199 protein-coding genes and 3 tRNA genes (1 of these 202 only partly in view) are annotated in these 230686 nt (G+C 64.6%); 112 read left to right on the top strand and 90 right to left on the bottom strand.

The window, feature by feature from the left end:
• Both AC3A6I_RS04690 and AC3A6I_RS04685 read right to left on the bottom strand, forming a co-directional pair.
• Positions 1–932: the 5' portion of a glutamate--cysteine ligase gene (locus tag AC3A6I_RS04690; protein ID WP_487542098.1), read on the bottom strand. It extends 433 nt beyond the left edge of the window; only the first 932 of its 1365 coding nucleotides appear in the window; it begins with the start codon at positions 930–932; its stop codon lies off the left edge, out of view.
• Between the two features lie 82 nt (positions 933–1014).
• Positions 1015–1764: a 16S rRNA (uracil(1498)-N(3))-methyltransferase gene (locus AC3A6I_RS04685; RefSeq protein WP_487542096.1), complete on the bottom strand. Its 750-nt coding sequence runs from the start codon at positions 1762–1764 to the stop codon at positions 1015–1017.
• A 56-nt stretch (positions 1765–1820) separates the two neighbouring features.
• On the opposite strand from AC3A6I_RS04685, the gene ubiA reads away from it, so the two are divergent.
• Positions 1821–2756: a 4-hydroxybenzoate octaprenyltransferase gene (ubiA, locus tag AC3A6I_RS04680; protein WP_487542094.1), complete on the top strand. Its 936-nt coding sequence runs from the start codon at positions 1821–1823 to the stop codon at positions 2754–2756.
• A 144-nt stretch (positions 2757–2900) separates the two neighbouring features.
• Here the strand turns inward: ubiA and AC3A6I_RS04675 are convergent, their stop codons facing one another.
• The gene (locus tag AC3A6I_RS04675; RefSeq protein WP_487542093.1) at positions 2901–3431 is read right to left on the bottom strand and encodes a DUF6101 family protein; all 531 of its coding nucleotides are present in this window, start codon (positions 3429–3431) and stop codon (positions 2901–2903) included.
• 260 nt (positions 3432–3691) lie between these two features.
• On the opposite strand from AC3A6I_RS04675, the gene AC3A6I_RS04670 reads away from it, so the two are divergent.
• Together AC3A6I_RS04670 and AC3A6I_RS04665 are read left to right on the top strand one after the other, a co-directional pair.
• On the top strand, positions 3692–4576 hold the full coding sequence (locus AC3A6I_RS04670; protein WP_487542091.1) for a 3'(2'),5'-bisphosphate nucleotidase CysQ: 885 nt from the start codon (positions 3692–3694) through the stop codon (positions 4574–4576).
• On the top strand, positions 4573–4824 hold the full coding sequence (locus tag AC3A6I_RS04665; RefSeq protein ID WP_487542089.1) for a DUF4170 domain-containing protein: 252 nt from the start codon (positions 4573–4575) through the stop codon (positions 4822–4824). The genes AC3A6I_RS04670 and AC3A6I_RS04665 overlap by 4 nt, the downstream gene beginning before the upstream one ends.
• Before the next feature lie 3 nt (positions 4825–4827).
• Here AC3A6I_RS04665 and AC3A6I_RS04660 read toward each other — a convergent pair whose 3' ends face one another.
• On the bottom strand, positions 4828–6090 hold the full coding sequence (locus AC3A6I_RS04660; protein ID WP_487542087.1) for a 3-deoxy-D-manno-octulosonic acid transferase: 1263 nt from the start codon (positions 6088–6090) through the stop codon (positions 4828–4830).
• 128 nt (positions 6091–6218) lie between these two features.
• Between AC3A6I_RS04660 and AC3A6I_RS04655 the strand changes: the two genes are divergently transcribed.
• Genes AC3A6I_RS04655 through AC3A6I_RS04635 form a run of 5 tightly spaced genes read left to right on the top strand, consistent with a single transcriptional unit; the run spans position 6219 to position 10762 of the window.
• A complete protein-coding gene (locus AC3A6I_RS04655; protein ID WP_487542085.1) occupies positions 6219–7211 on the top strand; it encodes a KpsF/GutQ family sugar-phosphate isomerase in 993 nt (330 codons plus the stop codon).
• Positions 7212–7213: 2 nt separating this feature from the next.
• A complete protein-coding gene (locus tag AC3A6I_RS04650) occupies positions 7214–8032 on the top strand; it encodes a 3-deoxy-manno-octulosonate cytidylyltransferase (RefSeq protein WP_487542083.1) in 819 nt (272 codons plus the stop codon).
• On the top strand, positions 8029–8664 hold the full coding sequence (locus AC3A6I_RS04645; RefSeq protein ID WP_487542082.1) for a histidine phosphatase family protein: 636 nt from the start codon (positions 8029–8031) through the stop codon (positions 8662–8664). Before AC3A6I_RS04650 ends, AC3A6I_RS04645 begins: the two co-directional genes overlap by 4 nt.
• Positions 8664–9506 carry a 3-deoxy-8-phosphooctulonate synthase gene (kdsA, locus tag AC3A6I_RS04640; RefSeq protein ID WP_487542080.1) on the top strand — a complete coding sequence of 281 codons (843 nt, stop codon included), beginning with the start codon at positions 8664–8666 and terminating at the stop codon, positions 9504–9506. Before AC3A6I_RS04645 ends, kdsA begins: the two co-directional genes overlap by 1 nt.
• Entirely contained in the window at positions 9506–10762 is a 1257-nt protein-coding gene (locus tag AC3A6I_RS04635; RefSeq protein WP_487542079.1) for an O-antigen ligase family protein, read from the top strand. Before kdsA ends, AC3A6I_RS04635 begins: the two co-directional genes overlap by 1 nt.
• Here AC3A6I_RS04635 and AC3A6I_RS04630 read toward each other — a convergent pair.
• Together AC3A6I_RS04630 and xseA are read right to left on the bottom strand one after the other, a co-directional pair.
• Complete coding sequence (locus tag AC3A6I_RS04630; protein ID WP_487542077.1) at positions 10759–10986, bottom strand: DUF2093 domain-containing protein; 228 nt, start codon at positions 10984–10986, stop codon at positions 10759–10761. The two genes, AC3A6I_RS04635 and AC3A6I_RS04630, sit on opposite strands and share 4 nt — an antisense overlap.
• Before the next feature lie 172 nt (positions 10987–11158).
• The gene (gene xseA / locus AC3A6I_RS04625) at positions 11159–12571 is read right to left on the bottom strand and encodes an exodeoxyribonuclease VII large subunit (protein WP_487542075.1); all 1413 of its coding nucleotides are present in this window, start codon (positions 12569–12571) and stop codon (positions 11159–11161) included.
• Between the two features lie 242 nt (positions 12572–12813).
• Here xseA and purD point away from each other — a divergent pair, with 242 nt between their 5' ends.
• Together purD and AC3A6I_RS04615 are read left to right on the top strand one after the other, a co-directional pair.
• A complete protein-coding gene (gene purD, locus AC3A6I_RS04620; RefSeq protein ID WP_487542073.1) occupies positions 12814–14094 on the top strand; it encodes a phosphoribosylamine--glycine ligase in 1281 nt (426 codons plus the stop codon).
• A 48-nt stretch (positions 14095–14142) separates the two neighbouring features.
• Positions 14143–15111 carry a patatin-like phospholipase family protein gene (locus AC3A6I_RS04615; protein WP_487542071.1) on the top strand — a complete coding sequence of 323 codons (969 nt, stop codon included), beginning with the start codon at positions 14143–14145 and terminating at the stop codon, positions 15109–15111.
• 263 nt (positions 15112–15374) lie between these two features.
• Here the strand turns inward: AC3A6I_RS04615 and AC3A6I_RS04610 are convergent, their stop codons facing one another.
• Positions 15375–15815, bottom strand: coding sequence for a nucleoside deaminase (locus AC3A6I_RS04610; protein ID WP_487542069.1), 441 nt, complete (start codon positions 15813–15815; stop codon positions 15375–15377).
• A gap of 215 nt (positions 15816–16030) precedes the next feature.
• Between AC3A6I_RS04610 and mutL the strand changes: the two genes are divergently transcribed.
• Positions 16031–17839: a DNA mismatch repair endonuclease MutL gene (gene mutL, locus AC3A6I_RS04605; RefSeq protein WP_487542067.1), complete on the top strand. Its 1809-nt coding sequence runs from the start codon at positions 16031–16033 to the stop codon at positions 17837–17839.
• A gap of 130 nt (positions 17840–17969) precedes the next feature.
• Here mutL and rsmD read toward each other — a convergent pair whose 3' ends face one another.
• From rsmD to AC3A6I_RS04565, 8 genes are all read right to left on the bottom strand, one after another.
• On the bottom strand, positions 17970–18524 hold the full coding sequence (gene rsmD / locus AC3A6I_RS04600) for a 16S rRNA (guanine(966)-N(2))-methyltransferase RsmD (RefSeq protein WP_487542066.1): 555 nt from the start codon (positions 18522–18524) through the stop codon (positions 17970–17972).
• Positions 18525–18527: 3 nt separating this feature from the next.
• Entirely contained in the window at positions 18528–20282 is a 1755-nt protein-coding gene (locus tag AC3A6I_RS04595; protein ID WP_487542064.1) for a pseudouridine synthase, read from the bottom strand.
• A gap of 64 nt (positions 20283–20346) precedes the next feature.
• Positions 20347–20907, bottom strand: a complete 561-nt coding sequence (locus tag AC3A6I_RS04590) for a hypothetical protein (RefSeq protein WP_487542062.1) — start codon at positions 20905–20907, stop codon at positions 20347–20349.
• 150 nt (positions 20908–21057) lie between these two features.
• Entirely contained in the window at positions 21058–21603 is a 546-nt protein-coding gene (lspA, locus tag AC3A6I_RS04585) for a signal peptidase II (RefSeq protein ID WP_487542060.1), read from the bottom strand.
• Positions 21604–21991: 388 nt separating this feature from the next.
• On the bottom strand, positions 21992–24943 hold the full coding sequence (gene ileS, locus AC3A6I_RS04580; protein WP_487542059.1) for an isoleucine--tRNA ligase: 2952 nt from the start codon (positions 24941–24943) through the stop codon (positions 21992–21994).
• A gap of 232 nt (positions 24944–25175) precedes the next feature.
• Positions 25176–26147: a bifunctional riboflavin kinase/FAD synthetase gene (locus AC3A6I_RS04575; protein WP_487542057.1), complete on the bottom strand. Its 972-nt coding sequence runs from the start codon at positions 26145–26147 to the stop codon at positions 25176–25178.
• Positions 26148–26452: 305 nt separating this feature from the next.
• Positions 26453–27307 (bottom strand): TIGR01459 family HAD-type hydrolase, encoded by an 855-nt coding sequence (locus tag AC3A6I_RS04570; protein ID WP_487542055.1) that lies wholly within the window; start codon positions 27305–27307, stop codon positions 26453–26455.
• Positions 27308–27535: 228 nt separating this feature from the next.
• Entirely contained in the window at positions 27536–28747 is a 1212-nt protein-coding gene (locus AC3A6I_RS04565) for an EAL domain-containing protein (RefSeq protein WP_487542054.1), read from the bottom strand.
• 183 nt (positions 28748–28930) lie between these two features.
• On the opposite strand from AC3A6I_RS04565, the gene AC3A6I_RS04560 reads away from it, so the two are divergent.
• Entirely contained in the window at positions 28931–29713 is a 783-nt protein-coding gene (locus tag AC3A6I_RS04560) for a helix-turn-helix domain-containing protein (RefSeq protein ID WP_487542052.1), read from the top strand.
• Positions 29714–29783: 70 nt separating this feature from the next.
• Positions 29784–29978, top strand: a complete 195-nt coding sequence (locus AC3A6I_RS04555; protein WP_487542051.1) for a hypothetical protein — start codon at positions 29784–29786, stop codon at positions 29976–29978.
• 43 nt (positions 29979–30021) lie between these two features.
• On the opposite strand, the gene AC3A6I_RS04550 is transcribed toward AC3A6I_RS04555, so the two are convergent.
• Both AC3A6I_RS04550 and AC3A6I_RS04545 read right to left on the bottom strand, forming a co-directional pair.
• Positions 30022–30207 (bottom strand): hypothetical protein, encoded by a 186-nt coding sequence (locus AC3A6I_RS04550; RefSeq protein ID WP_487542049.1) that lies wholly within the window; start codon positions 30205–30207, stop codon positions 30022–30024.
• Positions 30198–31349 carry a glycosyltransferase gene (locus tag AC3A6I_RS04545; RefSeq protein WP_487542047.1) on the bottom strand — a complete coding sequence of 384 codons (1152 nt, stop codon included), beginning with the start codon at positions 31347–31349 and terminating at the stop codon, positions 30198–30200. Before AC3A6I_RS04545 ends, AC3A6I_RS04550 begins: the two co-directional genes overlap by 10 nt.
• A 260-nt stretch (positions 31350–31609) precedes the next feature.
• Here AC3A6I_RS04545 and AC3A6I_RS04540 point away from each other — a divergent pair, with 260 nt between their 5' ends.
• From AC3A6I_RS04540 to bglA, 4 genes are all read left to right on the top strand, one after another.
• Positions 31610–31900, top strand: coding sequence for a co-chaperone GroES (locus tag AC3A6I_RS04540; RefSeq protein ID WP_487542045.1), 291 nt, complete (start codon positions 31610–31612; stop codon positions 31898–31900).
• A gap of 55 nt (positions 31901–31955) precedes the next feature.
• Positions 31956–33596, top strand: a complete 1641-nt coding sequence (gene groL, locus AC3A6I_RS04535) for a chaperonin GroEL (protein ID WP_487542043.1) — start codon at positions 31956–31958, stop codon at positions 33594–33596.
• A gap of 426 nt (positions 33597–34022) precedes the next feature.
• Complete coding sequence (locus tag AC3A6I_RS04530; protein ID WP_487542041.1) at positions 34023–34322, top strand: GIY-YIG nuclease family protein; 300 nt, start codon at positions 34023–34025, stop codon at positions 34320–34322.
• 308 nt (positions 34323–34630) lie between these two features.
• On the top strand, positions 34631–36286 hold the full coding sequence (bglA, locus tag AC3A6I_RS04525) for a beta-galactosidase BglA (protein WP_487544981.1): 1656 nt from the start codon (positions 34631–34633) through the stop codon (positions 36284–36286).
• Here the strand turns inward: bglA and AC3A6I_RS04520 are convergent.
• From AC3A6I_RS04520 to AC3A6I_RS04490, 7 genes are all read right to left on the bottom strand, one after another.
• Complete coding sequence (locus tag AC3A6I_RS04520; protein ID WP_487542039.1) at positions 36173–37825, bottom strand: ATP-binding cassette domain-containing protein; 1653 nt, start codon at positions 37823–37825, stop codon at positions 36173–36175. The two genes, bglA and AC3A6I_RS04520, sit on opposite strands and share 114 nt — an antisense overlap.
• Positions 37812–38627 (bottom strand): hypothetical protein, encoded by an 816-nt coding sequence (locus AC3A6I_RS04515; protein ID WP_487542037.1) that lies wholly within the window; start codon positions 38625–38627, stop codon positions 37812–37814. The genes AC3A6I_RS04520 and AC3A6I_RS04515 overlap by 14 nt, the downstream gene beginning before the upstream one ends.
• On the bottom strand, positions 38624–39391 hold the full coding sequence (locus AC3A6I_RS04510) for an ABC transporter permease subunit (RefSeq protein ID WP_487542035.1): 768 nt from the start codon (positions 39389–39391) through the stop codon (positions 38624–38626). Before AC3A6I_RS04510 ends, AC3A6I_RS04515 begins: the two co-directional genes overlap by 4 nt.
• 281 nt (positions 39392–39672) lie before the next feature.
• Positions 39673–41268, bottom strand: coding sequence for an ABC transporter permease (locus AC3A6I_RS04505; protein ID WP_487542034.1), 1596 nt, complete (start codon positions 41266–41268; stop codon positions 39673–39675).
• A gap of 69 nt (positions 41269–41337) precedes the next feature.
• Positions 41338–42384, bottom strand: coding sequence for an extracellular solute-binding protein (locus AC3A6I_RS04500; RefSeq protein WP_487542032.1), 1047 nt, complete (start codon positions 42382–42384; stop codon positions 41338–41340).
• Positions 42385–42590: 206 nt separating this feature from the next.
• Positions 42591–43625 (bottom strand): extracellular solute-binding protein, encoded by a 1035-nt coding sequence (locus tag AC3A6I_RS04495; RefSeq protein WP_487544980.1) that lies wholly within the window; start codon positions 43623–43625, stop codon positions 42591–42593.
• Positions 43626–43845: 220 nt separating this feature from the next.
• Entirely contained in the window at positions 43846–46653 is a 2808-nt protein-coding gene (locus AC3A6I_RS04490; protein ID WP_487542030.1) for a sensor histidine kinase, read from the bottom strand.
• Positions 46654–46963: 310 nt separating this feature from the next.
• Between AC3A6I_RS04490 and AC3A6I_RS04485 the strand changes: the two genes are divergently transcribed.
• The 3 genes from AC3A6I_RS04485 to AC3A6I_RS04475 all read left to right on the top strand — a co-directional run bounded on the left by AC3A6I_RS04485 (position 46964) and on the right by AC3A6I_RS04475 (position 48020).
• A tRNA-His gene (locus AC3A6I_RS04485) sits at positions 46964–47040 on the top strand.
• Between the two features lie 88 nt (positions 47041–47128).
• A complete protein-coding gene (locus tag AC3A6I_RS04480; protein ID WP_487542028.1) occupies positions 47129–47659 on the top strand; it encodes an AAA family ATPase in 531 nt (176 codons plus the stop codon).
• Positions 47660–47762: 103 nt separating this feature from the next.
• Complete coding sequence (locus AC3A6I_RS04475; RefSeq protein ID WP_487542027.1) at positions 47763–48020, top strand: hypothetical protein; 258 nt, start codon at positions 47763–47765, stop codon at positions 48018–48020.
• On the opposite strand, the gene AC3A6I_RS04470 is transcribed toward AC3A6I_RS04475, so the two are convergent.
• The 3 genes from AC3A6I_RS04470 to AC3A6I_RS04460 all read right to left on the bottom strand — a co-directional run bounded on the left by AC3A6I_RS04470 (position 48017) and on the right by AC3A6I_RS04460 (position 51422).
• Positions 48017–49963: a TadE/TadG family type IV pilus assembly protein gene (locus AC3A6I_RS04470; RefSeq protein ID WP_487542025.1), complete on the bottom strand. Its 1947-nt coding sequence runs from the start codon at positions 49961–49963 to the stop codon at positions 48017–48019. The genes AC3A6I_RS04475 and AC3A6I_RS04470 overlap by 4 nt on opposite strands.
• Positions 49964–50012: 49 nt before the next feature.
• A complete protein-coding gene (locus AC3A6I_RS04465) occupies positions 50013–50633 on the bottom strand; it encodes a L,D-transpeptidase (RefSeq protein ID WP_487542023.1) in 621 nt (206 codons plus the stop codon).
• Positions 50634–50996: 363 nt separating this feature from the next.
• A complete protein-coding gene (locus tag AC3A6I_RS04460) occupies positions 50997–51422 on the bottom strand; it encodes a response regulator (protein ID WP_487542021.1) in 426 nt (141 codons plus the stop codon).
• 59 nt (positions 51423–51481) lie between these two features.
• Between AC3A6I_RS04460 and AC3A6I_RS04455 the strand changes: the two genes are divergently transcribed.
• Complete coding sequence (locus tag AC3A6I_RS04455; RefSeq protein WP_487542020.1) at positions 51482–52105, top strand: DNA-3-methyladenine glycosylase I; 624 nt, start codon at positions 51482–51484, stop codon at positions 52103–52105.
• A 251-nt stretch (positions 52106–52356) separates the two neighbouring features.
• The gene (locus AC3A6I_RS04450) at positions 52357–52509 is read left to right on the top strand and encodes a hypothetical protein (RefSeq protein ID WP_487542018.1); all 153 of its coding nucleotides are present in this window, start codon (positions 52357–52359) and stop codon (positions 52507–52509) included.
• A gap of 55 nt (positions 52510–52564) precedes the next feature.
• Here AC3A6I_RS04450 and AC3A6I_RS04445 read toward each other — a convergent pair whose 3' ends face one another.
• Both AC3A6I_RS04445 and AC3A6I_RS04440 read right to left on the bottom strand, forming a co-directional pair.
• Positions 52565–52783 carry a hypothetical protein gene (locus AC3A6I_RS04445; protein WP_487542017.1) on the bottom strand — a complete coding sequence of 73 codons (219 nt, stop codon included), beginning with the start codon at positions 52781–52783 and terminating at the stop codon, positions 52565–52567.
• Between the two features lie 97 nt (positions 52784–52880).
• Entirely contained in the window at positions 52881–53120 is a 240-nt protein-coding gene (locus AC3A6I_RS04440; protein ID WP_487542015.1) for a hypothetical protein, read from the bottom strand.
• A 429-nt stretch (positions 53121–53549) separates the two neighbouring features.
• On the opposite strand from AC3A6I_RS04440, the gene hisS reads away from it, so the two are divergent.
• The 4 genes from hisS to AC3A6I_RS04420 are packed head-to-tail and all read left to right on the top strand — an operon-like array spanning position 53550 to position 57557.
• Positions 53550–54995, top strand: a complete 1446-nt coding sequence (gene hisS / locus AC3A6I_RS04435) for a histidine--tRNA ligase (protein WP_487542013.1) — start codon at positions 53550–53552, stop codon at positions 54993–54995.
• Positions 54992–56077 carry an ATP phosphoribosyltransferase regulatory subunit gene (locus AC3A6I_RS04430; RefSeq protein WP_487542012.1) on the top strand — a complete coding sequence of 362 codons (1086 nt, stop codon included), beginning with the start codon at positions 54992–54994 and terminating at the stop codon, positions 56075–56077. Before hisS ends, AC3A6I_RS04430 begins: the two co-directional genes overlap by 4 nt.
• Complete coding sequence (gene hisG, locus AC3A6I_RS04425; RefSeq protein ID WP_487542010.1) at positions 56074–56808, top strand: ATP phosphoribosyltransferase; 735 nt, start codon at positions 56074–56076, stop codon at positions 56806–56808. The genes AC3A6I_RS04430 and hisG overlap by 4 nt, the downstream gene beginning before the upstream one ends.
• The gene (locus AC3A6I_RS04420; RefSeq protein WP_487542008.1) at positions 56805–57557 is read left to right on the top strand and encodes a TSUP family transporter; all 753 of its coding nucleotides are present in this window, start codon (positions 56805–56807) and stop codon (positions 57555–57557) included. The genes hisG and AC3A6I_RS04420 overlap by 4 nt, the downstream gene beginning before the upstream one ends.
• Positions 57558–57897: 340 nt before the next feature.
• Here AC3A6I_RS04420 and AC3A6I_RS04415 read toward each other — a convergent pair whose 3' ends face one another.
• The 5 genes from AC3A6I_RS04415 to AC3A6I_RS04395 all read right to left on the bottom strand — a co-directional run bounded on the left by AC3A6I_RS04415 (position 57898) and on the right by AC3A6I_RS04395 (position 62985).
• A complete protein-coding gene (locus AC3A6I_RS04415) occupies positions 57898–58977 on the bottom strand; it encodes an Mrp/NBP35 family ATP-binding protein (protein WP_487542006.1) in 1080 nt (359 codons plus the stop codon).
• 149 nt (positions 58978–59126) lie between these two features.
• Positions 59127–59780 (bottom strand): fructose-6-phosphate aldolase, encoded by a 654-nt coding sequence (gene fsa, locus AC3A6I_RS04410; RefSeq protein WP_487542004.1) that lies wholly within the window; start codon positions 59778–59780, stop codon positions 59127–59129.
• A gap of 84 nt (positions 59781–59864) precedes the next feature.
• A complete protein-coding gene (locus AC3A6I_RS04405) occupies positions 59865–61049 on the bottom strand; it encodes an amino acid aminotransferase (RefSeq protein ID WP_487542002.1) in 1185 nt (394 codons plus the stop codon).
• A 260-nt stretch (positions 61050–61309) separates the two neighbouring features.
• A complete protein-coding gene (locus AC3A6I_RS04400; protein WP_487542000.1) occupies positions 61310–62236 on the bottom strand; it encodes an electron transfer flavoprotein subunit alpha/FixB family protein in 927 nt (308 codons plus the stop codon).
• The gene (locus tag AC3A6I_RS04395) at positions 62236–62985 is read right to left on the bottom strand and encodes an electron transfer flavoprotein subunit beta/FixA family protein (RefSeq protein ID WP_487541999.1); all 750 of its coding nucleotides are present in this window, start codon (positions 62983–62985) and stop codon (positions 62236–62238) included. Before AC3A6I_RS04395 ends, AC3A6I_RS04400 begins: the two co-directional genes overlap by 1 nt.
• A 389-nt stretch (positions 62986–63374) precedes the next feature.
• Here AC3A6I_RS04395 and AC3A6I_RS04390 point away from each other — a divergent pair, with 389 nt between their 5' ends.
• The 3 genes from AC3A6I_RS04390 to AC3A6I_RS04380 all read left to right on the top strand — a co-directional run bounded on the left by AC3A6I_RS04390 (position 63375) and on the right by AC3A6I_RS04380 (position 66486).
• Positions 63375–64532: a M20 aminoacylase family protein gene (locus AC3A6I_RS04390; RefSeq protein WP_487541997.1), complete on the top strand. Its 1158-nt coding sequence runs from the start codon at positions 63375–63377 to the stop codon at positions 64530–64532.
• A gap of 438 nt (positions 64533–64970) precedes the next feature.
• Positions 64971–66026: an AbrB family transcriptional regulator gene (locus AC3A6I_RS04385; protein WP_487541995.1), complete on the top strand. Its 1056-nt coding sequence runs from the start codon at positions 64971–64973 to the stop codon at positions 66024–66026.
• A 133-nt stretch (positions 66027–66159) separates the two neighbouring features.
• Complete coding sequence (locus AC3A6I_RS04380; protein ID WP_487541994.1) at positions 66160–66486, top strand: hypothetical protein; 327 nt, start codon at positions 66160–66162, stop codon at positions 66484–66486.
• Positions 66487–66639: 153 nt separating this feature from the next.
• Here AC3A6I_RS04380 and AC3A6I_RS04375 read toward each other — a convergent pair whose 3' ends face one another.
• From AC3A6I_RS04375 to AC3A6I_RS04365, 3 genes are all read right to left on the bottom strand, one after another.
• Entirely contained in the window at positions 66640–68286 is a 1647-nt protein-coding gene (locus AC3A6I_RS04375; RefSeq protein WP_487541992.1) for an alpha-glucosidase, read from the bottom strand.
• Between the two features lie 313 nt (positions 68287–68599).
• A complete protein-coding gene (locus AC3A6I_RS04370) occupies positions 68600–69385 on the bottom strand; it encodes an SDR family NAD(P)-dependent oxidoreductase (protein ID WP_487541990.1) in 786 nt (261 codons plus the stop codon).
• A 24-nt stretch (positions 69386–69409) separates the two neighbouring features.
• Positions 69410–70342, bottom strand: a complete 933-nt coding sequence (locus tag AC3A6I_RS04365; RefSeq protein ID WP_487541989.1) for a 2-hydroxyacid dehydrogenase — start codon at positions 70340–70342, stop codon at positions 69410–69412.
• Positions 70343–70512: 170 nt separating this feature from the next.
• Here AC3A6I_RS04365 and AC3A6I_RS04360 point away from each other — a divergent pair, with 170 nt between their 5' ends.
• From AC3A6I_RS04360 to AC3A6I_RS04350, 3 genes are all read left to right on the top strand, one after another.
• A complete protein-coding gene (locus AC3A6I_RS04360; RefSeq protein WP_487541987.1) occupies positions 70513–71931 on the top strand; it encodes a circularly permuted type 2 ATP-grasp protein in 1419 nt (472 codons plus the stop codon).
• A gap of 165 nt (positions 71932–72096) precedes the next feature.
• The gene (locus AC3A6I_RS04355) at positions 72097–73041 is read left to right on the top strand and encodes an alpha-E domain-containing protein (RefSeq protein WP_487541985.1); all 945 of its coding nucleotides are present in this window, start codon (positions 72097–72099) and stop codon (positions 73039–73041) included.
• The gene (locus AC3A6I_RS04350; protein ID WP_487541983.1) at positions 73041–73856 is read left to right on the top strand and encodes a transglutaminase family protein; all 816 of its coding nucleotides are present in this window, start codon (positions 73041–73043) and stop codon (positions 73854–73856) included. Before AC3A6I_RS04355 ends, AC3A6I_RS04350 begins: the two co-directional genes overlap by 1 nt.
• A 139-nt stretch (positions 73857–73995) precedes the next feature.
• Here AC3A6I_RS04350 and AC3A6I_RS04345 read toward each other — a convergent pair whose 3' ends face one another.
• Complete coding sequence (locus tag AC3A6I_RS04345; RefSeq protein WP_487541981.1) at positions 73996–74931, bottom strand: AEC family transporter; 936 nt, start codon at positions 74929–74931, stop codon at positions 73996–73998.
• A gap of 129 nt (positions 74932–75060) precedes the next feature.
• Here AC3A6I_RS04345 and AC3A6I_RS04340 point away from each other — a divergent pair, with 129 nt between their 5' ends.
• The 4 genes from AC3A6I_RS04340 (at position 75061) to glpK (ending at position 78659) form a co-directional block, all read left to right on the top strand.
• On the top strand, positions 75061–75354 hold the full coding sequence (locus tag AC3A6I_RS04340) for a BrnT family toxin (protein ID WP_487541979.1): 294 nt from the start codon (positions 75061–75063) through the stop codon (positions 75352–75354).
• Positions 75347–75580 (top strand): BrnA antitoxin family protein, encoded by a 234-nt coding sequence (locus tag AC3A6I_RS04335; protein WP_487541977.1) that lies wholly within the window; start codon positions 75347–75349, stop codon positions 75578–75580. Before AC3A6I_RS04340 ends, AC3A6I_RS04335 begins: the two co-directional genes overlap by 8 nt.
• A gap of 89 nt (positions 75581–75669) precedes the next feature.
• Positions 75670–77172: a glycerol-3-phosphate dehydrogenase gene (gene glpD, locus AC3A6I_RS04330; protein ID WP_487541975.1), complete on the top strand. Its 1503-nt coding sequence runs from the start codon at positions 75670–75672 to the stop codon at positions 77170–77172.
• Positions 77169–78659, top strand: a complete 1491-nt coding sequence (gene glpK, locus AC3A6I_RS04325; protein ID WP_487541973.1) for a glycerol kinase GlpK — start codon at positions 77169–77171, stop codon at positions 78657–78659. The genes glpD and glpK overlap by 4 nt, the downstream gene beginning before the upstream one ends.
• A gap of 220 nt (positions 78660–78879) precedes the next feature.
• Here glpK and yacG read toward each other — a convergent pair whose 3' ends face one another.
• The 8 genes from yacG to murA form a co-directional block, all read right to left on the bottom strand.
• A complete protein-coding gene (yacG, locus tag AC3A6I_RS04320) occupies positions 78880–79086 on the bottom strand; it encodes a DNA gyrase inhibitor YacG (RefSeq protein ID WP_487541971.1) in 207 nt (68 codons plus the stop codon).
• A gap of 166 nt (positions 79087–79252) precedes the next feature.
• Entirely contained in the window at positions 79253–79891 is a 639-nt protein-coding gene (locus AC3A6I_RS04315; RefSeq protein ID WP_487541969.1) for a Maf-like protein, read from the bottom strand.
• Positions 79892–79898: 7 nt separating this feature from the next.
• The gene (gene infA / locus AC3A6I_RS04310) at positions 79899–80117 is read right to left on the bottom strand and encodes a translation initiation factor IF-1 (RefSeq protein WP_035082742.1); all 219 of its coding nucleotides are present in this window, start codon (positions 80115–80117) and stop codon (positions 79899–79901) included.
• 305 nt (positions 80118–80422) lie between these two features.
• Positions 80423–80722, bottom strand: coding sequence for a GIY-YIG nuclease family protein (locus tag AC3A6I_RS04305; RefSeq protein WP_487541967.1), 300 nt, complete (start codon positions 80720–80722; stop codon positions 80423–80425).
• A gap of 137 nt (positions 80723–80859) precedes the next feature.
• Positions 80860–81819 (bottom strand): UPF0262 family protein, encoded by a 960-nt coding sequence (locus tag AC3A6I_RS04300; protein WP_487541965.1) that lies wholly within the window; start codon positions 81817–81819, stop codon positions 80860–80862.
• Positions 81820–83112, bottom strand: coding sequence for a histidinol dehydrogenase (hisD, locus tag AC3A6I_RS04295; RefSeq protein WP_487541963.1), 1293 nt, complete (start codon positions 83110–83112; stop codon positions 81820–81822).
• Entirely contained in the window at positions 83112–83537 is a 426-nt protein-coding gene (locus tag AC3A6I_RS04290; RefSeq protein ID WP_487541961.1) for a DUF2948 family protein, read from the bottom strand. Before AC3A6I_RS04290 ends, hisD begins: the two co-directional genes overlap by 1 nt.
• A 374-nt stretch (positions 83538–83911) precedes the next feature.
• Positions 83912–85198 (bottom strand): UDP-N-acetylglucosamine 1-carboxyvinyltransferase, encoded by a 1287-nt coding sequence (gene murA / locus AC3A6I_RS04285; RefSeq protein WP_487541960.1) that lies wholly within the window; start codon positions 85196–85198, stop codon positions 83912–83914.
• A gap of 451 nt (positions 85199–85649) precedes the next feature.
• On the opposite strand from murA, the gene AC3A6I_RS04280 reads away from it, so the two are divergent.
• The 3 genes from AC3A6I_RS04280 to AC3A6I_RS04270 all read left to right on the top strand — a co-directional run bounded on the left by AC3A6I_RS04280 (position 85650) and on the right by AC3A6I_RS04270 (position 87777).
• Positions 85650–85724 (top strand) — tRNA-Thr (locus AC3A6I_RS04280).
• 91 nt (positions 85725–85815) lie between these two features.
• The gene (locus AC3A6I_RS04275) at positions 85816–87438 is read left to right on the top strand and encodes a DUF6538 domain-containing protein (RefSeq protein ID WP_487541958.1); all 1623 of its coding nucleotides are present in this window, start codon (positions 85816–85818) and stop codon (positions 87436–87438) included.
• Between the two features lie 210 nt (positions 87439–87648).
• Complete coding sequence (locus AC3A6I_RS04270; RefSeq protein ID WP_487541957.1) at positions 87649–87777, top strand: hypothetical protein; 129 nt, start codon at positions 87649–87651, stop codon at positions 87775–87777.
• A gap of 779 nt (positions 87778–88556) precedes the next feature.
• Here AC3A6I_RS04270 and AC3A6I_RS04265 read toward each other — a convergent pair.
• Both AC3A6I_RS04265 and AC3A6I_RS04260 read right to left on the bottom strand, forming a co-directional pair.
• Positions 88557–91007, bottom strand: a complete 2451-nt coding sequence (locus AC3A6I_RS04265; protein ID WP_487541955.1) for an AAA family ATPase — start codon at positions 91005–91007, stop codon at positions 88557–88559.
• 980 nt (positions 91008–91987) lie between these two features.
• Positions 91988–92308: a hypothetical protein gene (locus AC3A6I_RS04260; RefSeq protein ID WP_487541953.1), complete on the bottom strand. Its 321-nt coding sequence runs from the start codon at positions 92306–92308 to the stop codon at positions 91988–91990.
• 228 nt (positions 92309–92536) lie between these two features.
• Between AC3A6I_RS04260 and AC3A6I_RS04255 the strand changes: the two genes are divergently transcribed.
• From AC3A6I_RS04255 to AC3A6I_RS04245, 3 genes are all read left to right on the top strand, one after another.
• The gene (locus tag AC3A6I_RS04255) at positions 92537–93055 is read left to right on the top strand and encodes a hypothetical protein (protein ID WP_487541951.1); all 519 of its coding nucleotides are present in this window, start codon (positions 92537–92539) and stop codon (positions 93053–93055) included.
• Between the two features lie 37 nt (positions 93056–93092).
• Positions 93093–93824, top strand: a complete 732-nt coding sequence (locus AC3A6I_RS04250) for an NYN domain-containing protein (protein WP_487541950.1) — start codon at positions 93093–93095, stop codon at positions 93822–93824.
• Positions 93825–94899: 1075 nt separating this feature from the next.
• Positions 94900–95532 (top strand): hypothetical protein, encoded by a 633-nt coding sequence (locus AC3A6I_RS04245; RefSeq protein ID WP_487541948.1) that lies wholly within the window; start codon positions 94900–94902, stop codon positions 95530–95532.
• Here the strand turns inward: AC3A6I_RS04245 and AC3A6I_RS04240 are convergent.
• A complete protein-coding gene (locus AC3A6I_RS04240; RefSeq protein WP_487541947.1) occupies positions 95529–95687 on the bottom strand; it encodes a hypothetical protein in 159 nt (52 codons plus the stop codon). The two genes, AC3A6I_RS04245 and AC3A6I_RS04240, sit on opposite strands and share 4 nt — an antisense overlap.
• A 768-nt stretch (positions 95688–96455) precedes the next feature.
• Between AC3A6I_RS04240 and drmD the strand changes: the two genes are divergently transcribed.
• The 9 genes from drmD (at position 96456) to drmB (ending at position 112502) form a co-directional block, all read left to right on the top strand.
• On the top strand, positions 96456–99584 hold the full coding sequence (drmD, locus tag AC3A6I_RS04235) for a DISARM system SNF2-like helicase DrmD (protein ID WP_487541945.1): 3129 nt from the start codon (positions 96456–96458) through the stop codon (positions 99582–99584).
• Positions 99585–99592: 8 nt separating this feature from the next.
• Positions 99593–103621: an Eco57I restriction-modification methylase domain-containing protein gene (locus tag AC3A6I_RS04230; protein ID WP_487541943.1), complete on the top strand. Its 4029-nt coding sequence runs from the start codon at positions 99593–99595 to the stop codon at positions 103619–103621.
• A complete protein-coding gene (locus AC3A6I_RS04225) occupies positions 103599–104204 on the top strand; it encodes a hypothetical protein (protein WP_487541941.1) in 606 nt (201 codons plus the stop codon). The genes AC3A6I_RS04230 and AC3A6I_RS04225 overlap by 23 nt, the downstream gene beginning before the upstream one ends.
• Positions 104205–104214: 10 nt before the next feature.
• Entirely contained in the window at positions 104215–104595 is a 381-nt protein-coding gene (locus AC3A6I_RS04220) for a GIY-YIG nuclease family protein (RefSeq protein ID WP_487541939.1), read from the top strand.
• Positions 104596–104606: 11 nt separating this feature from the next.
• Complete coding sequence (locus AC3A6I_RS04215; protein ID WP_487541938.1) at positions 104607–105431, top strand: hypothetical protein; 825 nt, start codon at positions 104607–104609, stop codon at positions 105429–105431.
• Between the two features lie 64 nt (positions 105432–105495).
• Positions 105496–106602, top strand: a complete 1107-nt coding sequence (locus AC3A6I_RS04210; RefSeq protein ID WP_487541936.1) for a helix-turn-helix domain-containing protein — start codon at positions 105496–105498, stop codon at positions 106600–106602.
• Positions 106603–106611: 9 nt separating this feature from the next.
• Positions 106612–107118, top strand: coding sequence for a hypothetical protein (locus AC3A6I_RS04205; RefSeq protein WP_487541934.1), 507 nt, complete (start codon positions 106612–106614; stop codon positions 107116–107118).
• A gap of 2 nt (positions 107119–107120) precedes the next feature.
• Entirely contained in the window at positions 107121–110648 is a 3528-nt protein-coding gene (gene drmA / locus AC3A6I_RS04200; protein WP_487541932.1) for a DISARM system helicase DrmA, read from the top strand.
• 12 nt (positions 110649–110660) lie between these two features.
• A complete protein-coding gene (gene drmB, locus AC3A6I_RS04195; protein ID WP_487541931.1) occupies positions 110661–112502 on the top strand; it encodes a DrmB family protein in 1842 nt (613 codons plus the stop codon).
• A gap of 21 nt (positions 112503–112523) precedes the next feature.
• Here drmB and AC3A6I_RS04190 read toward each other — a convergent pair whose 3' ends face one another.
• Together AC3A6I_RS04190 and AC3A6I_RS04185 are read right to left on the bottom strand one after the other, a co-directional pair.
• Positions 112524–113726, bottom strand: a complete 1203-nt coding sequence (locus AC3A6I_RS04190) for a hypothetical protein (protein ID WP_487541930.1) — start codon at positions 113724–113726, stop codon at positions 112524–112526.
• A 176-nt stretch (positions 113727–113902) separates the two neighbouring features.
• Entirely contained in the window at positions 113903–114412 is a 510-nt protein-coding gene (locus AC3A6I_RS04185) for a hypothetical protein (RefSeq protein WP_487541929.1), read from the bottom strand.
• A 119-nt stretch (positions 114413–114531) separates the two neighbouring features.
• Between AC3A6I_RS04185 and AC3A6I_RS04180 the strand changes: the two genes are divergently transcribed.
• From AC3A6I_RS04180 to AC3A6I_RS04155, 6 genes are all read left to right on the top strand, one after another.
• Positions 114532–115515: a DUF4268 domain-containing protein gene (locus AC3A6I_RS04180; protein WP_487541928.1), complete on the top strand. Its 984-nt coding sequence runs from the start codon at positions 114532–114534 to the stop codon at positions 115513–115515.
• A gap of 132 nt (positions 115516–115647) precedes the next feature.
• Entirely contained in the window at positions 115648–117597 is a 1950-nt protein-coding gene (locus AC3A6I_RS04175; protein ID WP_487541927.1) for a hypothetical protein, read from the top strand.
• A 60-nt stretch (positions 117598–117657) separates the two neighbouring features.
• The gene (locus AC3A6I_RS04170) at positions 117658–118524 is read left to right on the top strand and encodes an OmpA family protein (RefSeq protein WP_487541926.1); all 867 of its coding nucleotides are present in this window, start codon (positions 117658–117660) and stop codon (positions 118522–118524) included.
• A complete protein-coding gene (locus AC3A6I_RS04165; protein ID WP_487541925.1) occupies positions 118521–119828 on the top strand; it encodes an EH signature domain-containing protein in 1308 nt (435 codons plus the stop codon). Before AC3A6I_RS04170 ends, AC3A6I_RS04165 begins: the two co-directional genes overlap by 4 nt.
• Positions 119829–119831: 3 nt before the next feature.
• A complete protein-coding gene (locus AC3A6I_RS04160; protein WP_487541924.1) occupies positions 119832–122918 on the top strand; it encodes a DEAD/DEAH box helicase in 3087 nt (1028 codons plus the stop codon).
• Positions 122919–123232: 314 nt separating this feature from the next.
• Positions 123233–123787, top strand: coding sequence for a DsbA family protein (locus tag AC3A6I_RS04155; protein ID WP_487541923.1), 555 nt, complete (start codon positions 123233–123235; stop codon positions 123785–123787).
• A 19-nt stretch (positions 123788–123806) separates the two neighbouring features.
• Here AC3A6I_RS04155 and AC3A6I_RS04150 read toward each other — a convergent pair whose 3' ends face one another.
• From AC3A6I_RS04150 to AC3A6I_RS04130, 5 genes are all read right to left on the bottom strand, one after another.
• Positions 123807–124643, bottom strand: coding sequence for an ExeA family protein (locus AC3A6I_RS04150; protein ID WP_487541922.1), 837 nt, complete (start codon positions 124641–124643; stop codon positions 123807–123809).
• Positions 124644–124696: 53 nt separating this feature from the next.
• Positions 124697–125527 carry a CpsD/CapB family tyrosine-protein kinase gene (locus AC3A6I_RS04145; RefSeq protein WP_487541921.1) on the bottom strand — a complete coding sequence of 277 codons (831 nt, stop codon included), beginning with the start codon at positions 125525–125527 and terminating at the stop codon, positions 124697–124699.
• Positions 125528–125554: 27 nt separating this feature from the next.
• Complete coding sequence (locus AC3A6I_RS04140; RefSeq protein WP_487541920.1) at positions 125555–127117, bottom strand: GumC family protein; 1563 nt, start codon at positions 127115–127117, stop codon at positions 125555–125557.
• A gap of 15 nt (positions 127118–127132) precedes the next feature.
• On the bottom strand, positions 127133–129529 hold the full coding sequence (locus AC3A6I_RS04135; protein ID WP_487541919.1) for a tetratricopeptide repeat protein: 2397 nt from the start codon (positions 129527–129529) through the stop codon (positions 127133–127135).
• Positions 129530–129847: 318 nt separating this feature from the next.
• Positions 129848–130474 carry an Npun_F0296 family exosortase-dependent surface protein gene (locus AC3A6I_RS04130; RefSeq protein ID WP_487541918.1) on the bottom strand — a complete coding sequence of 209 codons (627 nt, stop codon included), beginning with the start codon at positions 130472–130474 and terminating at the stop codon, positions 129848–129850.
• Positions 130475–130976: 502 nt separating this feature from the next.
• Here AC3A6I_RS04130 and AC3A6I_RS04125 point away from each other — a divergent pair.
• On the top strand, positions 130977–131720 hold the full coding sequence (locus AC3A6I_RS04125; protein WP_487541917.1) for a VPLPA-CTERM sorting domain-containing protein: 744 nt from the start codon (positions 130977–130979) through the stop codon (positions 131718–131720).
• Between the two features lie 100 nt (positions 131721–131820).
• On the opposite strand, the gene rfbC is transcribed toward AC3A6I_RS04125, so the two are convergent.
• From rfbC to rfbB, 4 genes are read right to left on the bottom strand one after another with little or no spacing between them, the layout of a single operon-like run.
• Positions 131821–132372, bottom strand: coding sequence for a dTDP-4-dehydrorhamnose 3,5-epimerase (rfbC, locus tag AC3A6I_RS04120; protein ID WP_487541916.1), 552 nt, complete (start codon positions 132370–132372; stop codon positions 131821–131823).
• A complete protein-coding gene (gene rfbA, locus AC3A6I_RS04115) occupies positions 132372–133253 on the bottom strand; it encodes a glucose-1-phosphate thymidylyltransferase RfbA (protein WP_487541915.1) in 882 nt (293 codons plus the stop codon). The genes rfbC and rfbA overlap by 1 nt, the downstream gene beginning before the upstream one ends.
• Positions 133250–134146, bottom strand: a complete 897-nt coding sequence (gene rfbD / locus AC3A6I_RS04110; RefSeq protein ID WP_487541914.1) for a dTDP-4-dehydrorhamnose reductase — start codon at positions 134144–134146, stop codon at positions 133250–133252. Before rfbD ends, rfbA begins: the two co-directional genes overlap by 4 nt.
• Positions 134143–135201: a dTDP-glucose 4,6-dehydratase gene (gene rfbB / locus AC3A6I_RS04105; protein ID WP_487541913.1), complete on the bottom strand. Its 1059-nt coding sequence runs from the start codon at positions 135199–135201 to the stop codon at positions 134143–134145. Before rfbB ends, rfbD begins: the two co-directional genes overlap by 4 nt.
• Before the next feature lie 495 nt (positions 135202–135696).
• Here rfbB and AC3A6I_RS04100 point away from each other — a divergent pair, with 495 nt between their 5' ends.
• The gene (locus AC3A6I_RS04100) at positions 135697–136395 is read left to right on the top strand and encodes a sugar transferase (RefSeq protein ID WP_487541912.1); all 699 of its coding nucleotides are present in this window, start codon (positions 135697–135699) and stop codon (positions 136393–136395) included.
• Between the two features lie 102 nt (positions 136396–136497).
• Positions 136498–137010: a serine O-acetyltransferase gene (locus AC3A6I_RS04095; protein WP_487541911.1), complete on the top strand. Its 513-nt coding sequence runs from the start codon at positions 136498–136500 to the stop codon at positions 137008–137010.
• A gap of 69 nt (positions 137011–137079) precedes the next feature.
• Here AC3A6I_RS04095 and xrtD read toward each other — a convergent pair whose 3' ends face one another.
• Positions 137080–138678, bottom strand: coding sequence for a VPLPA-CTERM-specific exosortase XrtD (xrtD, locus tag AC3A6I_RS04090; RefSeq protein WP_487541910.1), 1599 nt, complete (start codon positions 138676–138678; stop codon positions 137080–137082).
• On the bottom strand, positions 138675–139469 hold the full coding sequence (locus AC3A6I_RS04085; RefSeq protein WP_487544979.1) for a WecB/TagA/CpsF family glycosyltransferase: 795 nt from the start codon (positions 139467–139469) through the stop codon (positions 138675–138677). Before AC3A6I_RS04085 ends, xrtD begins: the two co-directional genes overlap by 4 nt.
• Positions 139470–140058: 589 nt before the next feature.
• Between AC3A6I_RS04085 and AC3A6I_RS04080 the strand changes: the two genes are divergently transcribed.
• Genes AC3A6I_RS04080 through AC3A6I_RS04065 form a run of 4 tightly spaced genes read left to right on the top strand, consistent with a single transcriptional unit; the run spans position 140059 to position 145386 of the window.
• Positions 140059–140958 (top strand): glycosyltransferase, encoded by a 900-nt coding sequence (locus tag AC3A6I_RS04080; protein WP_487541909.1) that lies wholly within the window; start codon positions 140059–140061, stop codon positions 140956–140958.
• 40 nt (positions 140959–140998) lie between these two features.
• Positions 140999–142186, top strand: coding sequence for a glycosyltransferase family 4 protein (locus AC3A6I_RS04075; RefSeq protein ID WP_487541908.1), 1188 nt, complete (start codon positions 140999–141001; stop codon positions 142184–142186).
• Between the two features lie 36 nt (positions 142187–142222).
• The gene (locus tag AC3A6I_RS04070) at positions 142223–143263 is read left to right on the top strand and encodes a glycosyltransferase family 2 protein (RefSeq protein WP_487541907.1); all 1041 of its coding nucleotides are present in this window, start codon (positions 142223–142225) and stop codon (positions 143261–143263) included.
• Positions 143260–145386, top strand: coding sequence for an NAD-dependent epimerase/dehydratase family protein (locus AC3A6I_RS04065; protein ID WP_487541906.1), 2127 nt, complete (start codon positions 143260–143262; stop codon positions 145384–145386). Before AC3A6I_RS04070 ends, AC3A6I_RS04065 begins: the two co-directional genes overlap by 4 nt.
• A 30-nt stretch (positions 145387–145416) precedes the next feature.
• On the opposite strand, the gene AC3A6I_RS04060 is transcribed toward AC3A6I_RS04065, so the two are convergent.
• Positions 145417–146376 (bottom strand): glycosyltransferase, encoded by a 960-nt coding sequence (locus tag AC3A6I_RS04060; protein WP_487541905.1) that lies wholly within the window; start codon positions 146374–146376, stop codon positions 145417–145419.
• Between the two features lie 143 nt (positions 146377–146519).
• Between AC3A6I_RS04060 and AC3A6I_RS04055 the strand changes: the two genes are divergently transcribed.
• Entirely contained in the window at positions 146520–148067 is a 1548-nt protein-coding gene (locus tag AC3A6I_RS04055; protein WP_487541904.1) for a hypothetical protein, read from the top strand.
• Here the strand turns inward: AC3A6I_RS04055 and AC3A6I_RS04050 are convergent.
• Together AC3A6I_RS04050 and AC3A6I_RS04045 are read right to left on the bottom strand one after the other, a co-directional pair.
• Complete coding sequence (locus AC3A6I_RS04050; protein ID WP_487541903.1) at positions 148025–148870, bottom strand: 2OG-Fe(II) oxygenase; 846 nt, start codon at positions 148868–148870, stop codon at positions 148025–148027. The two genes, AC3A6I_RS04055 and AC3A6I_RS04050, sit on opposite strands and share 43 nt — an antisense overlap.
• Positions 148871–148948: 78 nt before the next feature.
• Positions 148949–150334, bottom strand: a complete 1386-nt coding sequence (locus AC3A6I_RS04045; protein WP_487541902.1) for an oligosaccharide flippase family protein — start codon at positions 150332–150334, stop codon at positions 148949–148951.
• A gap of 283 nt (positions 150335–150617) precedes the next feature.
• On the opposite strand from AC3A6I_RS04045, the gene AC3A6I_RS04040 reads away from it, so the two are divergent.
• The 9 genes from AC3A6I_RS04040 (at position 150618) to galE (ending at position 164650) form a co-directional block, all read left to right on the top strand.
• On the top strand, positions 150618–152213 hold the full coding sequence (locus tag AC3A6I_RS04040; protein ID WP_487541901.1) for a hypothetical protein: 1596 nt from the start codon (positions 150618–150620) through the stop codon (positions 152211–152213).
• Between the two features lie 374 nt (positions 152214–152587).
• Positions 152588–155989 (top strand): calcium-binding protein, encoded by a 3402-nt coding sequence (locus tag AC3A6I_RS04035; protein WP_487541900.1) that lies wholly within the window; start codon positions 152588–152590, stop codon positions 155987–155989.
• Positions 155990–156083: 94 nt separating this feature from the next.
• A complete protein-coding gene (locus tag AC3A6I_RS04030) occupies positions 156084–157778 on the top strand; it encodes a type I secretion system permease/ATPase (RefSeq protein ID WP_487541899.1) in 1695 nt (564 codons plus the stop codon).
• Positions 157765–159159, top strand: coding sequence for an HlyD family type I secretion periplasmic adaptor subunit (locus AC3A6I_RS04025; protein ID WP_487541898.1), 1395 nt, complete (start codon positions 157765–157767; stop codon positions 159157–159159). Before AC3A6I_RS04030 ends, AC3A6I_RS04025 begins: the two co-directional genes overlap by 14 nt.
• A 213-nt stretch (positions 159160–159372) precedes the next feature.
• Positions 159373–159948 carry a transglutaminase-like cysteine peptidase gene (locus AC3A6I_RS04020; protein WP_487541897.1) on the top strand — a complete coding sequence of 192 codons (576 nt, stop codon included), beginning with the start codon at positions 159373–159375 and terminating at the stop codon, positions 159946–159948.
• 329 nt (positions 159949–160277) lie between these two features.
• Positions 160278–160640, top strand: a complete 363-nt coding sequence (locus tag AC3A6I_RS04015; RefSeq protein ID WP_487541896.1) for a hypothetical protein — start codon at positions 160278–160280, stop codon at positions 160638–160640.
• Between the two features lie 13 nt (positions 160641–160653).
• Positions 160654–162912, top strand: a complete 2259-nt coding sequence (locus AC3A6I_RS04010; protein WP_487541895.1) for a glycosyltransferase — start codon at positions 160654–160656, stop codon at positions 162910–162912.
• Complete coding sequence (locus AC3A6I_RS04005; protein WP_487541894.1) at positions 162912–163574, top strand: hypothetical protein; 663 nt, start codon at positions 162912–162914, stop codon at positions 163572–163574. Before AC3A6I_RS04010 ends, AC3A6I_RS04005 begins: the two co-directional genes overlap by 1 nt.
• Positions 163575–163663: 89 nt before the next feature.
• Positions 163664–164650, top strand: a complete 987-nt coding sequence (gene galE, locus AC3A6I_RS04000; protein WP_487541893.1) for a UDP-glucose 4-epimerase GalE — start codon at positions 163664–163666, stop codon at positions 164648–164650.
• Positions 164651–164686: 36 nt separating this feature from the next.
• Here the strand turns inward: galE and AC3A6I_RS03995 are convergent, their stop codons facing one another.
• Entirely contained in the window at positions 164687–166111 is a 1425-nt protein-coding gene (locus tag AC3A6I_RS03995) for an ABC transporter substrate-binding protein (RefSeq protein WP_487541892.1), read from the bottom strand.
• Positions 166112–166369: 258 nt separating this feature from the next.
• Here AC3A6I_RS03995 and AC3A6I_RS03990 point away from each other — a divergent pair, with 258 nt between their 5' ends.
• The 3 genes from AC3A6I_RS03990 to dgoD all read left to right on the top strand — a co-directional run bounded on the left by AC3A6I_RS03990 (position 166370) and on the right by dgoD (position 169521).
• Positions 166370–167071, top strand: a complete 702-nt coding sequence (locus AC3A6I_RS03990; RefSeq protein WP_487541891.1) for a GntR family transcriptional regulator — start codon at positions 166370–166372, stop codon at positions 167069–167071.
• Between the two features lie 61 nt (positions 167072–167132).
• The gene (locus AC3A6I_RS03985; protein WP_487541890.1) at positions 167133–168281 is read left to right on the top strand and encodes a mandelate racemase/muconate lactonizing enzyme family protein; all 1149 of its coding nucleotides are present in this window, start codon (positions 167133–167135) and stop codon (positions 168279–168281) included.
• A gap of 64 nt (positions 168282–168345) precedes the next feature.
• Positions 168346–169521 carry a galactonate dehydratase gene (gene dgoD / locus AC3A6I_RS03980; RefSeq protein WP_487541889.1) on the top strand — a complete coding sequence of 392 codons (1176 nt, stop codon included), beginning with the start codon at positions 168346–168348 and terminating at the stop codon, positions 169519–169521.
• Between the two features lie 12 nt (positions 169522–169533).
• On the opposite strand, the gene AC3A6I_RS03975 is transcribed toward dgoD, so the two are convergent.
• Both AC3A6I_RS03975 and AC3A6I_RS03970 read right to left on the bottom strand, forming a co-directional pair.
• Positions 169534–170652 (bottom strand): HD-GYP domain-containing protein, encoded by a 1119-nt coding sequence (locus AC3A6I_RS03975; RefSeq protein ID WP_487541888.1) that lies wholly within the window; start codon positions 170650–170652, stop codon positions 169534–169536.
• A 462-nt stretch (positions 170653–171114) separates the two neighbouring features.
• Positions 171115–172314 carry an ROK family transcriptional regulator gene (locus AC3A6I_RS03970; RefSeq protein WP_487541887.1) on the bottom strand — a complete coding sequence of 400 codons (1200 nt, stop codon included), beginning with the start codon at positions 172312–172314 and terminating at the stop codon, positions 171115–171117.
• Between the two features lie 161 nt (positions 172315–172475).
• Here AC3A6I_RS03970 and AC3A6I_RS03965 point away from each other — a divergent pair, with 161 nt between their 5' ends.
• From AC3A6I_RS03965 to AC3A6I_RS03930, 8 genes are all read left to right on the top strand, one after another.
• Positions 172476–173750, top strand: coding sequence for an ABC transporter substrate-binding protein (locus AC3A6I_RS03965; protein ID WP_487541886.1), 1275 nt, complete (start codon positions 172476–172478; stop codon positions 173748–173750).
• A gap of 72 nt (positions 173751–173822) precedes the next feature.
• The gene (locus tag AC3A6I_RS03960; protein ID WP_487541885.1) at positions 173823–174752 is read left to right on the top strand and encodes a carbohydrate ABC transporter permease; all 930 of its coding nucleotides are present in this window, start codon (positions 173823–173825) and stop codon (positions 174750–174752) included.
• On the top strand, positions 174745–175653 hold the full coding sequence (locus tag AC3A6I_RS03955; protein WP_487541884.1) for a carbohydrate ABC transporter permease: 909 nt from the start codon (positions 174745–174747) through the stop codon (positions 175651–175653). Before AC3A6I_RS03960 ends, AC3A6I_RS03955 begins: the two co-directional genes overlap by 8 nt.
• 18 nt (positions 175654–175671) lie before the next feature.
• Positions 175672–176778: an ABC transporter ATP-binding protein gene (locus tag AC3A6I_RS03950; RefSeq protein ID WP_487541883.1), complete on the top strand. Its 1107-nt coding sequence runs from the start codon at positions 175672–175674 to the stop codon at positions 176776–176778.
• A gap of 52 nt (positions 176779–176830) precedes the next feature.
• Positions 176831–177541, top strand: coding sequence for an SDR family NAD(P)-dependent oxidoreductase (locus AC3A6I_RS03945; RefSeq protein ID WP_487541882.1), 711 nt, complete (start codon positions 176831–176833; stop codon positions 177539–177541).
• Between the two features lie 39 nt (positions 177542–177580).
• Positions 177581–178564, top strand: a complete 984-nt coding sequence (locus tag AC3A6I_RS03940; RefSeq protein WP_487541881.1) for a sugar phosphate isomerase/epimerase family protein — start codon at positions 177581–177583, stop codon at positions 178562–178564.
• Between the two features lie 14 nt (positions 178565–178578).
• Positions 178579–179388 carry an SDR family NAD(P)-dependent oxidoreductase gene (locus AC3A6I_RS03935; RefSeq protein ID WP_487541880.1) on the top strand — a complete coding sequence of 270 codons (810 nt, stop codon included), beginning with the start codon at positions 178579–178581 and terminating at the stop codon, positions 179386–179388.
• 199 nt (positions 179389–179587) lie between these two features.
• Positions 179588–180628, top strand: a complete 1041-nt coding sequence (locus AC3A6I_RS03930; RefSeq protein WP_487541879.1) for an MraY family glycosyltransferase — start codon at positions 179588–179590, stop codon at positions 180626–180628.
• On the opposite strand, the gene AC3A6I_RS03925 is transcribed toward AC3A6I_RS03930, so the two are convergent.
• Complete coding sequence (locus tag AC3A6I_RS03925; protein ID WP_487541878.1) at positions 180581–180736, bottom strand: hypothetical protein; 156 nt, start codon at positions 180734–180736, stop codon at positions 180581–180583. The genes AC3A6I_RS03930 and AC3A6I_RS03925 overlap by 48 nt on opposite strands.
• A gap of 199 nt (positions 180737–180935) precedes the next feature.
• Here AC3A6I_RS03925 and AC3A6I_RS03920 point away from each other — a divergent pair, with 199 nt between their 5' ends.
• On the top strand, positions 180936–181445 hold the full coding sequence (locus AC3A6I_RS03920) for a CAP domain-containing protein (protein ID WP_487541877.1): 510 nt from the start codon (positions 180936–180938) through the stop codon (positions 181443–181445).
• Between the two features lie 6 nt (positions 181446–181451).
• Here the strand turns inward: AC3A6I_RS03920 and AC3A6I_RS03915 are convergent, their stop codons facing one another.
• Entirely contained in the window at positions 181452–182213 is a 762-nt protein-coding gene (locus AC3A6I_RS03915; RefSeq protein WP_487541876.1) for an SDR family NAD(P)-dependent oxidoreductase, read from the bottom strand.
• Positions 182214–182413: 200 nt separating this feature from the next.
• On the opposite strand from AC3A6I_RS03915, the gene AC3A6I_RS03910 reads away from it, so the two are divergent.
• Both AC3A6I_RS03910 and AC3A6I_RS03905 read left to right on the top strand, forming a co-directional pair.
• Positions 182414–184255 carry an MFS transporter gene (locus AC3A6I_RS03910; protein WP_487541875.1) on the top strand — a complete coding sequence of 614 codons (1842 nt, stop codon included), beginning with the start codon at positions 182414–182416 and terminating at the stop codon, positions 184253–184255.
• A gap of 145 nt (positions 184256–184400) precedes the next feature.
• Positions 184401–184476, top strand: a tRNA-Phe gene (locus AC3A6I_RS03905).
• A gap of 311 nt (positions 184477–184787) precedes the next feature.
• Here AC3A6I_RS03905 and AC3A6I_RS03900 read toward each other — a convergent pair.
• The 3 genes from AC3A6I_RS03900 to AC3A6I_RS03890 all read right to left on the bottom strand — a co-directional run bounded on the left by AC3A6I_RS03900 (position 184788) and on the right by AC3A6I_RS03890 (position 186887).
• On the bottom strand, positions 184788–185420 hold the full coding sequence (locus AC3A6I_RS03900) for a TIGR00725 family protein (protein WP_487541874.1): 633 nt from the start codon (positions 185418–185420) through the stop codon (positions 184788–184790).
• A gap of 7 nt (positions 185421–185427) precedes the next feature.
• Positions 185428–186375 (bottom strand): orotidine-5'-phosphate decarboxylase, encoded by a 948-nt coding sequence (pyrF, locus tag AC3A6I_RS03895; RefSeq protein ID WP_487541873.1) that lies wholly within the window; start codon positions 186373–186375, stop codon positions 185428–185430.
• A 182-nt stretch (positions 186376–186557) separates the two neighbouring features.
• On the bottom strand, positions 186558–186887 hold the full coding sequence (locus tag AC3A6I_RS03890) for a hypothetical protein (RefSeq protein WP_487541872.1): 330 nt from the start codon (positions 186885–186887) through the stop codon (positions 186558–186560).
• An 88-nt stretch (positions 186888–186975) separates the two neighbouring features.
• Here AC3A6I_RS03890 and AC3A6I_RS03885 point away from each other — a divergent pair, with 88 nt between their 5' ends.
• From AC3A6I_RS03885 to AC3A6I_RS03860, 6 genes are all read left to right on the top strand, one after another.
• Positions 186976–187860, top strand: coding sequence for a helix-turn-helix domain-containing protein (locus tag AC3A6I_RS03885; RefSeq protein WP_487541871.1), 885 nt, complete (start codon positions 186976–186978; stop codon positions 187858–187860).
• A gap of 66 nt (positions 187861–187926) precedes the next feature.
• Positions 187927–188763, top strand: a complete 837-nt coding sequence (locus tag AC3A6I_RS03880) for a dihydroorotate dehydrogenase electron transfer subunit (protein ID WP_487541870.1) — start codon at positions 187927–187929, stop codon at positions 188761–188763.
• A gap of 2 nt (positions 188764–188765) precedes the next feature.
• Positions 188766–189695, top strand: coding sequence for a dihydroorotate dehydrogenase (locus tag AC3A6I_RS03875; protein WP_487541869.1), 930 nt, complete (start codon positions 188766–188768; stop codon positions 189693–189695).
• Positions 189692–190957 (top strand): hydantoinase/carbamoylase family amidase, encoded by a 1266-nt coding sequence (locus AC3A6I_RS03870; RefSeq protein WP_487541868.1) that lies wholly within the window; start codon positions 189692–189694, stop codon positions 190955–190957. Before AC3A6I_RS03875 ends, AC3A6I_RS03870 begins: the two co-directional genes overlap by 4 nt.
• Positions 190958–190960: 3 nt before the next feature.
• Positions 190961–192001: a dihydroorotase gene (gene pyrC, locus AC3A6I_RS03865; RefSeq protein ID WP_487541867.1), complete on the top strand. Its 1041-nt coding sequence runs from the start codon at positions 190961–190963 to the stop codon at positions 191999–192001.
• Positions 192002–192103: 102 nt separating this feature from the next.
• The gene (locus AC3A6I_RS03860) at positions 192104–192814 is read left to right on the top strand and encodes an orotate phosphoribosyltransferase (protein WP_487541866.1); all 711 of its coding nucleotides are present in this window, start codon (positions 192104–192106) and stop codon (positions 192812–192814) included.
• Positions 192815–192845: 31 nt separating this feature from the next.
• On the opposite strand, the gene AC3A6I_RS03855 is transcribed toward AC3A6I_RS03860, so the two are convergent.
• The 8 genes from AC3A6I_RS03855 to AC3A6I_RS03820 form a co-directional block, all read right to left on the bottom strand.
• Entirely contained in the window at positions 192846–194129 is a 1284-nt protein-coding gene (locus AC3A6I_RS03855) for a TRAP transporter large permease (RefSeq protein ID WP_487541865.1), read from the bottom strand.
• Complete coding sequence (locus AC3A6I_RS03850) at positions 194126–194635, bottom strand: TRAP transporter small permease (RefSeq protein WP_487541864.1); 510 nt, start codon at positions 194633–194635, stop codon at positions 194126–194128. The genes AC3A6I_RS03855 and AC3A6I_RS03850 overlap by 4 nt, the downstream gene beginning before the upstream one ends.
• Positions 194636–194682: 47 nt before the next feature.
• On the bottom strand, positions 194683–195699 hold the full coding sequence (locus tag AC3A6I_RS03845; RefSeq protein WP_487541863.1) for a TRAP transporter substrate-binding protein: 1017 nt from the start codon (positions 195697–195699) through the stop codon (positions 194683–194685).
• A 196-nt stretch (positions 195700–195895) separates the two neighbouring features.
• Positions 195896–196654, bottom strand: coding sequence for an ABC transporter permease (locus AC3A6I_RS03840; protein WP_487541862.1), 759 nt, complete (start codon positions 196652–196654; stop codon positions 195896–195898).
• A gap of 44 nt (positions 196655–196698) precedes the next feature.
• Positions 196699–197700 (bottom strand): ABC transporter substrate-binding protein, encoded by a 1002-nt coding sequence (locus AC3A6I_RS03835; RefSeq protein WP_487541861.1) that lies wholly within the window; start codon positions 197698–197700, stop codon positions 196699–196701.
• Positions 197701–197727: 27 nt separating this feature from the next.
• Entirely contained in the window at positions 197728–198507 is a 780-nt protein-coding gene (locus AC3A6I_RS03830) for a phosphorylase family protein (RefSeq protein WP_487541860.1), read from the bottom strand.
• Positions 198498–199223 carry an ABC transporter permease gene (locus AC3A6I_RS03825; protein ID WP_487541859.1) on the bottom strand — a complete coding sequence of 242 codons (726 nt, stop codon included), beginning with the start codon at positions 199221–199223 and terminating at the stop codon, positions 198498–198500. Before AC3A6I_RS03825 ends, AC3A6I_RS03830 begins: the two co-directional genes overlap by 10 nt.
• A gap of 20 nt (positions 199224–199243) precedes the next feature.
• Positions 199244–199984 carry an ABC transporter ATP-binding protein gene (locus AC3A6I_RS03820; RefSeq protein ID WP_487541858.1) on the bottom strand — a complete coding sequence of 247 codons (741 nt, stop codon included), beginning with the start codon at positions 199982–199984 and terminating at the stop codon, positions 199244–199246.
• Positions 199985–200429: 445 nt separating this feature from the next.
• Between AC3A6I_RS03820 and AC3A6I_RS03815 the strand changes: the two genes are divergently transcribed.
• From AC3A6I_RS03815 to AC3A6I_RS03775, 9 genes are all read left to right on the top strand, one after another.
• Positions 200430–201212: an exopolysaccharide biosynthesis protein gene (locus AC3A6I_RS03815; RefSeq protein ID WP_487541857.1), complete on the top strand. Its 783-nt coding sequence runs from the start codon at positions 200430–200432 to the stop codon at positions 201210–201212.
• A 370-nt stretch (positions 201213–201582) separates the two neighbouring features.
• Complete coding sequence (locus tag AC3A6I_RS03810; RefSeq protein WP_487541856.1) at positions 201583–202974, top strand: FkbM family methyltransferase; 1392 nt, start codon at positions 201583–201585, stop codon at positions 202972–202974.
• Positions 202975–203042: 68 nt separating this feature from the next.
• Positions 203043–205853 carry a glycosyltransferase family 4 protein gene (locus AC3A6I_RS03805; RefSeq protein ID WP_487541855.1) on the top strand — a complete coding sequence of 937 codons (2811 nt, stop codon included), beginning with the start codon at positions 203043–203045 and terminating at the stop codon, positions 205851–205853.
• A gap of 372 nt (positions 205854–206225) precedes the next feature.
• A complete protein-coding gene (locus AC3A6I_RS03800; protein ID WP_487541854.1) occupies positions 206226–207098 on the top strand; it encodes a phytanoyl-CoA dioxygenase family protein in 873 nt (290 codons plus the stop codon).
• Positions 207099–207178: 80 nt separating this feature from the next.
• Positions 207179–208810, top strand: coding sequence for an MGH1-like glycoside hydrolase domain-containing protein (locus AC3A6I_RS03795; protein WP_487541853.1), 1632 nt, complete (start codon positions 207179–207181; stop codon positions 208808–208810).
• A gap of 27 nt (positions 208811–208837) precedes the next feature.
• A complete protein-coding gene (locus tag AC3A6I_RS03790; RefSeq protein ID WP_487541852.1) occupies positions 208838–210124 on the top strand; it encodes an ABC transporter substrate-binding protein in 1287 nt (428 codons plus the stop codon).
• A gap of 167 nt (positions 210125–210291) precedes the next feature.
• Positions 210292–211182, top strand: a complete 891-nt coding sequence (locus tag AC3A6I_RS03785) for a carbohydrate ABC transporter permease (protein ID WP_487541851.1) — start codon at positions 210292–210294, stop codon at positions 211180–211182.
• Positions 211183–211185: 3 nt separating this feature from the next.
• A complete protein-coding gene (locus AC3A6I_RS03780) occupies positions 211186–212100 on the top strand; it encodes a carbohydrate ABC transporter permease (protein WP_487541850.1) in 915 nt (304 codons plus the stop codon).
• A gap of 28 nt (positions 212101–212128) precedes the next feature.
• Positions 212129–213181: an ABC transporter ATP-binding protein gene (locus AC3A6I_RS03775; RefSeq protein WP_487541849.1), complete on the top strand. Its 1053-nt coding sequence runs from the start codon at positions 212129–212131 to the stop codon at positions 213179–213181.
• A gap of 218 nt (positions 213182–213399) precedes the next feature.
• Here AC3A6I_RS03775 and AC3A6I_RS03770 read toward each other — a convergent pair whose 3' ends face one another.
• Positions 213400–214605 carry a mandelate racemase/muconate lactonizing enzyme family protein gene (locus AC3A6I_RS03770; RefSeq protein WP_487541848.1) on the bottom strand — a complete coding sequence of 402 codons (1206 nt, stop codon included), beginning with the start codon at positions 214603–214605 and terminating at the stop codon, positions 213400–213402.
• Between the two features lie 188 nt (positions 214606–214793).
• On the opposite strand from AC3A6I_RS03770, the gene coaBC reads away from it, so the two are divergent.
• Complete coding sequence (gene coaBC / locus AC3A6I_RS03765; protein ID WP_487541847.1) at positions 214794–216005, top strand: bifunctional phosphopantothenoylcysteine decarboxylase/phosphopantothenate--cysteine ligase CoaBC; 1212 nt, start codon at positions 214794–214796, stop codon at positions 216003–216005.
• A complete protein-coding gene (coaA, locus tag AC3A6I_RS03760; protein WP_487541846.1) occupies positions 216002–216943 on the top strand; it encodes a type I pantothenate kinase in 942 nt (313 codons plus the stop codon). Before coaBC ends, coaA begins: the two co-directional genes overlap by 4 nt.
• Positions 216944–217061: 118 nt before the next feature.
• Here the strand turns inward: coaA and AC3A6I_RS03755 are convergent, their stop codons facing one another.
• Positions 217062–217616, bottom strand: coding sequence for a helix-turn-helix transcriptional regulator (locus tag AC3A6I_RS03755; RefSeq protein ID WP_487541845.1), 555 nt, complete (start codon positions 217614–217616; stop codon positions 217062–217064).
• A 269-nt stretch (positions 217617–217885) separates the two neighbouring features.
• Here AC3A6I_RS03755 and AC3A6I_RS03750 point away from each other — a divergent pair, with 269 nt between their 5' ends.
• Together AC3A6I_RS03750 and AC3A6I_RS03745 are read left to right on the top strand one after the other, a co-directional pair.
• Entirely contained in the window at positions 217886–218836 is a 951-nt protein-coding gene (locus AC3A6I_RS03750) for a S1C family serine protease (protein WP_487541844.1), read from the top strand.
• Positions 218837–218893: 57 nt separating this feature from the next.
• Positions 218894–219175 carry a hypothetical protein gene (locus AC3A6I_RS03745; protein ID WP_487541843.1) on the top strand — a complete coding sequence of 94 codons (282 nt, stop codon included), beginning with the start codon at positions 218894–218896 and terminating at the stop codon, positions 219173–219175.
• A 50-nt stretch (positions 219176–219225) separates the two neighbouring features.
• Here AC3A6I_RS03745 and AC3A6I_RS03740 read toward each other — a convergent pair whose 3' ends face one another.
• The 3 genes from AC3A6I_RS03740 to AC3A6I_RS03730 all read right to left on the bottom strand — a co-directional run bounded on the left by AC3A6I_RS03740 (position 219226) and on the right by AC3A6I_RS03730 (position 221488).
• On the bottom strand, positions 219226–219891 hold the full coding sequence (locus tag AC3A6I_RS03740; protein ID WP_487541842.1) for a YiaD family glycine zipper/OmpA-like lipoprotein: 666 nt from the start codon (positions 219889–219891) through the stop codon (positions 219226–219228).
• 82 nt (positions 219892–219973) lie between these two features.
• On the bottom strand, positions 219974–220744 hold the full coding sequence (locus tag AC3A6I_RS03735) for an SDR family NAD(P)-dependent oxidoreductase (RefSeq protein ID WP_487541841.1): 771 nt from the start codon (positions 220742–220744) through the stop codon (positions 219974–219976).
• A gap of 66 nt (positions 220745–220810) precedes the next feature.
• The gene (locus tag AC3A6I_RS03730) at positions 220811–221488 is read right to left on the bottom strand and encodes a TetR/AcrR family transcriptional regulator (RefSeq protein WP_487541840.1); all 678 of its coding nucleotides are present in this window, start codon (positions 221486–221488) and stop codon (positions 220811–220813) included.
• Positions 221489–221717: 229 nt separating this feature from the next.
• Between AC3A6I_RS03730 and AC3A6I_RS03725 the strand changes: the two genes are divergently transcribed.
• The 3 genes from AC3A6I_RS03725 to AC3A6I_RS03715 all read left to right on the top strand — a co-directional run bounded on the left by AC3A6I_RS03725 (position 221718) and on the right by AC3A6I_RS03715 (position 224137).
• A complete protein-coding gene (locus tag AC3A6I_RS03725; protein ID WP_487544978.1) occupies positions 221718–222524 on the top strand; it encodes an alpha/beta fold hydrolase in 807 nt (268 codons plus the stop codon).
• A gap of 10 nt (positions 222525–222534) precedes the next feature.
• Positions 222535–222897 carry a VOC family protein gene (locus tag AC3A6I_RS03720; RefSeq protein ID WP_487541839.1) on the top strand — a complete coding sequence of 121 codons (363 nt, stop codon included), beginning with the start codon at positions 222535–222537 and terminating at the stop codon, positions 222895–222897.
• 232 nt (positions 222898–223129) lie between these two features.
• Complete coding sequence (locus AC3A6I_RS03715; RefSeq protein ID WP_487541838.1) at positions 223130–224137, top strand: endonuclease/exonuclease/phosphatase family protein; 1008 nt, start codon at positions 223130–223132, stop codon at positions 224135–224137.
• Between the two features lie 219 nt (positions 224138–224356).
• On the opposite strand, the gene AC3A6I_RS03710 is transcribed toward AC3A6I_RS03715, so the two are convergent.
• Positions 224357–225676, bottom strand: a complete 1320-nt coding sequence (locus tag AC3A6I_RS03710; protein WP_487541837.1) for a hypothetical protein — start codon at positions 225674–225676, stop codon at positions 224357–224359.
• Between the two features lie 410 nt (positions 225677–226086).
• Between AC3A6I_RS03710 and hemA the strand changes: the two genes are divergently transcribed.
• Positions 226087–227367, top strand: a complete 1281-nt coding sequence (gene hemA / locus AC3A6I_RS03705) for a 5-aminolevulinate synthase (RefSeq protein WP_487541836.1) — start codon at positions 226087–226089, stop codon at positions 227365–227367.
• Positions 227368–227441: 74 nt separating this feature from the next.
• On the top strand, positions 227442–228089 hold the full coding sequence (maiA, locus tag AC3A6I_RS03700; protein WP_487541835.1) for a maleylacetoacetate isomerase: 648 nt from the start codon (positions 227442–227444) through the stop codon (positions 228087–228089).
• Positions 228090–228282: 193 nt separating this feature from the next.
• Here maiA and AC3A6I_RS03695 read toward each other — a convergent pair whose 3' ends face one another.
• The 3 genes from AC3A6I_RS03695 to mscL form a co-directional block, all read right to left on the bottom strand.
• Positions 228283–229008, bottom strand: a complete 726-nt coding sequence (locus AC3A6I_RS03695) for a DUF421 domain-containing protein (protein ID WP_487541834.1) — start codon at positions 229006–229008, stop codon at positions 228283–228285.
• Between the two features lie 99 nt (positions 229009–229107).
• A complete protein-coding gene (locus AC3A6I_RS03690; protein WP_487541833.1) occupies positions 229108–229749 on the bottom strand; it encodes a response regulator transcription factor in 642 nt (213 codons plus the stop codon).
• A gap of 342 nt (positions 229750–230091) precedes the next feature.
• Complete coding sequence (gene mscL / locus AC3A6I_RS03685) at positions 230092–230526, bottom strand: large conductance mechanosensitive channel protein MscL (RefSeq protein WP_487541832.1); 435 nt, start codon at positions 230524–230526, stop codon at positions 230092–230094.
• Positions 230527–230686 lie beyond the last annotated feature (160 nt).

Genomic DNA, 230686 nt, shown 5'->3' with positions numbered 1-230686 from the left:
GGGAACAGGGTCGAGAGATGGTTCTCCCAATCCTTGATCGTCGGCTTGGCCCCCGGCAGTTGCGGCAGCTTTCCATCGAGGAAGGCCCGGAAGCTCTCGCCGGCGGTGTTGATGTACTCGCCATTGCGGATGACGAAGTACATCGGGACATCGAGGGCGTGGTCGGCGTAGCGCTCGAAGCCGAAGCCCGTCTCGAACGCAAACGGCAGCATGCCGGTGCGGTCGCGATCGGTGTTGAGCCAGATATGCGAGCGGAAGCTCAGGTAGCCCGAGGGCTTGCCATCGACGAAGGGCGAGTTGGCGAACAGCGCGGTGACGATGGGCTGCAGCGCCAGCGAAACGCGCAGCTTCTTGACCATGTCGGCTTCGTCGGAAAAGTCGAGATTGGCCTGCACGGTGGCCGACCGATACATCATCGAAGTGCCGAGCGTGCCGACCTTGTCCATGTAGGGGGTCATGATGCCGTAGCGCGACTTCGGCATGGCCGGGATGTCGCGGACGGCCCAGAGCGGGGTCACGCCCAGCCCGAGGAAATGAATGTTCAGCGGTCCGCCGACGGCGCGACAATCCTCGAGATGCGTGTCCAGCTCGAGAGCCGCGTCGTGGATGGTCTGCTGCGGCGCGCCGGATAGCTCGAACTGGCCGCCAGGCTCGAGCGAGATGCCGCCGATCGCGCCCAGATTGCGCAGGCCGATCGGGTTGCCGCGGTCGCAGAACGGGTGCCAGGCGGTACGCGCCTCGATGCCCTTCAGCAGCGCATGGACGCCGTCGTCGCCCTCGTAGGGAACGGGCCGGATCGGCTGCTTGCGGTAGACATGCTTCTCATGCTCGGTGCCGACACGCCATTCCGACCGGGGCTTGCCGCCAACTGCCATTACCTCGATGAGGTCGGCCCGCGACTCGATCAGCGGGGCATGTTCTTCGCCAGCCATGGGCACTCCAAACGGGTCGTCGGCCGGGCTGGGTGCCGGGCGGGCGGGAACATAGCCGCCCGCGTTGCGATTGCAATGGGCTTTATCGCCAATCACCGATGATGGCCTGAACCACCGCTAAGGCTGCCACGCCAGCGGTATCGGCACGCAGGATGCGGGGGCCAAGGCTGATCGGGACGACGAAGGATTGCGCCAGCAGCAGCGCCCGCTCCTCGTTGGAGAAGCCACCCTCGGGGCCGATGAGGATGCCGACCGTCAGGCCATCAAGGTCGCGCAACTGGTTGACCGGCGAGGTGGAGGGCGCGCTTTCGTCGCAGAAGATCAGGCGGCGCAGGCCCTGGGTCTGCTGCCACTGAGCAAGCAGGTCCGTGAGGGCCACTTCCTCGGGAACCACCGGAACGCTCAGCATCTCGCACTGCTCGGCCGCCTCGATGACATTGGCGACGAGCTTGTCGGTGCGAAGGCGGCTGACCTGGGTGTAGCGGGTGATCACCGGCTGGATCACCCCTGCCCCCATCTCGGTCGCCTTCTGCACCAGATAGTCGAGCCGCCCGGTTTTGAGCGGGGCAAAGCCGAACCACAGGTCGGGTTTGGCGGTCTGGTGCTGGGTCTGCACCACGATTTCGAGCGTCGCGCCCTTGCGATGATCGTCGGCAATGCGGGCCATCCACGCGCCGTCGCTGCCGTTGAACACGACCAGCGCGTCGGCCTGCTTCATCCGCAGCACGGAGAGCAGGTAGTTCGTATGGTCACGGCCAAGTTCGAGGTGACCGCCGGCGGCGAGCGGCGCCTCGACATAGAGGCGTGGCAGGGTCTTGTGCGATCTGGGCATCGTGGTACGCGTGACGCTGAGTGGCTGAACAGCCATTAGCTCACAGGCGAGGCAGGATGCAAAGCCCCGACAAATCGGCAGGCCGGGTGGCCGACGCACAGCGCGGCAACTGGGTCGACGACTATTTCCCGGCCTGGCTGAAGCCCTATGGCCGGCTGGCACGCTGGGACCGTCCGACGCCGCTGCTGCTGCTGTTCTGGCCCTGCGCCTTCGGCCTCGCGCTCGCCACGTTGGCGACCCCGGGGCTCGGTTTCGACCTCTGGGCGCTCATACTGTTCCTCTTCGGCGCGGCGGTGATGCGCGGCGCCGGCTGCACCTTCAACGATATCGTCGATACCGACATCGACATGAAGGTCGCCCGCACCCGCTCGCGGCCGATTCCCTCCGGGCAGGTGAGCAAGAAGGAGGCGGCGCTGTTCCTCCTCGTGCAGTTGCTCGTCGGGCTGATCGTCCTCATCCAGTTCAACAGCCTCACCGTGATCCTCGGCGTCTCCTCGCTGGCGCTGGTCGCCATCTACCCGTTCATGAAGCGGGTGACGTGGTGGCCGCAGCTCTTTCTCGGCCTCGCCTTCAACTGGGGCGCGCTGATCGGCTGGACGTCGCAGACCGGCAGCCTCGCCCTCCCCCCACTGCTGCTCTATGCCGGCTCGATCCTGTGGACCATCGGCTACGACACGATCTACGCGCTGCAGGACATCGAGGACGACGCATTGATCGGCGTCCGCTCGACCGCCCGCCTGTTCGGGCGCCGGGCCCGGACCTTTGTCGGACTATTCTACCTGGGCGCGCTGTCACTCTGGACCTGGGCCGGACTTTCGGCCGGTGCAGGGCCGGTTTATCTCGTACTAATGCTCGTTCCAGCGGGCCTGTTCGCCTGGCAGATCCGCACCCTCGACCCGCACAACGCCACCAACGCCATGGTCCGCTTCCGCTCCAATCACTGGGTCGGCGTGGCCCTGACGCTGGCCTTGCTGATCGATTGGCTGGCCTGAAAAAGCGAAGGACCGACCCCGGGAGAAGGGATCGGTCCGCTCGTAAGTCTTGGAGGTCGCTACGAGATTTCCGGCAGCTCAAACGTGCATGGGATCACTGCCGGTGATTGGACTAGAAACGGCGAAAGCGCCGGAAAAGTTCCGTCAGGATGCAGTTTCGCCCGGCTTGCGGCGATTGAGGAAACGCGGACGGCGGGCTGCCTCGGCAACAAGCCGCCGGCGATCGTGCTTTTCGCCCAGCGCCACGCCATCGACGGTCTGCGAGTAGGGCAGCAGGTTGCCGTCGCCCGCCTTGATGTAGAGCGGCAGGCGAAGCTTCTTGCCCCAGTTCTGCCATTCGGCGACGACGTTCGAGTTTCCGACCTCCTCGAACACCCGGTAGTTCAGCTCCGGATCGCCGTGCACCAGCTCGATGGCGCTCGAGAGCAGCCCTTCGTCGCTGATATGGGTAGAGACGGCGACGCCGATGAATTCGTCGACCGGCACCTTGATCTTGATCGCCACGCCGCTCTTTTCGAGCGTGCGGCGCACGGTCACGGTGTGGATCGGGTCCCTCGGACCATTGTCATTTGCCGGTCCGAAATGGCGCGGTGTCACGGCGGGGGTGCGAGGCTTGCGTCCCTCGCTGAACAGCATCACGACGGACGAACCGTCGATCCCAACACGACCCTTCATGGCAACCTTCCTGTCAACTTTCGAGAGCTTGTTTTTCCGCCCTCTTTGATGTCGCCAATCTAGCGCCCCCCATTGGCGCCCCGCTTAAGAAACTGGGTTAAGTTTGGGTTGGCTTTGCTCAGGGTTAGCGGGGTGTGACCGGGTGTAACGCAGCATTAAGCGATTGAACTGGCTCACACTTAACCAAATCTCCGACTGTGATCTGGACACGCGTAACTTGCCGTCACGGCGCTCGCGGCGGGCCTTGTTACGCGGGCGCGATGCGCCTAGAAGCGGCGCCGGATATGGCCGGACAAAACAGCGACATCGCCGAGACAACGACCGCCGCGGAAGACCGCGAATTGCTGCGGTCCGCCGCCGTCGCGGCTGGCATCATCGCCTCGGGCTATTTTCGCCGCGACCTCAAGACCTGGACCAAGGAAAACGCCTCGCCCGTCAGCGAGGCCGACATCGTGCTCGACGACTATCTGCGCAACACGCTGCTCGCCGCACGCCCGGGCTATGGCTGGCTGAGCGAGGAGACGGCAGACAACCCGGATCGCCTGAGCCATCGGCGCGTGTTCATCGTCGATCCCATCGATGGGACCCGCGGGTTCATCCGGGGCGAAGACAGCTGGACGGTGTCGCTGGCCGTAGTCGAGGACGGCATCGCGGTGGCTGGCGTGGTCTTCGCGCCGGCGCGCGACGAGATGTTCGACGCGGCACTCGGCGAAGGGGCCCAGCTCAACGGCCGTCCGCTTGTGCCCCAGCGGCACCCCGGACAGACCTTGCCATTGATCCCGGCGCCGGGAGCCGTGCATCAGGAGCTGCAGGCGCTTGGCCTCGACTACAAGCGCGGCCCGGCCTACCCCTCCCTGGCCTACCGGCTGGTGCAGGTGGCCACCGGATATCTCGATGCGGCAGTAACGCGACGCGGCGCGCAGGACTGGGACATTGCCGGCGCGGCGTGCATTCTTGCCGAGGCGGGGATCGGCTTCGAGGATGTGTGCATAGGTGCCCTGCGCTTCAACCGCCCCGAAATCCGGCACGGCGCGCTTGCGGCCCTCAGGGAGCCTTCGCTAAAAGCGCCGTTACATGCGGCGCTGGTCAAGGTCTATGGCTGCCCGCAGCCGCAGGAAGTCGATCTGGAGCGTCTCAAGCCGTGAGCAAAGCCAAGAAGGCCGAACCCAAGCAACAGCTCTTGCACCTCGTCATCGGCGGCGAGGTCGAAAAGGGTGAAGACGTATTTTTCAAGGACCTGGCCGCCGTGGACCTGGTCGGCGTCTACCCTAACTATGCCGCGGCCCACGCGGTGTGGAAGCAGAAGGCGCAGCTGACGGTGGACAACGCCGAGATGCGCTACTTCGTGGTGCACCTGCACCGGCTGCTCAATCCCGAAGACGACGAAGAATAGGCATCAGCCGCGCTTACCGATCTGGGCCAGCAGGTCCGCGACCAGCGCGTCGAGTTGCCGCTCGGCAGCGGTTGAGACCTGTCGGAACGCGCCGATCATGTTTTCGCGGCGCGACGCATCGTCGATGAGCGAGATGATGGCGCTGGGGAGCGCTGCCGCATCCCCCACCTGTGTCGCGCAGCCGAGGGCGGCGAGAGCCTCATGCATCGGTAGCTGACGGGAAATGTCCGGGCCGCAGATGCTGGCGGCGCCGGCATGCAGGGGCTCGGACAGATCATGACCGCCGAGGTTGGCGAAGGTGCCGCAAACGACACCGACCGTTGCCTGGGCATAGACGCCTGCGAGAGTCCCCATTTCATCGAGCCAAACCAACGGGCCGGCTTCCGCCAGCTCACCGATGTGATCGATGATGCGCAGTTGTACGCCAAGGCTGGAACTCAGCACCTCGCCCGGAATCCGGCCGGGATAGCGCGGGACGAGGACCAGGCAAAGCTCGGGCCGCGCCGCTCGGAGGGCGGCGATGGCCGGCGCCAGTGCCGGAAGCTCGTCGCGGTGCACGTTGCCGAAGGCGATCAGCGGCGGGGACGCTTTTGCGACGGTTGCGCCTGCCCGCGTCGGGACGAGCTTGAGGTTGCCCGTTACCGTGATCCGCTCGTGCGGCACGCCAAGCGCGGCATAGCGGCCGGCGATGATGTCATTCTGTGCATAGATGCGATCGGCCCTGAGGAGCGTCCGTTTCGCGACTGCAGCGTTGCGCTGGTGGCGGGCGAAGCTGCGCGGCGACATGGTGGCGTTGGCCACCACGACCGGAACGCCGGCTTCTGCAGCGGCGGCGAACTGAGCCGGCCAGAACTCGGACTCGACGAGGACTAGCAGGTCCGGCCTCACCTCGCGAAGCACGCGACGCTGTGCCTCCAGTGTGTCGAGCGGCATGATGAAGCTGGACTCGTCACCGGCGATCGCGCGGACACGGTCGTAGCCCGAATAGGTGGTGGCCGAGAGGACGACCGAGAGGCCGGGATCGCGGGCCAACAAGCGCTGGCGCAACAGCTCGGCGACCTTCGACTCTCCGGCCGAGACCGCGTGGATCCAGATGCGCCGACCTCGCGCGGGTGCCGGCAGCGCCGGCTGCAGCCGCTTGCCGAACCAGTCCGCACCGCCCTCGTCGCTTTTGCCGAAACGCGAAAGCACGGCGTAGTGGAGCCACGAGAGCGCTACGACGAGCCCCCCGTAAAGCTTCCATCTGAACGGCACGCTCCGCTTCACGCGAGCCCGGCTCCCTTGTTCCGCCTTGTGACTAGCCGGTCGGCGAGGGGCGCACAACCTTGCGACGGCGAGCCGATTGCTGCTAAGGCAGCCGCATGTCTTCAGCAAGGCGCGGACCCGGCCCTACCGTGCGCTACCCAATCGCCAACGACGCCCGACTACAGCAGCTGAGCCTCGATGAGGCCCGGGCGGCCGTACGTATCGAAATAGAGGGGCTGGAGGCGCTGGCGCAGTCGCTCGATGGCTCGTTCGTGGCGTTGGTCGAGCTGATCCAGCGGGCGCCCGGACGCGTCATTCTCTCGGGCGTCGGCAAGAGCGCGCATATTGCCCGCAAGGTCGCCGCGACGCTCGCTTCCACCGGCACGCCGGCGCAGTTCGTGCACGGCGGCGACGCCAGCCATGGCGACCTGGGGATGATCACCACTTCAGATGTCGTGGTGATGTTCTCCAAATCCGGCGGCACAGCCGAACTCGAGGACCTGGCCAACTATTGCGCGCGCTTCGCCATTCCGCTGGCGCTGATCACGGCGCGGGCCGACAGCCGGCTGGGACGCGCGGCGAATATTGTCGTCGCCCTGCCCGATGCGCCCGAGGCCTGTGACGTCACCGCGGCGCCGACGACGTCGACGACAATGATGGCGGCGCTCGGCGATGCGCTGGCGGTAGTTCTGCTCAAGCGCCGCGGCTTCAAGGCTGCCGATTTCCACGTGTTCCATCCCGGCGGCACGCTGGGCAGCGCGCTACTGACGGTGGGCGAGGTGATGCACCAAGGCGAGGGCCTCCCACTCGTTGTCGCGGACGCGAGCGTCGCCGATGCGATCCTCGAGATGAGCTCGAAGGGCTTTGGCTGCACCGGCGTGGTCGATGCCGACGGGCAGCTTGTCGGCGTGATCACCGATGGCGACCTGCGCCGGCACATGGCCGATGGGTTGCTGCACGCGTCAGCGGCCAGCGTGATGACGACCAATCCGCGCGTCATCGACGGCGAGGCGTTGCTCAGCGAGGCCCTGCGCCAGATGACTGTGCTGACGCCACGGATCACCGCGATCTTCGCGCTCGATGGTCGCCGCCCGGTCGGCATTGTGCACCTGCACGACTGCCTCCGCGTCGGACTCGCCTGAGGGTGACCGACCTCATCGTCATCCCGGCCCGCTACGGCTCGACCCGCCTGCCCGGCAAGCCGCTGCACCCCATTGCCGGTCGCCTTCTGCTGGAACGAGTCGCGGCGATTGCGGCGAGCGCCGCGCGAGAGCTTGGCGACGCCGAGGTGCTGGTCGCGACCGACGACCGGCGCATCCTCGACAAGGCCACCGAGCTCGGGCTGAGGGCGGTGATGACCTCGCCGGATATCACTTCGGGGTCCGGGCGGGCACTGGCGGCCTTGCGGGCGATTGGCGGTTCGGCTGAGCTCGTAGTGAACCTGCAGGGCGACGCCCCCTTCACGGCGCCGGCGCATATCGTCGAGATCGTTCGGACGGCCCGGGCTTCGGCGGCGGATGTGACAACGCCGGTTGTGCAGCTCGACTGGACCCGGCTCGATGCGCTGATCGCGCACAAGCGCACGACGCCGGCAAGCGGCACGACGTGTATCCGCGCGCCGGACGGGCGGGCATTATGGTTCTCCAAGACCGTGTTGCCATTCATGCGCAAGGAAGCCGAGTTGCGCGCGGCCGGGCCGCTCTCGCCGGTGCTGCAGCATATCGGACTCTACTGCTATCGCCGCGCCGCGCTCGAAGCCTTTGAAGCGGCGCCGCCCTCGCGCTATGAGCAGCTCGAGGGGCTGGAGCAGTTGCGGCTCATCGAGCTCGGGCTGGACATCCGCGCGGTGATCGTGCCGCCGGCACAGATCACCATGAGCGGGGTAGACAGCCCCGCTGACGCCGAACGTGCCGAGCGGCTGATCGCCGAGCACGGCGATCCTTTCGTCGAGTGGCGCGCATGACGCGGCTAGTGATCGTCCGGCACGGCAACACGTTCGAGGCGGGCGAGACACCGCGCCGGATCGGTGCCCGAACGGACCTACCGCTCACTGCCGCCGGCATCGCGCAGGCCGATGCGCTGGGACGGCACTTTGCTACAAATGGCATCCGCTTCGACCGGGTGCTGTCGAGTGCGCTGCAGCGCACGCGGATGACGGCCACAGCTATCGTTGGCGACGGAGGTCGGATCGAGCCGGCGAGCTTTCTGACCGAGGTCGACCACGGTCCGGACGAGGACCAGGCCGAGGCCGACGTCATAGCTCGCATTGGCAAGGAAGCGATCGCTCTCTGGGACAGTCAGTTGATCTCGCCGCAAGGCTGGGAGGTCGGGGCCGAGTGGCGCGTGCCGGCATGGCGGGCGTTCGCCGAGGAGGCCGCGGCAGCAATGCCTGATGGGACGATCCTGCTCGTCACCAGCAATGGCGCGGCGCGCTTTGCGTTGGCGGCGCTGGGACTCAGGGCTGGGGATAATGTGAAAAGCGCCAAAATCCGGACCGGAAGCTATGGTCTGGTGGAGCTCGTGGGCGGACAATTCCGATTGGTCGGATGGGATATGCGGCCGGGCGAAACACCCGGCGATGTGGGTCTTTTTTGATGCAGCACGTATTCATCGACGCCCCCAAGGGCCGCGTCGCTTTTGGTTCGAGCCTTCCGCTCGCGTTCATCCTGGGCCCCTGCGTGATCGAGAGCCGCGATCATGCATTGAAGACAGCGACGTTCCTTGCCGGGTTGGCGGAGCGGCAGGGCATTCCGCTCGTCTACAAATCCTCGTTCGACAAGGCCAACCGCACCAGCGCTTCGAGCTATCGCGGGCTCGGCATGGACGAAGCCCTGCGTATCCTCGAGGCGGTGAAGCAGGAAACCGGGCTGCCGGTCACCACCGACGTCCATGAGCGCGAGCAGTGCGCGCCGGTGGCGGAAGTGGCCGATATCCTGCAGATTCCGGCCTTCCTCAGCCGCCAGACCGACCTTCTCGTCGCTGCCGCCGAGACAGGGCGGGCGGTGAACGTCAAGAAGGGCCAGTTCCTCGCCCCCTGGGACATGAAGAACGTGGCCAAAAAGCTGGACAGCTCCGGCGCCTCCGGCGTGCTGCTGACCGAGCGTGGCACGAGCTTCGGCTACAACACGCTGGTCGTGGACATGCGCGGCCTGCCGATCATGGCCGAAACCGGAAAGCCGGTGATCTTCGATGCCACCCACTCGGTGCAGCAGCCCGGCGGCCGCGGCGAATCGTCGGGTGGCGAGCGGCAATATGCGCCGGTGCTGGCCCGTGCCGCCGTGTCGGTGGGCGTGGCGGGCGTCTTCATCGAGACCCACGAGGACCCGGACAACGCCCCATCCGACGGCGCCAACATGATCCCGCTCGACCAGATCGAGGGGCTGGTGACCGAGCTGAAGCAACTCGACGAGATCGCCAAGGCGCGGGTGCGCGGCTGATGTCCGGCGCAGCGGTAGCGACGGGCGCACAGCCCGGCTACGTGCGGCTTTCCACCCTCGGCGTCGTGGTCGTGCTATTCGCCCTGCCCTGCATTACCGGCCGGTTGATGACCTATTTCGTGCTGCTCCTCGCGCTCGTCGCGGTGGCGACTCCCTCGATCCGCACGGCCTTTCATGATCGCAGCCGCAACCCCATCGACCTGATGCTGCTGGTTGCGGCCATCCTGCCCGGACTCGCCTTCGCGGTGACAGCGCGGCAGCCGTCCGACCTGCTCTATGCCTTCAATTTTGCACCCCTGCTGCTGGCCATTCCGTTCCGCTGGCAGCTGGAGCGAGCCGGGCGGGCCGATGGGGCGGCAATCCTCGGGTGGCTGGCGCTTGCCGGCACTTTTGTCGCGCTCGTCGTCGCGCTGGTGCAGGTGGCCGTGCTGGATCAACCACGGGCCGGGCAGCCGCTGATGAGCGCGTTCCAGTTTGCCGATACCGCGGTTTTGCTGGGTTTTCTGGCACTTGTCGGGCTGTTCGTGCCGGGTGCACGCGGGCGTCTGCTGCTGTTGGCAGGGCCGATCATGGGATGTACGGCGGCGGTGCTGGGCGGGACGCGCGGCGCGTTGGTGGCAGCTCCGGTGCTGGCGGTCGTGGCGATCGGAGTCGGGCTCGTGATGGCGCGGGATCGGCGCCTGCTGCTATGGGCCATCGGGGGGATGATCGCGGCGTGTGCGCTGACCCTGATCGGCGCCAAATTGCTGGGATTTCACAGGGCCTTGAGCGGTTTCACCGATGCCGGAAACGTGCTCTCCGGCGGGCCGGTGGACGAGGAAACCAAGGAGCGGCTGGTGCTCTATTGGGGCGGGTTGCAGGCGTTTTTGCGCGCGCCACTGCTCGGCTATGGCTGGGAGCACATGGTGAGTGTGATCGAGCCCTATGTCGATCCGGCCTATCTCGAGCGGGTGCGCAACTTCCGGCATCTGCACAATGGACTGCTCAGCTTTGCCGTAAGTGCCGGAATTCCCGGCATAATCAGCTTCGTGATCCTGTCTGTGGCGCCGGTGGTGGCGGTGTTCTGGACGCCGCGGGATGGCCAGTTCGTGCCGCGGCTGTATCTGGCGCTGGTGCTGTGCGCGGGCTATGCAGCCTTCCAGCTGACGATCATCATGATCGGATTCGAGTTCCACACGGTGCAGTACGCGTTCATGACCGTGACGATCCTCGCGTTCCTGACATCGTCTAAATCTACTGATAATTCAGAGACTTAACGATTGGGCGTGAGGCCGTGGCGCTGGTAGGCCTCGTGGGCGGCCTGGGCGTTGGCGTAGGGTTCCTGCCGGTCGACGTTCCAATAGCTCAATTCGTCCAAGGGGATAGGGACGCCGGTGATGGCGCAGCGGACGAAGGTGCCGGGGCGCAGCACGACATAGTCGGCATCGAGGTAGCGCAGTTGCGCTTCGGACGGGCTGAAGCTCTTGTCGAAGATATTCATGGTGGCTGCCAGTATAGGGCAGTTGCTCTGCCATTGAAACACCGCCTGCCTGCCATGGTCATGAACGGGATCTGAACGTTTGTTCAGATTGGAGATGACTGTGCGTTTAGCCGCCCCCTCCACCAGCTTCGCTGGTCCCCCTCCCCCGCCCCGCGGGGGAGGATCAAGAGGGCTAGAACAGTGTGCCCTGCGGGTCCTCGCCCGGGGGTGGTTTGACGCGGCGGCGGGGACGGGCTGAGCCGCCGACGGTGACGCCGATCTTGCCGACCGCGACCTCGATGTTGAGGCTCTCGCCGAGCTGGACCTGCTCGGCGTTCTTGACGATGCGATCCTGCGAGTCGGTGACGATGGCAAAGCCGCGCTCGAGGACGTTGCGATAACTGACCGCATCCAGCAACTTGCTCACCGCCTCGAGGCGGTGTCGGCGCTGGTCGATGATGCGGCGCATGGCGGGTTCGAGCGCCGTGCCGGCGGGCGTGAGGCGCGCCGCGAGGTTGCGCAGTTCGCTGCGCAGCGTGTTGGGCGAGAGGCGGCCCGTGACGCGCTCATAGGCGATGCGCTTGCGCTGGCCGGTATGGCGGAGGGCGGCGCCGAGATTGGATGCAGCGTGATCGAGCCGCTGGCGGGCCGAGGCGACGAGATCGAGCGGGCGCGGCAGGCCGGCAGCAGCGGCGCGCAGGCGGTCGCGATACTGGCCGGCGGTGCGGCGGGTGGCCTGGCGCTGGCGCAGGCCGAGTTCATCGACATAGGCGATGAGATCGGCCCGGACCGGGACGGCGGCTTCGGCGGCGGCGGTCGGGGTCGGGGCGCGGTGGTCGGAAGCGTAGTCGACGAGCGTGGTGTCGGTCTCGTGGCCGACGGCGGTGATGGTCGGGATGCGGCTCGCTGCGACCGCCCGGACGACGATCTCCTCGTTGAAGCCCCAGAGGTCTTCGATCGAGCCGCCGCCGCGGGCGACGATCAGCACGTCGGGGCGGGGGATCGGACCATCGGGAGCGAAGCGGTTGAAGCCCTCGATGGCGGCGGTGACCTCGGCGGCGGCGGTTTCGCCCTGGACGCGGACCGGCCAGACGATGACCCGGCGCGGGAAGCGGTCGGAGATGCGATGCAGGATATCGCGGATCACCGCGCCGGTGGGCGAGGTGATGACGCCGATGGTGCGCGGCAGGTAGGGCAGCTCGCGCTTGCGGTCAGCGGCGAACAGGCCTTCGGCGGCGAGCTTCTTGCGGCGCTCCTCGAGCAGCGCCATGAGCGCTCCGGCGCCGGCCGGTTCGATCTGCTCGATGACGATCTGGTACTTCGACGAGCGCGGAAAGGTGGTCATCCGGCCGGTGGCGATGATCTCCATGCCCTCTTCGGGCTTGAAGGTCAGGCGCGGCCAGGAACTCTTCCAGACGACCGCGTCGATCGAGGCGTTCTCGTCCTTCAGGGTGAAATAGGCGTGACCGGAAGAGTGGACGCCGCGGAAGCCAGAGATCTCGCCACGCACGCGGACATGGCCGAACTCGTCCTCGACGGCGCGCTTCACGGCGCCGGCCAGCTCGGAGACGGTGAATTCGGGAGCGTTGGTGAAGGGCGCGGCCATGGGGGAGAGGTGCGGGGATTTGGTGAGTCCGTCAAGGGTGGTGGCGGACTTGGGGAGATGCTATGGGGCCGCAAGTTCGGCGCGTGTGGTCGCCCCCTCCACCAGCTGCGCTGGTCCCCCTCCCCCGCCGCGCGGGGGAGGATCAGGAGAGATCGGTGATCCTGGCCACCCCTCATCCGCCCTTCGGGCACCTTCTCCCACAAGGGGAGAAGGCGATCACCGCAACTTCGGAGTTGGATCGCATGCGCATCTTGGTAGTCGGATCGGGTGGTCGGGAGCATGCGCTGGCGTGGGCGATTGCGAAGTCGCCGCGGTGCGAGAAGCTGTTCGTGATGCCGGGGAATGGCGGGACGGCGGAGATTGCCGAGAACGTGGCGGTGGATATCACCGACCATGCGGCCGTCGTGGCATTCGCCAAAGCCGAGCGGATCGATTTCGTGGTGATCGGGCCGGATGCGCCGGCGGTGGCGGGGCTGGCCGACGATGTGCGGGCGGCGGGGCTGCTGTGCTTCGGGCCAAGCAAGGCCGCGGCGCAGCTTGAAGGATCGAAGGCGTTCACCAAGGCGGTATGCGACGAGGCCGGGGTGCCGACGGCGCGCTATGCGCGGTTCGAGAACGAGGGCGAGGCGCTCGCCTATGTGCATGACCAGGGCGCGCCGATCGTGATCAAGGCGGATGGGCTGGCGGCCGGCAAGGGCGTGACCGTGGCGATGACGATGGAGGAAGCGGCCGACGCGGTGCGCGACTGTTTCTCGGGTGCGTTCGGCGAGTCTGGCTCGGTGGTGGTGATCGAGGAGTATCTCGAGGGCGAGGAAGCCTCGATCTTTGCGTTGTGCGACGGCAAGAGCGTGGTGATGCTGCCCAGCGCCCAGGACCACAAGCGGGTGTGGGACGGCGACCGCGGGCCGAACACGGGCGGCATGGGGGCGTATTCCCCGGCCCCGGTGATGACACCGGAGGTGACGGCGCGGGTGGAAGAGGAGATGATCCTCCCCACGATCCGCCGCATGGCCGAGCGCGGTACACCGTTCACCGGGGTGCTGTTTGCCGGGGTCATGGTGACCAAGGCCGGTCCGAAGCTGATCGAATACAATGTGCGCTTCGGCGACCCGGAAACGCAGGTGCTGATGCTGCGGCTGAAGTCGGATGCGCTGGAGCTGCTGGAGGCAACCGCGCGCGGTACGCTCGACAGGGTGACGCCGGAGTTCAGCGACGAGGCGGCGCTGACCGTGGTGCTGGCGGCCAAGGGCTATCCGGTGGACCCGCAAAAAGGCAGCGAGATCAAGGGTGTCGATGGACTCGACGACCCCGGTCTCGTGGTCTTCCATGCCGGCACGGCGCTGAAGGACGGCAAGCTGATCGCCAATGGCGGGCGGGTGCTGAACGTGACGGCGCTGGGCGCGACGGTCGGCGAGGCGCGCGAGGCGGCCTATGCAGCGATCGACAAGATCGACTGGCCGGAGGGCTTTTGCCGCAGCGATATCGGCTGGCGGGCGGTGGAGCGGGAACTCAAGCCCGCCTAACCTCTTTTAAAGGGGTTCAGAGCATCCTAACTCCTTATCGTGACCCACGTGATCAAACAGCCTGATCCACTCACGCCGCTGCAGCGACGGGGGCAGGAGATTGTCGATCGGCTGCGCGGCGAGTATCGCGACCACCCCAAGCCGGCCGGCGTGGAACCGCGCATCGGCGTGGCGCTGGGCGGCGGCTCGGCGCGCGGGCTGACACATATCCCGTTCATCGAGGCGATGGACGAGCTGGGGCTGAAGCCGCATGTGATCGCCGGCACCTCGATCGGCGCGCTGATCGGCTCGGGCTGGGCCAATGGCATGAGCGGGGCGGAACTGCGCGAGCATACGTTCGCGGTGCTGGGCACGATCCGTATCATCGCCGGGCGGCTGTGGGGCGCGCAGGTGCGCAACCTGGGCAATTTCTTCCAGCTCGGCTTCGGCGTGCAACTCGACGCGTGCCAGGTGGTGGATGCCTTCCTGCCCGACAATTTCCCGCACGAGTTCAGGGACCTGAAGACCAGGTTCTACGTGGTGGCGACGGATTTCCAGTCCTGGCACCAGGCGGTGTTTTCGGAAGGGCCGCTGCGCAATGCAGTGGCGGGTTCGCTCGCCATTCCCGGGCTGTTCAAGCCGGTGCCGTTCGCCAACCACCTGCTGGTCGATGGCGGCGTGGTGAACCCGCTGCCGCTCGACCAGGCGGCGGCCGATACCGACATACTCGTCGGCATCGACGTGAACGGCGATCCATCCGAACAGCTGACCAAGACCAACCACAATATCGTCGATGTGTGGTTCGGCTCGGCGCAGATCATGATGCATTCGCTGACGGCGCACATGATGGCAGCCTATCCGCCGGACGTGTATGCACGGCCGCACCTCAACAGCTTCGGGGCGCTGGAATTCTGGCGGGTGCGCGAGATCGTGGCGCATGTCGAAAAGGACAAGGACAACTTCAAGCGCGCGCTGGAGCGGCGCGTGGAGGCGTTCATCCAGAATGCGGGCGAGACGATGCGGGCGGAGGAGCGGTAGGGGCGGCGCTGCTGTGACGGCCTCCGGTGCGTGGCCCCCCCACCCACCCGCTCCGCGGGTCCCCCCTCCCCACAAGGGGGAGGGAAATCAGTGGGCAACCGCACCCGGTCAGCTTGCAGTCGGGTCTCCCTCCCCCTTGTGGGGAGGGGGGACCGCCGTAGGCGGTGGGTGGGGGTGCCGCACGTAATGATGCCTCCGGCCGCCCCCTCCACCAGCTTCGCTGGTCCCCCTCCCCCGCTGCGCAGGGGTGGATCACGGAGAGCTCAGCGCAAGCCCTTGAAGAACTCGCGCAGCAACTCGGCCGATTTGCTCGCCCCTACTCCGCCGATTACCTCGGGCCGGTGGTGGCAGGTGGGGGTTTCGAACAGGCGGATGCCGTTGTCGACGGCGCCGGCCTTGAGGTCTTCGGCGCCGTAGTAGAGGCGGCGGAGGCGGGTGTGGGCGATGGCGCCGGCGCACATGGCGCAGGGTTCGAGCGTGACATAGAGATCGCAGCCATCGAGACGGCCGGTGCCGCGGACGGCGAGCGCGGTGCGGATGGCGAGGAACTCGGCATGGGCGGTGGGGTCGGCAAGCTCGCGCATGCGATTGCGCTCGGCGGCGAGGACGCGGGTGCCGTCGAGGATGACGGCGCCGACCGGAGCTTCGCCGGCGGCGGCGGCTTCGGCGGCAAGGGCGAGGGCCTGGTCCATGGGGGTGGGCATGGGGGGGTGTTTAGCATCGTTGGTCGGTGGCTCACACCCCTCACCCGTCTCGCGCTTTGCGCGATCCACCCCCTCCCCGAGGGGGAGAGGAATAGGGCGATCGCCGCACTATCCGGTATTCTTCTCCCCGTCGGGGAGAAGGTGGCGCGTAGCGCCGGATGAGGGGGACAACCACCAAGGGTAGCGGTATTTTGCACCTTCAGGAGAATCGCCCTTTGCCCATTCGTCAGCTGCCCGAAGACCTGATCAACCGCATCGCCGCGGGCGAGGTGGTGGAGCGGCCGGCGAGCGTGGTGAAGGAGCTGGTGGAGAATGCCATCGATGCCGGGGCGCGGCGGGTGGCGATCACCACGGCGGGCGGCGGGCAGAGCCTCATTCGCATCGAGGATGATGGCGTCGGCATGGACGAGGCCGACCTCAAGCTGTCGGTGGAGCGGCATGCAACATCGAAGCTGGCCGATGACGGGCTCGACGATATCCGCACGCTTGGGTTTCGCGGCGAGGCGCTGGCGTCGATCGGCTCGGTGGCGGAACTGACGATCAGTTCGCGGCGGGCCGAGGATGCGAGCGGGCTGAAGTTGACGGTGCGGCACGGGATGAAGGGCAAGCCCACGCCGGTGGCGATGAACCGGGGCACCATCGTCGAGGTGCGCGAACTGTTCGCCAATGTGCCGGCGCGGCGGAAATTCCTCAAATCGGAGCGGGCCGAGGCGGCGGCGGTGACCGATATCGTCAAGCGGCTGGCGATGGCGAACCCGGGGGTGCAGTTCGTGCTCGAGGGCGCGGACCGGACGGCCTCGAACTGGCCGGCGCGCGAGGGCGAAGGGGCGCTCAGGGCGCGGCTGGGCGACGTGATGGGCGCCGATTTCGGCGACAATGCCGTGTCGCTGGCGACGATGCGGCATGGCATGGTGGTGACGGGACTCGCCGGGCTGCCGACCTACACGCGGGCCAATTCGCTGAGCCAGTACTTCTTCGTCAATGGCCGCTCGGTGCGCGACAAGGTGCTGATGGGGGCGATGCGGGCGGCCTATGCCGATTTCGTGTTCCGCGACCGGTTCGCCGTGGCGGCGATCTTCGTTGCGGTGGACCCGGCGGACGTGGATGTGAACGTCCATCCGACCAAGGCGGAATTGCGGTTCCGCGATGCCGGGGCGGTACGTGGCGCGGTGATCCGGGCGATCGGGGATGCGCTGGCGGCGGCGGGGCATCGGGCGGCTTCCACTGTCGGTGAGGATATCGCAGGGGCGTTTCGGGTGCCGGAGTTTGAGGGGCGGGTGGTGGAGCCGGCGCGTGGGGCACCCCCACCCACCATGCTCCGCATGGTCCCCCCTCCCCACAAGGGGGAGGGAAACCCGACTGCAACCTCCCTGCACTTTGCTGACTTTGCGGAGCCGAGTGCGCGGTACAATGAGCCTGTTCCGGTGGTGGAGCCTGTCGAGTATCCGCTCGGCACTGCGCGGGCGCAGATGTTTGATAATTTCATCGTGGCGCAGAATGGCGACAGCCTGCTGCTGGTGGATCAGCATGCGGCGCATGAGCGGCTGGTGTATGAGCGGTTCAAGGCGCAGATGGCGGCGGGGCCGGTGGTGAGCCAGCTGCAGCTGATCCCGGTGGTGATCGAGCTGCCGGAGGACGACGTGGCGCGGCTGGCGGAGGCGGCGCCGGTGCTGGACAAGCTCGGGCTGGTGCTGGAGCCGTTCGGGGCGCGGGCGGTGGCGGTGCGCGAGACACCGGCGCTGCTCGGGCAGCCGGACGTGGCTGGGCTGGTGCAGGACCTCGCCGACGGACTGGCGGAGTGGGACTCGGCGGCGGCACTGGCCGATCGGCTCGAGGCGATCATCGGGCGGATGGCGTGCCACGGCTCGGTGCGGTCGGGGCGGCGGCTGAAGCTCGAAGAGATGAATGCGCTGCTGCGCGAGATGGAGGCGACGCCGCATTCGGGGCAGTGCATCCATGGGCGGCCGACTTATGTGGAGCTCAAGAAGGCGGACATGGAGCGGTTGTTCGGGCGGACGCGGTAGACCCCTCACCCGTCCCGGCTGCGCCGGTCCACCCTCTCCCCGACGGGGAGAGGAATAGAGGTGGCCACCGCGGCGGCGGTATTCTTCTCCCCGTCGGGGAGAAGGTGGCGCGTAGCGCCGGATGAGGGGTCTACACCAGACGGATGAAATGTACCGCCGCCGCACCGTATTCGCGGCGGTCGTCGATTTCGAAGCCGGGCGGGAGCGCGAGTTCGACCTCGGCGCTGTCCTCCAGCACGATCGTTGCGCCATCGGCGAGCCAGTCCCCTGCCCGCAGCGAGGCCAGCGCCTGCTCGCCGAGGCCCTTGTTGTAGGGCGGATCGAGGAAGACGAGGTCGAAGGGGCCCATGGTGCCCGCAGGGCCGAGGGCGGTGGCGTCGCGGCGGAGGAGCTTGGCGTAGCCGGCGATGCCGAAGGCTTCGATGTGGTCGCGGATGAGGCCGCGGGCTTCAGCGCCGGTGTCGACGAAGACGGCGCTGGTGGCACCGCGGGAGATGGCTTCGAGGCCGAGGGCGCCGGTGCCGGCGAAGAGATCGAGCACCTTGATGCCATCGAGATGCACGCCGATGCGGCTCGCGAGGATGTTGAACATCGACTCGCGGGCGCGATCGGAGGTGGGACGGATGCTGTCGTCGGTGGGCGACAGCAGCGCCTTGCCGCGGAACTTGCCGCCGACGATGCGCATGGGCTAGGCGCGCGGCTTACGGGGGCCACGCGGCTTGTCGCCGCCGGGGCGAGGGCCGCCGGGCTTGCCGGTGAAGGGCTTGCCGCCACCCGGCTTGCCGCCGAAGCTGCGCGGCTTGTCGCCATAGGAGCGGGCCGGACGGTCGCCGCCGTCACGCGGAGGGCGGGTACCGTAGGGCTTCTTGTCGCCCCAGGAGCGGGCGGGACGATCCCCTGCCCCGGCCTCGGCATTGCGCGGGCTGTAGGGCTTCTTGCCGAAGCCGCCACGGGACGGACGATCGCCATCCTCGCGCGGCGGACGATTGCCAAATGGCTTGTCACCAAACTTGCGAGCCGGGCGGTCACCGTCGGCGCGCGGCGGGCGGCTGCCGAACGGCTTGTCGCCGAACTTGCGGGGCGGACGATCGCCGGCTTCGGCGTTACGCGGCGCGTAAGGCTTCTTGCCGAAACCACCGCGCGCGGGACGGTCGCCGTCCTCGCGCGGGCCACGGGCAAATGGCTTCTTGTCGCCGAACGGCTTCTTATCACCGAACTTGCGGGCCGGACGCTCGTCGCCCTCGGGACGGGGACCGCGCGGGCCGCGAGCGGGACGCTCGTCGTGGTGGGCGGGACGGCCGAAATTGCGGGCCGAGCTGTCGTCGGGGTCCCAGCGCTTTTCTGGGCGGGGGCCGCGCTGCGGCTTCACCTCGATGGTGGTGGAGGTCCCGTCCTCGAAATGCACGATGCGCTCGTCGCGCGGCATCTCGGGCTTGCGCTCCTTGGTGGGCCGGGCCGGACGCTTGGTGAAGCGGCCGCCGGGGCGATCCTGGCGCGGCCGATCCTCGAAGGCGGCCTCGCGCGCGGCTTCGGTGTCGTCGTCCTCGAAGCGGAAACGGTTCTGGGTCTTGCGTGGCGAGAGCTTCTTGAGCTCGGTGCCGGGCGCAGCCGCGCGCACTCGCGGATCAGCGGCCCGCTTTTTCTGGGCGGCCGCGATCTCGGGCATGTCGCTGTCGAAATCGGCGCCGGCTTCGGTGGCGAGGCGCTTGCCGAGCTGCTCCTTGAGCACGCGGGCGGCAACGACCTCGACCTCGCCTTCGGCGAGATCGCCAAGCTGGAACGGGCCGTAGCTGACGCGGATGAGGCGGTTGACCTGGAGGCCGAGCGCGCCGAGGACGTTCTTGACCTCGCGGTTCTTGCCTTCGCGCAGGCCGAGCACGAGCCAGGAATTGGAACCCTGGTTGCGCTCGAGAATGGCTTCGATCGGACCATACTGGATGCCGTCGATCTCAATGCCGTCCTTGAGCGTATCGAGCTGTTCCTGGGTGACGGAGCCGAAGGCGCGCACGCGGTAGCGGCGCAGCCAGCCGGTGGCGGGCAGTTCGAGCACGCGCTTCAGGCCACCATCATTGGTGACGAGCAGCAGGCCTTCGGTGTTGATGTCGAGCCGGCCGATCGAAACGACGCGCGGCAGGCCCTTTTCGTCGAGCGCCTCGAAGATGGTGGGGCGACCCTCGGGGTCCTTCTCGGTGACGACGAGCCCGGCGGGCTTGTGGTAGAGCCAGACGCGCGTGCCCTGGCGGGCGGCGAGCGGGGTGCCATCGACCTTGATCTTGTCCGACGCAGTGACGTTGAAGGCCGGGGTCAGGACCTTGCGGCCGTTGACGGTGACGCGGCCATCCTTGATCCAGCCTTCGGCATCGCGACGGGAGCAGAGGCCGGAACGGGCGATGACCTTGGCAAGGCGGTCGCCCTCCGCGGGAATGGCGGATACATCAGTCATGTCGTAACTCCTGCGGGCTGGCCGTCCCATGACGGCATCAGCAGCGCATCTTTCGAGTTGGAAATCAGTTCCTGGCGAGAGCCTTGCGCAGCTCCGGCGGGCAGGCGGGGTCGTTGAGCGGCACCAGATCGCCGTTCTTGGCAAGGCACACGGTGTCCTGGCCCTTGACCGAGGTGAAGTAATACTCCGCCGGCGGCAGATAGAGCGGACGATCCTTGACCTGGTAGGTGCCCTGGAAGCGGGCGGTCAGCTGCTGGATCTCGGCCTGGGTGAGCGGACGGCCGCCGGGGGTGAAGCCATCGACGACGCGAGCCTTGCTCAGGCGCTTGGCTTCGGCGTCGGACAGGCCGGTCGAATTGATGGTGACCTTGGCGGAATCCACCGGCAGCGACGCGACGGCCGTTGAGGTCTGCGGGGGCGGCAGCGAAGCAGATTTGGGCATGACCAGCGGACCGCGCGGCGCGAGGTTCTCGTCCTTGCCCTCGCGCTCGAGCATGCCCATGCCCTTCATCGATTCGATGGCGACCTCGCGCTCGAAGGTGCCGACGTCGACCATGGCATTGGTGCCTTCGACGGTGGTGCAGGCGCTGAGTCCCGCGCTCAGCACCAGGCCGAGGGCCAGCAAGCCGCCCCGGGTTACGGCACTGAAACGGGGCCGCTGCCCAGTCAAACCACTCAGCATAGAGACTTCCCTTGTTCCCCTGACCCGCTCGGCCAAGTTGCGGGCCTTATAATCCATGGCAGGCCGTAAGGCCAGAATGAGGCACCTTTGCGATCAGCCCTTCTTGCGCCGACCAACCCCGACGAAATCGAGGAAAAGCAGCAACACCCCCAGCGTGATCGCCATATCGGCGATGTTGAAGATGTAGAATGACCAATCCTGCCAATGAAAGTGAAAGAAATCTGCAACGGCGCCGTAAAGCACACGATCGAGCGCATTGGAGACGGCGCCGCCAATGGCGAGCATCAGGCCGAACCGTACCAGCACATCGGTGGTGCGGGCCCACCAGACAAAGAGCGCGGCAATGGCGACGACGGCGATGACGCCCAGGGCCCAGACCGGCAGGCCGTCGAGCAGGCCGTAGGACACGCCGCGGTTCCAGACGAGGACATAATCGAAGAAATCGGTGACGCGGACGACCTCGCCACCGCGCCAGCCGGTGGGCTCGTTGGGGATGTAGCCGACGACGTAATCGAGGCACACCGAGGGCGCCGCGCCGATGCAGTCGGCGCTGACCTGGATGTGCTTGTGGAGGCGGTCGAGGGCGAACGCGAACAGGCCGACGAGCAGCGAGGCGATGAGGTGGGGGCGGGTCAGCATGGCACCGTCCTGCCTTCTCCCCTTGTGGGAGAAGGTGCCCGGAGTGCGGATGAGAGGTCGGCTGCGCGCGCCGGCGTTTGTGGTCGCCCCCTCCACCAGCTTCGCTGGTCCCCCTCCCCCGTTGCACGGGGGAGGATCAGGAGAGGCTGGTGCCTGGTCAGGGTGGGACCGATAGAGACGGCCCCCTCCCTCGCCATTCGAGCGTAGCTCTCATGGCCTTCTCCCCTAAAATCGCTCCACTGGAGCGATTTTGCCTTCGGCACGGCTCGAAGTCCCCCACAAGGGGGGAGGTGAAGAGGTGCGTGGGGCTGGATGGTGCCATGACCACGGAGCGACACCTCCCCCCTTGTGGGGGAGGTTGGGAGGGGGGTGGCCAAGAACACTGGGCTTACAGCCCTGCCGCCCGGCGTTCGCGCATGGCCTGGGCGTCGCGGAGGCTGAGGTCCGGAAAGTCCTTGTCGGTGCCGACTTCGGGCAGGATGCGCCACGAGCGGGCGCAGCGGTTGCCTTCGGCCTTGGCGAAGACCACCGCGACGCCGCGGACTTCTTCGGAGCGGAACGCGTCGGCCGGGCCTTCGGCCTCGATCACTTCGATATCGGAGGTGATGGAGATTTCGGCCATGTCGGTGCCCCGGACGGCGGCGGCGAGCTTTTCGTCGGCGATGTAGACTTTCGGGGCCGCTTCGAGCGAGGCGCCGATGGTCTTTTCGCGGCGGGCGATTTCGAGGGCGCCGGTGACGACCTTGCGGACTTCGCGGATTTCCTCCCACCTGGCCTCGAGCTTGTCGTCGAGCCAGCTGTCCGGCAGCACCGGGAACTCGCGCAGGTGGACCGAGGAATCGGCGCCGGGGTGACGCTCGAGCCAGGCTTCTTCCATGGTGAAGACGAGGATGGGCGCGAGCCAGGCGGTGAGCGCGTCGAAGACGTGATCGAGCACCGTCAGGCTGGCGCGGCGGCGGACCGAGGAGATCGGGTCGCAGTAGAGCGCGTCCTTGCGGATGTCGAAATAGAACGCCGACAGGTCGATGTTCATGAAGTTCGACAGGGCGGCGACGACGCGCTTGTAGTCGTACTCGTTGTAGGCGTCGCGCACGAGGCCATCGAGGGACTTCAGCTTGTGCAGCACCAGTTGCTCGAGTTCGGGCATGTCGCGATAGTCGACGGTTTCCTCGGCCTTGCGATGGGCAAGGTTGCCGATGAGCCAGCGGATGGTGTTGCGGAGCTTACGGTAGCTGTCGACGGTGGTGTTGATGATCTCCTTGCCGATGCGGAGATCGTCGGAATAGTCGGACTGGGCCACCCAGAGGCGCAGGATATCGGCGCCGTACTGCTTGATGACGTCCTGCGGGGCGACGGTGTTGCCGAGCGACTTCGACATCTTCTTGCCCTCGCCATCGAGGGTGAAGCCGTGCGTCAGGACGCTCGCATAGGGCGCAAAGCCGTTGGTGGCGCAGCTTTCGAGCAGGGACGAGTGGAACCAGCCGCGGTGCTGGTCGGAGCCTTCCAGATACATGCCAGCCGGGAACTGCATATCCGGCCATTTCTGCGGGTTGCGCAGCACCCAGCTATGCGTGGTACCGGACTCGAACCAGACATCGAGGATGTCGTCGATCTTGGTCCAGTTCTCGGGATCGGGCACGGCATTGCCGAGGAAGCGGTCCTTGGCGCCGGGCTTGAACCAGGCGTCGGCGCCCTCTTCCTCGAAAGCCTGGCCGATGCGCTCGTTGACCAGCTCGTCCTTGAGGATGGTGTCGGTCGCCTCGTTGTAGAACACGGCGATGGGGACGCCCCAGGCGCGCTGGCGCGACAGCACCCAATCGGGGCGGTCGGCGATCATCGAGCGCAGGCGGTTCTGGCCGGCCTGCGGGTAGAACTTGGTGGCGTCGATGGCGGCGAGCGAGCGGGCGCGCAGGGTGTCGCCCTTTTTGCCCATGATGTCGCGGTCCATGTAGACGAACCACTGCGGGGTGTTGCGGTAGATGATCGGCTTCTTCGACCGCCAGCTATGCGGATACTGGTGCTTCACGCGGCCGCGGGCGACCATGGCGTTGCGCTCGGCCAGCGCGGCGATGACGCGGTTGTTGGCGTCGCCTTTCTTGCCGGCATCGTCGATGATGCGGGCGCCCTCGAAGCCGGGGGCGGCGGCTGTGTAATAGCCGGCGTCGTCGACGACGTAGGGGATCGCGGTATCGATGCCGAGCGACTGCAGATGGCGGCCGGATTCCATCCAGATGCCGAAGTCGTCGAGGCCGTGGCCCGGCGCGGTGTGAACGAAGCCGGTGCCGGCGTCATCGGTGACGTGCTCGCCATCGAGGAGCGGGACCTCGAACGCGTAGCCGCCACCGAGACCGCGCAGCGGGTGCGTGGTCGAGACGATTTTGCTGCAATCGACATCGTGCAGGCGAACGAAGGTCTCGACCTTGGCCTTCTGGAAGACGTCGGCGGCGAGCTTGTCGGCGAGGACGTATTTCTCGCCCTTCGACGCCCAGTTGCCCTCGGGCGCGGCGGTGACCTCGTAGAGGCCGTAGCTGATCTTGCTCGAATAGCTGATGGCGCGGTTGGCCGGGATGGTCCACGGGGTGGTGGTCCAGATGACGACGTAGGACGAGCCGAAATCCTCGAACGAGCCGGTGCCGAAGGCGCCGTTGGCCGAGTGGATGGGGAACTTCACCCAGATGGTGTCGCTCTCGTAGTCGGCATATTCGATTTCGGCTTCGGCGAGCGCGGTGCGCTCGACCACCGACCACATGACGGGCTTGGAGCCGCGATAGAGCTGGCCGGAGGCGGCGACCTTCATCAGCTCGCGGGCGATCTGGGCTTCGGCGTCGAAGCTCATGGTGAGATAGGGGTTACCCCAATCGCCGATGACGCCGAGGCGCTTGAATTCCTCGCGCTGGGTATCGACCCAGTATTGCGCGAACGAGCGGCACTCGCCGCGGAACTCGTTGATCTCGACGTCGTCCTTGTTCTTGCCCTTGGCGCGGTACTGTTCCTCGACCTTCCACTCGATGGGCAGGCCGTGGCAATCCCAGCCCGGCACGTAGGCCGAGTTGTAGCCGAGCATGGTCTTCGAACGCGAAACGAGGTCCTTGAGGATCTTGTTCAGCGCGTGGCCGATATGGATGTTGCCGTTCGCATAGGGCGGGCCATCGTGCAGGGTGAAGACGGGCTTACCCTGCCCGGCGGCGCGCTGGCGGGCATACATATCCATGTCTTCCCAGCGCTTCAGCCAATCAGGCTCGCGGGCGGGGAGGCCGGCGCGCATGGGGAACTCGGTCTCGGGCAAAAAGAGCGTCGCGCTGTAATCAGTGTCCGCGCCGCTTTGAGCAGTGTCGTTCATCGTCATCGATCGATGGAATGGGAAAGGTGGGGGCTTTTAGCAAGCGGGGGCGATGGGTGAAAGGGGAAATGCCGGTGCGGGGGCTGTCCGGCTGGAGCCGAGCTCCCCTCCCCCCTTGCGGGGAGGGGCGGGGGTGGGGGTCCATCAGCGACGCACGGCGCCACCCCCACCCTCGATCCCTCCCCGCAAGGGGGAGGGAGGCGACGGCGGCGCGAGCGGTGTTCCCGGATGGCTACCGGAAGAACCCGAGCTTTTCGTCCAGTTCGGACACCGGCAGCGTCGCCTGCAGCAGATGCCGTGCCTGCGTTGCGTCGCGGTTCACCGCTGCGATCAGCTCGTCGAGGCCGCGGAATTTCTCCTGGCCGCGGACGGTTCCGAGCAGGGCGACTTCCAGCGTCTGGCCGTAGATGTCTTCGTCGAAATCGAAGATCCAGGTTTCGAAGGGCGGGCGCTCGTTGTTGAACATCGGCTTGCCGTAGCTGGCGACGCCATCGAGCAGGCGGTTGCCCAGCTTGGCGCGCACGGCGTAGACGCCCTGCATCAGGCCGAAGCCGGTAGGGGTGGGGACGTTCGCGGTGGGGAAGCCGAGTTCGCGGCCGCGCTGGTCGCCCTTCACCACCGGGCCGGCGAGAAACCAGTGATAGCCGAGCAGCTGGGCAGCGGCGGCGACATCGCCCTCGCCGAGCAGCGCGCGGATGCGGGAGGACGAGATGTGGTCGTCGCCCTCGTCGAGCATATCGAGGATCTCGACGTCGAAGCCGTGACGCTGGCCGGCATCCTTGAGGAAAGCCGGGGTGCCCTTGCGCTGGTAGCCGAAGTGGAAATCGGCGCCGACTTCGACGCCCTTCACATTCAGCGCGCCGACGAGGAAGCGGGTAACGAAATCCTCCGCTTCGATCTTCGAGAACTCGAGCGAGAAGGGCATCACGACGATGCCGTCGAGCCCGAGCGCCTCGGCGATCTCGGCCTTGTGGTCGGCATAGGTGAGCCGGAACATGAAGGGTTCGGGCGCAAACACGTCGCGCGGGTGCGGCTCGAAGGTGAGGACCAGCGCGGGCACGCCGGCAGCGGCTGCGCGGGCCTTCAGCGCGCGGAAGACGTGCTGGTGGCCACGGTGGCAGCCGTCGAAATTGCCGATGGCGACCATGGCGCCCTTGAGCGATGCCGGGACATGGTCGAGCCCCGCGAGCCTGATGAAAGCCAAATCCGCACCCGCCTTGAAAGTGAAGGCGATATGGCAAGAAAGCGGCAGCGTTGCAAGGCGACGATGGTGGTGGCTGGTATGCGGGGGCGTGGGGCCGCGACACGCACCCCTTCCCTCTCCCCCTCGGCGGGGGAGACGCGAGACTTACGAGCGCCAGCGAGTTAGTCGCAGCAGAGAGGGGGTCTTGGGAGCCGCCGTGCCCGCCACACCCCCTCTCTTGCGATTTCTAAGGCTTAGCAAGAACTAAGCCCAAGAAATCGCTTTCTCTCCCGCAAGGGGAGAGATGGGCATCGAGCCTGCCTCTGCTACCAGCCGAGCTTGGCCATGAAGCCGGCGACGTTGGCGCCGCTGGGCTGCAGCAGGGCGCGGATGGCGGCGGGGTCGGGCTTGCCGAAGGCGTCCAGCTCGGCGGCGTGGATGGAGCCGGTGATGAACAGCAGGTCGAGCCCGGCCCCGGCGGCGCCGATGGCGTCGGTGCGCACCGAGTCGCCGATGGCGAGGATGCGGGAGCGATCGAGCGGACGACCGGCGGCGACTTCGGCGAGGCGCAGGGCCTCGGTGTAGATCGGCTTGTAGGGCTTGCCGACCATGACGATCATGCCCCCGCGGGCTTCGTAGAGGTCGGCCAGCGCGCCGCCGCAATAGATGAGGCGATCGCCGTGCTCGACGACGCGATCGGGGTTGGCGGCGATGAGCTTGAGGTTGCGGCTCAGCCAGAGCGTGATGCGGTCATTGTACATGTCGGGCGTGTCGTCGTCGGTCTCGAGGTCGGTGACGACGATGGCGCTCGCCTCTTCGGGACCGGTGAGGCGGATATCGAGATCGTCGAACAGGCCGCCATCATTGTCGGCGGGGCCGACATAGTGCACGGCCTTGCCGCGATAGTCGGCGAGCAGCACGCGCGTGGCGTCGCCGGAGGAGACGATGGTGTCGTAGGCGTCGCGAGGGACACCGAGCCTGTCGAGCATGCCGACGATGATCGGGGCGCGCAGCGGGGCATTGGTGATGAGGACGACGCGGCCGCCGTGCTTGCGATAGTTCACCAGCGCCTCGACGGCAGTCGGGTGGGCAGCGACGCCGTTGTGGATGACGCCCCAGACGTCGGAGAGGATGGCGTCGTAGCGGGAGGCAATGGCGCCGAGGCCGTCGAGAGGGAGCATCGGGAAGGTCCGGGGTTGTTCGTAGGGTGGCAATAACAGGCTTCGCGCCCTTATCACACCCGGGATGTCATCCCTGCGAACGCAGGAATCCATCGCGCCGCCAGCGCGGGAGGAGCGCTGGAGCCCTGCTTCGCAGGGTGACAGCCGGTGGGTTGGGCCGCCCCCTCCACCGGCTACGCCGGTCCCCCTCCCCCGCCCCGCGGGGGAGGATTTGGAGAGGCCGGTGGCTCAGGCCCGGCGTTGTTCGCCGAGCAGGTCGGCGCGGACGGGGCCGGGGCGGCCGATGTGGGGGCCCTGGACCAGGGCGATGCCGTCCTCGAACAGGCTGAGGAGTTGCTGCTCGTCGTGGACGCCGGTGGCGCAGAGCGCGATCTCGAAGCGCTTGGCGTAGGGGGCGATGTCGCCGGTATAGAGGTCCGAGAGCGTCTCGGGCATGGTGAGGAAGCGGGTGGCGTCGAAGCGGACGGTATCGAAGCCGAGGCCCTCGAGCTCGGCGAAATCGATGCGGAGCGAGGTGGCGTTGTCGAGCACGAAGCCGGCGCCGCATTTCCTGAACTCGCCGAGCGCACGCTTTTCGGGCTGGCCCAGCGGCCTGTACTCGCCGTGCGGCAGCGAGAAGATCAGCGAGGCGGTGATCGCCTGGTTGGCGACGAGGGTCGCGACCACCTGCGCGAGCGCCTTCTTGTCGAGGATGGTGGCGCGGCTCAGCGGCAGATGCAGGCGGATCGGCGCACCGGCCGTGCGGGCGCGGCGGGCGATGGTGACGGCTTCGTCGAGGGCGAGCGCCTCGATGCGGCGGACCAGGTCCTCGCCGCCGCGGCGCGGCATGAAGTCGGGCGCGTCGGCAAGGCCGCCTGCGTCCTGCATCAGGCGCGGCACCAGATCATAGCCCACCGGCTTGCGCGTCGGCAGCGTTACCACCGGCTCGATGTGGAAGACGAGACGGTTTTCGGCCAGGGCGCGACGGAGCTCGGCCTCCGGGATCAGCGGCTCGTCGAAAATATCGGCCACGACCGGCTCGGCTTCCGCGTCGGCGCGAACGAGGGCGGTGGTCCCTGCCCCCGGCTGGCGCTGGCCCTCCTCGAAATCGGCCATGGCCTCGGCGAGCTGACGGGTGACGGTGCCGAGCACCGAGATATCGGCCTCGATAGCGTCGATGCGGCTGCCGACATTGGCATCGGCAATGGCATTGACGCGCTGACTCAGCACCTGGCCGGCCTTGGCATCGGTGGAGAGCAGGCGTGCCAGATCCTCGACGGCGCGCTCGAGCCGCGCTTCCGAACGCTGGCGCAGGCGGCGCTCCATCAGCATGACCGCGACGGCGCCAAAGGCGATGGCGGTGACGAAGGCTTCGATGGGCGAAAAGGTCAGTCCGAAATAGGCCGCCGCGGCGACGCCGACGGTCGCAAGGCCGATGAAGATGTAGACGAGGCCCTGCACGGTCCGCTCGCTCTCCCATTTGGCCCGGATTCGACGCCGATTCCTCTTAGCATCGCGATGTCACGGCCGGAAGGCGACCAGCGGAGGCAGCTGTGGCTAACCCATCGCGTCAAATCCAAACGGTTTGTTTACCGAGTTCGTCAACACTCCATTGAGCAATCAACCGCCTGGAAAGCTTCCTCCATGCCTGCCACCGGCTTCGGGGATGAGAACGTTGTCCGTATCCTGCTCGTCGACCAGGACGTCGCGAGCGCGATGGCGCTTGCCGACTCGCTGGCGCTCGCCCTCGCCGCCGATCCCGACGTGATCGCCGTGCGCAGCGGCCGTGATGCGGTGGAACTGCTGCGCAGTGCGGCGTTCGACCTGCTGCTCGTCGACCTCGAGAGCCTCGCCGACCTCAGCGACACCGACGCGGCGGTATCCCGCCTCGTGCGGCTGGCGCCGAACGCGCTGGTGGTGGCGCTGTCGGACGGCAGCTCGGTGACGGCGACGCTCGCGGCGCTCAGCGCCGGCGCGCACGACCACGTGGCGCGGCCGATCGACGGGCCGGTGCTGCTCGCCCGGCTGGCGGAGCTGGCGCGACGGCATGGCCGGGAGATCGCCGCCGCGCTGAAGCGGCCGGTGGAGGTCGAGGGCCAGCTCGCCGGGCTGGTCGATGCCTCGGGGCAGCTGCAGGACGTATTGGCGCTCGTCGCCCGCGACTGGGCCGGCGGCTCGGAGTATCTCGACGGGCTGGCGCGCCGGATCGTCGAGATCTTCGAACAGGCCGGCGACGTATCGGCCGACTCGATGCGGCCGGCAGTGCTGCCGATGTGGCGGCAGGAGCAGCGCATCATCGAGGAAGCGATCGCGAGCTTCGGCGGCAACATCACGCTGGCGGCGCAGGCGCTGGAGCTCAGCCCCTCGACGATCTATCGCAAGCGGCAGGCCTGGGCCGAGCTAGAAGGCAACAAGGGCGCGGCTTAGGGGCACGGCGGGCTATTGTATCCTTTGCCAGTCTGTCGTCAGATGACGTATCTCTTGGGAAGGGATTCAGATGCCAGCCACCGAGCTTGTCGAGACGACCATCGATCAGAGGGCTCTAGACAAAGCCATCGAGGTGTTGGCAGCACGCGGCCTTACCGTTGAAGACATCATACAACGTCTGCTCCATCGCATCGTGCGGGATGGTGCCGTGCCCGACTTTATCCTGGCTGGCCGGAAAGGCCTTCCGGAAGTCCGGCAGGACTAGAGCACTCGCGATCAGACGGACCCGGCCCTAGACCGGAGAATTATCAGCCCTGCGCCAGCTTCTCGCGGGCCTTCTTCGCCGTGGCGAAAGCTTTGGCTTCTTCGCCCAGGGCCGAGCCCTTCTTGACCACATTGCCTTCGGCGTCGACCAGCGACCAGTCCCACTTGGTGTTGGGGCCGACGCCGCCGGTGCGGCGGAGCTTGATTTCGAGTTCTGCGCTTACCGCCATGTGAAGACCCTGGTGACCGAGTAGTTGAAAACGACGCTCATCAGAACGCCGAGCAAGCCCGCGATATAGAACTGTCCGTCGAAGGCGTAAATCCAGCTTGCGACAGAAACATTGGCCAGGGCGCCAATGGAGCATACGGCATAGAAGCTGAGGAGGCCGGTGAGGTAGCGCCAGCCACGCAGCTTCTTGCTGGCATAGGTCAGCTCGTTGTTGAGCATGAAATTGAAGGTCATGGCGATGAGCGTGGCCAACGTCTGGGCCCAGACGAAATCGAGCCCGAGCCGCTCGTGGGCGATCCACAGCGTGCCCATGTGGACGATGACGCCGAAGCCGCCGACGAGTCCGAACAGCAGGAAACTGGTGGGGAGCAGGCCGCGCGTGAGCTTCGAGACGATCAGCCCCAGGAACTGCACGACGATGATCGGGCTCATCTTGCTTTCGCCGGCATGGCGCGGACGGAAGGTGTAAGCCACTTCGCCGATGCGCAGCTGCTTGCCCTGGTTGGCGCGGAAGCGGGTGGCCGAGACGATGATATCGAGCAGGATCTTGAAGCCGTCCTCGCTGAGGTCCGGCGCCACATCGTCGAAGGTGGCGCGGCGCATCAGGAAGAAGCCGCTCATCGGGTCGCTCATGTTGCGGCCGGTAACGAGGCTCGAGATCCGGGTGGCAAAGCGGCTGCCGGCTTCGCGCGCCCTCGACAGGCCCTCGCCAACACTGCCATCGCCGGAATAACGGGTGCCGACGACGATGTGATCGCCCGCCTTTGCCTTGTCCAGCATCTGCGGCAGAATGGATTCGTCGTGCTGCAGGTCGGCGTCGATGACCGCGAAGTACGGCGCCGCGCTCGACAGGATGCCCTCGATGACGGCCGAACTCAGGCCGCGGCGGCCGATGCGGTGGATGCCGCGGACGTTGGGGAAACGCTGCGCCATCTCACGCACGACTTCGGACGTGCCGTCGGGCGAGTTGTCGTCAACGACGATGAACTCGAACGGGATGCCACTCAGCGCGGCGCCGACCTTTTCATAAAGCAGCCCGACATTCTCGCGCTCGTTATAGCTCGGCACGATGACGGCCAACTCGGGCGCGACCCAGGCTTCCGGGCTGCGCTTCACATGGGGGTCGAACTGAATTACGGTCACATTGGCTCCGGGGCTTGCGGCCAGTCATTGCCGCGCCGGCAGCAGGTAACACGCCGCGGCGCTTTGTCTCGGCACCCACAACGCGGCATTTTCAGCTCGGTTTCACGCGCCTGTCGCATAGCTGCTCCACGATCAGATTATGCCTCGCGGTCAACTTGACTCGATTGGAGCCCCCTCCTATATCGCCTCTCGTGCCTGTTAGCACTCCTCCACTCCGAGTGCTAACAGGCGAAGATTCATCGAGGTTTATAGGAGCAAACATGGCTTTCCGTCCTCTGCACGACCGCGTGGTCGTTCGCCGTGTCGACAGCGAAGAGAAATCGGCTGGCGGCATCATCATCCCCGACACTGCCAAGGAAAAGCCCTCCGAGGGCGTGATCGTCTCGGTCGGTCCTGGCGCCCGTGACGAAGCCGGCAAGATCGTTCCGCTGGACGTCAAGGAAGGCGATCGCATCCTGTTCGGCAAGTGGAGCGGCACCGAGGTGAAGCTCAACGGTCAGGATCTCCTGATCATGAAAGAGTCCGACATCATGGGCGTGATCACCGCGTAAGGCTTTCGCCTCGCACGGTTTTTCCCATTTGTTTCAAACGTAAGGAGCGCCTCCAATGGCTGCTAAAGACGTAAAGTTCTCCACCGATGCCCGCGACAAGATGGTCCGCGGCGTCAACATCCTCGCCAATGCGGTGAAGGTGACCCTCGGCCCCAAGGGCCGCAACGTCGTGATCGACAAGTCGTTCGGCGCCCCGCGCATCACCAAGGACGGCGTCACCGTCGCCAAGGAAGTGGAGCTCGAGGACAAGTTCGAGAACATGGGCGCCCAGATGCTGCGCGCCGTGGCCTCCAAGACCAACGACATCGCCGGTGACGGCACCACCACCGCGACGGTGCTGGGCCAGGCCATCGTCAACGAAGGCATCAAGCTCGTTGCCGCCGGCATGAACCCGATGGATCTGAAGCGCGGTATCGACCTCGCCGTCGCCGAAGTCGTCGAGAATCTCGGCAAGGCCAAGAAGACCATCTCGGCCAACAACGAAGTCGCGCAGGTCGGCACCATCTCGGCCAACGGCGAAACCGCCATCGGCGAGATGATCGCCAACGCGATGCAGAAGGTCGGCAACGAGGGTGTGATCACCGTCGAGGAAGCCAAGACCGCCGAGACCGAGCTCGACGTCGTCGAGGGCATGCAGTTCGACCGCGGCTACCTGTCGCCGTATTTCGTCACCAATGCCGAGAAGATGACCGCCGTCCTCGAGGACCCGGTGATCCTGCTGCACGAGAAGAAGCTCTCGAACCTGCAGTCGATGCTGCCGATCCTCGAGTCGGTCGTGCAGTCGCAGCGCCCGCTGCTGATCGTGGCCGAGGACATTGAGGGCGAGGCTCTGGCCACGCTCGTCGTCAACCGCCTGCGCGGCGGCCTCAAGGTCGCGGCCGTCAAGGCTCCGGGCTTCGGTGATCGCCGCAAGGCCATGCTCGAGGACATCGCGATCCTCACCGGCGGCCAGGTGATCTCGGAAGATCTCGGCATCAAGCTCGAGAACGTCACCCTCGACATGCTGGGCACCGCCAAGCGCGTGGAAATCTCCAAGGAGAACACCACGATCGTCGACGGCGCCGGCTCGAAGGACGACATCCAGGGCCGCGTCGGCCAGATCAAGGCGCAGATCGAGGAGACCACCTCGGACTACGACCGCGAGAAGCTGCAGGAGCGTCTGGCCAAGCTCGCCGGCGGTGTTGCGGTGATCAAGGTCGGCGGCTCGACCGAAGTCGAGGTGAAGGAGCGCAAGGACCGCGTCGACGACGCGCTGAACGCCACCCGCGCCGCGGTTGAAGAAGGCATCGTGCCGGGCGGTGGCGTTGCGCTGCTGCGCGCGTCGAACGCCATCGCCGTCAAGGGCGCCAATGCCGACCAGCAGGCCGGCGTGAACCTCGTCAAGCGCGCCCTGCAGGAGCCCGTCCGCCAGATCGCCAACAATGCCGGCGATGAAGGCTCGGTCGTGGTCGGCAAGATCCTCGAGAACAGCTCGGCGAACTACGGCTACAATGCCCAGACCGGCGAATATGGCGACATGGTTGCCATGGGCGTGGTCGACCCGGTGAAGGTCGTCCGCACCGCGCTGCAGGACGCCGCTTCGGTGGCCTCGCTGCTCATCACCACCGAGGCGATGATCGCCGAGCTGCCGAAGGAAGCTGCTCCGGCCATGCCGGGCGGCGGTGGCATGGGCGGCATGGGCGGCATGGACTTCTAAATCGCGGAAGCGATTTAGAGAGCTCCTCTCGCTCACGGTCCGCACCGCATTCGGGCTACGGCCCGAATGCTGGACTTCCGCGGGGGCGGCCCACGGCCGGCGCCCTTCGGGCGGACCAGCCGACACATTCGATCTTCTCACGAAGGTCACGAACGGGAGGGCGGTCCGCATGGGCCGCCCTTTCGTTTTCGGGGGGCGGGCTCTGACCACGCATAACCACCGGCCGTCATCCCGGCGCAAGCCGGGATCCAGTGCTCTAGCCGCGGGTTGGGCGCGATCGCGCCGATCTTTCTGCGATGGACCGGCGCGGCCGGCGGTACGTTCCCTTCCGAGCAGTGGGTCCCGGCTTGCGCCGGGATGACGGCCGGTGGTGGTCCATGGTTGACGGGCACGACCGAGAGCTTCAGCCTGTGCCGGGGGGGAGCGATGGGCAAGCAGTTCTTCGTTTACATGATGGCGAGCGCCAAGCGGGGGACGATCTACACCGGCGTCACTTCCAATCTCGTCGGGCGGGTGTGGCAGCACAGGACGCATGCGATCGAGGACAGTTTCACGGCACGATACGGGGTCACACGACTGGTGTGGTTCGAGGAACAGGGCGACGCCGAACACGCGATCATACGTGAGAAGCGGATCAAGGAGTGGCGGCGGGCGTGGAAGGTTGAGCTGATCGAACGCGACAATCCGCGGTGGGACGATCTCTGGGATCAGATCGTTGGCTCCTGAGCTGACACAAACTCCGGGCGTCATCCCGGCGAAAGCCGGGACCCAGGGCGCCGCGCGTTCCATACGCGATGATCGCGCCGATCTTTCTGCGATGGACCCGGCGCGATGGAGCCCAGGCCAAAGGTCCGAGCAGTGGGTCCCGGCTTTCGCCGGGATGACGGCTGGTGGTGGCCGTCAGGGGTGCGGCACCGGGCACCTATGCATCCGCCCGCGATTGACTCGCCTCGCTCCGGTGCGCGACACCACGGCAGCACCTGAGCAGGAGTTGCCCGATGAGTGTCGTGCCGCCGCTGATGGCCGTGCCGCCGATGACCGAGCCGAAGGCGACGCCGGAGCAGCCGATGGACCGGGACTGGTGGCGCGGGGCGGTGATCTACCAGATCTATCCGCGCTCGTTTCAGGACCATAACGGCGATGGCGTGGGCGACCTTGTCGGCATCACCGAGCGGCTCGACTATGTCGCGGGGTTGGGGGTCGATGCGATCTGGCTCAGCCCGTTCTTCACCTCGCCGATGAAGGATTTTGGCTATGACGTCTCGAACTATCGCGACGTCGACCCGATCTTCGGCACGATCGGGGACTTCGACCGGCTGATCCAGAAGGCGCATGCGCTGGGGCTGAAGGTGATCATCGACCAGGTGATCTCGCATACGTCCGACAAGCACCCGTGGTTCACCGAGAGCCGGCAGAACCGGACCAACCCGCGCAATGACTGGTATGTGTGGGCCGACCCCAGGCCCGACGGCACGCCGCCCAACAACTGGCTGTCCATCTTCGGCGGTTCGGCGTGGGCGTGGGACAGCCGGCGCATGCAGTATTACATGCACAACTTCCTGACCGCGCAGCCGGACCTCAACTTCCACAACCCCGACGTGCAGGACGCGGTGCTGGCCGACATGCGCTTCTGGCTGGAGCGCGGAGTGGACGGATTCCGGCTCGATACGGTGAACTTCTACTTCTGTTCGCTGGGGCTGGAATCGAATCCGGTGGTGAAGCCGGAGGAGTTCAACGCCTCCACCGCACCGGCGGTGAATCCGTACAATTTCCAGGAGCATGTGTACGACAAGAGCCGGCCGGAGAACCTGCAATTCCTGACCCGCATCCGGGCGCTGCTCGACGAGTTTCCGGGGCGGACGAGCGTCGGCGAGATCGGCGACAGCCAGCACCAGCTCGAGGTGATGGCGCAGTACACGTCGGGCCACGACCGGCTGCACATGGCCTACACGTTCGACTATCTGGGCGGGGCGTTCGACGCGAACCACTTCCGCAAATCGATCGACCTGACCGAGAAGGATGCGCCGGACGGGTGGATCTGCCTCGCCTTCTCCAACCACGACGTGGTGCGGCACGTGAGCCGCTGGATGGCGCATGGCGACCGCGAGGCGTTCGCCAAGCTCGCGGCCTCCATGCTGCTGACCATGCGCGGTTCGGTGTGCATCTATCAGGGCGAGGAACTGGGACTGACCGAGGCGGAGCTGGCTTTCGAGGACCTGGTCGATCCCTACGGCATCGAGTTCTGGCCCGAGTTCAAGGGTCGCGACGGCTGTCGCACGCCGATGGTGTGGCAGGGCGCGGCGCATCTGGGCGGCTTTTCGACGGCGCCGCGGGCGTGGCTGCCAGTGCCGGGGGCCCATCTGCTGAAGGCGCCGGACATCCAGGAAAAGCAGAACGACTCGGTGCTGCACCACTACCGCGCCACGCTGAACTTCCGCAGGAACCACAAGGCGCTGGCGAAAGGCACGATCAAGACGTTCGATGCACCCGAGGGCGTGCTGATGTTTTCGCGCGAGCTCGACGGCGAGCGGGTGCTGTGTGCCTACAACATGACCGCGAGCCCGGTGGCGGTGCCCCTACCCCCAGGCGTCGTCGTCCGCAGTCTCGACGCGCCCGGCTCGGTGCCGGCGCCCCTCGACCGCGAACTGAGCCTCCCCGGTTTCGGCGCCTTCATCGGCGGGCTTGACTGAGGGCGCAGCGGACTCGGCAGACGGTTGTGGGACGGGCTCCGGCGCCGGGGCGACGGGCTCGGGTGGGCCGGCTGGGATCGCCGGCGCCTCGGCCACCGGCATTGCGGCCGGCCTGACCGGCTCGGCCGGAACTGTCCGGGGCGGCGTCTCCGCCGGTCGAGCAGGTTCCGGCGCCGCCTCCGGCGCGGAAACCACGATCGGTAGCGGACCCGGATAGGGCGATCTCAGCAGCGTCTTGGTGGCGGCGTGGGTTGCTTCCTGCTGCAGCTGGGTGGGCGTGCCGGTTTCGACCAGCTTGCCGTGATCGAGGACGTGCACTCGATCCGCCAGCAGGCGGAGCACGGCGAGGCGGCGGCTGGCGACGAGGACGGTGATGCCGTAATCGGCGCGAATGCGGTTGAACAGGGTGAGGAACTCCGCCTGATCGACCGGATCGAGCATGGCCGTGGGCTCATCGAGCAGGATCAGGCTGGGGCGCCCGACGAGGGCACGGGCGAGTGCGAGGCGCTGCAACTGCGGCGGCGTGAAACCGGCGGGCAACCGATCGAGGATATCGGGCTCGAAGCCGACGAGGCGCACGGCTTCGGCGAGGCTTTCGGCCTGCTCGTCGATGAGCAGGTGCTCGTCGACGCGGAGCGGCTCGGCAAGCGTGAAGCCAACCGGCAGATCGGGATTGAAGGCGGTGTGTGGGTCGGGAAGCACGATGGCCATGCGCACCTGCGCTTCGTGCGGCAGGTCGCTGCCGCGATAGGCCTGACGCGCGAAGGCGAGCTGGCCGGACTGGGCGCGGCCGAGACCGGCGATGAGCCGGAGCAGCACCGATTTGCCAGCCCCTGCCCCGCCGAGGATGCCGATGGCCTCGCCGCGGCGGACGACGAAGCTCACGCCATCGAGCGCGACCGTCGCCGGGGCGCGGCGCAGCCAGGTCTGCATCGGACCGGGGAAGCGGCGGGTGACGGCATCGAGTTCGAGCAGGGTTTCGCCGACCGGCGGACGGGCCAGCGTGCGGGTACGGGGCCGCTCTGCGGCGAGCAGTTCGCGGGTGGCATCGTGGCGGGGGCGATCGGCAATGGTGGCGGCGGAGGCGCGTTCGACGATGGCGCCGCCGGACAGCACGGCGATGTCGAGCTCCATGGCCAGCGGCAGGCGGATATCGCGGGTGAGGATGAGCAGGCCCGCATTGAGGTCGCGGGCGGCGGTGATGAGCGTGGTCAACAGCCTGGCGCGCGGCTCGGGGTCCAACGTGGCGCCGGGCTCGTCGGCAACGATGAGCTCGGGGCGGCGAGCGAGCTGGCGCTCGAGCGCGGCGAGATCGTCGGTGGGCCGAAGCAGCGCGATGCGGCGCGGCAGGACGCAGCGGCCGGTGAGTTGCGCCTGGCCGGGGCGGCCGGCCAGGGCGTCGGCAAGCGCGGTCTTGCCGGCGCCGGAGCGGCCGACAATGGCGAGACTGGCACCGGGCTGCAACGTGAGATCGAGGCCGGCGATGCGGATGCGGCCAGCGATGGCGATACCGAAGCCTTCGAGCTCAACGCCGGCCATCGCTGCCTCCGTCCAGGCCGAAGGCGATGAGTTTCAGGCCAATTACGATGGTCAACGCGAGGAGGCCGGGGGCGATGACCAGCAGCGGGCGGGCGAGGCCGAATGGCTGCGCCTCGCGCAGCAGCAGGCCGAGGCTGGCACCGGGCGGCAGGGTGCCGAGACCGGCGAAGGAGAGGCCGAGCTCGAGCAGGACGGCGAGGGCGAGCAGTTCGGCGGCGAGCGCGCCGAGCTTGGGCAGCAGGCGCGGCAGTACGTGGCGCTGGGCCGCGGCGATCGGACCGAGGCCGGCGACGCGGGCGCTCGTCACGAAATCCTGGGCCCAGAACGGAGCGACGAGGTGCCGGGAGGCAGCAAGGGCGAACAGGATGCCGGGCAGAGCGATGGCGAGGATGACGGTGAGGTTGCCGACGGCGGATAGAGCCGAGAGGACGAGGCCGATGATCAGTCCGCCGGGAAGGACGAAACCGGACCCGAGGTCCGGCGCGGGGCCGCGATAAACCGCGAGGGCGGCGCCGATGGGGATGCCGACGAACAGGCCGAGCAGCGTGCCGAAGACGGAGAGCAGCAGCGTGCCGAAACTGCCGGACATCAGGGCGGAGACGACATCGCGCCCGGCTGGGTCGGTGCCGAGCCAGTGGGCGGCGTCGGGGTCGGCCAGCGGAGAGAAAAGCGTCGCTCCATGCGGGGTCCAGAACAGCGAAATCAACGCTGCGAGGATGGCCGCCGCAGAGACAACGCTACCGAGCAGGAGCGGTAGGGAGGGAAGCCGGCGGGGCGGCACGAAGGTCGCCTCGATGGTCACCGGCGCAGCTCCGGGTCGAAAGCGAGGCGGAGGAGCGACAGGGCGAGCGCGCCGAGGGCGGCGACCAGGGTGAGGACGAAGAGGCCGCTGCGCAGCGCGCTCAGATCGTGCTGTTCGGCGGCGCCGACGATCAGGCGGCCGAGGCCGGGGAGGTAGAACACGCCTTCGACGAGGATGGCGCCGATCAGCAGGGTGATGAAACTGGCGCCGAGGAGCCGCGGCAGGGCGCGGAGCAGGGTTGGGCCGACAGCGCGGGGATCGGCATCGGGGTGACGGGTCGGCGCGAGGAGGTCGCGGGTGCGCGTGGCGATGGCGCCGGCTTGCGGCAGGCCAAGGGCGATGGCGGGGAGGATGAGCGAGGCGAGCGCAGCGCTCGGATTGTCCCATGGCACGAAGCCGCTGGCGGGTAGCCAGCGCAGCATGCCGCCGACGCCGAGGGCGAGCAGCAGGCCGAGCCAGAAGGGCGGGATGACGGCGAGGATCGCGGCGATGGTGTCGATGAGGCGATCGAGGATGGAGGTGCGAACAGCCCCGACGGCGAGGCCGAGCGCGGCGACCAGCGAAGCGAGGAGGACAAGCGGCAGGGTGATGGCGAGGCGCTGCCAGGCTTCGGGACTGGTGGCGAGGGCGAGGGCATGGGCCCAGGCGGCGGGATCGAACAGGGTGCCGGTGGGGAGGAGGTCCAGAAGGACAATGAGGAGCAGCCCGGCGCCGAGGACAGCACCGGAGAATGCGGCCAGCCGCATGATGAGGAAATCTCGCATGCTTCGGCGCCCCAAAGCCGAACCGTGTGGAAGGAAGTCCTGTGCGGCTAAGCTTAGGCGAGGATTGGGGGATTTGCCAATCGGGGTGCGTGATGTGGGTCGGGGCATAACGCACCCCCTCCGAGCTGCGCTAGGCAGCGGAGCTGCCAAGCTGCGCTTGCCTCCCCCATCTAGGGGGAGGTGGGGGGCCGGTGGGTGTGGCCGCCCCCTCCACCAGCTTCGCTGGTCCCCCTCCCCCGCCACGCGGGGGAGGATTGCGGAGAGGCCGGTGGGCTTGGCCCTCAGCGGCGGTCGCTGAGGCGGGTGCTGAGGATGACGGGGACGAGGCCGATAAGCACGATGGTCAGCGCGGGCAGCGCGGCTTCGGTGAAGAGCGAGACGTTGGCACGGGCGTAGACGACGGTGGCGAGGGTTTCGACGCCGAGGGGACGCAGGAGGAGCGTGCCGGGCAGCTCCTTGACGATCTCGACGAAGACCAGCGTCACGGCGGTGAGCAGCGCCGGCGACAGCGTGGGAAGATCGACGCGCAGCAGCAGGCGCCAGCCGGTGACGCCGAGGACGCGGCCGGCATCGAGCACGGTATCGCCGCGCTTCCTGATCGCCGCATCGATGGTGGAGTGCGACACGGCGAGGAAGCGGATGGCGTAGAGATAAAGCAAGGCCGCGGCAGAACCCGACAGGACCAGCCCGGGGCGCCAGCCGGCCACCGCCATGGTGAGGCGGTTGAACCAGAGGTCGGCCTGGCCGAGTGGCTGCAGCAGACCCAACGCGAGCACCGTGCCGGGGATGGCATAGCCGAGCGTGGCGATGCGGATGAGGTTGTGAGCGGCGCGCTTCGTGCCCAGGCGGGCGGCCATGAGGCCGATGCAGACGGTGATGAAGGCACCGGCCGCGGCCAGCACGATAGTGGTGGCGCCGGCGTTGAGGGCGAGATCGAGCGCCACCGGGCTGAGGTTGCGGAAGGCCAGCACCAGCAGTTCGCCACCCGGGATGCCGAAGCCGAGGACGAGCAGGAGCGCGCAGAAGCCGGCGGCGAAGGCGGCGTGGGCGCCGACGAGGCGTTCGCGCGGCGGGGCGACGCGGCTGTCGCGGTGGAGCATGTAGACGCGGTTGCGGCGGGCCCACTGCTCGGCGAGGATCAGCAGCGCGATGATGAGCACGATGGTGACGGCGAGCTGGGCGGCGCCGCCGAAATTCGAGCGGTTGATCCAGGTGGAATAGATCACCGCGGTGAGGCTGTTGACGCCAAAATACTGCACGGCGCCGAGATCGTTCACCACCTCCATCATGGCGAGGGTGACGCCGACGACGAGCGCCGGGCGGCTCAGTGGCAGGGTGACGGCGAAGAAGGCGCGAACGCCCCCTGCCCCGAGCGTGCGCGCAGCGGCCGAAACGCTGCCCGACTGCATGACGAAGAAGGCGCGGCAGGCCGCATAGACGTAAGGGTAGAGCACCATCGAGAGGACGAAGGCGCCGCCGGCATGGCTGCGGATCTGGGGGAACCAGTAGTCGTTGACGGTGGTGCCGCCGAAGACGGCGCGGACCGCCTGCTGGATGGGTCCGGTGAAATCGAGGAACTCGACCCAGGTGTAGGCGGCCAGGTAGGTCGGGACGGCGAGCGGCAGCACCAGCGCCCATTCGAAGATGCGGCGACCGGGAAAATCGAAATGGCTCACCAGCCAGGCCGAGACGAGGCCGAGGATGCCGGTGAGGATGCCGACCGAGACCATCAGGGTCGCGGTTTCGCGCAGGGCAGTGGGCAGCATGTTGGCGGCAAGGCCGCCGGCGCCGGTGGCATCGAGGGCGGAGACGGCGAGCCAGATGATGGGCAGGCCCATCAGCAGCACCAGCACAATGGCCGAAACCGGCGGGAGCATGCCCCCGCCGGTTCCCGATTTCGTCGATGCTGTAGACGCTTGGCTGATGCTCAGCCTCCAGTGGGTCGCCTAGTTCTGGGCACCCTCGTTGAACTTCAGCTCGTCGACAAGGGCCGCCGCTTCATCGCGGAAGGTCGCGGTTTCGGCCAGCGAGACTTTCGAGGCGTTGAGCGCGCCCCAGCTCTGGGTGAGTTCGGAGGGCTGCACCGAGGTCACGGCCGGGAACTCGTAGTTGGCATCGGCGTAGAGCTGCTGGGCTTGGTCGGACAGCAGGAACTCGATCAGCCGGTTGGCATTGGCGACGTTCGGCGCATGGGCGGCGATGAAGGCGCCGGCCGCATTCACCTGGGTACCGTCGGTTTCGGCACTCGGATAGATGATGCGCGCGGCGCCGGCCCATTCCTTCTGCTCGGGCTCGGACTCGTTGGTGAGCATCAGGCCCATGTAATAGGTGTTCGAGATCGACAGGTCGCAGCTGCCCTCGAGGATCGCCTTGACGCCCGCACGGTCATTGCCCGAGGGCGGATAGGCCATGTTGTCGCGCACGGCGGCCAGCCAGGTACGGGTTTGGTCGACGCCCCAGGTGGCGATGCGGTTGGCGATAAGGCCGATATTGTAGACATGCTCGCCCGGACGGGTGCAAAGGCGCCCCTTCCACTCGGGCTTGGCGATGTCCTCGTAGGTCAGGGCGGTCTCGGTGACGCGGTCCTTGCTGACGTAGAAGACGCGGGCGCGCAGCGAAAGCGCGGCCCAGGCGCCGTCGGCGTCACGGAATTCCGGCGCCAGGCGCTCGGTCAGCGCCGGGGTGGTGATCGGCTGGGTCAGGCCCTGGTCCTTGGCGGCGGCCAGGTTGCCGATATCGACGGTGAGCACGACATCGACGGGGGAGAGTTCGCCTTCGGAGGCGACGCGCTCGAGCAGGCCGTCACCGGCGTAGAGCACGGTGGCCTTGATGCCGGTTTCGGCGGAGAACTGATCGAGCAGCGGCTGGATCAGGCCGGGCTCGCGGTAGCTGTAGATATTGACTTCGCCGCTCTGGGCAAAGCTCGGCCCGGCGGTGCCGGCAATCATCGCTGCGCCCAACACGGCAGCGGATAGTCGCATCGTCATGGTCATTCCGTAACTCCAAACGCCGTCGGCCCCTCTAGCTTCCGGCCCGCGCTGAATGACTTTGTTGATGCCCATGGTCAACAAAAACTGCCGTCGGCGTCGGGCCCGCGAGACCAGGCGCTTTAGAAGCATTCCAAACAGTGGCAGAGAAAGTCCGGTGCAAGGCCGGTTTCGTGACACCGACACGGCGCCGGGGATGCGGCAATCAGCCCCTACTGCTGCGGGCCTTCGTCGAAACGCAGCTCGTCGACCAGCGCGCTCGCTTCCTTGCGGTGCGCGGCGATCTCGGTCAGCGGCGTGGTGTCGGCCTTGAGCTCGCCCCAGCTGGCGACGAGATCGGACGGGGCGACGCCGGGGACGACCGGGAACTCGTAATTACCAGAGGCGTAGAGGTGCTGAGCCTCGTCGGAGAGCAGGAATTCGACCAGCTTCTCGGCATTGTCCTTGTTCGGCGCGAACCTGGCGATGACGGCGCCGGAGACATTGACCTGCGTGCCGTCGCCATCGGCGTCGGGGTAGATGATGCGGGCCGAGGCGGCCCAGGTCTTCTGCTCGGGCTCGGCGTCGTTGTTGAGCATCAGGCCCATGTAATAGGTGTTGCCGATGGCGAGGTCGCAACTGCCGTCGAGGATCTTCTTCACCTGGTCCCGGTCGGCACCGGAAGTGGGGCCGTTGAGGTTGTCGCGCACGGCGGCGAGCCAGTCGCGCGTCCTGTCGAGGCCCCAGTGGGCGATGCGCGTAGCGATCAGGCCGATGTTGTAGACGTGCTGGCCCGAGCGGGTGCAGAGACGCCCCTTCCACTCGGGCTTGGCGATATCCTCGTAGGTGAGCGCGGTTTCGGGCACCCGGTCCTTGCTGGCGTAGAAGACGCGGGCGCGCAGCGACAGGGCAACCCACTGGCCGTCGGGGTCGCGATAGGCATCGGGGATGCGCGCCAGCGCTTCGGCGGGAAGCGCCTGGGTGATGCCGTAGTCCTTGGCGTTGGCGAGATTGCCGATATCGACGGTGAGCACGACGTCGGCGGGCGACAGTTCGCCCTCGGCCTGCACGCGCTCGAGCAGGCCATCGCCGGCGTAGAGGACGTTGGTCTTGATGCTGGTCTCGGCGGTGAACTGATCGAGCAGCGGCTGGATCAGGCCGGGCTCGCGATAGGAATAGACGTTGACCACGCCGGACTGGGCCAGCGCCGGACCGCTGCCGGCGACAATCAGCGCGGCGATGAGGGCGGGGACGAGTTTCACGGCGATCTCCTATCGGCAGGCACGTGAGGCCTGCTTACGCCTAAGCTGAGGGGGGCTGTCAAGAATCTACTGAGTGAGGTTGATCGCCCCCTCTCCCTTTGGGGGAGAGGGTTGGGATGAGGGGGCCTTGCCCCAATCTCCGTGATAGCAGAAAGGCCCCCTCACCCGCCGCTGCGCGGCGACCTCTCCCCCAAGGGAGAGGTGGGATCCGGTGTCCAGGCTGCGCCTAGTCCCGAACCAGATCGGGCGTGATGAGCAGCGAGAACAGGTTGCCAGAGCCGGCGGCGGGGTCGACCGAGAGCGACAGGGCGTTGACGGCGAGCAGCGAGCGGGTGAGTGCGAGGCCGACGCTGGAGCGGACGGGCTGCAGCGCTTCGCCGTCGCGGCCGACGCCATCGCGGAAGACGACGAAGCGTTCGCCGAGGTCAGTGCGGGCATCGCCATTGTCGCGGACGTTGACGACGATGGCGCCGTCGTCGGCGCGCTGGGCCGAGAGGATGACCGAGCCACCGGCCGGGGTCTGGTCGATGGCCGAGGCGAGGAGGTTCAACACCGCCTGGGTCAGCGAGGCGCGATCGGCGGTGATATGCGGCAATCGCTCGGAGACGCCGTTGCGCACCAGCACGCGGGCCTCGCCGGCTTGCGGGCGGACGCGGGCGAGGCAGGCATCGAGCAGGTCGGCGAGGTCGATGTCGTCGGGATGGGCCGGATAGCGGCCATCCTTGAGGCGGGCATAGTCATCGAGCTCGTCGATGAGGGTGGCGATCTCCTGGCCGGCGGTGCGGATATCCTGGGCGTATTCGAGATAGCGCTGGTTCTCGATGGAGCCGAAGGCGGCCGAGCGGATGATGTCGGCAAAGCCGATGACGGTGTTGAGCGGGCGGCGCACGCTGCGCGACACGCGCGTGAGCATGGAGGGCTCGACATCGTCGGCCGGGCGCTGCGGAATGAGGGGGGCCGGCGCCGCCGCGGCGCCGAGCTTGCGCAGGAAGCCGAAATAGCCGGTGACGATACCGGCCTGCCCCTGCGCGAAGAGCGCGAGCCGGACATTGGGCGCAGCGCCGGTGAAGACGATGGCGGGGCGGGCGGTTTCGGCGAAACGGGCCGGCCGTTCGAGGAACTGGCGCAGCTCGGTGATCTGGCCCGGATCGACGAAGCTCGCGAGCGGCTTGCCGACGATCTCCTCCTCGGTGGCGCCCAGGACGATGCGGCCATGGAGCGAGACGGAGGTGACTGTGCCGGAGGGATCGGCGGCGAGGAAGCCGTCGTCGGTGGTTTCGGCGGCGAGCTGGGCGAAGGCGCGGACGGCGGACTCGTGGCCGAAGCGGTTCTCGGCAGCGCTGGCCGACAGCATCAGCGCCGGGCGGCCGTGCCAGGTGATCGACTGCAGGCGGGCGTTGACGGCGGCGAGCGCGCCGTCGCGGCGGACGAGCTGGGTGACCGGGCCGGCGATGGCCGTGTCCTCCGAAGGGAAGATCGCCGTCAGACCGGCAGCGCGCAGGCTCTCGATGCTGTCGTAGCCAGTGAGATCGGTGAGGGCACGGTTGGCGAACAGCACCTGCTGGTCGCGGAAAACCAGGATGCCGAGCGGCAGGCGATTGAGGATGAAGGTCTCGCCCGACAGATTGATCAGCGCACCTTCGTTGGCGGGGCGTACCACTTGCGGCGCCTGCTCCTCCGGGGGCGGCGGAGGCGGGTGGCCGCTGACACGGTCGGCGAGGATGCGGCTCAACTCATCGAAATTGTAGCGCGAGACGCGCTCGACAGTCTCGGCGTCGGGTGGAGCCTCGGCGGCGGGAGGCTCCTCCTCAGCCGCGAGGTCAGCCGCGAGCGGCGTGAAGCCGCGTCCGACGACGCGCCAGACGGTGGGCTTCTGGGTATCGGACTCGGGTTCGAGCGGCTCGTCGGCCGCCGCCGAGGACGTCGCCTCGGCGGCGGCCAGTTCCTCGCGGATTTCGGCCAGGTCATCAGCCTCGGCGTCGTCGGCATATTCGATGAGCGCCGCGATCACGTCGGGTTCGGGTGTGGCGGGCTCGGGCGGGATGATGGGCTGGGGCTCGACCGGCCGGAGGACGAGCGGGGTTTCAGCCGCCACCGGCGGCGGGCCGTCGAAGTGCTCGTCAGCGGCCGTGAGCGGCGCGTAAAGCTCGGAATCGTCGGCGAGGCGATCGAACAGCGAGGCGAGTTCGCCCTCGCCGGGGGCCGGCGCCGGGATGGATTCGACCCAGGTCTCTTCCTCGGCGACCACAGGCTCGTCGTCGGCATGCTCGGCCGGCGGCAGGCCCAGGGGCAGCAGCGGCTCGATTTCGCGAACCGGCGACGCGGGCGGCGGCAGTTCGTCGCTCGCGGCGCCTTCCTCGGCGCGGATTTCCGCGATGGTGGGTCGCTCGGGCTCGGCCGGCGCAGCACCCTCGAAGACGAGCAGCAGGGCCTCGTGCGGGCTGGCCTTGAAGCGGGTGAGCTGCAGGGCTTCGCCGGCGAGATCGACGGCCCCCTCCTCTGCGGCGATGGGCAGGCCCTCGCTCTCGATGATGGGCGCATAGGCGTCGATGGCGTGGGCGGAGCCGCCGGTGATCTGGCCATCTTCGGAGACGAGCAGGTACTCGGCGCCCGCGGGCAGGATGCCGCGCGTGAGCGCATCGACATTGGCAAGGTCGCGGGCCTCGAGCAACTCGGGGTCGATGGGATCGACGCCGACGATGAGCAGTGCGACCTCGCCCTCGCCTAGCGCGAGCGGCGTACAGGTGCAGGTGGTCGAGACCGGCTTGTCGCCGGCGAGGAACTGCATGCGGCTCAGGCTGGACCGGTTCATCGTGCCGAGCCGGATCAGGCGGGTAATCTGGCCCTTGATCGGCACGGCGTCGGGAGCGAGCTTGATGCCGTGCTTCTTGGCGCGGCCGTGGAAATAGCGCGCGGCGTCGTTGCGCCAGAGCAAAACCTCGCCATCCTGCGACCACAGCCAGGCGGGTCGCGCATCGGCCCAGTGGGCGAGCACCAGGCGACCGGTCGGCGATTTGATCCACTCTGGCTGCACGCGGAACTCGTTAACGGCCTGTGCCAATTCGGCACAAAGCGAACTCTGAACTTAATCTTTCCCTAAATATCGTGGGGGTCCCGGTGGGTCCATAGATGGCCAACGTCCGCGCCCCGCATTCGCTGCCGATGGTTAAGCGCGGTGGCTGAAGATGGGCTGAAAACGGTGCTTGCAAGCGCGAGCAAGTGAAACTATGGTCCGCCGCGCTGGAGCAGGGTCGGGAAAGCAAGGCTTTCCGGCACTATCCTGCGCCCACCGAAGATCAGGGCCGCCCTCGCTCGTTGCAGCGAAGCATGGACCTGCCGGCCGGGCCGCCTTAGCTCAGTTGGTTAGAGCGCTAGATTGTGGATCTAGAGGTCCCCCGTTCGATCCGGGGAGGCGGTACCATCTTCCGGGGTTCAGCACCCTCCCCCACCGACTGACGACCCGGCTCACGCCGGGCTGACATCCCATCACCAGACATGGAGCGTGCCGGATGGCTCGCGAATTCATCCTGACCGGCGCTCCCGGCGCCGGGAAAACACTGCTGCTGCGGGCTCTCGAGGCGCAGGGGACCGACGTGGTCGAGGAGGCGGCGACGGACGTGATCGCGCTCGAGCACGGGCTGGGCATCGCGGAGCCGTGGACCCGCCCGGAATTCATCGAGACGATCGCGCGGCTGCAGGTGCAGCGGCTGGCGCGACCTGCTGCCGGCGAGGTACGCGTGTCGGACCGCTCGCTGATCTGCACCGTGGCACTGGCCGAGTATCTCGGTCATCCCGTGCCCGCCTTCCTCACCGAGGCGATAGAGCATGCCATCGCGGCTGGCCGCTTCGAGCGGCGGGTGCTCTTCGTCGAGCTGCTGGGCTTCATCGAGAATACGGCCGCGCGGCAGATCAGCTACGCGGAAAGCCGGCGGTTCGAGGCCTTCCACCTCGCGGCCTATGAGCGATTCGGGTTTTCACTCAGGCGCATCCCGCCTCTGCCGGTAATGGAAAGAGCAGCGCTGGTCCGTTCATATTTATGAACGAAGCATGAATGGGGCATTGGCGGTGGGTTCAACGCCGGCTTGCCACTGTGGCGGCACCTGGCCCCGCAACCAAGGCGGGGATCGGGCGTTGCCGGAGACCATGACCTTGCACAGCCACATGAAGATGAACCGCCGGGTGAATTCCCCACACCATCTCACCTCGCCGCTGGCGAGCCGGCGGGCACGTGAATGGCTGGCCGTGGCGAACGACATGGTGCCGCGCTCGCGACTGCGACTCGCCCCGATCGACGAGCCGGAGCTGCCCATGACGATCAGCTTCGAAGGGCTAAGCGACGAAGAGCAGCGCACGGCGCTCGCCGCCTTTCCAGGCGGCAGGCGGTTTGTGCTGGAGGGCTAGAGCGACAGGCGCAGGTCGGTGATGTTCTTGCCGATGGCATCGAAGGCAACCAGCAGGCCCTCACCGTTGGTAGCTTCGTAGAAGCCGCCATTATCGGTGGCGCAGTTCTCGAGCATCGACCTTACGGTAGCGCGCTGGGTCTCGTTCCGGATTTCATCGAGGGCGAAGGCGACCGTGTAGATGATGATGTCATCGGCGGTCGTGTTCGGCGTACCGTTGGTGGCGATCTGGTCGCACAACTCGATGCCCTGGGCCGTAGAACCGGCGGGAGCGTTGCAGTTGATGCGTTCGTTGTCGCCGCCCGCGATCGAGTCCGAGTCCTTGGAGACGACGCCGTTGCAGTAGGCCGTGTTGAACAGGCCGTCGGTCATCAGCACGATGACCTTCATGACCGGTTCGGCATCGTCCGCGGTTGGATTAGCCGGCACGAAGGTGTCGGGCTCGTCGGCCCACAGGGCGCCGAAATTCGGCGAGAGCAGATACCACGCCCAGGCCAGGCCGATGTGACCGGCAGTCGAGCCGGTAACCGTCAGGTCATCCGTCTCTGCGTGCAGGACGTCCTTGTTGTCGGTCAGGGGCACGATGACGTTGCTCGGACAGGCGTTGGTGCTGTTGTCCGGATAGTGGCGGCCGAGCCAGGTCGCGGCTCCGCTTGGCGCAACGTTGGTATAGAGGTTAGCCCCGGCACGTTCGGTCGCGCAGGTGGTGATGCGCGCGGTGCGATAGCTGGAGCCACCACTCGCGGTCTGGTACCGGTAAAACTCGCAGGGACGCTGGCCGGCGGTGTAGGTGGTGCACCACACGTTGCCGCCACCGCTGTAGGACGAGCCATATTCGGGCCCGACAGAGTCCTTCAGCTTGAAGCTGTTGTCGTTCTTGTCCTTGACCTGCCAGGCCTTGTTGTTGAGGCCGCTGAGCCCGCCAACATCGGTAGTGACGATCCAGTCATTGTTGACGAAGCCATGGCCGGTCGCCGTCACCGTGACCTCGCAGGTCGTCAGGGCGCATTTTCTCCAGGTGCCACCGCTGCTGTAGTTGCTGTAGCCATTGGTGTTGACGGTAGCGCCGTTGGAAAACTGCTGCAGCGAGAAGGTGTTGTTGTTGATCTTCACGACGCGGTAGGCTTGGTTGTTGATCTGCGTCATGCCCCGGACATCGTTGATGCCGATGATATCGCCCGTGACCAGGCCATGCCCGGCCGAGGTGATGACGCCAGGCCGATTCCGCGTGATGGCAGTGATGCTGCCGCTGCCCGTCGCTGCCGCCCAGACTGCACCTGGCGTCGACATCGGCTTGGCCGGCCACGGTTGGCCGCGTATCGTATTGGCGTAGCTGGAAACATTGACGCCCATCGAATAGGGCACGATCGCCATACGGGAATAAGTCGGCTCCTGATGGTCCTCGTCCTTGACGATGGTGTCGATCAGCCCCGAGGCCGCGGTTTCGAGCACGTCGATCTTGTCCGCGCCGGCCATCGACAGCGTGATGTCCAGGGCGAGGGCGACTTCGAGGTTGATCGAACCCTTGGTGGCCTCGGACACGATGCCCGCGGTGAGGGTCTGGATGCCGACCAGTTGCACGAAGGCCATGGGAACCGTCACGTCGCCGGTGAGCCGCAGCGTGCCAGCCTCGCTGTTGATGTCGGCGGCGGTGACGTTGACCGTGACCTGGGGGACATTGGCGAGCCGCTCGCGCACGACGGCCTGGGCCTCGGCGATCAGGTCGTCCTCGCTGACGTCGTCGTCGTAGATCTTGGGCCCGAGGCCGAGGGCAGCCGAATCGAGGGCGATCTGGGCACGGGTGCGCGCCGTTTCCATCGAGGTGTAGTCGACGGCGGCGCCGGCGAGCGCCACGAGGACGATGGCCATGACGCCGAAAATGACCGCGAAGATACCCCGCTCGTCGGAGTGGAAGCGCTTGAGCAGCGCGATGAAGGCGTGCATGGCCCGAAATCCCCCAGGATTTGGGCGTGACTATCGGTGAAAAACCTAACTAAAGCACAATCACCCGAGCGCCAATTTTTACACGTTCGTAGAGATCTTCGACATCAGCATTGACCATGCGGATGCAGCCGGAGCTGACATTCTGCCCGATGGTCCAGGGTTCATTGGTGCCGTGGATGCGGTAGAGCGTCGAGCCAATGTAGATGGCGCGGGCACCGAGCGGATTATTGATTCCGCCGGGCATGTAGTCGGGCAGGCCCGGCTGGCGGCGCTTCATCTCGGCGGGCGGGGTCCAGCCCGGCCACTCGCGCTTGTTGGTGACCTTGTGGGTGCCGTTCCACTCGAAGCCGGTGCGGGCGGTGCCGATGCCGTAGCGCAGGGCCTTGCCGTTGCCGAGCACAAGATAGAGGAATTTTTCGCCCGTATTGACGACGATGGTGCCGGCCGGCTGGTTGCTGCGATACGCAACCGTCTGACGCCGGAACTGGGGGCTGAGCTTCACCTTGCCGGACTTGAGCCGCACTTCGTTGCGCGGCCGGCCATCGGCGCCGTTCGGATGGAACAGGTCGAACAGGAAGGTCCGCTGCGCCGCAACGGCGGCATCGGTGAACGCGGTCGCGGTGAGAACGAAAGCAGCGGCAGCAAGAAGCGCGCGGGACGAACGCAGCATGGCACACCCATCGGAATGTTACGCGGGACGGAGCATGCCGGAGAATGCCGAAGCGGCGGTGAAGGGGAATGGTAAAGGAAGGGAGAAGGTCGGAAGTCGGAAGTCGAAGGTAGAAGGTAAAAGGTAGAAGGTAGAACAGTCAGCCTGGTGTTTGTCCAACGGCTGTCACCCCTGCGAAAGCAGGGGTCCAACTCTCGGCCCGCTCAGGCGGCGCCATGGATCCCTGCTTTCGCAGGGATGACAATTGCGTCTGCAGCTAGTCTACCTTCTACCTTCTACCTTCTACCTTCTACCTTCTACCTTCGACTTCCGACTTCCGACTTCCGACCTCCGACCTTCTACTTCCGACTTCCTCCGACCTCCTCACAACAGCACCCTGCCCGCCTCGTCCTGCTGGCCCCAGCCGGAGGGGAGGAGCTTGCCGAGGGCGGCGGAGGCCTGGTTGAGGGCGACGGGTTTTACGAGGATGTCGCCGGCGCCGAGCTCGCGGGCGCGCGCGAACATCTCCTTCGTCGGATAGGCGGTGATCACCACCACCGGGACCGGCGGGGCGCCGATGCGCGGATCGCGCAGGATCTCGAGCACGGCAGCGCCGTTCATTTCCGGCATGTACCAATCCATGAACACGATATCGTAGCGATTGGCGCTGATCGCCCCGATGGCCGGGGCGGCGGAGGCCAGTTCGTCGACGGTGCCGAGGCCCAGCTTGCGCAGGGTTGCGGCGACGCCGGCGCGCGCATAGGCATTGTCATCGACGACCAATGCCTTCAACTGTTGCGGAACGATCAAAGGCGTTGGCCCCCAAGCCGAATCGCCACCCTCGCCACATCATTGAGCCGGAGCACCCAATGTCAATTGAGCAGGAGATTTCGGGCGAGCAGCGGACGCGCTGCGGCTGGGCCGGGAGCGATACGCTCTATGTCGGCTACCACGACGGCGAATGGGGCCGGCCGGTGGTGGATGACAACCGGCTGTTCGAAAAGCTGTGCCTCGAGGGTTTTCAGTCCGGGCTGGCCTGGATCACCATTCTCAGGAAGCGCGAGAATTTCCGGAAGGCGTTCCTCGGGTTCGAGATCGACAAGGTGGCGGCGATGGGCGAGGCCGACATCGAGCGGCTGGTGCTCGATGCCGGGATCATCCGCCACCGCGGCAAGATCGCCTCGACCATCAACAATGCCAAGCGGACACAGGAAATCCGCAAGGAGTTCGGCTCGCTCGCGGCCTATATCTGGCGGTTCGAACCCGAGCCGGTGAAGGGGCCGGTTACGATGGGGCAGATCCCGGCGCAGACCGACGGCTCGAAGGCGCTGAGCAAGGATTTGCGCAAGCGCGGCTTCTCGTTCGTGGGGCCGACGACGGTCTATGCGTTCATGCAGGCCATGGGGCTGGTGAACGACCACGTGGACGGGTGCTTCTGCCGGGGCGAGTGCGAGGCAGAGCGGAAGGCGTTGAAGCGGCCGGGGCGCGGGTGATACTGCGCTTGCAGTCCCGCACGGTGTCATTCCCGCGAAAGCGGGAACCTCTGTTTTGTGCGCGAGGCCAAACAGAGATCCCCGCTTTCGCGGGGATGACCCGGTGTGTGGTCGTTCGTGTGGATCGCAGCCCGAGTGTGTGACCGCCCCCTCCACCAGCTTCGCTGGTTCCCCTCCCCCGCTGCGCAGGGGAGGATCACGGAGAGGGCGGCGCTTGCTTCCCCGACTACAGCCGCTGCATCAGCAGGGCCATGACGGAGCAGTTCGATACGCTCGCGGAACTGCTTTTCGTTCTCATCGACGAAAGGCTGGGCGGCGAGCGCTCGCTTGCGACGGCGGCGGAAGAGGAATTTGAACAAAGACATGGCGTTTCCGGACGCGGGGTTGGCCGCGCCGGCTCCTGAAAAGATGATGGCGATGGTGCGAGACCCGGGAGCCGAAGCTCCCGGGTGAAGGCGCCTAGAGGTGCATGTCGGGCGGCAGGCCGATATCCTTGAGCAGATGCGGCGACAGCTGACCGGACCTGGCGACCGGCTGGCGGTAGAGCGTCTTTTTCAGCAGGGCATTGGCCCGGCGCTCGAGGATGAACAGCTGCAGCCGGGCGATGAGCCCGAAGCGCAGTTCGATACGGCTATCGGGAACGCGCGCGTTGCGGCGTTCCTGGAGATCGTTCAGCATTTCCCTGTCCGGGGCAAAGCCCGGTCCCTCAATTGAATCTGCATCGGGTCGGCGACGCCCCCCAAGGGCGCCGCCGTGCCTGAACCTCCTTGGAGGCTCAGGGATGATCCCAGTAGCGGGCGGGCTCGATGACCTCGGGCAGGCCGAGATCGGTGCGAAGCCACGCCGCCACGGGCGGCGAGCCGCGCGAGCGGTAGCGCCTGGCGGCACGCTGCAACCGCAGGTTGGGAAGTATCGAGAGAACGGCTGAAACCAGCCGGCTGCCGAGAGCTTCCCGCGGCTTTGCGGGCGCATGAACGTGCGTGGTGGATTCGTGAGTGCGAAGATCAACAGTCATGATGTCATCCGGACGCAAAGCGGTCCGGTCCTCTGGTTGGAGACGGTTTTGGGGCGACGACGGATTCCGGACGCAGTACGGGCGGAAGCGAAGCCGGTGGCGAAACGGTAGGCTGGCTAGGTAAGGGCTGGTGAAGAGGCCTCGGGGGACGAGGCGGACGCCTTAAGCGGCGTTACGGAGACCAGCAGTGTTGGCGCCAGGACCGGTGACGTGATCGAACATGAACTTCATATGCACGCCTCCTTCTTTCGCTGGCGTTGAACGAGGGGGCTGATACGCCCATTCGTTGCCGATTCCAACCCCTGGTTGCGACAGGCTGACGCAGCCCGTATAGGACTGTTGCCGTATCGACACAGCCCCCTTCCTTGAGTCAGAGGGGGGTTTCCGTTAGGAACGCCACAGTTTCGGGCTCACCCCAGTTTTCGACCAATGACAGACAAGAAGAAGCTCATCGCGCCGCGGTTGCCGCGCGGCTTCGAAGACCGTTTGCCCGCCGAAATCGGCGCCATCAGCGAGATGACGGCCAAGATTCGGGCGGTCTACGAGCGCTATGGCTTCGATCCGGTCGAAACGCCGCTGCTCGAATACACCGACACGCTCGGCAAGTTCCTGCCCGACACCGACCGGCCCAACGCCGGCGTGTTCAGCCTGCAGGACGATGACGAGCAGTGGATGAGCCTGCGCTACGACCTCACCGCGCCGCTCGCCCGGCACTTCGCCGAGAATTTCCAGGAGCTGCCCAAGCCTTATCGCAGCTATCGCGCCGGCTACGTGTTCCGGAACGAGAAGCCGGGGCCGGGGCGATTCCGCCAGTTCATGCAGTTCGACGCCGACACGGTCGGCGCGGCCGGACCAGAGGCCGATGCCGAAATGTGCATGATGATGGCCGACACCATGGATGCGCTCGGCCTGGCAGGGAAGTACGTGGTGAAGGTGAACAACCGCAAGGTGCTGGATGGGGTGCTACACAGCGCCGGCGTAGCCGACGAGGCGCAAAAGCTCACCGTGCTGCGCGCCATCGACAAGCTCGACAAGTTCGGCACTGACGGCGTGGCTCTGCTGCTCGGCGCGGGCCGCAAGGACGAGAGCGGCGACTTCACCAAGGGCGCCGGGCTTAACGACGAACAGCGCGCGACTGTACTCAACTACGTGCGTGGTGAGACACCGGAGAACAATGAAGGCGTCGGCGAACTCGCCGTGATGCAGGCTCTGTTCGACGCCGCCGGCTATGGCCCCGACCGCATCAAGATCGATCCCTCCGTCGTCCGCGGCCTCGAGTACTACACCGGCCCCGTCTTCGAGATCGAACTCACCTTCAAGGTGCAGAACGAGAAGGGCCAGGACGTGGTCTTCGGCTCCGTCGGCGGCGGCGGCCGGTACGACGGGCTCGTCTCGCGATTCCGTTCGGAACCCGTCCCCGCGACCGGCTTCTCCATCGGCGTCTCCCGCCTCGCCAACGCCCTGAAGCTCACCGGCAATCTCGGAGCGACGCAGCCGGTGGGCCCCGTCGTTGTCCTCGTGATGGATAAGGAGCAGGTGCCGCGCTACCAGGCCATCACTTCGGCGCTGCGCAAGGCCGGCGTCCGGGCCGAGATGTTCATGGGCAACACCAAGAATTTCGGCAAGCAGGTGTCTTACGCCGACAAGCGCAACGCGCCGGCGGTGATCATCGAAGGGTCGCAGGAGCGCGAGCAGAATATCGTCCAGATCAAGGACATGTTCGTGGGCAAGGAAGAGGCCAAGCTGATCGAGGACAATGCCGAGTACAAGGCGGCGCGGCCGGGCCAGTTCGAATGCCCCGGCGATCTCGACAGCATCGTTGCGCGCATTTCCGAACTGCCCGCCGTGGCCGACCATCTCAAGGCGGGCAAGTGAAGACAGCGTCGGAGAGATATGCCGCGCTGGTGCGGCTGGTCGAATCGCGGACGGTGACGCGCGCCACCGTGCCGCTGCTGCTGCCGGCCGGGCCGTATTTCGACCTCGCGGGCGAGGAGTTCGGGCGGAAGCTCCTGCTTACCACCACCAATAACGGGCTCGAATACTGCCTGCGGCCGGACTTCACCCTGCCGATCGCCCAGCAATATCTCGAGGATGGGCTGGTGGGCGTGCCGTCGGCCTTCACCTATCTCGGCCCGATCTTCCGGCAGGAAAGCTCGGTGCCGGTGGAATACGAGCAGGCCGGGCTGGAACTCCTGGGCCAGCCGGACGCCGACAATGCGCTGGACCAGGTGCTGACTTTCGCGCGCTGGGCGCTCGCCATCTACGACATCACCGCTCCGCAGGTGCGGCTGGGCGGGGTCGGGTTGTTCGAGGCGTTCCTCGAAGCCGCGCAGATCGCGCCGGCCTGGCGTAGCCGCATCCGCCACCGCTTTGGCCATCCCGAGGCGCTGCAGCGGCTGATCGAGCGGCTGGAGACGCCGGAGGAGCGGGTCGATGGCCCTGCCCCGGACAGCCGCGACACGGTGATCGAGATCGTGACCGACGCCATGCTGTCGGGCGGCCTCAGCCTGATCGGCAGCCGCACGCCCGAGGAAATCGCCGACCGCTATCTCGAAAAGCAGGCGCTCGATGCCGCGCCGGTGCCGCCCGAAACCGTGGCGCTGCTGCAGAACTACCTGAGTGTTGCCGAGCGGGCCGACACGGCCTTCGACCGCATCTCGGAAATGTGCAGCGAGGCCGGGTTCGACCTCGACGAGGCGCTGTACCAGGTGCGCAACCATGCCGGCGCGCTGCAGGCGCTGTCTCCGGAGGCGGACGTGATCTTCGACGCGAGCTTCTCGCCGCGGCTCGACTACTACACCGGCATCGTGTTCGAGATGACCGGCTCGGACGGCGAAGTGCTGGCCTCGGGCGGCGAATATGACCGGATGCTCGAGCGGCTCGGCTCGGAAACCCCGGTGTCGGCGACGGGCTGCGCGCTCTGGGTCGATCGGCTGGAGCGGGAGGCGAGCCAATGAGTACGCTGCCGGGCGGGATCACGCTCGCCGTGCCCTCGAAGGGCCGGCTCGAGGAAATGACGCGCAAGGCGTTCTCGTCGTCGCGGCTGACCATCGCGCGGCCGGGCGGCGCACGCAGCTATATCGGCTCGATCAAGAACCAGCCGCAGGTGACAGTGCGCTTCTATCCGGCCGCCGAGATCGCGCGCGAGTTGATCCTGGGCGGGGTGGATATCGGGGTGACCGGTTCCGACCTGATCCACGAGGCGAGCGAGAACGGCGAAGAGAACGTGCTGTTCGTGCGCGGGCTCGGCTTCGGCGAGGCCGACGTGGTGGTGGCCATCCCCGATAGCTGGATCGACGTGCAGACGATGAGCGACCTTGCCGATGTCGCCTCGGATTTCCGGGCGCGGCATGGGCGCTGGCTGCGCGTTGCGACCAAGTATATCAACCTGACGCGCCGGCATTTCGCCAAATACGGCATTGCGGAATACCGCATCGTCGAGAGCGCCGGCGCGACGGAATCGGCGCCGGCCTCCGGCTCGGCCGACCTGATCGTCGACATCACCTCGACCGGCTCGACCCTCGCCGCCAACCAGCTGCGCGTGCTCGAGGACGGGCTGATCATGAAGTCGGAAGCGAACCTGATCGTGTCGCGCACCGCCGACTGGACGCCGCTGCGCAAGGCACAGCTCGAGGCGCTGCTGTCGATCATGGGCGGCGTGCCGCCCGGCATTTCGACCCTGCTTTGACCCTCGACCTCACGATTCTCGTTGCACTGGGCTTTGTGGGCCTGCTCGCGGGGTTCGTGGATGCCATTGCCGGCGGTGGCGGACTGATCGCGGTGCCGGCGCTGATGGCGGCGGGCGTGCCGCCGATCGCCGCCTTCGGCACCAACAAGGTGCAATCGGTGATCGGCACGATCATCGCGGCGATCACCTATTGGCGGAAGGGTTTCGTGTCGCTGCGCGCGCTGGCGGTAGCGATTCCACTGACCTTCGGCGGGGCGTTCCTCGGCGCATTGTCGGTCAAGCAGATCGACACCAGCCTCCTCGGCTATGGCGTGCCGGTGGCGCTGATCGCGATTGCGCTCTACTTCGCCTTCGCGCCCAAGCTGACCGACGAGGACAGCCACGCGCGGCTGCAATTCGCGCTGTTCGCGCCGGTGATGGGCTTCGTCGTCGGCTTCTACGACGGGCTGTTCGGGCCGGGCACGGGCTCGTTCATGACGCTGGGCTTCGTGGCGCTGTTCGGGCTGGGGGTCACGCGGGCGGCAGGGCACACCAAAGTGCTCAACATGCTCTCTAACCTGGGCGCGCTGGCGCTGTTCATCCCTTCGGGCGACGTCGTCTGGCCGGTGGCCGGGGTGATGATCGTGGGGCAGATTGTGGGCGGGTATCTCGGCGCGCTGACCGGGATTCGGTTCGGGGCCAAGGTGATCAAGCCGCTGGTGGTGGTGGTATCGGTAGCGCTGGCGGTGAAGCTGCTGATGTTTCCGTAGGGGCGCAATCTCACAGCAACGCACCCTCTCCCCCTAGCGGGGGAGAGGCGAGACTTGCGAGCGCAGCGAGCTAGTCGCAGCAGAGAGGGGGTGCGGTGGCACCGTGCCCTCCAACACCCCCCTCTCTTGCGAAAACTAAGGACTTGGCGAAGGGCCAAGCCCAAGTTTTCGCTTTCTCCCCCGCCTAGGGGGAGAAGATCACCGCGAGCACCAGCGCTTGCAGCAACCCACCCTCTCCCCCCTGGCGGGGGAGAGGCGAGACTTGCGAGCGCAGCGAGCTAGTCGCAGCAGAGAGGGGGTGCGGTGGCGCGCCGGCCTTCCAAAGGGGCCAGGCTCGCGATCACGGCTTGAGCTGCGGGTGGGCAGCAAGGAGCTTTTGTGCGATGGCGCGGAACGCCCGGGCCTCGACACCGCCGGGATCACTCGCGACCACCGGACGGCCGGCATCGGAGGTTTCGCGGATCGACATCACCAGCGGGATTTCGCCGAGGAAGGGGATGTCGAAGGTCGCGGCCGCCTGCTGGGCGCCGCCATGGCCGAAGATGTCGTAGCGCGCGCCGGTGTCGGGGGCGACGAAGTAGCTCATGTTCTCGACGAGGCCGAGAATGGGCACGTCGGTGCGCAGCAGCATGTCCATCGCCTTCTTGGCGTCGATCAGCGCCAGATCCTGAGGGGTGGAGACGATGACGGCGCCGAGCAGCGGCACCTGCTGGACCAGCGAGATCTGGATGTCGCCGGTGCCGGGCGGCAGGTCGACGACGAGCACATCGAGCCCGTCCCAGTCGCTCTCGCGCAACAGCTGGCGCAGCGCCGAGGTGGCCATCGGGCCGCGCCAGACCACGGCCTGGTTGGCGGTGAGCATGGAGCCGATCGACATGGCTTTCAGGCCATAGGCTTCATGCGGGGAGAAGATGCCATCGGCACGGACGGCGGGCTTGCCTTCGATGCCGAGCAGCTTCGGTACGGAGGGGCCGTAGAGGTCGGCATCGAGGAGGCCGGTGCGCAGGCCTTCGGCGGCAAATCCGAGAGCGAGGTTGACCGCGACGGTGGATTTGCCGACGCCGCCCTTGCCCGAGCCGACGGCGATGATGTGGCGCACGCCGGGCACAGCCTCGCGCGGCGGCGGGCCGGGACGCCCTTGCGCCTTGGCCTGCCCCGTCGCGGCCTGCGACCGGTCGGAGGTCAGCGACACCATGACCTTGCGGCCTTCGGCGACCGCTTCGGCGGCCGCCTGGGCACGCTCGCGGGCGGGGCCGAAGGCGGCCTCCATGCCGGGTGCGACCGAGATGGCGAAGGCCACGGCGCCGGTGGTGACGATGATCTCGCTCAGGCCGCCATAGCCGGCGAGAGCACCGCCGCCGGGAATTTCGACGGTAGCGAGGGCCTGACGGACGGCGGCGGCGATGGATTCATTGGCCATGGGAAGGGTCTCGCCCGAATCTCCCCGCTGTCACCGGGTCATTCCCGCGAAAGCGGGAACCTCTGTTTCTTCGACTGCAGCACTCTCGCAAACGGAGATCCCCGCTTTCGCGGGGATGACACCGAGTGTAGCGCCGCGACCAAACGGAACTACAGGATCGACTGACCTGTGGCTTTCCAGTCCTTCACGAACTGGTCGAGGCCAGACTTGGTCAGCGGGTGGTCGGCCAGCTTGTAGATCACCGCCGGCGGGATGGTGGCGACATCGGCGCCCGCCAGCGCGGCTTCGGTCACGTGGTTGGGCGTGCGGATCGAGGCGGCGAGGATCTCGGTGGTGAAGGCGTAGTTGTCGTAGATCTGCCGGATGTCGCGGATCAGCTGCATGCCCTCGATGTTGATGTCGTCGAGGCGGCCGATGAAGGGCGAGATATAGGTGGCGCCGACCTTGGCGGCGAGCAGCGCCTGGTTGGGCGAGAAGCAGAGCGTGACGTTGATCTTGATGCCTTCGTCGTGGAAGGTCTTGGTGGCCTTGAGGCCATCGACGGTGAGCGGCACCTTGACCACGACGTTGCTGGCGATCTTGGCGAGGTGACGGCCCTCGGCGACCATGCCCTCATAGTCGGTGGCGGCGACCTCGGCCGAGACCGGGCCGGGGACGATCGAGCAGATTTCGGCGATGACTTCCTTGAAGTCGCGGCCGGATTTGGCGACGAGCGAGGGGTTCGTCGTCACACCGTCCAGCAGGCCGGTGGCGTAGAGATCGCGTATATCCTTGATCTCGGCGGTATCGACGAAGAACTTCATAGCTGTTTCCCCTCCAGGGAGACTTTTGTTTTCTACGACTAACGTATGCTGTTTGCGGCCAATCTCAAGGCGTCTTGCGAGGCCTCAGCGAACGGCAGCCAGCAGCTTGTCGGCCAGTTCGCCGACCCGATCCTCGGGGATGCCGGCGACGTTGATGCGGCTGTCGTTGATCATGTAGATCGCATCATCGAGCTTCAGCTTCGTGACGACATCCTCGGGCAGGCCAAGCAGCGAGAACATGCCCGAATGCTGGGCGATGAAATCAAAGTCCTTGCTGTTGGAACGCTGGCGGATGGCATCTGCCAGTTTGACGCGCAGCCGCTTCATGCGTTCCCGCATTTCGGTCAGCTCGGCCTCCCACTCGGCGCGCAGATCCTTGTCCTCGAGGATGACGCGGACGACTTCGGCGCCGTGATCCGGGGTCTGGCTGATGGTGCCGCGGATGATGTTCTGCATCTGCGAGGAGACGACGTCGGCGGTGGCCGCGTCTTTGGCGATGGCGATGGCGACGCCGGCACGCTCGCGGTAGAGGCCGAAGTTCTTCGAGGCCGAGAACGCGATCATGCATTCGGGCACGCTGGTCGCCACCTTGCGCACACCATAGGCGTCGGCCTCGATGCCGTCGCCGAAGCCGAGATAGGCGAGATCGACGAGCGGGAAGGCGCCGGTGCGCTTCAGGCTCTCGACCACGCGATCCCACTGGGCATTGGTGAGGTTTGCGCCGGTCGGGTTGTGGCAGCAGCCATGGATCAGCAGGATATCGTTGCCGTCGAGGCCATCGACGACCTGCATCATGGCGTCGAAATCGACGCCGCGGGTCTGGGCGTTGAAGTACGGATAGTAGTGCACCGACAGCCCGGCATTCTCGGCGAGCGGAATGTGGTTGGGCCAGGTCGGATCGGAAATGAAGATGCGGCCGCCCGGACGGGCGCGGCCGAGCACATGCATCAGGATCATCAGCGCGCCGGTACCGCCGGCGCCGTTGACGGTGCGGATGCGGGACTGATCGACCGTGCCGCCGAGCGCCAGATCGACGATGGCGGAGGAGAATTCCTTGTTGCCGACCACGCCCTTGTAGGTCTTGGTCTTGGCGCTATCGAGGATGCGCTGCTCGGCCTTCTTCACCGAGGTCATGATCGGGGTGTTGTTGCCCGGGTCTTTGTAGACGCCCACGCCAAGATCGATCTTTCCGTCACGGGGATCGGCGGCGTACTCGGCCATCAGCACGAAAATCTTGTCGAGCGTGGCCTTCTGGAGGGTCTCAAACATCTGTTGTTTCCGGGGGAAGGTAAGGCGGGGTGTTTATAGGCGAGGATGACGGAATTGCAACGGGACGTTGGTCTTGTGGCAGGACCGGCGGCGCGTGTGGCCCCACCCCACCCACCCGCTACGCGGGTCCCCCCTCCCCATCAAGGGGAGGGAGTACCGACTGCATGCTGCAGTGCTTGAGGTTGCCCGCGATTTCCCTCCCCCTTGTGGGGAGGGGGGACCGCCAAAGGCGGTGGGTGGGGGTAGCCCCAAGCACCGGCCTACCGTTTCAGCTCCGCAATCAGCTGCGGCACGACCTCGAACAGATCGCCGACCAGGGCGATGTCGGCGATTTTCATCAGCGGGGCTTCCGCATCGGTGTTGATGGCGATGATCTTCTTCGCGCCCTGGATGCCGGCGAGGTGCTGCAGGGCGCCGGAGATGCCGATGCCGATATAGAGGTCGGGGGCGATGATCTTGCCGGTCTGGCCGACCTGCCAGTCGTTGGGCGCGTAGCCGGCGTCGACCGCGGCACGCGTGGCGCCGACCGCGGCGCCGAGGGCTTTGGCCAGCTCTTCGACCAGCGCGAACTTTTCTGCCGAGCCGAAGCTGACGCCGCCGGAAACGACGATCTGGGCCGTGCCGAGATCGGGCAGCTCGCTCTCGGTGCGATGGGCGGCGATGAATTTTGCAACCGCGGCAACCGAGGCGGTGACCGGCGCAATCGGGGCGTTGTTGCCGGACTGGGCCGGGCGGAACGCGGAAGCGCGGATGGTGAGCAGGTGTTTCGGTTCGCCCGAGGCGATGGTCTCGATGGCGTTGCCGGCATAGATCGGCCGGTCGAAGCGGTTGGGGCCGTGGATGGCGATCACATCGGTGACCGGCATCAGATCGAGCTTTGCCGCAAGGCGCGGGATGGCGTCGCGGCCGGTGGCGGCCGAGGCGGCGACGATGTGGCTGTAGGGCTCGGCCAGTTCGGCGAGCAGCTTTGCCAGAGGCTCGGGGCTGAGATTGGCCAGCTCGGCGCTGTCGGCGACGAGCACCTTCTCGACACCCGCGATCTTGGCGGCTTCAGCCGCGATGGCGGCGACGCCCTGCCCCGCGACGAGCACGTGGACCGGACCGAGCTTTTCGGCGGCGGCGACGATGCGAGCGGTCGAGGCGGAGAGCTTGCCGAGATCGTGCTCGGCGAGGACGAGGACGGTCATCACAGGGCCTCGAGTTCGGACTTGATCGCGGCGGCGAGTTCGCCGACCGAGGCGACGGTCTTGCCTCCCGCGCGTTCGGCGGGCGGGCTGACCTTTTCGACGGTGAGGCGCGGGGCGACGTTGACGCCGAAATCGGCGACCGGGCGGACGGCCAAGGGCTTCGAACGCGCCTTCATCACCATGGGCAGCGCGGCGTTGCGCGGGGTGTTGAGGCGCAGGTCGGCGGTGACGATGGCGGGAAGCGGAACGCTCACCGTGGCGCGGCCGTAGTCGACCTCGCGGGTGACCTCGAGGTTGGCACCGACCACCTTGACCTCGGAGGCGAAGGTCGCCTGCGGCCAATCGAGCAGGCCGGCGAGCATCTGGCCGACCTGGTTGGAGTCGTCGTCGACGGCCTGCTTGCCGAGCAGCACGAGGTCCGGCTTTTCCTCGGCGACCACGGCCTTGAGGAGCTTGGCGACTGCCAGCGTCTCCACCCGGCCCTCGGCTTCGATGAGGATGCCGCGATGGGCGCCCATGGCGAGGGCGGTCAGGATGACGTCGTTGGCCTGTTTCGGCCCGATCGAGACGATGACGATCTCGCTGGCATGGCCGGCTTCGGCCAGCTGCACGGCGGCTTCGACGGCGTGCTTGTCGAACGGGTTCATCGACATGCGCACGTTCTCGGTCTCGACGCCCGAGCCATCGGGGCGGACCCGCACGCGCACCGCATGATCGACCACGCGCTTGACGGCAACGAGGATTTTCATCGCTTCCTCCGGAGGTTGGCCGGTCTTTTGCAGAATTGGCCGGGACGGGCAAGTTCAGGAGGGGAAATTCTTGGCGTGGGGAGGTGGTGAAGTGAAACACCGTACTGGCGGCCAGCTTCTCTCCCCTTGCGGGAGAGAAGCGAGACTTGTGAGCGATAGCGAACTAGTCGCAGCAGAGAGGGGGTGCAGTGGCGCACTATGCCCTCCACGACCCCCTCTCTTGCGAAAACTAAGGACTTAGCTGCGCTAAGCCCAAGTTTCGCTTTCTCCCCCGCCAAGGGGGAGAAGATCACCGATGGGCCGGTGCAGGGCTGCCAGAGCCGTGGCGCGGGTTGACGCCTCCATGCCCCGACCGGCACAGTGGCCGCTTACTAGACCCAGGTTCCCAAATGCCCGTTATCAACCGCATCGCGGAGTTCGCCGACGAGGTCGCCGCATGGCGACGTGATTTCCACACCCACCCGGAGCTGCAGTACGACGTGCACCGCACGGCCGGGCGCGTAACCGAGCTGCTGCAGCAGTTCGGGGTCGACGAGGTGGTGACCGGGATCGGACGGACGGGCGTCGTCGGCGTGATCAGGGGGCGCGGGCCGGGCAAGACCATCGGGCTGCGCGCCGACATGGACGCGCTGCCGATCAACGAGAAAACCGGCAAGCGGTACCAGAGCGAGACGCCGGGGAAGATGCATGCCTGCGGGCATGATGGGCACACGGCAATGCTGCTCGGAGCGGCAAAGTATCTCGCCGAGACGCGCAATTTCGACGGCACCGCGGTGCTGATCTTCCAGCCGGCCGAGGAAGGCGGCGCCGGCGGGCGCGCCATGCTCGAGGACGGGCTGATGGAGCGGTTCGGCATCGAGGAAGTCTACGGCATGCACAACATGCCCGGCACGCCGCTCGGCCATTTCGGCGTGCGCGTCGGCGGGATCATGGCGGCCTCGGATGCGTTCGATATCGCCATCGAGGGTGAAGGCGGGCATGCCGCCATTCCGCACAACACGGTCGACCCGGTGCTGATCGCGGCGCACATGATCACGGCGTTGCATTCGATCGTGTCGCGCGACATCGACCCGATGAAATCGGCGGTGCTGAGCGTGACCATGCTGCAGGCCGGCGAGGCGTTCAACATCATCCCGCAGACGGTGAAGCTCACCGGCACGGTGCGCACGCTCGACGAATCCATTCGCGACACCATGGAAGAGCGGCTGCGCGGGGTGGCGCAGGGCATCGCCGGAACGTTCGGCGGCAAGGCCGAGGTGAGCTATCGGCGCGGCTATCCGGTGACGGTGAACACGGCCGAGGAAGCGGAATACGCCGCGCGGATCGCCGCCGAGGTGGCGGGCGAGGAGCGCGTCGACGCCAATGCCGACGCCAAGATGGGCGGCGAGGATTTTTCCTACATGCTGCAGGCGCGGCCGGGGGCCTACATCTTCCTCGGCAACGGGCCGAGCTCGGAGCTGCACTCGGACACCTACGACTTCAACGACGAGATCATCCCGGTGGGGGTGAGCTATTGGGTGAAGCTGGTGGAGGGAACGGCGAGGTAGGGGCGAAGACCCCTCGCCCGTCTCGGCCTGCGGCCGATCCACCCTCTCCCCGACGGGGGGAGGAACAGAGGTGATCACCGATGCATCGGTATTCTTCTCCCGTCGGGGAGAAGGTCGCGCGCAGCGCCGGATGAGGGGTGGCAGGAAGCCGACATCCGTAGCCCCTCCACCGACTTCGCCTCCCCCGCAAGGGAAGCGTTCACCTCGGCCGCAATTGCCCACCGGGTCATCCCGCGCCAAAGCGGGGATCCCCGTTTGATGGCGCGCACCGCAAAAAGAGGTCCCCGCTTTCGCGGGAATGACTCCGCGCCAAACGGCATCTCCGAAGCGCAATCCAACAGGGGAGGATCGCCCCCTACCCCAAACGGACCGCTTCCCTCCGTCCGCCGATTGCTGAATAGTTAGGCTCCTAGCCTTTTCGATTCACTTTCCGGCCCGATGTCCACTCCCCTTCCTACCGGCGTCATGCTTCGTCGGGTCATCATCACATTGCTGATTTCTGCGGCAGGCGGCGGGCTTGTGACCCTGGCGCAACTGCCGGCAGGCTGGCTCGCCGGCGGGGCGCTGGCGGTGGCGGTCGCGTCGCTGTGGGGCGTGAAGGTGCACATGCCGAACGGCCTGCGCGACGTCACCTTCGTCCTCACCGGCCTCTCCATGGGTGCGGCGGTAGCGCGGGATTCGCTGGCGCTGATGGTGCAGTGGCCGATCACGCTGGCGGCGCTGGCGATCGAACTGGTGCTGATCGTGTGGCTGACCGGGTGGCTGCTGCGGCGACTTTACGGGCTCGATCGCGGCACGGCCTATCTCAGCTCGTTCCCGGGGCATTTGAGCTTCGTGATGTCGATTGCGGCGGCGGGCGTGGGCGATGCACGGCAGATCGTCATCATCCAGGTGATCCGCATCCTGCTGCTCACCATCTGCGTGCCGATCGGGGCGCTGTTCCTGCCGGTCGGGCACTATGCGGCGGCCGGCGGCGTGATCGAGCCGATGAAGCTCGAGACGCTGGTCATCGTGGCCATCGCCTGCGGGATCGTCGGCTTCATCTTCACCAAGCTCAAGGTGCCGGCCGGCTTTGCGCTCGGCGCCATGGCGACTTCGATCATCTTCAAGTTCGCCGGCTGGTTCGAGGGACAGATCCCGCCCCTCTTTCTCATCGGCGTATTCATTCTCGTGGGCGCGCTGATCGGCTCGCGCTTCGTCGGCATCACCATGAAGGAATTTTTGAAGGCGGTGGCGGCGGGCTTGGCCGGCACGGCGCTGACGGTGGCGATCAGCACCGGGGTCGTGATCGCGGTGATGCCGTTCGTCGACATGCCGTTCGGGCAGATCTGGCTCGGGCTGTCGCCGGGCGGGCTCGAGGGCATGGGCGCGCTGGGCATCGCGCTGGGGTTCGATACGGCATTCATCGCGGCGCACCATGTGAGCCGGCTGCTGATGTTGACGCTCGCCATCCCCACGGTGGTGATGCTGATCAAGCGCAAGGAACTGCCGTAGCGACAAGCACTGGGTCATTCCCGCGAAAGCGGGAACCTCTGTCTTTAGTGCCTACCAAGAACGGAGTGAAGCCGCCGTAGTTGTGACCGAAACGAATGGTCGATAGCTTCGCGCCACGATCGGAGTCCTCGCCATGTTTCGCCCGCTGCTCGCCCTCGTCATCGCTGCCGTGATCGCGGTGCCGCTCGCCGTTTCACCGGCCTCGGCGCAGGGGCGCGCGCTGTGCAACAAGAATGACCAGGAGGGGCTCACGATCGAGTTCGGCGTTTCGGTGGGCAAGTTCAGCCGGCAAGAGCAGGAATCGCTGTGGAAGATGGAGCTCAGGCAGGCGCACGGCATCAGGGCCCGCAGTGTCAAGCGGACCTGGGACGGCTGCCTCGAGGTCTACCTGCAGGAGCCGGACGGGCACTTCAACACGCGCTACTACGACGAGGACACGCTGGAGCTGGTGCAGGAGTGAGTAGCGAGGGGCCGGTCTGGATCTCGCCTTCTCACCAGCTGTCATTCCTGCGAAAGCAGGGATCCATTCTCCGCCCGCGTTGGCTGTGAGTTGGATCCCTGCTTTCGCAGGGATGACAGCCGGTGGTGAACAGCCAACCGCGAACCGCTCGGGTCAGCGCTTGCGCCGGCCGCCAAACGCCACGCTCATCTCCGCCGTCGGGAAGAACGCAAAGCCGTTGGCGCCGAGCTTGAGCTTGCTCTTCCGCCGCTCAGCGGCCTGAGCCAGAACGGGCTCGGGCGCGCCCTCGCCGAGCGTCACCGTGAGTGGGTCGCCCGACAGGTTGAAGAGGCAGGTCAGCGCCTCGTTGCTGATCTTGCTGCCGAAGCGGCGGAAGGCGAGCAGCGGTTCGCCGACTTTCAGGAACTCGATGTCGCCATCCTTCAGCACGCCGTGTTCCTTCCGGAAGGCGAGCATCTGGCGATAGAAGGCGAGCGTCGAGTCCGGGTCGGCATTCTGGGTGGCGACGTTGAGGGCCGAGTGGTTCGGCTTGATCGGCAGCCACGGCTTCGTGCCAGAGAAGCCGTTCGGCGCCTCGCCCTCCTCCCACGGCATGGGGGTGCGGCAGCCGTCGCGGCCCTTGTACTCGGGCCAGAAGCGGATGCCGGGCGGATCGGTCAGTTCCTCGAACAGGATATCGGCCTCGGGCAGGCCCAGTTCCTCGCCCTGGTAGAGACAGACTGAGCCCTTGAAGCTCAGCAGCATGGCGGCGGCCTGGCGCGACAGCGCGACCGGGTCGGCGCTCTCGGCGGACCAGCGGGTGACGTGGCGGCGGACGTCGTGGTTGGAGAAGGCCCAGCACGGCCAGCCATTGGGTGCGCCGATGAAGAACTTGCGCTGCTTGTCGCGGAAATGGGCGGCGGTGAATTCGTCGCCGAGCATGTCGAAGGTATAGGCCATGTGCAGCTTGTCGCCGCCGGAGGTGTATTCCTCCATCAGCTGCAGGCCTTTATGGCTGTCGCCGATCTCGCCGACCGTGGTGCGGTCCTCGTACTGGTCGAGCAGGTCTCGCACGCGCTTGAGGAACGTCACGTTCTCGGGCTGGCTCTTGCCGTAGCGGTGCTCCTGCATGTCGTAGGGGTTCACGGCGTAAGGCAGGTGCTTGGGGCGACGGGCGGGCGGATTGTTCCGCAACTGTGCATCGTGGAAATAGTAGTTCACGGTGTCGAGCCGAAAGCCATCGACGCCGCGCTCGAGCCAGAAGCGCATGACGTCGAGCACCGCATCCTGCACGGCCGGATTGTGGAAGTTGAGGTCGGGCTGCTCGATGAGGAAATTGTGGAAGTAGTACTGGCCGCGTGAGGGGTTCCACTCCCACGCCCGCCCGCCGAACACTGACGGCCAGTTGTTGGGCGGCGTGCCGTCGCGCCTGGGATCGGCCCACACATACCAGTCGGCCTTGGCGTTGGTGCGGTTGAGCCGGCTCTCCCGGAACCAGGGGTGGAGGTCGGACGAGTGCGACAGCACCTGGTCGATGATCACCTTCAGCCCGAGCGCGTGGGCGCGCGCGATCAGATCGTCGAAATCCTCGAGACTGCCGAACAGGCGGTCGACCTCTTTGTAGTCGGAGACATCGTAGCCCATGTCCTTTTGCGGGGACTGGTTGATGGGGCTCAGCCAGATGGCGTCGACGCCCAGGCTCGCGATGTGGTCGAGCCGGCGGATGATGCCGGGCAGATCGCCCACGCCGTCGTCGTTGGTATCCTGAAACGAGCGCGGATAAACCTGATAGATCACCGCGCCACGCCACCACTCAGCCATTCAGTCACTCCGCCGCCAGTTCGCCAGTCTCGCCACGGGCGGGACAAAAACGCAATCGGCGAAAGGGGGATGGGTTCCTAACTCGCGTTGCTGCAAACACTGATGCTTGTGGAAGGCTTCTCCCCCTTGGCGGGGGAGAAAGCGATTTCTTGGGCTTAGCCCTTCGCTAAGCCTTAGAAATCGCAAGAGAGGGGGTGGTCTTGGGGGGCACGGCCGCGTCATCGCCACCCCCTCTCTGCTGCGACTAGTTCGCTATCGCTCACAAGTCTCGCTTCTCCCCCGCCAAGGGGGGAGAGGGAGCCGGTGTGTGCGGCTACGGCGTCTCGTAAGCCAGCGACGGGAACTGCGTCGCGTACTTCCCGCCGGAGCAGTCGATATGCGCACCGGTGATGTACTTGGCGAGATCCGATGCGAGGAAAGCCAGCAGGTTGGCGACGTCCTGCGGGTCACCCCAGCGCCGGAGCGTCAGGGTGTCGAGCAGCTTCTGCTTGCGCTCCTCGGGAGCGTCGGCGAAGTGGTTCATCAGCGTCGGCACCATGCCGGGCGAGTAGCAGTTCACCGTCACGTCGTAAGGGCCGAGTTCTCCGGCGAGCACGCGGGTGAAGCCGACCACGGCGTATTTCGAGCTGGCATAGGCCGCCCCGCCGATCGAGGGGGTGATCGCAGCATAGGAGGCCGCGTTGAGGATGCGGCCCCATTTCTGGCGCTTCATGATCGGCGCCACCGCCTGGCTCATCAGGAACGTGCCCTTGGCATTGGTGTCGAAATTGTCGTCCCAGACCTGCTCGCTGAGCTCGGTGACGCGCGTGCCGGATGCCACGCCCGCATCGTTGACGAGGATGTCGACGCGCTCGAACTCGGCCTCGACGGCGGCGACCGCTTGTTTCACCTGCGCGGCATCGCGGATGTCGCAGAGGATGCGCTTGCCCTTCCAGCCGGCCTCGGTCCATTCGACCGAGGCATCGTCGAGCAGGTCCTGCTTGAAATCGACGATGACGACGGTGGCGCCCTCGCGGGCGAAGGTGCGGGCGATGACGCGGCCGATGCCGCGCCCCGCGCCGGTGACGATGGCGACCTTGTCCTTGAGGTCGATCTGCATGGGTCCCTCCTCCCTGAGCGAACGCTAGACGACGGCGCTGGGCAGCGGATCGCCGGCAAAATGGGCGACGAGATTGGCGACGACGAGGTCGGCCATCTTGTTGCGGGTCTGGTGCGTCGCGCTGCCCTGGTGGGGCGAGAGCACGACGTTGTCGAGCTGCCAGAAGGCCTCGTCCATGGCCGGCTCCTTCTCGAACACGTCGAGGCCGGCGCCGCCGAGCTGCTTCGATTTCAGCAGCTCGAGCATGGCCGCTTCGTCGACCAGCGAGCCGCGGGCGACGTTGACGATGAAACCTTCGGGGCCAAGAGCCTCCAGCACTTGGCGGCTGACGATCTTCTCGGTGCCCTTGCCACCCGGGGCGATGATGACGAGCCAATCGCTGTCGCGGGCCATGTCGACGAGCTTGTCGTAATAGACATAGGGCTCGTCGGACTGGCGGGTGCGGCCATGATAGACGACGCGCATCTTCATGGCCTGGCAGCGCACGGCGATTTCCTTGCCGATGCGGCCGAGCCCGAGGATGCCGACGGTCTTGCCGTTGAGCTCGGTGAGGAGCGGGAAGCCGGCGCCGCCGGCCCACTTGCCCTGGCGGACGAACTGGTCGGCCTGCGGAATGCGGCGGGCGGTTGCGATCATCAGGCCCAGGGTGAGCTCGGCGACGGCGTCGTTGAGGACGTTGGGCGTGTTGGTGACGCGGATGTTGCGCTGCTTGGCGGCGGCGGTATCGATGGTGTCGTAGCCGACGCCGAAATTGGCGATGATCTCGAGCCTGGGCAGCTTATCCATGAGCGCGGCGTTGACGTTGCTGCCGGCGATGGCGCGGACGCGCGGGCCGACTTCGGCAATCAGCGCGTCCTTGTCGGCAGCCTCGTGCAGCTTGTGCACGGTGTAGCGCCTGGCCAGCTCGGCTTCGCAGCGCGCGAGCAGCTTGTGGGTCTGCAGTATTTCTTCAGGCATATGGTCTCTTCCCTTTGCGCGCGAATTTGTAGGGGGGAATCGCCGGCGGGGAAAGGCGACATTGGTGCAGCGTCGCGCATTTTGGCGACTTCAAGCCCGCTTGTGGCCCTGCAACAAATGTGTAGCAATGAGAAGGCAGTGGGTAGGCCGCAGAGCCGAAGCAGGGGTGAATGGCAGCCGCGCCGTTTGACGAGATGACCAATGCGGACGGATCGGTCCGCGAACCCTATCTGATCCTGGAAGAGTGGCTCAAGGAACAGCCGCCCCAAGCCCTCAGCCTCATGTCCGGCGATGCGGAAAGCCTGTTCCGCCGGCTGGGTATCACCTTCGCCGTTTATGGCAGCAACGAGGGTACGGAAAAGCTCATTCCCTTCGACATCATCCCGCGCATCATCTCGGCGCTGGAATGGCGCAGGCTTTCCAGGGGCATCGAGCAGCGGGTGCGGGCGCTCAACGCCTTCCTCCACGACATCTACCACCGCCAGGAGATTCTCAAGGCCGGGCGGGTGCCGGAAAAGCTGATCCTCCACAACTCGGCCTTCTGCCCCGAAATGATGGGGCTGGATCCGGCCCGCGGCATCTACTCGCACATTATCGGCGTCGACATCGTCAGGACCGGGCCGGACGATTTCTACGTGCTCGAGGACAACCTGCGCACGCCCTCGGGCGTCAGCTACATGCTGGAAAACCGCGAGGCGATGCTGCAGCTCGCCCCAGAATTGTTCCAGCGCTACAAGGTGGCGCCGGTCGAGCCCTATCCCGAGACGCTGCGGCGGACGATGGAGAGCGTCGCGCCGGGCGGCGTGCACGGCTCGCCCAACCTCGCGGTGCTGACGCCGGGCATCTACAACTCGGCCTATTTCGAGCACTCGTTCCTCGCCGACCAGATGGGCGCCATGCTGTGCGAGGGGCAGGATCTGTTCGTCGAGAACGGCAAGGTGTTCATGCGCACCACCTCCGGCCCCGAACGGGTGGATGTGATCTACCGGCGCATCGACGACGATTTCCTCGATCCGCTGACCTTCCGGCCGGATTCGATGCTGGGCGTGCCGGGGCTGTTCGACGCCTATCGCGCCGGCAATGTGACGCTGGTCAACGCGCCGGGCACGGGCATTGCCGACGACAAGGCGGTGTATGTCTATGTGCCCGAGATCATCGAGTTCTACCTGGGCGAGAAGGCGCTCTTGAAGAACGTGCCGACCTATAACTGCACCAACGACGATGAGCGGGCCTATGTGCTCGAGCATATCGAGGAACTGGTGGTGAAGGAGGTGCACGGCTCAGGCGGCTACGGCATGCTGGTGGGGCCGACCTCGACCAAGGCGCAGCGCGAGGAATTCAAGAAGAAGATCCTCGCCCGGCCCGACAACTATATCGTGCAGCCGACACTGGCGCTGTCGACCTGCCCGACCTTCGTCGACAGGGGCATCGCGCCGCGGCACGTGGACCTTCGCCCGTATGTGCTGTGCGGCGACGATATCCGGATCACGCCCGGCGGGCTGACGCGCGTCGCGCTGAAGAAGGGCTCGCTGGTGGTGAACTCGTCGCAGGGCGGCGGGACCAAGGATACCTGGGTGCTGGAGGAATGAGGATGCTGCACTGGCTGACCTCCCCCCTCCCATCCTCCCCCACAAGGGGGGAGGTGCCGTTCAGTTCATCTGGCACGATCGCGCCCCAGCCACCGGCCTACACCTCCCCCCTTGTGGGGGAGGATGGGAGGGGGGTGCCACACGCGCTGAAATCCGAGGTCCGCCATGCTCGGTAGAACCGCCCAGAACCTCTTCTGGCTCTCCCGCTACATCGAGCGGGCCGAGAACATGGCGCGTATGTTCGAGGTCGGCTACCGCATGAGCCTCACGTCCCGTCGCGAAGGCGGCGCGTCCGAGCATCTGGTTTCGATGATGCAGGCGGCCGAGGTCGACGAAGGGTTCAACCTCAAGCACAAGCAGGCCGATGTCGGCAGCGTGTCGCACTACATGATCTTCGACGAGGAAAACCCCTCCTCGGTGAAATCCTGCCTGCTCGCGGCGCGCACCAATGCGCGCTCGGTGCGCACGGCGCTGACCACGGAAATGTGGGAATCGATCAATGCGGCCTGGCTCGAGTTCTCGAGCATCCGGCCGCGCGACACCAGCGGGGCGAAGCTCCAGGAGCTGCTGTTCTGGGTGAAGCAGGTAAGTAACCGCTATCGCGGCGCGCTGCTCTCGACCTTCCTGCGCGACGAAGGTTATGCCTTCAGCCAGGTGGGCAATTTCGTCGAGCGGGCCGACAACACGGCCCGCATCCTCGACATGAAATATTACGTGCTGCTGCCGCGGGCGACCATGGTGGGCGGCGATGTCGACATCGCGCAGTGGACGATGATCCTGCGCGCGGCTTCGGCGCATCGCAGCTACCGGCACGTCTACCACGACCGATACAAGGCCTGGAACATTGCAGACTACCTGATCCTCAGGCCGGAAATGCCGCGCTCGCTGATCTTCTGCCTCGACTGGATCAACCGGACGGTCGACATGCTCGAGGAGATTCACGGCGGGCGGGGCGCGGCGCATGATGCGGTGGATTCGGTGGCCGAGCTGCTCGACGGCACGACGGTGGACCGCGTGTTCGAGTACGGGCTGCACGAGTTCCTGACCGAATTCATCGCCCGCAACAACCGGATCACCGACGCCCTCGCTGAAAGCTACAATTTCTACTGATGCAGATCGCCATTCGACATCGACTGAGCCTTGCCATCGGCGCCGGCGTTTCGCGCAGCGTACAGCACATCCTGCTGACGCCGCAGACCGGGCCGACGCAGACGGTGCGCGAGTGGGCGATCGACATGCCGGGCTTCGACCGCGCCGCCAGCTTCGCCGATGCGTTCGGCAACCGGGCGCAACTGGTGAGCCAGACCAAGCCCGAGGCGGAGCTATTGATCTCGGTCGCGGGCATGGTCGAGACCATCGACCGCAACGGCGTGGTCGGCCGGGTGCCGGGAGACATCCCCCCTGCCCTTTATCGCCGGCCGACGGCGCTGACCAGGCCGGTGGGCGCCATCACCAGCAAGTTCCGCGCCGTGCCCAAGACCGGGCAGGACCGCATCGCACTGCTGCACGGGCTGATGGCCCGGGTGGCCGAGGTGGTGGGCGGCGGGGAGCAGAGCCTGTCGCAAGCGCAGGACGGGCCGAGCCAGAGTCAAAGCCAGGAGCAGACGCAGGCGGCGCGACCGCCGGCCGCGGATTTCGCGCACGCCTTCATCGGCGCGGCGCGGGCGCTGGATGTGCCGGCGCGCTATGTGACGGGGTACCTGTTCGCGGGTGGAGACGAGCCGGCGGCGCTGCATGCCTGGGCCGAGGCGTGGGACGACGGGCTGGGCTGGATCGGGTTCGACGCGATGCACGAAGTGTGCCCGACGGACCGGCACGTGCGGGTGGCGGTCGGCCTCGATGCGGTGTCGACCATGCCGGTGCGCTCGATCCCGGTGGTAGGCGAGCCGGTAGTGCTGGGGATGACGGTGGAGGCGGCGCAGTAGGGGCAAAACCCCTCACCCGTCTCGCGCTACGCGCGATCCACCCTCTCCCCGACGGGGAGAGGAACAAGTGGAGGCCGCTGGTCTATCCGTATTCTTCTCCCCGTCGGGAAGAAGGTGGCGCGTAGCGCCGGATGAGGGGTCACAGCCCCAGAATGAACAGCCAGCCGCTGACGCTGACGATGCTCAGCACCGTGGTGATGAGCACGGTGTTCGCTGCCACATTCACTCCGCGATTGTAGTAGGTCGCAAAGACATAAGCATTGATGCCGGTGGGCATGGCGGCGAGCAGGACCCCGTAGCGGGCGAGTTCGTGATCGACCTTGAGGACGTGGATCAGCAGCACCCAGGCGATGAGCGGCTGGACCAGGAGCTTCAGGCCGGCCAGCGCCAGCGAGTGGGCCCAGCTCTCCGACAGCTTGTATTCGTTGAGCGCACCGCCCAGGCCGAACAGCGCCGCCGGGGTGACGGCGGCGGCCATCATGACGACGAAGGCCTCGACCGGCTCGGCCAGCTGGATGTGCATGAAGTTGAACGCGATGCCCAGCACGATGCCCCAGAGCAGCGGGTTGGAGACGATGCGGATGAGCGCCGTCCATAGCGCCTTGTGGAGCGGCGCGCCGTCGCGGCGCACCAGCTCCATGGTCAGCATGCCCAGCGTGATCAGCACCGAGGCGTGGAAGGCGATGATCGAGAAGGCGGTGACCAGCGCCGTCTCACCATAGGCACGCTGCATCACCGGCACGCCGATAAGGATGGTGTTGGTGAAATAGGCCGAAAAGCCCGAGGCAACGGCTTCGCCGGGGCGGCTGCCGAAGACCTTCGCGGCGATGATGATGCCGAGGATGAAGACGGTGATGGCGCCGGCATAGAAGGCGCCGATGACGCCCCAGTTGAACACGGACGAGAAATCCGAGGTCGCCATGGCGTTGAACAGCAGGCAGGGCGTCGCGAAATTGTTCACGAACATCACCAGCCCGCGTACCCCCTCCGTGGGGAACATGCGAAAGCGGACAGCGAGATAGCCGAGCGCCATGATCGCGAAGACCGGCAGGACGACGTTGAAAATGGCGAGCATGGGCAATCCGGCGGGACGATGTTCCGCTAGTGCACCCTGGGCACCAGCGGGTCAATCCGCATTAGGCTGGGGCTTGCGGTATGTACATAAATTGTGTACATATCAATGTCTCTGCTCGGGGGCGCGGGGATGGAGTTCGAGTGGGACGCCGACAAGCGACTGGCCAATATCGAAAAGCACGGCGTGGACTTTCGTATAGCGGCGCGGATCTTCGAAGGTCCGACGCTCGACCGGATTGATGATCGCCGCGACTATGGTGAGCGACGCCTCATCTCGATCGGCGCTTTCGATGTCGTTGTCTATGTGGTGATTCACACCCCGAGGCCCGGCGCAACGAGACTGATTTCGGCCTGGAAAGGTGGCAAACGTGAGCGAGAAACATATCGTACGCTATTCCCTGGACGAACTCCGGGAAATGCATGAGCGAAAAGACTACGTCCCCACTTCGAAAGAGGATTTGGCTGGCGAGGAAGAGCTGCCCGAGGGGTTCTGGGACGACGCAGTGGTCGTATACCCGCACGAGCGGCCCACCTCTGTTCATCTCAACCTCGAACCCGAGGTGTTCGCCTTCTTCAAGGCGCAGGGCAAGGGCCACATCACGCGCATGCAGAACGTGCTGAAGGCCTATGTGAAGGCACATAGCAGGTAATCCGTGCGCCGGGCTTGTGAAGCAATATGACGTTGATCGGGGTGGCTTTTCTCCCCTAGATCGGCACATCGCCACAGCAGGATCGCGCCATGCCCACCACCGCCCCCGTAGATGTTTTCGTCATCGGCGGCGGGGTGAACGGGACGGGCATCGCACGCGACGCCGTCGGCCGTGGCCATAGCGTGATGCTGGCCGAAATGCACGATCTCGCCTCGGGCACGTCGTCGGCGGCGACCAAGCTCGTGCATGGCGGGTTGCGCTATCTCGAGTATTACGAGTTCCGGCTGGTGCGCGAGGCGCTGATCGAGCGCGAGGTGCTGTGGGCTTCGGCGCCCCACATCATCCGGCCGCTGCGGTTCGTGCTGCCTTACGAGAAGAATCTCAGGCCGGCCTGGCTGCTGCGCATCGGGCTGTTCCTCTACGATCATCTCGGGGGCCGGAAGCTGCTGCCGGCAACGAAAACGCTCGACCTCAGGCAAGACGAGGCGGGCAAGCCGCTGAAGCCGGGTTTCACCACAGCATTCGAGTATTCGGACGGCTGGGTGGACGACGCGCGCCTGGTCGTGCTCAACGCGCGCGACGCGGCGGATCGCGGGGCAACAATCAAGGTGCGCACCAAGGTCATTTCGGCACGGCGCGAGAATGGGCTGTGGTCCATCGAGATGGTGGGTGAAGACGGCGAGCGGTCGACGGCGACGGCGCGGCTGCTGGTGAATGCTGCCGGGCCGTGGGTCGATACGGTGATCAACGAGACGCTGGGCCGAAACGACGTGCACCATGTGCGGCTGGTCAAGGGCAGCCATATCGTCGTGCACAAGCTCTACGACCATGACCGCTGCTATTTCTTCCAGAACGCCGACGGGCGGATTTTCTTCGCCATTCCCTATGAGAGCGACTTCACGCTGATCGGCACCACCGACCAGGATTTTGAGGGCGACCCGACCGCGGTGAAGATCAGCGACGCCGAGATCGACTACCTCTGTGCCGCGGCCAGCGAGTATTTCGCCAGGCCGGTGACGCGCGAGCAGATCGCCTGGACCTATTCCGGCGTGCGACCGCTGTTCGACGATGGCGCGAGCGCCGCGCAGGAGGCGACGCGCGATTATGTGCTGAAGACCGAGGGCGGCGAGAGCGAGGCCAAGCTGATCAACGTGTTCGGCGGCAAGCTGACCACGCACCGGCGGCTCAGCGAGCAGGTGGTCGACAAGATCGACGGCGTGATCGGGGCCAGGAAGCCACGCTGGACGGCCAAGGGCACCCTGCCCGGCGGCGATTTCCCGGCGACCGGGTTCGAGGAGCTGCTGAAACATCACGCGGCGCGCTATCCGGCGATCGAGGCCAAGGTGCTGCGGCGGCTCACCCGCGCCTATGGCACGCTGCTGCCGACCATCCTCAAGGGCGGAGAGCTGGGCATGAGCTTTGGCGGGAGCTTGACCCAGGCCGAAGTCGACTACCTGATGGACCATGAATGGGCCCGCACCGCCGAGGATGTCCTGTGGCGGCGCAGCAAGCAGGGCCTGCGGGTGACGACTGAGGAAAAGGCGAAACTGGCCGGATACATGGCCGGGCGCCTGACAAGGGAGAAGCAATGACGGCCAATATCCTCGCCATCGACCAGGGCACCACGTCGAGCCGGGCCATCGTATTCGATGGCAAGCAGCGGATCGCGGGGCTGGGGAAGATGGAGTTCACCCAGCATTTTCCGCAGGATGGCTGGGTGGAGCACGTGCCCGAGGAGATCTGGGCGACGACGCTGTGGTCGGCCAAGACCGCGCTGAAGAAGGCCGGGCTCGATGCCAAGGGCATCGCCGCGATCGGCATCACCAACCAGCGCGAGACCACCATCGTGTGGGACCGGGCAACCGGCAAGGCGATCTACAACGCCATCGTGTGGCAGGACCGGCGTACGGCCGATGTCTGCGTGAAGCTGAAGAAGGCCGGGCACGAGAAGCTGATCTCGAAAAAGACCGGACTGCTGCTCGACCCCTATTTCAGCGCCACCAAGCTGAGCTGGATCCTCGATCACGTGAAAGGCGCGCGCAAGCGGGCCGAGAAGGGCGAGCTCGCCTTCGGCACGGTGGACAGCTACCTGATCTGGCGGCTGACGGGCGGCAAGGTGCATGCGACCGATATCAGCAATGCCTCGCGCACGCTGCTGCTCAACATCAAGACCGGCCAGTGGGACGACGAGCTGCTGAAGCTGTTCCGCATCCCGCGCGCCGTCCTCCCCGAGGTGAAGGAGAACGCCGACGATTTCGGCGTGACCGAACCCGAGATTTTCGGTGTCTCGATTCCGATCCGCGGTTCGGCCGGCGACCAGCAGGCGGCGACGATCGGCCAGGCCTGTTTCACGCCGGGCATGCTGAAATCGACGTATGGGACCGGTTGTTTCGCCTTGCTCAACACCGGCAAGGACATGGTGAAGAGCAAGAACCGACTGCTCACCACCATCGCCTACCGCATCGACGGCGAGACCACCTATGCGCTCGAGGGCGCGATCTTCGTCGCCGGCGCGTCGGTGCAGTGGATGCGCGACATGCTGAAGCTGTTCGAGAACTCGGCCGACGCCGGAGCGCTCGCCGCCAAGGCCGACCCGACACAGAACGTCTATCTCGTGCCCGCCTTCGTGGGGCTGGGGGCGCCGTGGTGGGACACCGATGCGCGCGCCTCGCTCACCGGGCTCACCCGCAATACCGGCGCGGCGGAACTGGCGCGGGCGGCGCTCGAATCGGTGAGCTACCAGACGCGCGACCTGGTCGACGCCATGCGCAAGGACTGGAAGGGCGCGAGCGATACGGTGCTGCGCGTCGACGGCGGCATGGTGGCCTCGGACTTCACCATGCAGTTCCTCGCCGACATCCTGAACACGCCGGTCGACCGGCCGACGATTCTGGAGACGACCGCGCTGGGGGCGGCTTGGCTGGCTGGGTACAAAGCCGGTGTGTGGCCGGATCAGAAGGGCTTTGCGGAACGCTGGGCGCTGGACCGGCAGTTCAACCCGCGCATGGACGAGGCGACGCGCAAGCGGAAGGTCTCGGGCTGGCGGGATGCGGTGAAGCGGACGTTGAGCGGGGGTTAGGTTTTGGGCCTCACGCCGACCCCCTCTCTGCTGCGACTAACTCGCTGACGCTCGTAAGTCTCGCGTCTCCCCCGCCAAGGGGAGAGGGTGCGTCCCACATCCACCGGCACTTGCTGTGATCTTCTCCCCCTTGGCGGGGGAGAAAGCGAAAACTTAGGTTTAGCCCTTCGCTAAGCCTTAGTTTTCGCAAGAGAGGGGGTCGTTTCGGGCACCCACATCCCTACTCCTCCTCGTCCCCCGTATCCGTCGACACCGTCTCCGCCTCATCCTCGTCATCGCTCGCCGGGATGACATAACTCCCGCTCAGCCAGCGGTTCAGGTCGATGTCCTGGCAGCGCGGGGAGCAGAAGGGGTGGTTGGCCTGGCTCGAGGGCTTGCCGCAGATGGGGCAAGGCACGGTTTTCTTGAGCTTGATGATCTCGGCCATGGGAACGTCCTTCAGTGAGGCTGGTGCCTCGATCTTTCGAAGCCCACCGGCGTCATCCCCGCGAAAGCGGGGACCTCGGTTTGCTGCAGGCACCGAAAACAGAGGCTCCCGCTTTCGCGGGAATGACTCCGTGAGTGTGGCTGCATCGCGAGCCCGCGGCGACGGGCTAGACCGACGTGAGGCTCGACTGGTTGAGCCAGTTGAAATGTACCGGGTAGCCCTCGCCGGCGAGGAGCTGCACGGTTTCGAACAGCGGCAGGCCGACCACGGCGGAGTATGAGCCCTGCAGCTTCAGGACGAACGCGCCGGCAATGCCCTGGATGGCGTAGCCGCCGGCCTTGTCGCGCCACTCGGCGCTGGCGAGGTAGCTCTCCATCTCCTTGGCGGAGAGGCGCTTGAAGCGGAGCCGGGTCTCGACCAGGCGCTTGCGCATGGCGCCCGAGGTGGTGAGCATGGTGACGCCGGTGAACACGCGATGCGAGCGGCCCGAGAGGATGCGGAGGCACTCGGACGCCTCCTCCATGGTCTCAGCCTTGGGCAGGACGCGTCGGCCGACGGCAACGACCGTATCGGCGGCGAGCACCAGCGCGTTGCCGGCAATACCCGAGGTCTTGGCCTTGTGCAGGGCCGCGACGGCCTTCTCGTCGGCGAGGCGCTGCGCCAGCTTGCGCGGCAGCTCGTTCTTTTCCGGGGTCTCGTCGATATGGGCAGGAACCAGATGCTCGGGCTCGACGCCGATCTGGTTCAGGAGCGCCAACCGCCGCGGTGAAGCGGACGCGAGGATGAGCTCGGGACGGCTGGCCATGTGTGCCCTACTTGAAGCGGTAAGTGATCCGACCCTTGGTCAGGTCGTAGGGCGTCATTTCGCACAAGACCTTGTCACCGGCGAGCACGCGGATGCGGTTCTTGCGCATGCGGCCAGCGGTATGGGCGATGATCTCGTGTTCGTTCTCCAGCTTCACGCGGAAAGTCGCGTTGGGCAGCAGTTCGGTCACCACGCCCGGAAACTCGAGCACTTCTTCCTTAGCCATTCTCTCTCCTGAGATGGCCCCGTCAAAAGCGAAACTGGCAATGTCGGGGCTGAATTGGGCGGCAGCTATACTTCAAGCCATCCGCTTTGTGAACCACCCGGTGCGGGTGGCACAGGCGTTATGTGGGGATGGCGGCGCGATTTGCCAAATAGGTTGCAGCGGCGCCCGCGGAGAGGAAACGGAGGTTCCCGCTTTCGCGGGAATGACCCGGTGGGTTATCGCAGCATCGAGGTTGGCACCGAGCCAGCTCCAGACTCGATGTCATTCCCGCGAAAGCGGGAACCTCTGTTTCGCTATGTCGCCGCTCAAGTGAAAAGCGAGTCGTAAAGGTCCTCCCATTCAGGATTACCCTTCTCGATCAGCTCGATCTTCCACGCCCGCAGCCACTTCTTGATCTGCTTTTCGCGCCTGATCGCTCCATACGGGTCGTCGTGCTGCTCGAAATAGACCAGCCGATGCACGTGGTACTTCGACGAGAAGCCGGCAATGAGATCGGTGCGGTGGACGTAGATGCGCTCGGGCAGGTTGCCAGTGACGCCGGTGTAGATGGTCCCATATTTACGGCTGGCGAGCAGGTAAACGAAGAAGCGACCTGTGGTGCTCATGGCTCGTCCCGCAAACAGAGGTTCCCGCTTTCGCGGGAATGACCCGGTGGTTGTAGCACGACCGCAAGCGCCACAAACTCGATGTCATCCCCGCGAAAGCGGGGACCTCCGTTTTGCGATGCCGAAGCTCGCACCGTTCAAGCCGCCTTGGACTGCGCCACCAGTGTTTCCAGCTGTTCCCTCACCCGCTTCTGCAGCGTGTCGCGCAGGGTGCGGTAAGCGCTCAGCACCGCCTCGCGGTTGCCCTCGGTTTCGGTCGGGTCGGGCATGGGCCAGTGCTCGATGGCGCCGGCTTCGATGCCGCGGCTCGCGAAAGCCTCGGCGGCGTCGGGCGAAAGAGTGACGACGAGGTCGAAATGGTTGGCGATCAGTTCGTCCATCGTGTGTGGGGTGTGCACACTCATGTCGACGCCGATCTCCTCCATCACCTCTTCGACGAAGCCGTCGGCCTTGCCGGAGCGGACGCCGGCGGAGCGGACGATCAGCCGGCCGGGGAACTGCTTTCGCGCCAGCGCCGCGGCAATGGGTGAGCGCACGGAGTTCATCGAGCAGACGAAGAGCACGGTGGGCAGGTCCGACTCGCGCTCGTCGATGCGGCTCGCAAAGGGCTGCACAGCGCAGATCAGCGTGAACAGGCGCCGCGCGGTGTTGAGGTCCATCTCGAGCTTGTTGTCGAGCCGCGTGCGTAGGAGTTCGGCCGCGTCGTTGTGGAGGCCGCGCCGCGCCATGTCGACGGTTTCGATCTGGTAGGTCGAGCCGGTCTTGATGGCGTCGAAATAGCTGTCGCGGATGCGGAAATAGTCGCGGATCAGGCGGCGGAACGGGGTGAGCGAGAGATAATGCGCGGCGATCGGCTCATAGCTGTCGGGGTTGCGCACATCGAGCAGGATGTAGTTGCCGATGATCGAGACGTGCAGCGCGTAGGGGCCGGGGGCTTTCACCCGGGCCGGCTTGAAGACGTTCTGCTCGACGAGATCATAGATGGCGATGCGCCACTCGTGCACCTCGTCCGGATTGGTCGAGGTGATGGTCGAGGGGTCGAGCGTCACGGCGACGATACGATCGGACGGATCGAATTGTCGCGGGGTGAGCGCCATCTAGCGATTGAGCCTTATCGATACCGAGCGGCCATGCGCCTCGAGCCCCTCGGTGGCCGCCAGCGTCACCGCGGCGGATGAGAGCGCGGCGAGCGAGGCCGGATCGCAACCCAGCACCGAGGTGCGTTTCATGAAATCGAGCACCCCCAGGCCCGAAGCATAGCGGGCCGAACGGGCAGTGGGCAGCACGTGGTTGGAGCCGCCGACATAGTCGCCGATCGCCTCGGGCGTGTGGTGGCCGAGGAAAATGGCGCCGGCATTGCGGATTTTTGGCAGCAGCGCGCGTGGATCGTCCACCGCCAGCTCCACATGCTCCGAGGCGACGCGGTTGGCGAGCGCAACCGCTTCGTCGAGCGAAGCCACGGTGATCACCGCGCCGAATTCCTCCCAGCCCTCGCGGGTGATTTCCGCACGGGGCAGGAGTTCGATCTGGCGCCAGACCTCGTCCTCCACCAGATCGGCCAGCTGCTGGTCGGTGGTGACGAGGATGGACTGGGCCCCTGCCCCGTGCTCGGCCTGCGCGAGCAGATCGGCCGCGACCCAGGCGGGGTTGGCGGAACGATCGGCTATGACCAGCACTTCGGAGGGGCCGGCTATCATGTCGATGCCGACGGTGCCGAAGACCTGGCGCTTGGCGGCGGCGACGAAGGCGTTGCCGGGGCCGACGACCTTGCTGACCGGCGCGATGGTGGCCGTGCCATAGGCGAGCGCGCCGATCGCCTGCGCGCCGCCGACGCGATAGATTTCGGTGATGCCGGCGATCGATGCAGCGGCCAGCACCGCATCATTGGTTTCGCCGCGCGGGGTGGGCACGACCATGGCGACGCGGCTGGCGCCGGCGACCTTGGCCGGCACGGCGTTCATCAGCACCGAGGACGGATAGGCGGCAAGCCCGCCCGGCACGTAGATGCCGACGGCTTCGACCGGGGTCCAGATGGTGCCGAGGGTCACGCCGATGGCATCGGTGTAGATGTGATCGGCCGGCTTCTGCTTTTCGTGGTGCGCGCGGATGCGGTCATGCGCAAAGCTCAGCGCATCGAGTACGTCGGCAGGGGTGCGGGCGCGGGCCTCGGCGATCTCAGCCTCGGTGAAGCGCAGGGTTTCGGGCGTCAGCGCCAGCTTGTCGAAGCGCTCGGTGTACTCGAGCACCGCTGCGTCGCCGCGGGAGCGCACGTCGGCGAGGATGGCGGCGACGATGTTGCCCACTTCCTCCGAAGCTTCGCGCTTCGAATTGAGCAGCGTTTCGAAATCCTGGGCGAATCCGGTGTCCCGGCTGTCGAGCCTGACTGGCATCAGACGGTGTGCTCGGGCTTGAGCTTGGCGGCCCAGGCGGCCCCCAGATCCTGCAGGCGGGCTTCCAGAACTTCGACATCAAGACGTACTGCGCCGCCACCGGCGAAGGTCAGGTCGACAAAGCCGCCGGGCGCGGCCGTTTCGGTGAAGCGGACGGCAAGGAGTTCGAGCGCACCTTCGACGGCGTTGGGATCAAATCCGGAGGTCTTGACGCCCGTGACGCGCTCGAAATGCAGCGCGGCGCGCTTGCGCACGCCCTTCTTGTTGGAGCCGTCCTCCCAGGCGAAGCGGTTCATCAGCAGGGCGAAGCGCTGGTCGGCCTTGGCGTAGCCCATGTCGGGCACCCGCACGATAGCATCCTGGGTGGTGGCAGAAATGACGTCGAGGTCTTCGCTGTCGAGCGCCAGAAGCTTGAGGTCGGTCATTGATCGTAAAGGTCCGGAAACTGTTGGTTTGACCAGCAAAGTGGGGGCCCGGCCCCCGATCTACAAGGAAGCGCGGCGGGGGGCAATCGCGAAGGTGAAGCGAGCGGATTCTCCCCCGTTTACGGGGGAGGGGACCAGCGAAGCTGGTGGAGGGGGCGGCCACAAATGCCGGCGGGTGGGGTCGCCCCCCACTCGGGCGTGTTCAGCCTGGGTTGCTCTTAGGAGATGCCATTTTTGCGCGGAGTCATTCCCGCGAAAGCGGGAACCTCTGTTTTCGGTGCGCGCGATCAAACGGAGATCCCCGCTTCCGCGGGGATGACCCGGTGGGCAATTGCATCCGCGGTGACCCCTTCCCCGTCAAAGGGAGGATAACGTCACCCCGTAACGCGCTCGATCTCGGCGCCCACGGCGCTCAGCTTGTCTTCCAGCCGCTCGAAACCGCGATCGAGGTGGTAGATGCGGTTCACGACCGTCTCGCCGCGCGCCGCCAGCCCGGCGATGACCAGCGACACCGAGGCGCGCAGGTCCGTCGCCATCACCTGGGCGCCCTTCAGCTGCGGTACGCCGGTGACCGTCGCCACCTGACCCTCGACCTTGATGTCGGCGCCGAAGCGAGCCAGCTCGGCCACATGCATGTAGCGGTTCTCGAAAATGGTCTCGCGGATCTGCGACACCCCGTTGCCCATGGTCATCAGCGCCATGAACTGGGCCTGCAGGTCGGTCGGGAAGCCCGGGAAGGGCTGGGTTTCGACGTCAACAGCCTGGATGCCGTTGCCGTTGCGATACACACGAACGCCGTTCGTCTCGGGCGTGATGCGCACGCCGGCAGCGCCCAGCGTATCCAGCGCGGCCTGCAGGTGCTCGGGCCGGGCGTGCTTCAGCAGCACGTCGCCGCCGGCCATGGCAGCCGCCATGGCATAGGTGCCGGTCTCGATGCGGTCGGCGACCACTGTATGCGTAGTGCCGTGCAACTCGTCGACGCCCTCGATGGTGAGGGTACGGGTACCGATGCCCTCGATTTTCGCGCCCATCTTGACGAGGCACTCGGCGACGTCGGTCACCTCAGGCTCCATGGCGGCGTTCTCGATGACGGTGGTGCCCTTGGCGAGCGTCGCCGCCATCATCAGCACATGGGTCGCGCCGACGGTGACCTTGGGGAACACGACGCGGCCGCCGCGCAGGCCGCCCTTGGGGGCGCGGGCGACAACATAGCCCTCGTCGATATCGATCTCGGCGCCCAGTTCCTTGAGGCCGTAGAGGAAGAGATCCACCGGCCGGGTGCCGATGGCGCAGCCGCCGGGCAGCGATACGCGTGCCTCGTGCGCCCGCGCGAGCAGCGGCCCGATGACCCAGAAGCTCGCGCGCATGGTGGAGACGAGCTCGTAGGGCGCGGTGGTATCAACGATTTCGGCGGCCTCGAGCGTCATGCGCTGGCCCTCGAGGGTGGGCGCCTTGCGGCCGTGGACGGCGACATCGACGCCGTGATTCTCGAGGATCTTTTCGAGCTGCACCACATCGGCGAGCCGGGGCACGTTCTCGAGCACCAGCGGGTCCTTGGTCAGCAGCGAGGCGATCATCAGCGGCAGGGCCGCGTTCTTGGCGCCAGAGATCGGAATCTCGCCGTGAAGTTCGTTGCCGCCGACCAGACGAATGCGATCCATGTGACTTTCCCAACCAGGGGCTTTCGCCCCGCTTCGCGGCTGCCGAAAAGGACAGACCGCACCCTTGTTCTTGTCGCCTCGGCGAGGAGGCGGCCTAGCTATCCCGATCGGCGCCGGGCTTCGACGGAGCCCCTGCCCCATCCGCGTCCGGCGCATGCTTATCCGATTGTGGTTTACCGCCCGTTGCCGCCGTCCGCGCCCTCGCCTGCTCCTTGCGGCGCTTGAGGTTTTCACGGAGCTTTGCGGCCAATCTTTGCTCTCGGGTGTCGCTAGGCATGGGCTAGGTATGGGCGAGACTGGACGAGAACGGAAGCGCTGGCAGAAGTTCATGGCCCAACGCCGGTCCAACTGTGTCCCAAATGCAAGCTATTGGGTCTTGCACCGGCGGTTTCGGTGTGGCAGTAACCGCGCCACGCCGCCGGGGGCGTACGCCACCCGACCCCATGCGTATGCTGCAGTAGCTCAGTGGTAGAGCACTCCCTTGGTAAGGGAGAGGTCGAGAGTTCAATCCTCTCTTGCAGCACCATTCTACCTCATTGATATCTTTCAGACTCTTGATTTTTCTGGGGTCTCCCCCATTCTTACCCCTACATTGCCCCTACAAAACGACCCTGCAATTGGCCGGTAAGATCCGTTATCTCCTCTACGTCGATGGCCGCTACTACGCCCGCCGTGTAGTGCCTGCCGAACTCCGCAAAATTCTAGGGAAGCGGGAGTTGCAGGAACCCTTGGGTGCCGATAGACGCAAGGCAATCGAGCAGTTGCCCGTTGCGCTCGTTAGGATCAACGCGAAGTTCGATCATGCTCGGGCTGTCTTAGCAGGCGGCGAAGAGCAACTGAACGCAGAGCGAGTGGCTAGGTCGGCTCCTCTCCCACCGGCTGAACTAGCGGCATTGCACTACCAGGATCGTTTGGCGCTTGACCTGGCGTATCGCCAAGCCGGCCCTTCATGGGCCTCCATCGGCATCGACGACGTCTATGTTCGCGACCTGAGGCTTACCCTTGCGGGCAGGCTCTCGAACGCCGAGATCGAACGCGTGATTGGAGACGTTCTCGACCGCTACAGGCGCCGCGGTAACGTAGTGGCCACTCCCGGATCAGCGGAATGGAGAGAGATTGCACAGGTTGTTGCCGGTGCCGAGCTCGAGGCGTTGGAGCGCAGCGTTGAGCGGGACGAAGGCGCGGACCCCGCAACTCAGAGCCACCCCCCGCACTTGGTGCCCCGCGCAGAGGTAAACCCTACCTTTGAACCAAAGGAGCACGTGTCTCTTCGCGGGCTCCTGGAGGACCATCTAGGGGCGCTCGAGCGTGAAGGTCGTGGAAGCGCCGGGCGAAAGGCTTGGCCGAGAATTTTCGACGACCTGGTCGAGTTCTTGGCTGCGCATCGCGGCCTCAAGGGCAGTGCGCGCCGTTTAGCGGACGACGCACGCAGACTGACGGGCATGGAGCTGACCGCATGGCGCGACAAGAAGCTGGAAACGCTGGCCAGCAAGACGGTCAAGGACGTCTGGATGGCGGCGGTCAAGGCCACCCTTGGGCGTGCGGTCGAGGATCACAAGCTCGACGACAACCCCGCGGCGAAAGTGAAGGTTCGGTCAGCGCCTCGAGCAATCGTTCGACCTAAGGGCTACACGGACTCGGAAGCGGTTGCTGTGCTGAAGGCCGCGCGTCACTACACCCCAGCCGACCGTGAGAATCCGCAGACAATGGAGTCGAAGCACATCTCCTCGGCCAAGCGCTGGGGCCCATGGCTTTGCGCTTTCACGGGCGCGCGGATCGGTGAAATCATGCAGCTTAGAAAGTCCGACGTCCTCCAGGAAGGCGAGATACACTTCGTGCGGATCACCCCGGACGCGGGCTCCGTCAAGACTAGGGTCTATCGGGACGTGCCATTGCACCCACAGCTTATCGAGGAAGGCTTCCTGCGCTTCGTTGCACAAGCCGCCGCGGAGCCTCTCTTCTACGCCGCCGACGCGGACGTGAAGAAGCGACCCGCGCAGGTGTCATCCGGGCGATTGTCCACTTGGCTTAAGGAAGCGAAACTAACGCCGGAGGGCGTGCAGCCCAGCCACGCTTGGCGCCATCGCTTCAAGACCACGTCCCGCGACCTCGGCCTGGATCCCAGAGTAGTCGAGGCAATCCAAGGCCATGCGGGCAGGACGGCAGCAGACAACTATGGAGAAGTCTCACTTAAAGCGAAGGCAGCCGCCATTGGCAGGCTCCCGCCCTACGAGGTGTGAGAGCTGGCGCCACGCGCGCTTCGAATCCAGGTTCCCCAGCCAGCCGCCTTTTTTCAATGAAATCAATAACTTAGTCGCCGACCGGAACGGCCGATCGGAACGTCCTTTCGGTGCGTTTCACAGCGATCAGGACTGGCATAAGGTGCCCTCATCGGATTCGAGGAGGGGGCACCTTTGATCGAGTGCGGCGAGTTCGTCTTCAAGTGGCTGATGATCGGTGTAATCGTCGTGGCCGCAATCACGACGTTCGGCCCCAGTCTAGCGGCGGAGACCGGCGTCACGCCGACCAGCCCGCTCTACCACTATCAAGACCTCATAGGCGGCGCCCTCACCTCTTAGCCGTCGCACAGTTCTATCAGGGGACGATACCCTCGGCTTGGGCCCGCACCCGGACGGCACTAGCGACTTCGGCCATACCACCGACGCGCTTGATGGGTGGTCGCGGCGGGGGAAGGCTGGGGGACCGATGCTTAGCTAGGTTGCAGCTCGTCGTTGCCGGACCGTGCGCGGGCATTGACTCCAGTCAAGGTGAGACGGACTTATGATCTCCGAGAAGACGGGGAAGACTCATGGGTCGATCTGAGGGGCGAGTGGCAGAGGCCGAGTGCTTCGAGTGTGGCTACATCTACCCGAAGCCGGAGATGCACAAGCGGTGTAATAGAAAATACGGAACAATATTCTTGTGCGATGATTGCGTCGGTGGTTTTGATCGATCTGTTTTTTTCTCTGGGGTTTTTGACTTAGCAAACGCGATTTCTAGGTTAATCGGATTGGTCGTGATTGCCGGGCTGATATTGGCATTCTCTCAGACTGACACCGGGAAGGCGATTACGCGCGATGTCATGCGGTTTGTTGGCGACTTAACGCGGACGAATATCAACATTCGACTTGAGCAGCGCTGACGCGAAACGCCCGGACGGTGAGGTCCGGGCGCGGTGGTCCTCAACTCGTTCTGAGGGAGGCTGCTAACTCATCGGCAGCTCGGCGAGCAACTGCCGGGCAAGCGGCTTAACGGACATCCCGCCGAGCTGAGTGGCCTGCTCATATCGGCGCTGGCGCCGCGCTCACATTCTGCCACGTCCTGTCAGACCGCCTTCAGGTAACGTCGGATCACCTGTTCACGTCGGCTTGCTGACCAAGTTGAAGTTCACCGACATGCACTCGCATCGAAGGCTCTCCGGTCGGCCTCGAGGAGAAAGGTGGACCCATCCACCGCAATCGGGACATCGAAGTGTTTCTACCAGCTCTCGAAAGGCGCTGACTACCGGTTCAAAGTCCTTCTGCCCGAAGTTAGCCCAAGGGTTGAAGTGGACCGCCGGGTTTACCGCCCATTGCTCCACACCGGATGCTTGGCTGGCGGCGGCGAGTGCTGCCTTGCGGGCTGTGATGGCGGTCATCGCGGTTTCGTTAGCCCAGGACTGGGCAACGTTTGATGCCCGCCCGTAGAGTTCCTTGCTCCTACTCACCACTGCGGGCATGAGTTCCCCGAACTCGTATTTGCCATCGGCATGAAACGGAGGCCGAGCCGACAACTCGTCCGCCAGCACCCAGGCAACATACTCGAGGTGACGGCGAAGCGCTGCTGCTGCCGCCTCAACGTCGCCCTTCGCTAGCGCCGCGGAGATCTTCTCCCAAGCGTCTGAACCAGCTTCAACCATCGGACCGCTGTCCACGCTCCAGCCGAAAAGCACGAGCGACGTCTTTGCCGTCACCAGCCCTTCCGATCGCATCTGCTGAGCCCAGAGCCGGTCGTGGGTCGTGATGATGAACTGGGTGTCCGGGAACTGTGTCTTGAGCAGGCGGCAGAACTGTCGCCGGTGGTCCGAGTCGACGGACATCACCACATCGTCCAGCAAGGCGATGGTGAAGTCTCTACCGAACAGACGCTTCATCAGAGCGAGGTAGAGGCATACGCCCATCCCGTCCTGGTGGCCCTCGCTGTGGTATGCTGCCGGCGGGTATAGCCCACGTTCATAGAAGTTGACCTTTAGGTCCACCTTGCCTTCGCTTGGCCTCAGCTCTGCGGTGAAGGCCGACTCGTCATCACCATTGACCCTCCGGTAGAAGTCGCTGAACTCTGCCTCGATGTCTGCGTAGAGCGCGTTGAGTTCGTCCTCCATGGCTTGGCAGTATTCGTCGTAGGCGACCTTGGCGGCGGCGCTAGCGGCTTTGGCCGCCGCTTCGCTACGCTGTGCCGAGCGGTAGTCTTCCAAGCGCAGTTGAGCTGTGCTGAGGAAGGTCTGCGCCTCGACCGCAGCGGTTTGATCGGGCTTCGCCATAACGGTGCGCCGGAGAACCGATAAGCTATCGGCGAGAGCCGCTGGAACTGCGTGCCAGTCGGCCACGATCCGTTCCTTCAGACCTATGAGCCCGTCAAAGCTCTCGAGCTGGCTCCGAAGCGCTCCAAGTTCTTTTCCCCAGGCCGCCAGTGCAGCAAGGGTGCTGGTGTCTCCCTCACCCTTCGCGATCCGGTGGGCCTGGCGCATCAGGACGAGCACCCCATCGACCTGACTGGCTATCGCTGCGCCGTGACGAAGAAGCTGGTTCTGTAGGACGCCAGCGTCCTCCGATTTTGAAATCTTGCCCCTCAGGTGATCTAGGAGGTGCGTCTCGTCGGGCCATCGATGGTCGCATAGTGGACACTCAGCGCCGTCAACGAGCGCCAGGCCCTTCTCGATAAGCACCCGTCGCTGAAGCGAGGCTAGAAGTGCGGGATCACCCTCAAGGCGCGCAATACCGGAAAGGATCGCGCCGGCGTCACCCGCGACTACCGCTGCAATGTTCACGCTCACTTCGTCGAGCGCGGCCAGGTCGCGCAGCGCCGTCGTCTTGTTGAACGGTGGAGCGCCTTCTGTATCCGCTATGCCGGCGTCTAGCCGGGTTCCCTGATTGAAGTCCTCGATCGCCGCAAGCTGCAGAACGGCGCGATGCTTGTTGACGGCCTTCAGCAGGTCGGGAACGGCATTGGTCTCGATGCCCAGGTGGCGTTGCAGCGTCGAACGGGTGGAGTCGACCTGACCGGAGGCTACCTTCAAAGCGTTCCCCAGCTTGTTCTGGGCGCTATTGAGAGCGCTGCGGGTCTGTCCGATTTCCTCGAGCTTGAGGATCGTCTGAATCTCTTCTGAGCGCTTGCTTGGCTCGACGAGGATGAAACGGAGGATGTCCCGCCGCGCGAGGGTGATCTCGGGGTGCTCCGAGAGTTCATCGAATACCGCTTTCACGTCAGCGTCGTCCGGGACGATAGTCGGCTTCTTCGGCGAGGAGACCTTCCTCGTAATTGTCGCCGTCTTGTTGAGCGAAGGGATGAACGCTGTCAGTTGGACGTAGGCTGCGTCCGGGAAGTCCACCATATCCACATGCGGTCCATGTTGGGCCACGCTGAGCCCCTTGGTGCCGCGGCCACCGAGACGCCCAATGTCGCCCGTGATGCCGAACTCGATTGCATCGATTACTCCACTCTTGCCTGATCCGTTAGGGCCTGAGATCGCGAAGCTCGATTGACCGAACTCGATATCCAGCCGACGAATGCCGCGCACTTCCTCGATGTGTGCCGACACAAGCTTGATCACTTAACCACACCGCCACGCGGCATCGTGAAGACTTGAATGAAGTCCTCTGCTTTCGGTCGCTTTCCTCGAGCAAGGAGCGCACGCAACTCATCAACCTGAGTGGCATCGATACCCTCTCGCTCTGCGAGGGCAGTCAAGAACTTCTCGGAGATCTTCTGCTGAAGAGTTGCCATCTGCCATAACCGACCGATCCACTGAATGGGCAATCTAGCGCAGCATCAGATTACAGCAATCCAGAGCTATCGTCCGTGAAGCGAATGCGGTGCATCAGCGTGGTGTAACTGATCGGTCTCGGGCAACTCCGCATAGAACGAGCAGCGAACGGCACTTCTCCTTGCCAATCGTAGGACGAATCCGCCTTAGAGCCGCGATGTCACAAAGAACGTTTACACCTCCGAGCAGCGTCGACCTGACAAGGCGAGGATGGCTAGTAACCTGAGCGAAACCGCCAAGCATGCCGACCTCCCTACCAGGTTGTAAGCTTTGGAAGAGATCGAAGCTTCAGACGTTCAATCCAATACAAGACCATAGATGGTCGCCGAAGGCGACTGGCAAGGTCGAAAGGCCGGGCAGGTGAGCGAGGCGAGTAATCACTCGTAAACCGGCTGGGCAGAGACCTGTGGCGCACCTCGAAGCCTTCAATAAGATCTGCATATGGCAAGGTTCTCGAAGCAAGAAATAGACGCCGAACACCGTCGACGGCGCTCTGATGGGGAGCACAGTGAGGCTGTCGAACACGGACTGCAGATGGACGTCTGCATCCACTGTGGTCATCCCCTAGCTGTCCCTCTCGGGGATGGTGAAGAGGCGGGTTTGTGCGACAGTTGTCTCTCCCAGGATGACTAGCGTGATCGCTATCGCCCACCGCGCGTGCGAGTAGCCGGAACAGTGGCGCATTCGTAGCTGCCGACATCGCTCTAGCGACGTGGACCAAAGCGTCGAACGCTTCTGCCTCCAACTCGCCAATCGATGGGTTCCAATCAGCCAGTTGGGCGTGGTGCGGGTTTGAGAACGCTGCCAGCCGCGGCACCAGAGCCGTGCGAGCCGGTGTAGGTGCTTGGTCGGCTTTTCCATCCCAACCGAAACGTCGGATGGAACTTGCCCCACACTGAGCAATAGGTCCGAGCTGCCAACTCGGCCCTACGCGCATAGAAGTCGAATTCTATCCCGAGGCGCTGGATGGCCAGTTCGATGCGTAGCGGACCGGTATGCGAGCATACCCAGTTATTCGAGCAATCGCAGTCGATGACCTGATCGCGCTCGAGGATCTGCCGCAGCGTGCGGATCTCGAACGTGGGCACAGCTTCTCCTTGCAGGAATCTGCCTGGCGGCAGGAGAGTTTCGCTACTCTACGTCCAGATAGCGTAAGTAAGCGCTTACTTATTTTACTTTTTGGAATACTTCACGATATATCATGGATATTATAGATTCAAGATAGATTTGTGCCTCTTCGGGCGTTATGACGGCTATTCATGCCCCATTGTGTGCGTCTATTGACAGGGCGAGGGTGCTTCACGATCGAGCTAAAGATGGCAAGAATCGTCGATCTGAATTTCAAAGTCTCCGATGGTTTTAGGCGCCTGTTCAAAGGCTACGCCGCGCGGCTAGGCATTTCTGGCAAAGAATTTCTAGAGAGATCGGTTGGCATGTGGGAGTTGATCGCTCCCGACAATCAGCTGTCTATAAAGATGTTAGAGCAAAACATAGAGAATAAGATGATAGAAACTGAAGAAAATTACGCCTCTACTATTGTCGCCAGAAGGGTGGCGGTCTTGCAGGCAGACAGCTCCATTGATCAGATTGCCACAAAATTGGGATATCGATCGGTTGATTTCATTGCGCTGCTGATCGCCGGCGAAGCCAGGCTGCCCCTAAATGAAGTGAAGAAGTTTGCAAACGTTCTTGGCATTGATTTTGTTGAGCTAGCTCAGGCCGCACTAAACGACTTTGGCCTCGCTGACTTCGCCGAGGCTCTCGAGCCACAGGTAACGCCGGAAGAACTGGATCTGATCCGCTCGATCCGCAGGTTACTGAAGGCCAATGCGTAGCGCTCTCAGCTCGTTGCGGCATTGGATGCGGACGAGGATGAGAACCTCCGGGGTGACTTCCCCTCGTATTGCCATACTTGTCGACGCCGACAACATTTCTCACAAGCATGCCAAATCACTGATTGGAGATGTGACTCTCCGTGGGCGCGTCACTCATGCCCATCTCTATGGCAACTTTGCTAGTCCAAAACTCAGTGGGTGGGCGCCGGCGATTCAGACTTTCGCCCTTCGGGCGCATCATCACTACGCTATCGCGGAGAACGGCAAGAACGGCGCTGACATAACCCTCGCAATAGATGCGATGGAGCTCGCACACTCCCACCAAGCCGACCACTTCGCCCTCGTCACAAATGATAGCGACTTTTCGCCGCTTGCTTCTCGTCTTCGGCGACAAGGGTTCACGGTCTATGGCTATGGCACGCGTAACGCGTCGGAGGCTCTGCGCAGATCCTGTTGCGAGTTCCTTTTTCTCGAGGAAATTAGACATGGTGTGCTGGCTCAGATGCCGGCGCCCCAACATACTCGGCAGAGCCCCCAAGACGCCGAGGGATTGCTGCTTTTCGTTCTCCTGCAGCTGGGAGCGCGGGAACAACCAGTCCTGCTGTCCAAATTGAGTCGGCATCTTCGAGCCATGCAGCCGTCGTTCAATCCGAAGCGCTATCGTTGCGCGAACCTGAAGGAGTTGGTGCGCCGTCTCGAACTCCTGGAGTTGCACGAGGAGACCATGGCGCCGACCACGGTCTCGGTTCGTCGTGCATCAGCCGGCTAGGAACCAACCGGTCCCCGTCCCCGACCAGCCAGGGATCCCATGAAGTCCTAGAGCGCCGCCATCTGTCGATGGGGATCGCTCGGGGGCCCGCGATACTCCGGCGTCCAATCCTCCTCTCATCCACCAGGAGGCTCGCATGCGGCGCCAGGGGAGAGATCTGGTTGACGAGCGGCTCTGGCGTGTCAACCAGATCGCCCATTACGTCAACCTGGGAGGTCTGAAAGCGGTCAATCAGGTTGACGCCGCCTAACGATTCCGTAGCGGGAATACGGAATTGGTTGACGGAGGTTGACGGAGGTTGACGAGAACGCAGAAATTCGGCGTTTTTGGAAGCTCGTCAACCGGCGCCCTCGGCGAACGCCTGGACGGGGGCGCCGCTGCGATAACCCTCGCTAAGTTCCGTCGCGATACTTTCTCTCCACTCGAAAACCGGCAGTCCCTGGTATGGGGCACCAGCCGGGAGAGTGCTGGAATACCGGGCTGAATAGGTATTCGGCCGAGCGTCTGCAGGCGCTGGGAAAGGGTTGTCCGGCGGTCACCGATGCAACCCTTCGAACACGCCGTCAGCAGGAATGCCCACATTGAGCGCGACCTGGGCTGATCCTCCACCAACACTTCGGGTAGTCATGGGAAGCGCGCGCGTCACGCGCGCGTCATACGCGGAAGTTCCGCGGTCCTCCTGTCGACCTCACCGTAGCTAGGCAGGCCCCCGGAGGCGTGCGTCGGTGGCTTTATTGGCCCTACCTATCTCTGAAACACCGATGCTCTTGGCCGAGACTCCGGGAGTGTGGGGCTCACCAACGCTCGTTCAGTTCCTACATGCCCTCCGCCAGGTTCTGCGCCGGGATCGTCACGACCGCCAGTAGATGCATCTACCATTTTGTGGCGTCCCGACACTTCTCGGCAATAAGGCTCGCATGAAGAGCGCTACCGGCAAGGACGCAGAAGGCCCGGCAAAACTGGTCAGGCAAAGCGTCCAGATTTCGATCCAAATACCTAGGACCCCTGCGGTTCGCGACGGGTCGGCGCTCTTCATGTCCAGTGAAATCCTCACACCATGAGAGCCCTCGAGTAGATGCAGAGCCAGCCCAACACCTCCACCGTTCATGTGACCACTGTTATCCGTAAGCGACCCGCGCCGGCGCCCTCCCTGACTGCATCGACTTCGCCCTGGTCTCGTGCGCAGCCCTTCGAGAAGCTGGCGGAGTCCTACTCGGTGATCCACAAGCTCAGCGGCAAAGTCTTCACTCTCCGGCTGAACCTGGATGCTCTGATAGCAGTCACTGGCTCCGCAGACCCTGCTCGCCTCATGAGCCGGCGGATACAAGAGGCCTTCAAAAAGCTTGGCCTCCCGGTTCCTCACTTCTCCTTCGCACTGGAGGTGACTCCTGACGAGCGGGAGGAGCTGCACCTTCATGGCGCAATCGGGCTGGGCAACCTCGACCCGGCTAGCGTGAAGCTCGCCCTTCGTATGGCCGGGGGAAAGATCTCCGGACGCGCCGGCTCCCGGCAGGTCCAGATCAAGAACTTTAACCTGGACGTCGGTGGGCCGGAGGGTTGGGCGAACTACGTGAAGGTCACCGCGTCGCGCACTCGGCGTGTGCTCGGTCACAACAAGATCGTCTACATCGGGCAGGAGTTGCGGCAGTTGGCTCGGGAGGACTGGGAGCAGCGCCGCCGCTCTGTTCCGGCCGTGACGATCGTCTAGATCGAGGCGTTCTTCACCAGCCACCGGTCGACCTCGGTGGCCGTCGAGGCGGCCAGCTTCGCGTCACGGCGGACTGCCGTCATCACCGAGCCATCGAGCTTCTTCAGGCCCAGTTCTGTTGCGAGATCGCCCGAGGACATGTTCCGGCGCCGCATGATCTGAGGTATCCGGCGGCGGGCCCAGTCCAGCATCTTGCCGTCGGTGCCGAACGCAGATCCTGGGGTTGGAGGCGGCGGTGCTGGCGACGCTGGTGCGATCCCTGCCCACGATAGAAACTGGGATTGCTCGAGACCCGTAGCCTTGTCCCAGGCGTTCTTTAGCTCATTTAGTCTGGTTCGCCCGCCACCCAGTCCGGCAAGTTGGCGCGCCTTGTTCACGCTCAGTTTGCCGACCACAACATCGCGGTAGAGGCTGGGTCGATCCTTCTTCAGCCTCTGCAGGTAATAGTCCCGGTTCCGTTTCGACCTTGTCATTCAGGGATATCGGGAGATTCGAACACCGGCTGGTGCCACTATGTGTTCCAGCCCCCAGCAGGGACCGTCAGGCTCATGTCGCGGAACGGGCGCTCTCCGACGCGATGCGGCCTGGGTGCCGAGCGCGTCGGGGGCTGCGAGGCGATAGCCCAGAGGAATCAAAATACTCATGCTCCGGTTATGGAAGCTCGACTAGCGCGGGCGCGCTTGGACGTGCAACCCGCGTCAGTTGAGATTGGGCTGGGACGGGGGGATCGACAGGGGAGTTGCAGCGGGTCCCATTTCGATTAGTCTGCCCGGCATTGAGGGGCGATAGTTGATTTCATACTCGTTGTTGCAGGGGCATTATCTTGCCCATTATCTGACCTTGGCTGGTTGTGGCTCCAAGTCGCCCACGGTCATGGGCGGCCGTGCGCGTCGCGCAATACTCTCGGAAATCGGAGCGCTGCCTTGAGCAAGTTTGATCCCGGCCGCTTCGTTCGCACCCGGTCCACAGCCTGGCTCGTGGAAGGCGCGAGGTCCATTGCAGGCGTCGAGACGCTGGATCTGGTTTCGGTCGAGGACGACTCGCAGGGCGATGCGCTGACGGTCGTGCCGACTGCTGAGATCGACCTCACCGCCTTCGACACATCGGACTGGTCCGTCCAGTTGCGGACGACATTCGAGGATCCTGCGCGTCTCGGAGCGCACCTAAAGACTACTGAGTGGCGCACCGCCACGGCGGCCGACCGCAAGCTATTCCAGGCGCCGTTCCGCTCCGGTATTCGCCTCGACGCCTACCAGCTCCTCCCGCTCGCGAAAGCCCTCGAGCTTCCAAGGGTCAACCTGCTGATCGCCGATGACGTCGGCCTGGGCAAGACGATCGAAGCGGGTCTGATCATCCGTGAGCTGATGCTGCGCCGCCGGCTCGACTTCGTGGTCGTTGCGGCGCCGGCATCCATGATGTCCCAGTGGCAGGACGAGCTCGCCCAGAAGTTCGGTCTCGACTTCACCATCGTCGACCGCGAGCACCTCCTCGAGGCCCGCCGGACTCGCGGCTTCTCGGCCAATCCTTGGAGCATCGGATCTCGGTTTATCGTCTCACACAGTGTGCTCGCGGACGACAGCTACATGACCGGCCTTCGCGATCTGCTGCAGACCTATCGGGCCCGCTCGATGTTCGTGCTCGACGAGGCACACCACGCTGCGCCATCTGGCGGCCTCGCCTGGGCGACCGAGTCCCAGCTCACTCGCGCTGTGCGGGATATCGCCGGCCCGTTCGAGCACCGGCTCTTCCTGTCGGCGACACCGCACAACGGGCACCCGAACTCGTTTGCGACCCTGCTGGACATCCTTGATCCGCAGCGGTTTACCCGCGGTATCGACGTGACGCCCAAAGAGCTCGAGCCTGTCATGGTGCGGCGCCTCAAGGAAGATCTCCGGAAACTCGGCCACGCTTTCCCCGAGCGCGTCATCGAGCCGATCGTGATCGACAATCTGCCGCCCGATGCGCCCGAACTGCAGCTCGCAGACATGCTCGGAGCCTACCAGCAGGGGAATATGTCCGGCAGCCGCGGGCGCTTCCTCTTCGCCAACATGCAGCAGCGGCTGTTCTCCTCCATCCGGGCCTTCGACCGCACGCTGAAGACGCACCTGCGGACGCTCGAGCGCAAGCAGCAGGCGGCGGCACCCGACGCGGCCGAGGATGTGAACGAGAGCGACGACCTCATCGAGCAGGCCACTCAGCACGCTCGCAGTGACGTTACCGACCTACAGGCGGCAATCAGTCACGTGAAGGCGATGCTGACGATCACCGATGTGCACGCCCATAAGCCGGACGCCCGCGTGCATTCGCTCCTCGCCTGGATCAAGCGCGAGATGCTGGACGGCCGGCACCAGTGGCAGGATCGGCGCCTGATCATCTTCACCGAGTGGGATGACACGCGCCGCTGGCTCGTCGAACAGCTGAAGGACGGGCTCGAGGAGCTCAGCAACGGCAAGATCGACCTCGACGATCGCATTGTCAGCTTTACGGGCCAGACCTCGCTGGAGGAACGCGATCGCATCAAGATTGCCTTCAATGCGCCTTACGATCAGGAGCCGATCCGCATCCTCGTCTGCACGGACGCCGCGCGCGAGGGCCTCAACCTGCAGGCGCGCTGCCGCGATCTGATCCACTTCGATCTGCCGTGGAACCCCTCGCGCCTTGAGCAGCGAAATGGTCGCATTGACCGCAAGCTACAGCCGGCGGCGCAGGTGAGCTGCCGCTACTTCTTCTACAAGCAGCGTGTCGAGGACCGTGTGCTCGATGCCCTGATCCGCAAGACGGAGACCATTCGCCAGCAACTTGGCACCACTGGTGAGGTGCTCAGACGGTCCATCGAGACCAAGCTGACCGAGGGCGGTATCGGCCGGCAGAATGCAGAGAGGATGGCGGCGGAGATTGAGAACGCCACCGACGCGCGCACCGAACGGGCAAAGCGTGATCTGGACGATGATACCGAGCGTCGTATCCAGCGACTGAAGGAAGAAGAACAGCGGCTGCAGCGCCAGCTCGACCAGGCCAAGGACCGAGTGGGCGTCGAAGGCGTCGACCTTCGGCGTATCGTCGAGGTGGCCCTCGCTGAGAATGACGCCACATTGAAGCCCGGTGGTTTCAGCGTGCCCGAGGCCGTCTTGCTCGACCCAGCGTCGGAGGGGTTTCAGAAGGACAGCTCCTGGTCCGTCCTGTTCGATGAACTGCGCCCCGGCCGGCCACCCAAGCACAAGGATCGCGCGCGCTGGCGGCAGGAGACGCCGGTTCGTGGCTTGGTGTTCGAGCCCCCGCACGTCGCGGCAGGCCAGCCTGAGCCGCAGGATGTTGTGCAGGTGCATCTCGAGCATCGGCTGGTGAAGCGCCTGATCTCGCGGTTTGCCTCACAGGGCTTCCGGTCGAACGTCGGCCGCGTCACGGCTATTGTGACCGCGGGTGCGCAGTCGCGTGTCGCACTGCTCGGGCGCTTGTCGCTGTTTGGTCCGGGTGCCCGGCGGCTGCATGAAGAGCTGATCGTGGTCACAGCGCCCTGGAACGACCTACGTCGCGACCAGCAGCCGTTGCAACCCTTCGGACGGGCCGGTGAGAACACCACGGTCTCAGAACTCGAAGAAGCTCTGCGCCAGGGTCAGTCGCCGAGCGCAGGCATCATCGAGCGCCTGCAGAAGACCGTCGATAAGGACATCGCCGACCTGCGCCCACATATCGAGGAGCGAGCCAAGGCCTCCGAGGCCGAGGCGGCGCAGCAACTGCTCGAAACTGGCCAGCGCGAAGCCGAGCAACTGGCCGAACTGCTCCGGCATCAGATCTCCCGCGTGCGTCAGGCCATGAACAACACCCAGCCACCGGCCCAGTTTGAGCTGGATCTTCGCACCGACGCCCAGCGTGATCAGGCGGAGCGCGAGATGAAGCAGTTCGAGGCCGACCGGCGTTCGTGGGACGGCAAGCTGCTGCGCTTACAAGATGACCTGGAGAAGGAGCCGGAGCGCGTAGCAAAAGGCTACGGCGTTGTCGCCCGCCAGCTCGAGCCGATCGGGCTGGTCTATCTCTGGCCGCAGACGAACTGAGACCCGGAATGGCCAGCAACGATACCAACGACGAAACCATCCAGTGGCTAAACTACCTGCAGCCTGAAGGCCTGGTGCTCAGCCCCAATGTGCTGCGACACAGCGGGTTGACGCCGATCCGGCAGACGCCTCTCGACAGCGAGGAGGCGGTCGCAGCGCTCGGCCTGCCATCCGATCACTCTGCCACCGACGACAAGTCGTTCATGCTGGCAGATGCCTGGGGCATGTTCGAGAACATCCTGCGCTGGCCCGCCAGCCTCGTTGCCGGTGCGCCGGGCGGGCCGGAACTGCCTGACCTCAGCTTCGCCGTGCCCGAGCAAGGCACTGTGCTGAAGCCCGATATGGCGCTGCTGTGGAACGGCGAGCCGACCGACCAGGCGCCTGTGCAGGCGCTCGTAGCGCTCAATCCCGACCTACCGCCGGATGACCGGAAACCGTTCGGCGAAAACGAGTGGGAGGCGAGCCCGCATCAGCGGCTCGAACGGCTGCTGCGTGAGACCGGTGTCGGCGTCGGTATTCTTATCGCCCGCGGCACCTTGCGGCTGATCTATGCGCCGCGCGGTGAAACGGCAGGCTGGATCAGCTGGCCGCTGGCGGCGCTCGGACGGGTCGAAGGCCGGCCCATGCTGGCCGGCCTGAAGGTCGCGCTGGGGCGTGAGCGCTTCTTCGTCAATGACCTACGTCAGCGCCTGCGGCCGCTCCTGCGCCAGTCGCGCGAGGCGCAGAACGAGGTTTCCGAGAAACTGTCCGGTCAGGTGCTGGCGGCGCTCTACGAGCTGCTGCGCGGCATGCACCAAGCTGCGGAGGACGAGATCGAGGCGCTGGCCGAGCAGCAGCCACACCATCTATATGAGGGCCTGCTCACCTGCCTGATGCGGCTGGTCTTCCTGCTCTATGCCGAGGACCGCGACCTATTGCCCACCCACACCGAGGGTGGGCTGAAGACGCTGTGGGAGAGCGGCTACTCGATCAAGACGCTCTATGCCCGGCTGCTCGCTGACCAGGCGGTGAACCCCGATACCATGGACCAGCGCCGCGGTGCCTGGGGACAGCTGCTGTCAGTCTTCCGCATCATCCACGCTGGTCACCCCGACTGGGTGGCAGCGCGCGGCGGCAAGCTGTTCCATCCCGACGCCTTCCCGTTCCTCGAGGGGCGTGGCCTGCAGAGTAACAAGTCAGATGGCAAGGTGCTGCCCGTGTCGGACGGCATGGTGCTGCGCATCCTCGATGGGCTGATGATGATCGATGGGCGCGGGCTCGCCGGCGAGCGGATCCGCGAGCGCCTGTCCTATCGTTCGCTCGATGTCGAAAGCATCGGCTCGGTCTATGAGACCGTCATGGGGTTTACGGCGAAGCGCGCCAGCGAACCGATGATCGCGGTGCGCGACGAGAAGAAGCTTCCCAACTTCATCGGCCTCGAAACGCTGTTGGGGGAAAAGCCAGGCGATCGACAGAAATGGCTCAAGGACCAGTCGATCAAGCTGTCGGCCGGGCAGCTCGCCGCGGTTAAGGCGGCGACCAGCGTCGATGAGCTGGTGGCGGGCCTCGGCAGCGCCATCGACAAGCGCGCCTCGGCCAATGCCGCGCCGATCGGCAAAGGCACGCCCTACCTGCAGCCGACCGACGAGCGGCGCCGCTCCGGCTCCCACTACACGCCGCGCTCGCTTACCGAGCCGATCGTGCGTCACGCGCTGGAGCCGGCATTCGAGCGAATCGGCGCCGATGCCTCTCCAGAGGCCGTGCTGTCGCTGAAGGTGCTCGATCCCGCCTGCGGGTCTGGTGCCTTCCTCGTTGAGGCGTGCCGACAGCTCGGTGCACGGCTCGAGCAGGCCTGGGACATGCACAAGGCCGAAAAGCCGCCCATCCCCGCCGACGAGGACGAGGTCATCCATGCCCGCCGGCTGGTGGCCCAGCGCTGCCTCTACGGAGTCGACCGCAATCCGATGGCCGTGGACTTGGCGCGGCTGTCCCTGTGGCTCGCGACGCTGGCCCGCGAGCACGAGTTCACGTTTCTAGATCATGCGATCAAGGCGGGGGACAGCCTGGTCGGGCTGACACGGGATCAGATCGCGTCGGTGCATTGGGACGAGAACAAGGGCGTGAGGTTGCTTGGTCAGCTTATCAAGGACGAACTGGATCGCGCCTATGTCGGCCGCGAGGCGATCCGAACTGCGCCAGACGACGTGACCCGCATGGTGCAAGAGGCTCGTCACAGTCGCGTCGACGCCGATGTTGAACCAGCACGTCAGGTGGGTGACGCCGTGATTGCCGCGTTTTTCTCGTCAGACAAGCCCAAAGGGCGGACCGAAGCCCTATCGAAGATTGAGAACTGGATCAGCGGACACTTGCCCCCGCTATGGGAGCAGATCGCGTCGACGTCGAGGCGCTTCCGCATTCAGCAAACCTGGAGCCCATTTCACTGGGAGCTCGAGTTCCCAGAGGTCTTCATGCGGGACAGGCCTGGGTTCGATGCGGTTGTTGGCAACCCGCCCTTCCTAGGCGGAAAAAGTATCTCCGGCGCGAACAGTGATGCCTATCTCGCTTGGTTGCTTTTTGAAAATGAAGACTCTCACGGCAATGCAGACCTGGTCGCTCATTTCTTCAGGCGAGCGTATGGCCTGCTGCGCAGCGGCGGCGCACTCGGCCTGATTACTACAAAGACAATCGGCCAAGGCGACACCCGAGAAAGTGGCTTGGGGTGGATACTTTCTCATGGTGGATCGGTTAGTCGCGCGGTGAGGCGATTGCCTTGGCCGGGAAGTGCTTCCGTGATTGTGTCCATCGTTCACGTTGCAAAGGGAAACACCCCCGCCGCCGTATTGGACGGGCAGAATGTATCGCGTATTTCGGCGTATCTTGTGGAGGGTGACCTGGATGGCTTGCCGCCACTCTTGGTGGCAAACGCGCGCAAGTCGTTCAACGGATCAAAGATTTATGGCCAGGGTTTCACGTTCGACGACTCCACCGCTGGAGGTCTTCCATCGTCAATTGCTGATATGGAGCGGCTTATCCAGAGGGACCCCAAGAACGGCAATGTGATCGCTCCATACGTTGGTGGCGAGGAAGTATCCAACCACCCACAGCACAAGCACCACCGATTTGTAATCAACTTCTTCGATCGGCCCCTAGAGCGCGGAGATTCGCTCAGGCCGTGGGTTGATATGACAGATAACGAGCGATCAACTGCTCTTAGCAGTGGCGTTGTCCCCCGCGACTTTAATGACGAAGTAGCCCAAGACTGGCCGGAACTCTTGGATATTGTCCGGCTGAGAGTGAAACCTGATCGCGACAAGCAAAAACGAGAAGCACTAAAGAAGCGATGGTGGCAGTTCGGAGACAGAAGGCCTGGGCTTTACCGTGCTATTGACGGCTTAAGTCATGTTCTGGTCGCAAACGCCGGCGCATCTCCTCATCTGGCGTTCGGCAGAGTCGCATCCGACATGGTATTCGCCCACTCCCTAATTGTATTCCCTGAGGCAAGTATTGGCGGGCTAGCAGTCCTGCAATGCCGCGTGCATGAAGTATGGGCCAGATATTTTTCGTCCTCCATGAAGGATGATCTTCGCTATGTCCCCTCAGATTGCTTTGAAACATTTCCCTTTCCCCATGGTTACGGCACGGCGACTGAACTGCTTTCATCTGGCCAAGCCTACCACGACCATCGAGCGGAACTGATGGTTGCCGCAGACGAGGGCATGACCAAGACCTACAATCGTTTTCACGACGAGACCGAGACCGGTCTGGCCATTGGCCGCCTGCGCGAGCTGCACGACGGGATGGATCGCGCCGTGCTCCGCGCCTATGGCTGGGACGATCTCGCCGACACGCTGCAGCCCGAGTTCCTCACCGAAGCTACTGAGGACGACCACACCTACCAGGGCCGCTACTTCTGGCCCGCCGCCCAACGCGACCAGGTCCTCTCCCGCCTCCTCGCCCTCAACGCGCAACGCTACGAAGAAGAGCTCAAAGCAGGCCTGCACGAGAAGGGCAAGAAGCGCCTCCGGAGCGACGAGGATGAGGACAGCAGCTTTGAATAGGCTGGGGACGTTCGCTCTGACCGCAGTTTCGCTTCTTTGGCTGCCTGGTGTGGCCTTTGGTCAAACTACGACCTGGTTCCGCGATCCATCGCTGAACGTCTCATTTGCCTATGGCGCTCAATGGCACCCCGCGCAGGTGTCGGAGAGCGCCACCGCTCATGTAGTAAACTGGCTCGGGAAAGGCGGAGGACTCCTAGCTACCTGCTACCTGCAGACCTATGCGGGAACGAAGCTTGGACAGCTTCCGGCGTCTCAGTGGCATCAGCACGCTGATGCGATAACCGCCACGTTCATGAAAAACATGTCGGCTCGCTATCCACGCAATGAGTTGATTTCTTCCGAGGCGACCATGGTCGATGGGCAGCCGATTATTTTTTTGGTCCGAGATGGGTGGATGGTCAACCTTGGAGAGGAGGTCGGCATTCGCGCGTGGTCGATCGCTACGAGCTGGAAAGAACGCGAGGTGTTGCTGGAGTGCGGATCATCGGTGCCCCATCAGTTTCCGGGGCACGAGGTTGTCGGAACCGTTGAAGCTGAGATGATGAAAGTGCTGAGGACCTTGCACTTCGAGCGATTGCCATAGGGAGGATCGGATGTCAGCCGCACTTCGGCAAGACTGGTATGTCCGCGAGATCGAGACCACCCTCGATCTCGACCAGCCCGGCATCTACGAGTGGCGGATCGAGGGTGTCGGCGTGTATGTCGGCAAGGCCCTGCGCCTGAAAAGCCGCCTGCGCGCCTATCCCAACAATGTCCGCCGCATGCTGCAGGGCCTGCACTGGCACGGCGACCCGACGCGCGAATACCGCCCCATTCACCACGCCCTGCGCGACGCTCACGATGCTGGAACGGTTGTGGTGGTTCGCGTTCTCGAGGTCTGCTCGCCCGAGGCGAGAAGCGAGCGAGAGCAACACTGGATCAAGCTGCGCCGCCAGGAAGCCGCCGCTGGTGGGCCGAGGGTGCTTAACGTCTAGGGAGGGAGCGAGTGCCAATCATCAAAGAAGGCAAGGTCGGCAAGGCGGTCGTCAGGGTCGGCACGACGGCCAAAGGCTTCGCGGCGGTGGTCAACGAGGATGGGCAGCGGAAGTTCTACGTCGAGGGAGAGAATCCGGACCGCCTATGGATGCAAGCCCAGGACGCGGCCGCACGCCTGAATCCGCTCTTCGTCGGCTACGACGGCGCCCGCAAGAGGTTCCTCAGCTTCTTTCCCGATGGCTTCAAGGGCGTTGACTACATAGGGCAGGAGCGCGCCTACAAGGTGGACGCCAAGAGTAAGCTGGACCGAGTGGTGCCTCTTGAGCAGGCTTTGACCGGGCACGGACACGGAGAGGCGATCCTATCGGTCTATCGCGCCACCAATCTTCTCTTCAGCATCGAGAAGACACGACTACAGGACCTGCTTCGCGGGCCCGACGCGGACGACTTCATCCGTTCCGCCGCTGCGTTCGCCAAAGGTGATTATGTGCAGGGCCTACGCGAAATGAAGGCGCTTCTGAAGCGGACTGACAATGCCAAATGGACGGTGGCCACCTACCTTCCCTTCCTCTGGAGGCCGGACATCAACGTGTTCCTGAAGCCAACAATGATCCAGAATTTCGCAAGCCGCGTCGGTCATCGGTTCGCAGATGACTATTCACCGGATCTCGACATCAAGGTCTACGAGTCACTGCTGGATCTGGCTGCCGAGGTGAAGGCGAAGGTAGTCGACCTCGAGCCACAGGACATGGTCGACGTCCAAAGCTTCATGTGGACCTCGGTGGAATATACGGAAGCCGACCGAGCTGACTTCGAAGACACAGCCGACTCATAGCAGCCCGCAAGACAATCTTGCAAATGGCTTTCCGCAAGATTATATGGGGTGGCGGAGGGTAGCTATGACCATTACGATCGGCACGCGCATCAAGGCGCTGCGCGAGCAGCGGAGGCTTTCGCAGGAAGCGCTGTCCGACAAGCTTGGCTTTAAGGACCGCCAGACCCTCTCGGCTATCGAAACGGGCGAGCGGAAGGTAGCGGCTGAGGAACTGCTGCACGCCGTTCAGATTTTTGGCGTGTCGCTCGATTACTTCACCGATCCGTTCATGCTGGCCGGCGAAGGCCAGTTCTCATGGCGCCAGATGGGCGTCGATGGCGAGAAGCTGCGCGGCTACGAAGAATCGGCGGGCCGCTTCATCGCGCTGTTCCGGACGCTCGGTCGGCAAGTTGGCCAGAACCCGCCACTATTCCGTCGCGCCCTGAGCCTGACGAAGCAATCTAGCTTTGACGACGTGATAAATGTCGCCGAGCGCTTCGCTGCCGAACTGGACCTCGGTGACATTCCCGCGAAACGTCTGGCCGACGTGATGGCGGAAAAGCTCGGCATTCTTGTCCTGATGGTCGATCCGATCGAGGGTGTATCCGGCGCTGCATGCCAGCTGCCGGAACTCGATGTTGTGCTGATCAACCGCAACGAAGTGGCTGGCCGTCGCAACTTCGACCTGGCGCACGAACTCTTCCACATCCTCACCTGGGAGAAGATGCCGCCTGAGCACATCGAAGAGGTCGCGCCCAAAAAGAAGAACCGTGTCGAACTTCTGGCGGACAATTTCGCGTCGGCCCTGCTGATGCCATCCGCGATTCTGGACAGGTTCGGCGACTGGACGCAGCTGGTCGGCAACGCGCTCACAGACCGTCTGAATGCGGTAGCCGAGGAATTGCTCGTAACGGCGCAGGCGCTGAAGTGGAGGCTGTTCAATGCCGGTCGCCTGACGCGCGGGCAACTCATCATCATTGACGACGAGGCGCTCCGCAATAACGGCCACGACAAGCCGCAAAAGCTGGCGCCGCTGCCCCTGTTCTCGAAGCCTTTCGTTCAGGTGCTCGCCGCGGCACTCGATGATGGCAAGATCTCGATGCGTCGCGCTGCCTCGATCCTCGAGGTCCCGATCGACGACTTCGCCGCCCTGTTCGTCGCGCATGGCGTGGAAGCGCCATACGAGTTGTGATGGTCAGAAATGGCGCGTCACACCGGTCCGGTTCTGATCGACACGAATGTCGTCATCGAGTGCTGGCGCACTGGTGCATGGAAGGCTCTAGCCGGTGGATATGAGGTCGAGACCGTCGAGACGTGCTTCATCGAGACCCAGACGGGCTTTCAGCGCCGCCGGCCTGAGCAACAGATCGACCCCGAGGTTCTGAAGGCAACGATCAAGCACAGGCATCTCGTGAGCCAAGAGCAGCTCGCTAGGGCGCTGACGCGGGATACCGAGATCGCCTTTCTGGACGCCGGCGAGAAGGACTTGTGGGCTCATACGATGAGCCGAACCGATGCGTGGGTGCTGTGCGGTCCGGACAAGGCCAGCCTGCGCATCGGCATCCGCTTGGGGCATCGGGATCGTCTAGTATCGCTGGAGCGGTTGCTGGACGACGTAGGCTACCGGAAGGCCGATCTCAGACTGCCGTATACGCAGAAGTGGTTGGAGCAGACGCTGGCCGAACTAGCGCAGAGGGAGAAGAAGTAGCGATGGCGCAGAACGCAACCACCGGCCAAGTCCCCCTGGATCGGCTCAGCACACTCCCCGCACCGACCACGCCCGTCGAAGTGCGTGAGCGCCTGGTGGAAATGCTGCGCCGCGACCTCGTCGGTGCGCATCCGGATCTCGATCCAGACCTTGATCACGAGGTGCTGAAAGGCACGAGCCCATCAACCTGGTATCTCACCGGCTTCCTGTTCCCGCACCGTGAAACCCCGATCGACAAGCGCGCCGCCTTGGTCAAGGAGGAGGAGGAGTCAGAACTTGCGCTGGAGAACCAGCGTGCCACCGAAGGCATGGAACAGGGCGCGGCCGGGCAGCCGACCTCGCCTGATCAGCAGCCCTCCGAACCTCCGCCGCGCCGTAGCTTCGAGCCCTCCTCGATCGGTCTAACGGTGCTGCTGCCGCGCGCCGCGACGATGCTCGAAGCACGCGTGACCTGGGGCGATTACGTCACCGAGCCGGCTCTCGACAGCGCCCTCGTGAACCCGGATGAACGAGAGGATGCCACCAAGGAGGGGCGTTCCCTCAACGAACCTGCGAAAAGCAGCCTCTCCTGGCGGCGCCTGCCGCGCGAGCGCTTCATCCCCATCCCTCTGAGGCTCGGCACCAGCGAGATTATCGTGCCAGAGAGTGCAGCACCGGCCTATCCTGGTGGCGCCCTCAAGCTCACCGTGCTCGTGCGCGAGACGCACACCGCGGGCATCGACGGAAAGCAACGCAACCTGCTCGCAGTCTCGGTCTTTCTGGTCAATCGCCGTGCCGAGGCGCTCCGCCGTTACGGTGATCTGGCCGCCTGCTTCCAGGTCCGGCTTCAGCTCAACAGCGAGATCGGCTTCGAACCAAAGGACGATAGGGCGTCCTATGACTCCGACGATCTCGATCAGCGACTGGCTGACCTGCACTACGCCGACGTCGCGTCCTACTCGACAGGCCACAACACCTCTGGTGATTGGGCCGAGGCGGACAGCAACGGTCGCGTCACCACGGTCTACACCAATCCCATTCCTCAACAGACCGTTGAAAAGCTCGGCTTCACGCGCCAAGTTCCCGGCGTCGAGCGCGGCATGGAGGCCTTGGCACACGCTGCGCTGAGTGCCACGACGTTGGCCGCGGTGCTCGAGCCCCTGCCTCTCGCCTACGCCGCCTGGGCTGCTGAGCGCGCCAAGGAAGTCGCCGCGCTGGACGGCGCCAAACGCCAGCAGGTCGCTCAACTCTGCCTCACCGATATCGCGACCGCAAAGGAGCGGATCGCGCAGGGTATTAAGCGGCTGCTGAATGACCCCGTCAGTCTCGAAGCGTTCGCCATCATGAACCGCACCATGGCCCAGGCGAACCGGCAGCGTGGTTCTACGCTCAACGACAAGACGCCGGCCAATCAGGATCCTCCTGCGTGGCGCCTGTTCCAGCTCGCGTTCATCCTGCTCAACCTCGAGGGTCTCGCCAACCCACTCCATGCCGATCGCCAGACCGTCGATCTCTTGTTCTTCCCCACCGGTGGCGGCAAGACAGAAGCTTATCTAGGCCTCGCTGCCTTCGCGATTGCGCGTCGTCGTCTCGACAATCCGGGCCTGCAGGGGGCCGGCCTGTCGGTGGTGATGCGTTACACGTTGCGGCTGCTGACGCTCGATCAACTTCAGCGCGCGGCCGGTCTGGTGTGCGCGCTGGAGCTCGAGCGCATCAACAATAAGCGCCTGGGCACCTGGCCGATCGAGATCGGCCTGTGGGTCGGTAGCAGCGCCACCCCCAACACGTTCGGCACGAGCAAGGACCCTGGCAAGAACACCGCGGTAAAGTGGGTAGGTGAGTATCGCCAGGGACGCGGCTCGGCTCCCGTGCCGATCCAGAAATGCCCATGGTGCGGCCATGACCTGACGAAGAACTCGTTCAAGCTGCAACCCAACTCTCAAAACCCCGAGCGGCTCGACATCTGGTGCGACAACGTCGCCTGCGAGTTTTCATCGAAGTTCCGCCTGCCAGTCGTCGCGGTCGATCAGGAGATCTATCGCCGTCTGCCAGCGTTTATGATCGCAACGGTCGACAAGTTCGCCAATGTGCCCTGGGTGGGCGACACCGGTGCCTTCTTTGGCAATGTCGAGCGTGCCGATACGAACGGCTTCTATGGCGCCGCGGAGCCGAACTCCGGCAGCAAGATTGCCGCTCCGCTCCCCCCGATCGACTTGATCATTCAGGACGAGCTGCACCTGATCTCAGGCCCGTTGGGCACGGTGGCGGGCCTCTACGAGACCGCCTTCGACCTGCTGGCATCGCGCAACATTAATGACCAGTCGCGCGGCCCGAAGATTGTCGCCTCCACCGCGACGGTGCGGCGTGCCGGTGCCCAGATAAGGAGCTTGTTCGGGCGAACGTCGACCGCAATCTTTCCGCCACCAGGCATATCGCGCACTGACTCCTTCTTTGCCGAGGCGGATACCAAATCGCCGTCGCGACTCTATGTCGGGGTAGCCTCGCCTGGGCGGGGACCGAAGCTAGTGTTCCTGCGGACGCTGCAGACGCTGCTGGCCGGGGCGAAGGCGCTCGCTTCAGGAACGGCGTCAGATCCGGCCGATCCCTACCTAACGGCACTTTGTTATTTCAACGCGTTGCGTGAACTGGGTGGTGCGCGGCGTATCGTTGATGACGAGGTGCGTGCACACCTTGGCAGTTACGGAAAGAGCCGGCAGCGCAGCGCGCCGACCGGACAAGTCTTCTCGGACAGGACGCTGCGTGAAATCCAGGAGCTGACCTCGCGCTACAGCACTGACCAGGTGTCGTTGGCGCGAACCAAGCTCGGAAAGCCGGCAAGCGAGAAGGATGCGGTCGACGTCGCCATGGCGACCAACATGATCTCCGTTGGTCTCGACATTGGCCGGCTGGGTCTCATGCTTGTGCAGGGACAACCAAAGACAGCAGCGGAATACATCCAGGCCACCTCGCGCGTTGGCCGAGAGGGTGACAAGCCTGGTCTGGTCGTCACGCTGCTCAACGTCCACAAGCCGCGCGACCGAACGCACTACGAGCAGTTCAGGGCCTTCCACCAGAGCTTTTACCGGGCAGTAGAGGCCACCAGCGTCACACCGTTCTCGACACGGGCGTTGGACAGGGCGCTGGCCGCTACCCTCGTTGCCGGTGTGCGCCACTTTGAAACTGAGCTCACCCCTGATCCATCGGCTAGCAAGCTAAAGGATCAACTGCAGGCCTTTGACGCCGTGGTGTCCGCCATCAGGCACAAAATGCGACTTGTCGGGTGCAGCCAGGATGAGATCGCCAGGTGCGTCCAACGCCTCGAGCAGCTCAGGGATGTGTGGATGGACGCTGCAGATGTTCAGACCACCGGCGGGGTTGGAGTGTTCGTCTATGGCAAGGAGCAGCCAGTCCGGCGACTTCTGCAGGACCCCAACAGCCAAAAAGCCAACATGGCAGCTGAGCGCAGCCTGTTCGTCGCTGGACGGTCAATGAGAGATACGGAGCCGGTGGTTGGTCTGCGATTGCGGGCGCCTAACGGCATGGACTTTTAGGGGAGGTCCAAGTTGGCCGACACGACACAGAGCTTTTCGCAGCTTCTCCTAACCTACGGTCCCGGAGCTATGCTGGACCTGCCGAACCACGCTGTCGTGGTGTCAGGCCTGCAGGGCTGGAACTACTCGGGAGGCCACAAGCAGATCGAAGAGGAGCGGCTGGTTCCATTACTAAGGCAGCAGCTAGGTCTGGGGCCTGAGTTCTCGGGGCTACGTGCACCGCCAGAAATGGACGAAGAGCGACACGACACCGCCAGACCGGCTGTAGATGTCGTGCTGTTTCCAAAGTGGTTCACGGTAGAGGACGGCGGAGTCACCGGCGTTTCAGGTGCGGCTCCTGGCGAGACATGGCGGCGTATGGTCGAGTTCTCACAGCTGACAATCAACGGCGATCGGATGCGGTTCTCGGACGATGCCGGCAAGAAGCACGACGTCAATCCGATCCGTTTCGTGGCTGCATGTTCGAAGGGTCACCTCGAGGATATCGAATGGCGCTGGCTGGTGCATCGTAACGGCGACCGCACTTGCAAGCGGTCAATGTTCTGGGTCGAGCGCGGCGTTAGTTCCGACCCGTCCGATATCTCGGTTCGGTGCAGCTGTGGCTCGCGCGTTACCATGGCGGATCTCTACAAGCCGAAGTTCCTCGGCACATGCCATGCCAACAGCCCGTGGCTGCGGCCCACGCGGGAAGCAACTGATGTGTGTGCCGAGGATCTTCGGCTACTCCCTCGCTCTGCGACCAACACATACTTTTCGCAGACGATCACGGTTATCTCGCTGACCGCCTCAAGCGATCGGCTGCTTCAGGTCATCGCACGGCACAGATCAACGATTGACGCATTCCGGACACTCCCAAATCTCACGAGCATTCTGCGGGCCGGTCCACAGACCAAGGACGACTTCGCCGATTTCTCGGACGAGGAGATTGAGAAGGCCATCGCCAGCCTGGACGTGGATACGGAAACCTTGTCCTCGCAGAATCCGAGGATCGCGGAGTTCGATACGCTGGCATCTGGCGCAGAAACCATCGGCCATGGCGGGGCTGGCTCGGTATTGTTCGCTGAGACGCTGCCTCGCGCTAGTCTCGCTGGGGGGTTGCAGTCCATCGTGAAATCAGTCGTGAAGGTAAACCGACTCCGCGAGGTCACCTGCCTCTATGGATTCACCCGACTTGAGCCGCCACCCAGTCCTGCCGAAAGCGAGCTCGACGAGATCCAACTCAATGTTGATGGCGCCCCTCTCACCCGACAAATCCAGTGGCTGCCGGCCATCGAGCAGTTCGGTGAAGGCATTTTCGTCCACATCGATGAGGCAGAGCTTAAGCAATGGCTTGCGAAGCCCGCCGTTCAGGAAGCCTCCAAGCATATGTATATGGCCGAGACCCTGGATGCTGCCCGCTTCGGACGCCAGGAGAAGCACATGGGGCCAGCCTATTGGGCGATACACAGCCTGTCCCACGCATTGATGGCCGAGCTGGCGATGGAGGGCGGGTATCCACTGTCCTCGATCAAAGAGCGCATCTATTCGAGCGCAGCGGGACAACTGGGACGGTTCGGCCTGCTCATTTACACTTCGACCGCGGGGGCACAGGGAACCTTGGGCGGCCTTAGTGAAACGGCCTATCGTTTGCCAATGATCCTGGACAGGGCACTTCGACGGGTTGAGCTCTGCTCCAACGATCCCGTTTGCTCCGAACATCACGTGGGCAGTGCACTTGACGAGAGGCCTCTACATGGCGCCGCTTGCCATGCCTGTCTTCTGGTGCCTGAGACCTCTTGCGAGGGCCGAAATAATCGACTGGACCGGACGCTCATCGCAAAAACACTCCGCCGATCGGATCTGGCTTTGGTTTGAGTCTGAGCTCGCGGCGCCTGCTTAGTTTTCCTCCACGTAATCCGCCACAGCCGATCGGACCCGAGGGCGCAGGACGTTGACGAAGGTGTTGACCCGCTCAGCCAGCCAGTGGAAGGCGGCAAGCCGTTGTGTGGCGTCCTCCAGTGATGTCATTTGCAGGTAGTCCACAATCCGCGGGCGACCCCCGAACTGGGTCAGTGTCGCGGTGCCTCCGAGCTGAGCGGAGACCCGTGGCCAGTCATCCGCGATCGTTCGCGCGGCGAACTCGCCCGCGCTGTTGCGTGAAGATGATAGAAACAGCCCTACCTCCTTTCGTGCCCTATCGCGATAGACCGTCAACCAGCTGCTGCCGGAGGGCGCAGGCATCATGAATGACAGGTGCCCCCCTCGCGCCGGGCGGGGCACCACCTGTTCTGGATCGTCCAGTTTCACAAAGCCAAGGAACTCCTTCCAGAACTGCTGTCGCTCGTCACGAAGCGCCGTGAGCTCCGGTGACACGACGGCCTCTTCGTCGCTGTCGGCGTCCTCGAGACCATAACCGTCTGGCAGAGACACGACGTTTCGCGTGATCACCTTTGTCTTCGCCAAGACGCGTGGAACCACGATCCGCTTGCCGTCTGGCATCACGTAGATCGGCATCTCAACCAGTCCGAGTGAGAAGTGCAGCCCGGCATGGGCTTCCAGATACTCTGCAATGGCTTCAACGCCGGCTCGGATGCCATCGCCGACGATCAGCAGGAGAAACCGTCCGCGGCGCAGATTGTGAGTCAGGGCATCGTTGAACTCTACCTCGTCAAGGTCGGGATGTGTCGCGCGGACCAGATCAAGCATCGGGTTGCCATCGCGCTGCTTGAGCCGAATGCTGACTTCGCGCTGCAGGTCGGCAGAAGACCACCGGCTCAGCTCTTTCGCATAGTCGAGGATTTGGCCGACCACCTCTCGTCGCCCTTCGGGGTTACGCCAGAGTTTGCACTCGACCAACACAGGTAGTCCCGTAGGTGTCACAAGGAGATTGTCGATGGCGCCCGCCGAGGTGTTGAGTTCGCGGCATATCGGCACCGCTCCCGCGAACGACGGATCGATCTCCGAGATTGGCAGCGAGGCGGGATAAGCGTGCACGAGTTCCTGGATGTTTGCCTCTGCGACGGCGTCTGGTCCGGAAAGGAAGCTCAACGCCGTCAGTGGCACGGCCTCCCTTGCCGCCTCGTCGAGCAGAAGTGGCAAACAATGCTGTCTCGTCATGAAATCCCCCAAGTCGTTCCAGATTCGTCACATCTACAGGCGGAAAGCGCAATGGCGCGCCAAGCAGGCGGTAGCGCCTGGGCGTTGTCTGGCTGCGGGTCAGAGTGCCCTACTGGAATATGAAGAGAGCATGGACGGTGCGCACGGCTGAACGGTGATCATCCAGTCTCGTCTGTGGTGTGGGTGTGTTGCGCCCATGCGAACACGAGTCGCTGCTGCTCTCGCAGGAATTCGTGGGGGTTGTCTACGGCGAGCCCGAGTTCCTTTGCCGCAGCGACGAAGCCGGCGAGGGTCTCGTCCTTCATGTCGCCGGTTGCGACATTGTCTTTGTTCACGACGATGGCACTGAGCATAGGCCATCCGCGACGGTGCGCGTATTCGACCAGATCCCAGAGGTGTGTCCCAACGCTGTAGTGGACCTTGTTCCAGATGGCGCCACTTTGGTCGGCCAACTCCTTGTAGGAAAGGAACCGGCCTGCCTGGGCGGCTTCACGGATTACCTGCATCGACTTGGTAAAGCGGAGCCCGTTACCGCGGCGCACCGCGTATTCCTCCAGAGCAGCCAGGTAGAGGGGCCTGTCGGTCGCCTTCCTGGCGCGATGGTTGTCGATCAGCGCTTTGAGCTGTCGCTCCGAATATTCGGAGACCACCACATTCCGATCACTCATCTAAGTCGTCGCCTCCGAGCATGCACGCACCACAATATTGGCGGCTCGCAGCATTGCAACTCGTGTTGCGACAGGATCATCTAGCGTGTGAGAATGTTGGAGGAATGAGGGGGCAAACGTTGCAACCAGATCTGGGGCGGCTGGAGCGCGTCGAGCTTCGTGACATCTGGCAGTCGGAGGCGTCGCACTTCACGCCATGGCTGGCACGTCAGGAGAATTTGGCGCTCCTCGGAGAGACGTTGGGCATCGATCTACAGCTCGAGGCACAGGAACGCTCCGTCGGGCCATTTCGGGCCGATATCTTGTGCAAGGATATCGGCACCGATCGCTGGGTCTTAGTCGAGAACCAACTGGAGCGCACTGACCACATACATCTCGGCCAGCTTCTGACTTACGCCTCGGGCCTGGAGGCAGTGACGATCGTTTGGATCGCGGCGCGTTTCACAGAAGAGCACCGATCTACCCTGGACTGGTTAAACAGGATCACGGATGAAAGCTTCCGCTTCTTTGGCCTTGAAGTGGAGCTGTGGCGCATCGGGGGATCGTCTGCAGCGCCCAAGTTCAACCTGGTCTCCAAGCCGAACGATTGGACGCAGGCCGTGGCTCACGCTGCGCGGGCCATCGATGAGTCCGAGCTCTCTGATACACGGAAGGTCCAGCGCGACTACTGGGACGCGCTCCATCAGGCTCTGCGAACAGCAAACGGAGCGGTTCGCGGCAATCGAAAGGCCCAACCACAATCCTGGATGTCGTATCCAATCGGGCGCATGGGCTACAACCTCTCCGCCGCGATGATCAGGCCGAAAAAGCAAATCCGGGCAGAGTTGTATATCGCGGGCGATCAGGCGAAGCGAATCCTGGCCTTTCTGGCCAGCCATAAATCAGAGATCGAAGTGGAGTTCGGCGAACCGCTGCACTGGGAAGAGTTGCCCGAGGCACGCGACAGTCGTGTTGCTGCCTATCTGGGCTGCGATCCAGAGGAAGAGGGCGATTGGCCACGCCAGCATGCGTGGCTGGTGGACCGCCTGAACAGGCTACACCGAGTGTTTGCCAAGCGCGTTGCCATGCTGGATCCGACCGCCCTGCCTCCGCTGCCCGAGTAGCACATCCGACCTAGTGGCCTCATTGTGTGCAAGAGCTTGCCATTTGGCGCTTACATAAGACCGCAACGGAGCTCCCAATTGCAGTAGCTGCGTTTAGCGCTATAGCTTTCTCCCGTTGGTTTGGGGGCATTTATGGAATTTCTGCAGGGCATCGGACTAACCGTCCGGTCCGTGGTGCTGGATGTTGCGGGGCTGCTTCGCGAGGAGTATTCGCCCGGCCTTTTCAGCCTGGTGCTTGTGATTGCGCTGATCGTTTCTCTCGTGCTCTTTGCACTCGGCATCCGATCTCGTGTCCGTGCCATGCGTTGGCTCGACCGCTCGGTCCGCAAGCACAAGGACGATGCTGAGTTCAGCGCCGGACTAGCTACGCTCACCAGCGACATCTCGGCGGGTGGCCGCACCGGCTCTAGGCTTAAGATTGCGAACACCTGGCGCGAATTCGCCGAGACGCTCATCGCCCAGGACGAGGGCGGCGCGCCGATTTACCACAACTCTGTTCGCCCATCGGCCTTCTTCAACCTCGAGGATCTCGGCTTCGGCGCCGGTTTCTGGCGGCACGTGCCAGGCTTGTTCGTGTCGGTTGGGCTGTTCCTGACCTTCCTCGGTCTCGTCTCGGCGCTCAGTTCGATGGTGCCCGAGGGAGGCGGCACAATCGGCGCCGCGGAAATGAATGACCTGCTAACTGTGGCGTCGGCCAAGTTCATCATGTCGCTGACTGGCCTGCTGTGCTCGATCATCTTCACCGTAGCGCTACGCGTCGGTCTCCATGACGCCGAGGTCGCTGCTCATCGCCTTGCCGATGGCCTTGAGGAGCGCCTCGCCTTCCTCAGTCTCGAAGGTCTGGCAGCCAAGCAGTTGGCCGCGGTGACGGAGCAGCGCGAGTTTTTGCGCACGCTGGGCTACGAGCTTGTTGCCGAGCTTGGCCGGCCGCTCAAGGAGATGCCGGCGATGATTTCTGAGAGCATCGGGGAAAACCTCCGGCCGCTGCTCGACCAGGTCGGAAAGGCCGGCACGGATGGCGTGGGCACAATGGTGCAGGATCTCAGCAGCCGCATGTCGGAGGACGTAGGGCGCGCCCTGAGCAAGGCCAGCGACAGCATTTCCGAAGCCGGCGATCGCATCGCCAAGCTCTCCGACCGGATGGACCAGAGCTCGTCCAAGGTCGGCGATGAGCTGAATGCGGCGCTGACCCGTGTCTCCGAGGCGGTGGCCGGGATCCGAGACACGCTGGGTGACGCTGCGCGCGACACCGGTGGTGCCTTCAATGCCGGTGCTGAGAAGCTGCTGGGCGTCATGAACCAGACGCTTGAAGGTATTCGTGACAACACGTCCCAGGGTGCCGAGGCGCTAAGTGCCGCTGCGTCCAGTCTGCGACAAGCGGGGGAGGGGTTTGGCAAGCAGATCGAGGACGCCGGCCGTGTCGGCGCGGAGGCGGCCAGCCGTGAGCTTGGCCGTGTGACCGCCGACGCCGCGGAGAAGGCCGCGAACGAGGTGCTGGCGCCGCTCGATGCGATCGCCGAGAAGATGGAGGCAGTAACGCGCCAGGTGGCGGCCGCCGGCAACGATATGCGGCTGTTCGCCGACGGCGTGAAGTCTGGCGCCGATGCTTCGGTGGTCGCGTCGAACGCCTTCCGGTCGGCCAGCCAAGAGCTGACTTCGGCGGCCGCTCCGATCAGATCGTCTATCGGGAGCGTGGAAGCATCCGTCTCGGCCCTCGTCGATGCGACGCAGAATGTCGCCACGACAGTCAGCCGCTCGGCTGAATCCACTGCCAGGTCGGCTGCAGATGCCTTGTCATCTGCACAGGCGGTGCTCGGGAGCGAGCAGCAGGCGATCGAAAGTGCGCTGGAAGGCATCCAGGTTGCGCTGCAGAGGCTTCGCGAGCAGGGAAATCGGATCGACGATATCGACGGCAAGCTCGGCCGGGCCTTCGAAATCTATACGCAGCAGGTCTCCGGCGCTGTCGACGGCATGCGGCAGCATGTCCAGGAACTGCAAGAGAAGCTGCAGCCAGGCATCGACACGCTGAAGACTGTAGTCGAGACGGCCGAGGAGTTCATTCCCAGGAGCCGGACCCGATAAATGCGCGCCGCCTTTCGACGTCGCAGCAGGGAGGATGAGGAGGAGTCCGTCTTCGTCTCGATGACCGACATGACGGTCAGCTTCCTGTTCGTCCTGATGATCATGCTGGCGTTCTTCGCCAGCCAATTCAACCCCGAGGACAGCGTGACGCGCGCCGAATTTGACGGCGTCGTTGCAGAGCGGGATCGGTTGCAAGGCGAGCTCACGGATGCCAATCAGCAGATTGTGAACCTGCAGGCCAAGATTGAGGAACTAGAGGCCGAGATCGAACGGCTTAAGGCCGAGCTGGTGCAGAAGGATCCTGTCGAGGAATACCTCAAGCGCACGGCCATGGTGCGTCAGCGGATCCTCGAGCAGTTGCGCGACCAATTGCGGGTCGATTTCCCGGACCTGCTCATCGAGATCAGCCACGAACAGGATGCGCTGCGTTTCCAGGGGGATGGCCTTTTCGCCAGCGGGCAGTCGATTTTGGCGCCCGCCAAGCGCCAGATCGTCGAGACCATTGCGTCCCGGCTTGAGCAGATACTGCCCTGCTACACGCTCGGCGTCAGTGCCCACTGGTCGTTTGACTGCAACGACAGTGCGGCGATTATCGAAGCGGTCCAAATCGAAGGTCACACTGACTCCACAGGCGACGACCGGACAAACCTCGACCTGTCCACGCAGCGGGCGAACGAGACATTCTGGGCGATGCTGGATCGCGAGCCGAACCTGAACAAGCACCTCAACTTCCGGGACCAGCCGGTGCTCTCCGTCGCCGGTTACGGCGAGATGCGGCCAATTGCCGAGAATGAGACAACGGCAGGTCGCTCAACGAACCGTCGCATCGATCTGAGGATCATCATGTATACGCCGACGGTTTCGACGGAGATCGACGAGATCGGCAGGCGTCTCGGCGCCGTGCCGAGCCGAGAGACGCCTCCATGAGCCTGACTGAAGTCCTCGGCCGCCTCCAGCCATATCGGCCTCGGGCTTTGCCCTCGATGGCGCCGATAGCCGCTGCCATCGAGCGCGTTCTGGCCAGTTGGCCGGATGTGGTGCGAGAACCTCCGGAGAGCGATCGCGAGCGCATCGCGATGGAGATGAAGCGACGGCTCGACGAGGGCGACTGGCGAGACCTCCACACCTCGTTCGTTACCTCCGCGGCTGTTGCCCTGTTCGACGAGCAGCGGCGCGGGCGCGAGAGCCTGGGACCGCTGCGGCAGTTCTATTTCGACGAGATCGTCGCCAATGACAGCAGGGCCTTTCGTAACGGCATGCTGGCGGTCTACCTCGGCTCCTATCAGCCCGGGGCAACGCACACTGTCAGGCTAGGCCGCGCCCTCAGCCAGGTCTCTGGCAACCTTGGCGAGCGCTGGCGGCCACTACTGGCGGCTGTGCCACGCCTGCTCGACGGCAATTCCGCACACGAACAGGTGGGTCAGCTCATGCTGGGCATGCCATCACCATGGTCAGATCTCAAGTCCATCGGCATGCGCAAGCCGCATGAAGGCGAGTTGATGGCCCATGCACACCTGAGCTTCGTCAAGGGCATGGCGCCCTCGCTCAAGTCAGAAGCGTCAATTGACAAACTGCTGGCATGGTTGAGGCCAGATGGCGCTCTGCAGGCGAAGAAGGGCGGAGCATCGCAGGCTATCTCCGCACTGTTGGCGCCCTGGACGAATGACCCGCCGGAGGCTTTGCGCAGTTCGCTGACCACGCGCCTCACCAGCTACTACGGGGATCCGAGGACTAGGGGCAGCGAGGCGCCATGGGGGCAAGTCCCGCTGGAGCTGGTGGAAAGAATCTCACGATGGCTGACCGGCGAGAACATCCGGTTCTTCATGGATGTCGTGTCGGCCGTCGAGACCAGCCACATGTGGGAGCCCCGGCGCCGGTTCTGGCTACAACTTCACAGGGAGCAGCGCATCGACAGTGCATGGGTCGCACTGAGTGACGAGGGTGCCCGCAGGGCACGGGAAATGGCACAGGGTCGTCCCGGCCTGGCTTTCGGGCGACAGACAGCTCGGGGAAGCCGCGTCGATACCTGCCTCCTGGTTCTGAAGGTGGGCTCGAGGATCGTCGTCGAGGGGTCGCACAGCTACAAGGTGCACGTCTTTCGAGAAGGCGGCAACAAGGCTCCCAAGCTCTACCAGCCGCGCTACGACTGCGAGGAGATCCGCTCCATTCCGGGCGCCGATTCCCGGGCTCACAACGGTGACTGGCAGGGTTGGGTCAGAGAGAGAATCTAAGCGATGGAACTGACTTTCGACTACGATGATGCTGGCATCACGCTACGTCCGCCGCAAAAGTCCGGACTCGCCCGCTTCTTCTCACGCCCCGCCTCCAGCGACCTTAGGAAGCTGCCCGTCACCGAGCGCGACCTTATCCTCGCCATCGCCGACCTCCGCGACCTCAGCGATGACGACGTAAGCGAGCTGCAAATAGCCGATGATCGCATCTGGCTGTCGCATCGGCTTGCATCAAAGCTCGATGCCGGGAGCGCCAGATCACTCGGCCTGCCCAGGCATGTCGATCTGACCCTCAGCACCGATGTCGAGGGTGTCGTCGGCTCGAAAGGGTTCAAGCTGGTCTATCAGTGGACCAAGTCCGGCCAGCGCCAACTTCCTAGGCGAGTGGGAGCAATACTCGAAACCGGCCAGGGCAAGCGGCTCATCCCACACTGGATGGTCGACGCCATCAAGATTGCCGACAGCTCGCACACCGACAACGCCGACGAGTCTCACTGGGAGGCGCTGGCCCGTTTTCGACAGGCGCTTGAACCTGGTTTGCAGATGAGCCGCGATGATGCGGCCGCTCGGATGTCGATGACAGATTTCCTCTCCGGCCTCGAAGTGCGGCTTTCGGATGCGTTCTCGCTTTCTCCGACCGATGAAGGCACAGACTTCGAGGTAGTGCCGTTCTCTCGCGATCGCCTCGCTGATGTAGGCGAAGTGCGGGATGGCGAGATCGATGAGGCACAAGGCGAGTTATCCGGGGAGGCACTCAAGGCCTTCCAGCGCCGCGTGCGCGATCGCGGTGCCCTGCCGGCATATCGGGTGAGACCCGGCAGCTACCTGATCATCGACAGCAGCGCCATGCCTGCCTTGAAGGTGATGGCCGCGAAGCAACATGCACCGCGCGAAGAACGCCAAGCGTTTATCGCTAATCCCCGCCCGGCGCTGACCGAGGCGATCGTCGCCGATCTTGAGGCGCGAGGCATGCTCGACGACCTCGATGCGGCGGGGTTTGAGGAATCTGTGGAGGCGTTCGCAGGACCGGTTCTTGTCGAGACTGCCCAATATTCCAGCCGCGTCCTCGGCACCAAGCTGTTCGAAAAGTATGCTCCGCTGCCGAACTTTGATCCCTCGACCTGGATGCCGGAGGATTTCGCCCACAAGCTCGCCGAGTATCTTGACGGGCAGAGCCGGGAGTCTCTTGAGGAGTTGCACCGGGATGTAAGCTCCGCAATCGAGGCTGATCAAGCGTCGGTAGAGCGCGATGGTATCGAGATCCCCGCTCGGCCGGAAACCCTGACTACGATCTCTGCCCGATTGGAGCGTATGGCTGGGTCCGGTGACGTCGGTCGCGGTGAGCCGGACGATGACCGGGGTCCGATCGTGCTCGAGAGCAAGAGCAACCTGCGAGAGCTGCAGTGGTTTGCCGACCTCAAGCCGCGCCGGATCTCGAACCCCGCGCTGCCCGCCTTGGTCAAAACGCCCTTGAAGCTGCACCAGGTGGCCAGTTTCGAATGGCAGCAGGCGGCGTGGAGGGCCGGTCTGCCAGGCGTGCTTAACGCGGACGAGCAGGGTCTGGGCAAGACGCTTCAGACCATCGCATTCCTTTCCTGGCTGCAGTCAGAGATGAAGTCGCCATCGCAGCGGCGGCCATTGCTGGTCGTCGCGCCGACGTCGCTCCTGTTGAACTGGGAGCAGGAGGTCGAGCGTCACCTCGAGGCGCCAGGGCTAGGTCACGTCATCCGTCTTTACGGCAGCGGCATCGGCACCCGGAAGCACTTTGGGGCGAAGGGGCGCGACATCGACGATGGTAGCGCCAAGCTTGACCTGAGCACACTGCAGGAGGCGATCGAAGAGGGGCGGGCACATCGGTTCTGGGTGCTCACCACCTACACGACGCTCACCAACTACCAGCATTCGCTCGCAAAGATCCCCTTCGCGGCTGCGGTGTTTGACGAGATACAGACGCTCAAGAACGCACGCAGCATGCGCTCTGACGCTGGACGGTCGATCAAGGCCGATTTTACGATCGGCCTCACCGGAACGCCGATCGAGAACTCGGTGCTCGACCTCTGGGCGGTCATGGATCAGGTCGCGCCCGGTCGGTTGGACACCGAGGAGAGTTTCCTCGCCCGGTATCGCGAGCCAGACACAGCCAACATGGCGGAACTGCACGGACGAGTCTTCAAGCCGCATGATAAGGTGCCGCCGGTCGGCATCAGGCGCCTGAAATCGGAAGTGGCGTCCGACCTGCCACCCAAGCGTCGGCGCCTCTATCCACGAGCCATGCCGCGCGAGCAGGAGCTGGCATATGAGGATGCCCGCCTGAAACTTGCCCAGGGCGGTTTCGGCGCGGCACTCAAGATGCTGCATCACATCCGCGCTGTCTCGGTTCACCCCGATCTCGAGGCTCGCGGGGGAAATGAAGCGTTCATCGACGCCTCTGCACGGCTTGCTGCCTGCTTCCAGCTGATTCGCAAGATCCAGCGGTCCGGGGAGCGGGCGCTCGTGTTCATTGAGCACCGGCGGATGCAGTATCGCTTCATCGAACTCGCCAAGGCCGAGCTAGGGCTCAACCGGATCGACCTGATTAACGGCGATACGCCTATCAAGACCCGCCAGGAGATCGTCAACCGGTTCCAACAGCACGAGACGGCACCGGGGTTCGATCTGTTAGTGCTTGGTCCCAAGGCCGCCGGAACCGGTCTGACGCTCACCGCCGCCACCCACGTAGTCCACCTGTCACGGTGGTGGAATCCGGCAGTCGAGGAGCAGTGCAACGACCGCGTTCATCGCATCGGTCAAACGCGCGAAGTCACGGTTCACCTGCCAATGGCAGTTCATACCGGGTATCGGGAAGCCTCATTCGATTGCCTTTTGCATAGCCTCATGCAGCGGAAGCGCAAACTCGCTGAGTCGGCGCTCTGGCCGATGGGGGATACCAGCTCAGATGCTGATCAACTGCAGAAAGTGCTCGCGGAAAGCGAGGAGCAGCCGGCCAGCAGTGGGGATGCGGTAAAACTAGCGATTGACGCGATGTTCCAGCGAGACCTCCGTCCCCTTCCATCGTGGGAAGCGGACGGTTCGATCATTCTGTCAGATTAGCCCGCTTAGCGGATCGCTACCGAAACGAGTGAGATACCGCTGCTCCCCTACATTTTTGCACCCAATACAAGCCTACAAACGCCGATGTAAGTCATTGATTTGCTTATGTCTGCGGGAATTCAATCCTCTCTTGCAGCACCATTTCCCCTCCACTGTTTGCCGCCCCCGAATGCAGGCCAAAGGCCGGTCGTGAGGGTACTCGACGATCCGACAATAGCCGGCAGTGCCGAGGCATGGTGAGTTGCGGCCTCCCCGAAACACGGTCGCTGCACCGGCAGTGGCTATCGACCAACTCATTTCAGGAAGAGCCGGATATGGCAGAGACAGATTGGCGCGTTGATCCTTTGGTGTGGGGGTGTGGCCCGCGCGCCTTCGAGGTGTTCCTCGAACCTACCTGCCCCTACTCGGCCAAGGTCTTCGGCAAGCTCGACCAGTTGCTGGCCGAGGCGGGCGAGGACAAGGTCACGGTGAAGATCCGGCTTCACTCGCAGCCGTGGCACATGTTCTCGCCGGTCATCGTGCGCACCATCCTCGCCGCGGCCTCACTGCCGGAAGGCAAGGCGGCGGCCAAAGCGGTGATGGCGGCGGTCTACGCGCGCATCGCCGAGTTCGAATTCGAAAAGCACGCCACCGGCCCCAATCGCGACGCGACGCCGAACGACCTGATCCGGCGGATCGAGGGCTACACCGGCCTCAAGCTGATCGATGCGTTCAGCGTCGTGGCGCTCGACAAGCCCATGCGGTGGGAGGCGCGTTACTCGCGCCAGAACGGCATCCACGTGTCGCCCAGCTTCATGATCGACGGCATCTTCCAGGCCGACATGAGCAGCGGCGATGCGGTCAGCGAGTGGGTGAAGCGGCTTGCCTGAGGCCGACTTGCGGGACGGGTCAGACCTGGCCGGCCCGCACCAGCGGGAAGACGCCGTGCTGGCTCTTGTCCTCGAGCACCTTCTGCACGATTTCCGAGGTCACCATCGGTGAATCGGCGGCAAAGCCGTAAAGCAGCGCCGTGTCGCAGAGGATGTTGATGAGCCGCGGCGTGCCGTGCGTCGCGTAGGAGATGAGGTCGCACGCCGCCTCGGTGAAGAGCGGCCGGTTGGCACCGGCGACCTTCAGGCGATGGCCGACATAGCCGATCACCTCGTCGCGGCCGAGCAGCGTGAGGTGAAAGTCCGACGATACGCGCTGCACGAACTGGGTGAGCTCGGGGGCGGCGAGCAGGCGCTTCAGCTGCGGCTGGCCGCTGAGCACGATCTGCAGCAACTCGCGGTCGTAGGTGTTGACGTTGGAGATCATGCGCAGCTGCTCGAGCGCCTCGAGGCCCAGGTTCTGCGCCTCGTCGATGATGAGCACCGTCCGGCGCCCGGCATTGAGCTGCTGGTTCAGGAAGGTCTGGAACTTCTTGTAGAGGCTGACATAGGAGCCGCCTTCGAACTCCTGGTCGAAGGCCATCAGCACCCATTCGAGCAGTTCGCCCCGGCCGCCCTGGAGGTTGGAGAGCAGGCCGACATTGATGTCGCCCGGAAGCTTGCCGAGCAAGTGCTGGATCAGCGTGGTCTTGCCCGCCCCGATTTCGCCGGTGATGACGGTGAAACCGGCGTGGTTGACGATGCCATATTCGAGCATGGCGAAGGCCAGCCGGTGGGGGCCGGCCCAGTAGAGAAACCGGGGATCGGGGACAACCGCGAAAGCTCGGCCGTTCAGCCCGTAGAACGCTTCATACATACCGATACCACCCGTAGTTCACTCGGCGCCGCGAGCGGCCGGAGTGTCGGCGCCTAATAGTAATAGTCCTTGGTCTCGATCTCGGCCTTGTTGAGGACGACGCCGACGAACCGGCCGTGCTGGCTGATCTGCTGCTCGCAGCTGTCGATCTCGGCCACCGAGCTCTGGCCGGCGGCGGCCACCAGCATGGCCGCATCGATGCGCGGCAGGAAGGCCAGCACGTCATCGCTGGCGCCCATCGGCGGCAGGTCGAACAGGATCACATCGGGCGCAAGCCTGGCATTGATGAAATCGAGAAGTTCCCTGGTGCGGGCGCCCTGCAGCAGCTCGGACGACTCGCGCACATGACCGCCGCCCAGCGCGACCGTCAGCCCGGGGGCGATCTGGACGAGGCAATCGCCGATCTCGGCCTTGCCGGCGAGCACCTGGGCCACGGTCGCGGTGGGCGAAAGTCCCAATGTGTGGGCGATGCTCGGGCGCTTCAGGTCGAAGTCGATGAGCACGGTGCGCAGGTCGGCGCCGCGTGCGAGGCTCGCCGCGAGGTTGATGCTGACCATGGTCTTGCCGCAACCCGGCGAGGGCGAGGTGATGCCGATCGACTTCCAGCCATTGGCATCCATCACCGCCCGTACGCGGGTACGCAGCAGGTTGAACGGCACATGGCTGGGGTCGGCCATCGAGAACGACACGATGCGGTTGCGCTCGAGCCGCTTCGGATCGAGATGCACCTGCCGCGCCGTCCAGGCCGGCGCCGCGACGGGAATGGGATGCGGCTCGGCCAACGAGGCCACGGTGAGGACAGGGGTGGGGCGCAGCGGAGCGGCCGGCCGGGTCTTGTCCAGCGACACGTTGGCCTTGTCGAGTGCTTCCCTGATGTAGTCCATGTCATGCGCTCCGCTGATAGGTGGCGATCACCGGATCAGCCCGCGTGCCGCGAGCCAGCCGTGCATCCGCTCCCAGAGGCGCTCCGCGAGGAGATCGAGCGGCAGATAGTAGGTATCCACGAGATAGAGGGCCAACGAGACCGCGGCGATGGCGAGGGCGACGCCAAGAATGAGCCGCAGCCGTGTGCCGCGCTTCTCCCGGCGGGTGACGACGTAAGGCACGACGGCGATGGGGCGAAGCTGCAGCGCCTTTTCGATGTCGGCGGCGGAATAGACGCTGCGATCCAGCAGCTGCCGCAGGATGACGAGACCGGCGCCGGCGGCGAGGCCGCTCGCCATGCCGGCGATCATGATCTTGGGCCGGTCGGGACTGGTCGGCTCGTCCGGCACGGTCGCCTGCTCGATCACCTCGAAGCGCTCGGACTGGCGATCCTGCTCCAGCCGCTCGCCCACCTGCGCGTCCTCGAGCTTGGCCTGGGCCTGCTTATACTCGGATTGCAGCGTGTCGTAGTTGCGCTCCATGGAGTTGAGCCTGACCTGCACCATGGGCGTGCGCAGGATGCTCTCGTTGAGCGCATTCGCCTCGGTCTCGACCTCGGCGCGCTGAGTCTGCAGCAGCTTGATCTGCTCGTTGCCTTCGACCAGCCCGCCACGATCCTCGATCTGCGACTTGATGGACTGGATATCGAGCTCGGCCACCGCGATCTGGCGATCGAGGTCGCGCATGCGGTTGGACGGCACGAAGCCCTTTTCCGCCAGCGGCACCAATTCGTCGCGCTGGAGGCGAAAATCGTCGAGCTCGAGCTCCCTGGCCTGCAGGGTGAAGGAAAGCTGCTTCACGCCGCTGTCGTCGCCGATGGTCGAGCTGCCGCCCGCCGCGGCGGCGGTGAGCTCGCGGACCTTCTGGTCGATCTCGCCCATCTGCAGCCGCAGCTGCATCAGCTGCTCGCGACGGACGGTCAGCGTCTCGGGCAGATCGGCCTCGTTGGAGCGCTTATACTCGGCGATCTCGTGCTCGAGCTTGGCGAGGTCCCCCTCGAGCTTGTTCTTCTGGTTGGCAAAGAACGACGCCGTCTCGGAGGCGCGGCTGAGGCGCGATTCGACGTTGTGCGACAGGATCGAGGTCACCAGTTCGTTGGTGACGCGTGCCGCGGTGGTTGCGTCGCGATACTGGAACTTGACGGTGAAGCCCACCACCCGGTTGCTGCTGCTGTTGGCGACCGTATCGATCTGGGCGATACGGATGGCACGGCGAACGTTGTCAACGATGATGGTCGGCGACAAGGCCGGTCCCAGATACTGGTAGAGCGAGTATTTGCCCGCGATCTCGAGCAGGTTGTCGCGCGCCAGCAGGCGCTGCTCGATGACGCGAATACGCTCGGCCGCGTCGGAGGTGACGGTGGGCGAGGCCAGATCGGTCGGGATCTGCTGGGACTCAACGAGAATCGTGGCGCTCGCCTCATATTGCGGGGCGGCGGTGTAGGCGAAGGCTATGCTGGCCAGCGCGATGCCGATCGCGGGCAGGACGAGATAGGGCCAACGCCGCCGGAGAACCGACAGATAGCGGCGCAAGTCGAACTGGGATTCCATCGTCGGCCTCTCACATCAACTCTTCTGCACAACCTCTGCCGCATCCCCATCCCCCAGGGTCCGAAGTGCCGCCTTCGCCTTTTCGGCATCCGCCTCCAGCAAAGCCGGCTTGATCGACAGCGCGCGCTCCAGGCTGGCCTGTGCCAGGTCCTTCTGCCCGAGGGCGCTGTAGGTCATGCCGAGATGGAGGTGGATCAGCGGATTATCGGTCAGCCGGTTGGCGGCGTTGCGCAGCAGCGGCAGCGCCGCGTCGTACTCGCTGCGCAGGTAATAGATCCAGCCGAGCGTATCGAGGTATTGCGGGACTTCCGAACCGCGCAGGCGCTGGGCGATCTCGAAGGCGCGCTGCAGCGAGGCCGGGTCGTTGCGACGCTCCGACAGCAGGCTCGCCAGATCGTTGGCGACGCTGAGCACGGTCTGGTCCTGGGCGTAGAGCTTCTCGTACACCGCGATCGCGTCATCGAAGCGCTGCGCCCGCATATCGAGATTGGCCTGCATCTGCTGCAGCGCCCAGCTGGCGGGATCCTGCTCCAGACCGGCGGTCACGACCGCCTGGGCGGCCTCGGACTTGCCGACTGACAGATAATAGTTGGCGAGGGCCGTTTCGCCTTCGAGACCGGGCTGGATGTCGGCGGCTGCCCGGAAGGCTGCCTCCGCGAGGTCCGCCTGCCCCTGGTCGGAGTAGACCGAGCCCAGCAAGGTCCGGGCCCGGATATCGTCCGGATGCTCCTCGAGGATGCCAAGCAGATAGTCGCGCGCGCCGTCCGGCTGGTTGTCCCGCATGTAGGCGGTGATCAACTGCGGCAGGAGGACGGCCTGGCTGCTACCGTTAGCGATGGCGTCCTGCAGCAGCGCGATCGCTTCACCCGCACGGCCGGCGCCGATGAGCGCGGCGGCGGCGATGCGATCGGCATCGGGAGTGTTGGGATCGTTGCCCAGTTGCCGCAGAGTTTCGGCGATCTGCCGGGCGCCGGTCCAATCCTCGGTCGACAGCTTGAGCTGGGCGAGGAGGTTGAGCACCGCGCGGTTCTGCGGCTCGCGCTGCTGCATGAGCTCGAGCGCGCGCAGTGCCTGATCGGTCTTGCCGTAACGCAGGAAGAACTGAGCGATGGGCAGGCCGGTCTGCGCCGCGTACTGGGTGAGGTCGAGCGCCTTGGAATACTGCTCCTCGGCGAGGACGACCGAGCCGTCGCGCTCATAGGCCTCGGCCAGCAGGCCGTGCAGGGTGGCATTGTCCGGCGCCTCGTTGAGGGCCTGCAACAGATCGGCGATGGCGTCGGTGGTGTTGCCCTTGAGCAGCCGCAGCGAGGCACGCACACTCAGGGCCTCGACATTGCGCGCATCCTCGGTGAGCACCGTGTCCATCATGGCCTCGGCCTCGTCGTTCCGGCTCTCCATGGTGAACATGCGAGCCAGCTGGACGCGGGCCTGATCGCGCTTCTTGGCATCGGTCGTTTCGTCAACGACGGACTGCATGAGATCTACTGCCGCTGTCGCCTGCCCCGACTGCAGCTTGAGCTGGGCCAGCGCCACGCGCAGCGCATAAGTATCGCCGCTGGCCCTGGTGCGTTCGGCGATCGCGGCCTCGAGGTCGGCCACGGCCTTGTCGTTGCCGTGGAACGACGCGAGGAACGCGGCGAGCGTCAGTTGCGCCTGGTCGTCGGAAGGCTCGGCGGCGGCGTGCTGACGGATGACCCGCTCGGCATCGTCGCTCCGTTCCTTGGCGAGATACCAGCGCACCAGACCGTCACGGAACGTCGCGTTGTCGGGGAACTGGGCATTGAGCTTGACGAAAAGGGCCTCGACGGCCGGTTGATCATCGAGCGCCTCGAGCGCGGCGAGCTTCATGATCTGCAGGCCCAGATTGCTGTCGCTGTCGGCTGGGGCCTTGTCGAGATAGCCGCGCGCGCCCGCCGGGTCCTCGTCGAGCAGCCGCTCGGAGGCGAGGACCATCAGTGCATCGACGGACTGGGGATCGGCCGCGAAGGCCGTCTCGGCGAGCTTTACGCCTTCGGCACGATTGCCGCGCTTGATGGCCATAGTGGCCTGCGCGACGAGCACAGCCGGATCCGTGGCGGCGAGCGCCGCGGCCTCCTTGATGTACTTGTCCGCTTCATCCAGCTGCCCGGCAGCCACGAGGATGTAGGACAGCTTGATCCGGGCTTCGACATTGGTGGGCGCCTGCTCGGCGACGGTCATGAAGCTGCGGGCCGCATCGGCGTAGGCGCCCTGCTGCTCCTGCACCTTGGCCAGGGCGAGCAGCGCGTCCGGATATGTGGCTCGCAGCTGAAGAGCGTTGCGGAACTCGAGGCTCGCACGGACCGCATCTCCCTGGCTGACCAGTTCCTGACCGCGTTCGAAATGCGACCGGGCCCGATCCTCGGCGGAACTGCAGCCCGCGAGCGGCAGCATAGCCAGAGCCAATAGAGCGATGGCGGCAGGTCGAACAAACAACGGAAAGGCAAACATCCGGCGGCCCTCTCGATACACGCGCCACGCCACTACGGCTTTAACCCTTCGTGCCAGATTCAGACAACATTTGGGAGAAAAGCGACAGAAAGAGTTAACGCTGAAAATGTGATCGACAGAACTCAAATTTCTGTTTTTCTCCCGGTCTCTGCACATGACGGGAGGAACTCCGAGGTATTCCTTTATTCGATCGGCCAACATCAGAATAACAAAGGGGCCCGCCGAAGCGAGTCCCCTCGTTAACTGTTCTCGTTGATGCGATCAGGCAGCCGTAGCGGCGTTACGCTTGCGGCGCATGCCAAGATAGCCGAGCAGCGCCACGCCCGCGCCGAGCAGCGGGAGACCGGCTGGGATCGGAACAGCGCTGATGCTGGCGAACTCGATGGCCTGCTGCTCGTCCGAGAAGAACTCGACCCGGTCGAACAGGATGTCGGTCACGGAGACAAAGACAGCACCGGCACCGGTGAACAGGCCCGGCACAGGGCCAAGGAAGCTCGCCAGCGTACCAACCGCCGAAGCCCCGTTGTAGAACGTGATCTCGTTGTACTCGTCGGGAGAGCCCCACAGGAAGCTGAACGAGCTCATCAGCGATGAGAAGCTGAGCACCGCCGGATTGGGCGCTGTCGCAGGCAGCGGACCGGCGGCATAAAAGCCGGGGGAGCCGACGCCTCCACCCTCGAAGGGAGAGCGAACAATGCCGTCGTCACTCGCGGTGAATACCGTCGCAGGATCGACGGAGAACGTGCCACCGCCGGTACTGGTCGAGTACGCTGCCAACGCAGCGTAGTCGGGGGTCGTGTTGATAGTGGCGGTCGGAACAGCCATGGCCGAAGACGCGGCAAGCGCCATCGACACGCCGGCGACCAGGCCAACCAGGAATGTCTTCATCGGATAACTCCTCGTCTGCGCGCCCGGTGCTGCCACCAAGCGGTTTCTGCCTACTGCCGCGTACACCATTTATAAACCAACGCATACTTTCCGAGTCAATAGTTATTCTGTTCACTCTCCGCTCACCTGCTGTCACTTGGGGCCACAATACAGAATTCGACGTGACAACAATGACACACCAATTGACGCACTCCAGGCAGAGAGATCACAGACAATCGCGTGACTGCTCCTGTGTACAGTGAGCGTCTCTGCCAGGGAGATTCTGCTTTCCGCACGTTACGGTCTCGATGCTCCCACCGGCGGGAGCTAAAGAAAAACTCTCCCATGAATTGCTTCCCCGATGTCGGCTTCCGCGCTTCCATCGAACGCTTCCCACCTGAACAACAGCATTGATCTTAACCTATGCAGAACATCTGGACCGGTTTTCGTCACAACAACAGTTGTCATGGCCGCCGATTTGCCCTAGTGGAGGTGTGCGGCGCGTAGTTAACCGGTTGTTAAGATGGCAAAAGTAATCTGCGCAGTTCTCGCGGCCGCTGCCCTGACGCTCCTTGGCGGAGCAGGCACCGCGTCCGCCGCTACCCTATACCAGGTCGATCCATCGACGCCTTTCGGCGACAACGGCAACGCCGTGGTCCGCATCGAGTATTCGACCGAGGACTACTACAAGTCCGTCCGGGCGGGCGGCTTCGACCTGTCGACGACGCAGGTCCCGACCCCGGCCACCAGCTTTGTGGCCTGGTGCCTCGATATCATGCATGACCTGACGCTGCCGTCGCAGTATGCGATCACGACCAATCCGTTCGCGAATACCAGCGGCGACATCGCCGACTTCCGCCTGGACAATATCCTGAAGCTGTTCAATACGACCTACGGGACGCTCAACCTGGCCGACGCCAACCAATCGGCCGGCTTCCAGCTCGCATTGTGGGAGCTGGTCTACGAGAAGCCATCCTATGGCTACAGCCTGAACGATGGCCGCTTCGAGGCCAACAACACCGCTGCACGAACCTATGCCAACACCTTCCTGGGGAACCTGACGAAGACGGCGGTCAACGCCTTCCAGCTCGTGTTCTACGAGTCGACCGACCTGGTGAAGGACGGCCGGACATGGAGGCAGAAGAGCCAGAACCTCGTGAGCATCGCGCCCGTGCCGCTGCCGGCGGCCGGCCTGATGCTCGGCGCCGGCCTTGTCGGGCTGTTCGCGATGAAGCGCGCAAAGCGCAAGGACATGGCGAGCGCATAACCGCCCGCACCGTTTCGACATACCTGCCGCCCCGGCCGCCTGACTGGCGATCGGGGCAGTTTCTTTGGCATCGTATGGAGTCGCGAGCAGGCGCCCTGCCCTACTCGGCCGGGAGCTCGGCTTGCTCGAAGCGCGGCGCGGCGGCGTCCTTGCCTGACAGGATCGGCGGGACCGAGAGCGGCCAGTCGATGCCAAGCGCCGGATCATCCCATTTCAGCGAACGCTCGGAAGCGGCATGCCAGAAGTCGGTGGTCTTGTAGAGGAACTGGGTATCATCCTCGAGAGCGAGGAAGCCGTGCGCGAAGCCACCCGGTATCCAGAACTGGCGGTGGTTGGCGGCGCTGAGCTCGACGCCGGCCCATTTTCCGAAGCTGGGTGAGCCGGGCCGCAGATCGACGGCAACGTCGTACACGGCGCCGGAGACCACCCGCACCAGCTTGCCCTGCGCATGCGGCGGCAGCTGGTAGTGGAGGCCGCGCAGCACGCCCTTGTGGCTGGTCGAGTGATTGTCCTGCACGAACTGGCCGGCAAAGCCCGTCGCCTCGCGAAAGCGCTGCTCGTTGAAGCTCTCGAAGAAGCTGCCGCGATCGTCGGCGAAGACGCGCGGCTCGAACACGAACAGGCCGGAGATATCGAGCGCAGTTGCCTGCATCAGCGGCCCTCACGTAGCAGTTGCAGGAGATAGGTGCCGTAGCCGCTTTTCTTTAGCGGCTCGGCTAGTCTTTCGAGCTGGGCATCATCGATCCAGCCGTTGCGCCAGGCGATCTCCTCGGGGCAGGCGACCTTGAAACCCTGGCGCTTTTCCAGCGTAGCGATGAACTGGCCGGCCTCGAGCAGGGAGTCATGCGTGCCGGTATCGAGCCAGGCAAAGCCGCGCCCCATCAGCTCGACATGCAACAGGCCCTGGTCAAGGTAGAGCTGGTTGAGGTCGGTGATCTCATACTCGCCGCGCGCCGAGGGTTTCAGGCCGCGCGCCAGTTCGACCACGTTCTCGTCGTAGTAATAGAGGCCGGTCACCGCGTAGTTCGACTTTGGAACCACCGGCTTTTCTTCGATAGAGACTGCGACGCCGTTGCCGCCGAACTCGACCACGCCGTAACGGCCGGGATCGTTGACGTGGTAGGCGAAGACGCTGGCGCAGCGTTCACGCGCGCTGGCCTTGTCGAGCAGCTTGCTGAGATCGTGGCCGAAAAAGATGTTGTCGCCCAGGATCAGGGTCGACTGGCGGTCGCGGACGAAATCGGCACCAAGAACGAAGGCTTGGGCCAGGCCGTCCGGGCTGGGCTGCACGATATAGCTCAGCGTCATGCCCCACTGGCTGCCATCGCCGAGCAGGTTGCGGAAGCGTGGTAGGTCGTCGGGGGTCGAGATGACCAGCACCTCCCGCATGCCGCCATGCATCAGCGTCGACAGCGGGTAGTAGATCATCGGCTTGTCGTAGACGGGCAGCAGTTGCTTGGAGACCGTCAGCGTCGCCGGGTGCAGGCGCGTGCCGGCGCCGCCGGCGAGGATGATGCCGCGGCGCGCGCTCATGTGATGCGCTCCGGAATGACGGTGTTCAGCGTCCCCATCACATCCTCCTGCCAGAGCGGCAACTCGACGCCAAGCGCCTCGCGCAGCTTGCGTGTATCGAGCCGCGAGTTGAGCGGCCGGCGGGCCGGCGTTGGAAAGGCCGACGACGGCACGGGCAGCACCTTGTCGGGGCCAGCCTTCAGCGTCACCCCGCGCTCCAGCGCCTGGCCGATGACATAGCGCGCGTAGCCGTTCCAGCTGGTCTCGCCGGCGGCGGTCAGGTGGTAGGTGCCGGCGGGGATCGGGCGCTCGTCGGCGATGCGAACGATGGCCTGCCGGGTGATTTCGGCGATGAGCCGCGCGCTGGTCGGGGCGCCGACCTGGTCGTCGATGACGCGCAACTCCTCGCGCGACTGGGCGAGGCTCAACATCTTGGCGATGAAGTTGTTGCCACCCGGCGCGTGCACCCAGCTGGTGCGGAAGATGAGGTGATTGCCGCCGACTGCCTCGATCGCTTCCTCGCCGGCCCGCTTGGTCTCGCCGTAGACGTTGAGGGGAGCGGTCGGGTCGGTCTCGACATAGGGGGCGGACTTGCTCCCGTCGAAGACGTAGTCGGTGGAGTAGTGGATCAGCCAGGCGCCGGTCTTCGCAGCCGCCTCGGCCAGCACACCCGGCGAGGTGGCATTGACGGCCCGGGCCAGCTCGGGCTCGCTCTCGGCCTTGTCGACGGCGGTGTGGGCCGCGGCATTCACGATGATGTCGGGCTGCTCGCGCTCAATGATCGCTGCCAGCGTTTCGGGACGCGAGAGATCCGCGCCGGTGCGGCCGAGGGCGACGATGGTGCCGAGTGGCGCGAGAATTTCGGTCAGCGCCGTGCCGACCTGGCCGTCGCGGCCGAGAACGAGGAGCCTCATCCGTATTGCCTCCGCACCCAGTCGCGGTAGGCGCCGCTGGTGACGTCGGCGACCCAGCTAGAATTGCCCAGATACCAGTCGACGGTCTTTTCGAGGCCGCGTGCAAAGGTCTCGGCCGGGCGCCAGCCGAGCTCGCGCTCGATCTTGCGCGCGTCGATGGCATAGCGCCGGTCGTGCCCCGGCCGGTCGGTCACGAAGGTGATCTGGCTCGCATAGCTGGTGCCATCGGCCCTGGGGCTCTTGGCATCCAGCAAGGCGCAGATGGTGCGGACCACCTCGATATTGGTCTGCTGGTTGTCACCGCCGATATTATAGGTCTCGCCCGGCGCCCCGGCTTCGAGCACGCGGCGCAAAGCGGCGCAGTGATCGCCGACATAGAGCCAGTCGCGCACCTGCAGGCCATCGCCATAGATGGGCAGCGGCTTGCCGGCTAGCGCATTGTGGATCACCAGCGGGATCAGCTTTTCGGGAAACTGCAGCGGGCCATAATTGTTGGAGCAGTTGGTGACCAGCACCGGCAGCCCGAAGGTCTCGCGATAGGCGCGGACGAGGTGGTCCGACGAGGCCTTGGAAGCAGCATAGGGGCTATTGGGACTATACGGGTTGGTCTCGGCGAAGGGCGGATCATCGGGCCGCAGCGTGCCGTAGACCTCGTCGGTCGAGACATGGAGGAAGCGGAACGCGTCGCGCTCGGCCGGCTCGATCTCCGCTAGATAGGCCTTGATCGCCTCGAGCAGGGCAAGCGTGCCCATCACGTTGGTTTCGAAGAACGGTGCGGGACCCGAGATCGAACGATCGACGTGACTCTCGGCGGCGAAATTGATGACGGCACGCACGCGGTGGGTGCGCAGCAGCCCGGCCACCAATGGGGCGTCGCCGATCGAACCATGGACGAAGCTGTGGCGCTGGTCGCGCTCGAGCGGCGCGAGGTTGCCGCGGTTGCCGGCATAGGTCAGCGCGTCGAGCGTCACCACAGGCTCGTCGCTCGCGGCCAGCCAGTCGAGCACGAAGTTGGAGCCGATGAAGCCGGCACCGCCGGTCACCAGGATGGTCATGTGTCTAGCGGGCTCCGCGGACAAGAAAGATTGGCGATGGAGACGTCGGCAAGACACGACCCTTCTGCGAGCGATCCGAGCATAGCGCCACCCATCAGCATATATCGCGCGGCGAGGGAAGCGGCGACCGACGCGTGGCGGCATGCCTAACATGGCGATTGGTCGGTCCGGTCTGGGGCGCCCGCCCGTGTCTCTAGCGGCATCGGACGCCGGCGTGCTGACGCAAGCCCCAGACCGGACGTGAAGAAATACACCGATATCAGCAAGACGTCATCTTCAAACTGGAACGATATGATCGCTCACAATTGTCGATATGGGCTTTCCTTCGGTTACTAATTTGTTAAAATGTGAGGTGTTGGCTTCAAATTGCAGTCGCGGCAGCTGCGTTTGGCCGTTTTGTCTGCTGATATTCGGTGTCGCAACGTGACATATGTTTCAAATTTCAGTCGCAGGCCGAAACTCCGGCGCTCACGATATCTTGCCGATGCCCACCTTATGCACGGTGGGAGCACCCTCGCGTACCAGAACGGTCTGCCGGCGCTGTTCGATTCAGGCCAACCGGCCGTAGCGCCGCTGACCGGCGAGCGGCGCCGGCAACTGGCGCTGAAGCGCGTGCTCGATGCCATCGCCGCGCCGCTCGCGATTCTCATGCTCTCCCCGCTGCTCATCGCCATCGCAATCGCGATCAAGCTGACCAGCCGCGGCCCGGTCTTCTTCTACCAGCGGCGTCCGGGCCTGGGTGGTCGCCAGTTCCTGATGATCAAGTTCCGGACCATGTATGTCGAGCGCGAGGATGCCTCGGGCATCCGGCAGACCACGGTGGGCGACAACCGCGTCACCGCGCTTGGCCGCTTCCTGCGCCAGACCAGCCTCGACGAACTGCCCCAACTGTTCAACGTCGTCTCGGGGGAAATGTCGCTAGTCGGTCCGCGCCCACATGTCGAAGGCATGCAGGCCGCGGGACGGGACTACCGGGAACTCGTGCCCCACTACGAGTATCGCTACTGGATGCGACCGGGCGTAACCGGCTGGGCCCAGGCGAATGGCCTGCGCGGCCCCACGGATGATCCGGGACTGGCGCGCGCCCGCATCGACCATGACGTAGCCTATATCCAGAATTTCTCGGTCCTGCTCGATCTCAAGATCCTGTGGCTGACGATCCGCCGCGAATTCCTGAGCGGCAGTGGGGTGTAGCTGCCGACGGATCCCCGTGCCCACCGCGGCGCGCTGGACTTGCACGCGGCAATCGGATTGCCTGGTTCAACTGTGAATCACAGCGCCGCCAGGAATGAACTGATGCAGCCAACGTCCGAGCCGGCTGGAACGATTGTGTCGGCGAGCGAGCCCGACTGGTCGCGCGAGGCGAAGACTTTCTTTCAGTGGGCGCCGTCGCGCTCGCTGCTGGCCAGCATCCGCCGCTATCAGCGGTGCGCCGGCCGACGGACGCCCTGGCATGCGCTGCTCAAGCGCATCGCGGTACTGCAGCACCGGTTCTGGTCGGTGGTGACAGGCGCCGAAATCCCGCTGATCACCGACATCGGCGGCGGTCTGCTGATCCCGCACCCCAATGGCATCGTTATCCATCCCGCTTCGCGCATCGGGCCGAACTGCCTGCTGTTCCAGCAGGTCACGCTGGCAGGCGGGCCAACCCTGGGCGGCCACGTCGATATCGGCGCAGGCGGCAAAATCATCGGCACCATCACCATCGGCGACCATGCCGTCGTCGGCGCCAATGCGGTGGTGATAGAGGACGTGCCGCCGGGCGAAACGGTAGTGGGCATTCCAGCGCGACCGATCCGCCGGGGCTAACGGCATAGCGACGCCTACCCGACGCGCATAGGTAAGGCAGTTACCTTAGCGCCGCCGAAGCCGCTGCCGTCACGCCCCCGGCACGAAGCGGTCGATAGGGGCGATGACGCTGCGGACGGCGTCCTGTAGTCGGGCTTCGGCGGCTTCCATCGGTTCATCCTGGCCGATCGGGGTGATCAGCCGTACGAGGGCGCCGTCGCTGCGGCCGTCGGTGACCTTGGACCAGGTGAGCAGAAGCTTGGCATAGTAGGAGGACGAGGTGCGCTCGCCCTGCTGCTCGTACCAGAAGTAGACCAGCATCTGTTCGAGACCCTTGCGGATGACGGCGCGGTTGAGCGTGAACGGCCCGGCGCCCGCGCCAGCCTGGGTTTCCACTTCCTCGAGGCTGGCGATCTCCCAGCCGGCGGCCGGCAGGCAATCGGTGGGCGAGTGGGTGCCGCCGCGCAGCTGGTCTTTATAGTAGGCCATGAACAGGTCCACCGGTGCAGCCCTGCCGGCGCCGGTCAGGCGGGCGGCATAATAGTCGTCGGCGGCCAGCACGCGCACCGTTTCTGCATCGAGGCGCTGGGCCGGCCCGGCCGTCCACTGCCCGAGCTCGCGTGGGAACAGCGCGAAGGACTGGCGCTCGACCACGGCCAGCGGCCGCGGCGGGATCACCTGCCAGGCGAGGGCGGCGAGCGAGACGAGCAGGGCGGCGCCGACAAGGGCGGGCGCCGCCTCGAGCCGGCGGATGCGGGTTGCCTGCTGCCAGAGCCCGTCCATGTCGAGATCGAGGGCCTGCACCAGGCCCTGCCGCGGGCGGCGGAAGAACAGCAGCGCCCAGGTCAGCGCGAAGAGCAGCAGGATGCAGACGATGAAGATCACCCAGCCCTCGAGGAAGTGGCTGAGCCCCTCGACGAAGGCGGTGCCGTAGTGATTGACGACTACACCGGCGATGGCGATGCGCACCGAATTCATCAGCACGGTGATCGGTCCGGCGGCAACCAGCAGCACCAGTTTGTGCCAGAACGGGCCGCGATAGAGCGTCGAGAAGAAATACGAGAAGCTCAGGATCGGGAACAGGTAGCGCAGTCCCGAGCAGGCTTCGGCGACCTGGAGCTTGTAGACGCCGAGGTCGATGATATTGCCATCGAGCAGCACCGGCACCTGCAGGACCTGCAGGAAGAACACGCCCAACTCGGAGGAAACGCCCTGCAGGTAGGTCGACAGACCGTAATACAGCACGCCGGGGAGCGGCAGCATGAATACCAGGTGCAGCACCGGCGGCCAGAACTGCTTGCCGACGCGCCAGCCGAAGCAGACCAGCACGGTGCCCGCGACCCACAGGATGATGGCGTAGGCGACGAAATCGGAGATCTGCACCATGCGGCCGATGCCGCCGAGCAGCAGCGCGAAGGCGAGGACGGCGATGCCCGGGCCGCGATCGGTGACGGGTCCCAGGTCGGCGGGCATGTCGCGCAACTGGCGCAGGAACATATAGGCCGACAGCACCGGGACGAGCGGACCGTAGCTATACTCGGGCGTGCCCCAGCCTTCCACGAAGGCGATCACACCGGTCTGGAAGTAGACCGCGGCGCCAATGATGGAGAGCAGCAGCCAGTAGATGCCCCAGCCCTGAAACGCCGCGAGGCCAGGCAGCCTGGTGTTGGTGTCGCGAATGGTGGTCATTTGCCGCTCTCTACCGGCTCGATGGGCCGCGCTGTGACGCGAAACTCGGCAGCCGGAGTGCGGCCGGCGGCCGGTCGATGGCTGAAGCGCTCGCGCAAGGCATCGACCACCAGCTCCGGCAGGATCAGGGCGCACTCACGATAGCGCCCGGCGAGGCGGCGGTAGTCGCCGGCGAGGCGCCACAGCCACTCCAGCGCCAGGCGCCGCACCCATAGCGGCGCGCGGCGCTGTGTGCCGGCGATGAAATCGAGCCCGGCCCCTACCCCGACGAAGCCGCAGTGCGGCAGCCGATCCATGGCACGCGCCGTGAACAGCTCCTGCTTGGGCGCGCTGAGCGCGGTCAGGCAGAGCCGCGCACCCGATGCGGCGATCTGGGCGATGGCTCGCTCGGCTTCGGCGCCGGCGGCGTCAAAGCCCACGGCCGGCGCAATGCAAGCGACGATCTCGAGACCGGGATAGCGGGCAACGAGTTGCCTGGCCGCCTCCTCTAGCGCTGCCGGACTGGAGCCGAAGAAGGCGACCGGCACCTTCTGGCGCTGGGCCAGCTGCATGAGCGGGTCCACCAGATCCGAACCGGTAATCAGCTCGACGGGCCGGCCGGCCAGGCGGTGCAACCACACGACCGGATTGCCGTCGGCCACGACATGGCTCTGCCGCGCGTAGGCGAGACGGAACTCCGGGTCGCGCCGCAGCTTGACGATGTGATCGAGATTTTTAGTGACGACGCCGAAACCGCGATTGGCCTTTACCCGACCTTCGAGGTCGAACAACAGCACATCCCGTTTGGCAATGGTGACGTTAAACAGACAAAACGACGTCTCAGCACGCATTTCCGGTTCGCAAGCCCTAAAACTCCAAGCGCCGCCCCGGAGACCATCCTTAAGAAATTGTTAAGCCACAAGCGAACTTGGTGTCTATAGTGAATTTACCGCACCATTCACGTTTTAATACCGTATTGGCTTTCCGCATTTCGCGCGTTTCGCGCCTTTCCTCTGTTCATAATCGTACCAGCACGTATTCTCTGTGACATCGATTTGCCTCTCTCAACGACACGTCAGACATGATGCGCGCACTCCAAGAAGACGACAGTCTATCTGCGGATCGTGGGCGCATTCCCCTCCGAACGACAGTCTTCTTGCTGGCGCGGACAACCGTCGGGCACCGCAACAGCGGCACCTCCGCAGACCTCGTCTGGCGATGGGGAGCGCCGACGGAACGGCATGCCATAGCGGCCATGGGGACCAGCGGCGGCGGCGGTCGCGTCGAGCCAGATGTCGATGGCGACCCGCATGGTTACGATACAGTCAATCTTCATTTGACAACTGGGCGCGGCGCGCGAATTCGTGTCGCTCGACAGTTGTTCGTAGCCACGAGGCGAGGATGATCGTTCATCGAGACACGCTTTTCTCGTCGTCGGCGGGGGAATTGAAGGAAACAGCGGCGCAACCGGCGTTCGATGCCGCCATCGTCATTCCGGCCAACAACGAAGAGAGCTACATTGCTGGCTGCCTCATGGCGCTGCTGTCGCAGGACGAGGCCGCAGGGCGCCTGCAGATCATCGTTGCGGCCAATGCCTGCACCGACCGGACGGAGGAGATCGTGCGGTCGCTGGCCGCCGCTGCGCAGGCGCGGGGCTGGGACCTGCTGTGCCAGTCCAGTCCCGAGCCGGGCAAGGCGGCGGCGCTCAACCGCGCCGACGAACTGGTGGCTGCGCCGATCCGCATCTATCTCGACGCCGACGTCGTCTGTGCCGAGGACATGATCGGCCGGCTTCGCACAGCGCTGGCCGGAGAGGCCCCGGCCTATGCGACCGGCAGACTGATCGTAGCCCCTGCCCGCAGCTGGGTAACACGCGCTTATGGCCGGCTGTGGTCGATGCTGCCCTTTGCCAGCGACGGCGGCACCGGCGCCGGGCTGTTTGCCGTGAACGCCGCCGGCCGCTATCGCTGGAGCACCTTTCCGTCGATCATCGCCGACGACAACTTCGTTCGTCTGAGCTTTGCGCCCGAAGAGCGGATCGAAGTCGCGTCCAGCTACACCTGGCCGATGGTCGAAGGGTTGCGCAACCTGGTCCGCGTGCGGCGGCGGCAGGATGCCGGCGTCGAGGAGGTGTACCGACTCTATCCCGGCCTGCGCCCCAACGACCCCAAGCGGAAGCTCGGCATCGACGAGCTCATGGGCATCGCGGTGCGAGAGCCGGTCGGCTTTGTCGTCTATGGCCTCGTGCGCCTGCTGGTCCGGGCCCGGCCGACCGATACGGCATGGAGCCGCGGCAGATGAGGCGAACCGCGGGCAACGCAGCGGCGAGGCACGCTGCCAGATGACGATCGGCTATCTGATGAATACCTACCCGCTGGTCAGCACGACCTTCATCGGCCGGGAAATCCAGGCCCTGGAAAGCCAGGGGACCACGATAAGACGCTACGCCATCCGGCCCTGGAGCGGGCAGCTGGTCGATGCCGGCGACCGGGCCGAGCAGGCCAAGACCGAATATCTGCTCACCGATCGCGCACGTATCTTCACCAGCCTCGTGCGCGAGTTGCTCCGGTCCCCTGCCCGCTTCCTCAAGGCGCTGGGGCTGACGCTGCGGCTGATCGGCAACGCGCGCGGGCGCGTGATCAAGCATTTCGCCTATTTCGCCGAGGCCACCGTGCTGCGCCGCCTGGCCGAGCGCGATGGCATCAGCCACCTCCACGCACATTTTTCGACCAATGCCACCACGGTCGCCATGCTGTGCCGCGAGCTGGGCGGGCCAAGCTACAGCTTTACGGTGCACGGGCCGGACGAGCTGTTGGCCCCCCTCGAGAACAGCACCGGCGAGAAGGTGGCCCGCGCCCGCTTCGTCGCCTGCATCAGCCACTTTGCCCGCTCGCAGGTGATGCTGTTTTCGGACGAGGCGCACTGGGACAAGCTGGCGATCGTGCATTGCGGCGTTACGCCGGCGAACTATGGACAGCGCCCGCGCGGCGCCTACGGCAAGCACATCCTGTTCATCGGCCGGCTCGCGGCGGTGAAAGGCGCCCCGCTGCTGCTCGAGGCGGTTGCGAATGTGCGGGCCGCCCATCCCGATCTCAGCCTTGCCATTGTCGGCGACGGCCCGGACCGGGCGCGGCTCGAGGCCCGGGCGGTAGCGCTGGGTCTTGCCGATGCGGTGACGTTCCTCGGCTACCAGAGCCAACCGGCCGTCGCCGAAATCCTCGAGCAGGCCGATATGCTGGTCCTGCCCAGCTTCGCCGAGGGCGTGCCGGTGGTGCTGATGGAAGCCATGGCGAGCCGTCTGCCGGTGATCGCAAGCCGCGTCGCGGGCGTGCAGGAACTGGTCGAGCATGGAGTGTCGGGCTTCGTCACGGCGCCGGGCGATGTTGCAGACTTGAGCACGAAGCTTGGTTCGCTGCTGTCGGATCCCGCGCTCTGTGCGCGCATGGGCGCGGCGGGCCGGATGAAGGTGGAAGCAGAGTTCGACGTGACGAAAGAGGCCGCGCGACTTGCAACAAGTCTGCGTGGGTGAGCGCATGTGTATCCAAGACACAAGATCTGGAAAGAGATGGCGCTTGTGACGGAACGTTCGGCACGCGAGTCCCCGGGCGCGCTGATGGGTGCAGTTGTCATCGGACGCAACGAGGCGCAACGCCTGCCTGAAGCACTGCAGTCAGTGCATATGGCGGGGCTGCCTGTGATCTATGTGGACAGCGCCTCAAGCGATGACAGTGTCACCATCGGTGGCCGGCTGGCTGATCATGTGCTGGAGTTGGATCCTCAAGTTCCGCTTTCGGCCGCTCGTGCGCGCAACGAGGGCCTCGCGGCCCTTGTCGCCCACCATCCGGGGCTCGAGCATGTGCTGTTCCTCGACGGCGACTGCAAACTCCTTCCCGGCTTTTTGGAAGATGCGCAATACACCATGAACGCCCGCCCGGACGTCGCTGTGGTTATTGGCCATCTCGTCGAGAAGCCTGCGCCGGAGAACATCTTTTCTCGCCTCGCTGCATTGGAATGGTCCAGTGCGCCAGGCGACATCGACAATTACGGCAACCTCGGCGGCATCATGGTCGCCCGCATCCGCGACTTTCAGGGTGTTGGAGGTTTCAACCCGCGTATGATCGCGGGCGAGGACTCGGAGCTTGGCGTACGACTGGCGCTGGCCGGACGCATCGTCACAAAGATCGACCGCCCCATGGCCGAGCACGACGCCGGCATTACCAGCCTGCGGCAATGGTGGACGCGCTCCGTGCGGGCCGGCCACGCCCTTGCGGAGCGCTACATGCTCCATGGCCGCAGCCCGGTGCGGGATTGCAGGCGCGAGTTCTTCAGCACCCTGTTCTGGGGAATCGTCGTTCCCATCGCAGCTTTGCTGCCGGCATGGCCAACCCATGGCCTCTCGCTCCTCCTGCTTCTGGGCTACCCCTATCTCGCTTGGCGCATGGTCCGGCATTTCAGACGGCGGGGCGCCTCTACCCAGGATGCGTGGCTCGGAGCCCGCTTCGGCCTTTATGCCAAATTTGCCAACACACTCGGCCTGCTGCGCTATTTCTGGCGGCGCCTAACCGGTGAAATCAAGATCATCGAATACAAGCAAGCAAAGGCATGACTGGTCAGCACGTGACGACACGCCCCATCAAGGTCGGCATGCTGGGCGCCGGCTACATCCTCAAGTCCCATGCCACCGCCGTCGCACAGCTACCCAATTGCTCGCTGCACATGGTGGCGGACGTTGCCATAGGCCGCGCCCGCCAGGCCGCCGAGCTTTACGGCTTCGCCCATGTCGGCGGATCGGTGGAAGACATGACCGCGTCCGATTGCGACGTCGTGCACATCCTGCTGCCGCCCGCCCATCACATCGCGGCGGCGCGCGCGATGATCGCGGCGGGCAAGTCCGTCTTTCTTGAGAAGCCGATGGGCATAGACAGCGCCTCCTGCGCCGAGCTGTGCGACGAGGCCGAAGCACGCGGGCTCCACGTCGGGGTCAACCACAACTTCCTGTTCGGTGAGCGCTACGAAGCACTCCGCGCGCGCATCAAGAACGGCGAGATCGGCCGCATTGACGATGTGTCGGTCGATTGGCTTTACGATCTGCCGCAGTTGCGCTTCGGCCCGTTCGACAATTGGATGCTGGCCGCTCCCGCCAATGTGCTGTTCGAGATTGCCCCGCATCCTCTCGCCTTCCTCGTTGACCTGATCGGTAAGCCAACGATCGAAATGGCGATCGCGAGCGACACTATCCGCGTGCCCAACGGGGTCGCGCTGCCACGCCATTGGCGCGCGGCCGGCCATGCCGCGTCGGCGAGCGCCTCGATCAATCTCTCGCTCAAGCCGGGGCAAGCCGAGCGCGTACTCCGCGTCCGGGGCCGGGGCGGTAGCCTCACCTATGATTTCGGTCGGGACTTCGGCTGGATCAACAAGACCACTACCGACAATCCGATACTGGACGTCTTCGGCACCGCTCGTGCAGCCGCAAGGACGCTGAGCGAGCAATCGCGTCGCGGGCTCTACGCAGCCCTGAAGAAGTCGCTCGGAAGAAAACCCGATGCTGGTCCTTTCGAGGCATCCGTGTTCCGCTCGATCCGCCGCTTTTACGAAGGCGGTCTCTCCACCATCGATCCGCGTCACCGGGGCCGGTTCGCTCTCGAGGTCATCGAGCTCTGTGAGCACATCGCAAGCCAGGCTGGGACCGGCCCAACTGCCGCCCGCGCCGTTGCGCCCGATATGCCGCGCATTGCCCGAAAGCCCGACATCCTTGTCGTCGGTGGCAGCGGCTTTATCGGTCGGAAGCTGGTAGAGAAACTGTGCCACAGAGCGCACCACGTACGCATCCTGTCTCGCAGTGCCAACGCCGCCGCCTTCCAGTTCGCCGGAATGCCGGTAGAAATCATGGCAGGCTCCCACGGTGATCCAGCTGTTGCCGCCGAGGCCGTCGCAGATGTCGACACCGTCTTCCACCTCGCCAAGTGCGAGGGCAAGCGCTGGGAGGACTATGTCACCGGGGACATCGAGCCAACGAGGGTTCTGGGACAGGCTGCGCTGGATGCCGACGTTCGTCGCTTCGTTTATACCGGCACGATCGATTCATACGCATCGGACGATCCCGCCACCGTGATCGACTGCGACACTCCGCTCGATCCCGACATCGCCAGGCGCAATCACTATGCCCGATCCAAGGCGGCCTGCGAGGCGGCGCTGCGGGGGATCGGCCTGCCCCTCATCATCATGCGCCCCGCCATTGTCGTCGGCCCGGGCAGTTCACCGGCGCATCTCGGCATCGGGCGGTTCACCAGCGAGACCCGCGTGGAGTACTGGGGAGATGGCAAGAACATGCTTCCACTCGTCTCCGTGGATGACGTGGCCGAAGCCCTTGCCCTCGCAGTCTCCGCTCCCGACCTCGAAGGTCGGCAGTTCGTGTTGAGCAGCCCGCCGCTTCTCAGCGCGCGGGATTACGTCGATACCTTCGAGGCGCTGAGCGGGGGCAAGGTCGAGCGGATCGAGAAATCTGCGCTGCTCCACTGGCTGGCCGACCTGGGCAAGGAGGCTCTCAAGAACGCCATCCGCCACCCGAACCGCCGCTGGCCCACGCTGCACGACTGGGCCTGCAAGAGCCATCGCAGCCGCTACGATTCCAGCGAGGCCTACGCCAAGCTCGGCTGGGCCCCCGTGGGCGACCGAAAGCAGATGATCGACGAGGTCATCACACCGATGGTGAAGAGCTACCTTGCATAGAACAGCGGGGGCGTTCGGTCTTGCCCACTCTCAGTCCGGAGATAAGGGGCGAAGCCCCAGCAATGGCCGGACGGCAAGCCGCCAGAAGTCGCCGTAGAACCGCTTCGGTGCGTAGGCGGGCCGCCCGCGCAGCCGGCTGATGACGGCATTGGCGGCCGCACCTGCATACCAGGCCACTGCGGCAAGCAGGGCCGGGCCGCGACCGCGGTTCTTCTCGAAATAGTGCTGCCAGGAATGGTACCAGTAGGCGGGTAGTCGACGAGAGGCCCCGTGCTGCACGCCAGTGGCGGCGGCCTCCGCGTGGACCACGCGCGCCTCGCTCACATGCCACACCTCGCCGCCCTGCCGGGTCAGCTGCTGCATCAGGTCGACCTCCTCGAAATAGAGGAAATAGGACGGGTCGAAGTAGCCGGCACCCCGGACGGCCGACAGGCGCAGCATGACGGCTGCCCCGGAAACCCAGTCGACGCGTTGCGTGCCCGTCGCCGGGGGAAGGGGTACCTCCCAACTGCGCAGGAGCCGATCCACCGGTCCGAAGCACAGGGCCGAAGCGAAGGTGCTGGCGATGCCAGGAAAGCGGAAGGCCGCAGTGACCCGGACGCCATCCGGGCCCACGATGCCCGCCCCCGCCGCGGCAGCCGCCGGATGGGCATCGAGAAAGTCGGCGAGGATGCCGATAGCCTCGTTGTCCAGCCGCGCGTCAGGATTGAGCAGGAAGGCGTAGACAGGCGGTTCCGCGCGCTCCATCAGCTCGGTGAGAACAAGGTTGTTGCCACGCCCGAAGCCGTGGTTCTGCGCCTCGCAGCGCAGTTGCACCTCGGAGCTCCAGCCGCGCTCGGCCAGCGCTGCTACAAGTACATCCGCATCGCCGTTGGGCGATGCATTGTCGACGACATGCAGTTCGATCTGCCGGCCACCATGCGATCGGGCAAGAACGCTCCCGATGGCTTGGAGCGTAAGATCAGCAGTATTGTAGTTGATAATGATCACCGCGATTTCGGCCGATGGGGCAGGATTCACCGTAAATCCACTTCGGAAACGCGACGCTGGACCAGTTGTCGAGCCTGTGATGAAGTTGCCGAATACACTATCGTCCGATGCATAACCCCTGGGACGCCTCATATCAAAGGTAAATGGCTGTCGTGCCTAACGCGTTCGCCTATCTTGCCTTGGCTGCCTGGCCTGTCGTCGCGTTCTTTCTGTTTCGCGCGCTGCCGAGACCGGCGGCGCTCATCTGGACCGTGGTGGGTGGATACCTGCTGCTTCCAACCGGCGCAGGCGTCGACCTGCCGATGATCCCCACCCTGGACAAGACGCTGATCCCGGCGCTTTGCGCGGCGATCCTGTCCTTGATGTCCCGCGACCTGCCCGCAGTGCGCCGCACGGTCTCGGCGCCGGCTGCAGCCACTGCGGCCGCCTCGGCCTCCCCGTCATGGGGCTCCCGACGGCAGGCATCCGTTACAGCGGAGGCGAACATGGCAACGCCGCGTTCGCCGATCGGACTGCTGGAATGGCTGCTTCTCGCAGGGATGGTGCTCGGCCCGCTCGTCACGGCCATGCAGAACGCCGAGCCCTTCGTCTCGGGCGTGCGCTGGATACAGGGTCTGACCCCCTACGACGGCGTTTCGGCGATGTTGGCCGGGCTGATCTACATCCTGCCTTACCTGCTGGCGCGCCGCTACCTCGGCGGCGAAAAACAACATGTCACGTTGCTGACGATCCTGTGCCTCGCCGCGCTCGCATACTCCCTGCTCGCCCTCGTTGAAGTTCGCATGAGCCCGCAGCTGAGCCGGTGGGTCTATGGCTTCCTGTTCGCGGACTTCATCCACTCGATGCGGGACGGGGGCTTTCGGCCGGTGGCTTTCCTGCAGGGCGGGCTCTGGCTGGTGCTGTTCCTGGCGATGGGACTGCTCGCCGCAGCCGTGCTGAGCCGCGTCCAACTGCAACGCAGGACAAAGTGGCTGGCAGCCGCCGGCTGGCTGCTCGTCACCATCGTGCTCTGCCGTTCCCTCGGCGCCCTGGTGATCGCGATTGCCCTCCTGCCGGTCGCGGCACTCATGCGGGTCCGGGCACAGCTGATCGTGGCGGCCGTCGTCGCGGCGACGATCGTCGCATACCCGGCCCTGCGCGGCGCCGGCGTCATTCCGGTCGATACGATCATGGCCCTGGCGGAATCGATCAGCGCCGACCGAGCAGGATCGTTCAACGTCCGGTTGGTAAACGAGGACGCCCTGCTGGCCCACGCAAATGAGAAGCCGCTGGCTGGATGGGGAGGGTGGGGCCGTTCCCGCATCTATGACCCCGACAGCGGCAAGGACATCAGCATAACCGACGGCAGTTGGATCATCGCGATCGGGACATCGGGGTGGCTCGGCTATGTCGCCCAGTTCGGATTGCTGACACTGCCGATCTTCATCCTCGCCGTCCGCGGCCGGCGCCGGGAGGTACCGCTCGCGACGGGCGGGCTGTGCCTTGTCCTCGCAGCCAACCTGATCGACCTGATCCCGAATGCTACGCTCACACCGGTCACCTGGCTGGTGGCGGGCGCGATCATGAGCCGGGCGTCGCTGCGCGCACCGGAACCGGCGAAGCCCGAGATGCCCCCGCGGCAGGCTGCAAGCTTCGCGCGGGCAGAGAACTACAGACCAACCCGCCGCAAGGCCCCCGCCACCCTGCGGTAGAGCATCGGCGGCAGGATGTCCTGAACGAAGGCGCTGCGCGCTACCGCGACATCTGCCTTATCCTTGGAGCCCGGGCGGGGCTTGAACAGCGTCGAATGCGACTTGCGCGAAGCATCCCAGGTGGCGGTGTAGTAGTAGAGCGCGATCGAAAGCCGCGGATCGCCGTTCGGATTGTTCACCGGCTCGGGATTGCCGTGGAACGTGTCCGAAGCGGTCGAGAAACATACCATACGGTTGAAGAGCGGTACAAAGCTGGCCTCCTTGCGGGTCATCTGCTTGTCCCACACCTCGAACGAACCGCCCCACTCCTCGCGCCATTCGCGGTTGAGGTAGATGATGACGTTCAACCGGCGCTCAACATTCATGTGCGTGTGCAGATTGAAGTCGGCGTGGATATCAAGGTGGCCGCCATTCAGGGTTCGGTGAATCCCGGCGCCCATGAAGTAGGGATCGGGGATCAGCCCGGTAATGCCGGTCATCTCTTCAAGGAAGAGGATGAATGGCTTCGCGTTCAAGGCATAAAACAGGTTCTTGGTGTAGCTGGGCAGCCGTTCCGGGATGTAGGAGCTCTTCAGCCGCTCCTGAGCGCGATCGAAGCTGGATGCAGCATCGAGCGTCTCGAGAACTGACAGATCGCCAATAACCCGGTTCAGAACGTCCTCAGGCATGAAATTGTCGATGCAGATGTGGTTATACGGCTCGGCCGCCTGATATTGCGCGGCATATGTCTTTCCGGTCGCCCGGGTGCTCTCGACATCGGTCAGCAGAGTTTCGGGGTTGATCTGATAAACAGGGGTAGACATCGTCTCTCTCTTTTGCACATCGGGATCGTATTACGGTTCTGCAATAGCAATTCGCCGCTATCTGCCTCAACAGAGCCACTACAAATCATAAGTCGCGTAGAGATAGGCGGCAAGGCAGGCAATAATAATCAGCCAAATAAGGTCAACGCCGGCACCGTGACCAATAATCCCGCGTTTGCGGGCAACAAGCAGGGGGGCTGCAGCCAGGCCCCGCAATGCCATCGCTAGAAGTGCGCCCGACAGGCCGAACAGGTTATAGGCAATGGGTAGCGCGACGAAGACGAAGGTGGCGGTGAGTACCGATGCCCACATCGTGGTGCGACTGTCACCGATACTCAGCGCCAGGATTCCCCCCAGGTTATACCGGGCGCAGAGCACTCCAAGCGACAGCACCGGGATGAGCGCGGCCGCGTGTGCGTAGTCCTCGGAGTAGAGGATACGGATCATCGCCGGCAGGACGAATAGTGTAAGCGCGAACAACACGGCCGAGGCTAGGTCGACCGACTTAGAGAACTTGCCAAACACGGACGTCAGCCGCTCCCGCCGATCGCGGAATGTCTCCGCGAACGACGAGAAACCGACGCGATCGATCAACAGGGCAATCAGCCCGACGACAGCCTCAACCCACAGGCTGGCGATGGTGTAATAGGAGAAGGTCCGAGCATCCAGTAGACCGCCCAGGATGATGCGATCGGCGTAGCCCGCAGCAAAGGTGATCATCGACGATACGATCAGCCAGCGGCCGAACACCCAAAGCTCCGTCGCTATGTCGCGATCCCACGCGAATCTCATCGCAGGGCCTTCGAAAATCAGATGCGACACGACAAGGCGAAAGATCGAGCCGACAAGTATGCCGAGAAGCAGCGACCAGACGCTCGCCTCGATCAGGGCCAGCGCGATCATCGCGATCAAAGTCACCACCTGAGTCGACAGGTTTAGGGCCACGACCCGTTCGAAGCGGAGTTGACGTACCGCCAGCAGTTGGTTGGTCGACTCCAGGCCCTTGGTGATCAGGGAGATAGCGGAAAGTGCGATCAGTCCCGGCAATGCGGGGTCCGCGTAGATCGAACCCGAGGGCGCGAAGCGCGGTGCCAGCAGCCATATCGCGATACTCGCGACAACTGTGAGCCCCGCGATAGACAGACCGCGGAAGATTTGTACGACCCATGCCACCCGCAGAAAGAGCGGCGTACCGCCATCCTTCGACTGCACGATGCTACGGTGGATGGAGATGTCGGTGAGTAGAGTCAGGCCGATCTGCAGAGTTGTGACCATCGCCATGAGGCCAAAGGCCTCTGGCACAAGCAGTCGAGTCATGATCAAGTTATTGGCTAGGCGCAGGACATAGCCGATGCCGAGTTCGACTATGCTCCAGAACGCTCCGACTGCAGCTCGCCCCTTGAGCGAGTCGGTGGCCCGAAAAATCGATAGCAAAATGCTGGGCTGTGCAATGATTTGCTTCAAGCGCATAAGACACCACGCAGGCGAGACTGTTGACCTTAGTGTCCGCCAGAAGCCGTTGCCAATCATTCAAGACAGCACAATGACGAGAAAAGACAGCCTCTTGGGCCGGGGCAAGGTGGCGAGAGGCATCCTGCGTGCGATGGCCTTAAGCCTCGTTACCCTGGCCGCCGGTGCGCTTGCGATAGCCGATGAACGGTTTGGCCTTACGAATCCGACGCTTTCGCTGGGTCTGAGTGGGATATCGGACTGGTCGCCAGAGCTTCCGTTCCTCGACCTTATGAAGATGTCGCGGCCCATGTGGGGCTATGCCGGAGCATGGGAGGATATGGACCACGCCGGGCTCAAAGCCAGCGGCGTGCTCGATGCCAATGGCTGGCCCACGGAGATCCCTGACGGGATCAATGGGATCAGGACGATCTGGGCATCGCAGGAAGGTACACCCGGCATGGGTGGTCCCTTCGTGCTGACCTGGGAGGGCGAAGGCACGATCCGTCTCGGCGATGCGACGATAACCAGCAGCGGCGACAACCGCATAGTCTTCACCAACCCCGGCAGCGACAGCTTCTGGCTCGACATCATGAGCACCGACCCCGGCGGTACCGGTGACTACATCCGCAATATCCGCATCGTGCCGGCCGAGTACGAAGCCCTCGCCGATGCCGGGGAAATCTTCAACCCCGACTTCCTCGCGACCATCCAGGATGCGCGTCAGATCCGCTTCATGGACTGGATGGACACCAACGGCTCGGTCCAGTCGGAGTGGAACGACCGACCACAGGTCAACGACGTCACCTGGGCCACATATCTCGAGGCCCGCAACGGCGTGCCGGTCGAGATCATGGTCGAACTCGCCAACAAGATCGGCGCCGATCCGTGGTTCAACATGCCACACATGGCGACCGACGAGTATGTCGCCGAGTTCGCCGCCTATGTACGCGACCATCTCAACCCGGAGTTGGTCGCCACCGCCGAATACTCCAACGAAATATGGAACTGGGCTCCGGGCTTCGGCCAGACGGGCTGGGCATATGCCCAGGCACAGGCCTTGTGGGGTACCGATCAGATCGATGGCACCCCGCACACCAATCTCGATTATCAGGCCATGCGCGCGACCCAGGTCGCGGTCATCTGGGATGAGGTCTTCGGGGCCGATGCCGAAGAGCGGGTCGAGAACGTGCTGGGGCTGCAGAACGGCAATGACTGGTGGCTGCAGTACCGCATGCTGAACGGCCTCGTGTGGCAGACCAAGGATCCCCAGCACTTCGTCAACCCTGCCTCGGTGTTCGACGCGGTGACGGTAAGCACCTACTTCGGCGCCGAGACTCTCGCAACGCCCGCGCTGCGGGATGAACTGCTCAACTACCTCAGCACCCACAGCAACGAGCAGACCTTCACCTGGCTCGCCGGCAAGCTGCTCGACCCGGCATATGCCGAAAGCATTCCGGGCGTCATCGCCAAATGGAACAAGGTCAATGCAGTGACCGAAGCCAACGGGCTCGACCTGATCGCCTATGAAGGCGGCCAGCACGTGCACATGGCCTACGATACCACCGGCATGACGACCCAGCAGGTGAGCACCCTCGACGCCTTCCTGATCGCCTTCGTGCGCAGCCAGCAGATGGCGGAACTCTACAGCCACCTGTGGGACGCCTGGGCCGAGGTCGGCGACGGAGCGTTCATGCAGTACGTCGCCGTCGCCAGTTCCTCCAAATATGGCTCTTGGGGTATCCTCTCCAACCTCGCCGACTGGAACCCACGCGCCGACTTCCTCTTCAGCAAGAATGCCCAGCAGGACTCATGGTTCGGCGACGGCGGCGGCACGCGATACCAGCAGGGGGTGGATTGGGCGGCGGCGTCTCTCCGCAAAGCGCCGCGCTAGCATCCCCGCCGGAGCCTGCGGCCATCGCCTGCAATGAGGCTCCGCCGATCGTCAATCGTTACACGTCTTCGCTCCCCGATAACCGGCATGCGATCGATGGTTATGACTGCATTCACTGCAATGGTGTACTGTATATTACACCATATATTGCATTTTCGATTGTTCTACTCGCGCTTGAATAAGGGGTGACCGGTAGGATGATGCTATCGGCTTGAGCAAGGGGGCTCGGCCACAAGATAGCCGCGCGAGGTGCCCAGTTGGCTGACACGAATACCATTCCTGCAGGCGTTGGCCTTACGAATCCGACGCTTTCGCTGGGTCTGAGTGGGATATCGGACTGGTCGCCAGAGCTTCCGTTCCTCGACCTTATGAAGATGTCGCGGCCCATGTGGGGCTATGCCGGAGCATGGGAGGATATGGACCACGCCGGGCTCAAAGCCAGCGGCGTGCTCGATGCCAATGGCTGGCCCACGGAGATCCCTGACGGGATCAATGGGATCAGGACGATCTGGGCATCGCAGGAAGGTACACCCGGCATGGGTGGTCCCTTCGTGCTGACCTGGGAGGGCGAAGGCACGATCCGTCTCGGCGATGCGACGATAACCAGCAGCGGCGACAACCGCATAGTCTTCACCAACCCCGGCAGCGACAGCTTCTGGCTCGACATCATGAGCACCGACCCCGGCGGTACCGGTGACTACATCCGCAATATCCGCATCGTGCCGGCCGAGTACGAAGCCCTCGCCGATGCCGGGGAAATCTTCAACCCCGACTTCCTCGCGACCATCCAGGATGCGCGTCAGATCCGCTTCATGGACTGGATGGACACCAACGGCTCGGTCCAGTCGGAGTGGAACGACCGACCACAGGTCAACGACGTCACCTGGGCCACATATCTCGAGGCCCGCAACGGCGTGCCGGTCGAGATCATGGTCGAACTCGCCAACAAGATCGGCGCCGATCCGTGGTTCAACATGCCACACATGGCGACCGACGAGTATGTCGCCGAGTTCGCCGCCTATGTACGCGACCATCTCAACCCGGAGTTGGTCGCCACCGCCGAATACTCCAACGAAATATGGAACTGGGCTCCGGGCTTCGGCCAGACGGGCTGGGCATATGCCCAGGCACAGGCCTTGTGGGGTACCGATCAGATCGATGGCACCCCGCACACCAATCTCGATTATCAGGCCATGCGCGCGACCCAGGTCGCGGTCATCTGGGATGAGGTCTTCGGGGCCGATGCCGAAGAGCGGGTCGAGAACGTGCTGGGGCTGCAGAACGGCAATGACTGGTGGCTGCAGTACCGCATGCTGAACGGCCTCGTGTGGCAGACCAAGGATCCCCAGCACTTCGTCAACCCTGCCTCGGTGTTCGACGCGGTGACGGTAAGCACCTACTTCGGCGCCGAGACTCTCGCAACGCCCGCGCTGCGGGATGAACTGCTCAACTACCTCAGCACCCACAGCAACGAGCAGACCTTCACCTGGCTCGCCGGCAAGCTGCTCGACCCGGCATATGCCGAAAGCATTCCGGGCGTCATCGCCAAATGGAACAAGGTCAATGCAGTGACCGAAGCCAACGGGCTCGACCTGATCGCCTATGAAGGCGGCCAGCACGTGCACATGGCCTACGATACCACCGGCATGACGACCCAGCAGGTGAGCACCCTCGACGCCTTCCTGATCGCCTTCGTGCGCAGCCAGCAGATGGCGGAACTCTACAGCCACCTGTGGGACGCCTGGGCCGAGGTCGGCGACGGAGCGTTCATGCAGTACGTCGCCGTCGCCAGTTCCTCCAAATATGGCTCTTGGGGTATCCTCTCCAACCTCGCCGACTGGAACCCACGCGCCGACTTCCTCTTCAGCAAGAATGCCCAGCAGGACTCATGGTTCGGCGACGGCGGCGGCACGCGATACCAGCAGGGGGTGATCAAGATCGCCGGCAACAGCGGCGAAACCCTTGTCGGCACCGACAAGGACGACGCGCTGATCGGCGGCGACGGAAACGACGTCCTGATCGCGGGCAAAGGCAACGATCGGCTCAGCGGTGGCAAAGGCAACGACACCTATCATGTCGGTGCCGGCATGCCCTTCATCGTCGATACGGCAGGTTGGGACACCATGGTGTCGTCGATCGGCCGCGACATGAACGACTATGCCTTCATCGAGAACCTGACGCTGACGGGCACCGCCAACATCAATGTCATCGGCAACGCGTGGTCGAATACGATCATCGGCAATGACGGCGATAACATCATCGACGGCGGCCCGGGCAACGACATCCTAAGGGGCGGCCTGGGCAACGATACCTATGTGCTTGCGAACTCGTACGACACGGTCATCGATACCGGTGGCAACGACACGATTACCTCGAGCATCAGCCGCGACCTGCGGAACTATGTCGGCATCGAGAACCTGACGCTCACGTTCGGGGCGTATGTGGACGGCACGGGCAACGACATGGCCAACGTGATCACCGGCAACTCGGGCCACAACACCCTGCTCGGGCTCGGCGGCAATGACACGCTCTACGGCGGTGCCGGCAACGACATTCTCGATGGCGGCGAAGGCAACGACATCCTCAACGGCGGCACGGGCAACGACACCTATGTGCTCGCTGACGGCTACGACACGGTCATCGACTCGGCCGGTATCGACACCATCACCTCCTCGATCACCCGCGACCTCAACAACTATCTCGACATCGAGCACCTGACGCTGACCGGCGCCGGCAACATCAATGGCACGGGCAACAAGTGGTCCAACACCATCACCGGCAATGCGGGCAACAACTCGCTGTGGGGCAATGATGGCAACGACACGCTGATCGGCGGGGCCGGAGCGGACAAGCTCTACGGCGGGACGGGTAATGACATCCTCGAGGGCGGCCTGGGCAACGACATGCTGTACGGCGGCATCGGCAACGATACCTACATACTCGATGATGGCTTCGACACGGTGATCGACGACGGCGGCTGGGACACCATCACCTCATCGATCAGCCGCGACCTCAACGACTACCCCAACATCGAGATCCTGATCCTGACCGGCACCGCCAATATCAACGGCACCGGCAATAAATGGTCGAACACCATCACCGGCAATGACGGCGACAATGTCCTGGATGGCCGCGGCGGTGCCGACACGCTGATCGGCGGGCTCGGCAACGATACCTACGTCCTCACCAGCGCGACCAACGACATCATCATCGATGTCGGCGGCAACGACACCATTACCTCTACCAGCAGCCGCGACCTCAGGGACTTCACTGGCATCGAGAACCTGACGCTGACCTTCGGCGCGCATGTGAACGGCACCGGCGACGCCAACGCCAACAAGCTCATCGGCAACTCCGGCAACAACGTGTTGCGCGGCCTCGCCGGCAACGATGTACTCGACGGCGCGGGCGGCCACGATACGCTGGTCGGCGGTACTGGCACCGACATCCTGACCGGGGGCGCCGGCCGTGACATCTTCCGTTTCGAATCCCTCATGGACTCGACTGTCGGCTCGGGTCGCGACGTCATCCGCGACTTCGTGCGCGGGCAGGATACGATCGATCTGTCGGCGATCACCAATGGTGGAACGCTGCTGCAGCAGGGCGCGGCCTTCACCGGCCAGCACGATCAACTGCGCTGGTACCAGGTCGATCTGGCGGGGACGGCTTCCGACGTGACGCGGGTAGAGCTCGATGCCAACGGCGACGGCGTCGCCGATTTCGAGCTCGAGCTCAGTGGCCTGCACGCCCTGACCCGCTCCGATTTCCTGCTCTGAGCCACTTGCGTGCCGCTCACAGGCGGCACGCACCCGCTATAGGCAACATCCTTAACGCTCCGATCTTAGCATCCGCACATCAGGGTGCAGGTGCATGGGCAGCGAACTCGGTCGGGTCGTCGGACAGCTGTGGCGGAGTTGGACGGGCGTCGCGTTCCTCAGCGGGACGACGAACGTGCTTGCCCTGTCCGGCTCGATCTTCATGCTCTCGGTCTATGACCGGGTGATCCCGAGCGGCAGCGTGCCGACGCTGATTGCCCTCGGGGTGATCTGCCTCGCCGCCTACGGGCTGCAGGCCTTCGTCGATGCCGTGCGCTCGATGATGCTGACGCGGATCGGGCTCGCCACCAAGGAAGCGCTGGCGCCGCGCGTGTTCGATGTGGCGGTGCGCAGTTCGGCTACCGGGCAGGCCAGCAAGGCCGGCGCGTCCAAGGACCTCGACCAGATCCAGGGCTTCCTCTCCTCGGCCGCACCGACCGCGCTGTTCGACCTGCCCTGGGTGCCGCTCTATCTCGGCATCTGCTTCCTGTTCCATTTCTGGGTCGGCGTGTTCGTCACCGCCTCGGCACTGTTCCTCGTGGCGCTGGCGGTGGTGGGCGAATTGCTGTCGCGAACGCCGTCCAAGTTGCTTGCCGATGCCAACGGGTCGCGCGCCACGCTGCTCACGGCGAGTCAGCAGCAGGCCGAGTCGCTCTACGCGATGGGCATGACGGCGCCGCTGGCTGCGGTGTGGCGACGCTCCACGCTCGATACGGTGCGGCTGGGCCAGCAGCTGTCCGATACAGTGAGCATCACCAGTTCGCTGTCGCGGACCACCCGCATGGTGGTGCAGTCGTCGGTGCTGGCCCTCGGCGCCTTCCTCGTCATCTCGGGCGAGGCGACCGGCGGCATCATGATCGCGAGTTCCATCCTCTCGGCCCGGGCGCTGGCGCCGATCGACCTGACCATCGCCAACTGGCGGTCCTTCCTCAACGCCCGCCAGAGCTGGTCACGGCTCGACGCGACGCTGCGGGAAATGCCGGCCGAGGCACCGAGCTTCGTGCCGCCGCGTCCGCACCTGTCCCTGAATTGCGAGGCGATCGCGGTGGCGCATGCGCGTGGCCAGCGCCCGGCCCTCGCGGACATCAATTTCGGCCTCGTCGGCGGGAATTTCCTCACCGTGCTGGGCGCCACCGGCTCGGGCAAGTCGACGCTGGCGCGCGCATTGATCGGCATCTTGCCGCCGGCTGCCGGCTCGATCCGCCTCGATGGCACGGCGCTGGGGCAATGGCCCTCGTTCGAACGCGGCAGGTTCATCGGCTACCTGCCGCAGCAGGTGACGCTGTTCGAAGGCACGATCGCCGAGAACATTGCCCGCTTCGATCCGGCGGCAACCTCGGAGCAGGTGATTGCTGCGGCTCGCGCCGCCGGCGTGCACGATCTCGTCAACCGGATGCCGGCCGGCTACTCGACGCGGCTGGGCGAAGGCGGCATGGGGCTTTCGGGCGGCCAGATGCAGCGCCTCGGGCTGGCCCGGGCGCTTTATGGCGAACCTTTCCTCGTCGTGCTCGACGAACCCAATTCCAGCGCCGACGCCGAAGGCGACGCGGCACTGCTGGGCGCCATCGAGGGGCTGAAGGAACGTGGCACCATCGTCATCGTTGCCACGCACCGCACCGGCGTGCTGCCGCTCGCCACGCACGTCCTGCTGCTCGCCAACGGGCGCGTCCAGAGGTTCGGCGCGGCGGCGGACGTCCTGGGAAAGGTCCGGCAGCTCGATGTGAAGCGGGAAAGCCATGCAGCAGCGTAACGACAGACTGCCCGTCCCGGTGCGTGCCGGCGCGACGACGCGCGCCGCAGTTGAGGGTGCAGCCGCGCTGCAGGCCGTGCCGGTCGCGCGGACGAGCGCCTTCTCGGGACTGCGCAGGGTCGGCTGGCTGGGCCTTGCGACAACCGCTTTCGCGGCGGGGGCGATGGGCTGGTTGATCAGCACCACGACGATCGCCGGCGCGGTGATCACCACCGGCGTGCTGGTGGTCGACAGCGGCGCCAAGCCGGTGCAGCATCCGAGCGGCGGGGTCGTCGCCGAAGTGCTGGTGCGGAACGGGGACCGGGTTATCGCCGGCCAGCCGGTGGTGCAGCTCGATCAGGCACTCAGCGCGGCGCGGCTTGCTTCGGCGACGGCGCAACTGACACAGAATCAGGCCCGCCTCGCGCGGCTGGTGGCCGAACGCGACGACCTGACCGCGCCGGCGTTCGACGGGGTCGTTCGCGACCCCTCGGTGTCCGCGGCCGCGTTCGAGGCGATCCTGCGGACCGAACGCGACCAGTTCGAGCGGCGGCGCGACGAGCTCGACGGTCAGTTGGCCCAGCTCGACGAGCGGATCACGCAGGCCGAGGCCGAAGGGCGGGCCAACGCGGCGCAGCTCGACTCGGTACTCGAGGAGCGACGACTGCTCGAGACCCAGCTGGTCGACCTGCGCAAGCTCTACGAGCAGCAGTTGCTGCCCTACCCGCGCCTCTCGGAAGCCGAGCTGGCGCTGACGCAGGCTACGGGCTCAGAGGGGCGGTTGCGCGCGACCATCGCCGCAGACAAGGGCAAGCTGGCCGAGCTACGTGTCACCAAGATCCAGATTTCGCGCACCTGGCGTGCTGAAGTGGCCGAACAGATTGCCCAGTTGCAGGCCTCGAGCGCCCAGCTCACCGAGCAGGCGGCGCTGGCGCGCGACCAGATGCAGCGCTCCACCGTGCGCGCCGCACAGGACGGCATCGTGCATGAACTCGCTGCGCTGGCTGCCGGCACTGTCGTCCAGCCTGCCGAGAAGCTGATGCTGATCGTACCCGACCATGACAAGCTCGTCGGCGAGGTCAAGATCAGGCCCGGCGACATCGACCAGCTCTACCCGGGCCAGCACGTGACCATGCAGTTCTCTGCCTTCGAGCGGGCGAGCACGCCGTCGGTCGAGGCGCGTCTGGCCGCGATTTCGGCCGATCTCGTCGAGGACCCGCGTACCGGTTCGCTCTACTATACCGCCCGGGTCGAGCCCGAGCAGCTCGAGGGCCTCACGAGTCGCGGCCTGACCCCAGTGCCCGGCATGCCGGTCGAGGCTTTCATCAAGACCGAGGACCGCACGATCCTATCGTTCCTGACCAAACCGCTGCTCGACCAGGCCAACCGCGCCTTTCGCTAGGCCGCTCAAGTAGTTCCACTCCCCCCATCTGTCTTTGCTGCACGCCGTGGCCGTATTTGCTCGCTCTCGCGGGCTGTTGCGGCCACGTTAAGCTTAGTAATTCACTAAGTCCGGCGGCGCGCCTTGCATTTTGCTCCCCGCTAACGGCTTAGTAACCACCGACGGCGGTCCGGGCCGTGCCAAAATAGAACATCCGGACGGGGAGTTGTGTCGATGGCGGTCCTTGCCCGCTCAGCCGCTCGTACGGCCATGCGTCTCGCCGTCGCGGGAGCGATGACTGCGCTGATCGCGCTCGGGTCGACCACACCAACGACCGCGGGTTCGGCCGTGCCGGTGCCGCGCGGCTTCCAGATCATGTGTATCGATCATCCCTCCGAGTGTCGCGGTGGCGGCGCCAGGGAAGTCGCCTATACCGAGCGGCTCTCGGCGCTCATGACGAAGGTGAACGGTCAGGTCAATCGGCGGATCTCGCCCGTGCGCAACGAGGTGATCGACGTGTGGTCGATCAATGCCAGCCGTGGCGACTGCGAGGAGTATGTGCTCGCCAAGCGCAAGGCGCTGATCGCCGCGGGCGTACCGGCGAGCGCGCTCAGCATCGTCTACGCGCTACGCAATGGGGGTGGCCACGCCATTCTCGCCGTTCACACCGACATGGGCTCGTACGCGCTCGACAACATGACCGCGCGCGTCAAGCCGCTGTGGAACACGGGCTACAAGCTGGTGTCGATGTCCGGGCCGGACCCGCGTGTTTGGCAGCGCGTGCCGCGCACACTACTTGCATCACAATAACGTCGACATTTCTACTATACTATATTTCACTCTATAAGCTTATGTGGCAAGTTCCGCTGGAGTCTATGTCGATCTGTAGTGTAACATGATCGCCACCGAATCGAAATTTTCGTTTCGATTCCGCACGATAGGTTAGATCGACACGATCAACTGCGGCCTCCACCTGTCTTCTCCTCTCCGATAAACGGAATCGAAGGAAATTCCACGCACACTACTCGCGCTGTCTCCGGGGAGGCGGCACGCGACTACTGTTGTGCGTGAGTTTTCACACAAGGGGGGCCACGGAGACGATGAAGAACTCCAAGCTTCAGCGATTGGCGTTGGCGGTCATGGCTGCCGGTATCCTGTTCGGCGGCGCGACCCGCGCGATGAGCACGGAAATCTCGGCCGCGGATTTCGTCACCAACCTTCACCAGTATGTCGAGAACGGCGAGATCGCCGCGGCGATGGACGCACTGCGCCAGCTGCAGGCCCTCGGCATCAACCAGATCCGGATCGGCGACCAGTTCTACAGCATCGCCGACGTGCTCGCCGCGCTCGAGAACCCATCACAGGCCCGCATGATGCTCGCGACGCTGATGGCGTCGGTCAACGCGGGCGTCACGGCCTATTTCGTGGCTGAGAATCGCACGGTGGCCAGCGTCGAGTGGGCGCCTGCGACCGACCTGTTCCCGACGGGATCGGCTGGCTGACGGATACAGGACTATGCTGACGCTGATACTGCCAGTCCGGGACTGGCCGCTCGAGCGGGTGAACTATTGCATCCGCAGCTTCCAGTCCCTCGGCTCGGGCTATCTCAGCGAAATCCTGGTCATCGATTTCGGCTCGGAAGATCCGGTGGATCTGCCGGAGACCGACGGTGTCCGACTGGTTCGCCTCGAAGCCAATGTCTGGAGCCTGGCCGAGGCGATCAATGCCGGCGTCGTGCTTGCCAGTAACCGGCTGATCGCCAAAACCGATGCCGACATCCTGATCAGCGGTGACAGCCGGGTGGAGTTCGACCGCATGGCGCGCCGCATCGAGCGCGGCGAGATCGGCCTGGGCGTGGCGCAGTGCACCGACCTGCCGCAGGACCACAGCCCGGCGGAAGCCTTCGAGCTGGTACAGCGCGACCACCGCGCTCTCGGTCGGCTGCGGCCGAAATGGGGCCAGGGCGGCCTGGTCTTCTTCTCCCGCGACGTCTGGGACGAGGTTGGTGGCTTCGAGTCCCGTTTCACCGGTTGGGGCAATGAGGACATTGATTTCGCTGAGCGTGTCCGCCGCACCGGCCGCCGCGCCATCTGGTCAGACCGCGAGAAGCTGTCGATCTTTCATGTCTGGCATCCGCCATCCTGTGCGGCGACGGGTGTCCTGAAGCAGCGCGAGAACAACCAGCGCCTCGCCAAGGATGACAAGAGCGTGCTGCGCGCGCCGACCTTCCGCCATTCCAACCTGTCCGAACTGGTTGCGCCAGCGGTGCTGCGCTCGGTCTCGCCGCTGGTTACTCTCGGCATTGCGACTACGGCGCGGCCCGATCGTGAGCGCATGATCATCGAGGCGATCAACAGCTTTCGCGGGCAGATCGACAACGACTTCGAAGTGCTGGCAGTCGACAACGGCTCGTCCTGGGAAGAGACGGCACGCCTCAGGCATGCGCTCGGCCAGCTGACCTGGACCGACCAGTTGCGCGTCGAGGCCGAGACCGAGGGCTCCATCCCTCGCGCCCGCAATGTCATCTCCAGCCTGGCGCGCGGCCGCTACATCTGCGTCGTCGACGACGACGACATCGCGCTGCCCAATCGCCTGAGCGATCACCTGCGCGTCTTTGCCAATGACGGCATGGTGCATGGCTCGCATGGCGGCTGGATCGATTTCGACGAGTCGACCGGCCTGATTGAGCGCAACAACGGCAAAGACCGCTCGATCGCGACGCTGCTCAAGGGCACCGGCAAGATCACCGCCCATCCGGCGAGCCTCTATCGCACCGACGTGATGCGCGCCCTGCCCTACGACGAACATTACGCGCTCGGCTCGGACTTCGACCTCGCGCTCCGGCTCGCCAATAACGGCTTCGAGGTGCCGCACACCAACAGCTACCTGACGCTGCGGCGCTATCATTCGAGCAACGTGACGATCACAGGCCAGTCGAACCAGGTGTCGAATGGCGCCGCGGCGCGCAACCGGGCGCTCGGGAGCTTCGATTGGCAGCGCATTGCCGGCCTCGAACAGGAGGCCAAGGCGAATAATGGCGATGCCTATTGTCGCAACCAGATGTCGCTCACGACGCTGTCGACGCTCATTCCCGACTATGTCGGCGACTGGCGCATATTCGTGCCGATCGGAGTGCTGTCGCAGGCCTCTGCGCCGGCTGGACGGGGCCGCACGCCGCCCGCCCTCGACGGCGGGATGGACGAAATGGCGCTGGCGGGACTGCCGACACTGGTCGAGGCCGGTGCGGGCCGCTCGAGCTCGACCCTGCAGCGCCTGCTCGAGATCGTCGAGGGCGATGTGTGCACGCGGGCTTCCGGGCTGAACCAGCCCATCTTCTTCCGCTCCGATGCTCTCGATGGGATCGGCGCTGCCCGACGCGCCAAGGATGCCATCGAGGACCTGCTGGGTCAGCCGGTCATCCTGAGCTCGCGACGCCAGGCCGAAATCGACCGCGCGCCGCCCTTCGACTGGCGTAACCTCAAGGTCGGCAGCGGCGAGCGGCGGCTGCAATCGCAACGCTTCGGCGACCTGACCGACCTGCTCGAGAGGGTTGCCAGCTTCGGGCGCAACTCGCTGCTGACATCGGCCCTTTCGGTGCTGGCCGACTTCGACGAGAAGGGCGAGGCCTATTACCTCGTCAGCGCCGGCATCAAGGGCATGGAGAACCTGGAACGACTGGAATTCGACCTGCGCCGCCGGCTGCAGATCCCGTTCCGCCAGACCACCGGCAATGGCGACATCACCGAACTCGTGCCCAGCTCGCGGACGCACTGATGCTATACAAGGCCTCCTACTTCGAACCGCTGGGCGAGACGCGCATCGAGCTCGTGGCCAACAGCCATTCCGACAGCTGGCCCATGCTGCGCCGGCTCATATTCCGCAAGACGCCGATCGACCTGGGCACCCAATCCCTTCCCCTCGCCGCGGCGATCCTGACCCGTGCCTATTGCGGCGACGTGTTCGAGTTTGCGGGCGTCAAGATCGGCTCGGACTATGCCGACGCCATCCGGGTGTTGCTGCCGGCGCAGGCCAACGTGGTCAACGTCGACGGCTTCAACCGCTCGTTCTCGACCGGCGAGGTCGATGTGGCAGTGAACCGCGCCGGCAAGGCCGCGACCTCCGAGTCCCATGCCGGCAACATACCGCTGGCGCGGGTGGATTGGTCGGGCGATTTCGTCGATGTCACGACACGCAACTCGGCCGGCTTCGCCTTCGGCACGGTGCAGACCAATGCCGCGCTGTTCGCCGATCCGTTCTCGGTGTCGGTCGCGGTCGGCCTGCTCCACGGACGCGACCGCTGCGGCAAGCTGTTCGTCTCGCCGCCGGCCATCGATCGGAGGCATTACGACGCGGTGAGCCAGGCTCTCAGGATCGTCGGCGTCACACTCGTCGCGAGCCTTGAGGACACCCACCCGGTGCTGGCGAGAGCCGGCTGACCGTCGCCGTCAAGTCGTTAAGATATCTGGGCAATAGTTGCGCCGGTGGCGGGTCTTTCCCGCAGGCGCAGTCTGATGGCGGTGAAGAATTGACAGTGCTCGTGACCGGCGGCGCCGGCTATATCGGCAGCCACATGGTGCTCCGTCTCGCCGATGCCGGAGAGCGTGTCGTCGTGATCGACAACCTCACCACCGGTTTCGACTGGACGATCGACCACCGCGCCACCTTCGTACAGGGCAATGCCGGCGACATGGAACTGGTCGGCCGCGTCATCGCCGATCACCGGCCCGACGCGATCATTCATTTCGCCGGTTCGATCGTCGTTCCGGAGTCGGTGGCCGATCCGCTCAAGTACTACGCCAACAACACCGCGACCTCGCGCAACCTGATCGAGGCGGCGGTGAAGGGCGGCGTCAGGCACTTCATCTTCTCCTCGACCGCCGCGGTCTATGGCAATGCGGGGCTCGAGCCGGTTTCCGAGCTGAGCCCGCTTAGTCCGGAATCGCCCTATGGACGATCCAAGCTCATGACCGAGATGATGCTGGACGATGTGGCCCTGGTCCACCCTCTCACCTACGGCGTGCTGCGCTACTTCAACGTCTCGGGCGCCGATCCGGCCCGCCGCAGCGGCCAGTCCTCGCCGCTCGCCACCCACCTGATCAAGGTCGCATCGCAGGCAGCGTTGGGCCGGCGTGGGCAAGTCGGCATCTTCGGCACCGACTTTCCCACCCCCGACGGCACCGGCGTGCGCGACTACATCCACGTCACCGACCTGGTCGAAGCACATGCCCTGCTGCTCGAGTACCTGCGCAAGGGCGGCGCGTCGGCGACGATGAACTGCGGCTACGGCCGGGGTTACTCGGTGCGCCAGGTGATCCAGACCGTCAAGGAGGTCTCGGGGGTCGATTTCAAGGTGGTGGAGGAGCTGCGCCGCGCTGGCGATCCGGCCTCGATCGTGGCGCAGGCCCGGAAGGTGCGGGAGGTGCTCGGCTGGCAGCCGCAGCACGACGACCTCGGCGAGATCGTCGGCGCCGCGCTCGAATGGGAACGCTATCTCGCGACGCGCAACCGGTAGGCGGACCGGCGGCAGTTACCGCCGGCCCGCTGATCGCTAGATGCCGCCGCCGCGCAGCTGACGCACCTTCTCGGCCGCGTCCTTTGCTGCATCCTCGACGCTCATGGCGCCGGTCAATGCGTTCTGCATCATGTCAGGGATGATGATGTTCATGATCTCGGGCGCCTCGGGCAGGGCCGGGAACGGAATGCCGTTGGTGAGCATCGAGGTCGTGACGTCGAGGAACTTGATGCTGTCGAGGCGTTCCTTCATCCACTTGGTCTTGAAGCCGCCCAGGTTGCCCGGGTTCGAGCCGGCCCAGGCGAGCTTGAGCGACCATTCCGGGCTGGTCCACATGCAGATCAGCGCCTTGGCGGCCGCCTCATCCACCGCCCCGCCATCCACATACTCGCTCTTGACGATGTGGATGTTGGAGCCGCCGAACACCACGGCGCGCTTGCCGTCGGGGCCGGCCGGGATCAGGCCGTAGCGGATGTTCTCCACTACCTTGTCGGCCGTGGCCTTGTCGGTGCCGGTTGCCTCGCCGGCGAGTTCAAGCATGCGAGCATACTCGGACGGATGCGAGATCACCATGGCAAGCTGGCCCGAAATGAAGGGGCCCTGGTTCTCGGTCTGGGTGTTGGTGAGCGCTGACGCCGGCACCGACTTGTCGCGGACATACATGTCATAGGACGCCTGCAGCGAGCGGATGCTCTCCGGGCTGTCGAGCCGGATCTCGTCGTAGGTCGGGGCCGGATCGGCCTCGTCGAACACCCCGCCACCGTAACCCCAGAGCTGGGGCATGTAGCGATAGGGCGTGTTGCCGGCATTGGGGCGGGCAACGAGGCCGTAGCCCGAGATGCCCAACTTGTCGTGGATGATCTTGGAATACTCGACCACGTCATCCCAGGTTGCGGGCGGGTTCTCCGGATCGAGTCCGGCGCGCTGGAAGATGTCGGCGTTCCAGATGAAGGCCATGGTCTCGTTGTTGGTGGGGATGCCGTAGACCTTGCCTTCCCAGGTCACCGCCTTCATGGCGCCGGGCCAGAAGTCCTGCGTCGAGTAGCCTACATCCTCGGGCACCAGCTCCTCGAGATAGCCCTTGGCGGCGAACTCGGTGCCGCCCAGGATCTGGAGGCGGATCGCCATCGGCGCGGCATTGCCGAGCAGCGCGGTGCGGAACTTGTCGAGCAGCTCGTTATAGGTGATGCCCTGCTCGGTCAGCTCGATGCCGGGATAGGTAGCGCGGAACGCCGCGAAGAAATCGCGGTAGTTGTCGCGCATGATTTGCGGGTCACCTTCGAAGATGCCCTGGTACCAGAAGGTGAGCTTGCCCTTGTAGTCGGTCGGGGTGACCGAGTTGCAGTGGCCGACGGTGTCGAAATCCTCGGTGCCGGCGATCTCGCGGACATATTCCGGAGACCACTTGGAGACATCGACGCTCTGCGCGAATGCGGTCGAAGTCAGCAAGGAAGCAGCCATGCTGGCCGCGATAACTCCATGCGAAAGCGCACGGTGAAGTCCGTGTTTTGACATTCAGATCCTCCTCCTTCCACGACCCCAGCGCCCCTCGCGCAGGATCGGGAAAAACCTCCCCGGCAGATGCCGGTCGTGCATTTATACGAAGGAGAATTCTGCACAAGCAATCCAGATTTTGCAAAATTTGATTCAGCCATCTGGAAATCTGTTCCAGAAATCGGCAAAGGTGAGCTTCCCAGCCGCAAATCAGGATGGACGTAGATGAGCGAGTTCAAGGCCCGGCCGCCCGTAGGAATCGATCCGACCGGGGTCTCCGAGGAGGGTGCCGTCGCCTACGAACTCATTCGTGACGACATTATCTCGGGCCGGCTGGAGGCCAATGCGCGGCTAGTCGTCGCCGAACTCTCCGAGCGCCATAAGGCGCCAGCCAATGCCGTTCGCGAAGCCCTGCAGCTGCTGCGCTCACAGGGCTTCGTGCTGATGGTGCACAACAAGAGCGCCCGCGTCCGCCCGATCGACCGCGACTTCGTGCGCGATGTCTACGAGATCGGCGTACTGATCGAGCCCTCGATGGTGAGGTGGTTCGTCGACATGGCGACACCGGCCGATATCGCGGCGCTCGAACGCATCCAGGATGAGATCGAGGCCAACAACTTCGCCGATCCGATCCTGCACAGTGAGCTCGATACCCAGTTCCACACGCTGATGTACGAACGACATTACAACCACCTCGCGGCCGAGCTGTGGTGGAAGCATCGCGAGGTGCTGCGGGCACTGGCGCGGCGCTACAACTACACGATCTCGCGCCGGGCACAGGTGATGCGTGACCATCGCGAACTCATCCAGCTGGTCAAAAGCGGAGACGCGGAACGCGCCGCGGCGCTGATCGCACAGCATGTCGACGGCGCCGGCCGACATGTTCTGGAGCAGATGCGTGCCGCCACCTCGGCCCGTGCCAGCTAGCCATTTTCGGCTGGCGACCGGAGGGGTCGCCGGCCTTTCGTTTTCATTGGGAGGAACTGACGTGAAGATTACCGGTGTGCGCCCCTGGCTGGTCAAGGCCAGCACATCCTATTGGGGCGAGTATCTGTTCGTCGAAGTGACGACAGACGAGGGGATTTCCGGCTGGGGCGAGATCACCTCGACCACCAAGATCGCCAATCGGTCGCTGGCCTCGATGCTCAAGCAGGTCAGCGGGCAGATCACCGGCGAAGACCCGAGCAAGATCGAGCGGTTGTGGCACAAGCTGTTCCGCAGCTTCACCTACATGGGCAGCCGCGGTGCCGCCTGCGAATGCGTGAGCGCGGTCGACATCGCGCTGTGGGACATTCGCGGCAAGGTGCTGGGCCTGCCGGTCTACGAGTTGCTGGGCGGCGCGGTGCGCGAGGAAATCTCGCTCTACACCCATCCCGACCAGGGCAAATTCACGTCCAAGCAGGGGGTGATCGACGAGATCACCGACATCGTGAAGTCGGGCCACGTCGCGCTGAAATTCGACCCCTTCCCATACCAGGGCGATCGCGAGCGCCGCGACGGCTATCTCGACGGCATGCTGTCGCGCAAGGACGAGCAGGAGGCCGCCGACCTTACCGCGCTGATCCGCGAGACGGCAGGCCCGCAGGTCGAGATCCTGATCGATGCGCATGGCCGCTTCGACGTGCCGACCGCCATCCGGCTCTGCCGCTCGCTCGAGGAAGCCGGCAATATCGACTGGTTCGAGGAACCGGTGCCGCCCGAGAGCTACGGGGCGCTGAAGCAGGTGCGCGAGAAGGTCAACGCGGCGATCTCGGTGGGCGAGCGCGCTCACACCAAGTGGGACTTTGCGCCCATCCTCGAGAACAACCTCGCCGACTACATCATGCCGGACGTGACCTGGACCGGCGGCATCTCGGAGATGAAGAAGATCGCCATCCTTGCCGAGGCGCATTACGTGCCGATCTCGCCCCACGATGCGGGCGGGCCGATCAACGTGCTGGCCGGCGCGCATGTGATGATGACGGTGCCGAACTTCTACCGGCTCGAGACCTCGCGCTGGAACCTGAGCGGCTACAACGAACTGATGCACACCCCGCTCGACAACTCGAACGGCAGCCTCAAGCTCAAGCGCGTGCCCGGGCTCGGCATCGAAATGAACCGCGACTACCTCGCGGCCAACGAAATCCAGACAGCCTGACGAGACAGGCGAGGCGCCGGCGGTCGAAGAACCGCCGGCGCGCGTTCATCATGGGAGAATTGTTTTGAAAATCACCGGTATCGAGACCGTCGTCGTCAACGCGGTGCATCGCAACTGGATCTTCGTGAAGGTGCTGACCGACCAGCCCGGACTGTGGGGCTGGGGCGAGTCGACGCTCGAGTGGAAGACCCGCGCGATCAAGGGGACGATCGAGGACCTCGCACCCTTCGTTGTCGGCGAGGACCCGCGCAACATCGAGCACATCGTCAACAAGATGACGCGCTTCAGCTTCTGGCCGCTGGGCTCGATCGGGCTCACGGCCGTCTCGGGCATCGAGCAGGCGCTGTGGGACATCAAGGGCAAGGCGCTGGGTGTCCCGGTGTGGCAGTTGCTGGGCGGCAAGGTGCGCGACAGCGTGCGCGTCTACACCCATCTCAAGCGCGGCAATTCCAAAGCCCGGGTGCCCAACACCGATATCAGCGCCTTCTGCGACGCGGTGCAGGAGACGATCGAGATGGGCTACAATGCCATCAAGCTCGGCTTCGTGCCCTACACGGGCTATGACGCGCCGTTGCCGGCGGTGAAGCATGTCGAAAAGCTGGCCGCCGCGGTGCGCGAGCGGGTTGGCGACAAGGTCGACGTGATGACCGACTTCCATGGCCGGCCGGACTCGCTCGATGCCGCGATCGCCTACATCAAGGCGATCGAGCCGATCAAACCGCTGTTCTGCGAGGAAGTGATCCAGCCCGGCGATACCCCGGCCATGGCCGATATCGCCCGCCGCGTCGATTGTCCGCTGGCGACCGGCGAGAGGCTGTTCACGCCGCGCGAATTCGCCGAAGTGGCCGAGACGCGGGCCGTAACCTATGTGCAGCCGGACCTTGCTCACTGCATGGGCATCTCGGGCGGGCGCAAGATCGCCGCGATCGCCGAGGCGGCACATATGGGCGTCTGCCCGCACAACCCGATGGGTCCGGTAGCGGGCGCGGTGGCGCTGAACTTCGACGTGGCGACGACCAACTTCGTCATCCAGGAAGAAGCCGTCGGCATCGTCCCCTGGTTCGAGGAAATCTGCTCGGTCTATCCGCTCAAGCTCAAGGACGGCTCGTGGGAAATCCCCGAGGCACCCGGCCTCGGCATCGAGATCGATGAGAAGGCTGCCGCCAAATATCCGTTCAAGCAGGAAGTGATCCCGGCCGAGGATTCGATCCTCGCCGACGGTCGCATTGCCAACTGGTAGGCTGCCGCCGAGCTAGATCGAGCGCGCCTGCACGTCGCGGAGGTTCGCCTGGACCTCCGCGATAGTTGCGGGTACGCGCGCGCCGATGAGGCCCGCGAGGTTACGCACCGGCACATAGTCGAGCTTGCCGCGCAGGGCCATGTCGACAAGCACGGCAACCGCTTCGTCGCGCGGCATGGGCGGACGGTAGCTGCGCGCTTCGGACAGGGCAGCATAAACATCGCAGGTGGTCAGGGCGCGCGTTACCATGTCGACCTGGTCGCCTTTGAGGCGGTCCGGATAGCCGGAGCCGTCGAGCGCCTCGTGGTGGCCGCGCACGGCGCGCAGCACATTGTCGGGCAAGCCCCAGCCGCGCAACCGCTCGTAGGCTGTGACGGGGTGACGCGCGATGACGGCGAATTCGGCTTCGCTAAGTCCGCCGGGCTTGTCGAGAATGTGTACCGGGATATCGGCCTTGCCGATGTCGTGCAGGATCGCGGCTGAGATCAGGGTCTGCGCCTGCTCGCCCTTGAAGTAGGTGCGGGCGTATGAGGCGGCTGTGGCTGCGACAAGCAGGCAATGCTGGAACGTACCCTCATGGTGCTGGCGCACGGTATCGAGCCAGGGCCCGAGTTCGATCTCGGACAGGGACTGGGCCAGCATGGCGGCGCCGTTACGTATGTCCGCCCCGGATACGGCACGGTCCATGCTCACCGCCGAGAACAGCGTCGACAGCAGGCGGCCGGCGCTCTCGACCGCCGCGCCACCCGGCCGCGACTTGAGCAGCGCCAGATCGCGACCGTCGATCGGATAATCGGGCTTCAGCGACAGCCGCCGCGACAGGACCGCGACCGCGTTCTCGCGAAAAATGGTCTCGGAGGCTCCCAGCGCATGTGCCTGGGTGCGCGCCGCGTGCAGGTCGGAACCGGCATCGAGCAGGAATATCCAGGCCTGACTGTGTGGGCGGCGGACCGCCTTCACGCCGGCAATCGCATCGCGGACGCGAATATCGAGATCGAACACCACGGTCGAGGCATCATGTGTCGCGGCAACCTGATCCAGGCCATGTACCGGCGCACCGATCTGTGCCCCAACGCCGAGAGCATGCTCAAGATGAGCAGAATCCGAGATGATGCAGAGCGGGCCGGACATTATCGCTGTCTCACTGCGGCAGCTGCACGATGCTTGGTGCCGCACAACAAGATCTCCGGACAAGACGGATCACCGTCCATCTGCAGGAACCTCCAACCGCCGCAGTTCGATATATTGCCCCGAAACGATCCATCGCGCCGCGCGATCACTCGGCACGATCAAGCCGATACAGATATTACTATAGTGTTATGAGATTCCGATACGCGAAAAAGACGTATCGATCAGTGCGCGCGGCTCAATCTACAGTACATAGCCAAACATATTATTTTTCTCAGTGACAGAAGAGCTGAACCTGGCCCGAGTAACCTGGGGCATTTCACAATCAGGCTGAGGCGCCGCCGCCACCCTCAATGTCATTCCCGCGCAGGCGGGAACCCAGTCGGACACGGAGCGTGTGGCCGCTGGATTTCCGCCTTCGCGGGGTTGGCGCCGGTGGGTGTGGGCCGCGTCGAACGTGATGCTCTAGTTCAACAACCGGCCGTGGTGCCGAAGGACGAGACCGATGGCCCCCATGCAGGCCCCATTGTCGGTGAAGTGCGACGGCCGGAGGATGGTGCGGGTATTGTCGGGTACGTCGCCGCGCTTGATCAGGGTGTAGCGCTCGTAGCTGCGCGCCAATGCGTCCATGAACAGGTCGCCGGTGAGGGCGAGGCGCCCGCTCACCACCACCAGGGGCGGGTTGAACACCGAGCTGATCATGCCCAGCCCGTGCCCCCCGGCCTCGCCGGCCCGCTCGATCAGGGCGCGGCACATCTCGTCGCCGGCGAGCGCCTGGCTGACGACATCGATGATCTGCAATGGACGGCCGAAATGCTTTTCCGCCTCGGCAAGCGGACCACGGAAGCTGGCATAGACTTCGAGACAGCCGTGGTTGCCGCAGCGACAGGGCGGACCGTCGGGATCGATCACGACATGGCCGAACTCGCCCGCGCCACCGGCAATGCCGCGCAGCACGCGCCCGCCCGAGACGATGGCGCCACCGACGCCCAGGTCGATGGTATAGACGATGAAGTCTTCATGGCCCTGGGCAGCGCCCCAGGTCATTTCGGCAATGGCGGCGCAGTTGCTTTCGTTGTCGCAAAAGATCGGCACGCCGGGAAAGATCGGTCCGAACATCTCGCGGATATCGACGCCGGCCCAGTCGGGCATGCCTCCGGCGCGCAGCACCAGGCCATTTACCGGATTGACCGGTCCGCCCATGCCGACGCCCACGCCGAGCAGGCCTTCCGGTGATTGCCACTGGCCCTTGTAGGCCTCGGCGATGAGCTCGCGGATGTAGTGGTCGGCAAGCTCGGGACCATAGTCCGGCCCGAGCGTCACCGATTTTTGCGCCAGGATGGTGTGCGCAACATCGGCGACCATGACCTGGATCTCGGTCTGACCGATCAGGATGCCGATGCAGGTACCGGCTTTCGGATTGAGGGTCAGCGCCTTGGCCGGGCGGCCGACACTGCCTGCCGACTCACTGCCGGCCTCCACCACCATGTCGGAACGACGCAACTCGGCGAGCGTCATCGAAACTGTGGATTTCGCCAGTCCGGTCAGCCGCGACAGCTGGGTGGCGCTCAATGCCCCGCGCTCGGTCAACATGCGCACGATGCGGCCGGTCGGCGTGTCCTGGACGTTGCTGGCGAGCAGCGATTTCAGCTCGATCTTGTTCACGCCTCCCCTCCCCGTTGGCGCGTTGACAAGCCGAATAAGTTCACCATAGAACTAATACGACGGTGCCGTGGAGGATGTGCACCGCCGCGAGGAAAGCGCAAGTACCCATAGGGGCCGACCAAAGAGTCGGAGTGGGTGCGGGTGCAAGGGAGAGAGACATTATGAAATTCACGACTTCGGTCGCGGTTGCCGCGACCACGATGCTTGCTGCCGCGCTGCTTTCGGGCACCGCGCTTGCTGCGCCCAAGGTGCTGATGCTGCACCAGTGGGCCAGCGGCAATGACGCTGCCTCGATCGCCAAGCTGGGTGAGATGTTCACCGCAGCCGGTGGCACGTGGGAGCAGACCGCGATTGCCGGTCACACCGCAAACACGCTGGCCAAGCTGCGCGCCGACGTGGTGGCGGGCAACGCCCCGGCCGCGGTGCAGCTGAAGGGTCCGGAAATCGCCGAGTGGAACGCCACCGGTGGCACTGCCGACATGGACGAACTCGCCACCGCCGAGGGCTGGGACGCCGTCGTCGCCCCCGAGCTGCTGCCGGTGATGAAGCCGGAAGGCAAGTGGGTCGCGGCCCCCATGAACATCCACCGGATCAACTGGATCTGGGGCAACAAGGCCGCGATGGAATCGGTCGGTGTGACCGAGCTGCCCAAGACCTGGGCCGACTTCAACGCGGCCTGCGACAAGGCCGTGGCCGGTGGCAAGATCTGCCTTGCCCACCTGTCCGCCGACTGGACCGATGCCACCACCTTCGAAGTGGTCGTCTATGGCCAGGATCAGGAGCTGTTCAAGAAGGCCTTCGTCGAGGGCGATGTCGAGGCACTGCGCTCGGAAGGCATGATCAAGGCCTTCGACCAGATGCGCCTGATGGTCTCCAAGTACATGGACCCGGCGATTGCCGGACGCGACTACGACACCGCCTCCAACATGATGGTCAACGGCGACGCGCTGTTCTTCATCATGGGCGACTGGGAACTGGGCACGATCAAGTCGGTGGGCCATGAGCCCGGCGGCGACATCCTGTGCGGCCAGGCTCCGACCGACTGGGGTCAGCCGGGCTTCATCCTGAACTCGGACTCGGTGGTGTTCTTCAAGCAGAACGACCCCGACTACCAGGAGGGCCAGAAGCTGCTCGCTTCGCTGATCCTGTCGCCCGATTTCCAGAAGACCTTCAACATCTCGAAGGGCTCGATCCCGGCCCGCCTCGACGTCGACCTGTCGGATGGCTTCAACGTCTGCCAGCAGCAGAGCCAGGAAGCCCTGAAGGCCTCGATCGAAGGGGGCTCGCTGGTTCGTTCGATGGCGCACAACATGACCGTGCTGCAGAAGTACCGCGGCGCCATGATGGACACGATCACCGAGTTCGTGAACACGCCTGAGATGACGTCGGAAGAAGCGGCCAACATCATGGCCGACGCCGTCGAAGCCCAGATGTAATCCACCTCCCGATGCCGGCCGTGACGCTGCCCGTCACGGCCGGTTTCATCCTGTCTCGTCGGAGGGGCAACCGTGAGTAGTGCCGGATATTCCGCCATGGCGGGCGGAACCAGCTTTTGGGAAAAGCTGAAGAAGTGGGGCCCGATCTTCGTGATCGCGCCATCCATCATTGCTTCGTTCATCTACGTCTTCGTGTTCGCGGGCTGGACCTTCTACATCTCGCTCAGCGACTCCACCCTGTTGCCCTCGTACGGGTTCAGGGGGTTCCAGAACTATGTCGATCTGTGGAACAACCGGCGCTGGGGCGTCGCCTACTCCAACCTGTTCTTCTTTTCGGCCTTCTACGTGGTCGCGGCCATGGCGGTGGGCTTGCTGCTCGCGCTCCTGCTGGACCAGAAGATCCGGGCCGAAAGCTTCTGGCGCACCATGTACATGTACCCCCTGGCGGTGAGCTTCATCGTCACCGGTACGGTGTGGCAGTGGCTCTATAATCCCACGGCGGGTATCCAGTTCCTGGTCAATTCATGGGGCTGGACCGACTTCCAGTTCGCCCTGACCACCGACCGCAAGAATGCGATCTGGGCCATCATCATCACCGGCATCTGGCAGAGCGCCGGCTTCACCATGGCGCTGTTCCTCGCTGGTCTTCGATCGGTCGACGGCGACATCATCAAGGCCGCCTCGATCGATGGGGCGTCCACCTTCCGGATCTATCGCAAGGTGATCCTGCCCTCGATCACGCCGATCTTCCTCGCCGTTGCGGTGGTGCAGTTGCAGGCCGCGATCAAGACCTTCGACCTCGCGGTGGCGCTGACCAATTCAGGCCCGGGCATCTCGACCACCTTCCCCGCCACCTTCGTCTACGACCTGATGTTCCAGCGTGGTGAAATCGGCGAGGGCGCGGCTGCCGCCATGATGATCCTGGCCGCGCTTGCGGTGGTGCTGGTGCCCTACTCGCTGTATCTGGCGTGGCGTCGCAGAAGGGAGAGCGGCCGTGGCTGAAGCAACCCTCACCTCGACCGGCGTCGTCGACCACGAGGCCTCCGTCGCCAGCCGCAGGCGGCTGATCAGCCGGATCGTGATCTATGGCCTTCTGTCCGTGTTCGCGCTCGTCTATCTCATCCCGCTCTGCGTGGTGGTGTTCAACTCCTTCCGCCCACTGCCCGAGATCTCTGCGAATGGCCTCATCGCCTTCCCGCAGACATTCCGGCTCGATGCCTGGCCGCAAGCCTGGAGCGAGTTCTGCATCGGCGGGCAGTGCAACGGCATGCAGCGCTATTTCTGGAACTCGGTGATGATGGTGGTGCCCGCCACGATCATCTCGACCGCGCTCGGCGCCATCAATGGCTACGTGCTCTCCAAGTGGCGCTTCAAGGGCTCGGACGTCATCTTCGGCATGATGCTGCTCGGCGTGTTCATGCCCGGCCAGATCGCACTGCTCCCCTGGGCCTTCGTCCTGGGCAAGATCGGGCTGTCAAACTCGGTCTTCGGCCTGGTCTTCGTTCACTGCATCCAGGGCCTCGCGTTCACCACGCTGTTCTGTCGCAACTATTTCATCGGCATTCCCGACGATCTGGTGAAGGCGGCGCGCATCGACGGGGCCGGGTTCTGGCGGATATTCTTCAAGATCATCCTGCCGATCTCGCCGCCGATTCTGATCGTGACGGTCATCTGGCAGTTCACGGGCATCTGGAACGAGTACCTGTTCGGCGTGGTGCTGAACTCGGGTGCCAACCAGCCGATCACCGCGGCCCTGGTCGCGCTGTCGCTGAACGGCACCACCGTCCGCACCTACGACGTGATGAGCGCCGCGGTGCTGATCGGCGCCCTTCCTCCGCTGCTCGTCTACTTCTTCGGCGGCAAATATTTCGTCCGCGGCCTGACGCAGGGCGCGATCAAGTGATCCGGAAAGCTTAGTCCAATGGCATCGCTGACTATCAAGAATCTCTACAAGAACTACGGCGTGGTCGAAGTCCTCAAGGGTGTGGACCTCGAGGCGCAGACCGGCGAGTTCATTGCGCTCGTTGGCCCCTCGGGCTGCGGCAAGTCCACCCTGCTCGCCATGATCGCCGGTCTCGAGACGGTGACCGGCGGCGAGATCTGGATCGGCGACCGGCTCGTCAACTCGGTGGCGCCCAAGGATCGTGACATCGCCATGGTGTTCCAGTCCTACGCGCTCTATCCGACCATGACGGTGCGCGAGAATATGGCGTTCGGCATGGAAAGCCGCGGCGTACCCAAGGCCGAGCAGGAAGCGGCCATCGCCCGGGTGGCGGCACTGCTGCAGATCGAGCCGCTGCTGAAGCGCAAGCCGGGCCAGCTCTCGGGCGGCCAGCGCCAGCGCGTCGCGATGGGCCGCGCACTGGTGCGCGATCCGGCGCTGTTCCTGTTCGACGAACCGCTCTCCAACCTGGACGCCAAGTTGCGCGTCGACATGCGCACCGAGATCAAGAAGCTGCACCAGCGCGTCGGCAAGACCACCGTGTATGTCACGCACGACCAGGTCGAGGCCATGACGCTGGCTTCGCGCATCGCCGTGATGCACCAGGGCGAGGTGCAGCAGTTTGCCGATCCGGAGACGGTCTACAACCGGCCGGCCAATATCTTCGTCGCCGGCTTCATGGGCTCACCCTCGATGAACTTCATCGATGCCGAGCTGTCGTCCGCCAACGGCGCGCCGTCGGTAAACTTCCCGCTCGCGGGCGGCGGTGTCGCGAGCCTGCCACTCCATAACGGGGTTGCCGACCGGGCGACCGGCAAGAAGGTCATCCTCGGCATCCGGCCGGAGCACCTGAGCCGGCAGAGCGACGCCAATGCCGGTCGGCAGGGGCTGGCCTCGATCTCGGCGCCGGTCGAAGTGGTCGAGCCGACGGGGGCCGAGACCATGGCGGTGCTCAAGTTCGGCGACCGCGAAGTGGTCGGCCGCTTCTCGCCCGACGAGGCGCCGAAGATGGGCGAGAACATGCCGCTGGCGGTCGACATGACCCGTGCCTGCCTGTTCGACCCGAGCACGACACGACTGATCTAGGGGCAAACAAATTTCTCAGTTCGCCAAATACCCCAGTCTTGCGGGGCGGGTCGTGTTCGTCACCGGCGGCGCCTCCGGCATTGGTGCGGACATCGTCCGCGCCTTTGCTGGCCAGGGCAGCAAGGTGGCGTTCGTCGATATCCTCGAGGATGAGGGCAAGGCACTGGCCAGGGAAACCGGCGCCGAGTTTATCCGCTGCGACATCACGGATACCGCGGGCCTGAAGGCTGCGATCGAGACGATCAATACCCGACTCGGGCCGATCGGCGTGCTCGTCAACAACGCCGCGAACGACAATCGGCACGAGATCGACGCCGTTACCGAGGACTATTGGGACGCTTCGCTCGGCATCAACCTGAAGCCGCAGTTCTTCGCAGCGCAGGCGGTGCGCGCGCAGATGAAATCGCTCGGTGGCGGCTCGATCATCAATTTTTCCTCGATCGCCTGGCGCGGCGGCGCGGCCAACATGCCGGTTTATGCCACCGCAAAGGCGGCGGTGAACGGGCTGACTCGGGCTTTGGCGCGCGGTTTCGGTGCCGATAATATCCGCGTCAATTCCATCGAGCCCGGCGCGGTGATCACCGACCGGCAGCGCAAGCTCTGGTACCCCAACCAGGAGCAGATCGACGCCATCGTCGAGCGCCAGATGATCCGCCAGGTGCTGCTCGGCGACGAGATTGCGCGCACTTGCCTGTTCCTCGCATCCGACGACAGTCGAATGATCACCAAGCAGGCAATTACTGTAGATGCAGGGTTGCGCTAGCGCAGCTCATCACTCCCGCCCGAACGCCACGGTGAAGCAATGAAACTGACGACCGGCCTGAACCCCTACGGCCTCACTTACTATCTCGGCCTGCAGGGCGCCGGCACGCCGCGGCACAATCCGAACGGCGCCGGCCTCGAAGGCTTCATACGCCTCACCCAGGAACTGGGCGGCAAGGCGATCGAGTTGTGGGAAGGCTGGCTGAAGGACATGTCGGACGCCGACCTCGCGTCACTCAAGCAGCGGCTCGATGACCTGCGCTGGAAGCGTGTCCTGAGTTCGGGTCTGCAGCACGGCGACATGGACTTGCTCATCCGCTGTGCCAAGGCGCTCGATGCGCAGTTCATCCGCGTGGCGCTGACACCGATCCTGTGCGGCGACCGCGCGGCGGCCGGGCAGAAGTGGCACGATCTCGTCGCTTCGGTGAACCACAAGCTCGAGGCCGCGGTGCCCAAGCTCGAGGCGGCGAACGTGACGCTGCTGATCGAGAACCATCAGGACTTTACCAGCCGCGAGCTGGTCGGGCTGTGCGAGGAATACGGCAAACATGTCCGGATCGTCTTCGACATGGCCAACACCTTCCCGGTGGGCGAGTCGCCGCTCGATTTCGCACGGGTGATCGCGCCTTACGTGCGGCATTGCCACGTGAAGGACTATCGCGCCGTGATGGAGCCCGACGGCTTCCGCTTGGTGCGCTGCCCGTCGGGCGATGGCTGCGTGCCGCACAAAGAGATGTTCGACATCCTCGCCGAGCACAATGACGAGATGATCGCCTGCATCGAGATCGGCGCGCTCGATGACCGGCACGTCAAGCTGTTCACGCCCGAGTGGTGGCACGGCTACGCGCCCAAGGAGGCCGAGAGCCTCGCCGCGTGCCTCCTGGCGCTGCAGAAGAACCGGTTCGAGCCGGGCGAAGAGTGGCGCACCCCGTGGCAGCGCAATGCCGACGACGAACTGATCGAGTACGAGCTGGGGCAATACCGCAAGAGCGCGGCCAACCTCAAAGCTCAGGGATTGATGTGATTTAGGAGGCCCCGGTGGCAAAGGATCTAGCTGGAAAAATCGCTTTCGTAACGGGTTCGGGCCGCGGCCTCGGCAGCGTCATGGCGCGCAAGCTCGCAGCGCGTGGCGCCGATGTGGTGGTGCACGACCTGACCTGGGAGGCCTCGGCCAAGTACGGCGAGGGCGAAAATCTCGGCGCCATGATCAAGACGATCGAGGGCCTCGGCGTCCGCTCGATGGGCGTCACCGGCAATATCGGCGACCGCGACGCGGTCAACAACATGCGCAAGGAGATCGAGGAGAAGTTCGGCCCCGTCGAAATCCTGGTCAACTGCGCGGGCGGCGATATCGGCGCCTCGGGCAACAAGCCGCTGCCCAACAATATCCTCGGCATCACCTACGAGGACCTGACGACGCTGACCAACAACAACCTGATCGGCACCATGCTGGTCACGCAGGCCTTCGTGCCGCAGATGGTCGAGCGCCAGCACGGCATCGTGGTCAATATCGCCTCGGTTGCCGCCCATATCGGCGTCTCGCATGGCGGCATCTACGCTACGTTGAAGGCGGCCGTGACCCACTACACGCGCTGCCTTGCCGACGAAGTTCGCAACGATGGCGTGCGCGTCAACGCGGTGAGCCCTGGCCCCTCCAAGACGGCCCGTTTCCAGGCGACCCGTACGGTCGATCCGGAGAAGATGAATTCCAACAAGGTCTCGATGGATCGCTACGCCGAGCCCGAGGAAATCGCCGATGCCGTGGTGTTCCTGTGCTCGCCGGAAGCCAAGTTCATCCATGGCCAGCTCCTGCGCGTCGACGGCGGCCTGCAGCTCTACGCCGGGTAATCGGCGCGCTTGGTCGCCCCTTCACCGCCTCCCGCGGTCCCCTCCCCCGTGAGCGGGGGAGGGCCTAGGGCGCGATCTCGCCTCCGTCCTCCCGGCGAAGCGGGGGAGGGGAACCAGCGAAGCTGGTGGAGGCGGCCCCAAGCACTTGAGCCGGCGCAATCTCCCCGCTAACCCTGTGCCTCCCTGACCCGGAGCCACCATGCCGACCCTCGGCCTGATCCTCGCCGCCGTCTCGCTTGTCCTCGCGGCTGCCGTCACCTTCCTCGTGCTGCGGCGCGCGAAGCGGGTTGGGCTGGTGCAGACGCCGAACGAGCGCTCTTCGCACACCGTGCCCACGCCGACCGGCGGCGGGATCGGCATCGTTGTCGGCGGAACCTTCGCCGGGCTTTTGACCGCTGCGCTGATCCCCTTCCTCGCCGTCCCCACGATCATGGCGTCGGTGCTCATCGCCTGGGTCGGCTATGTCGACGACAGGCGACCCCTTCCCGCCCGCTGGCGACTTGGTGCGCAGGTGCTGCTGATGGGCGCGGTCGTCGCCCTGCTGCCGCTCGATCTCATTCCCCTGCCCGACTGGCTGCTGCTGATCGTGCTGACGTTGGGCGGTGCGCTGTGGATCAATCTCTACAACTTCATGGACGGCATCGACGGGCTTGCCGGCAGCGAGGCGGTGTTCCTGTTCGCCGGCGCGGCCCTCCTCGCGTGGCTCGCCGTGCCGGGTGTGATCGAGGATCCGCGCCTGTGGTGGATGCTCGGGCTCGCCGCCGCCGCGCTCGGCTTCCTGCTGCTGAACTGGCCCCCTGCCCGCATCTTCATGGGCGATGCCGGCAGCCTTTATCTCGGCCTGATGACGGCGTTCTTCGCACTCACCACCATGCTGAGCTTCTGGCTCAGCCCATGGCAGTGGCTGATCCTCGCCGCGCTATTTCTCGCCGACAGCCTCACCACGCTCGCCCGCCGCGCTCTTAACCGCGAACCGGTGTGGGAGGCCCACAAGCGTCACGCCTACCAGGCGCTGCAGCGACGCTTCGGCTCGCACCGCAAGGTGACGCTGCTCTACCTGGGCGTGAATATCGTGGTGCTGTTGCCGCTGGCCTGGCTCGCGGGGCGCTACCCTGGCTGGACTATGCCCATTGTCCTAGCGGTCTTTGCGGTACTAATCCCGGTCATGCTCCGGGCTGGAGCCGGGGCTAAGCTAGAACAAACTGAGCAAAAACGCTCCGGCGCCCAGGATAGCCAGTGACGCAGCCGCAGCTGCGATCAGCATGTTCTTGGCGAAATGCGCGTGCAAATGCACCTCACGCGAAGTGATCGCGCGTACGCCGAAATGCTCGAACTCGTTGTCGATCATGACCCAAGCCCCCAATGCCAGGCGTGAGCCTCGCGCGCCTTGGGGACAGGGACCAGCACCAACGCAAATCATGCTTAATTAGAGTCAAATGCCGTGCAAGGGTGCGTGGACATCGCAAGGGCGCATAGTGTGGACCGGGCCATGGGCTTGCCATACTTGAAGCGCTTCTGCCCACGCCTCGTATCGGATGCCGCCTGCCATGCTGCTTCAGCGCCGTAGTTTCCTCGCCCTCGCCGGCATCTCCCTGCTCGGCGCCTGTACCTCGGTTGTGCCGCCTGCACCCGGCCCGAGCCCCGGGCCGTCGCAGCTGACGCGCGGCGCCATCATAGCGGCCATCAATCGCACCCGCGCCGCCAATGGCCGGCCGGCGCTGAGCTACAACACCAAGCTCGAGGATGCAGCGCGCTCACAGGCCAACCTGATGGCGAGCAAGGACCAGCTGTCGCACAATCTGGGCGTCACGCTGCGCCAGCGGGTTCGTGCCGCCGGCTATGAAGGCGCGGTGGGTGAGAATGTCGCCGGCGGCCAGCGCACGCTCGACCAGGCCATCGATGGCTGGCTCAACTCGCCGGCGCATCGCGAGGCGCTGCTGTCGACCAAATTCGTCGAGTTCGGCCTCGCGGCCGCCAGCGTCGCGCCCGGAGTGAAGAGCCGCTACGGCGTCTACTGGGCGTTCATTGCCGGCGGTCCGTTCGAAGCCTGGCGCTGAGCCCGATCAGGGCATCAGCTGGCCACCGTTGACGTCGATGATCTGGCCGGTGATGTAGCCCGACATCGAGGCCGAGGCGAGGAACACGTACGCGCCAACACAATCCTCGGCCGTGCCCAGCCGCTTCATCGGGATCTGCGCCGCTGCCGCTTCGACCACCGCCTTGGGGGTCGAGTCGTGGAACGGAGTGATGATGAAGCCCGGCGCCACGACGTTGACGCGGATATTGTCAGGCGCAAATTCGCGTGCCGCGTTGCGGGTGATCGAGTGCACCGCCGCCTTGGCCGAAGCATAGACGGCCGAACCGCCGAAACCGCCAAACCGCCCGGCGACCGAGCCGGTATTGATCACCGCGCCGCCGCCAGCGGCCTTCAAATGAGGATAGGCCGCCTTCGTCACCGCCAGCACCGAACGGACGTTCAGATTGTAGACGCGCTCATAGGTCGCCTCGTCGAAGCCCGCGTTGGTGACGCGATCGAGGATGGCGCCGGCATTGTTGACCAGAATATCCAGCCCGCCGAGCCCGGTCACGGCATCGGCAACGATCCGGTCAGCCTCGCCCGACTTGCTGACATCACCCAGCACCACGACCGCCTTGCCGCCGCGCCCGCGTATCTCGGCTGCCACGGCTTCCGCGGCATCGGCATTCTTGTTGCCATGCACGGCGACCACTACGCCCAGGCGCGCGAACTCCCGGGCGACCGCTGCGCCGATGCCGGTCGACGATCCGGTGATGAGTGCCCGTTTACCCTTGAGATCGTCCAGCATTGCGTCGCCCTCCATGTGCATGCCCGCGGCACACTAGCGGCCACAGACGGACGCGCAACCCAACTATTGATGTGGGAAACGATTTCTCGTGAAGCCGACAGGACAGCGCTGCTGCTGTACCTGCCACAAGGTTACCGAAAGTTAAAAGGTCACGGCGGGCCCGAGGGGGGCAGCCGATACTTGGTCCTGAGGGGGAACCAATGGCAACTGCAGAAAGTGCAGCAGCAACCTCGACAAGAGGTGGCGGGATGACGAAGGACGAACGCTTCGTCATCGTCGCCTCATCCACCGGCACCGTGTTCGAATGGTATGATTTCTACCTTTACGCCACCCTGGCGCCGTTCTTTGCCGCCCTGTTCTTCCCGCCCGGCAACGAGACGGCGGCCCTGCTCTCGGCCTTCGCCACCTATGCCGCCGGCTTTCTCGTCCGGCCATTCGGCGCCGTGGTGTTCGGACGCATCGGCGACCTCGTCGGCCGCAAGTACACCTTCCTCATCACCATCCTCGTGATGGGTCTTTCGACCTTCGCGGTTGGCCTGCTTCCTACCTACTCGCAGGTCGGCGTGCTGGCCCCGATCCTGCTGGTGACACTGCGCCTGCTGCAGGGTCTCGCCCTTGGCGGTGAATATGGCGGCGCCGCCACCTATGTCGCCGAGCACTCGCGGCCAGGCCAGCGTGGCTTTGCCACCAGCTGGATCCAGACTACGGCGACGCTGGGCTTTTTCATGTCGCTGCTGGTCATCGGCGTCAGCCGCATGGCCATTCCGCCGGCTGCCTATGGCGACTGGGGCTGGCGGCTGCCCTTCCTCGTGTCGGTGATCCTGCTGCTCTATTCGATCTGGGTCCGGCTCAAGCTCAACGAATCTCCGATCTTCAAGCGCATGAAGGAAGAGGGCCGCGGCTCGAAATCGCCGCTCACCGATTCCTTCCTCAAGTACCCGAACAACAAGTTCGTGCTGCTCGCACTGCTCGGCGCCACCATGGGCCAGGGCGTGATCTGGTACACGGGCCAGTTCTACGCGCTGTTCTTCGTCCAGACGACGATGCAGGTCGATTACCTGAGCACCTACATCATCATCGGCGTGGCGCTGCTGCTCGGCACGCCGTTCTTCGTGCTGTTCGGTTCACTGTCGGACCGGATCGGGCGGCTTTACATCATCCTGGCCGGGTGCCTGATCGGCGCGCTCAGCTATTTCGTGCTGTTCGGCTGGCTCGCCGCGGCGGTCAACCCGGCGTTGACCGACTGGAACAGGAACACGCCGATCACCGTCACGGCCGATCCGGCGCAGTGCCACTTCTCGCTGTTCCCGCAATGGCCGGGCACCGTGCAGGGCGATTGCGATACCTCCAAGGGCCTGCTCGCCTCGCGCGGCATTTCCTTCACCTCAGCCGATGGCGCCGCCGGCTCTAAAGCAACGCTGTCGATCGGCGGCACGACCGTGGAAGGCTACAGCCCGGCAGGGTGGACCAAGGCGCTGATCGACAATGGTTACCCGAACTTCAAGGCCACGGATTCCACCGTGGCGCTGACCGCCGAACAGCTTGCGGCCGTCCAGGCGGCGGCCAACCCGGCCGACCGGCTGGCCGCGATCAACGCCGCCCGCAAGGCAGCCGACCCGGCCGCCGCCAACCTGGTCGCCGCCAACGTCATCGCGGGCGAGCCGGTGAGCACCGCAACGGGTGCGGACCTGCCGTTGACCGTCCTGGCGCCGGTGCCGGCCGATACCAGCCGGATCAACTGGGCCGTCGCCATCGGCGTCGTCTGGATCATGGTGATCTTCGTGACCATGGTCTACGGCCCGATCGCAGCCTTCCTCGTCGAACTGTTCCCCACCAAGGTGCGCTACACCTCGATGTCGCTGCCCTATCACATCGGCAACGGCTGGTTCGGCGGCCTGTTGCCGCTGGTCGCCACCGCCATGGTGGCGAGCGCCGGCAACATCTACCAGGGCCTGTGGTACCCGATCGTGGTCGCACTGCTCACGGTGGTCATCGGTCTCATCTTCCTGCGCGACACGCGCCACAACGACCTGTCGCAATAGCTGTATGCCCCGTGGGCGGGAGGCCGGAAATCCGGTCTCCCGTCCATCGATTTTCCACAGCTTGCCGGATGGCAAAAGCCGCTTGCGCACCCCGGCAATGCCCCCTATAAACCGCCCGACTTCAGCGCCCTCGGGCGCCACGGTTGCCCGGGTAGCTCAGTTGGTAGAGCAGCGGATTGAAAATCCGCGTGTCACTGGTTCGATTCCGGTCCCGGGCACCACTTTTCTTCACATTGCCGTGCGATTTCAGAGGCTTGCGCCTGGCGGTGTCTCGCCCAGCCCTGGCGGCTTCGAGAGTGGGACCTTTACACTGGTGGGTGAACCCGCAACTCGGCGGCATCGGTTGCGAGACGCTTCTGCATGGCTCTCGTGTGCGAAGGCGATGGGCGCGACAGTGAGATAGCCCTGCGCCATCACACTGCTTCCCAGGCCGGTTGCAGGAGGTCTCTTCGGTGAACGGACGCCCTTGCGCTATGGCGACCGCTTCGAGTTACAGCATGTAGGACTCACCCAGTCGAGGAGTGAACACCGGTCAGAGCCGGAGGACGGCATGTGCCACCCCCTTAATGACAGCGTCCGCGTCAGCGCAGTCGATCGCTCCGTCGACGTCCGGCGCGTTCCCTACCCGAAGAACCGGTCGCCCGAACTGCAGGGCAAATGCGATCTCTGACAATGTGCCGTATCCGCCGCCAATGGCCACCAGGCAACAAGCAGCCCGCGCGAGAAGGATGTTTCGAGCAACGCCGATGCCAGTGGCGATCGGGACAGCTACAAAGCTATTCGCAGCCTCGGGTTCCCCGTCGGGCAACAGACCGATCGACAGGCCGCCCGGTACGGAGGCGCCCCCCCGGCATGCAGCTTCCATCACGCCCGCCTTGCCGCCACAAATCACAATCAGGCCGAGTTGCGCCAAGCGACGGCCGATGTTCTCGGCCAGCAGCGATTGGGTGTCGTCGGGGTTGCGTGTCCCGATCACTCCCACGGGAACCCGGATTGGCGTTCCGCTTTGGAACTGCAGCCAGCGCAGTGCCTCCAACAGCTCGATCACTTCGCATTCATCATCGACGCTGAAGGCCCCCTCCCAGCGCCGCGACAGGGGATTGAACCCTCTGCTGCGATTGATCAGCAGGTTCTTGCTTCGGTGACGGAATATGGTGGTCTGCACGAGTCTGCTACCGCGCCGAGTAGACTGCGTCCCACGCTTCGTCCTTGTATCGCTTGATGGCGTCGCGCAGCCTGGTTAGGTTTGGTCCCTGCGACAGGATCGCGCGGGAAACTGACGGCAATGTCCTCCGTACCGCCTCGCCAAACCTATCCCTGACGTCTGCGATGCTTGCGCCCTGCGCGCCGACGCCCGGGGCCAGCACCAGAGATTGTGGCAGACGACCAAGGATGGCGTTGTCTGCGGCGTCGATCGTCGCGCCGATGACGGCGCCGACGTGTCCGACGCTGTCGCCGGCTTCGCGATTGATTGCGGTGATGGAGTCAGCAAGCGCCTCGGCGACGGTACGACCGTCGTCATGCCTTGCCTTCTGCAAGAAATGTCCATCCGTGTTGGACGAGCGAACCACAACGAAGACAGCCGCGCCCACGGCAGCCGCCCTATCAATGACGGGCCTGAGTGCCTCGAGCCCCAGATAGGCGGTGACGGTCATCGCATCGCCGCCGAACCCGCTGTCTTCGCCCAGCATGGCCTGTGCATAGCCCTCCATGGTCCTTGCAAAGTCGCCCCGCTTGCAGTCGACGAGCGCAAGCGAGCCTTGGCTTTTCGCCTGCGCTATCGCGGCTGCCATGGCCTGCATACCGCTGGGACCGATGCGCTCGAAGAAGCCACATTGGGGCTTTACGACGGCAATTTGGTCTCCCGCTGCTTCCAGGATCGTTCCGCAGAAGCGGCGTATGCCCTCGACCGTATCGTCAAGGCCCCAGTGACGGATGAGATCCTCCGATGGATCAAGCCCCAAGCAAAGGGGCGACCTGGCCCTCGACAGGTGGTCGAACCTTTCCGCAAAGCTACGCGTCGATCGCTGGCCGCTGGAAGTCGATCCCTCTCGAACTGCCGCTGCATGCATGGTCTGCTCCTCACTGAAATCAGGCTCTTCCGACGTCGCATCGGTCACGCCGGATCGGCCCTACCGGTCGGCGCACGCCGACCGTGTGGACGTTCGCCGCGATCATGCGGAGGTGGGCGGGTCGATCGCCAAGCGTCTTCGAGGCTTGAAGCAGCGTCGGACGAACGTCTCGATGATCAAGCTCAGATCGAAGGGCGGCACCCGCGGACCACGAACAGCACCTCTCGTATCTACTGCATCGAATAAATGCGACGGGCGACCAGCTCTAAGCCAGCCAACTCGTTGAGCAATCGCATTTGGTCTTGCGCATCCGAACGCATGACACGAGTGGCATCGGCAACGACTCTTCGCAGGCGGGCGAGAGCTTCTTGAGCGGCGTCGACTGGTAGCGGCTCACCATCGTAGGCCTGGTAAAAACGTTGGGCAACCAAGCCCATCAACGCATATAGTGCCCCGTTGGAGCCATCGTGTCTGGAGAGGATCGACACCTTCTGCTGAAATTCTAGATAGGTTCGCATCCCGCCGTTCTGGTCGTTCAGCCAGATGGACAACTCTTCCATGATCACCTCTCCGCTCCGTTTGCACGAGCCCGTAAGCGTGGTGCAAAGAGAAAGAGTATCAAAAATTAGACGCATCGCAAGGTGAAATATGCCGAATGATTTCGAGGAGGTTGGGCAACGCCTGCGGGCCTATCGTCTCGGCCGCAGCATGACGGCAGAGGATGTGGCGCAGCAACTGGGCATCTCCCGCGCGGCCGTTTACCGGCTGGAGAAGGGAGAGATCGTCAAAATCCAGATCCTCAGCGCCCTATCGACGCTGCTCGACGTCTCACTGCCGTCGATGCTCGGTGTAGGCGTGGAGTATTATGACAATGCCATCGCCTTCTTCGAGCGCATGCGGCAACTGGAGGAGGATTCGATACAGCTACTCGGCAACTTCTCCCCCATGTCGTGGCTAATCATGTCTGACGATTATATGAGTTATCTGCGCATCATGCTTGTCGAGGCCATCCCCGTCGGCGCACCGGACCGGGACCAACGCATCGACTTTGTCGAGGCGATCATGAAGCTGTTGGAGGAGCGACGCGCAACTGCCACCCGGCGCAGAATTCCTATCGCCAGCCTCGTAGGTTCACAGGATATCGAGCGGTTCCTGCGACTAGGGCTGATTGGCCGCTTCGATCTGGCCGAAGAGGAGCATGAAGAGCGTCGACGCGCAGCCCGCCACGAGGTGGAGCGGCTGCACGACCTAATGTTGCGGCAGCCGATCGGCACCCAAGTCGGCATTGTCGATGGCCAGCCCCCATCTCAGACGTTCCAGGTCTACGAGCGGCCCAGCATGTCATCGGTCAGCCTCAGTCCATATCGGCTCGGCGACCAGCCCAATGTCACATCCGGCATCGCCCTGGTTACGTCCGCTCCCGACGCGGTGCGCCATTTTGAGCGGACTTTCCATGCGCAATGGGACGGCGCCTATAAGGGGGCCGACGGGGCCCGCATTCTTCGCCGCATCCTGGATGGGTCACCAAACTAGCATCGCAACGCGTTGACAACCGTCCCCAGGTCTGAGATCGTCTCAAAAATGAGACAATCTGTGACAATGCGGACGCACGCGCCGTCGGGTGTGCTGGTTTCGGAGCCCTCCTATGACGATGTGCTGGCTGAGGTTATCCTCAACGACTGGGTGAACGCAGAATACAAGCGCATCCGCTTCGCGGCCCCTCCTCCAGCGTCATCCGCTCGAGCCGGGCAATTCTTCAACATCGAATGCCCGACGACAGGCCAGGACAAGCCCTATCTTCGCCGACCGATGAGTACCTATCTAGCCGATCCGGAAATCGGCGAGATAGAGTTCCTCTACAAGGTCACCGGCGCCGGAACGCACGGTCTGGCAAGCCTCCGGCCCGGAATGCAAACGCGGCTGCTGGGTCCGCTCGGCAACGGATTTGTGCTGAAGCCGGAGTGGCGCAGCATCGTGGTGCTCGGCCGCGGTGTCGGCCTGGCGACGCTGGCGCCGCTGGCAGAGCTGGCGGCCGCGAGGGGTGTTGGGGTCACGGCACTGATCAGCGCCCGTGGGCGCGAGCAGGTGCTATCCCTGGACCGCTTCGAAACCATCGGTGCCCGGACTGAAGTAGTTCTCGACAGCGATGGCACCAGCGGGGTGGAAGCGGTAGAGGACCGGCTGCGCGGCTATTGGCGCGATGGACGTGCCGACGCCTTCTTTACCTGCGGCTCCAACCGCTTGATGTTGGTCATGCAGAAGCTGGCGCGCGAATTCGGCGTTGCAGGCCAGGTCGCCATGGAGCAGCAAATGGCTTGCGGCCTGGGCATGTGCTTCTGCTGCGTTCGCAACTTCTCCGTCGATGGCGAAACCGTGAGCCGGCGCGTCTGCTGGGATGGCCCGGTTTTCGATCTGAACGAGGCCATCTCGTGGTAGACATGACGGTGAAGATCGGCGAGTTGACGCTGGCCAACCCCGTGATGCCGGCCTCGGGGACCTTTGCCGAGGGGCTGGCCGGGGTCGTGGACTTCAATCGCCTTGGTGCCATGGTCACGAAGACCATTACGGCCGAACTCCGCAGCGGCAATCCGGTGCCTCGCGTCGCCGAGCTCGGCAATGGACTGCTCAATTCGATAGGCATTCCCTCTAAGGGAATCGCGCATTTTCTGTCCGAGACCCTGCCTTTCTATCGGCAGTTCCGCACGCCCCTCGTCGTCTCAATTTCCGCGCCAACGGTGGAAGATTTCGCCCGAACCGCGGCAGAGCTTGATCAGCCGGGCATAGCGGCGATCGAGGCCAATATTTCGTGCCCCAATATCGAAGAGGATGGCCGGGCGTTTGCGATGGTACCAGGATCGACTGCGCGGGCCGTCGACGCCCTGCGCGCTGCGACCAAGCTGCCGCTCTGGGTCAAATTGACACCGAACACCGGCGATGTCGCCGCCGTGGCTCGTGCGGCCGAAGATGCGGGCGCGGATGCGCTGGTGGTTGCAAATACCATCCTTGCGATGTCCATCGATATCGAGACGTTCCGGCCGCGGCTTGGCAATATCATGGGCGGCATGTCCGGCCCCGCCGTCAAGCCAATCATTGTGAGGATGACTTATCAATGTGCGCAGGCGGTCAGCATTCCGGTCATCGGTTGCGGCGGAATATCCAATGCGGATGACGCCGTGGAATACATGCTGGCAGGCGCAAGGGCGGTTCAGGTGGGTACCGCCACCTTTGTGCGGCCCCATGCGCTGACCGAGGTGATAGACGGCCTCTCGGACTATTGCCGGCGCAAGGGATTTGACCGCGTGGCCGGGCTGACGGGAGCTATCAGCGACAGCGAACTCCGTGTCGACGAAATGGAAGTCGCGTTTTGAGCACGCGGAAGGAGTTTGATGCAGACGAATTCGCAAAGGCTCTGTTCGATGCCCTTGCGCTGGCCACCGGCGACGGCGTTGGCATTACCCGTGAATGCTATGCCGATGGTGAAAGCGCCGCGCTGAAAATACTAGCCGATGCTGCCACAGCCGAAGGCCTGGTGGTCGAAGCCGATCCATTGGCAAATCTCATCGTGCGCCTGCCCGGTGACGATGGCATGGTCGCCGCGCACTATATCGGCAGCCACGCCGACTCCGTCCCGCAAGGCGGCAATTTTGACGGTGCAGCCGGGATCATTGCCGGGCTCATCTGCCTCATCCGCATCTACCGGTCGGGACGAAGGCTCACGACCCCCGTACGGCTGATCATGCTACGGGGCGAGGAAAGCGCGTTTTACGGGCGCGCCAACATCGGCTCGCGTGGCCTGTTCGGCTTGCTAGAACCTGATGATCTGCGGGCGCGTTCGCGTGGCACCGGCCCGATGCTACAGCAGGCCATGGCCAAGCTTGGCATCGACGTCGACGGGCTCCGTGAGCGCCGGCACTTCTTTCCTGCCGAGCGCGCGTTGAGCTATCTCGAGCTGCATATCGAACAAGGGCCGGTCATGGTGGCACGCGACCTTCCGGCTGCCGTAGTCAGCGGCATTCGCGGCAACCTGCGCCATCGCCGTGTGATCTGCCGGGGCGAGGCCGGTCATTCCGGTGCCATTCCGCGCTGGCTGCGGCGCGATCCAGTATTTGCCTTTGCAGATCTGGTAGCCCGGCTGGACGAGCACTGGCGGACGTTGCTGGAGCGTGGCGTCGATCTCGTGGTGACCTGCGGCATCGTGGAAACCGACGCCGCTGACCATGCCATCAGCCGTATTCCCGGCTCGGTAGCGTTCAGCTTTGAGGTGCGCAGCCAAAGCCAGGAAACGCTGAACGATTTCTATGCCCTGTTCCGCGAAGAGTGTCGTCATGTCGAGGAACAGCGGCGCGTCTCGTTCGAGTTCGACCCAGTCGTCGTGGCCGAGCCGGCCCGCATGGACCCGTCATTGATCGGTGTGCTGGAAACGGCAGCCCGGCGCCTAGATATTCCCTTCGAGGTCATTCCCAGTGGCGCCGGACACGACGCCGCAGTATTCGCCAATGCGGGAATACCGTCTGGCATGGTGTTCGTGCGCAATCGCAACGGGTCGCACAACCCCCAGGAAGCCATGGAAATTGTGGACTTCCTCAAAGGTGTCGATGTTTTGCACGCCGCACTAACTGCCGGAAACTGAGCCATGGACACAATTTCCTTCCGCCGACCGGTCGACCTGCACGTCCACTTTCGCGACGGCGCAGTGCTTCAAGCGGTGGTGCCCCATACCGCCCGGCAGTTCGGCCGGGCGATCGTGATGCCCAATCTGAGCCCCCCGGTGACTACGGCGGCGATGGCCGAGAAATACCGGCAGCGTATTCTTGCAGCAGTCCCCAAAGGCGTCGCGTTTACGCCGATGATGACCTGCTACCTGACCGATCACACCGATGCCGCAGATCTGTTGGCCGGATTTCGCGACGGCGTCTTTGCCGCAGCCAAGTTGTATCCCGCACATGCCACTACCAATTCCCAGCACGGCGTGACCAATGTCCAGGGTCTTTACCCTGTCTTTGCAGCCATGGCGGATGCCGGCATGCCGCTGCTCGCCCATGGCGAGCTGATACGGCACGACGTCGACATCTTTGACCGCGAACAGCGCTTTCTCGACGAGGTGCTTACCCCTCTGCTGGTAGGGATCCCGCACCTCCGGCTCGTGCTTGAACATATCACGACTAGCGAAGGTGCCGACTTTGCGGCCAGCCATGGCAATCGCGTCGCCGCGACGATTACGCCGCAGCACCTGCTCTACAACCGCAACGCGCTGTTCGAGGGCGGCCTCCAGCCGCATCTGTACTGCCTGCCGATCCTCAAGCGCTCCCACCACCAGCTGGCACTGCGGGCTGCCGCGACCAGCGGCCTGCCCAACTACTTCCTCGGCACCGACACCGCGCCGCACGTCCGCCGGCTCAAGGAAGCCTCCTGCGGCTGCGCCGGTGTGTTCAGCGCTCCGGTGGCGATCGAGGCTTACCTCAGCGTATTCGACGAGGAGAATGCGCTTGATCGCTTCGAAGCGTTTGCCTCGATCAACGGGCCGGCCTTCTATGGTTTCGCGCCTGATGACGAGCGAGTCACCTATATGCGCCGACGCACCGACATCGCCCCGTCGGTAGCTGTAGAGAATGAGGAAATAGTCCCCCTCTTCGGTGGCGGTTCTGTTGACTGGACTTTGAGCCAGCAGCTATAGCGAGACGGTTGCACGTCATGTTTACCGAGCGGTGCCGACAGGGAATGTCCTTGCGGCTGCGAATTGGCGCGACCATCCCTTGGCCCGTTGAGAGGACATATCGTGAGCAGATCACACACGACCCCGGAAAAGCAGGCGATCGCTCGCCAGACCGCCCGCATGATGCTGGAAATCAGCGCCATCCATTTCAACGCCGATCAGCCTTATGTCTTCACCTCAGGCTGGGCCAGCCCGGTCTATGTGGATTGCCGCAAGCTGATTTCGTATCCCCGGTTGCGTTCGGCCTTGATGGATTTCGCCGCCCAGACGATCACCACCGAGATCGGCTTTGAATCGATCGATGTGGTTACCGGCGGCGAAACGGCAGGCATTCCCTTCGCGGCCTGGATTTCCGACAAGCTGATGCTGCCGATGCAATATGTGCGCAAGAAGGCCAAGGGGTTTGGCCGCAATGCTCAGATCGAGGGCGAGGTGGTCGAGGGCGCTCGCACTCTACTGGTCGAAGACCTCGCGACCGACGGTCGCTCCAAGGTGCTGTTCGCGGATGCGCTGCGCAAAGCAGGCGCCAAGGTCGACCACTGCTTCGTGGTGTTCTTCTACGACATCTTCCCCAACAGCCAGGATCTGATGAAGGAATTGGGCGTGGAACTGCACTATCTGGCGACGTGGTGGGACGTGCTGGATGCCGCCAAGGAAATGAAGCATTTCGATGAGCGCACGCTGCGAGAGGTCGAGAGCTTCCTCCACGATCCGGCCAAATGGTCGGCCGCCCATGGCGGTATTTCCGACTTCGCCCCGGCTGCGACGGCATAAGAAAAAGGGGCGGCCCGCAGGCCGCCCTTTTTCATGGCGCAAGCAGACGCGGCAGGAACATGGACAGGTCGGACAGATAGGTCACTACGGCAAGCGCCAGCAGATTGACCAGGATGAACGGCCACACCCCGCGCACGATCTTGGCGATCGGCTCGTTGAGGGTGGACGAGGCCACGAAGATGTCCAGGCCGAAGGGCGGGGTAATCATCCCGATACAGGTATTCAGGCAGACGATGATGCCGAAGTGGATCGGGTCGATGCCATAGGTCACCGCGACGGGGTAAAGCGCAGGCACAAGGATGAGAAGCGTCGAGTTCGGATCAACGAACATGCCTGCGACCAGGAACAGCAGGTTGACGATCAGCAGGAACACCACCCAGTTGGCGTCGATCAACTGAAGAAATCCGATCACCGCCGCCGGCAGCTGGGCCAGGGTGATGAAATAGGCGACGATGCTGCCCATGGCCAGGAGCACGAAGATGCTGGCCGTAGTGATCGCCGCGCTGGTGGAGATCTTGCGGATGTCGCTGAGCGTCAGGTCGCGATAGACAACCAGTTCCACGACCAGCGCGTAAACCACGCTCATTGCCGCCGCTTCGGTGGGCGTGAAGATGCCGCCGTAAATGCCGCCGAGCAGCACCACAGGCAGGCCGAGCGCCCATATGCCACGGCCGAATACGCGCGCCCTATCCCGCCATGGCATGGGTTGCCGTGCTTCCCTTCCGTTGCGATAGGCGTCGATGACCACATAGACCGCGAAGGCGAAGGCAAGGAACAGGCCCACGACCAGACCCGCCGCAAACAATGAGGCTACGGAGGTACCGGTCAGCCAGGCGTAGATGATCAGAGTGATGGAGGGAGGAATCAGCAGGGCGACCTCGGCCGAGGATACCAGGAGGCCCAGGGCCATGGTGTCACGATAGCCGTCCCGTTTCATTTCCGGGTAAAGGATGCGCCCCAGCGCAGCGACTGTCGCCGGTGCCGAACCGGACACCGAGCCAAAGGCCGCCGCGGCCGCCACGGTCGTCAGGCCGAGGCCGCCACGGTGATGGCCGATCATGGCCTTCACTAGCTCGGTCAGCTGGCGGGCGATGTTGCCACGCGCCATCAGCTCGGCCGCGAGCACGAAGAAAGGAATGGCCATCAGCGTCGTGTGGTTGATGCCGCCGACGATTTTCTGGCCATAAAGGATATCGGGCAGGTTGCCGAAGAACAGGATCTTGGTTGCAATGCCTGGCAGGCCCAGTACCAGCAGCATCTCGAAGCCGAGAAACAGCAGCAGCAGGGCACCGACAAAAAGGGCAAGAATGATCATGAATGCGTCTCGCTGCCGCTGGAGAGCGCACGCCGGTCGATGGCCCCGACCAGGCTGAGGCCGTAGCGGACTGCCAGCAGCAGGAAACCGACCGGCAGTGCCGCGTAAAGCCATGCGGCGGAAATGCCCAGGGTTGGACTGCGCTGGCCCGTTGCGCCGACAATGCCGGTCATCTGCGCGCCGACCCAGCTGATGTAGAGGCAGAAGACCAGGCCGACCAGGTCGATCACGCGACCGATCCACAGCCGGACCGTGGGGGACAACGGCTCCGTAAAACTGGTCATGGCAATCTGCCGGCCACGCTGCAGGGCCACGCCCAGCGCGAGGAAGACCATCCAGACCATGAGATAGCGCGTTCCCTCGTCGACCCAGGCGACGTTGCGGGACCAGGCCGGCACCAGTTCACGGATGACAATTGAGCCGGCATAAAGCGCCACCATCACCATCATGATGGTGGCCAGCAGCCAGTCTTCGATCTTCTCCATCAGCAGTGCCAGCTTCCGCATGCTCTCTCCCTAAATTGCTCGGGCCGGCTGCGGCCGGCCCGTGCCTGTCACTCACCGATGATGCGGTCGTACTCGGTTTCATAGACGCCCACGATAGCGGCGCCTGCGTCCCCGGCACCGGCCAGATAGGCATCACGCGCAGGCCCATACATTGTATCTCGGAAGGCTGCACGCTGGGCGTCGTCCAACTCAACAATGTCGATGCCGCTGGCTTTGATGGTTTCAAGCGCGGTGGCCTGCGCTGCTTCCTTGATGTGCTCAACCTCCGGACGGACTTCAATGAAGGCCTGGGTAATCGCGTCCTGGTACTCGGCCGGCAGCGAAGCCCACCAAGTCGGGTTGAACAGTACGACGTCCTCGTTGGCGCCGTGCTCCGAGATAAGCAGGTGCTTCTGCACCTCGAAATATTTCATGGCGGCGATGGTATCGAGGGCATTCTCTTGGCCATCAACGACGCCGGTCTGCAAGGCGGTGTAGAGTTCACCAAACGGCAGAGAGATCGCCGAAGCTCCTACAGCGTTGAACTGTTCGATCAGTACCGCCGAATCCATTACGCGGAAGCGCTGTCCGGTAAAGTCGGCCAGATCGGAAATCTCTTCCTGGGACGTCATCGCCTTCCGGCCATTGGGCCAGAGCGCAACCGCGTGGAAGCCCAACGGGGTGAAGCTGTCCAGCACAGCCTGGCCAAAAACGCCGTCGCGCAACTCGGCCGCCTTTGCCCGGTCCGATGGATAGATGAAGGGCACGTCTAGAATGGACACGGCCGGGTTAAACCCCGCGAGGAATGCGGCGGGCGAAACGGTACCCTCGATAACGCCCAGTTGCACACCCTCGTTCATTTCGCGGGCCTGTCCGAGTTGGCCGGCTGGGAATATCTCAAGCACGACCTCGCCATTGGTCCGCTCCTTGACGAGGTCCGCAACCATAAGCAGACCCTTGTGCCGGGGCTGTTGGTCGGATTCCAAGTGGCCGATGCGCGCGGTGAACTGCTGCGCGACGGCATTGAAGGGAGTGGCCATTGCGATGGTTGTAGCCACGGCAAGAACTATGGGGGTCAAACGCATTTCGCTCTCCAGTGCACGACGAGACTGACGGCCTCAATTGTCAGTAAGGGGGTCGACAACTTCCTTGTCAAGAATTTCATCTAAAAAATTAGACAGACTGGATGTGTCGCCAAACTGATAGGCACGCATGACTAAAAAGTGGGCAAATCTACAAGCGGATTTGCTCCTTCGCAGCGTTGTCCAAATTTATGGACGACTAGATTGGGAGTCTGTTGTGATCTGTACTCGCATGCCAGCGAAGCAACCGCCGTTCCGCCGCTTGGATGGCAAGATAAAGCAAGTAGCCCAGCAACGACAGAATAAGCACGCTGACCAACACCAATTGGGTATCGGACGTTTCCTGCCCCAGGCTCAGCAGATAGCCCAGGCCGGCCCTCGCCCCCATCAACTCGCCAATCACGGCGGCCGTGACTGCGAGCGTTGCCGCGACTTTCAGCCCTGAAAACAGCAGCGGCAGGGCCTGGGGCAGTTCAAGCCTCCAGATTCGCTGCAGCGGCGACAGGTGCAGGATGCGGGCAAGTTCGTCCAGCATGGGCGGCATGGACCGCAGTGCGCTGAGCATGGTGGCCAGAATGGGAAAGAACGTGACGATAGCCACCAGCACCACTTTCGGCGTCATGTCCAGGCCCAGCCACAGCAGCAATAGCGGCGCGATGGCGATCTTGGGGGCAGTCTGGATGAAAACGATCAGCGGGTTGAGGATGTCCTCGATGACGGGTGCGCGGTAGAACACGAGCGCCGCCGCAATGCCGATCAGCACACCAATGACGTAGCCGGCAACGATCTCCATGACCGTAACCGGAATATGCCACAACAGCCCGGCCCGGGTGAGCAGGAACCAGGTTTTGTCGACCAACTGATAGGGCGAAGGCACCAGATAGTCGGGAACCGAAAACAGCACCAGCGCTGCCGTCCACAGCAGCAGGAAGGCGGCAAGGATAAGGACATGGCGCATGGTCGGGCTCCCCGAGGGTGGGGCGGCGAACCGCCCCACGGATGCTACTGAATGGAGGAAGGCAGTTCGACCACCAGGTCGGCCGCATCAAAGCTCTGCGGAATGACTGCATATTCCGCGGCCGTATCAATGGTCGCCTGCCAGGAGGTCAGGTTCCCATAACCCAGTTCATGGCTGGCCGTATCCTCACTCTGCCACAGCGACTTGAGGAAGACTTCGGAGATGATCTCCGAGACCAGCGCCTCCTGTCCGGCAAAGGTGGGAGTATATTCGGCCACCGCCATCGCTACTTCATCCTCGACACTTCCCTTGGCGATATGCTCGATGCCTTTGTTCAGCGCCGCAACAAAGCCTGCTACGGCCTTCCCATGGGAGGCCAGATAGTCATCCGACACGACCAGCACATTGCCCTTGCTGGGCAGGTAGTCGTCGGAGCGCAGCATGCCGACCTCAACCCCCTCTGCCTGCAATGCGTAGTAACGCAGCATGGAAAAGACAATGGCGTCGACCTGCCCCCCCTTGAGCGCATCCAGAATGGCACCGGTCCCGACGATCTCCACGGTCACGTCATCGACTGACTTGCCGGCCTGCGCCATCATCACCTGCAACTGGATGTAGTTGGGACTGCCATAGCTCGTAACGGCAACCTTCTTGCCCACCAGGTCGGCCGGCGTGGCAATGCCGCTCGACGCCTTGAAAATCGTGGCGCCGATGCCGTTCTGGTAGGTGGTGTGCACTACTTTGACCGGCAGCCCGCTGGCCTTGGCAGCGATGACACCGTCACCGTTGGGGAAGCCGAACTGCACATTGCCCACGGCTATATTGTTCAGGATGTCGGCGGCGTTGGCATAGAGGAACTCCACCTCCAGCCCCTGTTCTTTGAAATAGCCGTAGTGGTCGGCCACGTATAGCGGAAGGTAGTAGGGCACGGCCGCGCCATCGATCTGGATGGTAACCTTTTCGAGATCCTGGGCGGAGGCCGCACCGATGCCGAGAGCGGTCAGCGCTCCGACAGCAAGCGTTCTGAGAGTCGAGACAAGGCTCATTTCAGGCGTTCCTTTTCGCGGTAGCAGTCAGGTGGGAGTCAGGGCACGGGCCAGAGCCTCCGCGCCAATTCGCAGGATGTTCCGCTGGGTTTCCTCGTAGTCCTCGAGCCACCCGTCGATGCGCCGGTGGGCATGGACGGCCAGCACGGCCGCGCAATCGATGCCGCGCGCAGCGCCAATGGCGAAGACCACCTCGGCCTCCATTTCCATGCCGTCGGCCCCCCGTGCGGCGAAGGCGTCGAGCACCGCAGGCTCTGCCTCCCCGCCCTGGTGGTCGGGGCGGCCCTGGGCGCGATAATAGCCATCCGCAGTGGCTGTGACGCCGAGCCGCCCGGGAAGTGCGAGATCCCGCCGCGCGGCATCGGCATGGGCCGTGAGCGTGGCACTCGCCGGTACGTCTGCGTCACCCGGCCAATAGGGCCGGGCGCAGGCGCTGTTGGCGATCGCTGCGTTGGCGATGAGGAAATCGCCCAGCCTCAGATCGGCTGCCATGGCTCCCATCCCGCCAGCCCGCACCAAGTGCGTTGCGCCCATCGCGGCCAATTCGACCACGGCGATTTCGGTGGAAGCCCCGCCGATTCCCGTCGAGCAGATCCCGATCTCGACACCGCGCCAGCGGCCCATGCCCATGCGAAACTCACGGTTCTGGCCGACGATGGCGAAGTCGTCGAGCACCGACCCTGCCATGTCGACGCGACCCGGATCGCCCGGCAGCAGGAAGCCGCGGGGCATGTGTTCGGGACGGGGCAGGTGAACCGGCCTGCCGCCCTTCCATGGCCAGGTGGCGGACCGCTCGTTCAGCGCCATGACAACAGCCACTTCTCGCACTGGGCCAGAAGCTGATAGACGGCAATTCCCAGAAGCGCCGTCACGATCACCATGGCGAAGAGAAGCGGCGCCTTGTAGGTGGTGCCAGCAAAGACCATGAGATAGCCCAGTCCTGTACCGCCCGAGAGCCATTCGGCGAGGATCGCGCCGATTGTCGCCTGCACCGCGCCGACCTTGAGGCCGGAGAAGATTTCTGGCACGGCCGCAGGCAACTCGATGCGAAGGAAGCGCTGACGCTGGGTGAGGCGCAGGATGCGGCTCAACTCCAGCATGGCAGGCGATACGGACCGCAGGCCCAGCACCGTACCGATCATCACAGGGAAAAAGACCAGCGAGACGACAAGGACGATCTTGGAGGCTATCCCCAGGCCGAACCACAGGATGAACAGTGGCGCGAGGGCAATTTTGGGCGCGGTCTGAATGAAGAGCAGATAGGGGGCGATCATGCGTTCGAGGCCCGGAAGGCGAGCCAGAACGATCCCCAGCAGCACGCCGCCCATCGCGCCAAGGACGAAGCCCGCGACGATAATGCCGAGCGAATGTCCGAGATGGGGCCAGATAGTCCCCCCCGCGAACAGTCGGACTAGCTCGCCCCCCACCACCTGCGGCGGGGGCAGGATGAAAGGCGGAACCTTGAACAGCGTGACATAGCCCCACCATAGGCCGATCAGCACCACTGGCGTGATGAAGATCATGAGGGTGCGCGGGTGTAACCTCATTTGAGCTCCCGGCGCAGCTGCGACAACCAGCCATGAAAGGCAGGCAGGTCCTTTATGGCTTCGGAGCGTGTCTTGGGCAGGTCGATCTCGTGGATCGTTCGCACAGCACCGGGCCGCGCCGACATGACGGCGACGCGATCGGACAAATAGGCCGCCTCTTCCACCGAGTGGGTGACGAAGACTATCGTCGCACCGAGCTCGGCCTTTATGGCCAGCAATTCGTCATTCATGCGGTCGCGAGTGATCAGGTCCAGCGCGCCAAACGGCTCATCCATCAGCACGATGCGCGGCTTGTAGACCAGGGCGCGAGCGATGGCCGCCCGCTGCCGCATGCCGCCGGACAGTTCCTTGGGAAGCGCGCGACCGAAATCCTTCAGGCCGACCAGCGCCAGCATCTGCTCGGCCTGCTCGTCGCCCCTTCGCCGATCGACGCCGAAGCTATCGAGGGGAAAGCGTACGTTATCGAGGATGTTGAGCCACGGCAGCAGGACGGGTTCTTGGAACACGAAGCCGACGTCGCCGCCTTTGTCTGGTGCGCCGCCGGCCCATGTGATCTGGCCGCTGGTGGGCTCGATCAGGCCAGCCAGCATGCGCAGGAGGGTGGATTTGCCACAGCCCGACGGACCGATCAGGCTCAGAAATTCGCCTTGCCTGACATTCAGGCTGGTTTCCGACAGGGCTAGGACGCTGTCGCCACCGCGAGTAACGAAACGCTTCGTGACATTGTTCACTTCCACCAGCACGCTCAGACCGCCCCTATATGTTGTCTCATTATTGAGACGGTCGTAGGGATGGAGTCAATGCAGGATGGCTGAGTTTTTGCGCAAAACTGCAAGGTGGCGCTTTTTTGGCCTGCAATGGCACGATCTGGAGGCGACCGAGGTGACCGCGCCGTTTCGCGATCGTGGCAGTTGGCCTGCTCCCGGGGACCGATCGGCCCGGCAGCAGAGAAACGAGCGTGGTAGAGTTACGATTGAGCCTCCAACGCTCGACGCGGCGGGACTTAGACAACCCGACACCTGAGGACCAGAGGCGACGGAGACAACGTCCCGCTCCTCGTAACCCATTGGCATCATGCAACTATGAGGCCTGGTCCCGGGCGCCCTTTGTCGACCGCCGATTTCGATGTAATGATTGGCGTTGGGTGGCTGGCGTTTCTTCAATCGCCAAGGCGAGACGATCATGGCGGCTGCTGCCGCGGCGGTAGCCCGGCTGGCGGGGCATCTCTCCGGCACATCTGCTCAGGCGACCGGGATAGACCGCTTCATGCCCGACGTTTCCACCCCTCCGACCGAGCCGTCCCCAAGCTCCCCTCGTCCGGGCGATGATCCGATCATCGACCTGGTCGCCGGCCTCGTGGCGAAGCTGAAATCGCTCGAGGATGACCCCGGACAGGTACTGACCTGCGAGAAGTTGCTGCAGATCGTCGGCGTCCGCTCGCACGGGCTCGCGATCTTCATCTTCTCGCTGCTGAACCTGCTGCCGGCGCCTCCGGGCTACAACTTCCTCATGGCCCTCATCATCGTGATGATGTCGGGAACGATGCTGGTGGGCAGGGAGATCAGGCTGACCCGCTACCTGGGACGCATCAAGCTGCCGGTAAAGTTGGTGCTGAAGCTGCTCGGCATGCTGTCGCACCTCGTCGGTTGGATCGCCAAGGTATCTGCCCCCCGCCTGCCCTTCTTCACCGGTCCGGCTGCGCAACGGGGCATAGCGCTGGTCGGGATCATTCTGGGCATTGCGATGCTGGTCCCAATTCCGTTCACCAACATGGTGCCTTCGATCGGGCTCGTGATGATCTGCATCGGCCTGCTGAACCGCGACGGACTGCTGGTGTTGGCAGGCGTGGGCGTCGGCTTCATCGGCCTTGCGCTGCTGCTCGTTGCCGCGTGGGTCCTCATCTCGCTGGGCTTTGCGATAGAGGATGCGGTGGACGGCGAGACGGAAGCAACGCCGGCGGCGTAGATTGGAAGCCGGTGCGGCCCGCCCGGATCACGCTGTCGACGTCGTGCCGAACAGCATGGCAAGTCGATCCCGAGAAACCCCCGGCAACCTCCTTACGTCGCCATTCGACCTTGCTGTGGCCAGATTGATCGGCTAGCCATCGAAGCCATTTTCGATGCTTGCATACATGTTGCGGTCATTTGGAAGGATCGGTTGACAACGCGACCTTCTCCGTGCGGCGAAGGGATGCGGAGTCAACAATATGATGATGAATCGGCATGCGGCGCGGATAGCGACCAAGGGGCGTCAGCGCCTGGCGTCGGAGAACTGCCCAGGCATTGGGCGCCTGAATGCTGCGTCTGTCGGCCGATCGATGTCGACGGACGGCTGAGTGTTCACCTCCTATGCCCAGAACTTCGAGGACGTTCTGCTTTGGCGGGCGCTCAAGCATGTCGTCAACGGCAGCTATATCGACATCGGCGCGCAGGACCCTCTCATCGACTCGGTAAGCCTGGCCTTCTACGAGCGTGGCTGGCGCGGCGTGCATGTCGAGCCAACGCCAGGCTATGCCGCCAAGCTGCGTGACGCTCGGCCGGACGAGGATGTGCTCGAGCTCGCGATCGGCGGGGGCCCGGGTCCAACCCTGTTCTTCGAATTCGCCGATACGGGCCTCAGCACCGGCAAGGAGGACGTTGCGCGCGACCATGTCGGTGCGGGCTTCTCGGCCACGGAGATGTCGGTGCCGACGCTGCCGCTGGCCCTGCTGTTTGCGCGCTATGCGGATCGGGAAATCCACTGGCTGAAAATCGACGTCGAGGGCATGGAGGCGGAGGTCATTGCCAGCTGGGGCGATTCGCCGGCCAGACCCTGGGTATTGTGCATCGAGAGTACCGCTCCGCGCAGCCAGGAACTCGAACATGCTGCCTGGGAGCCTGCCATTCTCGAGCGTGGGTATGTTTTTGTGCATTTCGATGGGCTCAACCGCTTCTATGTCCACAACGACCATGAAGACCTCGTCGCCTCCTTCGCGTCCGGGCCAAACGTGTTCGACGACTTCGCGGTCGCTCCGACATCCGCCTACGCGGGACAGCTGACCCAGCAGCTCGCCGAACACTCCGCGCTGCTCGCCGAGCGAGACGGGCAATTCGCAATGGCTAGCGCCGAAATTGCGCGACTGCACCAGCACATCGCCGCGACCGATGCGGCCTACGCCGAGGAGCGCACGGTGCTGGGCGAGACCACTGCAGCATTGCGGCAGTCGGTCCAGCAGAAGGATGCCGAAATCGGACGGCTGCACCACCACATCGCGGCGCTCGAGGCCTCACACGCAGAAGGCCGGATTGGCTTTTCCGCGCGAGTGGCCGCGCTCGAACAGCTGAATGCCGAGAAGGCCGCGGCGCTGGCCGAGGAAGAGGCCGGCCGCGCCCGGCTACAGGACGAACTCGAGGCCGCAAGGCAGGAGGTGGCAGCGCTGCGCACCTCTACCGTGTGGAGAGCTACCGCGCCGGTACGTTCGACCGTCAACGGCGCCCGCCGGATCGTTGGCTTGCCCAAGGCGGGCGTCCGGGGTGCGATGGAGCGCGGATTGCTCTGGCTGAGACAGCGGCCGCGCGCTGCGCGATTTGCACTGCGGGCCGCGGATCTTGTCCCGCCGCTGAAGCGGCGGTTGCTGGCATTTGCGGAGGCGCGCAGGCAGGGCGTAGTCGCCACTGCGACCTGGTCGCTGGAAGCCGACCCCGAGTCCGTGCAGGCGTGGCGCAAGCTCCTCGCCGGGAAGGGGTGAGGGGATTGCCGGCGTCCGAGAGAATGCGTCTTTGGGTCGATGGCCAGTGCCTGCAGACAGCGAGCCGCATGCGCGGTATCGGCCGCTATGTCACCGAGTTGTTGCGGGCGATCGCTACGCATCAGCCGCAGGTCGAGCTTCTCGTGTCGCTCAATGCGGCGCTGCCAGAAGAAGCGCTGCTGGCCCGCGAGGCGCTGGCGGGCATCGTTCCCGCGAGCAATATCCACGTCTGGCACGGCGCAGCCCGTACTGGTGAAGCGATCGAGGGGTACACACCCGAGCGACGCTTGGGCGAGCTTGCGCTGGCTCACCACGTGAACTGCCTGCGACCGGACGTGGCACTCTCGGCCAGTCCGTTCGAGGGAGCCAACGATCCCGCGACGCCGCTGGTACCGGACAGCGGCTGCGAGGTGCCGATCGCCTCGATCTTCTACGATGCCATCCCCTTGAGGTTCAAACAGACCTATATCCGGACTCCCGGGTTTGACGCCTTCTATATGCGGCGTCTCGGTCTCCATTCCGGATTTGCGTCGAACATCTCGATCTCGCAGTTCTCCGCACGCGAGATCACCTCAATCGTCGGCGGGTCCTCGGTGAGCATCGACGCCGGTGTGTCTCCCCATTTCGAGGCACTGGTGGAGCGGAAGGCGGGCTTGCGCATGCCCGGTCTGGGCAAGTTCTTCCTGTATGTGGGGGCCTTCGACTGGCGCAAGAACGTGTCGCTGATTGCGGATGCGTTTGCAGCGGGGCGTGGGACCGCGCTCGACGGATACAAGTTCGTCGTCGCCGGAGATGGCCCGACGATCCTGCGCGAACAGATCCAGGACACGTGGATACGCAACCGCCTCGACCCCGCACGTATGGTGGACCTCGGCCATGTGTCCGACGAGGATCTCGTTGCGCTCTACATGGAGGCAGCGGCGCTCATCCAGCCTTCCCTGATGGAGGGTTTCGGCCTGACGGCCCTCGAAGCCCTCCGTTGCGGAACCAAGGTGGTCGCGACAAACGCCGGTGCCTTGCCCGAGGTGGTCGCAGCGGAAAGCCTGCTTTTCGATCCAGGCTCCCCGAACCAGCTCGCCGACCTGCTCGTTCGGATCGCAAAGAATGACGAGACGCTGGACTCGTCCTTCCAGCAGGCCGAGGTGAACGCCGCGAGGTTCAGCTGGCGTCGTACGGCAGCGCTGGCAGTCGATGAACTGCGTAGAATTGCCGCCTACCGTCGGGACGAACCGATCGCCGCCCTCCGCTCCGGCGTGATGCAATACCTCGACGGCGTCGAGGTCGATCGGGAAGTGGCGGCGCAATGCCTCGCGCTTGCAGAGCCGACGAAATCCCCGGCGAGGTTACTTGTCGACGTTAGCCACACGGCGGGCTCGGACTACCTGTCAGGCATTCAACGCGTGGTGCTCAACATCGCCAGTCGGCTAGGCGATGCGACGAAACGCGAGGGCGTGGAAAGACGGCTGATTGCCAGTGCTACAGGCACCGGCTGGCGCACGGTCGCCGATATGGCGGCGAAGCCCTCGCGACAGCCGCAACAGCTGGTTGTCGGTCGCGACCACCTGCTCATGCTGGACAGCTCGTGGCACCTGTACCGGGAACACGAGCATGCCCTGAGGGCGTGCCGGTTGCGCGGCGGCCACGTGGTGACCTGCCTCTACGATACGGTTCCGCTCTACACGCCGGCATTCTGCGACCCGAACATGCCGGTGGTGTTTGCCAATTGGCTGGCGTCGGCGTTGACATATTCCGATGGCTTCGTCTGCATCTCGCGCGCGGTGGCCGACGAGCTGGCGGCGCTGCTCGAGGCGATCGAGTTCCCCCGTGAGATGAAGATCGGCTACTGGCAGCTCGGTGCCGATTTCGCTGAGATCGCCCCTGCCGGAAAACGACCCGAAGACGGTGCCGGACCGAAGCGCTTCCTGATGGTGGGCACGCTGGAGCCGCGAAAAGGGCATGGCGTTGCACTGGACGCTTTCGACAGTCTCTGGCGGGACAACGAAGAGGTCGAGCTGACCATCGTCGGCAGGGTTGGCTGGGGCAATGCGCATCTGGTCAATCGCCTGAAAAATCATCCGCAACTGGGCCGCCGGCTGTTCTGGCAGGAGCGCGCCAACGACGCCGAGCTCGCCACCCAATATGCGCGCTGCGATGCCTTGGTCGCGGCATCTTTCGCGGAAGGGTTTGGCCTCCCGATCGTCGAGGCCGGGCATTACGGCAAGCCCGTCATCGCCAGCGACATCCCAGTCTTTCGAGAGGTCGGCAACGGCGCGGCCGGCGCGACCTATTTCCCGGTCGGGGATATGCACGCTCTTGCGGCGGCGATCCGCAATTTCCATCGCAACGGCAAGCCGCCGGCGCCGTCTCCGGCCTGGCCCAACTGGGATGAAAGCGCTGCCCAGTTGCAGGACGTTGTGCTGGGCGGGAACTGGTACAGGACCTACCGCCCACGAACCTTCAAGCCGTTCACGCCGCTCTCGAACCTTGGAAACACCACGTCGACTGCCCCGCTCGCGCCCCAGGATCGACAGCATGCCATCGAACTGATGGAGGGGCCGCACAAGGCCGACAATACTGGAGCGCTGAAGATCATCGTGGCCGTAAGGAACGACTCGGATCGCGTCTGGTCGAGCCGGGGCGGACCGAATGGAGTCGGTCGAGTGGCGCTGAGCTATCATCTCTACGATGCCGCCGGAAAGGATGTGGGTTACGACAACCCGCGCACAGCAATTCCGTTCGTCCATCCGCCTGGCCAAACCCTTTATCTCTCGGTCACGCTGCCGCATGACGCCAAGGAGCGCGGCATTGCTTTCGTCGATATCGAACTGGTCCAGGAAGGTGTGAGTTGGTTCGGCAACCCGCTGCGCGTTCGCCTCTAGCCGCCGTTCGCATTAGGCCGAATGGCCGATCCGTTCGTGCGCCCAAGCGCAATTGACACCGTTGTTCATTGTGCCAATCATACGCGCATCTGAGTGGGAATAATCACCCAGGATCGGCCGGAGACACGTAATGGGCCAAGGGATCACCCGAGGGCCCAGCCGGGGTATGCGGTAAAGCGTGCGCTACGCGCAACATCTGTGGACGGACCGCTAGACCCAACCGCCACTGCTTGTTGCGACCTTCTGAGAGACCCATCCCAGGTTCAACCGTGCGGTCCCGGTTGTCGGTAGGTTGTGTCGTCACTCCTTCCACTTTCGAGCCGCCCTGTAAGCCCCGCCAAGGGGCGTGAATTTGGCTTTGGAGGAGCTGACGTGAACGAGCACGTGCGTACCACCCCTGTCCTCACGGACATGGAAGAATATCTCTTCGACCTCAACGGCTACCTGATCCTCAAGGGCGCGCTGACGCCCAAGCAGGTCGCGGACTGCAATGCCACCTATGACGAGGTGGAGGAAGCGGCCAAGTCGATCTCCGGACGCGGCTGGTTCGGCAATGTCGCCATCAACAATTCGGGCAAGCAGGAAGGGCTGGGCATGCAGCAGCTCTACGAGGCCGGTCCCGTGTGGGAAGAGCTGCTCGACCATCCGTCCTGGTACGACAAGGCCATCCACTTCATCGGCACCGACGATCCCGAGAATTTCGACAACCACCACGGCCCGGCCTTCATCGACGAGTGCTTCGGCACCATCCGGCCGCAGGGCGGTGCGCAGCGACTGCACTCGGGCGGGCATGTCGGCACCATCCGCACGCAGTTCCGCTACCATGCGGGCAAGTTCCACTGCAGCCAGATCAACATCCTGATGGCCTTCACCGATATCGGCCCCGGCGACGGCGCCACCATGGTGATTCCGGGTTCGCACAAATCGAACATCCGTCATCCGCAGACCGTCGCCATCGAGAATCGCGCCGAGGAGACTTCGGTCGACGAGGTCGCGGGCGCCATCGAGTGCCACCTCGAAAAGGGTGATGCGCTGCTGTTCGTCGATGCCATCGCGCATGGCTCGGCTCGTCGCACCAACCCGGGCAATCGCCGCGTCGCGGTGTACCGCTATGGCCCGAGCTGGGGGCATTTCCGCCTGCCCTACCGGCCGAGCCCCGAACTGCTCGAGCGGCTGACGCCGCATCGGCGGGGCCTCGTCTATCCGCACGGCAAGCCGGTCTATCCGCCGGGCCGCACGGCCTGACGAATTGACTCGGCGTCGCGGGCAAACCGCGGCGCCCTTCGGCCAACGCGCCGATTTTCGGGGAGAGGTACGTAACGCGAGTGCTCGACAGACTGCATGCGACAGATATGGCGCAGCGGATCGGCCCCCTGGCAAAGGAGGCCGACGCGCCGCTTTTGGCCGAGTGGCAGCGCTCGGGCGTGCGCTTCGTTGCGTCCTCGCCGCGCATGGAAGAGCGCTACGACCAGGCCGTGCGCGAGCTGTTCAGCTGCATCCGGCCTGCCGGCACGGCCGAGCCGATCCTCAATGAGGGCGGTGTCTATGCCGGCTGCTGGCTCGAAAGCACTGGCACGATCAACGCCGAGCTGCTGAGCCGCTTCCTGCCCAACGTCGCCGAGCGCACCTTTCTCGCGCTGATCGAAGGCCAGCGCGACGATGGGCTCCTGCCCTACAAGCTCACCGCGAACGGACCGAGTTTTTCGCAGATCCAGCTGGTGACGCCGCTCGCCCGCTGCGCCTTCAACCACTACATGCTCAACGGCCGCGACAACGCATTCCTCGCCCGCATGTACGCCGCGCTCGCCCGCTACGACGCCTGGCTGGCGCAGTTCCGCGACACACGTGGCACCGGCGGTGTCGAGGCCTTCTGCGCTTACGATACCGGGCACGATCTCAGCCCGCGCTTCTGGCACGTGCCGGACAGCCCGTACCGGAACGATCCGACACGCTACGATCCGGCGAATCCGATCCTCCCGTTCGTGGCGCCCGATCTCACTGCCAGCACCGCTTGCCAGCGTGGCTATCTCGCGCTGATGGCCGAGGCGCTTGGCGAGGATGGCGAGGGCTGGCGGGCAAAGCGGCAGGCAAGCGAGGCGGCTTTGTTCCGGCAGTGCTGGGACGGCGACGACGGCATTTTCTACGACCGCGACGCGCAGGACCGGTTCGTCACCGTGCAGTCCGATGTGCTGCTGCGCGTACTCGCCTCCGAGGTCGGCGACCGCGCCTTCTTCGACCGCGCGCTCGACGCCTACCTGCTCAACACGCGGAAATTCTTCGCCAAATACCCGTTCACCTCGATCGCGCTCGACGATGCGCGCTACGACCACAACTTCAACTACAATAGCTGGGCCGGGCCCTCGAACTTCCTCAGCCTCATCCGCGCGCCGCATGCCTTCCAGCATCACTGCCGATTCACCGAGCTCACCTGGGCGATGCAGCCGACGCTGTCGGCGCTGTTCAAGGGCGAGCGCTTCACCCAGACGCTACACCCCTTCACCGGCCGCGAAGGCTTCACCGAGGCCTACTCGCCTTCGATCCTGTGCCTCCTCGATTTCATCGAGCGGCTCAGCGGCATCCTGCCCCGGCCCGACGGCACGCTATGGTTCACCGGGCTCACCCCGGCGCAGATCGAGCATCGCGACGCGGTGCATGAGACGGGCTATGCGCGCACCGTCGACGGCCGCGCCTTCGAGCTGATCAACACTGCCGAGACCAGCACGGCCTGGCGCGACGGCGAGAAGCTGTTCGAGGCGCCGCACGGGGTGCGCGTCGTCACGGATCGGTCAGGCGAGCCGCTGATGCTGATCGGCATGCAGGCTGCCGCAACCGAGGGCCTGTTCCGCTTTCGCGGACAAGAAATCCCGTTCGTGGCCGCCGCCAACGAACGGCTGGAATGGCGCGGCACCGGGTTCGTGAGCGTAGAGGCGCCCGGGCTCGTGCCGCCCTCGTACTAGATACCGCAACTCAAGGGAGGAGAGACCATGAGCAGACTGAACCGTAGGACGTTCCTCACCGGTACCGCCGGCCTGGCCCTGGCATCGGCTGCCGGCCCCGTCTTCGCGCAGGACCGGCGCATCCGCCATTTCTGGTGGGGCAACCCGGAGCGTGACAAGCGCACCTTCGCCGTCATCGACATCTTCAACAAGGCCAATCCCGGCATCGTGGTCGAAGGCGAGACGCTGGGCTTCAACGACTATTTCACCAAGCTCACCACCCAGATCGCCGGCGGCGCCATGCCCGATGTGATCCAGATGGGTTACGGCGTGATGCTCGAATACGTGAACAAGGGCACGCTGAAGCCGCTCGGCGACGCCATCACCGCGGGCAAGATCGATACCTCGAAGATCGACCAGAGCGGGCTCGACGCCGGCACGTTCAATGGCCAGCTCTATGGCTTAACCATCGGCGCTAACGCGCAGGCCACCTGCTACAACCAGCGCCTGTTCGAAGAGGCCGGGATCGATGTCGACCCGATCACCTGGACGTACGACGACCTCAAGGCGGTGTCGCTGAAGATCAGTGAGAAGGGTGGCGCCAAGGGTACCGACGACCTCACCGCCGACTGGGGCGCCTTCGGCATCTACTGCGGCCAGCGCGGCTTTGCCAACCAATACACGCCGGAGGGCCAGTTCGCTTTCGGCGCCGACATCCTCGTCGACTACTGGAAGATGTGGAAGGACATGCGCGATGCCGGCGCGACACCCTCGGCCGAGGATTCCGCCTCGGTCGCCGGCATCGCCGATCTCGACAAGATGGGCATCGTCACCGGCAAGTCGGCCATCTCGTACGCCTGGTCGAACCAGCTGGTCGGCACGCAGGCGCTGATGCAGGACAAGCTCGGCGCCGGCTTCCGTCCGGGAATCAAGGATGCGCCCTCGGGCCAGTCGATCCAGCCGAGCCAGTTCATCTGCCTCACCCGCGACTCGCGCGACGACGACGGTGCGCTCGCCTACATGAACGCCTTCGTCAACGACCCCGAGATGACGGCGGTGCTCGGCCTCGAGCGCGGCATCCCGCAGCAGTCGGACGTGCGCGCCGCGCTCGAGCCGAACCTGACGGAAGCCGAACGGACCTCGGTCACCTTCTTCGACGCCATCCAGCCTTACGTGACGCCCCTGTCGCCGGCTTCCCCTCCGGGCAACCGCGAATGCGAGGAGGCGTTCGAGACGCGTAGCGCCGTTGCCGTGCTGCTGGACCAGATGTCGATCGAAGATGCCGCCGCCGCCTTCATGGATGAAGCGGCCACCATCCTCGCCCGCGCAAAGTAAGCCATCCCAGTGCTCCCCTCCCCCTTGCGGGGAGGGGTTGGGGGTGGGGGTCTATCGGTGATCGCCGGACCACCCCCTCCCTCGTTCCCTCCCCGCAAGGGGGAGGGAGGCGTCTGCCAAAACCTGCGGCGCGATTATCGAAGTGCCTACGGGAGGAAGTCGAAAGAATGCACAAATTCATCCGCCGCAACCTTGCCGGCTATACCTTCCTGCTCCCCTGGCTGATCGGCTTTTTCTTCCTCGCCGTCGGTCCGATCGTCTCGTCGCTCTACCTGAGCTTCACCGACTATGACGCGGTGGCGGTGCCGAACTGGATCGGGGTCGAGAACTACGAGTTCATGATGAAGGACCGGCGCTTCTGGAAGGCGCTGCAGGTCACCTTCAGCTTCGTCATCATCTCGGTGCCGGCCAAGCTGATCTTCGCGCTCGCCGTGGCGATGATCCTCGACAAGGGCGTGCGCGCCATCGGCTGGTATCGGGCGCTGTTCTACCTGCCCTCGATCCTGGGCGGCTCGATCGCCGTCGCGGTGCTGTGGCGGCAGCTGTTCGAGAATGACGGGCTGGTCAACACGCTGCTCGGCGTGGTCGGCGTCGATGGCCCCAACTGGCTGTCCGACCCACGCTATTCGCTGAGCACGCTGGTGGTGCTGGCAGTGTGGCAGTTCGGCTCGCCGATGCTGATCTTCCTCGCCGGCCTGCGTGCCATTCCGCAGGAGCTCTACGAGGCGGCCGAGATCGATGCGGCAGGAAAATTCCGGCGCTTCTTCGCCATCACGCTGCCGCTGCTGGCCCCGGTGATCTTCTTCAACCTCGTGCTGCAGATGATCGAGGCGTTCAAGAGCTTTTCGGGCGCCTTCGTCATCTCGGGCGGCAAGGGTGCGCCGCTCGACAGCCTGCTGTTCTTCACGGTGTATCTCTACAACGAGGCCTTCACCTATTTCCGCATGGGCTACGCCTCGGCGCTCGCCTGGGTGCTGCTGATCATCATCGCCGCCTTTACCGCCATCGCCTTCTGGACCTCCAAATACTGGGTCCACTACGAGAACGGGAGGGGCTGATCGATGGCCGACACCACGCTCACCGCTGCCCCTCCTGTCCAGCCGACCACGGCCCAGATCGCCGCGGCGATCCGTGAGGAGAAGCTGAAGCGCGGCAAGCGCGCCGCGTTCTTCAAGCACATCTTCCTGATCGTCACCTCGCTGGTGATGATCTACCCGCTGATCTGGATGGTCGCCTCGTCGCTCAAGCCCGACAACCAGATTTTCGGCGACCTCGGCCTCTGGCCATCCGAGTTCCGCTGGGACAACTACACCAATGGCTGGAACGCCATGACCGTGAGTTTCACCCAGTTCTTCTGGAACTCGACCTTCGTCACCGTGCTGAGTGTGATCGGTAACGTCATCTCGTGCTCGTTCGCGGCCTATGCCTTCGCGCGGCTCGAGTTCAGCGGCAAGAACATCTGGTTCGCGCTGATGATGATGACGCTGATGATCCCCTATCACGTCGTCCTCATTCCGCAGTACATCCTGTTCCTCAAGGCCGGCTGGGTGGATACCTACCTGCCGCTGATCGTGCCGCGCTTCCTTGCTGGCGACGCGTTCTTCATCTTCCTCATGGTGCAGTTCTTCCGCCAGTTGCCGCGCGAACTCGACGAGGCGGCAATGATCGATGGGTGCAATCCGTTCAAGATCTACTGGGCCATCATCCTGCCGCTCTCGATCCCCGCCATGGCGACGGCGGCGATCTTTTCCTTCATCTGGACCTGGGAGGATTTCCTGGGGCCGCTCGTCTATCTCAACGACATGCGCGACTACACCGTGCCGCTCGCCCTGCGCAGCTTCATCGCGCAGGACTCGGTCTCGGCCTATGGCCAGTTGTTCGCCATGTCGGTGCTGTCAATCGTTCCGATCGTGCTGTTCTTCATCATCTTCCAGCGCCTCATCATTCGCGGCATTGCCATGTCGGGTCTGAAATGACGTGCGGTCTCAACTCGAAAGGTTCTCCATGGCGGGCGTGACGCTCAGTGAAGTGCGCAAATCCTACGGTACGCACGAAGTGGTGCACGGCATCGACCTCGAGGTCGCGTCGGGCGAGTTCCTGGTGCTGGTCGGACCATCGGGCTGCGGCAAGTCCACGCTCCTGCGCATGATCGCGGGGCTGGAGGAGATCAGCGACGGCACCATCTCGATCGGCGATCGGCTGGTCAACGACGTGCCGGCGAGCCAGCGCAACCTCTCCATGGTGTTCCAGTCCTATGCGCTTTATCCGCATATGAGCGTGCGCAAGAACCTCGCCTTCGGCCTCTCTAATCTCAGGATGCCGCGGCCCGAGATCGAGCGGCGGGTGGCCGATGCGGCCAAGATCCTGCAGATCGGCGAGCTGATGGAACGCAAGCCGCGGCAGCTGTCGGGCGGGCAGAAGCAGCGCGTCGCCATCGGCCGTGCCATCGTGCGCGAGCCGCAGCTGTTCCTGTTCGACGAGCCGCTCTCCAACCTCGACGCCGAGCTGCGCGTGCAGATGCGCGTCGAGCTCGCCAACCTCTACAATCGCCTCGGCACGACGATGATCTACGTCACCCACGATCAGGTCGAGGCGATGACGATGGCGACGCGTATCGCCGTGCTCAACGCCGGCAATGTCGAGCAGGTCGGCACGCCCTACGAGCTCTACAACTCGCCGCGCAACCGGTTCGTCGCCAGCTTCATCGGCTCGCCCAAGATGAACATCATCGAGGCGGTGGCGCAGGGCGGGCAGGCGCAGTTGCCCGATTTCGGCGCGCTGGCCATCCCTGCCCCCGATGGCCCGATCGCGGTCGGCGTGCGCCCCGAGCAGATCGCCATCGCGCGTGAGGGCGACCTCGTGGCCGAGGGCGAGGTGTCGTTGGTCGAGTACCTGGGCGCCGAGATCTTCGTCCACGTCCGGCTCGCCTCGGGCAAGTCGCTGCTGGTCAAGGCCGACGGCAAGGCTCCGCACAAGCTCGGCGACAAGCTACCGGTGGCCATCCGGCGAGACAGTTTGCATTTGTTCGATGCCGCGGGGCTAGCGATCGCACGCTAGAGCGATCTTGCTGTCGTTGCACTAGCCCGGACTGACCTCTCCCACCGGCTGTCATCCCAGCGAAAGCTGGGATCCAACTCCTAGCCCGCGCCGGTGGAGAGATGGATCCCTGCCTTCGCAGGGATGACAGCCCGAGATGCGTCGCACCAACCTGCCCCTCAAAAGCAGAACGCGCGGCGTGGGGCCGCGCGTTCGCAATCCGCCGTAGGCGTCAGCAATCAATCGAAGAAGTCAGAATCGCCTTCGCCCAGGTGCTTCTTGGCTTCCTTGACGTTGAAGTTGACGCCGAGACCCGGGCGATCCGGCACGTCGATCAGGCCGCCCTTGACCGGCATGCCGTCAAAGCCCTCGGTGATGTCGTACCAGAAGGGCTCGAAGCGGGCCGGATATTCGAAGGCGATCAGGTTGTCCGGCATGGTGGCGCAGACCTGGATCAGCGCGGCGAGACCGAAGATGCCGTTGGCGGTGCCGTGCGGCGCCATGGCGATGCCGTGGAGGTCGGCATGCTCGGCGACCCACTTGATCTCGGCGAGGCCGCCGATGTCGCACGGATCGGGGCCGATGACGTTGACGGCGTGGCTCTCGATCAGTTGCTTGTAGTTCTGGCGCAGGTAGATCTGCTCGCCGGTGTGGATGGGCGTGGTCGTGGCGTGGGTGACGTCACGGTACACGTCGGGGTTCACATACGGCACGTAGTCGCCGGTGATCATGTCCTCGAGCCACATCAGGTGCAGGTGCTCGACCGCCTTGGCGAGGCGTAGCGCATCGACCGGCATGAAGCCCGGGCCCGCGTCGACGGCGGTGTTGTAGCCGGCGCCCAGCGTCTCGCGCGCAGCGGTGATGCAGGCGACGAGATGATCAAGGCCTTCCTTGGTCATCGTGCCCTTATGCGGGTACGGGAACGGTGCATCGCGCTGCACTTCGCCATAGAAGTAGTTGGGGAAGTCGCGCACCATCGCTGAGTGGAAAGCCGACGGCAGCTTGAACAGGGTGAACTCGCCCTTCAGCGACTTGCCGTACTCGGCCCAGCGCTTGTAGCCGGCCGGGGTGTGCTCGGCGCCGCCCGGCACTTCCGCCTGGTAGAGCGTACGATAAGTGCGGACCTGGTCGCGGACCTTGCCGCCGAGCAGGCGATAGACCGGGGCGTTGAGCGCCTTGCCGGCGATGTCCCACAGCGCATGTTCGATGGCCGAAACGGCCGCACCGAACGGCTTGAAGCCGCCCCGTACACGGATGCGGCGCATGACGCGCTCGACGTCACGCGGGTCCTGCCCGACGATCCAGTCCTTCAGATCCAGTACCTGTGGCTTCACGTAGGGCTTGGGGGTCTCGATCTGGCCCCAGCCGGTGATGCCTTCATCCGTCCTGATCTGGACGATGGGCGCGTTGGCGATGACCGCGCACCTGAGATCGGTAATCTTCATTGTTGGGGGAGCCTCCTCACTCGCTACCATACCAGATGCTTCCTTTATCCATATTCCGGCGCAGAATTGAATGCGCCTTATGGGGAATCGTACATTTTTCTTGCCTTGCCGGCCCCATTTCCGCCCGCGACTAGGCGTTTGGGCCGGGCTGGTATAGATGGCGGGCAACGATCCACCGGAGGCCAGCCATGCGACTGCGCGACCGCCGCCTGCTCGTCATCATCGGCGGCGGCATAGCCGCCTACAAGGTGCTCGAGCTGATCCGCCGGCTGAAGGATGAAGGCGCGCGCGTGCGCTGCGTGATGACGGCGGCGGCGCAGCAGTTCATCACCCCGCTCTCGGTGAGCGCGATCAGCGGCGAGAGGGTGTTTTCGGAGCTGTTCAACCGCGATGACGAGCACGATATCGGTCATATCCGCCTGTCGCGCGAAGCCGACCTGATCGTCGTCGCCCCCGCCACCGCCGACCTCATGGCCAAGACGGCGACCGGCCTCGCCGGCGATCTCGCCGGCGCGGTGCTGCTCGCTTCCGACAAGCCGGTGCTGATGGCGCCGGCGATGAATCCCCATATGTGGGCGCACCCGGCGACGCGCCGTAACCGCGCGACGCTCGCCGCCGACGGCATCCAGTTCGTAGGCCCGAACGCCGGGGCGATGGCCGAAGCCGGCGAGACCGGCGAAGGTCGCATGGCCGAGCCCGCGGAGATTCTCGCCGCCATCGTCGAGCGGCTTGCCCCGGACGGCCCGCTCAGCGGCCGCAGCTTTGTCGTCACCTCCGGCCCGACGCATGAGCCGATCGATCCGGTGCGCTACATCGCCAACCGCTCGTCCGGCAAGCAGGGCCACGCCATCGCCGCCGCGCTGGCAAAGCTCGGCGCGAGTGTGCGGCTCGTTACCGGCCCGGTCACCCTGCCCGATCCGCCCGGTGTCGCGGTCACCCATGTCGAAACAGCCCGCGAAATGCTGGCGGGGGTGGAAGCCGCCCTGCCCGCCGATGGGGCGGTGTTCGTCGCCGCTGTCGCCGACTGGCGCACCGCCGATGTGGCGACCGAGAAGATGAAGAAGCAGCCGGGCGACGACAGCGTGCCGTCACTGCATCTGGTCGAGAACCCAGACATCCTCGCCACCATCGGCCACCACAAGCAGCGCCCGCGCCTCGTGGTCGGCTTCGCCGCAGAGACGCAGGACGTGGTCGCCAACGGCACGGCCAAGCTCAAGCGCAAAGGGGCCGACGTCATCGTCGCCAACGACGTCTCCGGTGATGTGATGGGCGGCGACCGCAACAAGGTGACGCTGCTCTCAGCCGAAGGCGCCGAGACCTGGCCCGAGCTCAGCAAGACCGAGGTCGCCGACCGCCTTGCTGCCGTCATCGCCGCGCGGCTGGGCAAGCCCAGCGCATGATCGAGCCGACGGTCCCCTATCGCCGCTTCACCCACGCCCAGTGGGCCGAGCTCGGCGCCGGCGAGCCGATGACGCTGACGGCTGAGGATATCGAGCGGCTGCGCTCGCTCAGTGACCCGATCTCGCTCCACGAAGCCGAAGCCACCTACCTGCCGCTCTCGCGCCTCCTCTCGCTGCATGTCGAAGCGATCCGCGACCTCCACACCGTGACGCACCGCTTTCTCGGCACCAATGCGCGAAAAGTGCCGTTCGTCATCGGCATTGCCGGCTCGGTCGCGGTGGGCAAATCGACCACGGCGCGCATCGTGCGGGCACTGCTGCAGCGCTGGCCGGCAAGCCCGAAGGTCGATCTGGTCACCACAGACGGATTCCTCTACCCCAACGCGGTGCTGAACGAACGTGGCCTGATGCGGCGCAAGGGTTTTCCGGAGAGCTATGATCGCGGCCGGCTGGTCAAATTCCTGTCCGAGGTGAAGTCGGGCCGCGGCAACATCGAAGTGCCGCTCTATTCGCACCTTGTCTACGATGTGGTGCCCGGCGAGCACATGGTCGTCGACCAGCCGGACGTGCTGATCGTCGAGGGGCTGAACATCCTCCAGCCCGGTGTGCAGCGCAAAGGCGGCGAGCCGGTGTTGTTCGCCTCGGACTTCATCGATTTTTCGATCTATGTCGACGCCGACCTCGATGATCTCGAAGCCTGGTACATGGAGCGCTTCTACCGGCTGCGCGAAACCGCGTTCCGCAACCCGGCCTCGTTCTTCAAGCGCTATGCCGACATGAGCAAAGACGAAGCGGGAAGCTTCGGGCAGGACAACTGGCGCTCGATCAACCTGCCGAACCTCACCGAGAATATCGCGCCGACCCGTTCACGGGCCGACCTGATCCTCAAGAAGGGCGGCGACCACCGCCTCGAGGAAGTGCTGCTGAGGCGGCGCTAGGGCGCGTCACATCCACAAACTCCGGCGTCATCCCCGCACGGGTGGGGATCCAGTAGCCGCAGGCTCGGTACCAAAACTGGGTTCCCGCCTACGCGGGAATGACATCGTGGGTAAATGCCTAGGCGGCGACCAGCCGCTCGCGCAGCAGGATCGACACAGCATCCGCCCGGTTGCGAGCGCGGAGCTTTTCGAGAATGGCGGTGACGTGGAACTTGGCTGTGTGCACCGAGATGTCTAGCGCCCTCGCGATCACCTTGTTGGATGCGCCGTTCACCAGCAGCTCCGCCACCTGCTGCTCGCGCTGGCTGAGGCTGCGGCGCTCGGCGGCCGGAGCGGTGCGCGGATCGGGCTCGCGCTCGATACGATAGCCGGCGGCGCGCAGCCGGGCGGCCGCGACGATCAAATCGGCATCGGCGGTCTCGAGCGCATCGGTGCCCAGGCGCAGCACATTGCGGCCGATGACGCCGTCACGATCGGTGACCACGACGTCGGCAATGGCATCGGCGGTTTCGATCAGACCCGGCTCGGTGAGCAGCATGCGACGCAGCTGACGCGCCAGCGTCAGGTCATCGAGAGACAGCGCTACGCCAACAGTGGGCGAGAGCGGCAAACGGCCCGATTCGGCGACGCGGAGGCCGGCTTCGGGCGAAAAATTCTGTGCGAGCAACACCATGGATTGAAACTCCCTAGCGGCGGCGACAGCTGCAGAACTGTCTCCGGGGATGATGGCAGGCGGTTCCCCGCAGTCATCCGTTGCATGACTATATGGTGACGAAGTCACCAAGGAGAAGACCGCATCGAACCGCGGCCAGCGGCAAAGAGAGCTAGGCTGGCCCGATGCGGCTGTCATCAATAGCTGCCCAGATGGGCAGGTTCGTGGCCTCAGCGCCTCCCCATTCGGGCAGTCTCGCCCGGCTTGCGGCGCGAAACCACATATCCGGCATGATCGCGTCACAGCTCAATCCCGCGTCCGACCAGCATCTGCTCGATGCCTATTCGCTCACCGTTTCCGATGTCGCGGAAACCGTCGGACCCTCCGTCGGCATGGTCACCACCGACGGCAAAGGTCATGGCTCCGGCGTGGTGATCTCGCAGGACGGCCTCGTCGTCACCAACTCGCACGTCGTCGGCAAGCATCGCGAAGTGCATGTCGCCCTGCCCGACGGACATCGCCTTGCCGGCCGCGTGCTCGGCGCCGACCCTGACACCGATCTCGCCATCCTCAAGCTCGACGGCAGCGCCCTGCCCATCGCCGCCCTCGGCGACAGCGCCGAACTCCGCCGCGGCCAGATCGCCATCGCCATCGGCAACCCGCTCGGCTTCGAGTCAACGGTCACCGCCGGCGTCATCTCCGCCCTCGGTCGCAGCCTGCGCTCACCCTCGGGGCGGCCGATCGAGGACGTGATCCAGACCGATGCCGCGCTCAACCCCGGCAATTCCGGCGGCGCGCTGGTGTCGAGCCACGGCGAAGTGGTCGGCATCTCGACTGCGATGATCGCCGGGGCGCAGGGCATCTGCTTTGCTGTTGCCAGCAACACGGTGAAGCTCGTGCTCGGCGAAGTGCTGCAGCATGGCGCCGTCCGCCGCGCTTGGCTCGGCGTTGCCGCCGACACCGTGAACCTGCCCCGCCGCGTCGCCGACGCCGCCCATATCGGCTCGCAGTCGGCGGCCGTGCTGCACTCGATCGTTCCTGATGGTCCCGCCGCGAGGGCCGGCGTCCGCGAAGGCGACGTGCTGCTGGCGCTCGATGGCCGGCCAGTCGAGGGCCCCGGCCCCCTCCTCCGCATGCTCACGGCCGACGCTATCGGCACGCGCGTGCAGTTGCAGATCCTGCGCTCGGGGCGGCTGCTCGAGCTCGGGGCCACGCTCACCCAGCGGCCCAGCGCCGGCTGACCGGAACCCGCGAGCCGGCCAGCCCGTTCATCCTCGAATAGTGGAGGACGACCAAACATGGCAACTCTCGAAACCGAACGGCAGCCGGAAGCAGCCAAGGTCGATCGCCTCGTCGACGAGAATGGCGCGACGGTCGAGGTCGTGCCGGAAACGGCGCTGATCGTCGAAGACGAGGTCGAACGCACCGTCGGCGGCACCGGTCCCACGGCATGGTTTCGTGTCGGCGTCATCGGCGTGCTGATCGTTGCCGCCATCCTGCTCGGGCTGCAGTTGCTCGCCGGCGGTGCCAGCACAGACATGGTGCCCGGCACGCCGACCACCGAGCAAACGTCGCCATAAGCAAAGGGCCCAGAATCGCTCCCGGGCCCCTTGTTTCGATCTGGCTGGTGTCAGCCCTGGATAGGCGACAGCTGAATCTCGACGCGGCGGTTCTGCGCACGGCCGGCTTCGGTGGCGTTGGAGGCAATCGGGTTCGCCTCGCCCTTGCCGGTGATGTAGAAGCGGCGCTGGTCGATGCCCTGGCTGGCGAGAATGGTCGCCACGGCCACGGCGCGCTTCTGGCTCAGGTCCAGGTTGTAGCTGTCCGAGCCCTGCGAATCCGTGTGTCCGTAGACGTCGATAACCGTCTTGTTGAACTTCTTGAGCACGAGGCCGACCGAGACGAGGGTCTCGTTGAACTGCGGCTGCACGGTCGCGGAGTCGGTGGCAAACGTGATGTTGGAGGGCATGTTGAGGATGATCTGCTGGCCGACGCGCGTCACCGACACGCCGGTGCCCTGCAGCTGGGCGCGCAGCTCGGCTTCCTGCTGGTCCATGTAGCTGCCGATCGCCGCGCCCGTGAGGCCACCCACACCCGCGCCGATGAGCGCCGCGACGCGCGGATCATTGCCGGTCGCCGCGCCGATGATGCCGCCGACCACGGCCCCGCCACCCGCACCGAGCAGCGCACCACCGCCGGCATTCGAGATCTGGCTTTCGCCGGTATAGGGATTGACCGAGGTGCAGGCACTCAGCGACAGCGCCGCTGCGGCGGCGATCAGAATCTTCGACTTCATTGACGTCCCCCGTAGGTTCAGCGCGTTCTCGCCAGCGATTGCGGCAGGATGGTGATTTGCGCCGATTTTGACCGGCGGCAAATTAACCATGCGCCCAGCCGCCGTCGACCACGAAATCCTGACCCGAAATCATCCTGGAATCGTCGGCGGCAAGGAACAGCGCCATGCGCGCGATATCGGGTGGATAGAGCCGTCCGGCCAGCGGCTGCACCTGCTCGAGCATCTTGAACGCATCCGGCGTGGCCCACAGCTTCAGCTGCCGCTCGGTCATGATCCAACCCGGTACGATCGTGTTGGTGCGGATGCCGTGCTTGCCGTATTCGCGCGACATCGAACGCGACATGCCGTGCGCAGCCGCCTTGGCCGAGGTGTAGACGGTGAGATCGGCCGAGTTGGTCATCCAGCTCACCGAGCCGAAATTGATGATCGAGCCGCGCTTGGCCGCAATCATTCCCGGCGCCACCGCCTGCACGGCGAAGAAGGCGTGCTTCAGGTTGACCGCCATGGCCTTGTCCCACGCCTCGGGCGTGATCTCGGCGATGGTATGGCGGGTGTCGTTGGCAGCATTGTTGACCAGCGCCAGCGTCGGGCCGTGCGCCTCGGTGAAGCCGGCGATCGCCGCCTGATAGGCCGGAATATCGGTGATGTCGCAATGCGTGAACTTCACCGTGCCGCCGGCTGCATTGAGTTCGGCCTCGAGCTTCTCGCCGGCTTCCCTCGCGATATCGACGAAGCCGACCTTGCTGCCCTGCTCGGCAAAGGCGCGGACGATGCCTTCGCCGATACCGGATGCGCCGCCCGAAACGATCACGGGCATGCCCTTGAGGCTGGGATAGACGGCGAACTCGGACATCGGATTTCCCCCTAAGACTAAAGTGTCGGCCGGGGACCTAGCGCGCTACGCCCTACCATACAAGGGTCAACGGATACCGTAGGCGGCAAGGAATACGCGCACGCCCGAAGCGGCGTAGCGGCGCAACTCATCAGCGCCAGGGATCGCCGCATCGCCGAGCAGCATCGCCTCGTTGACAGGCTGGGCCATGACCAGCCAGTTGAAGTGCTCGGCCGCTTCTTTCGGATCATCGATGCGCAGCAGCCCCGCGGCGGCGAATCGCTCGAACATCTCCGCCAGCATCGCCATGGCGCGCGCCGGGCCCCAGTCGTAAAGCGCCCGCGCCAGTTCGGGGAAGCGCGCCACCTCGCCGATCACCAGCCGGCGCAACTGCATCAGCCGCGGCGTCACTACAATGCTGAGTTGGCGATAGGCATAGTCCTCGAGGAAGGGCTTCAGCTCATCGGGATTGGCCGGATCCGGCCGGTCCTGGTTGCGCAGGTGTACGGCGTCGCCGGCCCCACCCGACATCGAGGTGACGATCTCGACGAAGAGCGCTTCCTTGCTGGCGAAGTGCTTGTAGACGGTCTGCTTGGACACCTCGGACAGCGCGGCGATCTCGTCCATGTTGGTGCCGAGAAAGCCCGAGCGCAGGAACACCTCGGTCGCGGCAGCGAGAATAGCCCGGCGCTTGGTGGCCGAGCGGCTTTCGGCCTCGGGATGACCAGCTTCGGGGTGACCGGCTTCATACAAGGCAGCCGACATGCCCGGCGCGCCAGCGCTACCTGCTGGCGGCCGGCGGAGTTTCGACCTGCGGCCCTGCCCCTCTTTCATGCTCGTGCCATCTCGACTCGCCATTGACATATAGTACTGGACAGTCTAGTTCTTCGCAACGCTCGGTACTGGACGGTCTAGTTTTGAAGATGCTCGCGGCAGCGGTGCTGGCTGCGCCCGGCGCCTCCGCGCAGGAAAATGGAGAGAGATAGTGGATGAGATGCATGCAGCGACCCTCAAGGTCCCCGGTGCGAGCCTCTATTACGAGCTGCGCGGCACCGGGTCGCTGCTGGTGATCATCCCCGGCGGACCGCAAGATGCCGGGGTATTCGCCGAGCTCGCGGCCGGCCTGGCGGATACTCACCGCGTCGTCGCCATCGATCCGCGCGGCAATTCGCGCTCACTGTTCGATGCGGCGCCGACAGAACTCGATCTCGGCGTGCTTGCCGATGATGTAGCGGCATTGATCGGCGAGCTCGGCGGTCGGGCCGACGTGTTCGGCACCTCTGGCGGCGCGCAGATCGCGCTCGAGCTGGCCACGCGGCATCCGGGCCTGGTGGGCACGGTCGTGGCGCACGAGCCGCCCAGCATGAGGCTGATGGCCGATCCCGCTCCGGCCGTTGCCGAGACGGAAGAGCTCTACCGCATCTATCGGGACGAGGGCGTCGATGCCGCGATGGGCCATTTCTTCGGCGCCAACGGCCTCGACGAGGACGGCCCGCCGGATTTCGGTGACATGCCCCCGGAGGCGGCCGAGACCATGGCGCGGGTCGGGGCCAATTTCGAGTACTGGCTCGCCCACGGCATGCGGCCGCTCTCCTTCTACAAGCCGGATGTTGCCACATTGAAGGCCAACGGCACGCGCGTAGTGGTCGCCATCGGCGAAGGCTCGAAGGGTCAGCCGATCGAGGCAATGGCGACGGCGCTGGCCAATGCGCTGGGCATAGCGCCAACGACCGTCCCTGGCGATCACATGGGCTTTGACGACCCCGCCTTCGCCGGCGCGCTCGAAGCTGCCCTCAGGTAAGGAGACCGCAATGCATATCCAGTTCGCCGAACTGCCCGTCATCGACCAGGATCGCGCCAAGACCTTCTACAGGGACATGCTCGGCTGCAGCGTCGCCGCCGATAGCCCGATGGGCGGCGACTGGCGCTGGATCGAGCTCGCCTTCGCGGGCAGCCCGACCCACCTGCATTTCGTGCGCCGGCGCCCCGACGCCGATCCGGACGAGCCGGTACTGGTGCTGGTCGATGACGATGTCGCCGGCACTATCGAGCGGCTCCGGGCCAAGGGTGTCGAGATCGTCACCGAGCCGGCCGAAGCGCCATGGCAGCCGGGGCGCGTGGTCGCCGAGTTCCGCGACAGCGAGGGCAACCGCATGGTGCTGGGCAGCCCGTAACGGACTAGGTCCGATGCGAACCCCATCCACCGGCTGTCATCCCCGCGAAAGCGAGGATCCATCTTGCCGCCAGCGCGGGCTGAGACGTGGATCCCTGCTTTCGCAGGGATGACAATCGTGGGTGAGGCTCCATCCAATCGCACCACTGGCACCGCCTCCCCCTTGGTGTCACCGGCACGACATATCGGGCGGCTAGGCAGCTTGCTTCCCCCTCAGCAATCCGACCCGTGCCATGTCCATCGACCTCGTCAAGCCCGCTCAGATCGCCCTCCTTGCCGGCCCACCGCAGGAGGAACGCGATCGCCTCGCCGCCCTCGAGCGGATCGAGGCCAACCATGCCGAAGCGCTGGCCGGCCTCAGCTGCCTGCAGCGCCTCGAAGCCCCGGTCTCCGACCTGGGCGAGCCGCTGAGCTTCCCGCTCACCGTCGCCGCCTGGAACCTCGAGCGTTGCTATGCGGTCGAAAAGTCAGGCGATATGCTCGCCCGCGAGGGCGCCGACATCGCGCTGCTCTCCGAGGTGGACAACGGCATGGCCCGCACCGGCCAGCTCCACACTTCGCGCGAACTGGCTGAGCAGCTGGGCATGGCCTACGCCTTCGGCGTCGAGTTCCTCGAACTCGAGCTGGGCGCCGACGTCGAGCTCGAATTCTGCGACGACGATTTCAACGTGCACGGCTTTCACGGGAACGCGCTGCTGGCCAAGACTGCGCTGCAATCGCCGGTGATGATCCGGCTCGAGTCGCATGGCCACTGGTTCACGCCCGAGACGCCGGCCAAGCGCATCGGCACGCGCTGCGCCATTGCCTCGGCGGTCGCGACCACCGAGGGGCCGCTCTATACCGTCTCGGTGCATCTCGAAAACCGCGGCAATGCCGAGTATCGCGAGGGCCAGATCCGGCGTCTCCTCGATGCCATCGACCAGCTTGCCGGCGACGCGCCGGTGATCATCGGCGGCGACCTCAACACCGGCCTTGCCGACAATGGCGATTTCGAGAAGGAAACGCTGTTCGCCCACGCGGCCGGCCGCGGCTACGAGCGCCATGGCGGCCCGCTCGACCAGACGACGACGCGCCCGAGCCGGGTCAGCCGCAACCCGCGCGGGACGTGGAAGCTCGACTGGTTCCTGGCACGCGGACTGCTGGTCGAAGGGAGCCGCATCGTCCCGGCCCTGGCGCCGGACGGCGAGGTGCTGTCGGACCATGAGATGGTGGTGGCGAAGATTGGTGGGTTTCGGGAGTAGATAGAGGGTCGTGCGGCATCGCACCCCCTCTCTGCTGCGACTAACTCGCTAACGCTCGTAAGTCTCGCTTCTCCCCCGCCAAGGGGGAGAGGGTGCGTCTGTCACACACCGGTGGATACAGTGATCTTCTCCCCCTTGGCCGGGGAGAAAGCGAAAACTTGGGCTTAGCGCAGCTAAGTCCTTAGTTTTCGCAAGAGAGGGGGTCCCTGGAGGGCACGATCAAACCTCCTCATCCTCCACCTTGCCCGTCGGCGCGATGTCCATCGCCTCCACCCGCTCGAGCAGCGCGGTGATCCTGTCCACGTTCTCGATATGCCGCGTCTCCATCGAGAAGTTCAGCGTCACATATTCCCGTCCCGGGCAGAACGTGCAGATGTTGGCGGCCGGGTGCCAGGCGCCGCAATAGATCGGCTCCATCATGCCATGCGTCATCGGCCCGTAGGTGCGGTGCGGCGGCACCAGCGTCAGCACGACATGGATGCCGCCATTGAAGCGCCAGAAGCGCTTGCCGGGCAGGAAAGGCAGCGCCTTGTTCAGCCCGCGCAGCGCCTTGAACATCGAGTTCATCATCACCTGGAACTTGGTGATGTCCTTCTGCTCGATCCTGTCCACCGTCGCATCGACAGTGCGGACATACTCAACGAAATCGTCGATGACCTTGAACTTGGCCTCGAGCGCGCGGACGCGGAAGAAGTCGTCGTCGGCATCGTGGCGCTTGCCGTCCAGCATGGTGTAGGCGGCGCCGATCACCTTTTGCGACATGTGGCGCTGGGCGCCTTCCCCGTTGAGCGCGTGGGTCACCAGCGCGAACATCAGCGAGCGCTGGCGCACGCCGAGCTTGTTGGCCAACAGGCGCAGCCGGTGACGCTTGAGCGCCAGCGTCTTGAAGCCCCACGGCCGGTCGGGCGGCGCCAGGAGGTTGGCGAGCGTGACATACATGAAAGTCATGCCCCAGCCGCGCAGGGTGCCCTTGAGGCGGGCGCCGAAGCCGACCTTGTTGGTCTTGTCGCTCATCACGCCGTGGCTGGCATTGGCCGAGCGGGTCAGCAGCGCCGAATCCGAACCTTCGAGCACGGCATGGCTCGAACGCACCTGGATCATCGAGACGCGGCCATCGGCATCGGGGCCACCGCGACGAACAACGGCCGAGACACGGAACAGCGGCAGGTCATCGCGATCGAAGATGTCGGTCGACTTGCTCAGCCACTTGTCCGGATAGCCATCGAACTCGTCGACTTCCTCGACATGGGTGATCGCATCGAGCAGGTGCTTGGGGAACGGCTGGCCGGGACGGGCGCCGACGAAGCCGTGCGTCAGTTGCGGGGCCAGCGCCACCATGTCGGCGACGAGGTTGCTCAGGCTGTCCTTGGTGAAACTCTGGCGCGAGGCGGCGGTGAAGAACACCGTGTCGCGGGCCTCGTAGAGGAACCACTGGAAATCGGTGAACAGCGCCTGCGGGTGCTTGTTGACCGCGGCGAGCGCAAGGTCCAGCAGCTCGGCGTGGTCGTTCGCGAAGCTCGACGACGAGAAGCTCTTCATGGCGGATCCCCCTGTTCCGTTGGGCAGATAGTAATCTACCGCGAGGCCCGGTCAACGATCTGCGGCCAGGGCGCGACGGCACTCGAGCAAGTCGCACGGGCCGCCTGAACCGATTGTGAATGCTCTGACGGCAGCTCGCGCATCGATACCTGCGACCATAGATGCACGCAGGATTGGTTGGCACGGCGCATGCGATTGTTTAGGATGGTTCCAACCTGTGGCAACAAGGCCAAGCGCCATCAATGGCTTGCACCGGCCGCGCGTCGAATTGACCTATGTCAACGCAGGAACAACAGGGTCTAGGTAGCACACGCTATCGGAGGCCGCACCCGGGACGCCTCGCCCCGGCCAAGGTCTGGTTGTCGCGCTTCTGTACGAAATGTCCCCGAAGCGCTTGAGAGAGTGACGAAATGGACTATCGCGGGTTTTTCGAAGACGCTGTCGACGCGTTGCGGCAGGAAAAGCGCTATCGCGTGTTTGCCGATCTCGAGCGCATCGCCGGGCGGTTTCCGCGGGCGATCTATCGCGACGCTTCCGACAACGAGCGCGAAATCACCATCTGGTGCTCGAACGATTATCTCGGCATGGGCCAGAACCCGACCGTGATCGCCGCGATGCAGGATGCGGCGGCTAAGCTCGGCGTCGGCGCCGGCGGCACGCGCAACATTTCCGGCACCAACCGGCCGCTGGTCGAGCTCGAGCGCTCGCTCGCCGACCTGCACCGCAAGGAAGCCGCCCTCGTCTTCACCTCCGGCTTCGTCTCCAACGAAGCCGCAATCTCGACGATCGCGCGGCTCTTGCCCGATTGCGTGATCTTCTCCGACCAGCTCAACCACGCCTCCATGATCCAGGGCGTGCGTCAGTCGGGCATGGAAAAGAAAATCTTCCGCCACAATGACGTCGACCACCTGCGCGAGCTGCTCGCAACGGTCGACCGCAAGCGGCCCAAGCTGATCGTGTTCGAGTCGGTCTACTCGATGGATGGCGACATCGCCCCGATCAAGGAGATCTGCGATCTCGCCGAGGAGTTCGGTGCGCTCACCTATATCGACGAAGTCCATGCCGTCGGCATGTATGGCCCGCGCGGCGGCGGCATTGCCGAGCGCGAGAACCTGATGGGCCGCATCGACATCATCGAAGGCACGCTCGCCAAGGCCTTCGGCGTCATGGGCGGCTACATCACGGCGAACAGGGCAATCATCGACGCGGTGCGCTCCTACGCGCCCGAGTTCATCTTCACCACTGCCCTGCCCCCGGCGCTGTGCGCCGCAGCCCGCACCTCGATCGACCTGCTCAAGGCCTCGGGCGTCGAACGCGCCGGCCAGCAGCGCCAGGCGCAACTGACCAAGGACATCCTCAACGACGCCGGCCTGCCGGTGCTCAAGACCGACACCCATATCGTGCCGGTCATCGTGGGCGATGCCCGCCTGTGCAAGGCCGCCAGCGACATGCTGATGGACAAGCACAACATCTACATCCAGCCGATCAACTACCCCACCGTGCCCAAGGGCACCGAACGGCTGCGCATCACGCCGACCCCGCTGCATACCGACGAGATGATCATCGAGCTCCGCCACGCCCTGGTCAGCGTGTGGGCCAGCCTCGAGCTGCCGCGCGAGCGCCCGGCCCCGAAGGTCACCTCGTCCAAGCTCACCAGCGGCGACCTGACCCTCCCCACCGTCGGCGGCTGATCGCCGGCGGGTAGGACAGAACCGTCATAAACGGGCGCTAGACTTGGTGGATGCCTCCAGCCATGGTCCGCCGCATGCAACTCCGCCTTCACACGCGCTATCAGAACTCCGCCGGCCAGCGCGTGCGCATCGTGCTCAACCTGAAGGGTCTGAGTTACGAGTACGTACCCGTGCCGTCGGCCGCCTCGCCCGAGTACATCGCCATCAACCCGCAGGGGCTGATGCCGGCGCTGGAAATCGATGGACGCATCGTGGCGCAATCGATGGCGATCATCGGGCTGATCGAAGAGCTGTTCCCGCAGCCGCCGCTGCTACCCGAGGATCCCATCGCTCGGGCCACGGCCCGTTCCTTCGCCTACCTGATCGCGGCCGATGTCCACCCGATCAACAATAACCGGGTGCGGAAATATCTCGCCGGACCGATGGGCGCCGACGAAGCGCGGATCACCGCCTGGTATCACCACTGGATCGGGACGGCCTTCCTGAGCCTCGAGACCATGCTGGCCGAAAGCCGGCCCCCGACCCGCTACGCCTACACCGACACGCCCGGCCTCGCCGAAGCCTGCCTCGTGCCGCAGATGGCCAATGCGCGGCGCTTCGGCTGCGACCTCGGCCCCTATCCGCGGCTCGTGGCGCTCGACGAGGCCTGCCGCGACCTGCCCGCCTTCGCCGATGCCGCGCCCGAAGCGCAGATCGATTTTCCGGCCGAGACGGTGAACTAGAGCATTTCACCGTTGATTGAGCCAACCCGGCTCGCCTTTCTCACTGGCTGTCATCCCAGCGAAAGCTGGGATCCAACTCGCAGCTGGCGCGGAAGCAGAAATGAATCCCTGCTTTCGCAGGGATGACAGCTGGCGGTAGGGCAGACCGACTGTGAACCGCTCCAGCAGGGGCGCTGATGGTCAGTTCTTAACCCTACCGCCCCGCATAGAGCTCGCCGGAGCGCGGCGCTGTCCAGTGGTGATGGCCGCAATGCGGGCAAGTTCCCGGCTGCACCCCCGCCGCCACCTCCCGTACCGTGCCACAATGGGTGCAGGCCAGCCTCCCGCCGGCCGGCGTCGCCTGATCCGCCTCTACCATCTCCGGCGGCTCAACCTCTGCCGGTGGCACGATGGGCAGGCCGGGCCGCTCGTCCTTGGCCTTGAACACGGTCAGCACGCCATCGGACTCGATATAGGCGCGTCCAACCTGCCCCAGGTGTTCGATGCCCTTCTCGCGCAGCTCCTGGAACAGCTCGCTCACCCCCATGGTTGTCGAGCCGAAGAACGCCTTGCAGATCACGCCGTCGCGGATCACCTCCTCGGGCGCCCCGTCGAGCACGCGCTCGGCGCCTTTGCTGCGCGCGATGAGGATATCGAGCCCCTTGTTGGCGAACACCACCACCGTCACCACCAGCAACGCGTGCACCAGCGGCACGTCCGGGTAGAACATGGCATCGCCCACGGCCGAACCGAGCGCGATCACCAGCAGGAATTCGATGGTCGACAGCTGCCCGATGGTCCGGCTGCCGAGCCAACGCAGCAGCAACAGTGCATAGACGTAGACGATGAGCGTGCGCAGCACGATCTCGAGCAGGAAGAACGGCGACTCGTCGCCAAACATCATGCGCTGCAGGTCGAAGGCGGCAATAGGCTGATCCACGCTGGAGCTCCGGGGCAGTTATGCCCCGGAAACGTTGCGGCCAGCACCGGCGTTCCGGCGGACCTCGCTTGGGCGAGGCTAAGGATCAACCCGCCGGCGTCAACTGTCACTGGTGAGCACGATCCGCATCAGATCGGCGGTGTTGCGCGCGCCCAGCTTTTCCATCACGCGGGCGCGGTGCACCTCGATGGTGCGCGGCGAAATGCCGAGCTCTCGTCCGGCCTCCTTGTTGGACTGGCCATTGGTGATCAGCTGCAGCACTTCGCGCTCGCGCGGCGTCAGCTGGTCGAAACCGCGGACCTCGATCTGACGCCGCCCGCCCTCGACAGTGCCGAGCTGGATCTCCTGGCGCAGCGCATCACGCACCGAGTTCACCAGCCGTTCGGAATCGATCGGCTTGGGGAACACGTCGGAAGCGCCCGCCTTCATCGCCAGCACGGTGGATTCGATCTCCGGCCGGTCCTCGAGGATGAAGACCGGCGTGCCCGTCCGCATGGTCTTGACCCGCTTGAGGATGGCCAGCCCATCCTCGTTGCCGATGCGAATGTTGATGACGGCGACATCGGGCCGCCGCCGTTCGGCAGCCATCAGGAAGCTCGCGGTATCGACCGAGAATGCCGTCTGGAAACCTTCGAGCCGGAACAACACGCTCAACGCCTCGCAGGTCGCTGCGTCGGCATCGAGAATATGGATCAGACGGTCCCGTAGCAGGTACGGGGGATAGTAGATCGTTTCGGTCACGCCCACCTCCGACCAACATAGCCGTCCACTTCGGCCTGCCTATTCGTACATAGTTCTAAGAACGCGTCGGCCAGTTAATCGACGCCTTGAGCACAATATACTGCTCAACTACCCGTTATTCGGGCGACCCGCCCCGAGTCGAAATATCTGCCACTACAATGCAATAACTCGTGGCCCCATCCGATTGGGCAAACTACGTATATGTCCTCGCTTACCCAAACTAGGCTTAAATACCTTGTTGACGGCGGTCAAGGATTATTTTCCTACAAGCGGGGTATGCAAATGCGTCGCCACGAGCGGCGCGCGGCAGGCGGCAACGACTGCCGCCTGGCCGTTGGCGTGCTATTGCTGCGCCTTGATGGCGTCGCGGATTTCCATCAGCAGCTTCTCCTCGGCCGTCGGAGCCGGCGGCTCGGCGGGGGCAGCGGCTTCCTGCTTGCGCAGGCGGTTGATCGCCTTGACCACCAGGAACAGCACGAAGGCAATGATGGTGAACTTGACGACCGCATTGATGAACAGGCCGTAGTTGAGCGTTGCCACGCCCGCATCCTTGGCCGCCGCAATGCTGGGATACTGCGCGCCTTCGGGCGGCAGGAGCGCCACGAACAGGTTCGAGAAGTCGATGCCGTTCAGGATCAGGCCGATCACCGGCATGAAGACATCGTCGACCAGCGACGAGACGATGGCGCCGAACGCGGCGCCGATGATCACGCCGATGGCAAGATCGACAACATTGCCCTTAAGGGCAAAATCCCGGAATTCCTTCAAGACACCCATGTCAGTCCCCTTCAGTTCGGCGGAACTCGCCCTCTCGGCGCGCCCTTACAAGCCGCGCCACCGATTGAGTTATTCGCGTTCGATCGAACAATGCAACTCAACTGTCGCAGCTGACCGCGCGTATCCAAAGGAAGGGCGACTTTGTATGGCCTTGCCCGGG

It is taken from the genome of Devosia sp. Soil_C_22 (genome assembly GCF_057657195.1).
This window is presented reverse-complemented; position numbering and strand designations above follow the sequence as displayed.

Excerpts from the sequence above, each read along its gene's own strand:
- hisS (WP_487542013.1), top strand. The coding sequence starts at position 53,550 with ATGACAGACAAGAAGAAGCTCATCGCGCCGCGGTTGCCGCGCGGCTTC.
- AC3A6I_RS04150 (WP_487541922.1), bottom strand. The coding sequence starts at position 124,643 with ATGTATGAAGCGTTCTACGGGCTGAACGGCCGAGCTTTCGCGGTTGTC.
- AC3A6I_RS04135 (WP_487541919.1), bottom strand. The coding sequence starts at position 129,529 with ATGCTGCCGCTCGCGGGCTGCAGTTCCGCCGAGGATCGGGCCCGGTCG.
- AC3A6I_RS04380 (WP_487541994.1), top strand. The coding sequence starts at position 66,160 with ATGTTTCGCCCGCTGCTCGCCCTCGTCATCGCTGCCGTGATCGCGGTG.
- AC3A6I_RS03840 (WP_487541862.1), bottom strand. The coding sequence starts at position 196,654 with ATGCGCCATGTCCTTATCCTTGCCGCCTTCCTGCTGCTGTGGACGGCA.
- AC3A6I_RS03745 (WP_487541843.1), top strand. The coding sequence starts at position 218,894 with ATGGCAACTCTCGAAACCGAACGGCAGCCGGAAGCAGCCAAGGTCGAT.
- AC3A6I_RS03835 (WP_487541861.1), bottom strand. The coding sequence starts at position 197,700 with ATGAGCCTTGTCTCGACTCTCAGAACGCTTGCTGTCGGAGCGCTGACC.
- fsa (WP_487542004.1), bottom strand. The coding sequence starts at position 59,780 with ATGAAGTTCTTCGTCGATACCGCCGAGATCAAGGATATACGCGATCTC.
- xrtD (WP_487541910.1), bottom strand. The coding sequence starts at position 138,678 with ATGACCACCATTCGCGACACCAACACCAGGCTGCCTGGCCTCGCGGCG.
- AC3A6I_RS04125 (WP_487541917.1), top strand. The coding sequence starts at position 130,977 with ATGGCAAAAGTAATCTGCGCAGTTCTCGCGGCCGCTGCCCTGACGCTC.
- hisG (WP_487542010.1), top strand. The coding sequence starts at position 56,074 with ATGAGTACGCTGCCGGGCGGGATCACGCTCGCCGTGCCCTCGAAGGGC.
- AC3A6I_RS04630 (WP_487542077.1), bottom strand. The coding sequence starts at position 10,986 with ATGAATATCTTCGACAAGAGCTTCAGCCCGTCCGAAGCGCAACTGCGC.
- pyrC (WP_487541867.1), top strand. The coding sequence starts at position 190,961 with ATGGACACAATTTCCTTCCGCCGACCGGTCGACCTGCACGTCCACTTT.
- AC3A6I_RS03830 (WP_487541860.1), bottom strand. The coding sequence starts at position 198,507 with ATGGCGCTGAACGAGCGGTCCGCCACCTGGCCATGGAAGGGCGGCAGG.
- AC3A6I_RS04095 (WP_487541911.1), top strand. The coding sequence starts at position 136,498 with ATGCAGCCAACGTCCGAGCCGGCTGGAACGATTGTGTCGGCGAGCGAG.
- AC3A6I_RS04315 (WP_487541969.1), bottom strand. The coding sequence starts at position 79,891 with ATGGCCAGCCGTCCCGAGCTCATCCTCGCGTCCGCTTCACCGCGGCGG.
- AC3A6I_RS03940 (WP_487541881.1), top strand. The coding sequence starts at position 177,581 with ATGAAACTGACGACCGGCCTGAACCCCTACGGCCTCACTTACTATCTC.
- AC3A6I_RS03785 (WP_487541851.1), top strand. The coding sequence starts at position 210,292 with ATGCACAAATTCATCCGCCGCAACCTTGCCGGCTATACCTTCCTGCTC.
- glpK (WP_487541973.1), top strand. The coding sequence starts at position 77,169 with ATGACGGCCAATATCCTCGCCATCGACCAGGGCACCACGTCGAGCCGG.
- AC3A6I_RS04225 (WP_487541941.1), top strand. The coding sequence starts at position 103,599 with ATGAGGACAGCAGCTTTGAATAGGCTGGGGACGTTCGCTCTGACCGCA.
- AC3A6I_RS04390 (WP_487541997.1), top strand. The coding sequence starts at position 63,375 with ATGCCCGTTATCAACCGCATCGCGGAGTTCGCCGACGAGGTCGCCGCA.
- AC3A6I_RS03755 (WP_487541845.1), bottom strand. The coding sequence starts at position 217,616 with ATGGTGTTGCTCGCACAGAATTTTTCGCCCGAAGCCGGCCTCCGCGTC.
- AC3A6I_RS04365 (WP_487541989.1), bottom strand. The coding sequence starts at position 70,342 with ATGCCTGAAGAAATACTGCAGACCCACAAGCTGCTCGCGCGCTGCGAA.
- AC3A6I_RS03910 (WP_487541875.1), top strand. The coding sequence starts at position 182,414 with ATGGCAACTGCAGAAAGTGCAGCAGCAACCTCGACAAGAGGTGGCGGG.
- rfbB (WP_487541913.1), bottom strand. The coding sequence starts at position 135,201 with ATGACCATCCTGGTGACCGGCGGTGCCGGCTTCATCGGCTCCAACTTC.
- AC3A6I_RS04290 (WP_487541961.1), bottom strand. The coding sequence starts at position 83,537 with ATGACCGACCTCAAGCTTCTGGCGCTCGACAGCGAAGACCTCGACGTC.
- AC3A6I_RS04210 (WP_487541936.1), top strand. The coding sequence starts at position 105,496 with ATGACCATTACGATCGGCACGCGCATCAAGGCGCTGCGCGAGCAGCGG.
- coaBC (WP_487541847.1), top strand. The coding sequence starts at position 214,794 with ATGCGACTGCGCGACCGCCGCCTGCTCGTCATCATCGGCGGCGGCATA.
- AC3A6I_RS04675 (WP_487542093.1), bottom strand. The coding sequence starts at position 3,431 with ATGAAGGGTCGTGTTGGGATCGACGGTTCGTCCGTCGTGATGCTGTTC.
- AC3A6I_RS03965 (WP_487541886.1), top strand. The coding sequence starts at position 172,476 with ATGAAATTCACGACTTCGGTCGCGGTTGCCGCGACCACGATGCTTGCT.
- AC3A6I_RS03805 (WP_487541855.1), top strand. The coding sequence starts at position 203,043 with ATGCGCGGTATCGGCCGCTATGTCACCGAGTTGTTGCGGGCGATCGCT.
- AC3A6I_RS03890 (WP_487541872.1), bottom strand. The coding sequence starts at position 186,887 with ATGGAAGAGTTGTCCATCTGGCTGAACGACCAGAACGGCGGGATGCGA.
- murA (WP_487541960.1), bottom strand. The coding sequence starts at position 85,198 with ATGGATCGCATTCGTCTGGTCGGCGGCAACGAACTTCACGGCGAGATT.
- AC3A6I_RS04635 (WP_487542079.1), top strand. The coding sequence starts at position 9,506 with ATGTCCGGCGCAGCGGTAGCGACGGGCGCACAGCCCGGCTACGTGCGG.
- AC3A6I_RS03930 (WP_487541879.1), top strand. The coding sequence starts at position 179,588 with ATGCCGACCCTCGGCCTGATCCTCGCCGCCGTCTCGCTTGTCCTCGCG.
- AC3A6I_RS04385 (WP_487541995.1), top strand. The coding sequence starts at position 64,971 with ATGTCCACTCCCCTTCCTACCGGCGTCATGCTTCGTCGGGTCATCATC.
- AC3A6I_RS04240 (WP_487541947.1), bottom strand. The coding sequence starts at position 95,687 with ATGCGGCGCCGGAACATGTCCTCGGGCGATCTCGCAACAGAACTGGGC.
- AC3A6I_RS04250 (WP_487541950.1), top strand. The coding sequence starts at position 93,093 with ATGAGAACCTCCGGGGTGACTTCCCCTCGTATTGCCATACTTGTCGAC.
- AC3A6I_RS03770 (WP_487541848.1), bottom strand. The coding sequence starts at position 214,605 with ATGAAGATTACCGATCTCAGGTGCGCGGTCATCGCCAACGCGCCCATC.
- AC3A6I_RS04610 (WP_487542069.1), bottom strand. The coding sequence starts at position 15,815 with ATGCCCACCCCCATGGACCAGGCCCTCGCCCTTGCCGCCGAAGCCGCC.
- AC3A6I_RS03995 (WP_487541892.1), bottom strand. The coding sequence starts at position 166,111 with ATGGCTGCTTCCTTGCTGACTTCGACCGCATTCGCGCAGAGCGTCGAT.
- hisD (WP_487541963.1), bottom strand. The coding sequence starts at position 83,112 with ATGCCAGTCAGGCTCGACAGCCGGGACACCGGATTCGCCCAGGATTTC.
- AC3A6I_RS04520 (WP_487542039.1), bottom strand. The coding sequence starts at position 37,825 with ATGGCCGGCGTTGAGCTCGAAGGCTTCGGTATCGCCATCGCTGGCCGC.
- AC3A6I_RS04025 (WP_487541898.1), top strand. The coding sequence starts at position 157,765 with ATGCAGCAGCGTAACGACAGACTGCCCGTCCCGGTGCGTGCCGGCGCG.
- AC3A6I_RS03735 (WP_487541841.1), bottom strand. The coding sequence starts at position 220,744 with ATGTCCGAGTTCGCCGTCTATCCCAGCCTCAAGGGCATGCCCGTGATC.
- AC3A6I_RS04555 (WP_487542051.1), top strand. The coding sequence starts at position 29,784 with ATGCCAGCCACCGAGCTTGTCGAGACGACCATCGATCAGAGGGCTCTA.
- AC3A6I_RS04300 (WP_487541965.1), bottom strand. The coding sequence starts at position 81,819 with ATGGCGCTCACCCCGCGACAATTCGATCCGTCCGATCGTATCGTCGCC.
- AC3A6I_RS03750 (WP_487541844.1), top strand. The coding sequence starts at position 217,886 with ATGATCGCGTCACAGCTCAATCCCGCGTCCGACCAGCATCTGCTCGAT.
- AC3A6I_RS04500 (WP_487542032.1), bottom strand. The coding sequence starts at position 42,384 with ATGACCATGACGATGCGACTATCCGCTGCCGTGTTGGGCGCAGCGATG.
- AC3A6I_RS04080 (WP_487541909.1), top strand. The coding sequence starts at position 140,059 with ATGATCGTTCATCGAGACACGCTTTTCTCGTCGTCGGCGGGGGAATTG.
- AC3A6I_RS04140 (WP_487541920.1), bottom strand. The coding sequence starts at position 127,117 with ATGGAATCCCAGTTCGACTTGCGCCGCTATCTGTCGGTTCTCCGGCGG.
- AC3A6I_RS03875 (WP_487541869.1), top strand. The coding sequence starts at position 188,766 with ATGACGGTGAAGATCGGCGAGTTGACGCTGGCCAACCCCGTGATGCCG.
- ubiA (WP_487542094.1), top strand. The coding sequence starts at position 1,821 with ATGCAAAGCCCCGACAAATCGGCAGGCCGGGTGGCCGACGCACAGCGC.
- AC3A6I_RS04455 (WP_487542020.1), top strand. The coding sequence starts at position 51,482 with ATGTCAATTGAGCAGGAGATTTCGGGCGAGCAGCGGACGCGCTGCGGC.
- AC3A6I_RS04470 (WP_487542025.1), bottom strand. The coding sequence starts at position 49,963 with ATGCACGCCTTCATCGCGCTGCTCAAGCGCTTCCACTCCGACGAGCGG.
- rfbC (WP_487541916.1), bottom strand. The coding sequence starts at position 132,372 with ATGCAGGCAACTGCGCTCGATATCTCCGGCCTGTTCGTGTTCGAGCCG.
- AC3A6I_RS04035 (WP_487541900.1), top strand. The coding sequence starts at position 152,588 with ATGTCGCGGCCCATGTGGGGCTATGCCGGAGCATGGGAGGATATGGAC.
- AC3A6I_RS03775 (WP_487541849.1), top strand. The coding sequence starts at position 212,129 with ATGGCGGGCGTGACGCTCAGTGAAGTGCGCAAATCCTACGGTACGCAC.
- AC3A6I_RS04440 (WP_487542015.1), bottom strand. The coding sequence starts at position 53,120 with ATGACTGTTGATCTTCGCACTCACGAATCCACCACGCACGTTCATGCG.
- AC3A6I_RS03845 (WP_487541863.1), bottom strand. The coding sequence starts at position 195,699 with ATGCGTTTGACCCCCATAGTTCTTGCCGTGGCTACAACCATCGCAATG.
- AC3A6I_RS03780 (WP_487541850.1), top strand. The coding sequence starts at position 211,186 with ATGGCCGACACCACGCTCACCGCTGCCCCTCCTGTCCAGCCGACCACG.
- AC3A6I_RS03730 (WP_487541840.1), bottom strand. The coding sequence starts at position 221,488 with ATGTCGGCTGCCTTGTATGAAGCCGGTCACCCCGAAGCTGGTCATCCC.
- AC3A6I_RS04255 (WP_487541951.1), top strand. The coding sequence starts at position 92,537 with ATGGCAAGAATCGTCGATCTGAATTTCAAAGTCTCCGATGGTTTTAGG.
- hemA (WP_487541836.1), top strand. The coding sequence starts at position 226,087 with ATGGACTATCGCGGGTTTTTCGAAGACGCTGTCGACGCGTTGCGGCAG.
- AC3A6I_RS04010 (WP_487541895.1), top strand. The coding sequence starts at position 160,654 with ATGCTGACGCTGATACTGCCAGTCCGGGACTGGCCGCTCGAGCGGGTG.
- yacG (WP_487541971.1), bottom strand. The coding sequence starts at position 79,086 with ATGGCCGAGATCATCAAGCTCAAGAAAACCGTGCCTTGCCCCATCTGC.
- AC3A6I_RS04305 (WP_487541967.1), bottom strand. The coding sequence starts at position 80,722 with ATGAGCACCACAGGTCGCTTCTTCGTTTACCTGCTCGCCAGCCGTAAA.
- AC3A6I_RS04020 (WP_487541897.1), top strand. The coding sequence starts at position 159,373 with ATGGCGGTCCTTGCCCGCTCAGCCGCTCGTACGGCCATGCGTCTCGCC.
- AC3A6I_RS04005 (WP_487541894.1), top strand. The coding sequence starts at position 162,912 with ATGCTATACAAGGCCTCCTACTTCGAACCGCTGGGCGAGACGCGCATC.
- AC3A6I_RS04570 (WP_487542055.1), bottom strand. The coding sequence starts at position 27,307 with ATGCTCCCTCTCGACGGCCTCGGCGCCATTGCCTCCCGCTACGACGCC.
- AC3A6I_RS04075 (WP_487541908.1), top strand. The coding sequence starts at position 140,999 with ATGACGATCGGCTATCTGATGAATACCTACCCGCTGGTCAGCACGACC.
- AC3A6I_RS03975 (WP_487541888.1), bottom strand. The coding sequence starts at position 170,652 with ATGTCCGGCCCGCTCTGCATCATCTCGGATTCTGCTCATCTTGAGCAT.
- AC3A6I_RS04055 (WP_487541904.1), top strand. The coding sequence starts at position 146,520 with ATGGCTGTCGTGCCTAACGCGTTCGCCTATCTTGCCTTGGCTGCCTGG.
- AC3A6I_RS04445 (WP_487542017.1), bottom strand. The coding sequence starts at position 52,783 with ATGCTGAACGATCTCCAGGAACGCCGCAACGCGCGCGTTCCCGATAGC.
- AC3A6I_RS04395 (WP_487541999.1), bottom strand. The coding sequence starts at position 62,985 with ATGAAAATCCTCGTTGCCGTCAAGCGCGTGGTCGATCATGCGGTGCGC.
- AC3A6I_RS04130 (WP_487541918.1), bottom strand. The coding sequence starts at position 130,474 with ATGAAGACATTCCTGGTTGGCCTGGTCGCCGGCGTGTCGATGGCGCTT.
- AC3A6I_RS03950 (WP_487541883.1), top strand. The coding sequence starts at position 175,672 with ATGGCATCGCTGACTATCAAGAATCTCTACAAGAACTACGGCGTGGTC.
- groL (WP_487542043.1), top strand. The coding sequence starts at position 31,956 with ATGGCTGCTAAAGACGTAAAGTTCTCCACCGATGCCCGCGACAAGATG.
- AC3A6I_RS04560 (WP_487542052.1), top strand. The coding sequence starts at position 28,931 with ATGCCTGCCACCGGCTTCGGGGATGAGAACGTTGTCCGTATCCTGCTC.
- kdsA (WP_487542080.1), top strand. The coding sequence starts at position 8,664 with ATGCAGCACGTATTCATCGACGCCCCCAAGGGCCGCGTCGCTTTTGGT.
- glpD (WP_487541975.1), top strand. The coding sequence starts at position 75,670 with ATGCCCACCACCGCCCCCGTAGATGTTTTCGTCATCGGCGGCGGGGTG.
- AC3A6I_RS04465 (WP_487542023.1), bottom strand. The coding sequence starts at position 50,633 with ATGCTGCGTTCGTCCCGCGCGCTTCTTGCTGCCGCTGCTTTCGTTCTC.
- AC3A6I_RS03715 (WP_487541838.1), top strand. The coding sequence starts at position 223,130 with ATGTCCATCGACCTCGTCAAGCCCGCTCAGATCGCCCTCCTTGCCGGC.
- AC3A6I_RS04450 (WP_487542018.1), top strand. The coding sequence starts at position 52,357 with ATGACGGAGCAGTTCGATACGCTCGCGGAACTGCTTTTCGTTCTCATC.
- AC3A6I_RS04480 (WP_487542028.1), top strand. The coding sequence starts at position 47,129 with ATGGCTCGCGAATTCATCCTGACCGGCGCTCCCGGCGCCGGGAAAACA.
- AC3A6I_RS04040 (WP_487541901.1), top strand. The coding sequence starts at position 150,618 with ATGTCGCGGCCCATGTGGGGCTATGCCGGAGCATGGGAGGATATGGAC.
- AC3A6I_RS04550 (WP_487542049.1), bottom strand. The coding sequence starts at position 30,207 with ATGGCGGTAAGCGCAGAACTCGAAATCAAGCTCCGCCGCACCGGCGGC.
- AC3A6I_RS04360 (WP_487541987.1), top strand. The coding sequence starts at position 70,513 with ATGGCAGCCGCGCCGTTTGACGAGATGACCAATGCGGACGGATCGGTC.
- AC3A6I_RS04160 (WP_487541924.1), top strand. The coding sequence starts at position 119,832 with ATGGAACTGACTTTCGACTACGATGATGCTGGCATCACGCTACGTCCG.
- AC3A6I_RS04685 (WP_487542096.1), bottom strand. The coding sequence starts at position 1,764 with ATGCCCAGATCGCACAAGACCCTGCCACGCCTCTATGTCGAGGCGCCG.
- AC3A6I_RS04415 (WP_487542006.1), bottom strand. The coding sequence starts at position 58,977 with ATGGCCAATGAATCCATCGCCGCCGCCGTCCGTCAGGCCCTCGCTACC.
- AC3A6I_RS04070 (WP_487541907.1), top strand. The coding sequence starts at position 142,223 with ATGGCGCTTGTGACGGAACGTTCGGCACGCGAGTCCCCGGGCGCGCTG.
- xseA (WP_487542075.1), bottom strand. The coding sequence starts at position 12,571 with ATGGCCGCGCCCTTCACCAACGCTCCCGAATTCACCGTCTCCGAGCTG.
- purD (WP_487542073.1), top strand. The coding sequence starts at position 12,814 with ATGCGCATCTTGGTAGTCGGATCGGGTGGTCGGGAGCATGCGCTGGCG.
- rfbD (WP_487541914.1), bottom strand. The coding sequence starts at position 134,146 with ATGAGGCTCCTCGTTCTCGGCCGCGACGGCCAGGTCGGCACGGCGCTG.
- AC3A6I_RS04370 (WP_487541990.1), bottom strand. The coding sequence starts at position 69,385 with ATGCAGATCGACCTCAAGGACAAGGTCGCCATCGTCACCGGCGCGGGG.
- AC3A6I_RS04540 (WP_487542045.1), top strand. The coding sequence starts at position 31,610 with ATGGCTTTCCGTCCTCTGCACGACCGCGTGGTCGTTCGCCGTGTCGAC.
- rsmD (WP_487542066.1), bottom strand. The coding sequence starts at position 18,524 with ATGCGCATCGTCGGCGGCAAGTTCCGCGGCAAGGCGCTGCTGTCGCCC.
- AC3A6I_RS03915 (WP_487541876.1), bottom strand. The coding sequence starts at position 182,213 with ATGCTGGACGATCTCAAGGGTAAACGGGCACTCATCACCGGATCGTCG.
- AC3A6I_RS04185 (WP_487541929.1), bottom strand. The coding sequence starts at position 114,412 with ATGAGTGATCGGAATGTGGTGGTCTCCGAATATTCGGAGCGACAGCTC.
- AC3A6I_RS04050 (WP_487541903.1), bottom strand. The coding sequence starts at position 148,870 with ATGTCTACCCCTGTTTATCAGATCAACCCCGAAACTCTGCTGACCGAT.
- AC3A6I_RS04340 (WP_487541979.1), top strand. The coding sequence starts at position 75,061 with ATGGAGTTCGAGTGGGACGCCGACAAGCGACTGGCCAATATCGAAAAG.
- AC3A6I_RS04375 (WP_487541992.1), bottom strand. The coding sequence starts at position 68,286 with ATGGCTGAGTGGTGGCGTGGCGCGGTGATCTATCAGGTTTATCCGCGC.
- AC3A6I_RS03725 (WP_487544978.1), top strand. The coding sequence starts at position 221,718 with ATGCATGCAGCGACCCTCAAGGTCCCCGGTGCGAGCCTCTATTACGAG.
- ileS (WP_487542059.1), bottom strand. The coding sequence starts at position 24,943 with ATGAACGACACTGCTCAAAGCGGCGCGGACACTGATTACAGCGCGACG.
- AC3A6I_RS04350 (WP_487541983.1), top strand. The coding sequence starts at position 73,041 with ATGCAGATCGCCATTCGACATCGACTGAGCCTTGCCATCGGCGCCGGC.
- AC3A6I_RS04335 (WP_487541977.1), top strand. The coding sequence starts at position 75,347 with ATGCATGAGCGAAAAGACTACGTCCCCACTTCGAAAGAGGATTTGGCT.
- AC3A6I_RS04355 (WP_487541985.1), top strand. The coding sequence starts at position 72,097 with ATGCTCGGTAGAACCGCCCAGAACCTCTTCTGGCTCTCCCGCTACATC.
- AC3A6I_RS03855 (WP_487541865.1), bottom strand. The coding sequence starts at position 194,129 with ATGATCATTCTTGCCCTTTTTGTCGGTGCCCTGCTGCTGCTGTTTCTC.
- AC3A6I_RS03790 (WP_487541852.1), top strand. The coding sequence starts at position 208,838 with ATGAGCAGACTGAACCGTAGGACGTTCCTCACCGGTACCGCCGGCCTG.
- AC3A6I_RS04595 (WP_487542064.1), bottom strand. The coding sequence starts at position 20,282 with ATGACTGATGTATCCGCCATTCCCGCGGAGGGCGACCGCCTTGCCAAG.
- AC3A6I_RS04015 (WP_487541896.1), top strand. The coding sequence starts at position 160,278 with ATGGCTGCCGGTATCCTGTTCGGCGGCGCGACCCGCGCGATGAGCACG.
- AC3A6I_RS04670 (WP_487542091.1), top strand. The coding sequence starts at position 3,692 with ATGCGCCTAGAAGCGGCGCCGGATATGGCCGGACAAAACAGCGACATC.
- AC3A6I_RS04205 (WP_487541934.1), top strand. The coding sequence starts at position 106,612 with ATGGCGCGTCACACCGGTCCGGTTCTGATCGACACGAATGTCGTCATC.
- AC3A6I_RS04165 (WP_487541925.1), top strand. The coding sequence starts at position 118,521 with ATGAGCCTGACTGAAGTCCTCGGCCGCCTCCAGCCATATCGGCCTCGG.
- AC3A6I_RS03990 (WP_487541891.1), top strand. The coding sequence starts at position 166,370 with ATGAGCGAGTTCAAGGCCCGGCCGCCCGTAGGAATCGATCCGACCGGG.
- AC3A6I_RS04645 (WP_487542082.1), top strand. The coding sequence starts at position 8,029 with ATGACGCGGCTAGTGATCGTCCGGCACGGCAACACGTTCGAGGCGGGC.
- infA (WP_035082742.1), bottom strand. The coding sequence starts at position 80,117 with ATGGCTAAGGAAGAAGTGCTCGAGTTTCCGGGCGTGGTGACCGAACTG.
- AC3A6I_RS04400 (WP_487542000.1), bottom strand. The coding sequence starts at position 62,236 with ATGACCGTCCTCGTCCTCGCCGAGCACGATCTCGGCAAGCTCTCCGCC.
- AC3A6I_RS04345 (WP_487541981.1), bottom strand. The coding sequence starts at position 74,931 with ATGCTCGCCATTTTCAACGTCGTCCTGCCGGTCTTCGCGATCATGGCG.
- AC3A6I_RS04170 (WP_487541926.1), top strand. The coding sequence starts at position 117,658 with ATGACCGACATGACGGTCAGCTTCCTGTTCGTCCTGATGATCATGCTG.
- AC3A6I_RS03920 (WP_487541877.1), top strand. The coding sequence starts at position 180,936 with ATGCTGCTTCAGCGCCGTAGTTTCCTCGCCCTCGCCGGCATCTCCCTG.
- bglA (WP_487544981.1), top strand. The coding sequence starts at position 34,631 with ATGACCGAGCCGAAGGCGACGCCGGAGCAGCCGATGGACCGGGACTGG.
- AC3A6I_RS04510 (WP_487542035.1), bottom strand. The coding sequence starts at position 39,391 with ATGCGAGATTTCCTCATCATGCGGCTGGCCGCATTCTCCGGTGCTGTC.
- AC3A6I_RS04245 (WP_487541948.1), top strand. The coding sequence starts at position 94,900 with ATGCAGAGCCAGCCCAACACCTCCACCGTTCATGTGACCACTGTTATC.
- AC3A6I_RS03925 (WP_487541878.1), bottom strand. The coding sequence starts at position 180,736 with ATGATCGACAACGAGTTCGAGCATTTCGGCGTACGCGCGATCACTTCG.
- AC3A6I_RS03825 (WP_487541859.1), bottom strand. The coding sequence starts at position 199,223 with ATGATCTTCATCACGCCAGTGGTGCTGATCGGCCTATGGTGGGGCTAT.
- AC3A6I_RS04030 (WP_487541899.1), top strand. The coding sequence starts at position 156,084 with ATGGGCAGCGAACTCGGTCGGGTCGTCGGACAGCTGTGGCGGAGTTGG.
- AC3A6I_RS03850 (WP_487541864.1), bottom strand. The coding sequence starts at position 194,635 with ATGCGGAAGCTGGCACTGCTGATGGAGAAGATCGAAGACTGGCTGCTG.
- maiA (WP_487541835.1), top strand. The coding sequence starts at position 227,442 with ATGCAACTCCGCCTTCACACGCGCTATCAGAACTCCGCCGGCCAGCGC.
- AC3A6I_RS04065 (WP_487541906.1), top strand. The coding sequence starts at position 143,260 with ATGACTGGTCAGCACGTGACGACACGCCCCATCAAGGTCGGCATGCTG.
- AC3A6I_RS04155 (WP_487541923.1), top strand. The coding sequence starts at position 123,233 with ATGGCAGAGACAGATTGGCGCGTTGATCCTTTGGTGTGGGGGTGTGGC.
- AC3A6I_RS04230 (WP_487541943.1), top strand. The coding sequence starts at position 99,593 with ATGGCCAGCAACGATACCAACGACGAAACCATCCAGTGGCTAAACTAC.
- AC3A6I_RS04505 (WP_487542034.1), bottom strand. The coding sequence starts at position 41,268 with ATGCTCCCGCCGGTTTCGGCCATTGTGCTGGTGCTGCTGATGGGCCTG.
- mscL (WP_487541832.1), bottom strand. The coding sequence starts at position 230,526 with ATGGGTGTCTTGAAGGAATTCCGGGATTTTGCCCTTAAGGGCAATGTT.
- lspA (WP_487542060.1), bottom strand. The coding sequence starts at position 21,603 with ATGCTGACCCGCCCCCACCTCATCGCCTCGCTGCTCGTCGGCCTGTTC.
- drmA (WP_487541932.1), top strand. The coding sequence starts at position 107,121 with ATGGCGCAGAACGCAACCACCGGCCAAGTCCCCCTGGATCGGCTCAGC.
- AC3A6I_RS04405 (WP_487542002.1), bottom strand. The coding sequence starts at position 61,049 with ATGTTTGAGACCCTCCAGAAGGCCACGCTCGACAAGATTTTCGTGCTG.
- AC3A6I_RS04100 (WP_487541912.1), top strand. The coding sequence starts at position 135,697 with ATGCACGGTGGGAGCACCCTCGCGTACCAGAACGGTCTGCCGGCGCTG.
- AC3A6I_RS04145 (WP_487541921.1), bottom strand. The coding sequence starts at position 125,527 with ATGGACTACATCAGGGAAGCACTCGACAAGGCCAACGTGTCGCTGGAC.
- AC3A6I_RS03710 (WP_487541837.1), bottom strand. The coding sequence starts at position 225,676 with ATGAAGAGCTTCTCGTCGTCGAGCTTCGCGAACGACCACGCCGAGCTG.
- AC3A6I_RS04220 (WP_487541939.1), top strand. The coding sequence starts at position 104,215 with ATGTCAGCCGCACTTCGGCAAGACTGGTATGTCCGCGAGATCGAGACC.
- AC3A6I_RS03720 (WP_487541839.1), top strand. The coding sequence starts at position 222,535 with ATGCATATCCAGTTCGCCGAACTGCCCGTCATCGACCAGGATCGCGCC.
- AC3A6I_RS03740 (WP_487541842.1), bottom strand. The coding sequence starts at position 219,891 with ATGAAGTCGAAGATTCTGATCGCCGCCGCAGCGGCGCTGTCGCTGAGT.
- AC3A6I_RS03815 (WP_487541857.1), top strand. The coding sequence starts at position 200,430 with ATGGCGGCTGCTGCCGCGGCGGTAGCCCGGCTGGCGGGGCATCTCTCC.
- coaA (WP_487541846.1), top strand. The coding sequence starts at position 216,002 with ATGATCGAGCCGACGGTCCCCTATCGCCGCTTCACCCACGCCCAGTGG.
- AC3A6I_RS04270 (WP_487541957.1), top strand. The coding sequence starts at position 87,649 with ATGATCGGTGTAATCGTCGTGGCCGCAATCACGACGTTCGGCCCCAGT.
- AC3A6I_RS04175 (WP_487541927.1), top strand. The coding sequence starts at position 115,648 with ATGGAATTTCTGCAGGGCATCGGACTAACCGTCCGGTCCGTGGTGCTG.
- AC3A6I_RS04475 (WP_487542027.1), top strand. The coding sequence starts at position 47,763 with ATGACCTTGCACAGCCACATGAAGATGAACCGCCGGGTGAATTCCCCA.
- AC3A6I_RS04530 (WP_487542041.1), top strand. The coding sequence starts at position 34,023 with ATGGGCAAGCAGTTCTTCGTTTACATGATGGCGAGCGCCAAGCGGGGG.
- AC3A6I_RS03880 (WP_487541870.1), top strand. The coding sequence starts at position 187,927 with ATGCGGACGCACGCGCCGTCGGGTGTGCTGGTTTCGGAGCCCTCCTAT.
- rfbA (WP_487541915.1), bottom strand. The coding sequence starts at position 133,253 with ATGAGCGCGCGCCGCGGCATCATCCTCGCCGGCGGCGCCGGCACGCGC.
- AC3A6I_RS03885 (WP_487541871.1), top strand. The coding sequence starts at position 186,976 with ATGCCGAATGATTTCGAGGAGGTTGGGCAACGCCTGCGGGCCTATCGT.